Origin of the sequence: Rhizobium sp. NXC24 (assembly GCF_002944315.1) — a bacterium.
In the GTDB taxonomy this organism is placed as follows: domain Bacteria; phylum Pseudomonadota; class Alphaproteobacteria; order Rhizobiales; family Rhizobiaceae; genus Rhizobium.
In genome coordinates this window covers 1,971,545-2,197,900 of sequence record NZ_CP024311.1, presented here as the reverse complement: position 1 = coordinate 2,197,900, position 226,356 = coordinate 1,971,545, and the positions used below count along the sequence as shown (strand labels likewise).

The window sequence follows — 226,356 nt, the reverse complement described above, 5'->3', positions numbered from 1 at the left end:
TCGTCCATCACGACGCGCTGATCGACCGCATGACGGGCGGCAAGGGCGCGATCGCCGATTTAAGCTATGACGAACTGATGCGCCATATCGTCATCGGCAGCGGCGGCGAGACCATCCCGACACTTGCCGAAACCATCGACATCTTCGGGCCGTCCGCGGTCGACCTTCGGCTGGAGATCAAGACGAGGCTGGACGGCAAACCCTATGCCGGCATGGAAGGCCGTATTGCGGACGAGTTGCTGGCGACCGACATGCTGAAGCGGACAATGGTGACCAGTTTCGCGCTCCCGCGCCTGGAAGCCTTCAGTGCCGCGCTTGAGGAGCGTGGCCTGAATGTCGGCGAGCTTCTCGGCCTCATCTTTCTCTGTTCGCCGCAGACAGCCGCGCAAATCGGCTGGAGAGGTATTCTTGCCGCGCTTGGCCGGTTTGGCGTCCACGAGATTGCCTTGCGGGCCGACACCATCGATGCCGAAGTGATGGACCTTTTTCGGAAAAGCGGCGTGACGGTGCATGGCTGGGCGGCGCATACGAGTGAAGCGGCAAGGGCGATGTTTCGCCTCGGCGTCGCAAGTTTCACAACCGATCGGCCGGATCTCGCCATAGCTGCAAAGCGCGGCTGATCGTCCGCAACAGGCCTCTAGCACAGGATTTGTCATCATCCTGAAACACGAGTCTGATTTTGGAATAGCCAACGTAGGATAGGGCACGGACATTGAGTTCGTGAATGAAAACATGAATGTCAGGCGGTTTCGAACGCTATTCATTTCTGACGTGCACCTGGGCTCGAAAGCAGCCAAGGCGGACTATCTGATCGATTTTCTGCGTCATCACGAAGCGGACACCATCTTCCTTGTCGGTGATATCGTTGACGGCTGGCGGCTGAAGCGCACTTGGTACTGGCCGCAAGATTGCAACGACGTGGTGCAGAAACTGCTGCGCAAGGCGCGCAAGGGCACCCGCATCGTCTATATCCCCGGCAATCACGACGAATTCCTGCGTGATTTCCCCGGCATGCATTTCGGCGGCATCGAAGTGGCCGAGCGGGCGATCCACGAGACCGCCGACGGCAAGAAGTATCTCGTCCTGCATGGCGACGAATTCGACGTCGTCGTTCGCAACGCGCGCCTGCTCGCCTATCTCGGCGATTGGGCCTACGATATGGCCATCCTGATCAATGTCGGCCTTGCCGCCGTTCGCCGCCGCCTGAACATGCCCTATTGGTCGTTCTCGGCCTGGGCGAAGCTTCAGGTCAAGCATGCGGTCAATTTCATCGGCGAGTTCCAGCGTGTCGTGGTCGAAGAGGCCAAGCGCAACGATGCCGACGGCGTCATCTGTGGCCACATCCATCATGCCGTCATCGAGGACTTCGATGGCATCCGCTACATCAACACAGGCGACTGGGTCGAAAGCTGCACGGCGATCGCCGAGCATGAAGACGGCACGTTCGAGCTGATCACCTGGCAGTCGATCACCGAGGCACAGCCGGTCAGCGCCGCCGTCGAGGACGTGTCGGAAGCGCTCGGGGCACAGGCGGCGTAATTTGCGCCGCTTCACGGGTCCGATAACGGCCCGTCACAATTCTTGATCGCTGCAATCTGACGACAGCCTCATATTTTATCCGAAACGTTTCGGTTCGGCTATTTCTCGCCATAGTCGTATTCACGATGGAGTGATAGGGAACAATCAGTTTCCCTTCAGGTCTGTCATGATTCCCGCGACAAAATCTCTCCCGGGCGAGGGCGCGCCTCCGCATTTTCGTCTGCGCACCGCCTTGTCCTATTGTGCTCCGTTGCTCGTCAACGGCATTGCTCTGCCGTTTTTCCCGGTTTGGCTGACGGGACTGAATTTCGGTGACCGCGAGATCGGTCTTATCCTCGCCGTGCCGATGGTGGTGCGCGTTCTCGTCGTGCCCATTGTCGGAATACTTGCCGATCGCGTGGATGAACGCGCGAACGTGTTGTTCTGGTCGGGCGCATTGTCACTGCTGACGGCGATCGCGCTTTATTGGACGAATGATTTCTGGCCGGTGTTGCTGGTCTACGCCATTCAGGGGGCGACATACGCGCCTTACGTCCCTGTCGTAGAATCGATTGCCATTTCCGGCGTGCGGCGCTGGGGGTTCGATTATGGATCGATGCGCGTCTGGGGATCGATCGCCTTCATCTTCTCGACCCTTATCGGCGGTCAGATGATCGGCAAATGGGGTGCCACCATGGTTCTGCCCACCATGGTCGGGGGCTTCTTCCTGACAACCATGATGGCTTTCTTCTGTCCGCGCATCGGGCCGACACGCCGGCGCAATCAGCCGATCAACCTGCAGGCGCCGACCGGCGGTGGGCTGCGCTCGCCGCAATTGCTGATCACCATGATCGGTGTGTCGATACAGCAGTCGAGCCATGCCGTGATGTACACGTTTGCATCGATCTATTGGCGCAAACTCGGTTTTTCAGGCACGGAGATCGCCATCCTCTGGAGCGCAGGGGTAACGGCGGAGGTCATGGTTTTCTTCCTGTCGAAAACACTGAGCCGTCGCTTCAGTGCCTGGACGCTGATTTTCTTCGGTTCGAGCGTGTGCGTCCTGCGCTGGATACTGTTTCCGATCAATCTCGGTTTCGCCGGCTATCTCGTGCTGCAATGTCTTCACTCCTGCACCTATGCCTGCGTCCACACCGGCATACAGCGCCGCATCGTTGCTTCGGTGCGGGAAACTCAGGAAGCATCGGCCCAGGGCTCCTATTTCTTTTATAACGGCATGTTCCTCGGGCTGATGACCCTGGCGTCCGGCTATCTTTACGCGTGGCTCGGTCCTTCCAGCTACTATGTCATGGCCGGTGTTGCCGCCTTCGGCCTCGCTATGGTGATCCTTGCCCGCAATCTTCAACCGCGCAGTTCCGCGTTTGGCGAAAGGGCGGGCGAGGCCTCCTGAGGCCGTGCGAAACGAATTCATTTGGATATCAAAATGCTATGGCCTATTTTGACATCGGCTTGGCATGGAAATCGCGTATGCACTCGGATATTAACCATTTGCGTCGAGCTGGGATTCCTGAGTCGGCGATTGTGACGCAAGACCTGAAAGACGCATGAGTTTGAAAGCAGCCGAACAGAAACCCGATGCACCAAGGATCGATGACGAGCCCGATGGCAACGGGCATCGCTATCGGCTGGAAGGCAATTGGCGCAGCGCCAATGTGCATGGCGTGCTGCGGCAGATCGATCAGCTTACGAAACAGCGCGGCGGCTATCAGGTGGTGATCGATCTTTCCGATCTCTCCGATGTCGATACCGCCGGTGCGCTACTGATCCGGCGCCTGAAGGAGAGCCAGGAAGGGCATGGCGCCAGCGTCAGGATCGAGGGCTCAAACCCCCATATCGATGAGCTGTTGACCGCCTTTACCGAGGAACCGGACAAAGAGGTCGCGGAGCCCAAGCCGAGGAAATCCTTGGCGGAACGGTTTTTTGCGCCGATCGGCGAAAGCGTCTACGAAATCTGGGGCAACCTCATCGCGGCCATGTACATTCTCGGTTCGGCGGTGCGCGGCGCGCAGCTCAAGTTTGGGCGCGGCAGCGGTGTGTCGCCCGCTTCGATCGTCAATCAGATCGACCACATGGCGGTGCGCGCCGTGCCGATCATCCTGCTGATGTCTTTTCTGATCGGCGCCATCATCGCGCAGCAGGGCGCATTCCAGCTTCGCTATTTCGGCGCCGAAATCTTCGTCGTCGATCTCGTCGGCATCCTGCAATTGCGTGAAATCGGCGTGCTTCTGACCGCCATCATGATCGCCGGCCGTTCGGGCAGCGCCATTACTGCCGAAATCGGATCGATGAAGATGCGCGAAGAAGTCGATGCGCTGAAGGTCATGGGTCTCAATCCGGTCGGCGTTCTGATCTTCCCGCGATTGGTGGCGTTGACCGTCGCGCTGCCCTTGCTGACGATCATTGCAAACTTCGCCTCGCTTGGCGGTGCGGCGGTGGTTGCCTGGGCCTATTCCGGTATCACCTTCGCCACTTTCGTTTCGCGCCTGCACGAAGCAATCAGTCTCTCCACCGTCATCTCGGGCATGATCAAGGCGCCGTTCATGGCGCTCGTCATCGGCATCGTTGCTGCGGTCGAAGGGCTGAAGGTGGGTGGCAGCGCCGAGTCTCTCGGTCAGCATGTGACGCAGTCCGTTGTGAAATCGATTTTCGTGGTGATCCTCATGGACGGGCTTTTTGCCATGTTCTATGCAGCGATCGATTTCTGAGGGTTGCCAAGGATGAGCGCGCTTCACTCGGAAATCCCGATGGATAAGGATGAGCAAGGCAGAGACGTCGTGCTATCGGCACGGGATGTCACCGTCGCTTTCGGATCGAAAGTGGTGCTCGATAAATTGAACCTGAATATTTACCGCGGCGAAATTCTGGGCTTCGTCGGCGCTTCCGGTGCGGGCAAATCGGTGCTGCTGCGCACGGTATTGCGACTGCTGCCGCGCCGTTCCGGCGTCATCGAGATTCTCGGCGAAGATTACGACAAGCTCTCGGAGCCGGAACGCAACGGGCTCGATATGCGCCTGGGCGTGCTTTTCCAGCAGGGGGCATTGTTTTCTTCCCTGACCGTGAAGGAAAACATTCAGGTGCCGATGCGGGAATATCTCGATCTGCCGCAGGCGCTGATGGACGAGCTGGCGCATCTGAAAATCCGGATGGTAGGGCTCGCCGCCGATGCCGCCGACAAATACCCGTCCGAGCTTTCCGGCGGCATGATCAAACGTGCCGCCCTCGCCAGGGCCTTGGCGCTCGATCCCGACCTCGTTTTCCTGGATGAGCCGACCTCCGGCCTCGATCCGATCGGCGCGGCGGAGTTCGACGAGCTGATTGCCAAGCTGCGGGATACGCTTGGCCTCACCGTCTATATGGTGACCCACGACCTCGACAGCCTTTTTTCCGTCTGCGACCGTATTGCCGTTCTCGGACAGAAACGGGTATTGGTGGAGGGTACGGTTGAGGACATGCTGGCCTGTGATGACCCATGGGTGCAGTCCTATTTCCGAGGCAAACGTGCGCGATCAATCGTGCCGCGGGAGGACATCGGGCATCGCAACGACGACAATGGCGCAGGCGCCCACAGCCGCGGGAAGTGACTAGAGACTATGGAAACCAAAGCCAATTATACGATCGTCGGGTTCTTTACGCTGCTGGTTATCGCGGCTGCCTTCGGCTTTGTCTATTGGATGGCGGAATATGGCCGCGGCGGTCCAATGGCCGAGCTGGTCGTTCGCATTCCCGGTTCGGCAAACGGCCTCAGCGTCGGCTCGCCCGTGCGCTTTAACGGCATTCAGGTCGGCTCGGTACAAGGGCTTTCGATCGATGCCGATGATCCGAACTATTCGCTGGCCTTTACCGAGGTGCGCGCCGACGCACCGGTTTATACGTCCACCAAGGCCATTCTAGAAATCCAGGGCCTGACGGGTGCCGCCTATATCGAGCTTTCGGGCGGCCGCAAGGGTGACGAGAACATCCTCAAGCGCTCGATCGAAACCGGTAAGCGGGCGGTATTGCTCGCCGATCAGTCGAGCGTGACAAACCTTCTCACCACCGCCGACAAGATCTTGAACCGCGCCAACGACACGATCGGCGACATACAGGGTTTCATCACTGATTCCCGCGGGCCGCTGACCGATACGGTGCGCAACGCCCAGAAGTTCTCCAAGGCGCTGGCTGACAATTCCGACAATATCGACAAATTCCTCGCCAGCGTCGGACAGCTCTCCGATACCATCAAGAGCGTGTCGCCACGCGTCGAATCGACGCTGGATGCGGTCGAGAAGCTGGTGCGCGCGGTCGATGCCAACAAGATCAACGATGTCGTCAACAATGCCGACAAGATCACCGCCAATGTGGCTGACGCGACGACCGATCTGAAGGCGACGATCGCCTCCTTCAAGCAGACGGCCGATACCTACACCACCTTCGGTCAGAACGCGCAAAAGACCCTCGACCGCGTCGACGCGATCGTGGCGCAGATCGATCCGAACAAGGTGAAGGGGTCGATGGACGATATCGCAGAGGTGACCAAGGACGCCCGGAAGGCCGTCATATCCATTCGCGATGTCGCCAATTCGGTGGCGGCCCATCAGCAAGATATCGACGTGACGATCGCCAATGCCAAGGATATTTCCAACAAGCTGAATTCCGCCTCCAACAAGGTCGACGGCATTCTTACCAAGGTCGATTCGCTGCTCGGCTCCGGTGATACGAAGTCGCTGTTTGCGGAAGCCAGGGACACGCTCCAGTCCTTCAAGACGATGGCGGACAATCTCAACGCCCGGATCGGGCCTATCGCCGATAACCTGCAGAAATTTTCGAGTGGCGGCCTGCGCGACGTGCAGTCTCTCATCAATGATATGCGAGGCACGGTTGACAATCTTAATAACACAATCACTAACTTTGACCGCAATCCGCAGCGCCTGATTTTCGGCGGCGATACCGTCAAGCAATATGATGGCCGGGCGCGGCGTTGATGAATAGCGATTTTTGGGCTGCAGGGGACAGGCGGAATATGGTCGGTTGCGTTTCGCGTGAGCGTCATCATGTGTACCGGAGGGCGGCTTTTATTCTGCCATTGCTTGCAGCCTTGCTGAGCGGCTGCGGCTCTGCCGCAGTCAACGACACATATGATCTCTCCGCTTCGGTCAAGGCGAGCGGCCCCTCGGTCAAGAGCCGGCAAATTCTGATACCGCAGCCGACGGCGCTGCAGGCGCTTGACAGCAACCAGATCGTCATCCGCGTTTCGCCGTCGGAAATCCAGTATCTCAGCAAGTCGCAGTGGAGCGACAAGCTGACCCGGATAGTGCAGTCGAAGCTGGTCGAAGCCTTCGAAAATACCGGCAAGCTCGGCGGCGTCGGCGTGCCGGGGCAGGGGCTGGCGATCGATTATCAGATTGTCACGGACATCCGCTCCTTCGAGATCGATACGGCGCCGGGCCAGAAATCGGCAAGTGTCGAAATTTCGGTCAAAATCCTCAATGACCGCTCGGGCACGGTCAAGACGCAGAGTGTCTTCCGCAAAGTCGTGCCCGTCAGCGGCGGCAGCAATACCGATTTCGTTCGAGGGCTCGACACGGCCTTTGCGGGCGTGACGGCAGAGATCGTCGATTGGACGCTACGCTCCATTTAGGGCAGCTCCGGTACGGCAAAAGCCGTTTTCCTGCCGAGAACAAAAGACGGTGCGGTTCTCCGTTCGGTAAAAGGTAGAACCGTCCGCTGTCTATCGTTCCATCAGGGACTTCAACGTGCCCAGATCCTTCTGTATATGCGCTGCGTCTGCGGCGAATTGCTCATCAGTCATCCCCGGCAGCTTCAGCAGCAAGAACATGACCTCGCAGCCATCGCCATTCGGTGCGACCCGAAGCGCGTTATGGACCTTCAGGCCGGATTCGATCGTCACGGTATGATCGATGACGCCGAATTCGTTGCGAGGCGTGAAACTGACGCGGACAGTGCCGAGAATGCCGTTGGCAACCCAGTCCTCGCCATCCTGCTCCAATCCGGATGCGAGCCCGGAGGCCCAGAGCGGCATGTTCTCTGGACGGCCGGCAAAGCCATAGACTTCCTTCCAATGGCGATCGATGGAGATATGAACGATCCTTGCGGTCATGGTCGACATGGATGCCTCCTCCTGTATATTCGCGTTTGATGAATTGCAGAATTGGGTCGCAGGCGGCTCAATGGAAAGGCTGCAGTTTTGAAGAATCCTGGGGCATTCTTGCACGGTCCTGCAATGGAGACGATTCGAAGCTGGCAAAGGCTTGCCGTTTCACGCCCGGAGTGCAACAACATCGGACTAACGCCTGACCCGAAAATCGGAGTCGATTTCCGGGTTATGTGTCATTTCAAAGTGTTACTGCGTCTCAAGGTCGTGCAGCGCAGTAAGCAGCCCATTGGAGGATTGTCGTGGAAAAGGCAGAAATCGGACTGATCGGTCTCGCTGTCATGGGATCGAATCTGGCGCTCAACATTGCCGAAAAGGGCAATAAAATCGCGGTATTCAACCGCACGCCGCAAGTGACGGATGAGTTCTATGCGAACGCCGGTGCGCTGAAAGACAAGATCATTCCCTGCAAGACGATCGAGGAGTTCGTCGACGCGATCCGTCCGCCGCGGCCGATCATCATCATGATCAAGGCCGGCGAGCCGGTCGACCAGCAGATGGCGGCGTTGCAGCCGCATCTCGACAAGGGCGACATCATGATCGACGCCGGCAATGCCAATTTCCGCGATACGATTGCGCGTTTCGATCGCCTGAAGGATACCGGCCTGACCTTCATCGGCATGGGTGTCTCGGGTGGTGAAGAAGGCGCGCGCCATGGTCCGTCGATCATGGTCGGCGGCACCGAAGAATCCTACAAACGCGTCGAGAAAGTGCTGACGTCGATCGCCGCCAAGTACAAGGACGATCCGTGCGTCGCCTGGCTCGGCAACGATGGTGCCGGTCATTTCGTCAAGACCATCCATAACGGCATCGAATATGCCGACATGCAGATGATCGCCGAAATCTATGGCATCCTGCGCGACGGCCTCGGCAAGAGCGCGGCCGAAATCAGCGACATCTTCGGCGAATGGAACAAGGGCCGGTTGAACTCCTACCTGATCGAGATCACCGAGAAGGTTCTGGCCGCCAAGGACCCGGCGACTGGCAGCGCCATGCCCGATGTCATCCTCGACAAGGCCGGCCAGAAGGGCACCGGCAAGTGGTCGGCAATCGAGGCACAGAACATGGGCATCCCGGCGACCGCCATCGAAGCTGCCGTCGCAGCCCGCAGCCTATCGGCCATCAAGGGTCAGCGCGAAGCCGCTCAGGAGATTTTCGGCACACCGGACTATAAGTTCCCCATCGGCTTTGGTCCCGATTTGCTGAAAGACCTGGAACTGGCCCTCTTCGCCGCCAAGATCGGTGCCTATGCACAGGGCTTTGCCGTGATGGCGGAGGCCTCGAAGGAGTTCAATTGGTCGCTGCCGATGCCGGTCATCGCCAAGATCTGGCGCGCGGGCTGCATCATCCGTTCGCAGTTCCTTGACGAGATCACCAGCGCCTTCACCAAGGCGCCGGATGCAGCCAATCTGATCGTGACGCCGGCCTTCGCCGGCATGGTCAAGGAATCGATCCCGTCGCTGCGCCGCATTGTTTCGGCGGCCACGGCATCCGGCCTGCCGGTTCCGGCGCTGGCCTCGGCGCTGACCTATTTCGATGCCTATCGCCAGGCCCGCGGCACTGCAAACCTCATCCAGGCGCAGCGCGACTTCTTCGGCGCCCACGGCTTCGATCGCGTCGATGGCAAGGACATCCATCACGGCCCTTGGGGCAGCGGCGCGAACGGCTAATCGTACACTTTCGGATTGACGAGACAAAAGGGCCTGCCGGACATCCCGGTGGGCCTTTTTCCTGTCAGCTCTTCGGCCAGACGGGTGGGCTGATGCTTTGCAGCAATTCGGGCTCGACGCCGTCTATGCGCGCTATGACCGCCTTACCCAATTCCCGACCGGCCTGGCGAAAATCCTCGAGGATCGAGATGATTTCCGGGCGTATCCAGCTCAGCACATCAGTCGATTGCTTGGCGACCATATCGATATCGTGGCCGAGGCGAAGACCCGCCGCTTCGAGGCCGGCATTGACGGCGATGGCGCCGGCGCTGCTGGAGCAGACGAAGCCGTCAGGCGCATGCGAGGAGCGCATCAATTCCTCGACAGTATCCTTGATGTCCGCAAGCGCCGTGTCGGTGCTGGCTCTCAGCGGAACCTCCTGGGCGTTGCATTCACGCAGGCCCGTTTGGAAGCCGATCTGGGTGTGCAGGTAGTAGGTGAGCTTGGCCGGCGGCTGCAAAAGCGCGATGCGCCGTCGTCCCCTGCCGACCAGCGCGCGCACCGCTTCGCGTGCGAAAGCTTCGTTGTCGAAGTCGTGAAAGGGATGGGAAATCCCCATATTCGTCCGTCCATGCGTGGCGAAGGGCATCCCGCGCTCATGCATGAGTTCCACACGCGGATCGTCCGGCTCCGTGCGCGATATGATAACGCCATCGGCCGAGCCGGTGTCGAGAATGTAGCGCACGGGGACCAACGGATCCTTGCTGTGCGAGTGCGGCGTAATGACGAGGTGATATTGCGTGCCGGCCAGAACCTCGGAGATGCCGAAGACCATCTGGCTGGTGAAACCCATGATTTCCTCGTCGATGCTAAGGACCAGCGCGATAACGTTGGTCTTGCCGGTCCTCAGGCGCACGCCGGCGCGATTGGGCTGATAACCCAATTGACGGGCGACCATGCGCACCCGCTCCTTGGTTTCGGCGCCAATATCCGGGGCATCCTTTAGGGCACGCGACACGGTGGTTATTCCGAGCCCGGTCATGAAGGCGATCGTTTTGAGCGTCGGTCGTTCGTGCGTCGATTGTGTAGTGCCGCTGCCGGAAATCTTCTTACTGTCCATGTCGTGCAATGCTGCCTCCCGGCCGCCTCCCGCGACCATCCGCTTATATTGCCTGCAGCGGCGCCGCAAGCATATGCGCGATGTGGTCACTCCTCCTCCGTTTCGAAAATCTGTAACGATACAGTAGAAAAGTCGAGCGCTTTTTCTGACGTCGGGGAGGCCGGAATACCCAGTAGTTGAATCCACAGGCTCTGCCAAAAATTTTTGCAATTGCGAAAGGAGTTTAAGAAATCTTAGCGGAAAATTCTCGATATATGATAATTAAATCAAAGATTTGTTGATTAGGATTCAGATGATTTAGCCGGTTGAATTGCCGGACATGTTGGCTTCTTCCGAAATGAGAAATGTAATCTGGAGTCGTATATTTGAATTTGCGAAAAAATTTTGCGGGCGAGCGGTTGCGCGTTTAAAATGATTGGACTACGTTTTTCCGGTAACGTTTCAGTGAGGGAGGAGAACTCATGAATATTCGTTTGATGGCTGTCGCATTGGCTGCTTCCGTCGTGTTACCATTTGGTGCGGCCAAGGCGACCGACCTGGAAGTGACCCATTGGTGGACGTCCGGCGGTGAAGCCGCCGCCGTGGCCGAATTGGCAAAGGCATTCGACGCGACCGGCAATCACTGGGTCGATGGTGCGATTGCCGGTTCCGGCAGCACGGCGCGTCCGATCATGATCAGCCGACTTACTGGAGGTGATCCGATGGGCGCCACCCAGTTCAACCATGGCCGCCAGGCCGAAGAGCTTGTGCAGGCCGGCCTCATGCGTGATCTGACCGATGTCGCTACGCAGGAGCATTGGAAGGACATCATTCGCCCATCCAGCCTGCTCGACTCCTGCACGATCGACGGCAAGATCTATTGCGCGCCGGTCAATATCCATTCCTGGCAGTGGCTCTGGCTTTCGAATGCCGCCTTCAAGAAGGCCGGCGTTCCGGTCCCGAAGAACTGGGATGAGTTCGTCGCCGCCGCTCCCGCGCTGGAGAAGGCAGGCATCGTTCCGCTCGCCGTCGGCGGCCAGCCGTGGCAGGCTGCGGGCGCTTTCGACGTCTTGATGGTCGCCATCGCCGGCAAGGACACCTTCCAGAAGGTGTTTAGCGACAAGGATGCGAAAGTGGCCGCCGGACCGGAGATCGCCAAGGTCTTCAAGGCTGCCGACGACGCCCGCAAAATGTCCAAGGGCTCCAACGTTCAGGATTGGAACCAGGCGACGAACATGGTCATCACCGCCAAGGCCGGCGGCCAGATCATGGGCGACTGGGCACAGGGCGAGTTCGCCTTGGCGGGCCAGAAGGCCGGCACGGACTATACCTGCCTCCCGGGTCTCGGCGTCAACGAAGTCATCTCGACGGGCGGTGACGCGTTCTACTTCCCATTGCTGAAGGACGAGGCCAAGTCGAAGGCTCAGGAAGCGCTCGCAAAGACGCTGCTCGATCCGAAGACGCAGGTTGCCTTCAATTTGAAGAAGGGCTCGCTGCCCGTGCGTGGCGACGTGGACCTTGCCTCCGCCAACGACTGCATGAAGAAGGGCTTGGAGATCCTGAAGAAGGGTAACGTGATCCAGGGTACGGACCAGCTTCTTTCTGCCGACAGCCAGAAGCAGAAGGAGGACCTGTTCTCCGAATTCTTCGCCAATCCTTCGATGACGCCGGAAGCGGCTCAGAAGCGCTTCGTCGAGATCATCGCTGCGGCTGATTGATCTCAATCGTCTCGCTGTAGTGATACCGGCCCCCATTATGGCGGGTCCGGTATCACGGCTGGACACATGTTGTGAGCCGGCTAGCTGCAGCGATCCTTATGGGCGGCGAACCTGCACGGATGTGATGTTCGACCGTGGACGAGGAGGGAGTGAGAGGAGCCGCGGCCACTGACCCGGTTCCCGATCACCGAAGCAGTCGCGCTTCAGAAGGAGGTACAATGACGGGTCATGCGAAAGCCGACCGGCCAAATCAATTTCTGCGCAATCTGAATTCGAAGATTGCATCCATTCCGATGATCTTAACGGCTGTCGTCATCTTTATGGGTGGCACGATCTGGACGGTCGTTTATTCCTTCACCAATTCGAAGCTGCTGCCACGTCTGAGCTTCGTCGGACTGGACCAATACTACCGCTTGTGGGCGGCGCCGCGATGGGTCGTATCCATTGAAAACCTTGCCGTTTACGGCATTTTTTCCATGATCTTCAGCCTCGTCATCGGCTTTGTGCTGGCTGCGCTGATGGATCAGAAGATCCGGTTCGAAAACACCTTCCGCACGATCTTCCTTTATCCCTTCGCCCTCTCTTTCATCGTCACCGGCCTTGTCTGGCAGTGGCTGCTCAATCCCGAATTCGGCATCCAGTCGGTGGTGCGTTCGCTGGGTTGGACGACCTTCACTTTCGATCCGCTCTATACGCCGAGCATTGTAATCTACGGCGTGCTGATCGCCGCCCTCTGGCAAGGAACGGGCCTTGTAATGTGTTTGATGCTCGCCGGCCTGCGCGGCATCGATGAAGATATCTGGAAGGCAGCGCGTGTCGATGGGATCCCCATGTGGAAGACCTATCTGTTCATTGTCATTCCGATGATGCGCCCGGTCTTCATCACCACGCTAGTCATCATCGCCAGCGGTATCGTCAAGGTCTATGACCTCGTCGTCGCGCAAACGAGCGGCGGGCCCGGCATCGCTTCGGAGGTCCCGGCGAAATACGTCTACGACTACATGTTCCAGGCGCAGAACCTCGGTCAGGGATTTGCAGCTTCAACCATGATGCTGGTCACTGTCGCGATCGTCATCATCCCCTGGGCCTATCTGGAATTCGGCGGAGGGCGCAAACGTGTCTGATACCATCACTCTCAAGAATGCGAACAGCGGTCTCGCCTCGACTGACCAGACATATTCGGAACCGCAGGGTGCCAAGCCGCGCCGCGTGATTTCCGGCCGCAACATCATGCTCTACGGCACGCTCTTCGTTGCCGCCACCTACTATCTGTTGCCGCTGTATGTGATGATCGTCACCTCACTCAAGGGGATGCCGGAAATCCGGCTTGGCAACATCTTCTCGCCGCCACTGGAGATCACATTCGAACCCTGGGTGAAAGCCTGGGCAACGGCTTGCACCGGTCTCAATTGCGACGGTCTTTCCCGCGGGTTCTGGAATTCCGTCCGCATCACCGTGCCGTCCACGATCTTCTCGATCGCTGTGGCTTCGGTCAACGGCTATGCGCTCGCCAACTGGCGGTTCAAGGGGGCGGACTTCTTCTTCTCGATCCTCATCATCGGCGCGTTCATCCCCTATCAGGTGATGATCTATCCGATCGTCATCGTGCTGCGCGAAATCGGCATCTACGGCACGCTTAGCGGGCTTATCATGGTGCACTGCATCTTCGGCATGCCGATCCTGACCTTGTTGTTCCGCAATTATTTCGCATCGCTGCCGGTGGAGCTCTTCAAGGCTGCGCGTATCGATGGTGCGGGTTTCTGGCAGATTTTCCTGCGCATCATGCTGCCCATGTCGCTGCCGATCTTCGTTGTCGCCATGATCCTGCAGATTACGGGTATCTGGAACGACTTCCTGTTCGGTGTCGTCTTCACCAGGCCGGAGTATTACCCGATGACCGTGCAGCTCAACAATATCGTCAATTCCGTCCAAGGCGTGAAGGAATACAACGTCAACATGGCGGCAACAATCCTCACGGGTCTTGTTCCGCTGGTCGTTTATTTCGTCTCCGGGCGGCTTTTCGTCCGTGGCATCGCCGCCGGCGCAGTGAAGGGGTGATCCATGAACAGCAGCGTTTCCATCAAAGACTTGTCGCTCGATTTCGGCGCGGTCACCGTTCTGAAGAACCTCAACCTTGAGATCAACGACGGTGAGTTCCTCGTGCTGCTCGGCTCGTCCGGCTGCGGCAAGTCGACATTGCTCAACTGCATCGCCGGCCTGCTTGATATCACAGAAGGAAAGATCTTCATCAAGGGCAAGAACGTCACCTGGGAAGAGCCCAAGGACCGCGGCATCGGCATGGTGTTTCAGTCCTATGCGCTTTATCCGCAGATGACGGTCGAAAAGAACCTTTCCTTCGGGCTGCACGTCGCCAAGGTGCCGCAGGCAGAGATCGACAAGCGCATTGCGCGGGCGGCCGAGATTTTGCAGATCCAGCCATTGCTCAAGCGCAAACCGGCGGAGCTTTCCGGCGGCCAGCGCCAGCGTGTGGCGATCGGCCGTGCCCTAGTGCGCGATGTCGACGTGTTCCTGTTCGATGAGCCTTTGTCGAACCTCGATGCTAAGCTGCGATCGGAGTTGCGCGTCGAAATCAAGCGTCTGCACCAGTCGCTGAAGAACACGATGATCTATGTCACCCACGACCAGATCGAGGCGCTGACGCTCGCCGACCGCATCGCCATCATGAAGAGCGGTATCATCCAGCAGCTCGATGATCCGACGACGATCTACAACAAGCCGCGCAATCTTTTCGTTGCCGGCTTCATCGGATCGCCGTCGATGAATTTCCTGCATGGCGAACTGGTGAGCCGGGAGGGCAGGATAGCTTTCGCCACCAACAATGTGATTTTCTCGCTCGGTGGCTATAATGCCGGCGAGGCGTTGGAGCCGGGCCGCAAGGTCATTCTTGGTGTCCGGCCCGAGCATATCAAGGTGAATGAGGATCTGGGTCCCGACACCGAGGTGCACAACGCAACGGTCGATATCGAAGAGCCGATGGGCGCCGACAACCTGCTCTGGCTCAAGCACGCCGGCCATACCATGTCGGTGCGCATCAACGGAGCGCGGCGTTTCAGCCCGGCGACGCCCGTGAAGCTCGGCTTCGATATGTCGCTCGCTTCGCTCTTTGACGCACAAACAGAACTCAGAATATGATCATATGAATGGAGGCGGCACTGTCGCCTCCATCTGCAGCGGGTTCCGGAGGTCCGATGTCGTCTTCATTCAATGGCACTGTTATTATCGATCTGGCTGGTCAGTGGCGGCTTACCTCGCCGGACAGCGATCATTCTCTTTCCATGCCTGTGCCGGGCGATGTCCACACCGCTCTTCATGCCGCAGACGTTATTCCGGATCCTTATTTCGGCCGAAACGAAGAAGTGGTGCAGTGGGTCGCGAAGCAGGATTGGCAAATTGAGCGCCGCTTTACGCTCGATGACGCAGACGGCGACTGGTATCTCGACATCGACTATCTCGACACGGTGGCGAGCGTTTATGTCAACGACACCCTCGTTCTCGAAGGCAATAATTGCTTCCAGCGCTATCGGCCGGATGTCTCGAAAGCCCTGAAGGCAGGCGAGAATACCATCCGCATCGTGTTGCATTCCAGCATCAAGGCGGGTGCCGAACTGCAGGCAAGGCAACCATTCTACATTCCCTACAGCACCGCCAATTCGCCGATCCCCAATGGCAATATGCTGCGCAAGCCGCAATGCCATTTCGGCTGGGACTGGAACATCGCGGTGGCACCGCTCGGCCTCTACGGCACGATCGCGCTGAAGAAGCTCGAGATCGCCCGCATCGAGAATATGGTCACCCGGCAGGAGCACAATGGCGACGGCTCGGTCGATCTCATCGTCACTGTAGCGCTGTTTGCGAAGGGTATTGGCGTTGCTCAGCTTTATTTCTCGCTCGACGACGAGCGTCTGCGGCTTGATGTCGGCGTCAATGCGGGCGAGACCTCGGTGACGCATGTCTTCCATATCGACAGGCCGAAGCTCTGGTGGCCGGCCGGCAGCGGCGAACAGACCCTCTATACTCTCTCTGTCGAGACCAATTCCGAGACTGTGACGCGGCAAATCGGCCTGCGCACCGTCGAGTTGATCACCGACAAGGACGAGGCGGGCAGCCGTTTCGCACTCAAGGTCAACGGGCGCGGGATATTCGCCCGCGGCGCCAACTGGATCCCGGCGGATGCGCTGTTTTCACGTTCGAGCCCGGCCTTGACCGAGGACTTGCTGCAATCGGCCGCGGCAGCGAACATGAACATCATCCGCATCTGGGGCGGCGGTTTTTACGAGCATGACTGGTTCTACGATATCTGCGACCGCCTGGGGCTGATGATCTGGCAGGACTTCATGTTCGCCTGCAATCTCTATCCTTCGACCGCCGATTTCCTCGGGAATGTCGAGGCTGAGGTCGGCTATCAGGTCAAGCGTCTGGCGACGCACCCGTCGATCGTGCTCTGGTGCGGCGACAACGAGCTGGTGGGGGCGCTTACCTGGTTCGAGGAATCCCGCAAAGACCGCGACCGCTATCTCGTCTCCTACGACCGCCTCAACCGGACGATCGAACAGGCCACTAAGAAAGCCGCGCCGGATGCGATCTGGTGGCCGTCGAGCCCGGCCTCCGGCTATCTCAATTTCGGCGATGCCTGGCATGCCGACGGCTCCGGCGACATGCACTACTGGTCGGTCTGGCACGAGAACAAGTCCTTCGACAATTACCGTTCCGTGCGTCCGCGCTTCTGCTCGGAATTCGGCTTCCAGTCTTATACCTCGCTGCCTGTCATCAAGACCTATGCCGACGCCAAGGATATGAATATCGCATCGCCGGTCATGGAGCTGCACCAGAAGAATGCCGGCGGCAACGAGCGCATCGCCGGCACGATGTTCCGCTATTTCCGCTTTCCGAAGGATTTTCCCAACTTCGTCTATCTGAGCCAGGTGCAGCAAGGCCTCGCCATCAAGACCGCGGTCGAATATTGGCGGTCGCTCAAGCCGCATTGCATGGGCACCATCTACTGGCAGCTCAACGACACCTGGCCGGTGGCTTCCTGGTCGAGCCTCGATTACGGCGGGCGCTGGAAGGTGATGCATTATCTGGTGCGTCGTTTCTTCCAGCCGGTTTCTGTCGCCGCCATTCCGTCCGAAGACAACAGGACCATTCGTTTCTCGCTCGTCAACGACACCAATGCGGACGTCACCGCCGACATCGCGGTGTCATTGCTCAAGCTCGATGGCGAGCGAGTCCCGCTGACGACCGCGCATGCGGTCTGCACACCGGATGCAGCCGTCACGGCGCTGTCGATCGATGCGTCCCAGGTGCCGGCCGATTGCCTGTTGGCGTGGCATTTCACCGCATCGAACGGAATGGGCGGCGAGGGGCACTATGTTCACGGCACCTATAAGGCTCTGGAGCTACGGCCTGCGGGTTTGACGGTGCTGCGGGAGGAGATCGAGGAGAACGGCACGTTGGAACTCACCGTGACGGCGAAGGGATTGGCCCTGTTCGTGATGATCGAAAGCGAGACGGAAGGGCGCTACTCCGACAATGCGTTCGATCTCGCCGCCGGCGAGAGCCGCCGCATCGTCTTCACGCCGACAAAGCCGATTGCCGGCAGCGTTCCCGATTTCCGCTTCTACGACTTGCACTCCAGTCAATCGTTGGCCAGCCAATCGGTAGACTGAGATATCCGGCCGCCTTTCGGCGGCGATTTACGGGCCTGAGGCCCAAAACAACAGGCCGCGAGGCCATTGGAGGAAATATCGATGACGAAACTTGGATTCCAGCTTTATAGCGCCCGCAATTTTCAGCCTTATTCGGATATCCTCGTAAAGCTCGGCAAGGCCGGGTATGCGGAAGTCGAAGGTTTTGGCGGCATCTATTCCGATCTGGACGAAGCTGGTTTGAAGAGCCTGCGTGCTGAGCTCGACCAAAATGGCCTTAGCATGACGAGCGGCCATTTCAGCCCGGATTTCCTCGATGGCGAAGTGCAGAAGTCGCTGACCATCGCCAAAATTCTCGGTATGGATTCGATCTATGCGCCGCATATCGGCGCCGATCAGCGCCCGAAGGATGCCGCCGGCTGGCTGGCTTTCGGCAAACGCCTGCATGAGATGAGCAAGCCCTACAAGGATGCCGGCTTCGAGTTCGGGTGGCACAATCACGACTTCGAATTCGTCAAGCAGGCCGACGGTTCGTTGCCGATCGAGCAGATCTTCGAGGGCGCTCCGGAGATATCCTGGGAAGCCGACATCGCCTGGGTGATCCGTGGCGGTGCCGATCCTTTTGCCTGGATCGAAAAGCTCGGTTCGCGCATTTCCTCCGTGCATGTCAAGGACATCGCTGCGCTCGGCGAAAACAAGGATGAAGACGGCTGGGCCGATCTCGGTCATGGGACGGTTCCGTGGCCGAAGCTGATCAAGGCGCTCGCTGGCACCAAGGCAAAGCATTATGTGCTCGAGCACGACAATCCGAGCGATATCGATCGCTTGATCACCCGTTCCATCGCATCCTTCAAGACCTACTGAGGCATCCCACATGACTAAGGAACTTGGCGTCGGCATCATCGGATGCGGCAATATTTCAACCACCTATTTCAAGCTTTCTCCGCTCTTCAAGGGCCTGAAAGTGCTCGCCTGCGCTGATATCAACATGGACGCGGCACGCTTGCGCGCCGAGGAATACAAGGTCAAAGCGCAGACCATCGACGAGTTGCTCGCCAATGATGAGCTCGACGTCATCGTCAATCTGACGATCCCGGACGCGCACTTCGCGGTTTCCAAGCGCATTCTGGAGGCCGGAAAGCACGTCTATTCCGAAAAGCCTCTGGTGCTGACGCTGGAGCAGGGCGAAGAATTGCGCCGCATCGCCAAGGAGAAGGGGCTTGCCGTCGGCTGCGCTCCCGACACCTTCCTCGGCGGCGCCCATCAGCTCGCCCGTAAGTTCGTAGACGACGGTGGCATCGGACGTATCACCTCAGGCGCGTGCTACGTCATGAGCCCAGGCATGGAAATGTGGCATCCGAACCCGGACTTCTTCTTCCTGCCGGGTGGCGGCCCGATCCTCGATCTCGGACCGTACTACATCGCCAATCTCATCAACCTGATCGGCCCGGTCAAGCGCGTCGGCGCCATGACGTCGATGGCGTCGGAAACCCGTACCATCACGAGCGAGCCGCGCAGTGGCGAGGTCATCCCCGTGAAGACGCCGACGACGATCCAGGCGCTCTTGGAATTCGTCAGCGGCGCAACGGTGACATTAACGGCAAGCTGGGATGTCTGGTCGCATCGCCATGCCAACATGGAGCTCTACGGCACCGAAGGTTCCCTCTACGTGCCCGATCCGAACTTCTTTGGCGGCACGGTCGAGGCCAGCGGTCGCAGCAAGGACATCGAGCCGCTCGGCGAATGGGCCCATCCTTTCGGCATTGTCAATCAGGAGAGCCCGAACGGCGCGCGTGCCAACTATCGCACGGCTGGTCTCGCCGACTTGGCGGCGTCGCTGATCGATGGCCGCGATGCTCGCTGCTCGCTCGACCGTACACTGCACGGCGTCGATGTCATGACCTCGATCCTGAAATCGGGTGCGGAGAACCGCTTCGTCGATCTGACCACGACCTGCACGCAGCCGGCTGCTCTCGGCATCGAAGAGGCGCAGGCGCTCTTGAAGTAAGCGCGCGAAAAGCTAGTTTGCGCGCGGGCGAGGAGTCCGCGCGCTTTTCATCTCAGAGGAATTGGAACCATGGCTTGGCAACCGGCATCCGATCGCTATGCGAACATGAAATACAACAGAACCGGCCGCTCCGGTCTGAAGCTGCCGGCGGTTTCGCTGGGGCTTTGGCATAATTTCGGCGGTGATACCCCGCACGACCGCAAGGTCGATATGTGCCGCACTGCCTTCGATCTCGGCATCACCCATTTCGACCTCGCCAACAATTACGGCCCGCCTCCCGGCAGCGCCGAGACCGCTTTCGGCGAGATCCTGCGCACCGAATTCGCCGGTCTGCGCGACGAGCTGATCATCTCCTCCAAGGCAGGCTACGACATGTGGCCGGGTCCCTATGGCGAATGGGGCAGCCGCAAATACCTGATCGCCTCCTGCGACCAGAGCCTGAAGCGCATGGGCCTCGACTATGTCGATATCTTCTATTCGCACCGTTTCGATCCGGATACGCCGCTGGAAGAGACCTGCGCTGCGCTCGACCATATCGTTCGTTCGGGCAGGGCGCTTTATGTCGGCATCTCCTCCTACAGTTCGCAGCGTACGCGCGAGGCAGCCGCTATCTTGAAGGATCTCGGCACGCCTTGCCTGATCCACCAGCCGAGCTATTCCATGCTGAACCGCTGGGTCGAGGATGACGGTCTCGTTGACACATTGGAAGAGCTCGGCATCGGCTCGATCGTCTTCTCGCCGCTCGCCCAGGGCATGTTGACGACGAAATATCTGAGCGGCATTCCCGAGGACAGCCGCGCCGCCCAGAACCATTTCCTGAAACGCGACTTCATCCGTCCGTCGATCATCGATAATATTCGCAAGCTCAATGGGATCGCTGAGAAGCGCGGCCAGACGCTGGCGCAAATGGCGATTGCATGGGTGTTGCGCGGCGGCAGGGTCACCTCCGCGCTGATCGGCGCCAGCCGCTCGTCGCAGATCGTCGATTGCGTCAAGGCGCTCGACAATCTCGAGTTTACCCCGGAGGAGCTGAAGGAGATCGATGTCTACGCCCGCGAGGCCGATATCAATCTCTGGGCCAAGTCGGCCGAGCGCGAATAAACATTCAAAGACGCCCGGAACCAGGTTCCGGGCGTTTTGCTTGGTCCTCGTCGTGACCGGTGCATCGTTTCCATTGCCGTACGAACGGCGCATATTGACGAGTTCTCTGAAGGAGATGGTCCCATGATCCGCAACCCGATTTTGCCGGGCTTCAACCCCGATCCATCCATCTGCCGCGTCGGCGAGGACTATTACATCGCCACTTCGACCTTCGAATGGTATCCGGGTGTGCAGATACACCACTCGCGGGATCTGGTGAATTGGACGCTGGCGCGCCGACCGCTGGAGCGGGCCTCGCAGCTCGACATGCGCGGCGAGCCGGATAGCTGCGGCATCTGGGCGCCATGCCTCTCCTATGCCGATGGCCTGTTCTGGCTGGTCTATACCGATGTCAAACGCTACGACGGCAATTTCAAGGATGCGCATAACTACATCGTGACGTCGTCGACGATCGAAGGCGAATGGTCCGAGCCCTCCTATGTCAATTCCTCGGGTTTCGATCCCTCACTCTTCCATGACGATGACGGCCGCAAATGGTTCGTCAACATGCAATGGAACCATCGCACCGAAAGCTACGGCGGCTCGCCGAAGACGCCCGCCTTCGATGGTATCCTGCTGCAGGAGTGGGATCCGGCTACGAAATCGTTGAAGGGGCCGATCAAAAACATTTTTGCAGGCACCGAGCTTGGCTTGGTCGAGGGGCCGCATCTCTTCAAGCGAAACGGTTGGTACTATCTGACGACGGCCGAAGGTGGAACGGGCTACGACCACGCCGTCACCATGGCGCGCTCGCGCAACATCGACGGACCTTATGAGCTGCATCCGAACAAGCATCTCATCACCTCGAAGGATCATCCGGAAGCAGCGTTACAGCGGGCAGGGCATGGCCAATATGTCGAGACACCGGACGGACAGTTTTACCACACGCATCTCTCCGGCCGGCCGTTGTCGCCGCATCGCCGCTGCACGCTCGGCCGCGAGACCAGCCTGCAGAAATGCGTCTGGAGAGAGGACGGCTGGCTCTATCTCGAAAACGGCACGGTTGTTCCCGATGTCGAAGTACAGGGTCTGCGCAACGCCCTGCTGGTCGAGAAGCCGCGCCGCAGCGGCTACAATTTCGATGGCGACAAGCTGCCGATGGATTTCCAGTGGTTGCGCACGCCGCAGCCGGAACGCATCTTCAGCCTGACGGAACGGCCTGGGCATCTGCGTCTGTTTGCTCGGGAAAGCATAGGCTCATGGTTCGAACAGGCGCTCGTCGCCCGCCGGCAGGAGCACCACAGCTTTCGCGCCGAAACGGTCGTCGAGTTCCAGCCCGACACCTACCAGCAGGTCGCCGGCCTGACTCATTACTATAACAGGTTCAAACTGCATGCGATTGCCGTCACTTTGCATGAGAAACTCGGCCGCTCGGTCACCATCATGACCTGCGCCGGCGATTATCCGAATGGCCGGCTAAGCTTCCCGATCGGAGGTGGTATCTCCGTTCCGAATGGACGCATCCAGCTCGCCATGGAGATTCGCGACAACAACCTGCAGTTCTTCTGGCAGGCCGAGGGCATGGGAGCATGGCTGGCTATCGGCCCGGTTCTCGACGCTGGCGTCATTTCGGACGAGGGCGGTCGCGGGGAACATGGCTCCTTCACGGGCGCCTTTGCCGGCATGTTCGCCTTCGATACGTCGGGTCGGGCAAAGACGGCCGATTTCGACTGGTTCAATTACGACGAGCTCTGATTGTTTCGACTTTTGATCGATCATTCGCCCGCCATGCTTTGCAAGGCGGGCGAATTTTTTGAGTTGCCAACTTTAAGCACTCACTCGATTAACAAATGCTCGCAAACATATATTTCTATTACGAAATTGTAACACTATCTTCAGTTTCGTTTCATTGCTTTTGGGGTAATTTGTCCGCAGATATAAATTGAGGAAACACTTCGATGAAAAAGCTCTTCTCGGTCCTGCTCACCGCTTCGGTTTTGGCGACTCCGCTAGCGATGACGCCTGAAGCCAATGCTGCGCCGGCAAACAAGCAGGCTGTCGTCGAGAAAAATGTCGAGAAGAAGAAGATTGTCGTGCGCAAGGGCGGCTGGGTTACCGGCCGCCGGCTATCTACCGCCGATCGTAGCCGGGCTACCCGCGTCGACTATCGTCGTCATCACCTGTCGGCTCCGCCGCGCGGCTATCATTGGGTCCGCATCCACAACAGCTTCCTGCTCGTCGGTATCACCAGCGGCTTGATCTCCAAAGTGCAAGTCGTTCGCTGAGTTCAGCCTTATATCGGCAATGAGAAAGGCGGTCCGATGGGCCGCCCTTTGTGACCGAACTTCCTGTATTCCGGCTTGAATCAAAAATCCCCGGCACGATGACCGGGGATTTCTGTTTGCGCAGTATCTAAGTTATCAGCTCAAGCGTCCCGCCGCGTGGGCCAGCATGGTGTAGACCTTGCCGGTGTCCGAGGTCAGGTAGGATTGCGTCACGCTGCGGTCGCGGTCGGTGCGGGCGACGTCCGCAAGCAGCTTTTCGAAATCGGCGATATAGCGATCGACGGCGGTGCGGAATTCCGGCTCGCGGTCGTATTTGCGCTTGATCTCGTCAAAGGTCTGCTGGCCCTTCAGCGTGTAGAGGCGGCGGGTAAAGACATCCCGCTCGCCGCGCTGATAACGCCGCCACAGATCAACCGAAGCATCGTGGTCGATGGCCCGGGCGATATCGACCGAAAGCGAGTTCAGCGATTCGACCACATGCCGCGGATTACGCGCAACCGGCGCTGCTTCCGTCTGCGGGCGTGGTGCAGACTGGCGAGCCGGCGGCAGGTCGGCAAGGTCGTCGCGCGATGCACCGCGCAGAAGATCGCTGATCCAGCCGCCGCCTGCCGCCGTTTCCTGGCGGGCCGGAGCCGGCGTCTCGATCGGGCGCGGCTGCGGCGCAACCGGACGCTCCGCAATGGTGCCGCGAAGGCCCAAAGCCTCGATCGGCGGCTGCTGTGGCTGAGGCGCTGGCTGCTGCGCTATCGACTGCTGCGGCGCCGGTTGCTGTGCTACCGGCTGAACGGGCGCCTGCGGGGCAGGCTGTTGGGGCCGGGGAGCTGCCGCAACCGGAGCCGGCGCTGCCGGGGCAGGTGCCGCCGGACGGGGACGCGGAGCTGGCTGCGCATCGGCCAGCGCACGGGCCGAAGGCTCGGAGATCTCCAACTGCTGCGTCGAGCGGCCGACAATCTGCGAAATGTCCTGCAGCGCCTTGATCTGCTCGGCGACGGCGCGGCGCATGGCGGCCGCGCTTTCCTTGGCCTCTTCCGGCAGATCGAAGGCACCGCGCTTCAGTTCGCTGCGGGTCAGGTCGAGTTCCCGGCGGATATCGCCTGCTGAGCGGCGGATCTCGTCGGTTGCGCCCGAGAAGCGGCCGACGGCATCGTCAACGGCGACGCGCAGCGTCTCGCGCAATTGCTGGGCTGCGCCATCGGACGTCTTGCTGGCTTCCGTCAGCATATTCTCGATGTCGGCGATCGAAGCGGAGAGACCGCCGCGCAGACGGTTCGTCAGCTCGCCTGAGCGACGCTCGGCATTGGCAAAGGTACCGTCGATCGTCTGGTTGGCCTCTTCGCCTGCCTTCTGCAGCGCACTGCGCATGCTTTCTGCCGCCTGTTCGGCGCGGGATTCCGCATCGGAGAGCACTCGGCCGATATCGGCGAAGGAGGACTGAACGCCCTGACGCAGGTTGCCGGTGACTTGGTTGGAGCGCTGTTCTGCGCGGTCGAAGGCGCTTTCCACCATGCTGCCGAGGGCGCGCATGGTGTTCTCGATTTCCTCCGAGCGCTGAACCAGGCCGATGGATAGGTTCTGCAGCGCCGTTTCGCGCTCTTCCAGCGTCGAGACGAGGTTCGATTGCGCGGCACCCAGAAGCTGGGAGGCCTGGGACAGGACCTTGGAATGTTCGTCGAAGCGGCCGATGATGCCGCCGACCTGCGACAATGTCTTGCCGGAAATATCCGAGAGCTTGTCGACCTTGCCTTCGAGAAGCCGCGTCGAGGCGGAAACCATCTCGCCTGCCTTCGATGCGGAGTCGGCAAACCGGGCTGACGTCGCGTTGAGGCGGTTGTCGATGGTGGCGAATTCCTCGGCGGCGCCGCTCAGCATACCAGCGATCGCAGAATTGTTTTCCGCCAATCGCTCGATGATGCCGTTGACGCTGGCAAGCAGATTGTTCTCCAGCGCGCTGACTGCATTGGCGGCGTGTTCGGTGCGGGCCGAGATCGCCGCCAGCGTATCGTTGGTACGCGATGCGATCGCGTTGATCAAAGCGGCGTTTTCTGCACGCAGGCGATCGCTGCTTTCCTGAGCTGCGGCCGAGATCAGCGCTGCCGCTTCCTGCCCGGTGGCCGCGTAGCGGTCGACGATCGGGCGGGCCTTCTCTTCGATCAGGCGCGACAGCTCGCTAGAGCGACCGGCAAGCATGGAGTTCAGCTCACGCGTGCGCTCGTCGAGCGAAGAGCGGATCGAGGTGCCACGGGCCTCAAGAGCCTTGTCGACATCGGCAAGCGTCGCGTTGATCTCGCGAGCGCGATCTTCCAGGCTGGTGCGGATCGCATTGCTGCGTTCGTCGAGCGTGCGTTCGACCTGCGCCATGGTGGAGGCGATCTGTTCGCTGCCGCCGGCGAGCGTGTTGCGGATGGCAGCACCACGGGCCTCCAGCGACTGCTCTGCGGAGGACAGGGCCTGCGAGATGGCGTTGACCTGATTGCCGACGAGACCCTCGGCCTCGGCGACCTTGTTGACGATCGCGTTGCCAGCCTCCGAGAAAGTCTGAGCGACTGCAGCCGCCTGGCTCGCCAGACGGTTATGTGTTTCCGAGACGCGCGTCACGATCTCTTCGGAACGCTCGTTCATGGAGCGAGTAAAGGCATCGCTGCGATTGCCGAGATCGTCGGCGAATTGCTGGCCGGTGCGGGCGAGCAGGTCTGCCGTGCGGGTCGCCTCGCTGTCCATGCCCTGAGCGGCGTCGGCAACTGCAGTGCGCAGCGTGGTGGCGAGGTTGGTGGCCTTGCCTTCGATGGTGCGGTTGACGGCTTCCAGACCGACATTCAGGGCGCGGTCCATGGTCGACAGGCGCTCTTCGATGTGGGCGCTGCCGCTTTCGAGCGCCTGGCTCAGATTGGCGGTGCGGCTGTCGATCGCCTCTGCCATGGTTGCCAGACGGTTGTCGAGCGCGGCTGCAATGCGGGCTGCAGCGTCGTCGCCGCTGCGGTCGATCTGAGAGATACCGCTCGAAAGCGTGTCGGACAGTCGGTTGCCGGCGGCATCGACCTGGGCGGCAACGCCGCCGACGCCATCATGAATGCGGTTTTCGAGGGCGGACAGGCTGGCTTCGACCCGCGAACCGGTTTCGGCGAAGCGGCTGGTCATGCCGTCGATCGACTGGTTAAGGTTGGTCGAGAAGGTCTCTGCCGAGCGCGTGATATCGCCGGCTGCCTGCTGAATGCGACCGGCAATATCGCCGGCGCCGCCATGCAGCCGCTCTTCGAGCGCTCGCGCGCTGGCGTCGATGGTCTGGCGCAGCGAAACTTCGCGATCTTCGAGCGACATTTCCAGCATGCTGGCGCTGGTGGCGATCGAGGTGCCGATCGCGGTCGCCTGTTCGGTCAACGTGTTGTCGAGCTGGGCATGGGCATCGCGGAGCGTCAGGCTGATGGCGTTGCTGCGATCTTCCAAGGTGTTGCGCATCCGCTCATAGGCGGAGGCAAGGTTTTCATCCATCTGCGACAGGCCGACACCCAGCGTATTTTCGAGCTGGCGCGTGGTGGTGTTGAGCGCATTTTCGATGCGCTCGGCCGAGCCGCCAACGACGTTTTCGATGCGGTTGCTGCTGCTGCCGAGTAGGCCGGAGAGCGCTTCGGTATGGGCGCTGAGCGAGCGATCGAGACGATCCTGGTTTTCGGTATAGGCGGCACGGATTGCATCGGCTTTGTCGCCAAACGCGCCGGCGACGCGGGATTCCGCACCGGATACGCTGTCGAGAAGAGCATCGGCGCGTGCTTCCAGGGCACTTTCGAAACGGCTCTGATTTTCGGCGAGCGTGATGGCGAATGCCATGCTCTTGTCATCGAGCGCATCGGTTAGCGCCGCATGGCCACTGGTAACGGAGTGGGCGATCGCCTCGGCGCTGTTTGCCAGCGTTTCCTCGATGCGAGCCTGATTGTCCGACAGGGCGATGGCAAGCGCCAGCGTCTTGTCGTCGAGGCTGTTGACGATCTTGTCGTGCGTGCCGGCGACCGTCTCGGAGAGCGCGTCCAGTCGGTTGGAAAGCGAATCTTCGAGGCGCGATTGCGTATCGGACAGCGAAATGGCCAAGGCCATCGCCTTTTCGTCCAGCGTATCGGCAAGGGCGGTGTGGCTGCCCGTGAAAGCGTTGGCGATCGCTTCAGCGCGGTTGGAAAGCGTTTCCTCGAGGCGCGCCTGGCCGCTCGTCAATGCTGCCGTGAGAGCCTTGGTCTTGCCCTCCAACGTATCGGCGACGCCTTCGGCGTGGCCAGACAGGGTATCCTCCAGGCGAGACTGGCTCTCGGAGAGCGCAACGGCAAGTGCCATCGTCTTGTCGTCGAGCGTGTCGGCGAGTTTGCTATGGGTATCAGCAATGGCGCTGGTCAGACCTTCGACGCGACCGGAGAGTGTCTCTTCTATGCGAGACTGGCTCTCGGAGAGCGCAACGGCAAGTGCCATCGTCTTGTCGTCGAGCGTGTCGGCAAGTTTGCTATGGGTATCGGCAATCGCGCTGGTCAGGCCTTCGACGCGACCGGAAAGCGTTTCTTCGATACGGGACTGGCTGTTGCTGAGTGCGGCGGCCAGTGCTCTCGTCTTGTCGTCCAGGGTAGTTGCCAGCGCGTTGTGCGTATCGGCAATCGCACCGGTGAAGCCCTCGACGCGACCGGACAATGTGTCTTCCAGGCGCGCTTGGCTGTCGGAGAGAGCAATGGCCAGCGCCATCGTCTTGTCGTCGAGCGTGTCGGTGAGCTTGTTGTGGGTCTCCGCCAGCGCGCTGGTCAGACTCTCGGCCCGGCCGCTCAAAGTGTCCTCGATGCGCGACTGTCCGTCCGACAGCGCGATGGCGAGCGCCATGACCTTGTCGTCCAGAGTGTCGGCCAGCTTGCTGTGGGTTTCGGCAACCGTGCTGGCAATCGTATCGGCGCGGCTGGCGAGCGTGTTTTCAAGGCGAAGCTGGTTTTCGGCAAGCGAAATGGCCAGCATCGAGGTGCGCTCGTCGAGAGCCGCGGTCAGATGCTCGTGGCTGCCGGTGACGGCGTTGATGATACCCTCGGAGCGATCGGCCAGCGTCTGTTCGAAGCGCGATTGGTTGTCGGAGAGCGCGCCGAACAGGGCGCTGCTGCGTTCGGCCATGACGGCGTCGATGCGCTCGTGAGCGGAGCCGAGTGCCTGCGTGATTTCGCCGGTGCGGGCCGACAGCGTATTGTTGATCTCGCTGGCGCGGCCAAGGAAGGTATTGGTCAGCTCGCTCGTGCCCTTGTTCAAGGCGGAGGAGATGTCCGAGGTCGCCGTCTGCAGCGCCTTGCTGAATTCGCCAGAATGTGCCGCAAGCGTGTCCGTAAGTTCGCCGGAGCGGCCGGCAAAAGCTGATGTCAGTTCCTCGGTGCCACTTTGCAGGGCGGCGGAGACATCGCGCGTCACGCCCTGGACCGCGGACGTGAAGCTGCCGGCATGCGAGGCGAGGGCGGAGTTCAGTTCGCTGGTGCCCGAGGTCAGGGCCGAGGTGATCCCGTTTGTTGCCCCTTCGAGAGCGGAGGCGATCTCGCCGGCCTTGGAGCCGATCGCGCTTTCCAGCACTTCCTGGCTGGTGGCAAGCGTCGTCGCCAGGGCAAAGGACTGGTCGGTCAGCGAAGAGCCGAGGCGTTCAATGCTGGAATTCAGGATGCCGTCGATGGCATCCGAGCCGCCGCTCAGCGTTTCATTGATCCGTGTCAGGCTTTCCGACAGCTTGCTGTCCAGCGAGCCGGCGCGCTTGTCGAAAGCGGAGGTGAATTCCGAAACGCGCTCGTCAAAGGCGGTCGAAATCTGCGCCACGGTCGACTGCATACGCTCCTCGAAGAAGCCGGAGCGCAGGTCGATGTCCATAATGGTGTCGTCTGCGGTGGACTGCAGGCTCTGGCGGAAGCTCGCGCCCTTTTCATCGAGCGCGGTGTTGAGCTTGGAGAGCACATCATCGAGCGTGCCGGTGATCGAGCGTTCGCTACCGGTCAAGCTCTCGCTGATTTCACGCGTGCGGGCGACCAGCGTCTCGTTCAACTGACGGGCGCGTTCGTTGAGCGCGGTGTTCAGCTTCTCGGTGTTGGCATCGAGCGTGGAGGCGCGGGTTTCGAACTGCCCCAACAGCTCCTTGCCGCGTTCCGCCAGCGTCGACGATAGCGATTCAAGACGCGTGTCGAATTCCTGGCTCAACGCAAAGCCGGATGCATTGAGATTTTGCAGCAGGCTATCGGTCTTGGCGGCGAGGAGGGTGCCGAGCGCCTCTACGGCGGTATCCGTTTTCTCCATCAGCGTCGCAGCGCGCGTATCGATCATGGAGGCGAAAGCTTCGCCCGAGGTCGACAGCCGCACGGCAATTTCTTCGGTCGCCAGCGACAGATCTTCCTTGATCTGGTCGTGCACGCCGACGATCGACGAGCGGATGCGTTCGGCGTGGTTGACGATGGCATCGCGTTCGGAGCCGAGCTCATGCACGAGGCCGCGCACGCGCAGTTCGTTGTCGGCGTAGCTGCGCTCCAGCGCGTTGACCTCGGTATGAACGAGCGTCTCGAGTTCGGTGGCGCGAGCAATCGTCCGCTCGATGCCTTCGTTCATGGCCGAGACTTCGCGGCGCACGGCCTGACCGACCGTCATGATGCGCTCGGAAGCGACGGTTTCCGGCTCGGCGAGCCGCAGCGCCACTTCCGCCATCGAACGAGCTGCATTGCGCATATCCTGCGCGCGCGAAATCATTATGCCGAAAGCATAGAACAGAAGGACGGGAACGATGATGCCGATGATGCAGGCGATGACGCCGGGGAGGGCGGCGAGATCGGCGACCGTGCGGATATTCAAGAGTTGCGGGCCGTAAAGCAGGAAAGCGAGGCCGATGCCGCCGACGATCCAGAACAGCGAGAAGATGGTCGCGTTGCGTACGGCGCGGCTCTGAGAACCGCCATCGAGGGATTTCAGGATGCTGGCCGGGCTGACGCGATTGGCGTCATTGGCCGGAGCAAAGATCGGGCTCTTCGGCACTTCGGTCGGTCGAGCCGCTGCGGCGGCGCTCCGCGCAGCGGCTGCCTTGCGTGCCGCATCATCCTGAGTCTGTCTTGCAGGCGGATTCGATGGCTCAGACACTCTTGTCTCCGGGGTGTCAGGCGTTGAACCGCTGCGAGGCTCCAAGTTCTCGTCACTGAAATCGATCTGCAAAGCTTCGTCCAAAGCCTGAAAGGCCTTGTCCTCGATCGACTCGATGTACTTTTTGTTCGCCATACGGTTACGCCTCGTTACAACTCGATCGGGCCTGCCGTGTCTTCTCCGGAAATCCGCCAACGTCCGGAAAAGACGAACCTGCCTCCCGTTAGGTTACCCGCCTTCGGCTGAGACCGGAGATGGATTTCCCATTACATTTCATAGTGGATACCCGCTTTTTCAAACGGATGATATTAAAACATTACCACTATCCACCCCTTGGGCAAAGGCATGCGCCATGAACCCAATTTGCCAGTACCGTAGTGACACATTCCCCCAAGCGTGACAATTAATTCCACGGTTGGGACACTGTCCCATTAAGTCATTGTTAACACTTTTCGTCTGCGCAAATTCCTGAAAACCTAATAATTTAGCCATGTTTAACGCGCGTTAACCATGTCGGCAGATTTAAGGTCCAACTGTCCCAAAATTTAACTCGATCGCCATCGGCAGGCCGCAACCATACGGCAAATCCCAGAGACAGTTATAGATATAAGACGGGAGAGTTGGCATATGGCAGCATTGAATATCGCATTCGAAGCCCCGGACAATTCGCGGGGCGCAGCGCCGTCGCGGGAACGGGCGATCGATCTGGTTCACCTGGCAAAGCAGACGATGGGCGACAAGGCTCTGGAAGTGGAAGTGCTTCAGATGTTTGCCCGGCAGGCACGTTCCTGTCTGCAGGAAATCGGTTGCGGCGACCGCAAGCGCGCGATCGCCGCATCGCATCGGTTGAAGGGTGCGGCAAGTGCCGTCGGCGCGTTCAAGGTGGCCGACGCCGCCAATGCGCTTGAGAGCGATGTCGGTGACGCCGCGCGCATGGCTGCGGTCACGGCCTGCGTCATCGAGGCTGAGAATTTCATTTTGAAGTTGTCGCGTTGAGCTGACGCCGCCCGAAATCACCTAATGTTTGCCCTTGCGCTGCCAAACGGTTTCTGCCGTTTCGGCGGCGCAATTGTTGACTGCCCCCGGGAATTGTTGGAAGAAAAATTCCGGATCCTCCCTTCACTCACGAATACCGGAATTCATTCACATGACCAAACTGACCATCGTTGCTTTCGACGGCACCCGTTTTGATCTCGACGCCGACGAGGGCTCCACCGTGATGGAAAATGCCGTGCGCAATTCCGTGCCGGGCATCGAGGCGGAATGCGGCGGCGCCTGCGCTTGCGCCACCTGTCATGTCTACGTCGATGAGGACTGGGCCGAAAAGGTCGGCGGCCCGGAAGCAATGGAAGAAGACATGCTGGACTTCGCCTTCGATGTCCGTCCGACTTCGCGTCTGTCCTGTCAGATCAAGGTGACGAAGGCACTTGACGGCCTCGTCGTGCATGTTCCGGAGCGCCAGGCCTAAGTCCATCTCCCGGGAATGCGAGCCGTTTGGGACGCGTCCACAAAAAAGAAGCCCCGCTCAGCTTGTCGCAGCGAGCGAGGCAAGGCGGGCGCATCACCAACAGGCAAGGGAGGAAACACCTGCGGCTTCAGGACGCGCCAGGAGAACACTGGGCACACGCGTTAAACACTGAACTCGACAGCGCGGCGGGACGAACGAACCCGTCACGCAAAAACTTTGATCGGTCTTTGCGAAAACCCCTCTGGCTTCCGATAACAATCCGGCTGAGCGGATCGACGCGATATGCAATAGGAAAAACCTATTTCAGATTCTCGTAAAGTTCAAAAATGAGAAGTTGTGAATGATTCACAGGTATAGTGACAGTTTTCACACAGATTGTTGTGATCAGAGCGCCATTTCGCGAAAAAAGATCTGTTAGCGACCTGTCATTCACCAGTTTGCTGGCTGCGATAGGTCATCAGCCTCTGGATGCGGCTCTGAAAATTGATCGCTTCGATTTTGTCGAATCGGGCCTGATCCTCGTCATGCAACTGCGTTTCCTGCGTGGTCACTTCGTTTGCCTGGTCCTGAAGCGTGTCGCAGTCCTTTGCCGAAGGCAGGGCAAGGATCGACTTTTCCATCCGCCGCGCATGTTCGCGCGCAATTTCCGCATGCCGATCCTCGTGGCGGCGGATATCCGCCGAAAGCGTATCCCAAATCATCGATAGCTGCCGGGTCGCATGCCGACGGTCGCGCCAGCGCGGCAGAATGATTTCGGTATCGACCGTGATCTTGACGTCGGAAATATAGCAGCGGCCGTTCCGCTCCGCATATGTCGCATTGCCGCCGAAGCGAACCTTGGTTGCCCCGGGATGGCGGCTGCTGGAACCCATCGTAACCGGTCCGTGCGCATTCAATGCCGCATCGAGCGCATCGGCGCTGTCTCCTTTGATATCGAAATAAGAGACGGATTTGTGAGCAACCACCTCCGCATCGGCGCCGCTGGAAATGCCGCACAGAAGCAACAGGATAAGCGAGACCCGGATCTGTCGGGGTGCAAACGGCATTCGTGCTGCTACCAGGTTGAACTTCGGCGGAGCTTGCGGCATAGCCACTGCAAGCGCAATATCCGGCGCGAGGTTTTTTCATTTTCAATGGGATGGACGGATCGTGACAGAGCTTCGCAGCCATAGCTGGCATGTCGCGCATGGGCGCAGCCTCGATGTCGGCGAACGGAGCGCCATCATGGCGGTCGTCAACGTGACGCCGGATTCCTTTTCCGACGGCGGACACTACGAGGCCGTCGACACCGCGGTCGCACATGCTCTTGCCTGTGTGGAGGAGGGCGCTGCGATCATCGATATCGGCGGGGAATCGACCAAGCCAGACGTTGAGGTAGTCAGCGCCACGGAGGAGCAAGGTCGTGTTCTGCCCGTCATCGAGGCGTTGCGCGGCAAGACGGATGCGCTGATCTCCATCGATACCTATCGTGCCGATACCGCTAGACTGGCGATCAGCGCCGGCGCGCATATCGTCAACGATGTCTTCGGCCTGCAGCGCGAGCCTGAAATCGCGGCATTGGCAGCCAAGACCGGCGCCGGGCTTTGCATTATGCATACCGGCCGCGAACGGGCAAAGCTTCCCGATGTCATCGACGATCAGGTGCTGTTTCTCAGCCGATCGCTCGATATCGCGGCAGCCGCCGGCGTGAACAGGCAGAATATCGTCCTCGACCCCGGTTTCGGTTTCGCCAAGGATGTCGAGGAGAATCTGGAGCTGATGGCGCGCTTCACGGCACTGCTCCGCTTCGAACTGCCTTTGCTGGCCGGCACATCGCGCAAACGATTCATCGGTGCGGTGACCGGACGGGATGCGCCGGATCGGGATGTGGGAACTGCGGCGACCAGCGCTATATTGCGTTTGCAGGGTGCTGCAATTTTTCGGGTACACAATGTCGCAATCAACAGGGATGCCCTGGCGGTTGCCGATGCTATCCTCAGGACACGGGCGAAACTAGGCGGCAGGACGCCATGAGCGATATGATCTACACCATCACCCTTCAGAACTGCGCTTTCTTCGCCCGCCATGGCGTGCACGACGAAGAAGAATTCCTCGGCCAGCGTTTCTTCGTGGATGCCGAGCTCGATGTCGAAGCCGGCGGTGCATTGGAGCAGGATTCGATCGACGATACCGTCAACTACGGCATCGCCTTCAGCGTTATCGAAGAGATCGTCACCGGGCGCCGTCGCTATCTGATCGAGGCGCTGGCCCTCGATGTCGCGAAGGAATTGTGCCGGCGCTTTCCGAGCGTGCGCCGGGCGAAGATCTCGGTGCGCAAACCCAATGCCCCGGTTCCGGGCGTTCTCGATTATGTGCAGGTGAGCGTTGAGCATTTTGCCTGAGACCGGACAAACGCGCGCCACCCTCGGCCTCGGCGGCAACCTCGACAATCCCGTCAAAGCCATGGCGCTTGCCTTGCGCGCGCTTGATGTGCGCACGGACTGCCACGTCGCTGCGGTTTCCCGCCTTTATCGCACGCCGCCCTGGGGCAAGACGGACCAATCCTTCTTTTACAATTCGTGCGCAGCGGTCGATACGACGCTGTCGCCGGAGGCGCTGCTCGATGTTTGCCTTGGTATCGAGCGGGATATGAAGCGGGTGCGTATCGAACGCTGGGGGCCGCGGACGATCGATATCGACATCCTAACCTATGGCGATCTTGAACGGGCCGAACCGCTGTTGGAGATCCCGCATCCGCGCATGACGGAACGCGGCTTCGTGCTGATGCCGCTCGCGGATTTCGGGGCCGATCTCGTGGTGAGTGGTCGCAAGGTGGCGGATTGGTTGAGCGAAGCGGATGTGCAGGGAATAGAAGTGGCGGACGAAAGCCGCGATTGGTGGAAACCGGCGTAACGCCAATGCTGCCGTCCCCTGCTCGATGAAGGCGTCTCGGTCGGAAACGAAAAACGCCTCCGCCTGATCACATCAGGCGGAGGCGTCATTGCCGTCAGTGCATAAACGTTACTGGATTGACCCGACAGCCATCTGATCGATATCAGCGGCCCGCTGCAGCGTCACACCGATGACGGGCACCATCTGATCGTTGACCTTGACGGAAATCGTTACGTTCATCGTCTTGTTGTCCGCGACGCGGGCGATCATGGCGCCGTTCAGCTTTTGACGATTGAGGCCGAGGACCACGGTGCCGTCGTTGACGGTGCCCGATGTGACGTCCAGTCCTTTGCCGGCCGCGCCGTCCAGGAATTTCCCGGTATAGCTGCCGCCGTTCTGGGTGATTTCCGCCGTCATCGGCTGCTGGAAGACGCCAACGCGGCAAGTTCCGTCGAGTTTAACACCGGCCGTGCCGCCGTTGAGCGCCTGGCCCGTCAGGTTGCAGGTGAATTTCGTGCCCTTGTACTTGCCGGCGACGATCTCGCCCGGGCCTCGCCATGAGCCGGCGACGGACTGAAAGAAGGCCTTGTCACGGGATGCCGCATCGGCTGAATGCACCCAAGCTCCTGCAGAGAGGGCTGCGGCGGCAAAGCCGCAAACAAGAAGAAATTGGCGCGAAAACATGGACATTCCCTAACGAAGAGGAACCGGAAACTGGTTTCCACTTTTGCCTTAGAATGGTTAATGCTTGGTTTCTTATGGAGGTAAAAGCCGCCTTTACAGGCGTTTGCTGCACTCAGCGGCCGGTCACGTTTGGCGCCAGATCCCCGACGAAATCGCCGATCCCCGGCCGTTTCAGCGCTTTGAACGACAATGGCCGGCAGAGATCCATTGCAGCGATGCCGATGCGCGCCGTCATCATGCCGTTGACAACGCCTTCACCCAGCCGGGCCGAGAGTTTCGAGGCTAAACCGTGGCCGATCAACTGCTGCACGATGCTGTCGCCGACGGCAATGGAGCCGGTAACCGCGAGGTGAGCGAGCACGTCGCGCATTAGCCTGATCATGCCGAGCGTGCCGGGCCTGCCGCCATAGAGCTCTGCCATGGCGCGCACCAGCCTGGCCGATTCGTAGAGCACGTAGAGAATGTCGACCAGCGCACGCGGGCTAACGGCCGTGACAACCGAAACGCGTTTGGACGCGCCGAGAATCAGCGCCCGGGCTCGGCGATCGAGTGGACCCAGCAGTTCCCGTTCAGCGAGGTCGATCAAATGCGGCGCGTCGATGATATCGTTTTCCGCCGCTTTCAACGTCGCGCGGCCCTTCGCCGTTTCCGGATTGGCTTCCAGAAGCGAGCAGAGGCCTTGGACCAGGGCTTTTGCGCGTGCCGGACGTGTTTCCACACTGGCGGCTTCGGCCTCGGCTTTGATCGTCTGCACGGCCGCAAGCCGCATCACGCCCGCAGTCTCGCGAATGACGATGGCGAGGACGGCGAGGATGCCGATGCCGAGCACCGCAAGGGCGGTATAGCCCAACCAGTCGGCGCGGCTGAAGAGATCGCGAATCAACTGATCGGTCCACAGACCGAAGGCGAGCGACACGAGAATGCCGAAGGCGCCGGCGGCGATTTTGCCGAAGGAGAAACCTCTGCGGCGCGGCGCGGCCACTGCGGTTTCAGTATCGGGAGCGGCGAGAGCAGGGTTGAGGAATGGATCTTCCTCATCCGGCGTCAGCACGATTTCCGTATCGAAACTCTGTGGCTTACGGCGGGGCGCCTCTGCTGCCGCTTTTGCAGCCGCATCGCCTTTCGACATTTCCGGCTCGACCGAAAAGGCGGCGGGACGGCGGGAACTGCCTCTGGGATCGTCTGCGGTCGGCTTCGTCATGCGAGGCGGTCTCCGAACAGGAACTGCATGGCGCGGTCGAGGCGGATATGCGGCACGGAAAGTTTAATGCCGGCGCCGGTCTCGTCCAGCTCCGGCGGACGGAAGCGGACGACGCTGACCTCGGGCAGATGGATGCTTGCGGCACCTGGTTCAAGCGCATCGAACAGCCATCGCGGATTTTCCGGGAGGTCGCCGGGGAAAACAGCCGTTTTGCGGTTGCCGTCGAATGTCTCGCCGGCGATGGCCTCACGATCCATCGGCGTGCCGACGATGACGGGAAGCGTATGACCGTCGCGTTTTACCGTGGCCTCACGCGTGGCACGAACAGAGGCGATCGCCATGACCTCGATGCCGGCGCCGGCCATGCCGATCCGTTCGATGGCGCGTTCCACCAGGCGGCGGGTCAGAGCCTCCAGCCGGTCGTGACTTTCGTGATGAAGATGATCGGCCTTGGTTGCGGCGACCAGTACGCGGTCGATGCGGCGGCCGAGCAGCGAGGAGAAAAAGGAATTGCTGCCAGGACGGAAGCAGGCAAGCACATCCGTCAGAGCGCGCTCCAGATCCTGAACCGCTTCCGGGCCACGATTGATGGCCTGCAATGCGTCGACGAGGACGATCTGCCGGTCGAGGCGGGCGAAATGCTCGCGGAAAAAGGGTTTTACGACGACGGACTTATAGGCCTCATAGCGGCGCTCCATCATTGCCCACAGCGAGTTCTTCTGCGCTTTGCCTTCAGGCGGAGGCACCAGCGGCGCGAAGGTCAGTGCCGGTGAACCGTCGAGATCGCCGGGCAGCAGGAAACGGCCGGGGGGCAAGGTGGACAGCGAACGTTCGTCAGATTTGCAGGCTTTGAGATAGCTGGAGAAAGCGGCGGCGAGTTCGCGCGCAATTGTCTCGTCCGCGGATGCGGAAGCATCGGTTGCCTGCGTTATCGCCAGCCATGCACGCGACAGCTCCGCGCGAATACCGGTTTTCGCCAGCATCAGTGTTTCCTCACTGAAGGCGCGGAAGTCCTTGCCGAGCAATGGCAGGTCGAGCAGCCATTCGCCGGGATAATCGACAATGTCGATGGAAAGGCGCCCCGGCGAAAACAGCCGGTTCCAGCCGCTGGCGCTCTGATAGTCCAGCGTGATGCGCAGTTCCGAGATGGCCCGCGTCGAATCCGGCCAGACACGCTCCTTCACCAGCGCGCGGATATGATCCTCATATTGGAAACGTGGGACCGCATCGTCCGGCTGCGGCTCGAGGCGTGCGGCGGAGACCCGGCCGGATTGCACCGGCTCGAACAGCGGCAGGCGACCGCCGTTCAGCAGATTGTGCACCAGGGAGGAAATGAAAACGGTCTTGCCGGAACGGGAAAGGCCGGTAACTCCGAGCCGGATCGTCGGATTGACGAGGCCTGTCGTGCGGTCGACGAGATTATCGAAGGCGATCAGGGCGTCGTCTGTGAAGGAGGTCAGGCTCGGCGGCAAGGCGAAATCCCAGAGTGACAGCGTCACGGTCAATATAGGAAGCAATGCGATAGCAGAAAAGATGATTGGGCTTTGCGGATCACGCCCTCTAAATCGTCGCTCGCCTGATATTTTTCTGCTGAACCTATTTTTTGAAGAAATCCGTGAGGACCCAGCCCGACGGCGTCGAGTCAACAACGGCGAGTCCGGCGGTCGGAAAGCCTTTGGGAATCGCGGAGACCAAGGCGTGATGGCCAATTAGTGCTTGCAGCGTACTTTCAATGATCGGGTTATGGCCGACCAACATGACGGAGTCCTCGGTCACCTGCGATGAGATGATTTCGAGATAGATCTCTGTTGTGGCGTCATACAGCGCGTCGACGTAACGGAACTTGGTAGAGGGGCTCATGGCGTGGCGAATGGCGTCGGCGGTTTGGCGGCATCGCAACGCTGTCGAGGATATCACGAGTTCCGGCTTGTAGCCTTTGTCGACGGCTTTTTTGGCGACAATTTCAGCGGCGGCATAGCCATCACTGCTAAGCGCGCGGTCGAAATCCTTCTGACCAGGAGTTGGCCGCAGGGCCTTGGCATGACGCAACAGGTAAATCCGGGACGGCGGAGGCGTGATGCGGGTCATAGCGGAATTCCCGTGCTCGATTTGCCTTTGACGTACCGCCTGATCCTATATGCCGTCAACTGCGGGGCGAACGGCAATACGGAGGGGTTGGCGGTCATTCACGCGAAGGTTATGGTTCTATCACATTTGCGTCATCGCGAATATATAATGGAAAAATAAACCTTTAGCCAACTTTTATGACAAATTTAAAAATCCATTTACCACGTCTATTTGGCTTGAATCGATACTACCGGTTGGGATATACAGCGCGCCATATGAGATGTTCTTCAGGAGAATCGCGTTGAGTGAGAAGATCGATCTTAGCAATTATGTGCCCTCGGAAGACGAGGAGTTCATGAATGGGAACCAGCGGGCTTACTTTCGCGCAAAGTTAGTCGCCTGGAAAAATGATATCCTAAGAGAAGCGCGCGAAACCCTCGACCACCTGGCCGAAGAAAGCGCAAATCATCCCGATCTCGCTGACCGGGCTTCTTCCGAAACCGACAGAGCCATCGAACTTCGGGCCCGCGACCGTCAGCGCAAGCTTATCTCGAAAATCGACGCCGCGTTGCAGCGCATCGAAGATGGCACCTACGGTTACTGCGAGGAAACCGGCGAGCCGATCGGTCTCAAGCGTCTGGACGCCCGTCCGATCGCGACCCTGTCGATCGAGGCGCAAGAACGCCACGAGCGCCGCGAGAAGGTCTATCGCGACGAATAGGTCTCGGACCCTCCGATTGGAGCGAAAAATTGAGGCACGGCGGAGATTTCCGTCGTGCCTTTTTCATGTTCGCAGGAGCGGTTGGCCGCGCCTCATTTGTCGCGGTTGACGCTCATTTCGCCGAAAATGCGGGCGACCTCTTTCTGAAGCGCGGTATCCGCCCCGGTCATCGGCGGCAGTTCCGGATCGCGGCGCTGCGCCGGGGAGGCCGCAGGCTGCTGAATCTGCCGTTGCGGCACATTCGGGATGATCCGTTCCGCGGTAAGATTGTTTGACATTTCCGCTTCCAATATGCGCTGGAAATCGGCGCCGGGCTCGCGCACTGGCGGCGGTGCCACCACGGGCGGCGCCGAAGCGACTGCGGGCGCAATCGGCTGGCGGATCGGCTGCGGAGAGGCGGCCATGGGCTGGTGGACAGGCTGTGGGGCGGCAGCGACACGCGCCGGCTCTTGCGGTAATACGTGCCGACGAGCGGCATCGAGAATATCGGCGACTTCCGCTTCCCCCAGCATCGCCACCGATTCGGGCGTGCGCTGTTGTGGCGCCAAGGCGGGTTGCGGGCGCTCGGCCGCCGGCGCGACATGAAGATGAGCCGGTTCAACGGCAGCACTGGGTTCCGGCGGCATATGGGCTTCGACCGCAGCTTTCTGGAGGACGGGTGGCTCGGAAGCGGTCGCCGGCAAATGATCGAGGCGCGGGGCCTCCTGCGCCGGTTCCAACCGGCGTTCGTAGGCCAGCGGCGTTCCGACTGGGGTCGGTGCCGGCATGCCTGCTTTGGCGGCATCGGAAATCCCCGACTCAATGACGATATCGGTCGGGCCGCCGATCATGATAAGATGTTCTATGCCATCGCGCCGTACCAGCACCAGCCGGCGGCGAGCGTCGACGGCGGCGGCGTCAAGCACCTGCAGGCGAGGCTGGCGGTTCTTGCCGCCGCGCACGAAGGGCGAGGGCGCTCGGCTGCGGAAGATCCAGAGGATGCAGATCAAGAGGAGGAGGGCAATGCCGACCCCACCGGCTGCAAGGAAGAAGCGACTGCCATAGGCCCCGGCGATTTCGTCCCACATTTCGAGATACTCCGTAATTGTTCCCCAATGCCGCAGCCTTGCCGTTAAAACGACCGGTCCCGCGTCCGCACCTTTGTCTCGATATGAGGCGATCATATGGACAGGTCCGCTCCGGAAACAAGATAGATCGTTCTTTGTCCAGCGCTCTTCCTTGTGAATACAGGCCTTTCTAGCCCCGCAAAGCTTTTTGCTGATGCGGCAAATTGCTAAAGAAGATTCGAAAGTTCCGAATCCGGCGATCCGTCAAGTGCGTGACGTGAGAGGGAAGAGGGCGGAGACGAGGGGTTTATGACGAAGCAGCGTCAGTCCGACGAGTATAGCGTGCCGCTGGTGGATCGCGGGGTTCGTTCGGGCACCGTGCTGCGCATCATCCTGCTCGCCCTGGTGCTGGTGGCCGCCGCCGCTGCTTTTGTCGTTTTCAAGGACCAGCTCGACAATGAAACCGTGCTTGGCGGGCTCGGCATTCTCGCCATGGTCGGCATCTTCTTTCTCGTCTCCTCGATTATCGGTTTCGTGGAAGTCATGCCGCAGACGCAGTCTGACAGCCTGGCGCGCTCATTCCTGAACAGCCATCCGGACGGCACGCTGATCACGGATGAAAAGGGCCGCATCGTCTACGCCAACGGCGCCTATGGCCGGTTGACGGGCGCGGCCAAGGCGACCGACGTCCAATCGCTGGAAACGCTGCTGTCCCGCAATCGCGAATCCAATGAAGCGCTTTATCGCCTTGCCAACGGGCTGCGCGACGGCAAGGAGGGTTCGGAGGAGTTCCGGCTCTTGAAGCCGCTCGGCCCCGGGGAAAGCAATGGCAACGGCGCGCATTGGTATCGCCTAAAGGCGCGTGTGCTGCCGCCTGAGCAGGGGCGCGGCAAAGCGCTACATATCTGGCAGATCACCGACATCACTTCGGAGCGGGATGATCAGGAGCGTTTCTTCAAGGAATTGCAGAACGCCATCGACTATCTTGATCATGCGCCGGCCGGCTTCTTTTCTGCCGGCCGCAAGGGCGAAATCTTCTATCTGAACGCGACGCTCGCTGAATGGCTGGGCTTCGATCTGACCAAATTCACGCCGGGCTCGATGACTATCGGCGATCTCGTGGCCGGCGAGGGTCTGACGCTGATCCAGTCGGTCCAGGCCGAACCCGGCCTGAAAAAGACGGTGACGCTCGATCTCGATCTGCGCCGCGCCAACGGCCAAAGCCTGCCGGTGCAGATCGTCCACAGTGTCACTTCGATGCGTGACGGGGCGCCTGGCGAAAGCCGCACCATCGTGCTGACACGGCAGAATGGAGGCGACAACGATCAGTCGGCCTCCGTTGCGGCGATGCGCTTCAGTCGCTTCTTCAACAACACGCCGATGGCGATCGCCTCCGTGGACGGTGCAGGTCGCATTCTGCGCACTAACGCACCCTTCCTGAAGCTCTTCTCCGATCTCGTTTCGCGCGACGATATCGAGCGTGGCGCCGCCCTCGAGAGCATCGTCTTTGACGCTGACCGGCCGCGGCTGGAACAGGCACTTGCCGCCGCCAAGGATCGGCAGGGCGATATCCCGCCGATCGATTCGCGCAATCCGAAGGACGATACACGGCATTTCCGCTTCTATATCAATGCCGTCATCGATCAGACCGACGAAGCGCCCGAAGAAGCGGCCATCGTCTACGCTGTCGAAGTGACCGAGCAGAAGGCGCTGGAAACGCAGATGGCGCAGACGCAGAAGCTGAATGCAGTCGGCACGCTCGCCGGCGGCATTGCGCATGATTTCAACAATGTGCTGACGGCGATCCTGTTGTCGTCGGATCATCTGCTGCTGCAGGCAAGGCCATCCGACGCGAGCTTCGCCGATCTGATGGAGATCAAGCGCAACGCCAACCGCGCCGCCGTGCTGGTGCGGCAGTTGCTGGCCTTCTCGCGCAAGCAGACGATGCGGCCGACGATCCTCAATCTGACGGATGTGATCGGCGACCTGCGCATGCTGGTGGACCGGCTGCTGTCGGGCACACATGTCAAACTGGATGTCGATTATGGCCGCGATCTCTGGCCGGTGAAGACCGACCTGTCGCAGTTCGAGCAGGTGCTGATCAACCTCTGCGTCAACGCCCGCGATGCCATGCCCGAGGGCGGCACGCTGACGCTGCGCACCCGCAATTTGTCGGCAACGGACGTGGCTGCCTTCAACTATGCCTATCTGCCGCATGAGGAAATGGTGCTGGTCGAGGTCAGCGACACGGGTACGGGGATCGCACCCGACATCATGGACAAGATCTTCGAGCCCTTCTTCACCACAAAGGAAGTGGGCAAGGGCACCGGGCTTGGCCTTGCCATGGTTTACGGCATCATCAAGCAATCGGGCGGCTACATCCACCCGGAATCCGAAGTCGGCAAGGGCACGACCTTCCGCATCTTCCTGCCGCGCCATATCGTCGAAATTCCGACTGTTATCGAAGGCCAGGCCTCCGAAAGCCGGGATATCTCGGCGATGGACCAGAGCGTTGCCGCTGTCGTCCCGCCGCCGGAGGAGCCTGCGGACCTCACCGGCAAATCGGCCGTCGTTCTGCTTGTCGAGGACGAGGAGGCGGTGCGCAGGGGTGGCAAGCGCATGCTCGAGACGCGTGGCTATACCGTCTATGAGGCGGGATCCGGCGTCGAAGCGCTCGATATCATGGATGAACTCGACGGACAGGTGGATGTCGTCGTTTCCGACGTCGTCATGCCGGAGATGGACGGACCGTCGCTGCTGCGTGAATTGCGCAAGAAATATCCCGATATGAAGTTCATCTTCGTATCCGGCTATGCCGAAGATGCCTTTGCCCGCAACCTGCCGGCCGATGCCAAGTTCGGCTTCCTGCCGAAGCCTTTCTCGCTGAAGCAGCTTGCCGTCGTGGTCAGGGAAACGCTGGATCGCTAAGTGAGGGAGGCCGGGTAAAGCGCTGTTTTGATGCGCTTTATCGCTCTGCGAACCAAAGAAATATGCAAGCTTTGGACGATACCGGCGTCACAAGTCCAACGTTCACCATTGCCATTCCAATCTGATCCGTGGCATCAAACCGATATGACCGACCTCGCTAACGCCAGCCTGCGGATGTGGTGGCGCTCCTTCTAGGAGCGGCAGTCGTCATTTCTTGAAATCGACCCTTGCCGCCGTGATCCGGCAGGCATGGTCATTTCCCGGCATCTTTCCGATCGCGGCGGCTCCTTAACGGAGCAACTAAATGTCACCTATCGATAATCGCCCGGTCATTCTCACAGGCGATCGGACTACAGGTCCCCTCCATCTCGGTCACTACGTCGGTTCTCTGAGGAACCGCGTGGCCCTCCAGCATACGCATCGGCAATTCCTGCTTCTGGCGGATATGCAAGCGCTGACCGACAACGCGCATGATCCGGAGAAGATTCGCCGGAACGTGCTGGAAGTCGTCTTCGACTATCTTTCCGTGGGGATCGATCCGGCCGAAACGACAATTTGCCTTCAATCCGCATTGCCGGCGCTGGCCGAACTGACGGTGCTTTATATGAACTTCGTGACCGTCGGACGGCTGGAGCGCAACCCGACCATCAAGACGGAAATTCAGCTTCGCGGCTTTGAGCGTGATGTCCCAGCGGGTTTTCTTTGCTATCCCGTCGCTCAAGCGGCTGACATCACCGCGTTCAAGGCGACGATCGTTCCGGTGGGTGAAGATCAGGCTCCGCTGATCGAGCAAACCAACGAAATCGTGCGTCGTCTCAACCGGCAGGCCGGCCGCGAGGTTCTTGCGGAAGCCAAGGCAATGATCCCGATGATCGGACGCCTGCCGGGCGTCGATGGCAAAGCCAAAATGAGCAAGTCGCAGGGCAATGCCATCCCGCTATCCGCATCGCCGGACGATATTCGGCAAGCCGTGCGCCGGATGTACACCGATCCTGCTCATCTGCGCGCCGCCGATCCGGGAAAGATCGAGGGCAATGTCGTCTTCACCTATCTCGATGCCTTTGCCGAGGATAGGACTTTCGTCGAAGAGCTAAAGGAGCGCTATCGAAGGGGCGGTCTTGGCGACATGGTCGTGAAACAGCATCTTGAAGATATTCTGCAAGCTCTGCTGGCCCCGATCCGCGAGCGCCGTGCCCACTATGCCGCCGATCCCGGTTACGCCCTGGAAGTCCTGCGGCAAGGTACGCTCAGGGCAAGGCAGCGGACGGAGGCAACCCTTGCGGAATTGCGCGCCGCGTTAGGTCTGTTCACATTGACCTAAGGCGGCTGCGCGGGTTGCCATCCGTTATCGACGCGACTCGCTTCCGATCATTCCGCCAGAGCAACGGCGATTTCCGCGGCAAGGCGCGCATTGTTTTCGACCAGCGCGATATTGGTCTTCAGGCTGCGGCCGTCGGTGATGTCGAAGATGGTGCTGAGCAGATAGGGAGTGACCGCCTTGCCGGCGATTTCGTCGCGCTCGGCGCTGTCCAAGGCGCGTTCGATGTAGATTTCCATCTCCTCACGCGGGATTTCATCGGCTTCCGGAACTGGATTGGCGATCAGCATGCCACCGTTGATGCTAAGCTGTTCACGGGTTACCTGGAAGTTGGCGATCGCGGCAGGGCTGTTCAAGGTCAGCGGGCTCGGCAGGCCGGAGGAACGCGACCAGAAGGCGGGGAATTCGGCGCTGTCGTAGGTGACGACGGGCACGCCGCGGGTTTCCAGCACTTCCAGCGTTTTCGGAATATCCAGGATGGCCTTGGCGCCGGCGCAGACCACGATGACGTCAGTGCGGGCGAGCTCTTCCAGGTCGGCCGAGATATCGAAGCTTTCCTCGGCGCCGCGATGCACGCCGCCAATGCCGCCGGTCGCGAAAACCTTGATGCCGGCCCGCGCTGCGGCGATCATCGTCGCGGCAACCGTGGTGGCGCCCGTGCGGCGCTCTGCAATGGCGAAGGCGAGGTCGGCGCGCGAAACCTTCATCGCACCAGTTGTCTGAGCGAGCGCCTCCAGCTCTTCAGGCTCCAGGCCGATATGCAGCACGCCATGAATGACGGCGATTGTCGCCGGCACGGCGCCTTCCTGCCGGATGATCGCCTCGACGCTACGCGCCATCTCGATATTGCCGGGATAGGGCATGCCATGGGTGATGATGGTCGATTCCAATGCCACCAATGGAGCGCCGCGCAATTTTGCTGAAGCAACCTCCTTCGAATAGGAGATCGGCAGCAGGGGTGAAATGGGCTTGGTCATGGTTGTGTCCGATTGGCTGAGTTGGGAAATGCGAAAATCGCGCGCTTCATGACAAAATAGCGGCTTCGGGAACAAGAGCCAGTATTGCCTTCAGAAGGTCGGGCGAAAGATCCTCCGCCGTGGCGAATGGTGATTGCACGGTGATCGCGGCGGCCGCTGCCCCATAGCGCACCGCCTCGCCGAGATCGTGACCGGCAAGCAGGGCGGCCAGAACACCGGCGGCGAGCGAATCGCCGGCACCGGTGACATCGGCAACCTCATCGATAACGGGCGGCTGCAGGCTGACGGCGGCATCGCCGGAAAAAGCGATCAGTTCGCGTTTGCCACGTGTAATGACACCACCCCTGAGGCCGAGTGCCCGCAATCCGGCGATCCAATGGCGCGGATCGTCCGGACGGCTCTCCGTCAGCGCCGCAGCTTCGGCCTCGTTCAGAAAAAGATGGTCGATGCCGGCAAGGCAGGGCTTCAGGCGCACCACTTTGGCCGGCGAAATCGCGATCGCGGCCAATGGCTTGCCGCAATCGGCTGCGCGCATTGCGATGGCGGCCAGCGTTTCGGCGGGTAGATTGGCGTCGCAAAGGATCAGGTCAGTGGCTTCGAAGGCATCGCGGATGGCGCGGATCGTCAGCCGGCGCGGCACGAACAGCTTATAGAGCTCCATGTCGGCGAGGGCGATCACCAGATTGCCGTCGCGTTCGAGGATTGCCGTATAGCTCGGCGTCTTGCGATCGAGAAAAACGAAGGGCTTGTCGTCGACGCCGGCATTGAGCGCCGCTTCCGCCACCATCTCGCCGGCCGCATCGCCGCCACGCGGCGAGATCAGCCGCACATCAAAGCCGAGACGGGCCAGATTGCGTGCCGCGTTGAAGCCGCCACCGCCCGGTTCCTCGAACCATGCGCCCGGGTTGCTGGCCCCCGGCGCCGTCTCGCCGAAGATGCGGCCGCGCCGGTCGATATGGGCACCACCCAAAACGAGAATCTTCTTCGCCATATCGATCTCCTCAGCGCTTCCAAAGGCGAATCGAGCCGGCTGATATCTCACGCAAAATGCCCGGCAAGGACACGTAAGTGCTTGCTATGAAAGAAGAAAACAAATGTAGAACGAAATTCATTTTACCTTTTTCTTTCAATTGCTTGTTGTGCTCTTGCGACATGAGAACAAATAGAGTACACAATTCTCATCAGCGGCGACATTGCTTGAGCGGCTTCAATAACCTAAAGGTGGATCGGATGTCTCAGAATTCTTTGCGGCTTGTAGAGGACAAATCGGTGGATAAAAGCAAGGCACTTGAAGCGGCACTCTCTCAAATTGAGCGGTCGTTCGGCAAGGGCTCGATCATGAAGCTCGGCTCGAACGAGAACGTGGTCGAAATCGAAACAGTTTCCACCGGCTCCCTGAGCCTCGATATCGCTCTCGGCATTGGCGGCTTGCCGAAGGGGCGCATCATCGAGATCTACGGGCCGGAAAGCTCCGGCAAGACGACGCTGGCGCTGCAGACCATCGCCGAATCCCAGAAAAAGGGCGGCATCTGCGCCTTCGTCGACGCCGAACACGCGCTCGATCCGGTCTATGCCCGCAAGCTCGGCGTCGACCTGCAGAACCTCCTGATTTCGCAGCCGGACACCGGCGAACAGGCGCTTGAAATTACCGATACACTGGTGCGTTCCGGCGCCATCGACGTTCTCGTCGTCGACTCCGTTGCCGCGCTGACGCCGCGTGCCGAAATCGAAGGCGAGATGGGCGACAGCCTGCCGGGCATGCAGGCCCGCCTGATGAGCCAGGCGCTGCGCAAGCTTACCGCTTCGATCTCGAAGTCCAACTGCATGGTCATCTTCATCAACCAGATCCGCATGAAGATCGGCGTCATGTTCGGCTCGCCGGAAACGACGACCGGCGGCAATGCGCTGAAGTTCTATGCCTCCGTCCGTCTCGATATTCGCCGTATCGGTTCCGTCAAGGAGCGCGAAGAGGTGGTCGGCAACCAGACCCGCGTCAAGGTCGTCAAGAACAAGATGGCACCGCCCTTCAAGCAGGTGGAATTCGACATCATGTATGGCGAGGGCGTTTCCAAGACTGGTGAGCTGATCGACCTCGGTGTCAAGGCTGGCATCGTCGAGAAGTCCGGCGCCTGGTTCTCCTATAACAGCCAGCGTCTGGGGCAGGGCCGCGAAAACGCAAAGCTCTTCCTGCGCGACAATCCGGATCTTGCTCGCGAGATCGAGCTGTCGCTGCGCCAGAATGCAGGTCTTATTGCCGATCGCTTCCTGCAGAATGGCGGACCAGACGCTGATGACAGCGACGCCGCGGACGCGTAATTTCCGCGACCAAGCTCAGGACTAACCAAGACTAAAATTCAAAACCGGCCGTATTGTCCAAGGGATGTACGGCCGGTTTTGCTTGTGCGGCTGGACAGGGCCGGGAGCGGACGATAAAAGCCACTGGATTTGTTAAATATTGCCAACGCGTGATCCCCAAAAGTGCGAAGCGGTTTTTGGACAAGACCATGCTAGGTGAAGGAACATGAGCGAGATGGGACATCTCGCTCGAGGCAAGGACTGAAGGGCCCAATATGAGCGGTGTGAACGAAATCCGGTCGACCTTTCTCGACTATTTTAAGAAGAACGGCCACGAGATCGTGCCGTCGAGCCCGCTTGTTCCACGCAACGATCCGACGCTGATGTTCACCAATGCCGGCATGGTGCAGTTCAAGAACGTCTTCACCGGCCTGGAGCAGCGCCCCTACAAGACTGCATCGACGGCACAGAAATGCGTGCGCGCCGGCGGCAAGCATAATGACCTCGACAATGTCGGCTATACCGCCCGTCACCATACCTTCTTTGAGATGCTCGGCAATTTCTCGTTCGGCGACTATTTCAAGGAGCGCGCCATCGAGCTTGCCTGGAACCTGATCACCAAGGAATTCGGCCTCGACGCCAAGCGCCTGCTGGTGACGGTCTATCATACCGACGATGTCGCCTATGATCTCTGGAAGAAGATCGCCGGTCTTTCGGACGACAAGATCATCCGCATCGCCACCAGCGACAATTTCTGGGCAATGGGCGATACCGGTCCTTGCGGCCCATGTTCCGAAATCTTCTATGATCACGGCGACCATATCTGGGGCGGCCCTCCCGGCTCGCCGGAAGAGGATGGCGACCGGTTCATCGAGATCTGGAATCTCGTCTTCATGCAGTTCGAGCAGATCACTAAGGAGCAGCGGGTCGACCTGCCGCGTCCGTCGATCGACACGGGCATGGGTCTCGAACGCGTTGCTGCCGTGTTGCAGGGCAAGCATGACAATTACGACATCGACCTGTTCCGCGCATTGATCGAGGCTTCGGAAGAGGCGACCGGAGTCAAGGCCGAGGGCGAACGCCGCGCCAGCCACCGCGTCATCGCCGATCACCTGCGCTCCTCCGCCTTCCTGATCGCCGACGGCGTGCTGCCGTCGAACGAAGGCCGCGGCTATGTGCTTCGCCGCATCATGCGCCGCGCCATGCGCCATGCGCAGTTGCTCGGCGCCAAGGAGCCGCTGGTCTGGAAGCTGTTGCCGACGCTCGTCCAGCAGATGGGCCGCGCCTATCCCGAGCTCGTGCGTGCCGAAGCGCTGATTTCCGAGACGCTGAAGCTGGAAGAGACCCGTTTCCGCAAGACGCTGGAGCGTGGTCTGTCGCTGCTTGCCGATGCAACCTCGACGCTTCACAAGGGCGACAGCCTTGATGGCGAGACCGCGTTCAAGCTTTATGACACCTATGGCTTCCCGCTCGACCTGACGCAGGATGCGCTGCGCGCCCGCGGCATCGGCGTCGACATATCGAGCTTCACCGACGCGATGGAACGGCAGAAGGCCGAAGCCCGCTCGCATTGGGCTGGCTCCGGCGACAAGGCAACCGAAACCATCTGGTTCGAGCTCAAGGAAAAGTTCGGCGCCACCGAATTCCTCGGCTACGACACGGAGGCCGCTGAAGGCGTTATCCAGGCAATCGTCAAGGACGGTGTTGCCGTCGACAGCGCATCTGCCGGCGACAGGGTGCAGATCATCGTCAACCAGACGCCGTTCTACGGCGAATCCGGCGGTCAGATGGGCGATACCGGCGTGGTTTCTAGCGACCACGGCAAGCTCACCGTAAGCGACACGCAGAAGAAGGGCGAAGGCCTTTTCGTTCATAGCTCGGAAGTGTCTGAAGGCAAGATCAAGATCGGCGACGCCGTCGTGCTGACGGTCGATCACAACAGGCGGTCGCGCCTGCGCGCCAACCACTCCGCGACCCATCTGCTGCATGAGGCGTTGCGCGAGGTACTTGGCACCCATGTGGCGCAGAAGGGTTCGCTGGTGGCGCCCGAGCGTCTGCGTTTCGACGTTTCGCATCCGAAGCCGATGTCGGCTGAAGAGCTGAAGGTGGTCGAGGATATGGCTAACGAAATCGTGCTGCAGAACTCGCCGGTCACGACCCGCCTGATGAGCGTCGATGACGCCATTGCCGAGGGCGCCATGGCGCTGTTCGGCGAGAAGTATGGCGACGAAGTCCGCGTCGTGTCCATGGGGCAGGGTGTGCGCGGTGCCAAGGCTGACAAGCCCTATTCCGTCGAACTGTGCGGCGGCACACATGTCTCCGCCACCGGCCAGATCGGCCTTATCCGTGTCCTTGGCGAAAGTGCCGTCGGCGCCGGTGTCCGCCGTATCGAAGCGGTGACCGGCGAATCCGCTCGCGACTATCTGACCGAGCAGGATGAGCGCGTGAAGACGCTGGCCTCGACGCTGAAGGTGCAGCCGGGCGATGTCGTGTCGCGCGTCGAGGCGCTGATGGATGAGCGTCGCAAGCTGGAGCGCGAACTGGCTGACGCCAAGCGCAAGCTCGCCATGGGCGGCGGCCAAGGCGGTTCCGCCGATGCGGTCCGTGACGTCAATGGCGTCAAGTTCCTCGGCAAGGCCATTTCCGGCGTCGACCCGAAGGATCTCAAGGGTCTTGCCGATGACGGCAAAACCAGTCTCGGTTCCGGCGTCGTGGCGCTAATCGGCGTTTCGGAAGACGGCAAGGCCAGCGCCGTCGTTGCCGTCACGGAAGACCTGACCGGCCGCTTCAGCGCTGTCGATCTCGTCCGCATTGCCTCCGCCGCGCTCGGCGGCAAGGGCGGCGGCGGCCGTCCCGACATGGCCCAGGCCGGCGGTCCGGATGGCGCCAAGGCTGATGAAGCGGTTGAGGCAGTTGCTGCCGCACTCGCCGGCTAAGAGTTTTTTATTACACTGATCAGAAGCGGCGGGAGCTGATGGCCCCGCCGCTTTTGTTTTGTCCGCCAAACTCAGCAGGATTTGTCAAATCGAGATATGGTCTTTTGAGGCCGATCGATTTGCAAGGGGTTTGACATGAGTGGCGGAACGGCATGGGCGCTTTACGAGACCCGCCTGCGGCGGGTTTCGGCCCATATCCACGAGCATCTGGATGACGAGCTCGATATGGAAAAGCTTGCCGAGATCGCCTGCGTGTCCAGCTATCATTGGCACAGGATCTATCGGGCGATCTATGGCGAGACGGCGGCGGCGACCGTCAAGCGGCTGCGGCTGCACCGTGCCGCCGGCGATCTCGTCAACACCCGTCTATCTGTCAACGACATTGCAAAGCGGTCGGGCTATCCCAACCTCCAGTCGTTCAACCGCATCTTCAAATCCGTCTACGGCACCCCGCCGGCGCGATATCGGAATGAGGGAAGCCACACGATCTTCGAACCCAGTACCCAAGGAAGGATCACGGTCATGTTCGACGTTACGCTTCGCATCCTCTCGCCGATTTCGCTTATCGGTGTCGCCCATCGCGGCTCCTACATGCAGATCGGCCAGGCTTTCGAAATTCTGTTCGGCACCATCTTCGCTCGCGGTCTTGCCAGGCCCGATATGCGGATGATCGGCGTCTATCTGGATGATCCCGACCTGATCGCGGTCGACAAATTGCGCTCCTATGCCTGCGTCAATGCTGGCGACGATATTGCCGCCGAGGCGCCCTTGGAACGGCGGACAATCGACGGTGGCGAGTATGCTGTGTTACGGCACAAAGGGCCGTATGCCGATATGTACAAGGCCTATCAGTGGCTCTATGCCGAATGGCTTCCTGCCTCCGGCCGGCAACTGCGCGATGCGGTGATGTTCGAAGAATATCTCAACAATCCACGCGATGTGCCGCCGACCGAGTTGCTGACGGAAATCCATATGCCGCTGCAATAACCGTATGATGTGCTGAATGAGAAGTTGGCTCTAGTCCATTGTCTTTTCAAGCATTCGCTTGCTTTGGCATCGCCGCATTGTCCAATTCGTTGCCGCGGCGGTAGGCGTCGCGGTCGCTGATGCGGCCCCAATAATCAATGAAAGCCTGACGCTTCTCGATAGTGCCGAAATTGAGGCCCCAGCCGACATGCGAACCGACATAGACGTCGGCGGCCGTGAAACGGTCGCCAGCGATGAAGGGTGAGGCGCTAACCGCCTGTTCCAGAGTGTCGAAGACATGTTCCAGACTGCCGCAACCCGCCATGCGCAGGCGTTCGGGAGGGATTTCGAAGCCCAGCGCGCGGTTGGTCACGGCCATCTCCATCGGGCCGGCAGCAAAGAACATCCAGCGGAAGTAATTGCCGCGTTCGGCTGCTGTCGGCGCAAGACCGACTTCAGGAAAGGTTTCGGCCAAATAGGCGCAGATGGCAGCGCATTCGGTGACGATGGTATCGCCGTGCTTGATGGCAGGCACCTTGCCCATAGGGTTCACTGAGAGGTATTCGTGCGCCTTCATCGTCGTGCCGAAGTCGAGATATTCGGTGCGGTAGGGCTGGCCGATCTCCTCGAGCATCCAGCGGGCAATGCGTCCGCGCGACATCGGGTTGGTATAGAAAACGAGTTCTTCAGCCATCTGTCTCTCCCTTTGTTGGGCGCATTCTAGCCGCCGGTCGGTCAAGGCGGCAAGATTTCGGGCAAAAGAAAACCCGGCACCAAGGCCGGGTTCCCGCAGGTCTCGAAGTCGGCGAGGCTTAGGCAGCCATGGCCTTCTTGAGGTTTTCGTCGATCTTGTCGAGGAAAGCGGTGGTGGAGAGCCACGGCTGGTCGGGGCCGATCAGCAGTGCCAGGTCCTTGGTCATGTAGCCGGCTTCGACGGTGTCGACGCAGACGGTTTCGAGCGTCGCGGCGAACTTCGCGAGTTCGGCATTGTCGTCGAGCTTGGCGCGATGCGCGAGGCCGCGGGTCCAGGCGAAGATCGAGGCGATCGAGTTCGTCGAGGTTTCCTGGCCCTTCTGGTGCTGGCGGTAGTGGCGGGTGACTGTGCCGTGAGCAGCTTCGGCTTCGACCGTTTTGCCGTCCGGTGTCAGCAGAACCGAGGTCATCAGGCCGAGCGAGCCGAAGCCCTGGGCAACCGTGTCGGACTGAACGTCGCCGTCGTAGTTCTTGCAGGCCCAGACGTAGCCGCCGGACCACTTCAGCGCGGAAGCGACCATGTCGTCGATCAGGCGGTGTTCGTAGGTGATGCCGGCTTCGTCGAACTGCGCCTTGAACTCGTTCTGATAGACTTCTTCGAAGATATCCTTGAAGCGGCCGTCATAGGCCTTGAGGATGGTGTTCTTGGTCGACAGGTAGACCGGCCACTTGCGCATCAGGCCGTACATCATCGAAGCGCGGGCAAATTCGCGGATCGATTCGTCGAGGTTGTACATGGCCATGGCAACGCCGGCGCCAGGAGCGTTGAAGACTTCCTTTTCGATCACCGTGCCATCTTCGCCGACGAACTTGATGGTCAGCTTGCCCTTGCCCGGGAATTTGAAGTCGGTGGCGCGATACTGGTCGCCGAAGGCGTGACGGCCGACGACGATCGGCTGCGTCCAGCCCGGAACCAGACGCGGAACGTTCTTGCAGATGATCGGCTCGCGGAAGATGACGCCGCCGAGGATGTTGCGGATCGTGCCGTTCGGGCTCTTCCACATTTCCTTGAGGTTGAATTCCTTCACGCGGGCTTCATCCGGCGTGATCGTGGCGCACTTGATGCCGACGCCGTACTTCTTGATGGCGTTGGCGGCGTCGACGGTCACCTGATCATTGGTGGCGTCGCGGTTTTCGACCGAGAGGTCGTAATAGTCGATATCAATATCGAGGTAGGGGAAGATCAGTTTTTCTTTGATAAGCTGCCAGATGATGCGAGTCATTTCGTCGCCATCGAGATCGGCAACCGGGTTAGCGACCTTGATCTTCTTCATGCTTCTGCCTCGTTTAAGCTGATGGGGACCGGATGTCCCTGTGAGTGATATGAAGTCCCGAGGGCTATAGCACCGCAAGTCTCGAACGCAAAGCCGATAGAGGCGCCGAAACGGCGTTTTTGCCGATCACGTCCCCTTCATCGAGACGCATGCTTTTCAAGATCGAGCCATTGCCAAAGCGCCGGATGCGACTAATGTCGCGCGAATGCTTCGCCGATCATCACGGATTTTTATCATGCAAAAAATTGCCGCTGCCGCGCTTTTCGCCGTTTTCCTTCCGCTCTCGCTGGGCGCCAGCTCGGCCGGGGCGGCCGACGTGATGGCGCCGGTCAAGACGGTGATGGACGCGACCGTTTCCAATTGGGCGGGCGGTGACAGCGATTGGCAGGATATTTTCGACGATAGCAAGCTGAAGGACATCTACAGCAAGGATTTCGTTGCGAAATACCAGGCGGCGGCGCAGTTCCCCGCCGCGGATGAAGATGGCATTTCGCCCTTCGATTACGATGTCATCGTTGGCGGGCAGGATGCATGCCCGCTGCAGGAACTGAATATCGCGCCGCAACCGCCGAAGGGCGATACGACAGAGGTGATTGCCACCTTCAAGAAATCTGTCTGCATGGGCACGGATGCGGACTATCAGAAAACGACCACTGTGCGCTTCGAAATCATCCAGGAGGCCGGAAAGCCCGTGATCGACGACATCATCACGGTCGATGACGGCGGCCAGTCCAATTCGCTGAAATCGGTCATGCAGGACATCGTCAAACAGCAACAACAGCAGCCATCGGATCAGACGCCGCAGCAGGATCAGCCGCAGCAGTGATCGGGTCGTGGCCGGCGGGTTCTTATCTCGCCGGTCTTGCGGCCTGCCGGTATAGCCCGATCGATGCCGACAACCGACTTCGCCCTTGCCGATTGAGGCCCGCGCCGCTATTCCGGCCCTCATTAGCGCGGTATGCTTACCGCATGGGGATTTGAGTTCATGGCAGGTACCAACAGCGAGCGTCAACTTCTGGCCGAAGGGCCGGCCATCATTCTGGTCGAGCCGCAGATGGGCGAGAATATCGGCATGGTGGCCCGCGCCATGGCAAATTTCGGCCTGGCAGAATTGCGCCTGGTCAATCCGCGCGACGGCTGGCCGAATGAGAGGGCGCAGGCGACTGCCTCCAAGGCCGATCACATCATCGAGGCAACCAAAGTCTACGACACGCTGGAGCAGGCGATCGCGGATCTCAATTTCGTCTACGCAACGACCGCGCGTGAACGCGATGGCTATAAGCCCGTGCGTTCTCCCGTCGCCGCCGCCGAAACGCTGCGGGCAAAATTCACAGCCGGCGAGGGTACCGGCATTCTCTTCGGCCGCGAGCGCTGGGGTTTGACCAACGAAGAAGTGGCACTCGCCGACGAGATCGTGACCTTTCCCGTCAACCCCGCCTTCGCCTCGCTGAACATCGCACAGGCGGTGCTGCTGATGTCCTACGAATGGATGAAATCCGGCATGGAGGATCTAGCCTCCGTACCCTTCCAGGCGATGGAACAGAGGCCTTCCACCAAGGAGCAGCTCTTCGGCCTGTTCGATCAGCTCGAAGAAGCGCTGGACGCACGCAACTATTTCCATCCTGCCGGGAAAAAGCCGAAAATGGTCGACAATCTGCGCGCGGTCCTCTCGCGCCGGGCGTTTACGGAACAGGAAATCAGCGTCCTGCGCGGGGTGATCTCATCCCTCGACCGCTTCTCGCGCAAATCTCCGCGCGGCAGCGGCTCGCATCCCCGATCCCCTGCCGCGCCCAAGGAAACCACAAACGATGACAGCAACGGCGAATGAGCTGAAACCCATTCTGGTGTTCGACTCGGGCATCGGCGGCCTGACCGTGCTGCGCGAGGCGCGCGTGCTGATGCCGGAGCGCGGCTTTATCTATGTCGCCGACAGTGCCGGCTTTCCCTATGGCGGCTGGGAAGAACAGGCTTTGCGGGAGCGCATTGTCGGCCTTTTCGCGAAGCTGCTGACCGAGCATGATCCCGAAGTCTGCATCATCGCCTGCAACACGGCCTTCACGCTCGCCGGCGCCGATCTGCGCGCCGCCTTTCCGCAGATGACGTTCGTCGGCACCGTGCCGGCAATCAAGCCGGCTGCCGAGCGCACGCGCTCTGGGCTGGTTTCGGTGCTGGCGACGCCAGGCACCGTCAAACGCGCCTATACGCGCGATCTCATCCAGTCCTTTGCGACCCAATGCCATGTCCGCCTAGTCGGTTCCGAGAATCTGGCGCGCATGGCCGAAACCTATATTCGCGGCGATACCGTCTCGGACGATGCCATCCTCTCCGAAATCGCTCAGTGCTTCGTGGAGAAGGAAGGACGCAGGACCGATATCGTCGTGCTCGCCTGCACGCATTATCCTTTCATGGCCAATGTCTTTCGCCGGTTGGCTCCCTGGCCGGTCGATTGGCTCGATCCTGCGGAAGCGATCGCACGCCGCGCCCGCAGCCTGGTGCCGCTGGTGGCCGATGCCGTACATCCGGACAATTTCGATTTCGCCGTCTTCACTTCCGGTACGCCGGATTTTTCGACTCGGCGGCTAATGCAGGGTTTCGGGCTCAAGGCTTGATGATGACTGACAAAGTTTCATTTCGTAAACTCGATCTCGCGGACATGCCGGCGGCTGCGGCCGTCCATCGCGCGTCCTTCAATGAGCGGCTGCCGATGCTTGCCGGGCTTCATACCCCGGAAGAGGATGTCGGCTTCTGGAGCGCGGTGGTTTTCAAAGATTGCCAGATCTGGGGCGCGGAGGAGGGCGGTCGCCTCGTCGGCGTCATCGCCTTTCTCGAGGATTGGATCGATCAGCTCTATGTTCTGCCCGAGGCGCAGCGGCATGGTATCGGCAGCCGCCTACTTGATGTTGCCAAATCGACCTATCCGGTGCTCTCACTCTGGACATTCAAGAGAAATGAGCCCGCGCGCCGCTTTTATGAGAAGCACGGCTTCTTCGTGGTTGACGAGTCTGACGGAGCAGGCAATGAGGAGAAAGAGCCGGATGTGCTTTACAAGTGGGAAGCACGCTTGCATCGGCTGTAGTTCACGATCGGACTGAGCGGCGGGATATTGGGAGGTCGATGTTTGATGTCTTTTGAGAATGATTGCGGTGTCGTTGTCGAGGCAAGCCATGCGTCTGCGTGAATGCCACAACTTCCATGATTTTCGCCTCCTTGCGAAAAAGCGCCTTCCCGGTCCGATCTTCAACTATATCGACGGTGCCGCCGACGATGAGGTGACGCTGCGGCGTAACACGTCAAGCTTCGAAAGCTGCGATCTCGTTCCGAACGTCCTGCGCGGCGTCAGCGAGATCGACATGTCTGTCACCGTCATGGGACAAAAGCTCGCAACTCCCTTCTATTGCTCGCCGACGGCGTTGCAGCGGCTGTTCCATCACCAGGGCGAAAATGCAGTGGCCGCTGCAGCATCCTCGCTCGGCACCATGTTCGGCGTCTCCTCGCTCGGGACCGTCAGCCTTGAGGAAATCCGCAAGAAGTATCCAGGCCCGCAGGTCTACCAGTTCTATTTCCACAGGGATCGCGGGCTGAACCGGGCTATGATGGAGCGGGCGAAGGAAGCCGGCGTCAATGTGATGATGCTGACGGTCGACAGCATTACCGGCGGCAATCGCGAGCGCGATCTTCGCACCGGGTTCTCCATTCCGTTCAAGCTTAATCTGGCCGGTGTCACCCAGTTCGCCATTAAGCCGGCCTGGGCGCTCAACTATCTCACGCACGAGAAATTCCGTCTGCCGCAGCTTGATGAACATGTGGACATGAGCGGCGGCGCTATGTCGATCGGAAAGTATTTCACCGAAATGCTCGATCCGTCGATGAACTGGAACGATGTCGCCGAGATGGTGAAGTACTGGAACGGACAGTTCTGCCTGAAGGGCATCATGTCGGTCGAGGATGCCAAGCGTGCTGTCGACATCGGATGTACCGGCATCGTGCTTTCGAACCATGGCGGCCGGCAATTGGACGGCTCGCGCTCGGCATTCGATCAACTGGCGGAAATCGCTGATGCCGTCGGTGACCGCATCGATGTGATGATGGATGGCGGCATCCAACGCGGCACACATGTGCTGAAGGCCCTCTCGCTCGGCGCCAAGGCTGTCGGTATCGGCCGCTTCTACCTCTATCCGCTGGCCGCTGCCGGTCAGGCAGGTGTGGAGCGCGCATTGCGGCATTTGCGCACCGAGATCGAGCGCGACATGAAGCTGATGGGATGCACCTCCGTCAGCGAGCTGTCGCGGGCCAATCTGCGGTTCAGATAAGCCCCGCAATTGCCTGTGGGTTTTTTCAATCCACGGACGCGAAGCTTGGAAATCTTTGATAGACGGGGACGCCCTGTTTCTGAAAGATGGGCGTCTTCACATTTGAGTCTTGTCAAAGGGGTAGTGCATTGCAGGTCGGCATCGACATGGGAACGGCGTCCGGCGGGACCAGCGCCCAACTCGATATCGAGGAGCTGCTGGCGACCCGTCTCCTTGTGCAGGGCAATTCCGGCTCCGGGAAATCGCATCTGTTGCGGCGTCTGCTGGAGCAGTCGGCGCAGTGGGTACAGCAGGTCATCATCGATCCCGAAGGTGATTTCGTCACGCTGGCCGACAAGTTCGGCCATGTGGTGGTGGACGGCGAGCGCACCGAGGCCGAACTTGCCGGAATCGCCAACCGTATCCGCCAACATCGTGTTTCCTGCGTGCTGACGCTCGAAGGGCTCGATATTGAGCAGCAGATGCGCGCCGCGGCCGCTTTCCTCAACGGTATGTTCGATGCCGATCGCGAATATTGGTATCCGGTGCTCGTCGTCGTCGACGAGGCGCAGATGTTTGCCCCTTCCGTCGGCGGCGACGTCTCCGAAGACGCGCGCAAGATGTCGCTCGGCGCCATGACCAACCTGATGTGCCGTGGCCGTAAGCGCGGGCTTGCCGGCGTCATCGCCACACAACGCCTGGCGAAGCTTGCCAAGAACGTTGCGGCCGAGGCGTCCAACTTCCTGATGGGGCGTACCTTCCTTGATATTGACATGGCCCGCGCCGCCGACCTTCTCGGCATGGACCGCAGGCAGGCGGAAATGTTCCGTGACCTGAAGCGCGGCAATTTCGTCGCGCTCGGTCCGGCTCTGTCGCGCCGGCCGCTGCCGATCACCATCGGCGCGGTTGAAACGTCGGCGCGCTCCTCCAGCCCCAAGCTGATGCCGCTGCCGGATGCGCCGCAGGACGTGGAGGATTTGATCTTCACGCCGGATCCGGAGGAATTCTCACGGCCGGTCGTTCGTCGCGCTGCGCCTGCGCCACGTCCGACGACGGATATCCTGGCGGAGCTCTCCCGCTCCGCGCCTGCGGCCGGCGCCGCGCCGGCTGAACCGAAGGTCAGCCAGCCGGAATTATCGCCTGAGGACCGCGAGGCGCGGGTGAGTGCCGTGCTCTCGGAAATTCTCGATGACTCAGCCTCGGCCTTCCGCACGGATTCGGTGCTCTATCAGGAGTTCCTCGTGCGGCTGCGCATGCGTCGCGTACCGGGTGTGCCGATATCGCTGCCGGAGTTTCGCCGACGCGTCGCGATCGTGCGCTCCGGCGCCGATGAGGCGACGATGGCGACGGATGCCTGGGCAACCGCGCTGTCACTCTCCTCCAGCGTTACCGACGATCTGCAGGGTGTTTTCCTGATGCTTGCCAAGGCGGCCATCTGTGGTGAGCCATGTCCATCCGACGCCCGCATCGCCCGCGCCTACGGCACCCACTCGGCCCGCCGCGCCCGGCGCCTGCTCAGCTATTTCGAAGAACAAGGCAGCGTCGTCGTCCATACGGACTTTTCCGGCAAGCGCATCGTCGCTTTCCCGGATATGGGTTCCCAGACTGCGCCAGGCGACGCCAATGCGCCTGATCTGGATAGCAGCGAACAGGCGGCGGCGGAATAGCTGCTGTAATCTTGCACAAGCGCGTCTGGCGCTGTTGACATTTTCATGACGACCCCTTACAGACCGCGCCAACGCCGGGCAGAAATGTCCGGTGTTTCATTTGACATGTCCCGTGGTCTCGTCCGTTCGCTAACGTGAGAGACCTGTCAGAGCTCGAAAACGGAGTTCAGAGGAGGGCGTGTTTCCTTCGCGGCTTGGCAACGGGCCGCTCAACACTTTGAAAGGAAATGCGATGAGCAAGCGCGAATCGTCCAAGTACAAAATTGACCGCCGTATGGGCGAGAACATCTGGGGCCGTCCGAAGTCCCCGGTTAACCGCCGCGAATACGGCCCGGGCCAGCACGGCCAGCGTCGCAAGGGCAAGCTCTCCGACTTCGGCGTGCAGCTCCGCGCAAAGCAGAAGCTGAAGGGCTATTACGGCGACCTGCGTGAAAAGCAGTTCCGCGCCATCTTCGACGAAGCCAACCGCCGCAAGGGCGACACCTCGGAAAACCTGATCGGCCTTCTCGAATCGCGCCTCGACGCGATCGTCTACCGCGCCAAGTTCGTTCCGACTGTCTTCGCTGCCCGTCAGTTCGTCAACCATGGCCACGTCACCGTAAACGGCGTTCGCGTCAACATCGGTTCCTACCGCTGCAAGGCTGGCGACGTTATCGAAGTTCGCGAAAAGTCCAAGCAGCTCGTCACCGTTCTGGAATCGGTGGCTCTCGCTGAGCGCGACGTTCCGGACTACGTCGAAGCCGACCACAACAAGATGGTTGCGACCTTCGCTCGCGTTCCGGCTCTCGGCGACGTACCGTACCCGGTCGTCATGGAACCGCATCTGGTCGTCGAATTCTATTCGCGTTAATAGGCGGATATCTTTCTTGCGAATGCAAAAGCCGCTCTTTTCGAGCGGCTTTTTTGTCTTTGGAGCGTCCGATGAGCGATTTGCAGGCAATTCTCGACAGCATCCATGCGGAGCTTTTGCCGCGCCTCGGCGAAGGCAAGGTCGCCGACTATATTCCTGAGCTCGCCAAAGTCGATCCGAACCAGTTCGGCATGGCGATTGCGACGGTGGACGGTAATGTCCGCAGCGTCGGCAATGCCGATATTCCCTTTTCCATTCAGAGCATCTCCAAGGTCTTCATGTTGACCTTGGCGTTGGGCAAGGTGGGTGAAGGCCTATGGAAGCGGGTCGGGCGCGAACCGTCCGGTACTGCCTTCAATTCCATCGTCCAGCTCGAGCGTGAGGAGGGAATACCGCGCAATCCCTTCATCAATGCCGGGGCGATCGCCGTCAGCGATATCGTGCTCTCCGGCCATGCGCCGCGAGAGGCGATCGGCGAGCTGTTGCGCTTCGTGCGCTACGTTGCCGATGACGAGTCCATCACCATTGACGACAAGGTGGCGCGCTCGGAGACGCAGACCGGTTTCCGCAACGTCGCGCTCGCCAATTTCATGCGCGCCTACGGCAATCTCGATCATCCCGTCGAGCACGTACTTGGCGTCTATTTCCATCAATGCGCCCTGTCGATGACTTGCGAGCAACTGGCCAAGGCGGGGCTTTATCTCGCGGCCCGCGGCAGCAATCCGATCACCGGCCACTCCGTCGTTTCGCCGAAGCGGGCGCGGCGCATCAATGCGCTGATGCTGACATGCGGCCATTATGACGGTTCCGGTGATTTCGCCTATCATGTCGGCTTGCCCGGTAAGAGCGGCGTCGGCGGCGGCATTCTCGCGGTGGCGCCGGGTATCGGCTCGATTGCCGTCTGGTCGCCGGGGCTGAACAAGGTCGGCAATTCGCAGCTTGGCGCGGTGGCGCTGGAAATGCTCGCCGCCCATACCGGATGGTCGGTCTTCGGTGATTGATATGGTGTCTTCCCGCCGCGCTTTCTGGTATCAGCGTGGCGATGGCCGAGGTATGACAAGATGAATATCGCAACGACAGTGGCAGACGAGCTCGATATCGAAGCTGAGGATGGCGATGTTGCCGTCCATCCACTGTTTGCCAATGCGCCGCGGTCGGTCTCCTTTAACAAGCTGCGCAAGCGCCTGCTGCGCCAGGTGCGTCAGGCGCTCGAAGATTTCCAGATGCTGAAGGGCCAGCGGCGCTGGTTGGTCGGCCTATCCGGCGGCAAGGATTCCTATGGGTTGCTGTCGATCCTGCTCGATCTGAAATGGCGCGGCCTGCTGCCGGTGGAGCTGATCGCCTGCAATCTCGACCAGGGCCAGCCGAATTTTCCGAAGCATGTCCTGCCGGAGTATCTGACAAAAATCGGTGTTCAACACCGGATCGAATATCGCGATACCTATTCGATCGTGAAGGAAAAGGTGCCGGAGGGCGCCACCTATTGCTCACTCTGTTCACGCCTGCGCCGCGGCAATCTCTATCGCATCGCCCGTGAAGAGGGCTGTGATGCCCTGGTGCTCGGTCATCATCGTGAGGACATCCTCGAAACCTTCTTCATGAATTTCTTCCACGGCGGTCGGCTGGCCTCGATGCCGGCGAAGCTCTTGAACGACGAGGGCGACCTGATGGTGCTGCGTCCGCTCGCTTATGCTGCCGAAGACGATCTCGCCAAATTTGCCGCCGCCATGCAGTTCCCGATCATCCCTTGCGATCTCTGCGGCTCGCAGGACGGTCTCCAACGCAATGCGATGAAGGACATGCTGGCCGATATCGAACGCCGCATGCCAGGTCGCAAGGATACGATGCTGCGGGCACTGGCGCATGTGAACCCGTCGCACCTGCTCGACCCCAAGCTTTTCGATTTTGCCGCGTTGATGACGAAAAGCACCTGAGCTGCGGTCGTCGGATTTAATCGGTTTTGCCATATTGGCTTCATCGAATCGGGCATAAGAGGAGGCTTCTCTTCAGACAAAGGCCACCGATGACCTTCTCCGATACAGACTTCGAATTTCTTATGGCGACTGTAGCCGAGGCTGCGGCGCGTGAGATCCTGCCGCGCTTCCGTAATCTTGGCGTCGGCGACATTTCTGAAAAGACCTCGGCCGTCGATCCAGTGACGGAGGCCGATCTGTTGGCGGAGAGGCATATCACGGCTGCGCTGAAAGCGCGCTTTCCCGGCGCGCTCGTGGTGGGCGAGGAGGCCTATGAGGCCGACAGGTCCGTTGTCCCGGCGCTGGCGGATGCGGATTTGGCCTTTGTCATCGATCCCGTGGACGGCACCCTCAATTTCGCATCCGGATTGCCAGCCTTCGGAACGATCCTCGCCGTTGTTGCCAAGGGCGAGACCATTGCCGGGATCATCCATGATCCCGTGCTGGGCGACACGGTGACCGCCATGCGCGGCGCCGGCACTTACGAGCGGCGACGGGGAGGGCAGGTGAGCAGGCTCACGGTTGCGCCGGCAGTACCGTTGAGTGAGATGGTGGGCTCGATATCCTGGAGCTATATGGACGAGCCGGACCGCTCGCGCGTCAGCGCCAATATGGCGAAGGTGCGTATGCCCCGTTCACTGAACTGCTCGGCTTACGAATATTGGCTGGTCGCCTCGGGCAAGATTCACTTCAATGGTCACCCGAAGCTGATGCCCTGGGATCATCTTGCCGGAGTGCTGGTACATCAGGAGGCCGGTGGCTTTACGGCAAAATTCGACGGTACGCCCTATCGTCCCGGTGAAACGACTGGCGGCATTATCTCGGCGCCGGATGAGGAAAGCTGGCGGATCATACGCCGCGAGATCATTGGTGGCTGACAGGAAAGGACCCGCATTATGACATCGTCCGTTGACGTTACGACCCTTGCCGACCTTTTGCGCCGTGCGGCGCAGACGGAAATCCTGCCGCGCTTCCGCCGGCTCGGCAGCGAAGATGTTCGCGCCAAGAGCGAGGCGACTGATCTCGTGACCGAAGCAGATGAACAGGCCGAGCGGATGATCAAGGCGGAGGTCAAACAGCTTTGGCCCGACGCGCTTTTCATCGGCGAGGAATCGGTTGCGGCCGATCCAGCGCTGCTCGACAAGATATATGGGGCGGAGTTGGCCATCATCGTCGATCCCGTCGACGGCACATTCAATTTCGCCGCTGGCGTTCCGGCATTCGGCGTCATGGCTTCGGTGATCTCCAAGGGGGAGACGGTCGCCGGCATCATCTTCGATCCGATGGGAGACGATTGGGTGCTGGCGGAAAAGGGCGGCGGAGCCTGGCTCCGGCGGCCGGACGGCGAGGCGCAGCGCCTCTCGGTGGCAACGCCGGTTGCGTTGGAAGAGATGGTCGGCATGGCCTCCACCGGCTACCTCCCGAAGGTCAAACGAGCCGAGATCATGGGCAATCTCGCCAAAGTGCGCTTTCTCACCAACTACCGCTGCGCTGCCCATGAATACCGCACCTTTGCCGGCGGGCACGTTCATTATCTCATGTACAACAAGCTGATGCCTTGGGATCATCTGGCTGGCGTACTGATCTCGGAGGAGGCGGGCGCTTACGCCAGGCGCCTCGACGGCTCGCCCTATCTGCCGCATCATGTCGAGGGCGGCGTATTGGTGACACCGGACAGAGCATCATGGGAACTCTTGAGGCAAGAGGTTTTCACCATTTGAGATAGCGGTTGTCGCAGCGTCAGGCGGATGCCGCGGCGCGGCTTCTACCTGTGATTCCCCTTGGAAAGTCGCGAGCGGAACATTATCTTCACCCACGTTATGCAACCGCCCTTCGGCGGGATTTCCGGCTGGGACAAGCGAGATGACCGAAACGAGCCGCAAGCTGACGACCATCTTTTCCGCCGACGTTCAAGACTATACGCGCTTGATGCGGAACGACGAGGAAGGCACACTCGCAACGCTGAAGCGATATCGCGACGCCATGGCGCGACTGATCGAAGCGCATGGCGGCCGGGTGATCAATACCTGGGGTGACGGGGTGTTTGCCGAATTCCCCAGCGTTGTCGAGGCCTTGCGCGCGGCAATCGACGTCCAAAACGAACTTGCCGGCTATAATGCCAACAGCGACCCCGATACGCAGATGCTTTTCCGCATAGGCCTCAATCTCGGGGACGTCATCGCCGAGGGCAACGATATCTACGGCGACGGCGTCAACATCGCTGCCCGCCTTCAGGCATGTGCGGTGGCCGGCGGCATCGTCATTTCGAATACGGTCTACGACCAGGTCCGCAACAAGGTGGCTGTTGGGTTCGATTTTCTTGGCCAACTCGAGGTCAAGAATGTCGATGGCGGCGTGCCGAGTTATGCGGTGCGGATCGGTGAACCGCAAACCGCCACGGCATCGACAAACCCTCGCAGCGTGCGCGAACAAGTGCCGAGTGCGGCCACGACCATTGTTGGAACCAGGTTACGAGGCGAGCGGAGCTACGGCGTGCTTGCGGTAATCGCTGCAGGTTTGGTCGTGCTCAACATTCTGACATGGCATGGTGAGTTTTGGGCGGCGTGGCCCGTGCTTGGTATAGCTATGGCGGCGGGGCTTCGCTGGGCGCGAACGAACACACAATTCGATCGCCGCCTTGCCATTTTCGCAGTGGTCGGCGCCGGCCTCGTGGGGATCAACCTTCTGTCATGGCACGGCACGCCCTGGGTGATATGGCCGCTCTTGGGCCTGGCAGTTCTTGCCGGTATCCACTGGGTCAAGCGCCAACGCGGCGACATTTGATCGCCGCGTTGAGAGACGGTCACTCAGACGTGACCCATGCCAGGTTCGAGCTGCGGGCTGTCGCCTGGATGGGTAAAGAGCCTGCCCTTTTCTGCCCATAGCGTTGCAACAATCGTCAAGGCACCGAAAACGGTGAAACCGGCAATCAGCGGCTGAACGGTTCCATCGAACATCTGGCCGACGATGCCGCCGAGCACGACGCCGCCGGTGGTGGAAACGGAGCTGGTAATGGCGGCGGCTGTGCCCGCCAGATGCCCCATCGGCTCCAGGCTTATGGCCATGAAATTGGTGGTGATGACCGCAAACATCATCAGCATCACCGAGATCAGCGCATAGGTGAACTGAAAGCTCGGCTGACCGGTCATGCCGACGACATAGCCGAAGGCGCCGAGGAGCGTGAAGATGATCATCGCCGCATGCGAAATGCGCCGCGTGCCGAAGCTGCGAACGAAATAGCCGTTAGCGAATTGTGCGACCGCAGTACCCGCCGCCGTCGCGGCAAACGCGATCGGGAACCACTCGCCGAGCCCGTAGACCTCGCCGAATACCTGCTGAACCGACACGACATAGGCGCAGATGACGCCGGTAAAGAGCGTCAGGCCAATCATGTAGCCGCAGGTGATGCGGTCGGTCAGCACAGTCTTAAAGCCGGATATGACCGAAGTGACCGAGAGCGGCAGACGCTCATGGTCAGGCAATGTTTCCCGCATGCGAAAAAACGCGAGGAGAAAGAGAACGGCACTTGCGATACCCAAGGCGATGAAGATCCACTGCCAGTTCGAATGGGCGACGATCAACTGACCGACGGAGGGCGCTACCATCGGCATGATCATGAAAACGATGGTCACATAGGACATGACCCGCGCCATTTCGCGGCCGCCGAAGCAATCGCGCACGATCGCCAAGGTGGTGATACGAACAGCGGCGGCACCGACGCCCTGGATGAAGCGCAACACAAGCAGCGTTGTGAGACTGCCGCTCCAAGCCGCCGCGAACAGCGTTACCGTGTAGAAGATGAGGCCGCCAAGGAGAATATTCCGCCGGCCGTAGGCGTCGGACAGGCTGCCGAAAAATAGCTGGCAGATACCGAAGCCGAGGAAATAGACGCCGATGACCAATTGCGTGTCATTGGGATTGGCGACTGCCAGCGATTGGCCGATATTCGGCAGGGCCGGCAGCATGCTGTCTATGCCCATCGAGATGCTCGCCGTCATCAATGCGATGGTGATGATGAATTCGACGATGCCGAGGCCGATGCGGGCGGAGCCGGATTGCTCCGCAGGCTTGGTTTGGATCGGGTTCATGTCAATGTGCCTATCAATGCAGGGCGAGAGATGAATCGGAAGGCGGCGGTGCATTCTGCGGGCGGAAGAGGCGGCCCTTTTCGGCGACGAGCACGAAGCCGATGCCGATCAGCGAGACCGTGAAATAGCCGACGATCATCGGGGTCGCCGTTCCGTTATAGAGCTGACCGATCGCCGCGCCGATCGAGGCGCCGCCGACCGTGCTCATGAAGCCGAGCACCGAAGACGCCGTGCCGGCGACATGGCCCAATGGTTCCATGGCGAGCGAATTGAAGTTCGAGCCGATCCATCCGAACTGGAACATTGCCAGTGCGAAGAGGATCATGAACAGCGGGAAGGGCATCGGTGCCGGTCCGTTGAGCTGCACCATCAGCCACAGGAACGTGATGGTGGCGAAGCCGAGCAGGGCCGCATGCGACAGCCGTCGCATGCCGAAGCGTCCGACGAGCTGCGAATTTATGAAGGATGACAGTGCCATGAACAGCGCCACGCCGCCAAAGGCAAGGGGTGTGTAGGCGCCGAGCCCGTATATGTCGTTATAGACCTGCTGTGCCGAATTGATGAAACCGAACAGCGCTCCGAACAGGAAGGTGTTGGCAATCGTGTAGCAAAGAGCGACACGGTTCGTCAGAACCATACCGAAGCCGGAAACGACGGATTTTACGGTGAGGGGGCGGACATTCTCCCGCTTGAGCGTTTCCGGCAGCCGGAAGTACATCCAGATGCCGACAAGCGTCGCCATCGTGCCGATGAAGACGAAGATCATGTGCCAGGTGCTCATGAGCATGATGATCTGCCCGCTTCCCGGTGCGATGACGGGAACGATCATGAAGACCATCATGATCAACGACATGACCTCGGCCATCTGACGGCCGCCGAAAACGTCGCGGACGATCGAGATGGTGATGACGCGGGTTGCCGCGGAGCCCAGGCCCTGGATGAAGCGCAGGGCAAGCAGGCCGGCAAAGGACGGGATCAGCGCAATGCCGAAGGCGGAAACGATATAGACGGCAAGGCCGATCAGCAGCGGCACGCGGCGGCCGAATCGGTCAGACAGCGGGCCGTAAAAAAGCTGCGCCGAGCCGAAACCGATCAGATAAGCGGTCACGACATATTGCCGGTGGTTTTCGTTTTCCACGCCGAGACTGGAGCCGATCTGTTGAAGGGCGGGGATCATGATGTCGATGGCCAGCGAATTGACCGCCATCAGGAAGGCCGCGAGCACAATGAACTCGCGTTTGCCCATGGGTAATTGCCCATGGGCCGTAGCCTGGGATGTAGTCGTCACGGTTTTTTTCCCATAAACATATCAAGGCGCCGCCCGGTGGCAGCGCCTTATCAACTGAATTGGACTATGGAAACCGGACGATAGAGCCCGGTGACCGGTCAGGCGGCGCCGCGGACGGCGATACCATGTTCCTGGAAGTGCTGCTGCAACTCGCCCGCCTGGAACATTTCGCGCACGATGTCACAACCGCCGATAAACTCGCCCTTTACGTAGAGCTGGGGAATGGTGGGCCAATTGGAATAGTCCTTGATGCCCTGGCGAATTTCCGAATCGGCCAGAACATTGATGCCCTTATAGTCGACGCCGATATAGTCGAGGATCTGGACGACCTGGCCCGAGAAACCACATTGCGGGAACTGCGGAGTACCCTTCATGAAGAGAACGACGTCGTTGTTCTTCACTTCATTGTCGATAAATTCGTTGATGCCGCTCATGTCTCGTCCTTTCACATGCGGGTTCAAGGTCCGCAGCTTCAAATCTTTTCCTTAAATAGCAAGGTGAAGCTTCGATTTCCAGCCGCAATCATGCACTCGATATGTTTTTCATCGCATGAATGGGCTTTCGCGCAACAATGGTTCCGAATCATGGCGCGACATTGGAATTAGCAACTTTTCTTGAACAGTGCGTTTTGAAATCACTCCTTCAACGTGGAAGCTGAACAACACACATAGGGAATAAACAAGGGACGCTTAGTATCGTGTTGCCGGCCTATTTTTGCCGGTGGCGGGAAGTTTCGAGGCATGCCGCCGAAGGCGGTGTGCGGGTACCAGTCCCTTTTTTTACATTGCATTTTCGAGGGAGTGGGCACCATGAGCCATCATCACTATTCCGACGGCCAGGTCGGCGAAGAGCGCGAGTTTTATGGCGCCAGTGAGACGAGTGAGGGCGAACGGGAATATTACGAGCATGTTCGCACTCCTAGAGCATCGATATTGAACAGCACCATCACGGTCAGCATCATCGTTTTGGTTCTCAGCATCGCTTTCGGCTATCGCGCATCCACCACGCCAGCGCCGGAAGTACAATCTGCGACCGTTCAGAAGATCATGATCGCTCCGTCGAGCGATTCCTGTGCCGAACTTTCGCCGTATGCCCGCAGCGATTGCTGATGTCAGAGATTCCTTAACCATATCGTGGGAGTTTCTCGCACGGCTTTGACGATGAGCTGCCATGAAAAAGCCGACAGGTCATGGTGTCAGCAGTATCCTACGTCTTCGTGACGCCGCCAACCCGCCGGGAATTAAGAACATAATGAATAGCATAAAAAAGAGGGTGGTCCTTCACTTCCCCGGCTTCGAACCATTGGATGCCGCTGCGCACAGGGCGCGTTACCAGCGCTCCGCCAAACAAAGTGCCGCCGCGTGGGATTTTTCGGTTGCCGTCGATACGCTTCGAAATTTCGGTAGGGCGCCGTATTTCGACGTCAATGCCGAGGGAGCGGGCTGGGAAACCCAGAGCCGCATCCACATCCTCGATCATAATGATCTGGTCGCCAAGCTGAACGGCAGGCCTTTTTCCGTGCGGTTGAGGCAGGGTTATCTCGCCGCTGCCAAGGTCGCGCTATCAGGCGGCCTAATAGGCTACTTTCGGCATGCCTGGCGGTTTGGCCTGTTCTTCATCTTTCCGTTCCTGTTGATGCTGGTCGGGCTGCTTATCAGCCTGTCCATCGCTCTCTCGCCTTTTGCGTTCGGGCTTCCCTCTTGGAGCCATATCGGCAGCATCCCCTTGGCGGTGGCCTTCTTCATCTATGTCTTCCTGCCGCAGGCCGAGCGGCTGCATACGCTGCATCTCTTTGCCGACTGGGAAATGGCCGTCGCCATGGCGGGATTGAACGGTATCGGTGCCGAACAGTGGATCGAAGCCTGCGCCATCAGTGCCCGCCAGGCGCTTGACGAGCCGGCCGACGAATATGTCATCTCGTCCCACAGCATGGGCTCGAGCGTCGCCGCGCATGTGATCGGGCTGCTGCTCGAACGGGAGCCGGAACTATTCCAGGGTAAGCGCGTCGTGTTCACGACGCTCGGCAGCGCCATCCTGCAATGCGCATTGATGCGGCCCGCCGCCGTGCTGCGCTCGCGCGTTGGCCTATTGGCCCGCTGCCAGGAGATATTCTGGCTCGACGTCCATTGCCTGACCGATGCGATTCATTTCTACAAGACGAAGGTTGCCGCCGTCTGCGGACATGCGGACGGTCTGCAGCCCACGATCATATTCGTCCGCTTCAAGAAGATGCTGACGTCGCAGCACTACGCCAAGATCAAGCGCGATTTCCTGCGGGTGCACAGGCAATATGTGCTCGGACCAGATGTCCGAGCTTCCTTTGATTTCACGCTTTTGACGGCCAGCCCACTGCCGGCTTCCAGCTTTGCAACATTCACCCACGCCAACATGCCGGATCTGACTTTCGGCGCCGGCAATGATGGCGAAAACGCCCGGCTTTCCTCAATCGGGCGCTGAGGTCTGTAACGCCAGGGCGTGCAGCACGCCGCCCATATTCCCTTTCAACGCGTCATAGACCATCTGGTGTTGCTGTACGCGGCTTTTGCCACGGAAGGCTTCGGCCACGACTTCGGCCGCATAGTGGTCGCCATCCCCGGCCAGGTCGCGAATCGTCACCTTGGCGCCGGGAATGCCGGCCTTGATCATGTCTTCAATATCGCCGGGATTCATTGGCATCAGTGATTTACCTCACTTTATTCGGCAGCGACGAGTGCACTGCCATCCATGAAGGCAGGAAACCACGATTCATGCGCCTCGCGCAACTGCCGAACGGAAACGGACAGCAGTCCGTCGACGGCAAGCGCATCGCCGCCGACCTCGCCGAGGCGACGGAACGGCACGCCGGCGCTTTCCGCATTGATGCAGACGAAATCGGCGACATCGGCCGGCACGGCGACGACATACCGCGCCTGATCTTCGCCGAAGAGTACGGCGTGCGGCAAGCCCTTGCATTCAGCAAGATCGATGCGCAGACCCTTGCCTGACGCCATTGCCATTTCGGCCAGTGCCAGCGCAAGGCCGCCCGAGGAAATGTCGTGGCAGGCGGTGACCTGACCATTGCGGATGGCTGAACGGACGAAATCGCCGTTGCGGCGCTCGGCAAAGAGGTCGACCTCCGGGGCCGGGCCGTCCGTGGAGCCAAGGATATCGCGCAGATAGACGGAAGAGCCGAGATGGCTGCCGTCGACGCCGAACACGATGATCCGATCGCCTTCCGAGGCCGAGCCGATACGCGCCATCGCTTTCCAGTCCGGCAGAAGCCCGACACCGGCAATCGTCGGCGTCGGCAGGATCGCGACGCCGTTGGTCTCGTTGTAAAGCGAGACATTGCCCGAGACGATCGGGAAGTCGAGTGCGCGGCAAGCTTCGCCGATGCCTTTGATGGCGCCGACGAACTGGCCCATGATTTCGGGCTTCTCCGGATTGCCGAAGTTCAGATTGTCGGTCGCGGCCAGCGGCTCGGCGCCGGTTGCCGTGATATTGCGCCAGCATTCGGCCACGGCTTGCTTGCCGCCTTCGAACGGATCGGCTTCGACATAGCGCGGGGTGACGTCGGAGGAGAAGGCGAGGGCCTTGGTCGGGTGGCCCTCGACACGGACGACGCCGGCGTCGCCGCCGGGAAGCTGCAACGAATTGCCCTGGATCAGCGTGTCGTATTGTTCGTACACCCAGCGGCGGCTGGATTGGTTGGCCGAGCCCACGAGTGTCAAAAGGGTCTGGCCATAATCCTCAGGGGCGGCGACGAGATTTGCGGGCAAGTCGGCGCGCTTGTTGGACTCACGCCACGGGCGGTCATATTCCGGCGCCTGGTCACCGAGATCCTTGATCGGCAGGTTGGCGACTTCCTGACCCTGGTGGATGATACGGAAACGCAGGTCGTCCGTGGTCTTGCCGACGATGGCGAAATCCAGTCCCCATTTGACGAAGATCGCCTTGGCGACGGCTTCCTTTTCCGGCTGCAGTACCATGAGCATGCGCTCCTGGCTTTCCGACAGCATCATCTCATAGGCCGACATCTGCTCTTCGCGCACCGGCACCTTATCGAGATCGAGCTCAATCCCGAGGTCGCCCTTGGCGCCCATTTCGACAGCGGAGCAGGTGAGGCCGGCCGCACCCATGTCCTGGATGGCGATGACAGCGCCGGTCTGCATCAATTCCAGGCAGGCTTCCAGCAGGCACTTTTCGGTAAAGGGGTCGCCGACCTGAACGGTCGGGCGCTTTTCCTCGATCGATTCATCGAATTCGGCCGACGCCATTGTCGCGCCGCCGACGCCGTCGCGGCCCGTCTTGGCACCGAGATAGACGACCGGCAGGCCGACGCCCTTGGCTTCCGACAGGAAGATAGCATTGGACTTGGCGAGACCGGCCGCAAAGGCATTGACCAGGATATTGCCGTTGTAACGCGCGTCGAACTCGACTTCGCCGCCAACGGTCGGTACGCCGAAGGAGTTGCCATAGCCGCCGACACCGGCAACGACGCCGGAAACCAGATGGCGGGTTTTCGGATGATCCGGCTCGCCGAAGCGCAGCGCATTCATGGCGGCAATCGGGCGGGCGCCCATGGTAAAGACGTCGCGCAGGATGCCGCCGACGCCGGTCGCCGCACCCTGGTAAGGTTCGATATAAGACGGGTGGTTATGGCTTTCCATCTTGAAGACGACGCAATCGCCGTCATCGATATCGACCACGCCAGCATTTTCGCCCGGGCCCTGGATGACGCGCGGCCCCTTGGTCGGCAAGGTGCGAAGCCATTTCTTCGAAGATTTGTACGAGCAGTGCTCGTTCCACATCGCCGAGAAAATGCCGAGTTCGGTAAAGGTGGGCTCGCGGCCGATCAGATCCAGAATGCGCTGATATTCGTCCGGCTTCAGGCCGTGGGCGGCAATAAGTTCCGGGGTGATCTGGATCGAATTCGAAAGGGTCATGGGCGCTCGATGGTCCTTGCCTGTAAAGGGTTTGAAGGCCGGTCAGGGGATCGAGGTCTCTTTAGCGCATGTGAACCCATCGTGCGACAGGAAAATGCCCGCGATTCACAATGGGTGAAGAGCGGGCATCGCTATTTTCAATTGCTGCCTGGCGATCAGAACTTGTAGCCGACCAGCAGCCCGGCGCGCGTCATGCCGGCATTCGGCCCATCGCAGAGATTGGCATGCGAGGAATGCGCCACTTGCGCCATCAGGCTCCAATGATTGTCGAAATTATAGCCGACCCCGGCATATTCGTGGAAAAGCAGGCGACAGCCGAGCATTGGGCCGTCTTTGGTCCAATCGTCGAGATTCCCGGTATGGACGGTGCCGCCGAAACCGGCTTCGGTGAAGATGCCGTTGCTATGGGTGAGCGTCCAGGACAGGCCGGTAAAGACTTGCGTCGCCGCTGTGTCCGTGGTGCCGATCGAGGTGCCCAAATGGATGCGGGGGCGTAAAAGCTGATCTTTCCAATTGTCCGTCGGATTGTAGCCGAATGGATTGAACAACACCTCGACTTCCGGAAAGACGCCGGCCTCATGGTCATGGCCAGTCTGGATGGAGCCGCTGGCGCCGAAGCGAAGTTCATCGAATATTTTGATCTCCGGGGCTGGTTTTGTGTCCGCAATGTCGGCGGCGGCAGCGGATTCAGCGACGATAACCGAACCAGTCATTGCCAAAGCGGTGATCGCACTCGTCCAAAACCGGCCACCAGAAATAGCGTCAAAAGCCATGCACCCAACCCCCAGATGGCAAGCGATTCGCAGTCGTTAACCAAGTGGTAGCATCCTTAAGGTCGGGGTAAAGTAGGGGTAATTATATGACAGTGCATTTGGCAAAAACTGAAGCGAAAGTGCAACAGTGCCGTCATAAATGGCCGTCAGCCTCATATGTGGCTGTCGTAACCTGCCGATCCGTTTTCCAGAAGGTGACGCAACGTCATGAAGCCGCTTGCGACGTCGTCACGCCGCTGCGGTGAAGAAAAAGCGACGCGAACGCGGTGATAGGCCCTGTCCGTGCGGGCGGCCTTGAACTCGTCCTCGTCATCGACAAGAACGCCCTCGGCGAGGGCGGCATTCTTGAATGTACCCGAAAGCCAGGGTTCCGGCAGTTTCAGCCACAGGAACGGCACGTGCGGATGCGAGGTGAATTCGAAGCCAGACAGGGCTTCCCGCGCCAATTGCTCACGGATGCGGATTTCCTCCACAGCCCGTCGGCGCAGCGTCAGCGCATGGCCGCCAAGCACCAGCCGGGCACAGGTTTCCGCCAAGATGAAGGGCAAGCCGCCAGTCGTCATCTTGTGAGTGACCTTGATGCGTTGGGCGAAATGCTGCGGGCAGGCGACCCAGCCGCCGCGCACGCCCGCGGTCACCGATTTCGACAGGCCGCTGACGAGGAAAGTGCGCTCGGGCGCAATAGCTGCCATCAGCGGATTCTGATCTTCGGTCATCCCCCCATAGAGATCGTCTTCGATCAGCCAGACGCTGTGCCGGCGCGCTATGGCGGCGATTGCCCGGCGACGCGCCTCCGGCATGGTCACCAGGGTTGGATTGTGCGCCGTCGTCATAAGGAAGGCGAGACGCGGATGCTGCTGCTGACAAAGCCGTTCGAAATCGTCAGGGATAATGCCATGCTCATCGGAGTCCACAAGTATGGAGCGGCGGCCGAGAAGACGGGTGGCGCGGCTGACCTGCGTATAGGTCAGGTTCTCGAAGACGATCTTGTCGCCCGGTGAGGTGACGGCGGAGATGACGGCGATAGCGGCGGCGTGAGCGCCGAGGGTGGGCACGATCGTTTCGATCGCCGGCTGCCAGCCGTTGCGGGCAAGCCAGACCTGTCCTGCGCGAAACCAGTTGGCCGGGAAGTTCCGTGAATAAGAGGAAATCTCCGCCCGATGCTCGCGGCTGATATCGGCAAAGAGCTGGCCGATGATCTCGCCCTGGCCAATATCGGGTGCTGCCGTCGTGTCGAAACGAATCTTGTCGCCGGGGACCTCGAGACCGCGGGTGCCAGCAAGCGCCTGCGTGATCGGGTCCACGGGCTCGATCTGCTTGCCGTTGGCGCGCTCGAGCACATAGGTGCCGCGCCCGACCTCACCGGCCACGAGGCCGCGCTCATGCACCAGCGCATAGGCACGACTGACTGTGCCGATCGTCACGCCGATATCGTAGGCGAGATTGCGTTGCGGCGGCAGCTTCGTGCCCGGCGGCAGCACGCCATGCGTAATCGCGTTCTCGATGCTGTCGGCAACGCGAATGTAAACCGGGCCGGTTCCGCTGGATATGTCAGGCAGCCAATTTGTCATAATGACAATTTCTTAGATTGCTTCGCAAAGGGAGTCAATATTATGAGTCAATTTGTGTCGTTTGGCTCGATACATTCCGATTGTCACGATCAAGCGAGCAAGAAATGGATACAATAGATACAATTCACTTCAGCAAGAGTCCCCTAGCTGACGAAAGGTCGCCGAGCATCTCCGCGCGAGTATCGCGCTTGGCGCATCGTCTTGTCGACGCTTTTGCGGTTTGGCTGCAGAAGCGGGAAAGCCGCTGGACTTTGCGGTATCTGACGGATGATGAGCTGCGCGACATCGGCCTGACCCGTGAGGAGGCGATGGACGAGGTGAACAAATCGTTTTTCTGGGACTGAGCGTGCCGGCAAGAGGCGATTGCGACGAGATCTAGCCGAGCGGCGGCGAAGATCATGCCTTCGTTCGCGGTCGGCGACATATATTTCCATTATTTCCATGCCTAGCGCTGCGGAGAGGTCGCAGAGGGTGGGTCAACGCCGATGAATGGTAGGCAGCTTTTCGCGAAGCGCCGCTGATAGTATTATATTAGTGAATACTTGACTAAGTGGGCGGCAGTGGTATCGTTCCCTCACGCGCTCAACTAGCAATGGGGGAGCCAAGTTCGATCGCCGTCTTGGCGTCTGGTCGCATCGATGCAACCGGAGGGAGCGCTGACATCGTTGTGTTTAACGCCGCGCTTCGGTCATTCGTGCGCGGCACATATTATGGCCGCAAGTCCCCCTGTGGCGTAACTCGCATGTTCAATTGACGCTACTCGGACTCGAAACATCCGCTTGTAGATGCCCAATCATTTATTATCGGGGGACACTCAAATGACAGATGCAGTTCCTATTTACGCGCAATCGAAAAGCCAGCAATTTTTCCGGTACGGCACCCAAATGACCGCGGAGAATGGATGGGATCAAAACAAGACCATTGCGTTCTACGCCTACTCTGCCCCGCAGGAAGGGACGATACCTTTTTATCGTCATCGATCGGGGGATCGCTTTGAGATAGATACGATCGAAGGAGCGCACGACGGTTGGACTGGTGGAGAAGATCCATTTTACGCCTATCCGTCGACTCAGCCGAGGACGGGAACGATACCAATCTACGTTCATCCCAACTCGAACGGACAGCGCTTCCAATACAACACCCAGATCCCCGGCGGTGCCGGCTGGGGTACCGGACAGCTGGCATTCTTCGCATTACCAACCCTAGAGGGCTATCGCGTCGGCGACAAAGCCGCTGACATCGTCGGGCAGGATCAGTCCGGCAAAACTGTCCAACTTAGCAAGTATAGCCCGAACAAGGATTGGATTTTGGTCGATATCTGCGCCCAGTGGTGCGGTCCTTGTAATTTTGCGGCTGAAAAAACCCGCGGATTTATTGACAATGTAAACGTCACCAAGGGTACGAAGCTGAAGTTGACACCTTTTACGGTGCTCGTCGATGACCGGAGTTATAGGGCTTCATCGCAGGTAACGGCGCAACAATGGGCGACAAAGTACAACTTCGATCCAAAGGAAGCGGTGGTTCATTGCGGGGGTGACCCGAAATCGGACTTGCGGTGGCTCGTTAACAAGTACACCCTTGCAAACAATATTCCGGAAGCTGCTTACCCAACATACGTGCTTATCGACTCTGACGGAGTTATTCGCCACTTCCAGCAAGGCTTCGACCTTGACCAACTCCAGCTAGATCTTTCCGCGTTGGCGGGGGTGGCATTGACAGGCGGACCTTGGATCGGTCTTACGTGACGCTGCAACTTGTTGTTTTCGCGCTATTCCTGGGAAATCACGGTGTGCTTTCCCAGGAATGTATCCAAAACGTGCCGCGTTTAATTGACCTCATAACCTGCTAAACGGCGTTTAAAGCTAGGAACACATGTGTCATAGCGATGGGACTGGTTCAGTGCGGCACAAGTGGCTGCACTGGCTCCGAAATTGCAGGCCCGTCCTTTCCGGCAACGCTGATTGTCCGCGCTATAATGACGACGTCGCCGCTGCCTCAGCAGCCCTTCGTGCCCGCGGCCCAGCGGTTGACATCCCCGGTGATGCGGCCGCCGGAGGCGCCTGACATCATCGGGCCGAAGGCCTGCAACTGCGCCGGATTGCCTTCCGCCTGAACGACGAGAGACGGCCGGCCGGTCGGGTGCTTCTTGTCAACCACGAGAATGCGCGGGCGGCCGGTGTAGGAATTGAGTTCGGGAGCGAGCTGGTAGCCAGCAAAGGCCGGATCGGCCGATTTGAACCAGCAGGCATTGGCATTGAGCATGACGCGCTCCATCGTCGACAGAGCGCTATGCTGCTCAGTGGTGACAGTCGGAGCGCGCGTCGTGCAGGACGTGAAGAGCAGGCCAAGTGCTGCGAGAGTGGCGGCAGAATACAATCCGGTAACGAGGCGAGGGCGCATCAATCTCTCTTCCAATAAATCGGTTGGGCAGCTCTTAGCCGATGATGATGTGAATCGGAACCTTTCCGAGGTTCTGTTCGAGGCAAAACGTCGGCTGGTTTGGCAATCCTAATGTTGGTGCGGACGCATCGCCTCAGGCGGCGATCACGTCGAGGGCGGAGGCGAAGAGACCGCGACCGTCGGCGCCGCCGTGGGCCGCTTCGATCAGGTTCTCCGGATGCGGCATCATGCCAAGCACGTTGCCCTTGCTGTTGATAACACCGGCGATATCGTTGATGGAGCCGTTTGGATTGGTGCCTTCAGCATAGCGGAACACCACCTGACCATTGCCTTCGATCGCCGCCAGCGTTTCCGCGTCGGCAAAATAATTGCCGTCATGGTGGGCGACCGGGCAGCGGATCACCTGACCTTTGGCGTAGGCGCGGCTGAAATCCGTTTCGGCATTGGCGACCTCGAGCTTGATCTCGCGGCAGACGAATTTCAGCGAGGCATTGCGCATCAGCGCGCCGGGCAACATGCCGGCTTCCAGCAGGATCTGGAAGCCATTGCAGACGCCGAGAACCTTGACGCCCTTGTCGGCCTTTTCCTTGATCGCCTGCATGACCGGCATGCGGGCTGCGATCGCGCCGCAGCGCAGATAATCGCCATAGGAAAAGCCACCGGGAATAACGATCAGATCGACATCCGGGATCTCGGTTTCCGTCTGCCAGACCGTGATAGGCGCATTGCCGGAAATCTTGGTCAGCGCCGCGATCATGTCACGGTCGCGATTGAGGCCGGGAAGTTGAACGACTGCTGATTTCATGATTCTGCTCCCGACATAAGCGAAAGATACTGGCTAGGAATGGGATCGAAGAGCCATACTTCATTGTCTTTGACAAAGGAAGAATGGCTCTTGGAAAACGGCAATCAGTCGATCGAAATGCTGAAATTCTCGATCACCGTGTTGGCGAGGAGTTTTTCGCACATGGTTTTCAGCTCGGCTTCGGCTTTGGCCTTGTCGGAGCCGTCAAGCTCCAGGTCGAAAACCTTACCCTGGCGGACCTGATGGACGCCGTCGAAGCCGAGTGCGCCGAGCGCGCCCTCGATTGCCTTGCCCTGCGGATCGAGAACGCCGTTTTTCAGCGTGACGGTTACACGAGCCTTGATCACGATTGTCCTTCCTGCGCTTACTTGACGAGAACCGGGCCCGTGCCGCGCACGGGTTCGTTTTCATTGATGATGCCGAGCCGGCGGGCGACTTCGGAATAGGCTTCCAACAGACCGCCCATGTCGCGGCGGAAGCGATCCTTGTCCATCTTCTCGTGGGTTTCGATATCCCAGAGACGGCAGCTATCCGGCGAAATTTCATCCGCGAGGATGATCCGCATCATGTCGCCTTCGAACAGGCGACCGCATTCGATCTTGAAATCGACGAGCTGGATGCCGACGCCAAGGAAGAGGCCGGTCATGAAGTCGTTGACGCGGATGGCGAGCGCCATGATGTCATCAAGCTCAGCCGGATTGGCCCAGCCGAACGCCGTGATGTGCTCTTCGGAGACCATCGGATCTTCGAGCGCGTCGGACTTGTAGTAGAATTCGATGATCGAGCGCGGCAGCACAACGCCCTCTTCGATACCGAGGCGCTTGGCGAGCGAGCCGGCAGCGACGTTGCGCACGACGATCTCGAGCGGAATCATCTCCACTTCCTTGATCAACTGCTCGCGCATGTTGAGACGACGGATAAAGTGCGTGGGAATGCCGATCTTATTCAGATGGCTGAAAATATATTCGCAAATACGATTGTTCAGAACGCCCTTGCCATCGATAACTTCGTGTTTCTTCTTGTTGAAGGCGGTGGCGTCATCCTTAAAAAACTGGATCAGCGTGCCCGGCTCAGGCCCTTCGTAAAGGATCTTGGCCTTGCCCTCGTAAATACGGCGGCGACGGTTCATCGGTATTGTTCTCTGTCGTTAGCGCTTTGAGATAGCGCAAGTGGATCGATCTGTGGGCGTCCCCATAACGGATAAGAAGCGAATTCACAATCCGCCAGCGCCTCCTTCCTCGGAATTCCGGCTTTGGTTCTATACCAATGCGAGAATCGCGATCCTGTCCTTTCATGTTCTACAGGCTTTTATTTGACGATGGAATGAAAGCCGCCCTGTACTTCACAGGCTAGTGAGCCAGTTTGCGCCATTCTATCACGGCTCGGCCGCAATCACGGCTTGAGGTTGCCGAGAAACTTGGCAAAGACCATCGTGCCTTCCGGCCAGGGACCATGGCCGGAATCGGCGTTGATATGGCCGGCCTCGCCGGCGTCGATCAACAGCGAGCCCCAGCTCCCCGCCATTTCATCGGCATGCTCGTAGCTGCCGAAGGGATCGTTGCGGCTGGCGATGGTGATCGATGGAAAAGGCAGGGGATCGCGCGGGTAAGGACCGAACGTCATCAGATGCTTCGGCCGGATCTTCGGATTGGCGACGTCGGGCGGCGCGACGAAGAAGGCGCCAGCCACCTTGTTGCGGAAATGCGGGATCGCGTGGATCACCGAGGGCACGCCAAGCGAATGCGCCACCAGCACCACGGGCCGGGTCGAGGCGTTCACTTCTTCGGCGATGCGGGCAACCCAATCCTCGCGCACGGGCTTCGACCATTCGGCCTGCTCCACCCGCCGCGCCGTCGAGAGCTTCCGCTCCCAGCGCGTCTGCCAGTGGTCCGGGCCGGAATTGGTGTATCCGGGGATGATGAGAATATCTGCGTCGGAGGCTTTCATGATGGCGCCGATGTGGAAAAGGAAGACCGAGGTGTCAAGGGAAAAGGCGACAATTACGGCAAAATTTGCTAGGATCCCGCCTGCCGGTAGCGAATGATGATGTCGGCGCCTCTTGTTGCCCGACATTTTCGTGCCGCCAGCTAAACGCATTTTGGCTGATGAGGAGGAGGAATACTATGACGGCATTTCATGTCATGGCTGGCGCAAATCACACCTTTACGCGTCCGGCCATCCGCAAGATCGGCATTGCCGATCTCATCGACGCCCTGAAACTGGGGCTGGACGACTTCAGCGAAAAACCATCCCATTACGTATTCCTGTGTCTCATGTATCCGATCGCGGGCATAGCACTAGCGATCTGGAGTTCCGGTGCGAATCTACTGCCATTGCTGTTTCCGCTGATGTCCGGCTTCGCGCTGCTCGGGCCACTGGCAGCGATCGGGCTCTATGAGATCAGCCGGCGGCGGGAGCAAGGGCTGGACACGTCCTGGCGGCATGCTTTTGACGTCCGCTTCTCTCCGGCGTTGCCCTCCATCATTGTGGTCGGCCTTATGCTGTTTGGCTTATTCATCGTCTGGCTTGTCGTCGCGCAGACCATCTATACCGCCTATTTCGGCGATAGCGTCCCGGCAACTCTGTCATCCTTCATCTCGAACGTGCTGACGACGCCGCAGGGCATGAGCATGATGTTCTGGGGCAACCTCACCGGCTTCGTCTTTGCGCTCGTCGTACTGGCAACCACCGTCGTTACCTTCCCGCTGCTGCTCGACCGAGATGTCGGTGCCGTGGCTGCGATCGACGCAAGCATTCGCGCGACACTCATTAATCCGGTGCCGGTGGCAATCTGGGGATTGATCGTGGCGGGGCTTCTTGTTGTCGGTACGATCCCGATCTTTGCGGGGCTTGCAGTGGTCATGCCCATTCTCGGACATGCCACCTGGCATCTCTATCGCAAACTCGTGGCACCGGCCGCATTGAGCTGAATTCAGCCGCGTCATGGTTCCCGTCGCATCGAATGGAACCGGTCGTGACATTGCAACGTTGATCCGCATCAACTCGCCCACCTCTTCCGAATCCTAGCGCATTCGGGAGAGGCGTTGCGAACTAGGCTCAGATCTTCGCATGTCCGTTCCGGACATGCGGCCCTCGGCGGAAGATGTGGATCATATGGCAAGGCTCAGGCATATTTTCTCCCGTTTTGCCACCATCGTTTCGGAATGGGCTGGAAAACCGGTCGTCTTCATACTGGCTCTGCTGTCAGTGATTGTCTGGGGCATCACCGGACCGGTCTTCGATTTCTCCGAAAACTGGCAACTGGTCATCAACACCAGCACGACCATCATCACCTTTCTGATGGTCTTCCTCTTGCAGAACGCCCAGACGCGCGACACGCGCGCCATTCAAGCCAAGCTCAACGAACTTATCCTGACCAGCGCCGCCGAAAACCGTTTCATCGGCATAGAGAACCTTGACGAAGAAGATTTGAAACATCTCGATCGCCTAGTGGCGAAGGCAGCCAAGCGCGATGGAGACAGGCCTAGCGGCAGCGGAGAAGGGGACGAGACTGCTGGGAAGCCTCCCATAAAACAGAAAGGGCGGCGCATTGTCGGCGCCGCCTCGTCAAATCTCGACCAATAGATTGATCAGCCAAATACACGCTTGAAAATCGTGTCGACATGCTTGGTGTGGTAGCCCAAGTCAAACTTTTCGCGGATATCTTCCTCCGACAGAGCGGCGCGGACTTCCTGGTCGGCAAGCAATTCTTCAAGGAAGTCCTTGCCCTGTTCCCAAACCTTCATGGCGTTGCGCTGGACGAGGCGATAGGAATCCTCGCGGGAAACGCCTGCCTGGGTCAGTGCCAGCAACACGCGCTGCGAATGAACAAGTCCGCGGAACTTATTCATATTCTTCATCATATTGTCCGGATAGACCAAAAGCTTGTCGATGACGCTGGTCAGTCGAGCCAGCGCGAAGTCGAGCGTCACCGTCGCATCCGGGCCGATCATGCGCTCGACGGAAGAGTGGGAAATATCGCGCTCATGCCAGAGCGCCACATTCTCCATCGCCGGCATGGCATAGGAGCGGACCATGCGGGCAAGGCCGGTCAGGTTTTCCGTCAGTACCGGGTTACGCTTGTGCGGCATGGCCGAAGAGCCCTTCTGCCCGGGGGAGAAATATTCCTCGGCCTCCAGCACTTCGGTACGCTGCAGATGACGAATTTCGGTGGCGAGACGTTCGATCGAGGAGGCGACGACGCCGAGCGTGGCGAAGAACATGGCGTGACGGTCGCGCGGGATAACCTGCGTGGACACCGGCTCCGGCTTCAGGCCGAGAGCGGCGGCGACATGTTCTTCGACGCGCGGGTCGATATTGGCGAAGGTGCCGACGGCGCCGGAGATCGCACAGGTGGCAACTTCCTCACGAGCCGCGATCAGGCGCTGCTTGCAGCGCTCGAATTCGGCATAGGCCAGCGCCAGCTTGACGCCGAAGGTGGTCGGTTCGGCATGGATGCCATGCGAGCGGCCGATAGTGACGGTATCCTTGTGCTCGAAGGCGCGGCGCTTCAGGGCTTCCAGCAGCTTGTCGATATCGGCCAGCAGAAGGTCGCTGGCGCGAACGAGCTGGATATTGAAGCAGGTGTCGAGCACGTCGGAGGAGGTCATGCCCTGATGCACGAAGCGGGCATCGGGACCGACGATTTCGGCAAGATGGGTGAGGAAGGCGATGACGTCGTGCTTGGTGACGGCTTCGATCTCGTCGATGCGGGCAACGTCGAAAGTCGCCTTGCCGCCTTTTTCCCAGATGGTTTCGGCCGCCGATTTCGGAATGACACCGAGCGCGGCCAGCGCGTCGCAAGCATGGGCTTCGATCTCGAACCAGATGCGGAATTTGGTTTCGGGCGACCAGATGGCGACCATTTCCGGTCGAGAGTAGCGCGGGATCATGGGCTCAAGCTTTCTTAGGTAAGGGGAAACAAATCCTCGGCGCCCCCATAACAAAGACGGGAGGCAATCTCAACATTTCTTGGCTTATTCTTTCCTTCAACTCAACGCATATGTCTGGCGAGATAAAGGCTCGCCATCACCAGGAAGATGAAGCCGAACGGCAGGAACAGGCCAAGGCCGAGGATGGCGAACTGATAGAGGGCGCTGGCGCTGGTGAAGGCAAATTGAAATGCCCAGACGAGCGTGCCGAAAGGCGCATGCCATCGGGCATAAAACCAGCGATAGTCCAGTGCGAAAAGAAAGGCGGTCATCGCGACGGTGCCCAGCGACAGCGCCAGAAAGAAAGCGGCAAAACGCGCTTCGAGCGGCCGGCGATGCGCGAGTAGACGCGCGAGCGGTAGCGTGAACGGCCAGGCAAGCGCGCCGCCGAAGAAATAGACCGCCATCAGCGCGGGCAAATGGCTCGTCAGAAGACCGTTGCGCAGGTAGAGCACCGATAGCGCCGAACTCGCCATCGCTACGCCCCAGCAGGGCGCCCCGAACAAGAGCTGTCGATAGGACGGAAAGGCGGCCCTCAGCCGCCCGGTAGTCGCGACAGTGCTGGCCGGATTAATTTGATCCAACGCGGCCTCGTTCTGCCGCAGAGCGCAGGTCGGAAACCGTCTGCCGATAGGCCTCGACGGATTCACCCTTGAAGATCGCCGAGCCGGCGACAAGGACATTGGCGCCGGCGGCGGTGACGATCGGAGCCGTATCGACGGTGACGCCGCCGTCGACCTCGAGTTCGATCGGACGGTCCCCGATCAGAAGGCGGGCATTCCGGATCTTGTCCGCCATGGCGGGAATGAACTTTTGGCCGCCGAAACCGGGATTAACCGACATAATCAGGATCAGGTCGATATCATCCAGCACGTTTTCCAGAACGGACAGGGGCGTTGCCGGATTGAGGGTGACGCCGACTTTCTTGCCGAGATGACGGATGGTCTGCAGCGAGCGATGCAGATGCGCGCCGGCTTCGGCGTGAACCGTAATGCGGTCGCAGCCGGCCTTGGCGAAGGCTTCGAGATAGGGATCGGCGGGCGAGATCATCAGATGGCAGTCGAAGGTGGCGTTGGTATAGGAACGCAGCGACTTGATGACATCGGGGCCGAACGAGATATTCGGCACGAAATGTCCATCCATGACGTCGAGATGGATCCAGTCCGCCCCGGCTTCGGTTACATCTTTGACTTCCTGTCCGAGCTTGGCGAAATCGGCCGCGAGGATGGAGGGCGCAATGCGGATCGGCAAGGTCATGAGATGGCTGAACTCCGTCTGATTTTATCGCGCTTGGCTTATCACCGGTTCGGCAGGCAAACAACCTAATCCGCCAGCCTTGCATGGACCATATCAGTTCGACGGCGGTGTCGGTGGCACAAAGGCGTTGCCGCGCCATTCCAACAGCCGGTAGGGATTTTCCATCAATTCGTGGTTCTGACCGAAGGTGATTTGGCCGATCGGCGTCTGAAAGGCCGTGCCGATCAGCTTGTCGGCAATCGATTTGTTTTCCGCTTTGGCACTTTCCGCGGCCTGGTTGGCAATCAGCACGGCGGCCGCCGCCGGCAGAATATAACCATCCGGTTCGATACCCTTGGCACGCATCGCCTGCGCGGTCGTTTGGGCAACGGGCAGGCTGGCGTAATCGGGGAGGGCGATGGCCTCCACGCCGTCTGCCAGAGGCACCGGCTGGTTGGCGGCGCGCATTGCATCACCACCCATCAACGTCAACGGGATATTCTCGCTGTGAGCATCGCGGGCAATGACCGCCACATCGCTGCGGTCGCCGCCGACGAAGACACGGGTGGCGCCGGCCTTCTTCAGCCGGCGGACAAGGGCGATCTGCTGTTCCTGGCCGGGGCGATAGGTGTCGGTGAAGACCGGCTTCAGGCCCTTCTCTTCAAGCGCATTGCGCACCGCTTCCACCAGTTCACGGCCGTGGATCGTGCCGTCTTCGATAAGCGCCATCGGCTCGGCTACCCAGCTCTTCAGGATGGTGTCGACCGCCATGGCAGCTTCGGTGCTGTCGACTGGAGCGAGACGGAAAAACGGCCAGCCGTTCTTGAACGCATCCTCCATCACGATATGGGAACGCACGGAAACGGTGATGACGGGGATACCGGCCTCCTTCAGCCGCGGCAGTGCCCCTTCCAGCGTCTCGCTGCAGAGAAAGCCGATCGCGACTTGTGCCTTGGCCGTGATCAACGACTCGGCCACTGCCCTGCCGCCATCCTCCGTGCAGGGCTCGTCGACGACGGTGGCCGAATCCTGTAGCGCCTGCACCTCAAAATTGGCGCCCGTGGTGATCTGGGCGCCGAGGGGTGCAAAGTTTCCGTTCTGCGGCGCGACGATGCCGATATTGACACCGGCGGCATAGCTGCTGCCCGCTGCCAGAAGCAGCGCAATCAGTAGCGGTGTGCGGCGCAGAACGTTCATCGACATGGTATCCCGGACAATTCTCCTGCCCTTTTATCCGCCTGAAGGTCGTCGTCAAAGAAAAAGCAGCGAAATCTCTCTGATTTCAATAATCCTATTGTAGAAAAGCTAACGTGTGCCCGCCATATTGAATGAAAACGAGAAATGACGAAAACGAGGGAAGCAATCGTGCTAGACAAGCAGCGTATGGATCCGGCTGACTATCGCGACGCCATGAGCCGTTATGCGGGGCATGTGCAGCTAGTGACCACCGCACTTGGCAATGAACGGCGCGGGGTAACGATCACGGCTGCCTGCTCGGTCTCGGACAATCCAGCCACAATCCTGATCTGCCTTAACAACAACAATGCGAAGAACGAAATCTTCTTCAAAAGCGGCATCTTTGCCCTGAACGCTCTCGGCGCCCATCATCAGGCGCTCGCCGATGCCTTCTCCGGCAAGACGAATTTGACCAATGAAGAGCGTTTCGCAACGGGCAAGTTCGATACGCTCGTGACCGGTGCGCCGGTTCTTACCGACGCGCTGGCAGCCTTCGATTGCCGCGTCACCGAAATCAAACGGGCTTCGACGCATAACATCATCTTCGGCGAAGTGGTGGCGGTGCATTTCGATGAAACAAAGCCGGCGCTGCTCTATATGAACAGGGACTATCACACGTTATAACCTCCCTAGCGCATAATCGCTTGGATCGAGAGACTATGCCTGATCATCATCATCATCGTGCACCGTCGCTGCCGAGTTCGATCGACGAAACGATCGACATGCTCGGCACTCACGACTATCTCGCGGGGCGTGCGCTCGGCACAGTGCTGTTTCTGGCGCTGAAAATGAAACGGCCGCTTTTTCTGGAAGGCGAGGCCGGCGTCGGCAAGACCGAGATCGCCAAAGTGCTGTCGAAGGCGCTCGACCGGCCGCTGATCCGCCTGCAATGTTATGAAGGGCTCGACGTTTCCTCCGCCGTCTATGAGTGGAACTATCCGGCGCAGATGCTGGAAATCCGCCTTGCCGAAGCGTCGGGTCTTACCGACCGTGACCGTATCGAGGCCGATATCTTTTCCGAGCGTTATCTCATTCGGCGGCCCGTGCTGCAGGCGCTATCGGGCACGGGAGGGCGTGCGCCGGTATTCCTGATCGATGAACTGGACCGCACCGATGAGGCGTTCGAAGCTTTTCTGCTCGAAGTGCTTTCCGATTTCCAGGTGACCGTCCCCGAGCTCGGCACCATTCGCGCCGCCGAACCGCCCATCGTCATCATCACCACCAACCGCACCCGCGAGGTGCATGATGCTCTGAAGCGGCGTTGCCTCTATCACTGGGTCGATTACCCCGAAGCGGCACAGGAGCTTGACATCATCCGCCGCAAAGTGCCGGGCTGTAACGAGGCGCTGTCGCGCCAGATCGTCGCCTATGTGCAGAAGCTACGCACGCTCGACCTCTTCAAGAATCCCGGCGTCGCCGAAACCATCGACTGGGCGACGGCGCTGACCGAGCTCGACCGGCTGGCGCTCGATCCCGAAACGATTTCCGATACGCTCGGCACCCTTCTGAAATACCAGGACGATATTGCCCGCATCCAGGGCGGCGAAGGCAACCGGGTGCTGGACGAGGTCAAATCCGAACTGCTGGCAACGGGATGAGACGATGGAATCGGCAACGCGAGATGGCGCCATCGTCCCGCCGTCACCGCTCGGTGACGGACGTCTTGCAGATAATATCGTCTTCTTCGCACGAGCTTTACGCAAGGCCGGCCTGAAGATCGGGCCGGCGGCCATTGCCGACGCCATCGAAGCGGTCGAGACGATCGGCATCGGTTCGCGCGAAGAGTTTCACGCGGCATTGTCTTCCATCTTCGTCAAACGGCATGAGGATCTTGCGGTTTTCGACGAAGCATTCCGGCTGTTCTGGCGTTCGCGCGATCTCGTGCAGAAGATGATCGCGATGATGTCGCCGGTCGCGCCCGATAATCGTGAGAAGGAAAAGCCGAAACCGGGCGAAACCCGTGTGAGCGACGCTTTGCTTGGCGACCGCGACGACCGCCGGCCACAGCGCGAGGCGCCGGATATCGAGATCGATGCCCGCTTCACGACATCGGGTAACGAACTCCTGCGCCGCATGGATTTCGCCCAGATGTCGGTTGCGGAAATTGCCGCCGCGAGGAAAGAGCTGGCGAGGCTGGAATTGCCGCTCGACAGCGTCCGCACCCGCCGCTTCGTGCCGTCTCATGTGTCCGCCAAGGTCGATCCACGGGCGACGATGCGGGTGGCACTTCGCACCGGAGGCACGCTGATCTTGCCGCGTTACCGCGAGGCCAAGGAGATGCAGCCGCCCTTGGTGGTGCTTGCCGATATTTCAGGCTCGATGAGCCAGTATACTCGGATATTCCTGCATTTCCTGCATGTGCTGACCGAGAAGCGCAGGCGCGTGCATACGTTCCTGTTCGGCACGCGGCTGACCAATGTTAGCAGGCAGATGCGCCACAAGGACCCGGACGAGGCGCTCGACGAATGCGCCGCCGCCGTCCGCGACTGGTCTGGCGGCACGCGTATCGGCGAGACCCTGAAGGAGTTCAATCGGCTCTGGGCACGGCGGGTGCTGGGGCAGGGCGCGATCGTTCTCCTCATCACCGATGGATTGGAGCGGGAGGGCGTGGAGCTTCTGCAAAGCGAAATGGACAGGCTGCACCGCTCTTGCAGGCGGCTGATCTGGCTCAATCCGCTCTTGCGCTTCGAAGGCTTCGAACCCCGCGCCCGTGGCGTTCGCGCCATGCTGCCGCATGTTGACGAATTCCGTCCGGTTCACAATCTATTATCTCTAGCCGATCTCGTATCAGCCCTGAGCGCCGGTCGTGCCAGCGCCTATGATCCACGCCGTTTTCTCGCCAAGCTGTGAGGCACCCATGACGCATACACCCGAAAGCCTGGATCCGCTTTTTGTCGCGGAGGAATGGGCCGCCGCCGGCCGCAGCGTGGCATTGGCGACCGTCGTTGATACCTGGGGTTCCGCACCGCGCCCGACCGGCAGCCATCTCGTCATCGACGACGAGGGCAATTTTCACGGCTCGGTCTCCGGCGGTTGCGTGGAAGGCGCCGTAATCACCGAGGCACTGGATGTGATCGATAGCGGCAAGGCTCGCATGCTGGAATTCGGCGTCGCGGATGAGACCGCCTGGCGCGTCGGCCTGTCCTGCGGCGGCCGCATTCGCGTCTATGTCGAGAGGCTTGGCTGATGGACCGTCAGATACTGGCGAAACTGAATGCTCTGCGGCGCGCGCGGCAAGCGGCTGTCCTTGTCACCGATCTCTCCGGTGGACCTGATCGGCTGATTGTCGAGGGCGAAGCTCTCGACGGCCCGTTTGCCGACGCGGTGGCTTCCGCCTTCCGCTCGGGAAAATCCTCGGCAGTGGATATCGCAGGGGAAAGCCTCTTCCTCAACGTACATTTGCCGCCCCCGCAAATCGTTGTCATCGGCGCCGTGCATATCAGCCAGGTTTTGGCTGGTATGGCCGAGCTGGCCGGCTTTGACATCCGCATCATTGATCCGCGCACCGCTTTTGCGACACCGGAGCGATTCGATGGCGTCGATCTCGTTGCCGACTGGCCGGTGGATGTTTTGAAGGAGCGCCCGCTAGACGCCTATACGGCGTTGGTCGCTGTCACCCACGATCCTAAGATCGATGATTTCCCGATCGCCGAGGCGCTGAAAGCAGGCTGTTTTTATGTTGGCGCGCTCGGCAGTCGCAAGACGCATGCGAGCCGCGTGGAACGATTGAAGCATGAGGGGCTGACGGACGCCGATCTTGCCCGAATTCATGCCCCAATCGGCCTTCCCATCGGCGCATCGAGCCCGGCGGAAATCGCCGTTGCCATCTTGGCCGAGATCATCGCCGCGCTGCGCGGCCGTGACGTCTCATCACCGAAGGGTGACAGGCGATGATATTCGGTGATTTTGCGACAGCGGAAGCCGAAGGCGCCGTGCTTGCGCATTCCATCCGATTGCCAGACGGCAGTCTCGCCAAGGGCCATGTCCTTGACCGCGCCGATCTCGACCGTCTCATCGCTGCCAATATCTCCCATGTCACCGCCGCCAGAATCGCGCCTGACGATCTCATGGAGGATGAGGCCGCGGCGCAATTGGCGCGGGCGATTGCCCCGGATCATCTGACGTTTTCCGAAGCGGCTACGGGGCGCGTCAATGTCCACAGCGCGGTCGATGGCCTGTTCGTCGCAAACCGCGCCGCCGTAGACCGGCTGAATCGCGTCGATCCGGCCATCACGCTTGCCTGTCTTGCCGATCATGTGCCGGTGCGTCGCGGCGATATGGTAGCGACCTTCAAGATCATTCCGCTGGCAGTTTCAGGTGAGAAGGTTGCTGCGGGCATCGACATCCTGCGGCAGACGACGGTCTTCGAGGTCAAGCCATTCCAGCCGCATGCGGTGTCGCTGATCGCGACCGAATTGCCGTCGCTGAAGACCTCCGTGATGGACAAGACGGCGCGCATCCTTGCGCAGCGGCTTCAGCTTGCCGGCAGCACTTTGGAGCGGGAAGAGCGCGTGGCGCATCGTGCGCCTGCGGTCGCGGAAGCGATCGGCAAGGCACTGCGGGCAGAGGATCAATCGCCAAAACTCGTCATCGTCTTTGGTGCGTCGGCTGTCATCGATGCCGGCGACGTCATTCCTGAGGCAATCCGGCTTGCGGAAGGCCAGGTGATCCAGGTCGGCATGCCAGTCGATCCCGGCAATCTGCTGGTGCTCGGCCGGATCGGCGATGTCTATATCGTGGGCGCGCCCGGCTGCGCTCGCAGCCCGAAAGAGAATGGTTTCGACTGGGTGCTGGATCGTATCCTTGCCGGCGAAAAGCCGACGCCGCATGAGATCAGCGGCATGGGCGTCGGGGGACTTCTCATGGAAATCCAATCGCGGCCAAGACCACGTGATATCGCCGTCAAGCCGGAGGCTCAGATCTCTGTTGCTGTTGTGCTTCTTGCGGCCGGCAAAGCACGCCGCATGGGCGAGGGCGGGCCGCACAAGCTGTTGGCGGAGTTCGATGGCATCCCCCTGGTGCGACGCTCGGCTGCGACGGCTATGGCAAGCGGGGCTTCCGCTGTCATCGTCGTTACCGGCCATCGCCGCGAGGAGATCGAGCAGGCGCTCGCCGGTCTGGCGATCGAGCGCGTGCACAATCCAGACTATGCGTCCGGCATGGCAAGCTCGCTGGTCGCCGGCATCAGCGCGCCGTTCGCGCAACGCGCCGATGGCGCATTGGTCATGCTGGCCGACATGCCGGGTGTCACCAGCGACGACCTGAAGACGCTGATTGCGGCCTTCCGGAAGGCGAACGGTCAGGCGATCGTCCGTGCGGTATCGCGCGGCAAACGTGGCAATCCCGTCATCCTGCCGCGCGCCGTGTTCGACGCTGTGATGCGGCTCGAAGGTGATGTCGGCGCCCGGCATATCATCGAAACTGCGGGGCTTGCCGTCATCGATGTCGACATTGGCGATGCCGCTCATCTCGATGTAGATACGCCCGAAGCCGTATTGGCCGCCGGTGGCATTTTGAAGGGGTAGGGAATGGATAATATCGAGATCGAGGAGATGTTCCAGGCGCTTGGGCCGGTGACGATCAAGCGCATGTTCGGCGGCAAGGGCGTCTACCACATGGGCCGTATCGTCGCCGTCGAAGTAAGCGACGAGATGCTGCTGAAAGCTGACGAAATCAGCGCTCCGGAATTCGAGGCAGCCGGCGCCCGGCGCTGGGCCTATGAAGGCAAGAAAGGCAAACCCGTCAACATGCCCTATTGGTCGATCCCGGACGATGCGTTCGACGATCCGGACATCATGGCGCGCTGGGTGAGACTGGCTTACGAGGCGGCGGTGCGGGCGGAGAAATAGAGTTCAGCGAAAATCGTCTTCGCTCAAATGGGCGATGGTTGCCTTGGCGAAATCGGAAAGTTGAGTCGGCAATTCGTTACGGCCAAACCAGCCGAAATCGGAGAGCTTGTCGGGCTCCATCAGGCGAGGCTCGCCGGAAAAGTCCCTGCAGATATAGATCAGTGAGATCCAGTGCTGGCGGTCGGCCTCGATGATGACTTCTGTCGTGCAGAGATAGTCGATCTTGCCGATGGAGAGACCGCTTTCCTCTTCCGCTTCGCGGACGGCGGCCCTGGCGGCAGGCTCCATATGATCGACCTTGCCGCCGACGATGCTCCATAAGCCGGCTTCGGGCGCCTTCAGGCGCTTATAGAGCAACAGCTTTCCGTCTCGCAAAATTGCGAGACCGGTTCCTAATCCTGGGAAATCGATGCCGGGCTTCCCCATGCGCCGCAGGCCCGTCAGCCCTTGGCGTTGGCAACAATCAGCATGAAGGCGGGGATATCGTCGCCGAAGCCGACCGGGGTCGGGCCGTCGTCCTGATCGCGATAGCGATTGCGACGCTCGCGGTTGTCGTCGTTGGCAGCAGGGAAGGGCCGGTGATTGTTGCGAGAACCGTTGTGGGACTTGTTGCTGTTCTCAGACTTGCGCTCGTTTCTCACGCTTTCGGCCTTTGCTGGTGCTGCTGCTTCGATCACTTCGACGCTATTATCCTCGACGTCGATATCAGATTTATGACTCGAGGCGCTCCGGCCTCCGCGGCCACGATCCCGGTCGCGGCCTCTGCTTTTAGAGTCACGGCGACGGGAAGAACGATCGTCGTCCCGGCTTTCTTCGACCGGGGGCAACGACGACAGGTCGCCGTTCAGCCATTCGACATCTTCGCCGATCAGCTTTTCGATCGCATCGGCATGCTTGGTATCGCGCTTCGTCACGATGGTGAAGGCGGAACCCGAGCGACCGGCACGGCCGGTGCGGCCGATGCGGTGGACATAATCTTCCGAATGGATCGGCACATCGAAATTGAAGACGTGGCCGACATCGGGAAGATCGAGGCCGCGTGCCGCAACGTCGGAAGCGACTAGAAGCTGGATATTGCCGTCGCGGAAGTTCTGCAGCATGGTCGTGCGCGAGCGTTGATCCATATCGCCGTGCAGCGCGCCGACCGAGAAGCCATGGCGTTCCAGCGAGCGGAAGAGATCCGCGACATCTTTCTTGCGGTTGCAGAAGATGATGGCGTTCTTCAAATCGGTCTGGGAGCGGATGAGATCGCGCAACGTCGCGCGCTTCTCATAATCCTTGCCATGCGAAGCGACGAAACGCTGCGTGACGGTCTTTGCCGTCGAAGCGGGCTTGGCGACTTCGACACGTTCCGGATTTTGCAGGAAGCGATCTGCCAGCTTCTGGATTTCGCCCGGCATGGTGGCCGAGAAGAACAGCGTCTGGCGCGTGAAAGGAATGAGCTTGGCGATGCGCTCGATATCGGGAATGAAGCCCATGTCGAGCATACGGTCGGCTTCATCGATGACGAAGATTTCGACGGCGCTCATCAGCAGCTTGCCGCGCTCGAAATGGTCGAGCAGGCGGCCGGGCGTGCAGATCAGCACATCGGCGCCGCGCTCCAGCTTGCGATCCTGGTCTTCGAAAGAAACGCCACCGATCAGCAGGGCGATGTTCAGGCGATGGTTCTTGCCGTACTTCTCGAAATTCTCCGCGACCTGTGCGGCGAGTTCGCGCGTCGGCTCTAGGATCAGCGTGCGCGGCATGCGCGCGCGGGCACGACCCTTTTCGAGGAGCGTTAGCATCGGCAGAACGAAGGAGGCGGTCTTGCCGGTACCCGTCTGGGCGATCCCGCAGATATCGCGACGCTGCAGCGCAAACGGAATTGCGCCGGCTTGGATCGGAGTCGGTGTGGTGTAGCCCGCGTCAGTTACCGCGGATAGGACTTTTTGGCTCAGGCCAAGGTCAGCAAATGTTGTCAAAGGGAAAACTATTTCCGTTCCGGTTCGGTCGAACACTCGTGAGTCGACATGCCCTAGCATGCCGCAATGCAGCGCGACATAGAACCAAATACCCGCGAAGTCAAGGAAAGCAGGTGGTTCAGAAAGCTTCAGACCAATAGATAACGCAATTTTTAGATTAGCGCCACCTTTGTTGCTCGTTTGTCACAATTCTCGCGGTCAGATTGTCCCTAGTCCATTGATATAACTTGCGAGCTTCGTGCCTGCATTGATGAAATACATTGGGTCGATCGCACGGCCGTTTTCGCGCACTTCATAATGAAGATGCGTGCCGGTCGAACGTCCCGTGCTACCGGCAAGACCGAGGGCGTCGCCGGCCTTGACCGTATCGCCGATCTTGACCAGAATTTCTTCCATATGGCCGTAACGCGTCGAAATGCCGTCTCCGTGGTCGATCTCCACCATGTTGCCATAACCACCTGTCCAGCCGGCGGAGACGACCTTGCCAGGCGCCGTCGCCTTGACCTTTTCCCCAGGGCTGAAGTGGAAATCGGTGCCGGTATGAAGTGCCAGCTTGCCGAAGAAGGGATCCTTGCGATTGCCGAAGGGGCTGGTGATCAGCTTGCCCGGCGCCGGATTACGAAAAGGCAGGCTTTCGGCTGCGCCGCGTACTGTCTCGAGGCGCGTCAGTGCCGTGTCGAGATTGGCCATGGACTGATCGAATTGATCGACATTTTCCGGTGCGACATAAGGACCGCCGACGCCGCCATCATCATTTGCGACGCTCTCATCCTTGCTCGCAGCGCTGGCCATCACGGTCGGAACCTTGACGCCGACATTCTGCATGATCGACTGGATCTCATCGGCGGTCTCCGACGCGCCGGTCGTCAGATGGCGTACGCGGGTCAATTGATCCTGTTCGATATGTTTCAGTGACAATGTCACCCTGGAGAACACCCGGTCGGCACGGTCGGCGACGGTTTCAGGGGCGGGAACATAGGCGAGGGTGGAATTGTCGGGGGTCGCATCGGCGGGCTTGCCGCTCGACAGAAGCCTCTCAATCGACTTCAGCCCTCCCGTCAATTCCGCGTGGTCGCCTTTGGCCGCCGCACTGGCATCTCCAGAGGCATTCTTGTTCATCAGGCCGGAACTCTCGGCGCGGTCAAGCAGCGCATCGAGCTTGCCGTGGCGCGATGACAAGGCCTGCTGCTGCTCCATCAGCTTGTCGACCTTCTCCTCGACGACTTGCTGGTCGAGAAGCTGACGGGACGTAACACGGTCGACCTGGGCGCGCAGCGCCGCAATGCGATCCTCATAGTCATATTGCATGCGCGCCTGCCGGGCCATGGTGGCGCCGATCAGGTCGTCGCGCAGGACGAGATAGGAGGTGGCGAGGAGATATCCGATCGAAAAGATGCCGATGAGGCACACGACAAGCGCCGCCATCCACGGGCGCACGGTCATGTGGCGCACCGTATCGCCGCTCGCCACGATAATGGTGTACTGTCGTTTTTGTTTGCCGAAAACCCGGTTCTGAGGCTTGGCTGTCACCGAGAATCTCCCAATCGATGCACATCGGCATCCACTGGAGACTACACGGAATTATGGTTAACGATTGCTTTCCGCCTCACCCCTAGAAAACCAAAAAACTCTTATAGTTTAGTATGTTATGCATTACTTGTAGACGTAAGGGCGCGGTACAAGGAAGGCGTCAGACCGGCCTCGGCGCGGGCGATGTCATTGAACGGCGCCTTCAGCGAACCGCGGAAATTGGCGCGCACCAAATCCTGGAAGGTGCGGGCCGGATCGCGCCTTTCGCGGGCGCAGAGGAAGCGGAACCATTTGGCGCCAACGGCGACATGCCCTTTCTCGTCATTGTAGATGACATCAAGGACGGCAGCGCTCTCCAAGTCGCCCGTTTCGCGCATTTTCGCCTGCAGCGCCGGCGTCACGTCGAGGCCGCGAGCTTCGAGAATGAGCGGAACGACGGCAAGACGTGCAGTGAGGTCGTTGCGGGTTGCGTGCGCGGCCTGCCACAGGCCGTCATGGGCGGGCAGATCGCCATAGTCGGCGCCAAGATCGCGCAGACGCGCCCGCACCATGCGGAAATGCTTGGCTTCTTCGAAAGCAACCTGCATCCAGCCGTCGAAAAAGGAATTGGGCACTGGTTCGGTGGCGAAGCGCGCGACGATGTCGAGCGCCAGATCGATGGCGTTGAGCTCGATATGGGCGATGGCATGCAGCAGCGCAATGCGACCTTTGACCGTGTGCAGCGAGCGCTTCTTCATATGCTTTGGCGGCACCAGCTCCGGCTTTTCCGGCCGGCCGGGACGATCGGCAAGAGCCGGATCGAGCGGCGAGCGCAGCGACAGCGTGCGCGCAAACCAGCGGGTCGCCGATTCCTGGGCAAGCGCCGTCTTGCGATCGAGATCGGCAGAGCAGATAGCGGCTATCGCGCCGCCGCGCAGCGAAGTGATGGTCTCGATTTCCACCGGCATCAGAGTTCCTGGACAGCAGCCAAGACCTCTTCGGCATGGCCGGCCACTTTGACCTTGCTCCAAATCTTGACGATCCTGCCGTCCGCCCCAATCAGGAAAGTCGAACGCACGACGCCCATGTAGGTCCTGCCATACATGCTCTTTTCCCGCCAGACGCCGTAAGCCTCGGCGGCGGTCTTCTCTTCATCGGAAGCGAGGGGGACGGAGAGGGCGTGCTTCTTCACAAATTTGTCATGGCTCCTGACCGAATCCGGCGACATGCCGAGGACGGCCGCGCCCGCCCTTTCGAAGTCGGCGGCAAGCGCTGTGAAGGCGATCGATTCGGTCGTGCAGGCGGTCGTATCGTCCTTGGGATAAAAGAACAGCACCAATGGCTTGCCGGCAAAATCAGCAAGGCTCACACGGCCGCCGCCATCGCGCGGAAGATCGAAATCTGGCGCTCTGTCGCCGATGCCCAATTCAACCAGAGAGATTTCGGTCACGGGAAAACCTTTCTTTTGCCGGGATTTTGGATGACACTAAATACCAGCCATATATACTGCGCCGGTATGCCGTCCACATCGGACGCAGCGTCACCAACAAAATTGCAAAAAAAGAAAGGGACGCACGGGAGTGATCCGAGGCGAAAAGATTATATTCCGCAAGAAGGATCTCGTCTCGCTCGACCACTTGCCTTCCGCTCAGGTCGACGATCCTATGATCGTGCATGTCCCCGAGCGCAAACGGCGCAAGCGCTCGCATGTCTGGCATGTCTGCCGCATCACCCTTGTCTTCATCGCCTTTCTCGCCCTGATCGCCGGCGCCGTCATCGCGACCATCGAGGGCGGCATTTTCGATGAACCCCTGTCGCAGAAGGCACAGCTTGCCCTCGATCGCGCGATCGGGCCTCGCTACAAAGCGGAGGTTGGCTCGACCGTGGTCCGCTTTACGCCCACCCTGCGGCTGGAGCTGGAAGCCCGCAACGTCAATGTGGTCGACCAGGAGAGCGGCAAGCACCTGTCGACCATGTCGGCGGTCAGCATGGTGCTCGATCCGCTGGCGCTTGTCGAAGGCCGTGTCGAAGTGGCCAATGTGGCGGCAGAGGGCATCGCGCTCGACACGTCGCTGCTGCCGCAGGGCGATCCCGTCGACCTGACGATGCTGCGCGTCGATGCGTTACCGCAAGCGCTGAAGTCAGCCTTCGACAATCTCGATTTCCTCGAGCGTTTCGTCGAACGCGGCGGCACGAACTCGGTGCGCATTTCCGGCTTTGCCGTCAAGCTGGCACGACAGGAGGGCGGCGAGCCGATCTCGCTCGTGGTCGACAGCCTCACCTTCGAGCGCAGCGGACCGACATCGCTGCATCTTTATGGACAGGTTGCGGTCAACGGCTCCGTCGCGACGCTGGATGTCACCGCCGATCAACAGGAGGCTGGGCGCAGTTCTTCCCTGACCGCAAAGGTAACCAATCTCGACCTGAAGCCGTTAACGATGGCCTATGATCAGAACGGCACGCCGCGCCAGGGCATCATGAGTTTCGCCGGAATGACGGTGACCGCCATGCGTGGTGGTTCAGGGATAGAACCAAAGCTCAGCGCCTCGATCGATGTCCAACCCGGCACGCTCTACATGGACCGCGACCCGCAGGAGCTGACAAAGGCCAACATCAATCTCGCCTACAACTTCGCCCACCACACGCTTGAGATTGCGCCGTCTAAGGCTCAATTCGTCGGCACTATTGTGCCATTCTCCGGGGCGCTGATCGACCTCGACCATATCGACGCCAATGCCGGCAAGGGCTTCGGCATCGACTTCCTGATTCGTGGCGGCACGGCAGCATCCTCCATTTCGGGCGAACAGCCGGTCAGCTTCGACGGGCAGGCGACGGGGCGTTTCCTGGCGGCGACCAAGGAACTGCAATTCGAAAATCTCGGCATCTCCACGCCGCTGGGCGCGTTGTTTGGCTCCCTGCATCTGAAACTCGGAGACAGCTCGCCGGAGATCAGCTTCGGCGGCCGCGCCGACAAGCTCGATACGACCGCGATCAAGCAGCTCTGGCCGTTCTGGATGGCCTCGAAACCTCGGGTCTGGGTGGAGAAAAACCTCTTCGGCGGCACGGTGACCAATGGGGTCATTTCGGTCTTCATCCCCGCCGGACGACTGGCGGAAGCGGCGAAAACGGGCAAGCTGCAGCTCGGAAAGAACGAATTGCACATCGCCTTCGATATCGATGAGGCGCGCCTCGACGTGCCAGGCGAGATTCCGCCAATCCGGGACACCCAGGCGCATTTCGATCTGACCGGTCCGACGATGAGCGTCGATATTGCGAGCGGCACCTCCTATTTCCCCTCAGGCCGCTCGGTGACGCTGAACGACAGCAATTTCTCGATCCCGTCGGCCTACGACAAGCCATTGATGGCCACCCTCACGCTGGAAATATCCGGCACGGGCGATTCCATCGGCGAGTTGTTGACCTATAAGCCGCTGGAAGTGCTGCAGCGAACCGAGTTCAAACCGGAGAACTTCAACGGCAAGATCGTCGCCAAGGTCGATGCGACAATCGGCCTGATCAGCGATCAGAAGCCGCCGCCGCCGGTCTGGAAGGCGAACTTGCAGCTCGATGACGTCGATCTGCTGAAGCCGATGAACAACCGCAAGATTTCCAATCTTACGGGCGAGATCGACGCCGATCCCCAATCCGTGCATCTGGATGCCCAGGCGCAGATCGACGGCATTCCAGCGCAAATCGATATGGTCGAACCGACGGACGGCAAATCAACGGCCAAACGCAGTCGCGTGATCACTGCCACGCTCACCGATGCCCAACGTAACAGCGTCATACCGGGTCTCAATGACATTATCGATGGCCCGATTAAGATAGAACTCACGCGCATCGACGACGATCGGCAGGGCGTCAAGATCGACCTCGCCAAGGCGGCCTTGACCGTTCCGTGGGTCGGCTGGTCGAAAGGCAGCGGCATTCCAGCCACCGCCCAATTCGAGGCCTCCGGGCCGGACAGCCAGACAGTGCTCAAAAATTTCGTCCTCAAAGGAGATGGCTTCGGTGTCAGCGGCGATCTCGTCGTCAGCAAGGGTGGCCTGTCTTCGGCAAATTTCGATAGCGTCAAGCTTTCCGCGCTCGATGATTTCGCGCTGTCGATCAAGCACGGCAAAAGCGGCAACTACGACATATCCGTCGCCGGCAATTCGGCCGATCTCCGGCCAGTTCTGGCGCGGCTGAAAACAGCATCCAGCGACAAAAGTGACAACAAGGATGATTCGTCCGGTGCAACGATCCGGGCCAATCTCGATAAGGTCGTCGGCTTCAACGATGAGTCGATCGGAAATCTCAAGGGCGTCTATTCCATCGTCGGCGGCCGCACGATAGCTGCGGATTTCTCCGGCCTCACGCACAGCGGCGAGGCCGTCGTCAGCCAGGTGAGCAAGGGCGGAGACGGCGGAACTATTCGCATCACCAGCGGCGATGCGGGCGCAGTGGCGCGTTTTGCCGATCTCTACAAGCATCTGCAAGGCGGCCTGCTCAATCTGTCGCTACGCTCCACGGGAACTGATGCCTGGGACGGTTCGCTCGATATCCGTAACTTCGCCATCATCGACGAAAAGAAGCTTTCGACCATCGTTTCCACACCGAGCGGCAAAAATGGGCGAAGCCTGAATTCGGCCGTCAAACAGAATATCGATACGCGATCCCAGAGTTTCGAGCGCGGTTTCGCGCGCTTGGTGCTGCGTAAGGGGACGCTTGCGGTGGAAAATGGCGTTGTCCGCGGCGTACAGGTGGGCGCGACGTTTCAAGGCACGGTGAAGGACGCGAACGGCAACATGGACCTGACGGGCACGTTCATGCCCGCCTATGGCCTCAACCGGCTGTTCGCCGAAGTGCCGATCGTCGGATTCATCCTTGGCAACGGCAGCGACCGCGGCCTGATCGGCATCACGTTCAGGCTCACCGGAAACTTTGAAAAACCGAACCTGCAGATCAACCCGCTGTCGATCATCGCACCGGGCGTGTTCCGGCAGATCTTCGAGTTCTGAGCTTCACGCCGAGCACGCAGGCCAAACCGATCATCGTTCGTTCGCCAACCGCTCGCGTATGCGTTCAGGTCCGCCGATCATGCGCCGGGCGGAAGGTCGCTCAGGATCGACCACGCGCCAGAACGGGGCAGTGCCGTCTTGACTGATTTGCACCAGATGTCGCTGGACGGTCACGGGGCAGCAGGCATCCGCTCCATATTCCCTGGCGAGCGCCCGTCTTATCTTGGCAATGTCAGATAATTCGCCAGGAGGGGCGGCCCGGAGTGCCCGAGCAACCATGTCCTTGCTGGGAATCAGCATGCTCTGCGTGAGGCTTTTACCTTTACGCCTCGTTTCGATTACCGGCAGTTCGTCCATAACTCGCCTCCAGAGTTGATCTCTACAAAAGACGAACGGAAATGCCATGGTCCGACATGACCGTGCATTAAATTGCTGCGGAGGCGCTGAAAGCGTAAAAAAGCCGGCGGGTTGCGCCGGCTTTCGTGTTTCGGTGTCAGGCAGCCTATTAAGCAGCAGGGCGGATCAGGATGTGCTTCTTCTTGCCGAGCGACAGCTTGATGACGCCATCGGCGGTGACTTCGCCGTTGCCGATCACCTTGCGTTCGTCGCTGATCGCCTGATCATTGATGCGCACGGCGCCGCCCTGGACATGACGGCGGGCTTCGCCGTTCGAGCCGGCGAGACCCGCGCGGACGATCAGCGAGAGCAGCCCGATGCCGGCGTCGAGTTCGGATGCGGGAAGATCGACGGACGGCAGGTTTTCAGAAAGCCCGCCTTCCTCAAAGGTTTTGCGCGCGGTTTCGGCGGCAAGTTCGGCGGCTTGGCGGCCATGCAGGATCGCGGTGACTTCGGTGGCGAGGATCTTCTTGACCTCGTTGATCTCCGAGCCGGCGAGGGCGGAAAGGCGGGCGATCTCGTCCATCGGCAGCGTGGTATAAAGCTTCAGGAAGCGGGAGACGTCCGCATCCTCGGTGTTGCGCCAGTATTGCCAGAAATCATAGGCCGAGAGCAGGTCGGCGTTCAGCCAGATCGCGCCGGAGGCCGACTTGCCCATTTTGGCACCCGAGGAGGTGGTCAACAGTGGCGAGGTCAGAGCAAAAAGCTGCTTGGTCCCCATGCGGTGACCGAGGTCGATACCGTTGACGATATTGCCCCATTGATCCGAACCACCCATTTGCAGGCGGCAGTCGTAACGCTTGGCCAGTTCGACGAAGTCGTAGGCCTGCAGGATCATGTAGTTGAATTCGAGGAAGGACAGCGACTGCTCGCGATCCAGGCGCGTCTTGACGCTATCGAAGGAGAGCATGCGGTTGACCGAGAAATGGCGGCCGACGTCGCGCAGGAATTCCAGGTAGTTGAGCGAACGCAGCCACTCCGCGTTGTTGATCATCAACGCATCTTTGGGGCCTTCGCCGTATGTCAGGTAGTTGGAGAAGACGCGCTTGATCGAGGCGATGTTGCTTTCAATGGTATCGATCGTCATCAACTGACGCGATTCCTCCTTGAAAGAGGGATCGCCGACCATGCCGGTACCGCCACCCATGAGCGAGACGGCACGGTGGCCGGTCGCCTGCAGCCAATGCAACATCATGATCTGGATCAGCGAGCCCGCATGCAGGCTCGGCGCCGTCGGGTCGAAGCCGATATAGGCCGTCACGGTTTCCTTGGCGAAGAGGTCGTCGAGGCCGGCTTCATCGGAAATCTGGTGGATGAAGCCGCGCTCTTGCAAGGTGCGCAGGAAATCGGATTTGAACTCAGCCATGATCTTGGTCTCTCGGGGCGCCGCAGGTGTGCCATGCGGCGAAATCGCTATTGTTGAACCGTCGCGGCGCGTTTAGCACTGATTTATCGGCTCGTCACCATTTTGGTTGACTGCCGCGTGGGAAGTTTGAGCAGGATTGGGAAGCGACGCGACCAATGAGCGACACCATTATATTGGAGACCCCGCGTCTCATTCTGACGATGTGGGACAAGTGCGACGCCGAGCTCATCAGACAATTGCATTCGACGATCGAGACGACTCGCTATCTCTCGGGCGCCGCGCCATGGACTCTTGAGAAGGCCGAGGCGCGCCTCAAAAGCTGGTTTAATGAACAGGCGCGCGATGGCGTGACCAAATACAAGATGCTCAGACGCGACGACGGCCGTTTCATCGGACGGGCTGGCTTTTCCCGGTTTGAGGAGAGCGAACGCGGCGAATTCGAACTCGGTTATTCCATCCGTCGGGAAGCCTGGGGAAATGGTTATGCCACCGAAATTGCAGGGGCGCTTGCGGACTGGTTTTTCCAACGCGGTTTCGCTCGCCAGTTCATCGCCTTCACCCATCCGGAAAACGCCGCGTCGCAGCGGGTTCTCCGTAAAATCGGCATGCAATATCGCGCGCCGATTGTGATCGACGGCGTTTCAGGTCTCAGTTTTCAGATGTCGCGGTAACGGAAAGCCTTCTCCCCGAAGGGAGAAGGGGTAAATCACCTGATCCGCTTGGCTGCCGGTTCTGGCACCAATTCGCCATTCAGACGACGATCGAGATAGTCTTCACATTCGCCGAGCAGCGTATCGACCTGGCCATTGAAGAAATGGTTGGCGCCGGGGACGATCCTGTGGGTGATGAGGATGCCCTTCTGCGTCTTCAGCTTTTCGACGAGGCCGTTGACGTCCTTTTCCGGAGCGACCTTGTCGGAATCACCGTTGATGATCAGGCCCGAGGACGGGCAGGGCGCCAGGAACGAGAAATCATAGATGTTCGGCTGTGGTGCGATCGACATGAAGCCTTCGATTTCCGGTCGGCGCATCAGAAGCTGCATGCCGATCCAGGCGCCGAAGGAATAGCCGGCGACCCAGCAGCTCTTCGAATCCGGGTGCAGGCTCTGCACCCAGTCGAGCGCCGAAGCGGCGTCAGACAATTCGCCGGCGCCATGGTCGAATTCGCCCTGGCTGCGGCCGATACCGCGGAAATTGAAGCGAAGCGTCGTGAAGCCGCGCTTCTGGAACATATAGAAGAGCTGGTAGACGACCTGATTGTTCATCGTGCCGCCGAATTGCGGATGAGGGTGCAGGATAATAGCGATCGGGGCGCTCTTTTCCTTGGATGGCTGATAGCGGCCTTCAAGGCGGCCTGCGGGGCCGTTGAAAATAACTTCGGGCATCGATACTCCGGCTCTTCTTTTTCTGCGTTCAAACTAGGCGGGACGCAGCAAGTTGACTTGACTAATGCGCTCATCTTTTCTAGAACGCAGTTTAGAACAATTCGAAACTTGGCACGATCTTCCATGCGTTGTTTGTGCAACGGTTTGTCGAACGTGTCATAAGGCATGCCCGGCTGAAATTTCAAGGAAAATGAGCCGGGCACAACAAGGCTTCGTCAGGCAGGAAGAAGATTATGGCGGCAACGCGCCTTTATCTCGACTGGAATGCCACCGCACCGCTTCATCCGGCGGCGCGCGACGCTATGTTGCACGCCTTGGACCTCTATGGAAACCCCAATTCTGTTCATGGCGAAGGGCGTGCGACGCGGGCGGCGATCGAAGCTGCGCGCCGGCAGGTCGCAAGTCTGACGGGGGCCGAACCGGCTCATGTCGTCTTTACCAGCGGCGCAACGGAAGCCGCCAACATGGTGCTGACGCCGGAATTCCGCATGGGCCGTACGCCCCTTGCGATCGGCCATCTCTATATATCGGCAATCGAGCATCCAGCCCTCAGGGAGGGTGGCCGATTCCCGAAGGAAAAGATCAGCGAAATACCGGTGACATCGGACGGTGTTGTCGATCTTGCTGCGCTGGAAGCGATGCTTTCGGCCCATGACAAGGCAAGTGGGCTGCCGATGGTGGCGATCATGCTTGCTAACAACGAAACCGGCATTCTCCAGCCCGTGCGCGAAGCGGCTGAGATCGTGCAGGCATTCGGCGGCCTCTTGGTCGTCGACGCCGTGCAGGCGGCAGGCCGGGTTCCGATCGATATCAACGAGATCGGCGCCGACTTCCTCGTCATCTCATCGCATAAGATCGGCGGACCGAAAGGGGCCGGCGCGCTCGTCTCTCGCGGCGAAGTGCTGATGCCGAAGCCGCTGATCCATGGCGGCGGACAGGAAAAAGGGCATCGTTCCGGCACGGAGAACGCATTGGCCGTCGTCGGCTTCGGCGCGGCCGCGGCCGCGGCCGCCGCCGAGTTCGACAGCCGCAATGCGGCCGCTGCGAAACTCCGTGACCGACTGGAGGAGGGCATGCGGCTTGCCGCGCCCGATGTCATCATTCACGGCGAAGGCGGCCCGCGCGTGCCGAATACCAGTTTCTTCACCCTGCCGGGGCTGAAGTCCGAAACCGGACAGATCGCCTTCGATCTCGAAGGGGTGGCGATTTCGGCAGGTTCCGCCTGCTCTTCCGGCAAGGTGGGTGAAAGCCATGTGCTGATGGCGATGGGCTGCGATCCCAAGCTCGGGGCGCTGCGCATTTCGCTTGGATTTACGACGACCGAAGAGGATGTCGAACGCGCGATTGCTGCGTTCGCCCGAATTGCGGGACGGCGTAAACTTGCCGGAGCTGCGGCCTAACGGCCACAATTTTGCGGAAACAGAAATTTCCGCTTGCCAAGCGGGCTGAAAAGTCCCTTTTGGCCGACTACATAGAGGGTAGACATTTCAGTCTGCCGCAACGTTGACAAGCTGCCGGACCTTGGATCCGGCGAGATTGGAGAACGACATGCCTGCAGTCCAGGAAACAGTCGATCAGGTTCGCTTGATCGATGTGGACCAGTATAAGTACGGTTTTGAGACCACCATCGAGGTGGAAAAGGCTCCCAAGGGTCTTTCCGAAGACATTATCCGCTTCATCTCTGCCAAGAAGCAGGAACCGGAATGGATGCTGGAATGGCGCCTCGAGGCTTATCGTCGCTGGTTGACGCTTGAAGAGCCCACATGGGCGCGCGTCGACTATCCGAAGATCGACTTCAACGATATTCACTATTACGCAGCGCCGAAGAAGTTTGCCGGTCCGAAATCGCTCGACGAAGTCGACCCGGAGCTGCTGAAGACCTATGAAAAGCTCGGCATCCCCCTGCGTGAGCAGGAGATCCTTGCTGGCGTCGAGAAGCCGAAGATCGCCGTCGATGCGGTGTTCGATTCGGTCTCGGTGGTCACCACCTTCAAGGAAGAGCTGAAGAAGGCCGGCGTGATCTTCATGTCGATTTCGGAGGCGATCCGCGAGCATCCTGATCTCGTGCGCAAATATCTCGGCTCCGTCGTTCCGACGACCGACAATTTCTATGCGACGCTGAATTCGGCCGTGTTCACCGATGGCTCCTTCGTCTTCGTGCCGAAGGGCGTGCGGTGCCCAATGGAGCTTTCCACCTATTTCCGCATCAACGAGAAGAACACCGGCCAGTTCGAGCGTACGCTGATCATCGCCGAAGAGGGAGCCTATGTCTCCTATCTCGAAGGCTGCACCGCGCCGCAGCGCGACGAAAATCAGCTGCATGCGGCTGTCGTCGAACTGATTGCCCTGGACGACGCAGAGATCAAGTATTCGACCGTTCAGAACTGGTATCCGGGCGACAAGCACGGCAAGGGCGGCATCTATAACTTCGTCACCAAGCGTGGCGATTGCCGCGGCGATCGCTCGAAGATCTCCTGGACCCAGGTCGAGACCGGCTCAGCGATCACCTGGAAATACCCGTCCTGCATCCTGCGCGGCGACGACAGCCGTGGCGAGTTCTACTCGATCGCCGTGTCCAACGGCCACCAGCAGGTCGACAGCGGCACCAAGATGATCCACCTCGGCAAGAACACGTCGAGCCGCATCATTTCGAAGGGCATCGCCGCCGGCGTATCGCAGAACACCTATCGCGGCCAGGTCTCGGCGCATCGCCGCGCGACCAACGCCCGCAACTTCACGCAATGCGACTCGCTGCTGATCGGCGACAAATGCGGTGCGCATACGGTGCCTTATATCGAGGCGAAGAACTCGTCGGCGCATTTCGAGCACGAGGCCACCACGTCGAAGATCTCCGAGGACCAGTTGTTCTATTGCCTGCAGCGCGGCATCCCGGAAGAAGCGGCGATTGCGTTGATCGTCAACGGCTTCGTCAAGGAAGTCCTGCAGGAGTTGCCGATGGAGTTCGCCGTTGAAGCGCAGAAGCTGATCGGCATCTCGCTGGAAGGCAGCGTAGGGTAAAGCCCTCGACAAGAGACATGTTTTTGGCGCGCAAGCGGCGCGCCGCACCTTCATTCCTTCGATAGGATTCTACTATGCTTGAAATCAAGAACCTGCACGCCCGCATCGCCGAAGACGGCACCGAGATCATCCGCGGCCTGGACCTGACGGTGAAGGCTGGCGAAGTGGCTGCCATCATGGGTCCGAACGGCTCCGGCAAGTCGACGCTCTCCTACATTCTTTCCGGCCGCGACGATTACGAAGTCACGGAAGGCGATATCCTCTACAATGGCGAGAGCATTCTGGAACTCGACGCCGCCGAACGCGCCGCCAAGGGCATCTTCCTGGCTTTCCAATATCCGGTCGAAATTCCCGGCGTCGCCACGATGCAGTTCCTGAAGGTGGCGATGAACGAGCAGCGCAAGGCGCGCGGCGAAGCCGAACTGACGACGCCTGACTTCATGCGCCGCGTCAAGGACGCTGCCGGCAAGCTGCAGATCAACACCGAGATGCTGAAGCGCCCGCTGAACGTCGGTTTCTCCGGCGGCGAGAAGAAGCGCGCCGAAATCCTGCAGATGGCACTCCTCGAGCCGCAGCTTTGCGTGCTGGACGAAACCGATTCCGGTCTCGATATCGATGCGCTGAAGATCGTCGCCGACGGCGTCAATGCGCTGCGTTCTCCCGATCGCGCCGTGATCGTCATCACCCACTATCAGCGCCTGCTCGACTATATCATCCCGGACACCGTGCACGTGCTCTACAAGGGCCAGGTGATCAAGTCCGGCGACAAGACGCTGGCGCATGAGCTCGAAGCCAACGGCTATGCCGACATCATCGGGGCTGCGGCCTGATCGGGGCGGAAAGGATACGTCGATGAACATTCAGACGACGAGCCGTCTGACCGCCGCTGAGACGGCGCTGATCGAGGCTTATAACAACCAGTTGGGCGATTTGCCGGGTGATGGCGACGTGCTCGCCGTCCGCGACCGTTTGCTGGACGATCTCAAGACCGCTGGCCTGCCGACGCGGCGTTTCGAAGCCTGGCATTATACCGATTTCAAGACCCTGCTGCGTTCCGTCCCGACAGACATAGGCGCCGGCAGCGTCGAGCCCTTATCGCCGACCGTTCCCGGTTCGGCCGTGCTATCGGTTCTGCAGGGCAGCACGAGCGGCAAAACCTCGGTCGATGGCCTGGTTGTCCGCCGTTATGCCGATAGTCTGGCTGACGGTACCGCCGCCGCTCGGCTGACCGCGCTAGGAAGGGATGACGCCATCGGCCGCATCAACGGCAGCTTCGTGCGCGACGGCTATGTCATCGAATTTCCGGATGGGACTGAGCTTGATGCGCCGCTCGAAATCCAGTTCATCCATGCCGGTGGCCAGATCCATAGCCGTCTGCCGGTCTCGTTCGGCGCCGATGTCAAGGCGACCGTGATCGAACGCCACCAGGCCGTGCCCGGTGCTGCGGCAATGGTCTCCTCGGTCAGCGATATCAAGATCGGCAAGGGTGCCGAAGTGACCTGGATCATCCTGCAGGAGCAGGGAACCGAGGATACGCATCTCGGCCAGATTCGCGTCGACCTCGGCGCGCAGGCTAAGCTGAAGCTGTTCGTCATCAATGCCGGCGGCAAGCTGGTGCGCCAGGAGCTGCATGTAAAAGTCACAGGCGAGGGCTCCGACCTTGTTCTGCGCGGCGTCAATTTGCTCGGTGGCGATACGCATACCGATGTGACGCTGGTGCTTGGCCACGACGTACCGCATACGGGCTCGACGGAGATCATGCGCAACGTGGTGTTCGACCGCGCTCGCGGTGTCTTCCAAGGCATGATCCGGGTCGCTCCGGATGCGCAGAAGACCGATGCCCGCATGGCCTGCAACACGCTGCTGATGTCCGACGATGCCGAGTTCTCGGTCAAGCCGGAGCTGGAAATCTTCGCCGACGATGTGCAGTGCGGCCATGGCGCCACGGTTGCCGATATCGACGAGAACCATCTCTACTACATGATGGCGCGCGGTATCCCCAGGAACAAGGCCCGCGCCATGCTGGTCAATGCCTTCGTGGCCGAGATTATCGAAGAGCTGGAAGACGAAGCCCTGGTCGAGGCGCTGGAAGGCGTTATCTCGGACTGGCTCGAAAATCACGCCTGATTGGAGCAATGCTCGTGGACAAGATCGTACCAGCCACCGCCTATGACGTCGAAGCAATCCGCCGGGATTTTCCGATCCTGTCGACGACCGTCCATGGCAAACCGCTGGTCTATCTTGACAACGGTGCATCAGCACAGAAGCCGCAGGTCGTGATCGACGCGATCTCGCATGCCTATTCTCGCGAATATGCGAACGTGCATCGCGGGCTGCATTTCCTGTCCAATGCGGCCACCGAGGCCTATGAGGCTGCGCGCGAAAAAGTGCGCCGCTTCCTGAATGCGCCGTCGGTGGATGATATCATCTTCACCAAGAATTCCACCGAAGCGATCAATACCGTCGCCTATGGCTGGGGCATGCCCAAGCTGGGCGAGGGCGACGAGATCGTCGTCTCCATTATGGAGCATCACTCCAACATAGTGCCCTGGCATTTCATCCGCGAGCGGCAGGGCGCCAAGTTGGTCTGGGTGCCGGTGGATGACGATGGGGCCTTCCATATCGAGGATTTCGAAAAGAGCCTGACGGAACGTACCAAGCTCGTTGCGATCACCCACATGTCGAATGCGCTTGGCACCATCGTTCCGGTCAAAGAAGTCTGCCGCATCGCGCATGAGCGCGGCATTCCGGTGCTGATCGACGGCTCGCAAGGCGCCGTGCACCTGCCCGTCGACGTGCAGGACATTGATTGCGACTGGTATGTCATGACCGGCCACAAGCTCTACGGCCCTTCGGGGATCGGCGTGCTCTATGGCAAGAAGGACAGGTTGCGCGAGATGCGGCCCTTCCAGGGCGGCGGCGAGATGATCTTCGACGTCACCGAGGATAACGTCACTTACAATGATCCGCCGCATCGTTTCGAAGCCGGCACTCCGCCCATCGTTCAGGCGATCGGACTTGGCGCCGCGCTCGACTATATGGAAAGCGTCGGCCGAGAGGCGATCGCCCGGCACGAGGCCGATCTCGCGGCATATGCGGCGGAGCGGCTGCGGGAGATCAATTCGCTGCGCGTTTTCGGCACGGCACCCGGCAAAGGTGGTATTTTCTCCTTCGAACTCGCGGGTATCCATTCCCACGATGTTTCGATGGTGATCGACCGGCAGGGCGTTGCCGTACGCGCGGGCACACATTGCGCCCAGCCGCTCTTGAAACGCTTCGGCGTGACCTCCACATGCCGTGCATCGTTCGGCATGTACAATACCCGTGCCGAGGTGGATGCCCTGGCCGATGCGCTGGAATATGCGCGAAAATTCTTTGCCTAAGGAGGCAAGCGATGTCACTCGATGAAAGCGAACAGAAGATCGACGTGCGCGAGGGCATCGTGCATTCCAGCATTCCCGAGGCCGAACTGGCGCGCCTCAGCGAGGATGTCATCAGCGCGCTGAAGACGGTCTATGACCCTGAAATTCCTGCCGACATCTTCGAACTCGGTCTCGTCTACAAGATCGACATCGAGGACGATCGCATGGTGAAGATCGTCATGACGCTGACCGCGCCGGGTTGCCCCGTCGCCGGCGAGATGCCTGGCTGGGTCGAAAATGCGGTCGGTGCTGTCGAAGGGGTTTCCGGCGTCGAAGTCAGCATGACCTTCGATCCGCCGTGGACGCCGGATCGCATGTCCGAAGAGGCGCAGGTGGCCGTCGGCTGGTATTGAAGCTTTAAGCCGCCCGCTTTACATTATGACTCGAAGCACCGGATCTTGACCCCGGTTGTGGAAGGAGAATGGGCCCATGGGCTTTGCAGTAATGAGCATGACGGATGACGCGGCAGCGCGCGTCAAGGCGATCGTCGAAAATTCCGGTCCCGATGCCAAGGGCGTTCGCGTCGGCATCAAGAAGGGCGGCTGCGCCGGGATGGAATATACCATCGACCTGGTGACCGAACCGAATGCCAAGGACGACCTGATCGAGCGCAACGGCGCCAAGGTCTGGGTCGAGCCGTCGGCCGTGCTTTATCTCCTTGGCACCGAGATGGGTTTCGAAACCACCACGCTGCGTTCCGGCTTCACCTTCACCAATCCCAACCAGACGTCGGCCTGCGGCTGCGGCGAATCCGTCGAGTTGAAGCCCGCCGATCTCGCGGCCCTGGCTGCGCAGCGTCAGGCCGCTCCGGCGGTCTGAACAAACCTTTCGCCGCCTTAGTATCAGGCAGCGTCCGATTTGCGGTCGGCCACCGGCACCGGCGTCAGTTTCAAGCCAAGTGCTTTCACGACCTTTAGAATCGTCGCAAATTCCGGATTTCCATCGCCACTGAGCGCCCGATAGAGCGCTGAGCGGTTCATGCTGACATCCTTGGCAAGCTTGCTCATGTTGCGCGTTCGCGCCACGGCGCCGAGGGCCCTGGCGATGTGAGAGGGATCGTCGGTTTCGAAAGCGGCTGCAATATAGCCATCCATGGCGTCCATGCTGATGAGCTTTTCCCCATCCATCCCATATGCCTTTCCGTATAAGCCAGTCGCGGATGAGCGCAGCTTCGCTCTCATGTAAGCCATGTCCGCAGGCACACATGGGCGGTGACATCCGCATGGCAGTTCTCAAATTGATTTTTTACGAGCAAAAACGCCGCGCGTCCGATCGGACACGCGGCGCTGTCATAGAGATTTTTCGCGATAGATTTATGTCGGACAGGAGTGAAGCGGCTGAACCGCTTCACTTTTTCGGAAAAGCGCTTACTCGGCAGCTTCGGCGTAGGCCTCGACCGGTGGGCAGGTGCAGATGAGATTCCGATCGCCGAAGACATTGTCCACACGGTTGACGGGCGACCAGTATTTGTCGACCCGGAATGCACCCGGCGGGAAGCAGGCTTGCTCGCGGGAATAGGGCCGGTTCCACTCGCCGACGAGGTCTTCAACCGTGTGCGGCGCATTTTTCAGCGGGTTGTCAGTCTTGTCCATCCGGCCTTCTTCGATGGCGCGGGCCTCCTCGCGGATCGCAAGCATCGCCTCGCAGAACCGGTCGAGTTCGGCCTTGGTCTCCGATTCGGTCGGTTCGATCATCAGCGTGCCGGCAACCGGCCAGCTCATGGTGGGCGCGTGGAAGCCGCAATCGATCAGGCGCTTGGCGACGTCATCGACGGTGACGCCGGCGCTGTCGACCAGCGGGCGCGTGTCGATGATGCATTCATGCGCCACGCGGCCAGTCTTCGACTTGTAGAGCACGTCGTAAGCGCCATTCAGCCGCGCTGCGATATAGTTGGCGTTGAGGATTGCGACCTTCGTCGCCTGCGTCAGCCCTTCGCCGCCCATCATCAGGCAGTAGCTCCAGGAAATCGGCAGGATCGAAGCAGAGCCGAAGGCTGCGGCGGAGACCGCACCGCTGCGGCCGTCCATCTCCGGATGGCCGGGCAGGTGCGCCGCCAGATGCGCCTTGACGCCGATCGGCCCCATGCCGGGGCCGCCGCCGCCGTGCGGAATGCAGAAGGTCTTGTGCAGGTTCAGGTGGCTGACGTCGGAGCCGATGTCGCCGGGACGAGAGAGGCCGACCATGGCGTTCATATTGGCGCCATCGAGATAGACTTGGCCACCGTGCATATGCACGACATCACAAATCTCTTTCACCGTCTCTTCGAAGACGCCGTGCGTCGACGGATAGGTGATCATGCAGCAGGAGAGATTGGCCGCATATTGCTCCGCCTTGGCGCGGAAGTCCGCCATGTCGATATCGCCGTCATCGCTGACCTTGACGACGACCACCTTCATGCCTGCCATCTGTGCAGAAGCCGGATTGGTGCCGTGGGCCGAGGTCGGGATCAGGCAGATGTCGCGATGACCCTGGCCGTTGGCGATGTGATAGTTGCGGATGGTGAGCAGGCCGGCATATTCGCCCTGCGCGCCGGAATTCGGCTGCATGGAGAAGGCGTCATAGCCCGTCACAGCGCAAAGTTTTTCCGTCAGGTCATCGATCATTTCACGATAACCGAGCGCCTGATCGGCCGGGACGAAAGGATGAATATCCGCGAATTCCGGCCAACTTATCGGCAACATCTCAGCCGTTGCATTAAGCTTCATCGTGCAGGAGCCGAGCGGGATCATCGAGCGGTCGAGCGCCAGATCACGATCGGAGAGCCGGCGGATATAGCGGGTCATCTCGCTTTCGGCACGGTTCATATGGAAGATCGGATGCGTCAGATATTCGCTGGTGCGCAGCAGGTTCTTCGGCAATCGATAGCCGGATTCGAAGTCGGCGAGGCGGAAATTGCCGCCGAAGGCACGCCAGACGGCTTCCAGCGTTGCCGGACGGCTTCGCTCGTCAAGGCTCATGCCGATCTTGGTTTCGCCCACCTTGCGCAGATTGACGCCTTCGGCGACAGCCGCGCGCAGGATCAGGCCCTGCATATGGCCGACCTCCACGGTGATCGTATCGAAGAAAGTCTCAGGCTCGATCTTGTAGCCGAGCCTTTCCAGGCCCTTTGCCATCAACACGGCTTTCTGATGCACCTGCTGGGCGATCGCCTTGATGCCCTGGGGGCCGTGGAAGACGGCATACATGGAAGCCATGACGGCGAGCAGCACCTGCGCGGTGCAGATGTTCGACGTCGCCTTTTCACGGCGAATGTGCTGCTCACGAGTCTGCAGCGACAGGCGATAGGCGCGGTTGCCGCGGGCGTCGACGGAAACGCCGACCAAGCGGCCGGGCATGGAGCGCTTATAGGCATCCTTGACGGCCATGTAGGCCGCATGGGGTCCGCCATAGCCGACTGGCACGCCAAAGCGCTGCGATGAGCCGACGGCAATGTCCGCGCCCATTTCGCCGGGCGATTTAAGTAGCGTCAAGGCCAGTGGATCGGCGGCGACCACGGCGATGGCGCCGGTCTGATGCAGCCTTGCAATCAAGCCGGTGAAGTCGTTGATGTGACCATGCGTGCCCGGATATTGGAAGATGGCGCCGAAGACATCGACCGGATCGAGATCGGTGAAGGGATTGCCGACGATGACGGTCCAGCCAAGCGGTTCGGCGCGGGTCTTGATCAATGCGATTGTCTGCGGATGGCAATCGGCATCGACGAAGAAAGCCTTGGCCTTTGATTTCGCCACGCGCTCGGCCATCGCCATGCCTTCGGCGGCAGCGGTTGCTTCGTCGAGCAGCGAGGCGTTGGCAACATCGAGGCCCGTCAGATCGCAGATCATCGTCTGGTAGTTCAGCAGCGCCTCGAGGCGGCCCTGGCTGATTTCCGGCTGATAGGGCGTATAGGCCGTGTACCAGGCGGGATTTTCCAGGATATTGCGCTGGATGACCGGAGGCGTGATCGTGCCGTAATAGCCCTGGCCGATCAGCGAGACGAGGACCTTGTTCTTGTTGGCGGTCTCGCGCAGCTTGTCGAGCGCCTCACGTTCCGTCATCGGCGCAGCCCAGGTGAGCGGCGCCTTCTGGCGGATGGTGGGCGGCAGCGTCGCATTAATCAGCCCGTCGAGGCTGTCATAGCCGATCGCCTTCAGCATATCAGCCATTTCAGACGGAGAGGGACCGATATGGCGGCGATTGGCGAAATCGTAGGGCTGGTAGTCGGTGAATGTGAATTCCGTAGGCGTATTCATTACGCAATGAACTCCTTATATCCGGATTCATCAAGTAAACCATCGGCATCAGCAATATTCTTCAGCTTCAGCTTGAAGAACCAGCCAGCGCCCATCGGATCAGAATTGACGAGCGCCGGATCGGCGGTGATGGCTTCGTTGATCTCGGTGATCTCGCCGTCGAGCGGACAATAGACTTCGGACGCCGCCTTGACGGATTCGACCGTCGCCGCATCGTCTCCCTTGGAGAAGCTGGCGCCGACCTCGGGCAATTCCACGAAAACCAGATCGCCGAGCTGTTCGGCGGCATGCGCCGTGATCCCAACGGTCGCGACATCGCCTTCGATGTTGAGCCACTCATGTTCTTCGGTGAATTTCAGCATGGAAGATCCTCTCTGGAATATGACGTTTTCAGCGTTTGTAGGTGGGAGTGATGAAGGGCAGGGAAGAGACAGCGACGGGCAGGTACTTGCCACGAACCTCGGCAAAGACCTGTGTTCCCGGTGCGGCGAAACCAACTGGCACATAGCCCATGGCAACGGGGCCTTCGACGCTCGGCCCGAAGCCGCCGGAAGTGACTTCACCGATCTCGGTCTTACCCTCGGCGTCGGCATAAAGCTGGGCGTGGCCACGCACCGGCGCCTTGCCTTCCGGCTTCAGACCGACACGGCGGCGCGAGGCACCATTGTCGAATTCAGCAAGGATGCGGCCGGCACCGGGAAAGCCGCCGGCGCGGGCACCGCCGGTCTTGCGGGCTTTCTGGACGGCCCATTCGAGCGCGGCTTCCACCGGCGTCGTCGTCTGATCGATATCGTTGCCATAGAGGCAGAGCCCGGCTTCGAGACGCAGGGAATCGCGGGCGCCGAGGCCGATCGGCTGGACATCGGGATGTTCGAGCAGCCGCTGGGCAATATCCTCAGCCTTGTCGGCCGGTACGGAAATCTCAAAGCCGTCTTCGCCGCTATAGCCGGAGCGGGAGACGAGACAGGAAACGTCATGCAGGCGGCAATGGCGGACATCCATGAATTTCATATGGGCGAGATCCGCCCAGAGTTCGGCAAGCACTGAAACGGCACGCGGCCCCTGCAGCGCGATCAAGGCGCGATCAAGTAAAGTGACTTCGCAGCTATCGCCGATATGATCTTGAAGATGCTTGAGATCTGCATCCTTACAGGCGGCGTTGACGACAACGAAGAGGTAGTCGTCCATGTGGGTGATCATCAGATCGTCGAGAATGCCACCGTTGTCATCGGTGAAGAAACCGTAGCGTTGACGGCCTTCGGCGAGCCCGAGAATATCGACCGGCACTAGGCTTTCCAGTGCAAGCGCCGCATCCTCATATCTTCCGGAACGGGCTCGGATCGTGACCTGACCCATGTGGGAGACGTCGAACACGCCGGCCGATGCGCGGGTCCAGAGATGTTCCTTGAGCACGCCCGCGGGATATTGCACCGGCATGTCATAGCCGGCGAAGGGAACCATACGGGCACCGAGCGACAGATGCAGGGCATGAAGGGGTGTCTTCTTGAGGGCAGCGGTCTCGTCCAAATGACGCCTCCGGGTTTTGCGCTTGGCTAAAAGCGCAGAGCTCAAAATTCAGGCGCGGCTGCGCCTTCGATGAGCCCCCTCTGTCTGTTTGCCTGAGATTGTTATCCCTTCGGCGAGCGCTTGCGCGCTACTCTCCAGAGTTCCGTCTGCCCCATGTTGGTCCTTTGGCCTGAGAGTTTCCGGGGCGGTTGCTCCTTCGGCACCGGCTTGCGCCGGATTCTCCCAACAGGGTTGGGTGCCATTATCTGGTAGTCGCCAGAGATGGCAAGGGGCAAATGTCGCTCTGAAACAAATTTTTGTCGTGGCGACTTGATGAGCGGAGGCCGGTACGCGCGACCGATGGATGCAGGGGACTTTGCAATCGCGCTTCGAGAAGCTATCCCATGGTGCCAATATAGGAGCCGGGCAGGAGACAATGATGAACCGCAAATTCGCCGCCGCATTGCTGATTTCGGCGACCACACTTTCATTCTCGGCTGTCGCCGTCATGGCGCAGCAGAGCGACGACATGAGCAAAATGCCCGGGATGCATATGGATGCCGGCAAAGCGCCGGCGGGTTCGGCTGCAGCCAAGCTCGGCGATCTCGACATCAGCGGCGGCTATGTCCGCGCCATGCTGCCGGGGCAGCCGGTCGGTGGCGGCTACATCACTATTCACAATGGCGGCAGCAGCGACGACAGGTTGACGTCCGTGACCTCAGCGGCCGCCGGCAAGGTGGAGCTGCACGAGATGAAGATGCAGGGCGAGGTCATGCAGATGCGGGAACTCAAAGAGGGTGTTGCCATCCCCGCTGGGGCCACGGTGACGCTTTCGCCCAACAGCCTGCACATGATGTTCAAGAAGGTGAAGACGCCGTTCAAGCAGGGCGGCACGGTGCCGGTGATGCTGATGTTCGATAAGGCGGGAATGGTCGATATCAACCTTCCTGTCGTGGCGCCGAACGCAAAATGAGGTTTACCGGGCACCATTGTCACAAAATTCCCGTCGGGCAGACAATTCAGGTTTCCACTTTTCGTCGAAATGCTCTAAAGCCACCTCAAAAGGCCGGATGACCCGGCCCTGGGGCAAGGCCGCCCCAGTCCTTTGATTTGGCATGATCTTGTCCGAAACCATTTCGCGCTTTTCGGGGTCATGTCGCGGTTCTTGAAAGAAGACGAATGGCCGGGATTGAGCATATAAAGGTCGAGCCCGACGAGGCCGGCATGCGCCTCGACCGCTGGTTCAAGGTGCATTTTCCAGGGCTGGGCTTTGGGCAATTACAGAAGCTGATGCGCTCCGGCCAGGTCCGTGTCGACGGCGGGCGCGTGAAGACAGATGCGCGTGTGCAGCCGGGACAGATGGTGCGCGTGCCGCCGCTGGATGTCGACGCCAAGGGGCCGAAAAGCGGACCGATCGCAGGCAAGGAGCTGAAGCATTCCGGCGACGCCGAGCTGCTGGCGCGCATGCTGCTGCATGAGGACGACAAGGTCTACGTGCTGAACAAGCCGGCCGGCCTCGCCGTGCAGGGCGGCTCCGGCGTCAGCCGCCATATCGACAAGATGCTGGAGGCATGGACCAGCCAGAAGGGTGAAAAGCCGCGCCTAGTGCATCGCCTCGACCGCGATACCTCCGGCGTTCTCGTCGTCGCCCGCACCCGCGGTGCCGCACAGAAGCTGACGGCCGCCTTCCGCGAGCGCGACACCAAGAAGACCTATTGGTCGCTGGTGAAGGGCGTGCCCCGCAAGCACGAGGACAAGATCTCGACCTGGCTGGTGAAAGAAGCCACCGCCGATGGCGACCGGATGCGCATCGCCAAACACGGCGAGGAGGGTGCCGATCACGCTGTCTCCTATTACCGTGTTGTCGAAACCGCCGCCCAGCGTCTCGCCTGGCTGGAAATGGAGCCTTATACCGGCCGCACGCACCAGCTCCGCGTCCATGCGCTGCATATCGGCCATCCGATCATCGGCGATCCCAAATATTTCGAGGACGACCCGAATTGGGACTTTCCCGGCGGCGTTCAGAAGCGGCTGCACCTGCATGCCCGCCATATCGATATCCCGCATCCGAGCGGCGGGCGCCTGCGCATCACCGCGCCGCTGCCGCCGCATATGGTGCAAACCTGGAACCTCCTCGGCTTTGACGAGGCATCGGCCGGGGAGCCGGACGACGAATGAAGCTGGTGCTTTTCGATTGTGACGGAACGCTGGTCGACAGCGTCCGGCTGATCCACGAGGTCATGGCGCGCACCTTCGTCGATTTCGGCCACAAGCGTCCCGATGTCGCCTCCACCAAGTCGATTATCGGTCTCTCACTCGACATCGCGATTGCCCGTATGCAGGGCAAGCCGCATGTCGATGACGAGGCAATTGCCATGACGGCGCACTACAAATCGATCTTCCCCGACGTGCGCGACGAGGGCGATATGCAGACGCCGCTTTTCGACGGGATCAAACCGTTGATCGAGACGCTCGCCGCCCGCGATGAATTGCTGATCGGCGCGGTGACCGGCAAGTCCCGCCGGGGCTTGGAGCATGTTCTTGAAGCGAACGGCTTTACGCCCTATTTCGCCGTTTCGCGCACCGCTGATGATTGCCCTTCCAAGCCGCATCCCGCGATGGTGACGGAATGCTGCAGCGAGACCGGCATGGATCCGCATGATACAATCGTTATCGGCGATGCCGTCTACGACATGCAGATGGCGAAAGCGGCCGGTGCGACCGCGATCGGTGTTGCCTGGGGCTATGCTTCGGTGGAAGAACTGCTGGCGGCAGGTGCCGACACGATTGCCCATCACCCGAACGACTTGTTGAGCCATATTCTCTGAGGTGACGCCATGCGCGACCTGTTGAACGATCTTTCCGAAGACCTGAGCCATCCCGATCCCATTCGCCGGGCTCAGATCCAGATGAAGAAGCCGCTGCCGAAGCGCTTCTACAAGGATGTAAGCGTCCGCGAGAGCGAAGACGGCCACGTGATCGAGCTCGACGGCAAGGTGGTGAAGACGCCTGCGCGCCAATCGCTCGCCGTCCCGACCGAGGCGCTCGCAAAGCTGGTTGCAGCCGAATGGACGCGGCAGGTCGAGGTCATCGATCCTGCGACCATGCCGGTGACGCGGCTGGTCAACACGGCGCTCGACGGTGTGGCGATCGATAGCCAGGCGGTATTCGAGGACATCCTGCGCTTTTCCTCCACAGATATGCTTTGCTATCGCGCCGATGGACCGGAGCGCCTGGTGGAGCGGCAATCGGAGCAGTGGAACCCGCTGATCGACTGGGCCGCAAACGAACTCGGTGCCCGTTTCATCCTGGCCGAAGGCGTCATGCATCAGGAGCAGCCGCGTGAGGCGATCGCCGCCTTTGCCGTGACGTTGCGCAAATACGACACGCCGCTGGAACTCGCCAGCCTGCATACGATCACGACGCTGACGGGTTCGGCGATCCTGGCGCTTGCTTTCGCCGAAGGCCGACTGCCGCTCGATGAAGTCTGGGCGCTCGCCCATCTCGACGAGGATTGGACGATCGAACATTGGGGCCGTGACGAAGAGGCCGAGCAGCGCCGCGCTCAGCGCTTCGAAGAGTTTCAGGCAGCCACCGATGTTTTTTCCGCGCTTCGCAGTTGAATATTGTTGATTTGCAGTCCGTTATATCGAAATCTGCATCTCAAGGGTTGGGAATTCGGGACGCGAATCATGTTGTTGTGGAGGTCGGGTGCGGTATCGGCACTCGTGGGATGTTTGGCGTTGGCTGCATGCACGAGCTGGCCGGGCACGGCGCCGCCTGCACCTCCAGCCTATGACGTGCGCAGCGCCACCGTCGTTGCCGATCAAGCCGTGCCGCCTGTCTCGCCTGTACTGCTTTCGGCGATCAACGAACGCGTCAATGCCGCCATCGCCGTGACCACCCGCGATACAGTGCTGCCGAAGGTGGCACTCACCATCCGCCTGACCGATGTCCGCAAGGCCGGAAGCTTCAACCACGATCGCAATACGGCAAAGATCAATATCGACGTCGATTCGGTCGATACCGGTGCGGTGCTTGCCATCGCCTCCTTCGATACGGCGAATTTCACACCGGACCCGAACGCAGCCGACAATCTGATGGCTGAAGATATCGCCGCCCGCATCCGTTCCATCTTCGTGCTGAAGGCACCGCCGCTGGTGAACTGAGCCTTCGGCTTCAAACTGCTGCTGCGCCATGCTAAGCCGGATAAGCGGAAAAGAGGGCCATCATGAAAGAGATCCTGCAGGAACTGGAACGTCGCCGGGAGATCGCGAGGCTCGGAGGCGGGCAGGCGCGTATCGATGCGCAGCATGCGCGCGGCAAGCTGACCGCGCGCGAGCGCATCGAAATCTTCCTCGATGAAGGCTCCTTCGAGGAATTCGACATGTTCGTCGAACACCGCTCGATCGATTTCGGCATGGACAAGACCAAGATCGCCGGCGACGGCGTGGTCACTGGCTGGGGCACGGTCAACGGCCGCACGGTCTTTCTTTTTGCCAAGGATTTCACGGTCTTCGGCGGCTCGCTTTCAGAAGCGCATGCAGAGAAGATCATGAAGGTTCAGGATATGGCGCTGAAAAACCGCGCCCCCATCATCGGCATCTATGATGCCGGCGGCGCGCGCATCCAGGAAGGCGTGGCGGCGCTTGGCGGCTATGCCGAGGTATTCCAGCGCAACGTGCTCTCTTCCGGCGTTATTCCACAGATCTCGATCATCATGGGTCCCTGCGCCGGCGGCGACGTCTATTCGCCGGCTATGACCGATTTCATCTTCATGGTGCGCGACACGTCCTACATGTTCGTCACCGGCCCGGACGTGGTGAAGACTGTCACCAACGAAACGGTGACGGCGGAGCAGCTTGGCGGTGCCTCGGTGCATACGACGAAATCCTCGATCGCCGATGCCGCCTACGACAACGACATCGATACGCTGCTGCAGGTGCGCCGGCTCATCGATTTCCTGCCTCAGTCGAATACCGCTGATCTCCCGGAGATCGAGTGCTATCAATCGGTCACCGATCCCGATTCCTCGCTCGACACGCTAATCCCGGCCAATGCCAACAAGCCCTACGACATCAAGGAGCTGATCCTGAAGGTGGCGGACGAGGGCGATTTCTTCGAAATTCAGGCAAGCTTTGCCAAGAACATCGTCTGTGGCTTCGGCCGCATCGAGGGCGCGACGGTCGGCTTCGTCGCCAATCAGCCGATGGTGCTCGCGGGCGTGCTCGACAGCGACGCCTCACGCAAGGCGGCGCGTTTCGTGCGCTTCTGCGATTGCTTCAATATTCCGCTCGTCACCTTTGTCGACGTACCGGGCTTTCTGCCGGGAACCGCGCAGGAATATGGCGGGTTGATCAAGCATGGCGCCAAGCTGCTCTTTGCCTATGCGGAAGCTACCGTGCCGAAACTCACTGTCATCACTCGCAAAGCCTTCGGCGGCGCCTACGACGTCATGGCGTCGAAACATCTGCGCGGTGACCTGAACTATGCTTGGCCGACCGCGCAGATCGCCGTCATGGGTGCCAAGGGCGCGGTCGAGATCATTTTCCGCAAGGATATCGCCCATCCTGAGAAGATCGCGGCGCATACGAAGATGTATGAGGATCGCTTCCTGTCTCCTTTCGTCGCGGCCGAGCGCGGTTATATTGACGAAGTGATCATGCCGCACTCTACCCGGCGGCGGCTGGCACAGGGGCTCAGGATGCTGCGCAATAAGGATCTGACCAATCCCTGGAAAAAGCACGACAATATTCCGCTTTGAGCATGTGACAACAAGTCACGGATTCTACACGGAAAATTGATTGGGCGTCAGAAGCCGTGTCTTCACCTTCGCGTGCACACAAACTAATGGTGGCTTCAGAAACCAAAACTGGAGTACAAAATGGCACTTTCCGATCGACTGAATCAATATCAGCCTTACGCCCTGGCGGCGCTGCGCATCATGACCGGTCTACTGTTTATGGAGCACGGCACGCAGAAGCTTTTGGCTTTTCCGGCCGGCGGTCATTTCGATGGTCCGCTGCCGACCCTGATCTTGATCCAGGGCATTCTGGAAGCTGTCGGCGGCCTGGCGATTGTTCTCGGCCTGTTTACGCGGATTGTTGCTTTCATCCTTAGCGGCAACATGGCGGTCGCCTATTTCATGGCGCACATGCCGAGGAATTTTTTCCCGGTCAACAATGAAGGCGATGCGGCCATCCTGTACTGCTTTGTCTTCCTGCTGTTGGTTTTCGCAGGCCCAGGCCTCCTGGCCATCGACGGTCGCAGGAAATAATATGCAATCGCCGGGCTTGGATCGATATCCGAGCCCGGCGAATAATTTCGCCGTTCGCGTGTTGACTCCGATATCAGCGGAAAGCGACCATATCTCCTAGAGATACTGGCCGCCTTCTCAGTTAAAACGGAGATTTTCATGCCGGCTTTCGAGCGCCTGTCCCAATATCAGCCCGCCGCCCTTGCGGTTCTCAGAATTGTGACCGCGCTATTGTTCCTAGAGCATGGCACGCAAAAGCTCTTCAATTTTCCCGCCGCGCCCTTTGAAATCTCGACACTGTTTTTCGTCGCCGGGGTGATTGAGCTTGTCGGCAGCATTCTGATCCTGCTCGGGCTCTTCACCCGGCCTGTTGCCTTCATCCTCAGCGGTGAAATGGCCTTCGCCTATTTCCTAGTGCACGCGCAGATGGGCTTCTTTCCAGCCAACAACGAGGGCGACGGCCCGATCTTGTTCTGCTTCATCTTCCTGTTCCTGGTGTTTGCAGGCCCCGGCCTCTGGGCACTGGACAATCGCCAGCGTTAGAGCGGTTCAGCGTTTCACGGAATCGCTTTCCCGCTCTATCTCTTTGTTTTTACGCATTCCTGGCGGAAAACCGCCTCGCACTTTTCCTGGAAGTGCTCTAGTGACGCAAATGAGGTTCAGGCGACGAGCTTGAGCCCGGCAATGCCCGCGACGATCAGGCCGATGCAGAACAGGCGAACGACGGTCGCGGGATCACCCAGCAGCCAGATGCCAAGGAGGACGGTACCGACCGTGCCGATGCCGGTCCACACAGCGTAGGCCGTGCCCATCGGCAAGGTCTCCACCGCAAGGCCGAGCAAGACGAGGCTGACCACCATCGAAATGACGGTGAGACCGGTCGGGATCGGCCGTGTGAAGCCTTCGGTATATTTCAGGCCGACAGCCCAACCGATTTCGAACAAACCTGCGAGGAAAAGCAGGAACCAAGCCATGTTACGCTCCTTTTTAAGAGCGAGGCCGTCCCCGCGGTGCTTGCGGTCGGCAATCTATGCCGGCCGCCGCAGTCGTCTGCGCGGGGAAATATATGCCTCAGCTAAATTGGCTTTTCAAGCTGGGGACTGCATGGCTGCTATGCCACCCGTTTCATGCTAGCCGTTCGGCATGCCACTTCAGGTGATCGTCCATGAAGGTCGAGATGAAATAGTAGGAGTGATCGTAGCGCTCGTGCATGCGCAGCGTCAGGCCGATATCGGTGCCCTTGATCGACTCTTCGAACAACCAGGGCCGCAGACCGGTTTCGAGGAAACCATCGGCTTTGCCTTGGTCGATCAGAAATTCCGGGAAGCGAGCGCCATCCTCGATGAGTGCGCAGGCGTCGTATTGCCGCCAGGCCGCCTTGTCGGCGCCAAGATATTTCTCGAAAGCCGGCGCTGACCAATCGGCCGTCGAGGGCTGCACGATCGGCGCAAAGGCGGAGCAGCTCTTGAAGCGGTCCGGATTCTTCAGCGCAATCGTCATCGCGCCATGGCCGCCCATGGAATGGCCGAAAATGCCTTGCCGGCTCATATCCACGCGGAACTGCCGGCTGACGAGGGCGGGCAATTCCTCCGTGACGTAGGTGTACATCCGATAGTTCTCGGCCCAGGGCTCTTCGGTGGCGTCGAGATAGAAGCCGGCACCTTTGCCCATCTGCCAGTTGGTCAATTCATCGGGGACGTCATTGCCGCGCGGGCTGGTGTCCGGGCAGACCACGATCAGGCCGAGTTCGGCTGCCATGCGACGATATTCGCCTTTTTCCATCACATTGGCATGGGTGCAGGTCAGGCCGGAGAGATACCAGAGGACCGGGCAGGGCTCCTTGATCGCCTGCGGCGGCACGAAGACCGCGAAGGTCATCTCGCATTGGCAGGCCTCGGACTCATGTGAAAAAACACCCTGCATGCCGCCGAAAGCGGTGTTCTGGGAAATGATGTTCAAGGCTGACCTCCAGACGAATTGTGAGCTTTGGCACGCCGGCAAAGGCGATCGAAGGTTTCAAGAAAGGCGGAGCGGTCGCGTGGCGAAAAAGCGGCGTTGTAGCCTTTGCTCTCGCCGGTCTCACGCAGGTGCGCGCCGAGATCGCGCATCGCGGTGACCATGCCGATATTGGTGTTGTCGAAAACACGGCCGGTCGGTCCGGTCACCAGCGCGCCGGAGACGACGCAGCGCCCGGCCAGGGGCACATCGGCCGTCACGACGATATCGCCTGGCCCCGCATGTTCGGCGATCCAGTTGTCAGCGGCGTCGAAAGCATTGGAGACGATGACGTTCTTCACCATCGGATCGCGCGAGGGGCGGAGGCCGGAATTGGCGACCAGTGTCACCTCGATGCCGTGGCGCTCGGCCACTTTCAAAATTTCCGGCTTGACCGGACAGGCATCGGCATCGACATAGATCATAGGAACAGAACGTGCTTCATTGGAGAGCGCTGCGCGTCCGGCCGAACGCGCAGTCGCGGTTTAGCGAAGTCCGCCGTCATGGGCCAGACCTATTCCCTCAATGTGCCTGCCTTTTTCGCGACCCAGGTTGCGAGAACATCCATCAGCGTCGGGTTCAGGCAATCGTAGGGCTCAAGGCGCAGCTCCTTCAACCGGCTGCGAATGGACGCCATGGCTGATGGCGGCGTTCCCGACTCGATGATCGACGAAACGAAAGCTGCGAAGGTGGGTTCGGGCCAGCCGCTTTCCTGAAATCGCTCGGGATGAATGAAATCCAGGCCCTTGAAGGCATGGTCGCGCTCCACCGGCCCATACATGTGCACGCCGCAAGCCTTGCAGGCGTGCCGCTGGATCAGGGCGTCGGGATCCACGACCGCGAGCTTGTCGCCGTTTTCCAGAACCTTGACATTCTCATGCGCGGTGACGGCTACGATCGAAAAGGCAGCACCATTCGGCTTCCAGCATTTCGTGCAGCCACAGGCGTGGTTATGAGCAATCGCGCCGGTGATGGCGACTTTGACGGGGCGATCGGTGCAGGCGCAGACGAGCGTCCCACCACTAAAATTCGCCTGTCCCGCCTTCACTCCGCCGTCGAGCGCCGGGTGTATCGATACTTGACTTGGCATGTTCAGCTTCCTCCTCCTTCTTTGCCCGCGGCCGCCAAACCAGGATCGGTTTGCGAAAAGGCCGCGTGCCATTCAAAGTCGTGCAGCAATCTCCCGTGCCGTCTCGATTTGCGCTCAGCGGAGTTCTTGGGCAAGTCCGATGAGAATCCCTTCAGGCCCACGGATGTAGCAGAGCCGATACGCGTCTTTATACTGGACGACTTCGCCTACGAGCTGCGCGCCGCGCGTGCGGAGCCTTTCAAGCGTCTCGTCGATGTCGTCCACGGTAAACATGACGCGGAGGTAGCCCAGAGCGTTGACCGGGGCGTTCCGGTGATCTGCGACGACCGGCGGCCTGAGGAAGCGGGAGAGCTCAAGCCGGCTGTGGCCATCCGGCGTGCGCATCATGGCAATCTCGACATGCTGATCGCCCAGTCCGGTGACACGTCCGGCCCATTCTCCTTCGATCGTGGCCCGCCCTTCGAGCTCAAGGCCGAGTTCGCGAAAGAAATCAATCGCCCCTTCGAGGTCTTCGACGACGATTCCGACGTTGTCCATCCGCTTGAGCGCCATGTTCCAATCTCCAGGTGTCGCCTAGTCTAACGGACGCTTGAGTTGCTCCAACACCGACCGCCATCCGGGGCCGATTCGCTGCTGTTCACATCAGAATCCTGAATCATGGACCGCCGCAAACCGCCCCCGTTTTCAAACGGTCTCTCAATAGACCACGACGCCGCGGATGCTTTCGCCCTTGTGCATCATGTCGAAGCCCTTGTTGATGTCCTCGAGCGGCATGGTGTGGGTGATCATCGGGTCGATCTGGATCTTGCCCTGCATGTACCAGTCGACGATCTTTGGAACATCGGTGCGGCCACGGGCGCCGCCGAAGGCCGTGCCCATCCAGTTGCGGCCGGTGACGAGCTGGAACGGACGGGTCGAGATTTCCTGGCCGGCGCCGGCAACGCCGATGATGACCGACTTGCCCCAGCCGCGATGCGACGATTCCAGCGCCTGGCGCATCACCTTGGTGTTGCCGGTGCAGTCGAACGTATAGTCGGCCCCGCCGATGAGGTCGCCATTGCGCTTCGTCAGGTTGACGAGGTAAGGCACGATGTCGTCGCCGACCTCCTTCGGATTGACGAAATGCGTCATGCCGAATTTCTCGCCCCAGGCCTTGCGGTCGTTGTTGATGTCGACACCGATGATCATGTCGGCGCCGGCAAGCTTCAGGCCCTGCAGGACGTTGAGGCCGATGCCGCCAAGACCGAAGACGATCGCCGTCGAGCCGATCTCCACCTTGGCGGTGTTGATGACCGCACCGATGCCGGTGGTGACGCCGCAGCCGATATAGCAGATCTTGTCGAAGGGAGCGTCCGGGTTGACCTTGGCAACGGCAATCTCCGGCAGCACGGTGAAATTGGCGAAGGTCGAGCAGCCCATATAGTGATGGATCTTGTCCTTGCCGATCGAAAAGCGCGAGGTGCCGTCCGGCATCAGGCCCTGGCCTTGCGTGGCGCGGATCGCGGTGCAGAGGTTGGTCTTGCGGCTGAGGCAGGAATAACATTCGCGGCATTCGGGCGTATAAAGCGGAATGACGTGGTCGCCCTTCTTGACCGAGGTCACCCCCGGGCCGACATCGACGACGATGCCGGCGCCCTCATGGCCGAGGATTGCCGGAAACAGGCCCTCCGGATCGGCGCCCGACAGGGTGAAATCGTCGGTATGGCAGATGCCGGTCGCCTTGACCTCGATCAACACCTCGCCGGCCTTCGGGCCATCGAGCTGAACGGTCATGACTTCCAGCGGTTTACCGGCGGCAACGGCTACGGCGGCGCGTACGTCCATCGTTTCATCCCTTCTAAATTAATGATTTGGTTAGCGCGACATTGGCATGGCCGCGCCGGATGGCTCAAGCGAAAAATCGAGCGTTTCGTAGCGAATACGGATTAGGCGAATTCCATGATCACCGCGTCGACGGCAAGACTTTCGCCCGGCTTCGCATTGATCTTGCCGACGATCAAGTCGCGCTCAGCGCGCAGGACGTTCTCCATCTTCATCGCCTCGACGATCGCCAGCGTTTCCCCCGCCTTGACCTCCTGGCCTTGCGCAACAGCAATAGCGACGACGAGCCCGGGCATGGGGCAGAGCAACAACTTTGACGTATCCGGCGGCAGTTTGACCGGCATCAGCTTGTCAAGTTCCGCCTGGCGCGGCGTAAATATCCTGGCGCGGACCGAAAGGCCCTGCCAGTCGATGCGCAGCCCGTTGAGGAAAGGACGGATTTGGGCCGTCACCTTCCGCCCACTGACCGTTCCGGCCCAGACGGCGTCGCCCGGGCGCCAATCGGTCGCGACCGCCAAAATCCCGCCGTTGATCTGCATGTCCATCTCGAATGGGATGGTGACGAGCCCGTCCTGCAGCGTCACTGGAACATAGTCCGCGCCGAGCTTGACCACCCACTCCTCACGCAACGGCCCCGTCGCCGGCCGCAACCGGTCGGCATAGCGTTCGCGGCGGTTGGCATCGACAAGGCCGCAGGAGAGTGCGACGGCGGCAAGCACCGCAGATTCGCTTTTGTCCGGCGTCATCGGCGCAAAACCGTCCGGATATTCCTCCGCGATGAAGCCCGTGGAAAGCCGGCCTTCGCGCCAGCGCGGATGCTTCATCAGTGCCGACAGGAACGGCACATTATGTTCGATGCCGTCGACAACAAAACCGTCCAGCGCTTCACCCATGGCCTCAACCGCTTCAAGCCGCGTCGGCGCCCAGGTGCAGAGCTTGGCGATCATCGGGTCATAATACATGGAGATCTCAGCGCCTTCGAAGACGCCGGTGTCGTTGCGGATCACGACATTGCCGCTCTTACCTTCATGCGGCGGACGATAGCGCGTCAGCCGGCCGATCGACGGCAGGAAGTTTCGATAGGGATCTTCGGCATAGAGGCGGCTTTCGATCGCCCAGCCGTTCAGCTTGATATCATCCTGGGCAAAGGGCAGCTCTTCGCCGGCGGCGACGCGGATCATCTGTTCGACAAGATCGATGCCGGTAACAAGTTCCGTAACGGGATGTTCGACCTGCAGGCGGGTATTCATCTCTAGGAAATAGAAATTGCGGTCGCGGTCGACGATGAATTCGACCGTCCCGGCGCTCTGATAGTCGACCGCCTTGGCAAGCGCGACGGACTGTTCGCCCATGGCTTTGCGTGTCACCTCGTCAAGGAAAGGCGAGGGCGCTTCTTCGGCGACCTTCTGATTCCGGCGCTGGATCGAGCATTCACGCTCGCCGAGATAGACGACATTGCCGTGGGAATCCGCCAGCACCTGGATTTCGATGTGCCGCGGATCGACGACGAATTTCTCGATGAAGACGCGATCGTCGCCGAAGGAGCTTTTCGCCTCGGAGCGCGCACGCTCGAAACCGTCGCGCACTTCCTCACTACTCCAGGCGATGCGCATGCCCTTGCCGCCGCCGCCCGCCGAAGCCTTGATCATGACGGGATAGCCGATCTCGGCGGCAATTGTTTCGGCATGGTCGGCATCGTCGATGACGCCGAGATAGCCGGGCACGGTGGAAACCTTGGCGTCATTGGCGAATTTCTTCGATTCGATCTTGTCGCCCATCGCCCTGATCGCCTTCGGCTTCGGACCGATGAAGATGATGCCTTCCTTCTCCAACGCCTCACAAAAAGAGGCGCGCTCGGAGAGAAAGCCATAACCGGGGTGCACCGCTTCGGCGCCGGTCTCCTTGCAGGCGGCGATGATCTTTTCGGCTACGAGATAACTCTCGGCGGCAGGGGCTGCACCGATATGCACGGCCTCATCGGCCATTTCGACGTGCAAGGCGTCACGATCGGCGTCGGAATAGACCGCGACGGTCGAGATCCCCATCCGCCGCGCAGTCTTGATCACACGACAAGCGATCTCGCCCCGGTTGGCGATCAGGATTTTCTTGAACATCAAAACTCCGCCCAATGCATAGCCCTATCAGCGTTTTAGTCATAAATTGCGCCAGCGGTCCATGCGGAAGATGAGCGTACTCAAGCCGATTTCGTCGAACGCGACTGAACGCGCTCGCGCCAGATGATGAAAAGACCCGATCCGACGATGATCAGGATGCCGATCCATTTGGAAACATTTGGAAAGTCCCCGAACAGCGCATAGCCGAGAATGGTAGCCGAAATGATCTCGAAATATTGAAAAGGCGCCAGCAGCGACAGTGGCGCCAGCCGGAAGGCGCGCACGACGAGCATATGCGCATAGCCGGAGATCGAGCCGAGAATCAGCAGCAACACGAGACCGAGCCAGGAAGCGGGCAGGGACGGTACGAAATCGGCAACGCCAGCCGATGCCCCTATCGAAAGCGCACCGGCCATGAAGATCGTGCCGCCGATGCCGGCCATCGTCTGCATGGTCAGTGGCGAATCCGCCTCGCCGACGGCACGGTTCATGAAGAGATAAAGCGCAAAGAGAAAGGCGCAGGCGACCGGCAGCAGCGCTTTCCAGCCGAAAATTTCGAAACTTGGCTGAATGACGATCATCGCGCCGCCGAAGCCGACGACGATGGCAAGCCAGCGCCTCCAGCCGACCTTGTCGCCAAGAAACAGAGCCGAAAGAGCGGCCAGCATGAAAGGTTCGACGAAATAGATGGCGAAGACATCGGCAAGCGGCATGTATTTGACCGCCACGAAAAACAGCAGGCTTGCCGCGCCGTGCAGCGCGCCGCGCAAAAGGTTCACCCAGGGGCGCTTGGCCGAAAGCGCTGCCCATCCAAAGGCGGCAAAGAGCAGCGGCATAGTACAGACGAGTTGAAAGAAGAAGCGGTAGAACGTCACCTGTCCCGGCGACATCGCCTCGAAGGTCGCCATATATTTGGCGATCGCATCCATCACCGGCAGGACGATCATGGCGCTGGCCATGATGGCCATGCCTTGCAGCGGATTCTGATGGGCGGGGACGACTGAGATTTGGGACATGCGGGAGATCAAACACAGGAATCCCGTCCGATCAAGACGGGCATCAACGCCGTTGCCAATTCATCACACCATTTGGCGCAAAAATCGCGGACTTTGCCAATTCAGACAGATCGCGGTGGTGACATGACGCCCCTAGACCTATGTCTGCTTGGAAAATCCGCTAAAAAATAAGCGCGCCGCTCAGAAATTCACCGGCGCAACCAACAAGGATCGCACCGATGTTGAAGACGGAACAAGAGACGACCGTTTTTTCGGATGAAGGCGACGATACCCTGGGCGGACGCCTTTCCATGGCCCGCGACGCCGCCGGCATCAGCCTCGAATCGCTGGCAAGCCAGTTGGGCTTAAGGCAGGAGACGATAATTGCCTGGGAATCGGACCGTTCGGAGCCGCAACCATCCGTTCTGGTCAAATTGGCCGCCATGTTCGCCGTGTCGCCGACTTGGCTGATGACCGGCTCCGGCGATGGACCGGGTGAGGACAGCGACGAACGGGCACTGGAGGCCGTCAAAATCGAGCTTTCGCGCCTACGGTCCGCCCATCAGGAAATCGGCCGGCTGATCGAGACGACAACGCGCCAGATCGAAAGGCTCGACCATCAAATCCGGCTGCGCAATGTCAGCAAGGACGTCGCGCACTAAGCCTCATCAGGGTTCATTGGTGGTTTCGCCGAATATCTCTTCGAAAGCTTCCCGCAGACGGATATCCACATCCGCTATCATCACCGGCAGGCCGAGGTCGACGAGGCTGGTGACCCCATAGGCGGAAATTCCACAGGGCACGATACCGGTGAAATGGCCGAGATCGGGATCGACGTTCAGCGACAGGCCGTGAAACGTCACCCATCTGCGCACGCGAATGCCGAGGGCGGCGATCTTGTCTTCAGCCACGGTCCCATCCGGCAGCAGCGGTTTCTCCGGACGGCGCACCCAGACGCCGACACGATCTTCACGCCGCTCACCGCGAACATTCATCGAATCGAGGGTGCGGATGATGACTTCTTCCAATGCGGCAACGAAGGCGCGGATATCCTGACGCCGGCGCTTCAGATCCAGCATGACATAGGCAACGCGCTGGCCGGGGCCATGATAGGTATATTCGCCGCCTCGCCCGGTGGCGAAGACGGGAAAACGATCGGGCTCGATGAGATCGGCCGCATTGGCGCTGGTGCCTGCTGTATATAAAGGTGGATGCTCGACCAGCCAGACAAGCTCCTGCGCTTGACCCTCGGCAATCGCCGCCACCTCCGCCTCCATGACCGCCACTGCTTCATCATAGGGCACGAGACCATCGGCGATACGCCAACGCACGGGCGGAGAGCCGGCAGGGGGAAACATTTGATGTTGGAGATCGGTGCGTAGCATCAGCCAGTCCTTTGCGCCTGTTCGGCAGACAGCTCCCTTGGAAATTTGGCGCGCCGATAGGTTATCAACATATGGAGGCATTTGGCCAGGAATTCAAACATCTACGAGACGGATGCCGTGAATCCAAAGGCGCGTTTAAGGGAGCTGTGGGCGAATGTTAAAAAAACTGACATATCGCTCTTGTGCCCCCCGAATGCTTTTGCTACATGCAGCCGCGCCGGAGCAATCCGGCCCTACCACGATGCGGTCGTGGCGGAATTGGTAGACGCGCAGCGTTGAGGTCGCTGTGGGGCAACCCGTGGAAGTTCGAGTCTTCTCGACCGCACCAAGTTGATTAAGAAAAGCCCGCCTTTGCGGGCTTTTTCTTTGCCAAGTGTCCGACGTCAGAACAGAGCCTGGGAGACCTTTTCCATCGCTCCAAGGGCAAGCTTCCAGCGTTCCGCTCCACGACTATAAACCTCGCTCGTCTTCGCTTCGGAAATGGCCCAGGATTGCCGTGATATCGTGCTGGCAACCAAGCATGGGGTGCCTTCGATTCGGCAGCCGATCCGGGCCAGCACGATGAGGTCTGTGGCCTTCCAAGGAATCGCACCGCGTCGGTCTTGCGGAGTACGTTCCGCTCCGCAATTAGCAAAATGTTTGCATCTCACTCGACTCGCACGGACACGATAACGGATCAGAGCATGTAGGAGAGCATCTCGTAAGCGTCGTCGAGAGCAGCTTCCTGCGTTCGAAATTTTCTGCTGGGCCGGCTTCTGTCCTCGTTCAAATGAATCACATAGACCCATCGACCGAGTCGCACTTCTTTTGTTTCAATTTTGTATTCGAAAGGAATTTCAATAGGGGGCATTCGTATTCCATCTCTAAGCTTGCAATCGAAAAGATGGTTACTGATCTATTAATGCGCCGGCAATCTGAACCTGCGATAATGGTTGACGGACGAGGTTAACGGGCAGCTCGGCACCAATACCCGTTTTCTTCTCGACCACACCAGAAACCCGCTTCGGCGGTTTTTTCCTTCTGGCGATCGCCGTCACCACATTCCTTTAAAAGTTGCGTCTCAGGCGAAGGTACTCTCTCTGATAGCTGTTTCCGTACAGTTACCGTTCATGTTCTCCCCCATATGGTGTCGTTGCTTGCCCGCGACTCGTGCGTCAATTGACAACCGAAGGGGCGGGGATGATTAATAGTTTCGACATTCGTCATAGAGCGGAGGATTTGCCAATGACCAGTCGTGCCATCCTGTTGATGTCTTTTGCGTCTCTTGCAGTTGTGGGCTCGATGGCCCTCTCATCGCCGGCTTCTGCGCTAACCATGAAAGAGTGCAGCACCAAGTATCAGGCGGCCAAGGCTGCCGGTACCCTGAACGGCCAGACGTGGAATGATTTCCGTGCTTCGCAGTGCGCTGCCGACGCAAGCGCTACCACCACTGCACCGGCAACCACCGCGCCGGCAAAGACCACTGCCACCGCCAAGACGACGGCGGCTGCCGATGAGCCTGATGCCACCAAGCCGCCGGCCAAGGAGCCGCCGAAGGCTACGACCGCAGCGCCGGCCGGCGTGACCTTCCCGAAGGCCGTCGATCCCAAATATTCGAGCGAAACGCCCGGCAAGGGCCGCTTCCACACCTGCGTCGACGCCTATAACGACAACAAGACCAAGAATACCCTTAACGGCCTGAAGTGGATCCAGAAGGGCGGCGGCTACTACAGCCTCTGCAACACCAAGCTGAAGGGCTGATCCGCCGCTTCATGCAGACAAACAGGCGGGCGTCTTCGAGGCGCCCGCATTTTTATGTGCGGACATTTAGACACGCAGGACCGATCACGCCTTCGCTTTTTCCCATTTCTTCACCAGCCGGTCGCGCTTCAATTTCGAGAGGCGCTGCAGCCAGAACAGACCGTCGAGCTGGTCGACTTCGTGCTGGATGCAGATAGCAAGAAAGCCTTCGGCTTCAGTTTCGTGCGCCCGACCGTCCAGATCCTGGTAGCGAAAGCGGATTGCTTTCGGCCTGGCGATCTCGTCCGTGAAACCGGGCATGGAGACACTGCCCTCCATATGCCGCATCGTCTCATCGGAAAACCAGGTGATCTCCGGATTGACATAGGTGTGCACACCATCCTCGCGGCTGAGTTCGATTACGGTTATGCGCTGAAGCACGCCGATATGAGCGGCGGTGATTCCGACGCCGGGAGCAGCGCGCATGGTGTCCAGGAGATCGTTGGCGAGCCTACGCAAGTCGTCGTCAAAGGCGGCGACGGGAGCGCAGGCTGTTTTCAATAATGGGTCGGGGAAGCGGATGATGGGACGGACTGGCACGGCTCTCTCTGTTAACGGAACGACATGTTCGCAGCCTAAGGATAGGGGTAAGACGTCGCCAGCGCCACCGTCTTACAGACACGACACAAAATGTCAGCTTTCCCTCCTATCCAATTGTTGACAATCAGCTTTTTGCCGTCATTCTCCATGACGGAATCCTAGATTTTCATAGGCAGAACGGAATGGGAGGCGGCAAATGACGACGACCGACGAAGACGAACGCGTTCGCAAGGCCTCCGAGAAGACCAATCCCGACATCTACGACGAGGACGGCGTCGTCCGCTCCGATTTCCTCGTTGAGGTCAACGACGCGATCGAGCGGCGTGATATTCCATTCCTGCAACAGAACGTCGCCCGGCTGCACGAATCCGAGCTCGGCGACCTGCTGGAATCGCTGCATCCCGACCAACGTCTGACGCTGGTGCAATTGCTCGGCGACGACTTCGACATGACGGCGCTGACGCAGGTGGACGAAGCGATCCGCATGGAGATCGTCGACCAACTGCCGAACGACCAGATCGCCGCCGCGATCGGCGAACTCGATTCGGACGATGCCGTCTACATTCTCGAAGACCTCGACCAGGAAGACCGCGACGAGATCCTGTCGCAACTGCCGTTCACCGAGCGGGTACGACTGCGGCGCGCCCTTGAATATCCGGAGCAGTCAGCCGGCCGCCGCATGCAGACGGAATTCATTGCCGTGCCGCCGTTCTGGACGGTCGGCCAGACGATCGACTACATGCGCGAAGAGGAGGAATTGCCGGAAGCCTTCACCCAGATCTTCGTCATCGACCCAACCTTCAAGCTGCTCGGCAGCGTCGATCTCGACCGCATTCTGCGTACCAAGCGACAGACGAAGGTCGAGAGCATCATGCGCGAGACCTCGCATCCGATTCCGGCCGTCATGGACCAGGAAGAGGCGGCGCAGGTCTTCGAACAATACGACCTTCTGTCCGCCGCCGTCGTCGATGAAAACGACCGCCTCGTCGGCGTATTGACCATCGACGACGTGGTCGACGTCATCCATGAAGAGGCGGACGAGGACATCAAGCGCCTCGGCGGCGTCGGCGACGAAGAGCTGTCCGACAATATCACCTCCACGGTGCGCTCACGCTTTGTCTGGCTGGCAGTCAATCTGATCACGGCGATACTGGCGTCCAGCATTATCAATATCTTTGACGGTGCGATTGAGAAAATGGTTGCGCTTGCCGTGCTGATGCCGATCGTCGCTTCGATGGGCGGCAATGCCGGTACGCAGACGATGACGGTCACCGTGCGCGCACTCGCAACCGGCGACCTCGATATCTACAATGCCTTCCGCGTCATCCGCAGAGAGGCGGGTGTCGGCTTTCTCAATGGCATTCTCTTTGCCATCATCATGGGCGCGATCGCCACCCTCTGGTTCCATGATTTCCAGCTCGGCATCGTCATCGCCGCTGCGATGATCATCAATCTCGTCGCGGCGGCCCTTGGTGGTATCCTGCTGCCGCTGGTGCTGCATCGATTCGGCGCCGACCCGGCCATCGCCTCGTCGGCATTTGTCACTACGGTCACGGATTGCACGGGATATTTTGCGTTCCTGGGTCTGGCGACCTGGTGGTTTTCCATTCACTAAGGCCGCTAGGCCTTTGAATTCAACACATCTTTGACGATCGAAAGTCCATCGGGGCCTTGCTGAAATTGACTATTACGTAAAAGTCAATATTATAGGCTCTGCACCAGAGAGGCGGACTATTGTTGGACAGGTTTTATAGCATAACGGAGCTCACGCGGGAATTCGGCGTTTCCACTCGGACATTGCGTTTCTACGAGGATGAAGGTCTTATCCATCCCGAGCGCAGAGGCCGCACGCGCCTTTTCCGGCCAGCCGACCGCCGCCTGATCCAGGAAATCCTGCGCGGCCGCCGCATCGGCTTCACCATCGCCGAAATCCGCGAGATCATTCAGGTCTATAAGGAGCCGCCAGGCGAGATCGGCCAGTTGAAGCTCCTGATGAAGCGCGTCGACGAAAAGCGCGAGGAACTGCGCCAGAAGCGCAAGGATATTGAGGACACTCTGACCGAACTCGACAATGTCGAAGAAGCCTGTCTCGGCCGCCTGGCCGAAATCGGCGTGGGGACGTGACTACCACCGTCAAAGTATAAGACGCATCGTAGTCGCCGCAATTCTAACGAGAATGCTTTGTAGAAAAGCCAAGCATTCACAGAGGGTTGTGGCAAATGGCGGCAAGGTTTAGCTTCGTCTTAGCGATAGGGATCGCGCTCGTTCCGTTCAATGTCGGAAAGACTCAAGCGGCCGATAACAACAATACCGATATTCCGGTTGCCTACGCCCTTTTGCTTGACGGCAAGGATGCGATCTACGGCCAACTCAATTGCCAAATTCATGTTCGCTGCCAGCTTATCGACAATCAGGACACTCACGTTCAGCTAAGCGTTACCATCGATTCGAATCGATATTTGGCGGGCGACATCAGCGTCCGGTGTGGCGACCTCGGCTGCTCTTTTCGGACTTGGAAAACATCGACCCGGCTGGAAGAGGTTTCTGATGGGAAAAAAGTTCGTGAATTCGATCTTTATGCCGGTGAAAATGATTCAGTCGCGATGGATCTCGTGCAACGTACGAGAACAAAGATCGGTCGGATTTTACTCCTCGCTGAATACCGATAAGCAGCGACTGCGGGCACCTCCCGCTTTCAAATCCAGCGCCGCGTACGCTTGCAGTAGAACTCGAATTCACAGCCGAAACGAGAGAGCAGGTGCATTTCCTCGCAACGGATGACCAGTGGCGTGGTCAGCGCCGCCGCCACGGCTGCCATGGTGACGAACCAGAGATTGCCGATCACCAGGCCGAGGCCTGCCGTCAGCAGCGTATATCCGAGATAGGTCGGGTTGCGGCTAAAGCGGAACGGTCCCTTGGTCACCAGATGCGCCGTGCAGCGTTGCGTTAGCACGGTCGTGCCGCTTTCGAACAGCGTCTTCACCGCCCAGACATTCAATGTCACCGCGACAACTGTCAAAAGCGCGCCAATGCCCCAAGCGATCAAGGCCCCGAGGTACGACATGCGCACGGGATAGTCCTGATTCAAATAAAGCGCCGTTATAACTGCAAGACTATAAATTAAAGGCGGCCATGGAAAACTCAGCGACTTGGAACGATAGGCATTCATAGAATAACCCTGTCATTGCGCTTGCTCCGAACACTGTAACGCGATTCGGTTTATTCGCTCATCGCTATCTGCTTTGATTGCACCGGATTCCAGGGGTGAAAACAGGTTTTGCGCTTGCAATTTATCGAGTGTGCACTGGCAGAAGCTGCGGCACATGGTTTCGCTGCCGGAGCGTACGCAGGAGGCTTGGCATTGCCTGATATAGGTGACCGTAGGATCGGGCGCCGGTGCGGGCGCGATCAGCGAAAGAAGATAGACGAGACCGATAAGCACCGGCTGGTGGACGAGGTAGAAAATCAGGCTGTGGCGCCCGACGCGGGCAATCAGATTGCGGCCGGGACCGAGCTTTGCCAATGATCTGAGCCATCCGAGCGTTGTCGTCAGTTGCGCGATGCCGAGGCCGAAAAGGAATGGCGTCAGCCAGGGGAAGACCGGCACGTAATCATTCGAACGCGGAAGGTGCTCCGACAAGCCGAGCCAATAGAGCCATGGCACGTCGAAGACGGCGGAATGCAGCGAAAACGGCGCGATGACATTATCGACGACAATGCCGATGAGGAGCAGGGCAGCGATTAGCAGCGTTGCGAAAGACGGCAGGCGCAGGAAGAGCAGACCGATGATGCTGGCGGCGGCGATAGAGTGCAGGATGCCGAAGAAGATCCAGCCGTCGCGCATGCCGATGAAGGTGACGATGGAAATCGCCGCAGCAGCGGCCACGATCATGCCAAGGCGCTTGAAATAGGGGCGCCAGCGGATTTCGGGCGTGTTGGCCAGCACGAGGCTGAAGCCGGCGAGAAACAGGAAGGTGCTGGCAATGACGCGGGCGTAGATTTTCAGCCAGCCAGTCTCCGCCGTGCCCGGTGCGAGATAGCCGAAGAACTCGAAATCCCAGGTGCAATGATAGCTCGCCATCGCCAGAAGGGCGACACCGCGGGCCGTGTCCAGAATGCCGATGCGGGGCGTTTTCTGCGGCGCATCGATGCTCTCGGCGATAACAGCCATTGGCAGGTCCTTCCAGGCATGAATTCAAATCATCGGCGCCGGTTTGATGACTGCCGACGTGGCGATGTCATGGCACATCGATATCCATGATGGCCAGACGCGCATCGGAAAAAAACTGCCGGCGGATCAGGACGATAATGATGAAGACCGTCGTCGTGATGAAAACATAGGGGCTGAGGAACCAGCCGAGATAGCCGATCGACAGGAAGATCGCTCTCAGACCCGCATTGAAGTTGCGCGCGGCGATGACATTCATGCGGATCACCCGCTCCGCGGCGCGCTCCGCCCGCACAGGGTCGAGCTCGGCATCCGCCAGCATCGGCAAGGAGCCGAAGAGGATGGTGCAATAGTTAAACAGGCGATAGGCCCAGCCGAATTTGAAGAAGGCATAGCCGAACAGGCAGGCAAGTCCCGCCACCTTGATCTCGAAGGCGGTGCGGCCGCTATTGAAGACGAAGGGCATGTCGGAGAAGAAGGCGTTGACCTTGTCAGTGGCACCGAGCAAGGCGAAGCAGCTACCGATGGCGAAGATCGAGGTAGAGGCGAAGAAACCGGTGCCGTTCTGCAGGCCAGATAGAATCTGCGTATCGATCATCTTCAAATCGCGGCGCAGCGAATTGTAAATCCATTCGCGCCGGCGCTCGTTCATGGCCAATGTCAGGCTGGTGCGATTGAAGAAGCGGGCGCTGCTGGTGATCCAGTTCAGCACGACCCAGAGAAAAACGAAGAGGGCGAGGGCGACATAGTCGGCGGTCGTCATAAAGGCAGATTCTCCAAGTCCATATGCCGCCGACTGTAACCTACGGCCATTCGGGCGCAATGGCCTTATGTTTGCGCCGCATCGTGCCTACATATAATGTCGCAGGCATGAAATCCGATGTCGGTTGATCGCCGTGCAGGGCTGTTCCGTTGGCGTAGCCTTGCCATTACGCGATTTGCCGAGGAGGCACCAAAGGTCCATGTTTCTTTCAGTTTTCGATGTTTTCAAAATCGGCGTCGGGCCTTCCAGTTCGCACACGATGGGTCCGATGTCGGCCGCCAATCGTTTCCTGGATCTCCTGCTGTCAAACGAGTGGCCACGCCCGTCCTCGAATGTGCATGTTGCTTCGATCAAGGTCAGCCTGCACGGCTCGCTCGCCCATACTGGCATCGGGCATGGCACGGGCAGGGCGGTTATCCTCGGTTTGATGGGTGAGCGGCCCGATGCGGTCGATCCCGACCGGATGGATGCCGTTATCGATGAGGTGGAGCGCACCGGGCACATCACGCCGCCGGGCCATCCGGCCTATCAATTCCAACCGAAGACCGACCTGATCTTCGACAAGAAGGTGCCGCTGCCCGGCCACGCCAACGGCATGAGCTTTTCCGCCTTCGACAAGGACGATCGCCTGCTCGTCAAGCGCATCTACTATTCCGTCGGCGGCGGCTTCGTCGTCACCGATACCGAGCTCGAGCAGATGCGTGCCGACAAGAAGAAGGCCTCTTCCGGCGAGCGAATTCCGTTCCCCTTCGCCACCGCCAAGCAGATGCTCGATATGGCCGAGCGCTCCGGTCTCTCGATTGCGCAGATGAAGCGCGCCAATGAAGAGACGCGCATGAGCAGCGAAGAGCTCGACGCCGGGCTCGATCGCATCTGGGCGGCGATGAATAGCTGCATCGATCGCGGCTTGAAGGTCGAGGGCATCATGCCGGGCGGCCTGAAGGTGCGCCGCCGGGCGCGCGCCATCCATGACAAGCTGCAGGAAGAATGGCGCAGCAACCGCATCAATCCGCTGCTCGCCAATGATTGGCTGAGCGTCTACGCCATGGCCGTCAACGAGGAAAATGCCGCGGGTGGCCGCGTCGTCACCGCGCCGACCAACGGCGCGGCCGGGGTCATTCCAGCAACGATCCGCTACTACCAGCATTTCCATGAGGATTGGGACCAGGATGGCATCCGCAACTATCTGCTGACCGCGGCTGCCGTCGGCGGCATCATCAAGCACAATGCCTCGATCTCCGGCGCTGAAGTGGGCTGTCAGGGCGAAGTGGGCTCGGCGGCTGCGATGGCGGCCGCGGGGCTTGCCGCCGTCATGGGCGCGACGCCCGAGCAGATCGAAAATGCCGCGGAGATTGCGCTGGAACACCATCTCGGCATGACCTGCGATCCCGTTGCCGGCCTCGTGCAGGTGCCTTGTATCGAGCGCAACGCACTCGGCGCCGTCAAGGCAGTGACGGCTGCATCGCTCGCGATCAAAGGCGACGGCCAGCATTTCGTGCCCCTCGATGCCTGCATCGAGACGATGCGCCAGACCGGCTACGACATGAGCGAGAAATACAAGGAAACCTCAACAGGCGGCCTCGCGGTGAATGTCGTCGAATGCTGAGTGTGGACGCTTGATTCTAAAAGCTTGACGCTGCCGGTCAAAAGGATTTCAACGGCGTCATGGCTTTGCATATCATCAAATTGTGCGTGGGCGCGGATTCGCTTGAGGATCTGCGCGAATGGGTCTCCGAGCGGGCGATGAGCGCCATCGCCGCCGGTCTGGAACCGCACACCACCCATACGACCCGCATGGTGCCGAAGCGCGTGGATGAGCTGCTGGACGGCGGCTCGCTTTACTGGGTGATCAAGGGGCAGGTACAGGCGCGGCAAAAGCTGCTCGGTATCGAGACGTTCACGGATGTCGATGGAATCCACCGCTGCCGGCTTATTCTCGATCCGAGCGTAGTCGAAACCGCCAGCCAGCCGCGTCGCGCCTTCCAGGGCTGGCGCTACTTGCCGCAGGAAGATGTGCCGCGCGATCTCGACAGCCTTGGCGGCGGCGTCAATGAGTTGCCTGCCGATCTGCGTCGCGAGCTTTCCGAATTGGGATTGCTGTAGAGCGGCGGCCGCCTCGGGAGCCGCAGCACCGCTCCATCCTTGCACTTTTCCTGATTAGCGCAGCCGCATCAATACCGGAGCTTGGCCATTCGGCGCGGTAATGTGCAGGTGGATGTGGGCTTCCGGCTGGGAATAGCGCCAGGCGCGGGCTCCGTGGCAAAGCAGGACGGAGATCAGGTCCTTCGTCTTGCTGCGCGAACGCGAACGGCTGAGGCCGAGATCGGCCAACCGCATGGCTGCCTCATGCAGCGGATGAAGAGCAAAGCCCTTCGATTTCATCTTTCCCCCGCCATCGAGCGAGAAACCCGGAAAGTTCTCGTTCATTGCCATTTTCACATCCCCGTAACACATTACAAACTCAGGGCCGGCCTCATGATCATCCAAGGCCGGAAGAACCGGATATCGCTACGCAAAATCCAGTAGATTTCTGAACGATGCGGCACGGAAAGCCGTGTCACATCCTTATTCCAAGCTCGCCCAGCACTTCACGCCGGCCTTCTTGAGAGCCTTGCAGGCGTTGACAGCCGCATTCTGGTCCTCGAAGCCGCCGAAACGGGCGCGGTAACCGCCATCAAAGGCAAGCGTATAGGCCTTGGCCGAGCGCAATGCCTTGCCGCCCTTGCTCTTGGCGGTATCGAGCAGATCGCTGGCGCCGTCCTTGCTGGAGGAGATGCCGATCTGGACGACCCAGCCGGTCGGGCCCGCCTCATCCTTGCTCGCCTTGGTAACCTTCTCAGGCTTTTCAGCCTTTTCCGTTTTCTCGACCTTCTGGGTCTTAATGATCTTGGTATCCGATCTGGAGGTCGAGGCCGTCGTGACGGCGTCGACCTCATCCGTATCGCTTTCATCCGTAGTCGCCGATGTCGGTTCGATGGAAGCCACTTCATCGGATGCGGCGCGTTGCTTCTGCTTGGTCGTGAGCAACGGATTGCTCGACTTCGGCGTGATCGCCGCAAAAGCCGCGGCGCTCGACGGCTGCTGGTCGTCGTCAGCCTCGGCGGTCTCGTCCTTGCTCATCTTCGCGCTGCCGGCAGCCGCCATGCGGGCGCTTGCAGCCTGGACGTTGGGCGTTTCCACCTTCGTCTGGGCGACGACATTGGAGTCGATATGCTTCGTGGATGCCAGCGGCAGGTAAGCGGCGATCAGCTTGCGCATCTGGTTGTCGCGGGCGGGCGTCGAGGCGCCACCGAGAACGACGCCGACGATCGAGCGGCCGTCGACCTTCACCGAAGTGGCAAGATTGTATCCGGCAGCACGCGTGTAACCCGTCTTGATGCCGTCAACACCACGGACCGAACCGAGCAGATGGTTGTGACCCGGGATCACTCTGTTGCCGAGGCGAAAGCTCGTCTCAGAGAAGAAGCCGTAATATTGCGGGAAGTGCTCGCGCAGGGCGACGCCCAGGCGGGCCTGATCGCGCGCCGTCGTCATCTGGGCGGTGTTCGGCAGGCCGTTCGGATTGCGGTAGGTCGTCCGCGTCATTCCAAGCGCACGGGCCTTGTTGTTCATCATGCGGGCGAAATTGTCTTCCGAGCCGCCAAGCATTTCGCCAAGCGCCATCGCCGCATCGTTGGCGGACTTGGTGACGATACCGAGAATCGCCTCGCGAACGGTCACCGAGCGGCCGGTACCGATGCCGAGCTTGGTCGGGGCCTGCGAGGCTGCATTTTTCGAAAAGACGACAGGAGTATCGAGTGTGATCCGACCGGCCTCAAGCGCCTCAAAGGTCAGATAGACGGTCATCATCTTGGTAAGCGAAGCGGGATAGTGAAGCGTATCCGCATTTTCGCTGTAGAGAACATTACCCGTGTTCGCGTCAATAACGATGCCCGCGTATTTCGAGCCTCCGGCTGCATTCGACACATCGACGGTAACGGTCACCGTCGCAGTCGTGATTGCAAAACCGAACAGCACCTTCGCCAAAAACTTGCCGGAGCTTGATGAGGATGCGGAAAAAATTGATCTGGACACTACTTCACTCTCTGCTTGCATTTACGTTCTCAATTATCCGGCCGCCGCCTCCATGAGCGCCCGTTGGCTCTCAAGAGTAGAGGTTTAGCGTTACCAATCGGTTTATGATGAACAGTTGGTTTCAGGATTCCGCATCATTTTAGTCACCACTTACGGAGATTCCGTCGTGCCGGCCGCATCGACAAGGCGTGTCTTCACGAAATTCTGGACAGCGGCATCCATCGTCTGCCAGTCGCCAAGCTGATGACTGGAAAACCGATAAAGCACGCTGAGATCCTTGCCGACCCTGATGTCCCGCTGGCAATCGCCGCTGGTCGCCCCAGCGGGCGAGGAGGGCAAGATGCAGCGCACGACATAATCCGGCTCGCCAGCGCGCGGCGCGGTCAGAAGCACTTCGCCACTATAGCCGGCGTCGGCGCGCAGACGATGGGCCGTCAGCCCATGTGGACCGGCGAAGGCGTCGCCTTCCATCAGATGCGAATAGATCGGCTCCAGCCGGCCGGACATGTCGCGTGACATCGTGCTCTGGCTGAGCTGTAGGAAAATCAGCGAGGAGGATTGGGAAATATCGTCAAAGCGCAAGCGGTCGGCATCGCTATAGCCCTGCATCTGCGGCCAGGTGAGGTAGAGATCGACGCGTTCCGCGACGCCGTTTACGCGTTCGCTCGGGAAACGGATGGTGTTGGCGCCAAGACGCAACGTATCCTCGCCGATCGTCACTGTGATCGGCTTGATATCGGCAGTGTGGCCGGCCAGTGAGATTTTTTCGCCGAGCCAACGGCCACCAATGGTGATGGCAACGGTAAGTGCGGCGAGTACGGCAACGCCGGCCGTGAGACGATAAACGAGGCCGCTCGATATCAGCGGCTGTTCGTCGATCGAGGAGGCGGATGACAGAGGAGGGGTCATGCTCTTGCCTTCGGTTCCATCCCGCCTTGGAAACCGTCGTCAATGACGCGTCCGCCGCGGCTCAAGACCCCTGATGAGTCTCGCTGTGGAATGATTGCCGCCACATTGGTTAATGAGCCGTTAAGAATGCGTCGGCTTGCATATTTATCGGCACAAATACCTTTGCGAAAATCGGGGCGGATTTCGGGCTGAAGGGGTTGATCGTTTCACGAAATCATGGGAGCCGATCTATCTTTTTGCCCCTTCGCAATGCCGGATGAACCGCCGGGCGTTTTTTCGGGCAATTGCCCTGGGCACACCCCGGAAACGAAAAGAGCCGTTCCCGGGACAGCGGGAACGGCTCAGAGGCGCCGGTCAGGACAGAAATGCGGGGACAGACCGGGGCCTTGACTGAGACCACCGGTGCTAGGTCACCGGTGATCACGTGGCGGAAACACGACCTACTTCAAGCTGCCGACTGCAACGGCGCGGCCATCCTGTATCTTGACCCAGCGAGCCGGATCGTCAGCGGACTGACGCTTCAGGAAGGTGTATTCGGTATCCGACCAAAGCTTCACCTTATTGCGCATATTGTCGAGAACGAAGTCGCCGCGATCGGTGCGCACCGTCAGCACGGCATGGCCTTCACCGTTCGGCTGCAGCACGACCGTCATCAGCAGGTCGGAGGCCGAAAAGCCGGCGTCGATCAGCTCCTTGCGCTTCAGCAGAGCGAAATCCTCGCAATCGCCGGCAGTGGTCGGGATCGCCCATTTTTCCTCGACGCCATAGAGATCCATATCGGTCATAGGCTTGATCGTCGTATTGACCGTGTAGTTGATCTTCAGGATGGTCTTCCAACGATCTTCGGTAAGAATAGCGGGACCGGCATCGCCGCCGGCATAGGCGCATTCCCTCGGATTTTCCTTGCAGAACTCATAGTGACCGATCGGCGGCGCGGCATCGCCGGTGATCGTCATATTGGCCGGCGTCGCATGGGCGAAGCCGAGACAGCCAAAGGTAAAAAGAGCCATTGCGGCATAACCGCGAAGAAGGAATTGAAAGCCCATGTCCGTGTCCCTGTTTTATTGGGACCAGAATGACATGCAGGCTTTTATCCGACGCAAAATTACGTAGTCAAATTAAGGACTTAGTTGATTCAAATGCGCGTAGAATTGTCATAAAATGAGCGCAAAACTTGAATCAAATTTTCGGGGAATTCGATTAAAATTCGAATGTTTTTCCGCTTGGGGTTCCGTATGGAGATTCTGCGTATCCGCTTGTTTTTAAATAATTTTGTTTTCGCCCACAAATGTCGGCGAGGAACACCGTTTGCCGGCAGCAGCGCCGAAATAGGACGGTAGCTTCGTCTCGGCACATCGCCCGAACCTCACGAATGTCGGAAATCCCCTCAGGCTGTGCCATTTTGGGAAAAGGCGTGCTCAAAAAAATTTTGAGTTTTTTCGTTGCCATCAGCCGATGACGCGAAATTCGTCCGTCGCTTCGACAATGGCTGCCGCTATCTCCGACGTCGCCGGCGAATGGGCGGAATTGGGAACCACGACCAATCTTGCCGCAGGCCATGCCCGCGACAGCTCCCACGCGGTTATGACGGGTGCCTCCAGATCGAGCCGGCCCTGGATCATCGTGCAGGGGATACCCTCGAGCCGGTTGATGTCCCGCAGTATCTGGCTCTCTTCCAGCCAGCCGCGATAATGGAAGTAATGCGTGATGATGCGCGCTCTTGCAGTGAGATATCGGGGATCGGACCAGCGGCTGGGCAAAGTCGTTTGGGTATCGACGAGGATCGAAGCCGATTCCCAGTCGTGCCAGTCCTTGGCGGCTTTGACATGGACGGCCGGATCCAGATTAAGGAGCAGGTGATAATATGCAGCCACCAGATCGCCATTGCGCTCGCTCTCTGGCACGCCAGCACGGAAGCGAGCCCATTCTTCAGGAAAGAAGCGGGCAAGCCCGTTATAGAGCCAATCGATCTCGGATTGCCGCGTCATGGTGACCCCAACGACAATGAGGGCTGCGACGCGTTGCGGATGCGTCTCGGCGTAGATCAGCGCCAGAGTACAGCCCCAGGAATTGCCGTAGACCAACCAGCGCTCGATGCCGAGGAAGAACCGAAGCTGCTCGATGTCGCCAACTAGGTGCCATGTGGTGTTGGCGGAAAGGTCTGCCCGCGGCTCTGACGCATGCGGCAAGCTTCCGCCGCAGCCGCGTTGGTCGAATTGAATGATGCGATAATGTTCCGGATCGAAAAAGCGGCGAGTACTGGCGGAACTGCCGGAACCCGGACCACCATGCAGGACGACGACTGGAACACCGTTCGGATTGCCCGATTGCGTCCAGCAAATGCGATGCGCATCGCCGACGTCAAGCATGCCCTGATCATAGGGCTCGATTTCAGGATAAAGCGTCTTCATCGGCCGTCACACAGGCAGAGGGGTGAAACGCCGCTATTTCACCAGCCGGCGTGACAGCACGATGACAAAATTAGAGGAATTCGCGCAAGGTCTCGCGAGATTGCAGCGAGAGAAATTCGATCGCGACGCCTTCAATGAAGTGGCGTACGACACGGCCGCGCATGTTGCCGAGGCGTACCGGCGTGCCGATCGGCGGGCGTGCCTCGACATCGACGGCCGCACCCGAAAGCGACAGGTCCATGATGCGGCAGACATAGCGCGTGCCGTCTTCCAGCGTCAGTTCGCTGAGGGTATTGCGCGGTGTCAGACGGTCGTGACGACGATCTTCCGGCAGACCGAGCTCATGCTTGTTGGCCAGCCAAGTGAGCTGAGCGGCGAGCTTCTCGCGCTTGCGGTCGGTGGCGTTGATCGACATGCTGAAGCCGCGGGCGTCGACGGCGACAACATGGCCCTCGACCCGGCCGAGATGGTCGATATAGGCGACGACACGCTCATTGGTGCGCGGGCGGCCAGGGCAGGTGACGTACATGTCGCCGGGCGACATATCCGTGACCAGGCATTCGAATTCTTCGTAGTTGGCCAGCATCAGGCGGCCCTGCATGTTGATCGGAACCCGCTGAAAGGTCCGCTGATCCATGCGCGGCGCATTCCCCGCCAATTGATTTGGCCGCGTCGTCTGGGCTGACTGGAATGAATGCATGAAAAGGCTTCTTCAACCGATTATGTCTCATGCAATCACTAGCCGAAACTTCTTAAGGTAAGGTTGTCTTCTCTGAGGGATAGCTCAGAGAAGACGGTTGAATCTGTATCGCGATGGATCAACCGGTCCTTCATCGCGTCCACCCGCCTTAGGATTTAGGGCGTGATGAGAGGTCAAATCGACGGGATCGAGATGCGGCGACAATTCGACGCGCCGGGCGGGACGCTCGTACAGCAGGCGGCTGCGATCGAGCGCCAGGAACTCCAGACGTTCGCCACCAAGCCATGACGCATGGGCAACCGGCGTCAGGCAGCCAAGCAGCCGATCGCAGATATCGCCGGCCGAACGCACCGGCATCAGCACCATTTCGAAGGCCATATTGCGGCCGCTGATGCTGTACCCGGTCGCGTTGATCAAGGCAGGAACGACATGTGCCATCACGCCGGCGGCGATGCGCACGGGATCGTCAGGCTGGCTTCCCGCCCACAATGCGGCAAAGCTCTCGCCCCGAAGCTCGCGGCCCATGAAGCCGCAGATCGCCGTTCCGGCCAACCGAAAACGCGGCGTCTCATCCGGCACCGACTCCAGAATGAAGAGCTGGGGCAGAATATGGCGGACTGCCGAAGGCTGTATCAAATTACGCAGGGGAGCATCCGCGTTGCCGCGAAGCTGCTCCCAATAGGTAAATATCTCTGTGCTGGTTTTCTGCCGCATGACGCGCCTGTGTCCCATTTCAATTCAGATGCAGGGGCATTCATTGCCCTTACGTCATGCCTTGCTTATTTCGTGCCACGGCCGAGCCATTAAGGTTAACAGAGGGTTTCATTTGCCTTGCGGGGCCATGAGTGGGAAGAATAGACCATCACTTCACGAGGGTGACCTTCAGCACAAACTATTCTCGGGCGTGGGACATAACCATTGCGGCACATCCCAGCGAGGAGCGCCCGAACAAGCCGTCCAACGGGGTTGGGCGGCTTTTTTTTTGATATTCGCTGCTGTATGTCTCGAGTCCCTTCTCAAGATATCAGAGCAAATCATGGATGATGCAGAGCCGCCGCGCCACGAGCCCGAGGAAAATCGGCCGCCGAAGCGGGTTCCTGCTTTCAACCTGCCGCCCGTCATCCTCGCAAGCCTCGGCCTGCTCATCGTCGTCTTCGCTATTCAAAACCTGCCCTGGTGGTCGGACGATACGCTGAATTGGCTATATTTCACCTTCAGCTTCATTCCCGCGCGTTACGCCTTTCCGCTGTCGCAACAGGGGCTGGAATGGCTGTGGACGCCGGTTACCTATTCGCTCCTGCATGGCAGCATCGAGCATATCGTCTTCAACGGGCTGTGGCTTATGGTCTTTGCCGCTCCCGTCGCGCGCCGGATCGGTGTTGTGCGCTACGTGATCTTCTGGGTTCTTTCAGCGGCTGCATCCGCATTCCTGCATGCCGCCATCTATTGGGGCGACCAAAGCTTGCTGATCGGCGCATCGGGCGTCGTTTCAGGGCTGATGGGAGCGGCCTGCCGTTTTGCCTTTCCCGCCATGGATGGCCGTCGTGTCGGCATTCGGCAGGCCCATCTCAATCCGCGGCTGTCGATCCTGGCCTCGCTGCGCAGCCGCACGGTCGTCGCCTATATCGTGATGTGGATCGCGGGCAATGCGCTCGTCGCTTTCGGCATCACGATCGTCGGCGACAGCACGCAGCCGGTGGCCTGGGATGCCCATATCGGCGGCTTCCTTTTCGGCTTTCTGCTGTTTTCCCTGTTCGACCGGGAACCCCGTATCGAACTCGAAAACTCGGCTCCATAGGCGGACGAAGCTGTTGCTTTCTTGGCCTCACTAGCGCACCATTGACACCTATCGGCCGCAAAGGGAGGAGACCGACGCGGATCGATGAAGGTAGCATCGGTCCAGGTCCGGAGGCGATTCGGAACAAATCCGAGGCTCATTTGTTCACTTTGCTTTCGAGATGGGAGGATCGAATGTCTGTTTCCGTTAAAGCCATACTTGATGCCAAAGGTCGCAATGTCACCACCGCCGGGGGAAATACGACCCTTGCAGAAGCCGCCAAGATTCTGAGTGAACACCGCATCGGCGCCATCGTCGTCGTCGGGATGGCGGGCAAGATTTCCGGCATTTTCACCGAACGCGATGTCGTCAACGCGGTCGCCAAGCACGGCCCAGACTGCCTCAACCAGCCGATTGCTTCACTGATGACGGCGAAGGTGCACCGCTGCAAGGAAGACACTACCACCGACGAGCTGATGGAACTGATGACACACCGCCGCTTCCGCCATGTTCCGGTCGAAGACAAAGGCAAGCTCACGGGCATCATCTCAATCGGCGACGTCGTAAAATGGCGCATCCGCGAAATCGAGCTCGAGGCCGAACAGATCAAGGCTTACATCGCCGGGTGAGGAGCGGTTCGGCATCGCCGCTGCAATCGACCCAGTGGGTCGATTGCAGCGGCGAACGCCCTGAGTCCAAAGAGAAGGACCCGGTGGCGCGGCACTTGGGAGCAATCCCGCTCGCCGGAGCCGAAATCGGCTCCGCATCCGCAGCATCCTTCCATTTCCGAATGAGTCATGCCCTATCTGGCAAAGGCTTCCTGCATGCGCCTGATTTCGGCGAGCCGGATGGAGGTCTCTTCATAGCCGCGCTCGATCGCTTCGCCGGCGCGATGAAACTCTGAGAGACCGATGTCGCTGAGGCGCGGATGCAGCGCCAGGTCCGGCGGATCGCCGGCGAGGCGTGCGCGAGAAATCCGATCCTGGATGATGTTGAAAGCCTGCACCATCACCCCGGTCATGCCGAGCTTGGTATAGGGCGCCTCATCCCGGCGTTGCGGCTCGCCATTCAATGGACCGGAATTATGTTTGACGACGGCCGAACGGCCGAAAAGATCGTAGTGCAGGTTGACGGCGACCACGAGTGGCTGCTCGTAGGCACGGCAGACAGAAACGGGCACCGGATTGACCAGCGCCCCGTCGACCAGCGTGCGGCTATTGGTGCGCACCGGCTCGAAAATGCCGGGCAGGGCATAAGATGCCCGGAGTGCCGTGATCAGAGAACCGTTTGTGATCCAGACCTCGTGGCCGGTATTCAGTTCCGAAGCGACCGCGACGAAGGGACGGTCCAGATCCTCGATTGCGAAGCCTTCCAAGTGTTCCTGCATGCGCTTTGTGAGCCGCATGCCGCCAAAAAGACCGCTGCCGCCGATCGTAAGATCGAGGAGGCTGGCGATGCGGCGCATGGTCAGTGAGCGGGCAAAACCCTCAAGCTCGTCAAGCTTGCCGGCGAGGTAGCAGCCGCCGACCAGGGCGCCGATTGAGGTGCCGGCGATCATGCCGACCTCGATGCCTGCCTCATTGAGGGCACGCAATACGCCGATATGCGCCCAGCCCCGGGCAGCGCCACCGCCGAGTGCCAGCGCGATCTTTACTTTCTTAGGGGGAGCGGGAACAGCGGGTGGAGGGGGTGTGTCCTGTGAGATGGTCGGACCTGAACCGGCAGGAACCTGCCCGGCGCTCTGACGAATCAACCCCCAGTTCAACATGGCTTTCCTCCGAGGCGTATACTTGCCTCTTGCTGAAATACTGTCCCTTTTTTGTTTCCAAATCGTATATTTGGCTGTTGCTGACCAAGCCGGCGGGCGGTGCTTAGTGCCCATAAACCTCGCCGGGATCGAAATGCAGATGATCGTCGACGACGTTCAGCACAGGCTTTCCATCCTCCAGCTCGACCGTGCGATAGAAGCAGGAACGTCGTCCAGTATGGCATGTTGCATCGTGACCGGCGACCTCAACTTTCAGCCAGATAGCATCCTGATCACAATCGGTACGCATCTCCTTCACCGTCTGCAGATTTCCGGAGGTTTCACCCTTTTTCCAGATTTTCCCACGCGAACGGCTGAAGTAGTGCGCCGTTTTTGTCTTAATGGTCAGTGCCAGGGCCTCGGCATTCATATGCGCGACCATCAGCAATTCACCATCATGGGCATCGGTGACGATCGCGGTGATCAGGCCGCGATCATCGAAACGGGGCGTGAAATCGCCCGCATCCTCAAGCACGGATTTATCTTCGGAAGGCTCGTTGAATACCAGGTTCATCTCGGCTCTTTCGTGGAAAGCCCAATCAGCGGCTCCGGACCATCGTCATGAAGCGGACCTGCTCGGCCGGATCGGCCTTGAAGGCGCCGGTGAAGGTCGTCGTCAACGTCGACGAGCCCTGCTTCTGCACACCACGCATCGCCATGCACATATGCTCGGCTTCGAGCATGACGGCGACGCCGCGCGGGCGCAGCGAGTCGTCTATGGCGTTGGCGATCTGAGCGGTCATGGCCTCCTGCGTCTGCAGGCGGCGGCCGAAGATTTCAACGACACGGGCGATCTTCGACAGGCCAAGAACGCGGCCATTCGGGAGATAAGCGACATGCGCCTTGCCGATGATCGGTACCATGTGATGTTCGCAATGCGAGAAAAATGGAATGTCGCGCACGAGGACCATGTCATCGTAGCCGGAAACCTCCTCGAACGTACGGCCGAGCACGTCCTCGGGGTTCATCTCGTAGCCGGAGAAGAGTTCGCGGTATGCCTTGGCGACGCGCGTCGGCGTATCGAGCAGGCCTTCGCGCTCCGGATCGTCACCTGCCCAGCGAAGCAGAACGCGGACAGCGTCTTCGGCTTCCTTTTGCGACGGGCGGTCCGATACCGGATTGGATTCAAGCGCTTGCGGAAAGTTCTTTACAATGGCGTCCATTACCTGTGGTCTCCTGATCCGCACCGCGGATCTTATTTTGTCGGACTCGCCACTGGTATCCTCCGGAACGTGGAGAACTATGCACCTTTGGCGGGCTCCGGGGCGTTCTGGCTGGCGGACAAGCCTGCCGTCCTGCACGGTTTCCCATCAAACTTACAGAAGACCATTGCAATTTAGTGGCCTTCGAACGACATACATATAGTATGGCATTGCCCCTGTGAAAGTATCCTAACGAGACACGCTGTGTTTTTTGTTATGAAACACAAAACGGGGCGCGTCGGAGCAAAGCGATCATGGACGACATCTACAACAGCAAGATCTTGGAATTTGCCGGCAATATCGAACGCATCGGCAGCCTTTCCGACGCCGATGCAAGCGCTCAGGCCCATTCCAGACTTTGCGGCTCCCGCGTCAAGATCTGGCTCAAAATGGACGGCGATGTCGTGACCGATTTTGCCCACGACGTCAAGGCCTGCGCCCTCGGACAGGCATCTTCCTCTATCATGGCGCGCCATGTCGTCGGCGCTACCGCCTCCGAAGTACGCCAGGCACGCGAAGACATGCTCGCCATGCTGAAGGCGGACGGCGAGGGGCCAATAGGGCGTTTCGAGGATATGCGTTATTTGAAGCCGGTTAAGGATTACAAGGCGCGGCATGCCTCGACGATGCTGACCTTCGATGCCGTCGTGGATGCGGTCGGTCAGATCGAGGCGGCGCGCGGCTCCAACGAGGCCATAACGGCCGAAGCCGTTTAATCGGGGCCGCACGCGATGTGCCATCTCTGCTCAATGCAAGATGACGAGGATGACGGAGGGGCGGCTGCGAGCTCCAAAAGGCTAGGACGCGACAAAATACCTCCTCACCACAACGGCAAGCCAAGCCATTCCCGCAATTATTCCGGCCCCTTCCGCAAGACGCCCGACCGGCTTCTCGGCATGGGCCTCATCCGCTTCTATCAACTGACCCTTTCCGGTTTCATCGGCAATTCTTGCCGTCATATCCCGACCTGCTCGGAATACGGCTACGAATCCGTCGCCCGTCACGGTCTATGGGCCGGCGGTTGGATGACGCTCTTCCGAGTGGCGCGCTGCGGGCCGGGCGGCACCGGCGGGCTCGATCCCGTGCCGGAGACGATGGGGACCCGCTATCATTGGTGGATGCCCTGGCGTTACTTTTCCCTCGGCCGGAAACCGGCCGGAGCGGCATGAAGACTTACGTCGCATTGCTCCACAGCATCGTGCTCGGCGCCGGACGCAGGGTAGTCATGAGCGATCTCAAGGCAATGGCCGAGGAGCTTGGCTTTTCCAACGCCAGAACCCTCGTTGCGACCGGCAATCTCGTTTTCGAAGCGGAAGAACAGCCGATCGCGGAGATCGAGGCACGGCTTGAGGCGGGATTTACCAAGGCTTTCGGCAAATCCGTCGACATTATCGGCCGCGATGCCGAGGGATGGCAGAAACTTGCCGCCGGCAATCCGTTCAAGGACGGCGGGGGCAGCGAAGTCATCGTCCGCGTCATGCGCAAGCCGCTCGATGCTTCTATTATTGCTGGGTTCGATAAGAATCGTGGCACCGAGCGCATCAGAATCGTCGATGGCGACCTCTGGATCGACTTCGGCGGCAAGGCAAGCAAGACACGTCTGCTGCCAGCGCTGACCACCAAACGCCTCGGCGTCGGCACGTTGCGCAACTGGAACACCGTGCGCGGATTGGCCAAGATGATCGGCAAGTAAAGGCTGCTTTTCCTTTACTAAATCGCTAAATATCGCTATCAGGCGACCGCACTCAATCAAGATTGATTGACCGCATCTTTCAAAACCACCCGCATTCGTTGGCGGGACTGGACAAGGAGAATTTCGATGTCCCAATCCGTTTCCCTGACATTTCCCGATGGTTCCGTGCGCAGCTACGATGCTGGCGCAACCGGCCGGGATGTTGCCGAATCCATTTCCAAGTCGCTTGCCAAGAAGGCCGTCGCCGTTGCGATCGACGGCACCGTGCGTGACCTTTCCGATCCGATCACCGAAGGCAAGATCGAGATCATCACCCGCAACGACGACCGAGCGCTGGAACTGATCCGGCATGATGCGGCGCACGTCATGGCGGAAGCGGTGCAGGAACTGTGGCCCGGCACGCAGGTCACCATCGGCCCGGTCATCGAAAACGGCTTCTACTACGACTTTGCCAAGAACGAACCCTTCACGCCCGATGACCTGCCGGTCATCGAGAAGAAGATGCGCGAGATTATCCAGCGCAATGCGCCGTTCACCAAGCAGATCTGGTCGCGCGAAAAGGCAAAGGAAGTCTTCGCCTCCAAGGGCGAGCGCTACAAAGTTGAACTTGTCGATGCCATTCCGGAAGGGCAGGATCTCAAGATCTATTACCAGGGCGATTGGTTCGACCTTTGCCGTGGTCCTCATATGGCTTCCACCGGGCAGATCGGCTCGGCCTTCAAGCTGATGAAGGTGGCGGGCGCCTATTGGCGCGGCGACAGCAACAATCCGATGCTGACCCGCATCTACGGCACGGCCTTCGCCGAGCAGGCCGATCTCGATAACTACCTGCACATTCTTGCGGAAGCCGAGAAGCGCGATCATCGTCGTCTCGGCCGCGAAATGGACCTGTTCCATTTCCAGGAAGAGGGCCCCGGCGTCGTCTTCTGGCACGGCAAGGGCTGGCGGATGTTCCAGACGCTGGTGTCCTATATGCGCCGGCGGTTGCAGGGCGACTATCAGGAAGTCAACGCGCCGCAGGTGCTCGACAAGTCGCTTTGGGAAACCTCGGGTCACTGGGGCTGGTATCGCGACAACATGTTCAAGGTTACCGTCGCCGGTGATGACACCGATGACGATCGCGTCTTCGCGCTGAAGCCGATGAACTGCCCCGGCCACATCCAGATCTTCAAGCATGGCTTGAAGTCCTACCGCGAACTGCCGATACGGCTTGCGGAATTCGGTGCAGTGCATCGCTACGAGCCATCGGGTGCTCTGCATGGCCTGATGCGCGTGCGCGGCTTCACGCAGGACGATGCCCACATCTTCTGCACTGACGAGCAGATGGCCGCCGAGTGCTTGAAGATCAACGACCTCATCCTGTCGGTCTATGAGGACTTCGGCTTCAAGGAGATCGTCGTCAAGCTCTCGACACGCCCGGACAAGCGTGTCGGTTCCGACGACCTCTGGGACCGCGCCGAAAGCGTGATGATGGACGTGCTGAAGACCATCGAGGCGCAGTCCGAAGGACGCATCAAGACCGGCATTCTGCCGGGCGAGGGCGCTTTCTACGGGCCGAAGTTCGAATATACGCTGAAGGACGCAATCGGCCGTGAATGGCAGTGCGGCACGACGCAGGTCGACTTCAACCTGCCGGAACGCTTTGGCGCCTTCTATATCGACCAGCATTCCGAAAAGACGCAGCCGGTGATGATCCATCGCGCCATCTGCGGCTCAATGGAGCGCTTCCTCGGTATTCTGATCGAGAACTTCGCCGGCCATATGCCGCTTTGGGTCTCGCCGCTGCAGGTGGTGGTCGCGACCATCACTTCGGAAGCCGACGAATATGGCAACGAGGTTGCTGAAGCGCTGCGCGACGCCGGGCTCGATGTCGAGACCGATTTCCGCAACGAGAAAATCAACTACAAGATCCGCGAGCATTCGGTGACGAAGGTTCCAGTGATCATCGTCTGCGGTAAGAAGGAAGCCGAGGAGCGCTCGGTCAACATCCGCCGCCTCGGCAGCCAGGCACAGACGGCAATGTCGCTCGACGAAGCCATTGCCTCGCTGGCGCTCGAAGCGACGCCGCCGGATGTCTTGCGCAAACGTGAAGCCAAGCGGGCCAAGGCCGCTTGATATCAGATGTTGTCTGACGGCACCTTCAAGGAGCCGTCAGACAACTGACATGAAACTTTAATATATATGATGAATCAAACTGTTGCGCGCCTTTCCTGACATTCGGCGCAATTGAATTCAAGGAGCGGGGCAGCCCGTCGCGGATTTGGATTTCAAAGAATTATCCTACGCCAATGAACGGGATACGCGCATCAAGCGCTGGTTCATCCGCTCCATCGAGGGCCTTTCGGGGCGCGATCGCTATGCCCGGCTTTACGACATCTGGCGCAGCGATATCGTCGGCAAAAGCGAACGTGTCTTTGGCAAGATGCTCGATCTCATCGATGTGCGCTTGATTGCCAAGGGCGAATGGCCGCCGCAGGACATTCCCGATGCGCCGATCGTCATCGTCGCCAACCATCCCTTCGGTATCGGCGACGGGATCGCCGTCCTGGCACTCGCCGAACAGCTCGGCCGTCCGTTCAAAGTGCTAATCAACAACGAACTGTTGAAAGTGCCTGAGATGAACGACTATTCGCTGCCGGTTTCGTTCGAGGAAACCAAGGAGGCGATGGCGATCAATATGAAGACGCGCCACGAGGCCGTTCGCCTGCTCAAGGAAGGAACGACAATCATCGTTTTTCCCGCCGGCGGCGTCGCAACGGCCAAGAAGGGCTTTGGCCGCGCCGAGGACTTGCCGTGGAAAATCTTTCCGGCAAAGCTCATTCAGGCGGCGCGCGCCAGCGTCATTCCCATCTATTTCGAAGGGCAAAACGGCCGGCTCTTCCATCTTGCCAGCCGCGTCTCGATGACCCTGCGCATCTCGCTGCTGATCCGCGAGTTCCGCCGTCTTTCCGGCAGCACCATCACTGCTCATGTCGGCAGGCTGATGAGCTGGGAGGCACTCAGCGAAGGCAACGACCGCAAGGATTTGTTGTCGAAGCTCTACAGTGCGGTATTTTCCATGGCGCCTCCAAGGCGGGCGCTACGGAAGAAGGCCGTATAAAGACCGGCGCACGCAAATTCGAAGCCCGTCTCGCCTCAGTCCATGCTTTCGCCATCGTCGCCGCCAGCCGACGGTGCCAATTGCTCGTAGGTCGGCAACGGGTGCTGCTGGCCAGAGGCGGCCGGCTTCGTTTGCGGGGCTTGGTTTTGCTGCACCTGTGCCGACGGGATGGGAATCTGCTGCGCGGGCTGCTGCTGATCGTTGGCGTCCTGCGGCTGCTGTTCCTTCATCAGCACTTCAATATCGGTATTCTTGCCGGCCGCGACGGCAAAGTCGCGCTGATAGATCTTGTCCTTGTTGCGGGCAATGGCCGTATATTGGCCCTCCGCAAGTACCATGGTGGGGAAGGCGCTGAGGCTTTCGCCGACGATATCGCCGGAAGAAGTCAGGATCGACCAGGCCGTATCGGCGATCGCCTCACCGCCGGCGTCCGACACCAGCTTGAAGGTGATTTTCGCCGCCTTGTGCTGAATCGTCGCTTCGGTCACCTTGCCGGTTTCCACCTGGATGTCGGCACGGATGACGGCGTTGACGGCACCATATTCGGAGACGACGTGATAGGTGCCGGCGCTGAGGCCCACCAGCGTGTTCGGCTTGACACCGGACATGACGAGACCGCGCTCGCCGTCTTCCTTCGCATCGTTGGAATAGATCGAAAAACTCAGCTCATCCGGCGGGATGCGTACGTCGGAGCCGGAGACGGCGTTCAGCACCATGCCACCGGCGTCGAGGACCATGATCTGCTTCTGCAGCACGCCGCTTTCAGGCACGGTCAACTTCTTGGTGACGCCGGCGCGGCCGAAGGAGACGTTGACGAAATAATCGCCGGGCATGAGATGAAAGGACGCCGAGCCGCCTTTCGAGCTCGCAACCAGCGGCAGCTTGCCGTCGGCACCGGCAAAGGGGCTGAAGACATACCAGGAAAGGCCCTGCAATTGCGGGCCGCTGTCAGGCCCCAGCTTCGCCTCGAGCGAGACGTCGCGCAGCGTTTGAGCGGATGAATTTTCCCCGCCCGGCGCGATGAAGGCGTTGAGCTTCGGCATCTTCACGCTACCGTCGAGCTGCTTGAACTCCTTGAAGGCATCCTGCGCCGACGCAACAGTGCTCAGGCTCGCGAGTATCGCGAAAGCCGTACCCAATCGGCGAGCGGATGAAATGCCTGACATGAGTTCCTAACCGATTGACTTCCGGTAAAACACACGCCACTTCAAGACCAATGCAGTGGCAAATTCAAGACCCACTTCCTCCCGCGCATGAAAATGAAAGCAATCATTCCATGAAAACCGATATCAAGCTGGTCGATTATCTGGCGGTGCGCCGATCCATTCCCGCTTTTCAGATGATGGAACCCGGCCCGGATAAAGCCGAAATCGAAGATATTCTGCGGCTCGCCTCGCGCGTGCCGGATCACGGCAAACTCGCCCCGTGGCGCTTCATCGTCTATCGCGGCGAAGAGCGCGCGCGGATCGGCGAAGAGCTATTGAAGCTCGCGCTCGAAGCTAAGCCGGACTTGTCCGAAGAGATGATCCAGGTCGAGCGTACGCGGTTCACCCGCGCGCCGGTCGTTATTGCAGTCGTCAGCAAGGCGGGGCCGCATTTCAAGATCCCGGAATGGGAACAGTTGATGTCGGCCGGCGCGCTTTGCCTTAACCTGCTGATCGCGGCGAATGCCCATGGCTGGGTTTCGAACTGGCTGACCGAATGGTTCGCCTATGACGAACGTGCCTATCCGCTGCTCGGCGTCCAGCCGGGCGAAAAGGTAGCCGGCTTTATCCATATCGGTTCTTCCACCTTCCCATCTACCGAGCGCCCGCGCCCGGAATTGACCGAGACCGTGACCTGGGTCGGCGGCGAAGACGCGTGATGTTCTACACGACGGACACCAATCGCCATGGCTTGGCCCATGATCCCTTCAAGGCCATCGTTGCGCCGCGGCCCATCGGCTGGATCGGCAGCAAGGGCAGGGACGGTTCGCTCAATCTATCGCCTTACTCCTTCTTCAACGCAGTCAGCGACCGGCCAAAGCTGGTAATGTTCTCGTCGGCGGGCCGGAAGGACAGCGTTCGCAATGTCGAGGAAACCGGCGTTTTCACCGCCAACCTCGTCAGCCGCAACCTCATCGAAAAGATGAACCATTCCTCGATCGCCGTGCCTTACGGTATCAACGAGTTCTCCCTGGCCGGGCTGACTGCCGAACCCGGCAGGCTGGTCGACGCTCCCTATGTCGCCGAAGCCTTTGCCGTGCTCGAATGCCGGGTGACCGAGGTCATGCAGCCTAAGGGGCTGAACGGCGAGCCATCGGAAAATATCATGGTCCTCGGCCAGGTCGTCGGCATCCATATCGATGAGGCAATCATTCGGGACGGCCGGCTGGATATGGCGCTGGCGCGGCCCGTCGCACGCATGGGCTACATGGACTATAGCGAGGGCAGCGATGTCTTCGAACTGCTGCGGCCAAAAGCGCCGTGACATCAGTGCTCTGCCGGGCCTCGCATTAGTGGTTAATAAATAAGGTAAACGGCCCGTAAACCTTTCATCGTTAACGTATCCGATATGAGTTTGCGGGCCGAGAATCGTCCCGCCGATATCGAGGCGTTACGTGATCATAGAAGCATTTCTTCGCTGGGCCGAGACCGCCAAAGCAGAGGGTAGGGCGAGGGCTGCCAATGCACTCGGGCGGGCCTATCTGCAATCGGTGATGCCACGAGAAGAGCGGGCCGCCGCCGAGATGGCGATGACCTATATGCTCGACGATCCATCGCCGCGCGTGCGCCTCTCGCTGGCCGAGGCCGTAGCCCGTTCCCCGGATGCGCCGCGTAACGTCATCCTGTCGCTGGCGGAAGATCAACCCGAGATCGCGGGGCAGGTCATTCTGTTTTCCCCTGTGTTCACCGATGCAGATCTTGTCGACCTCGCGCTGCGCGGTAGCAATGTGACGCGCGTGCTGATCGCCTCGCGCGGACGGGTATCGCGGTCGGTTTCCGCAGCGCTCGCCGAAATCGGCGGTGAGACCGAAATCCTTTGCCTATTGGAAAACGACGGCGCCTCGTTGTCGCGCGCTTCGTTGAAGCGGATCGCCGAGCGCCTTGGCGATCACGCCGACATACGCGGTCTGCTTCTGGATCGAGACGCGCTGCCGTCTGACATCCGTCACCTTCTGATGCGGCATGTCAGCGAGGCGCTGGCGGGCTCAAGTCTCATTCAGGCCACGATCGGCGCGGGCAGGCTTCAGCACCTTACGCGGGAGGCCAGTGAGGCGGCGACGGTTTCCATCGCCGGCACAGTGCAGCATGAGGACATTCCCGATCTGGTCGAGCACCTCAGGCAGTCCGGCTGGTTGACGCCGGCTTTCCTGATGCATGCGCTTTGCTCCGGCAAGGTGGACTTCTTCGCCGGCGCGATCACCAATCTTTCGGCCTGCGACGAGCGGCGCGTGCGCTCCATCCTTTCCACCGGCCGCGTTTATGCCGTCCGCGCGCTTTATGAATCCGCCGGCCTGTCGCGCGATATCAGCCTGGTCTTTGTCGAGGCGACATTGATCTGGCGTGAGGCATCGCGCGCCAATGGCGGCACCATGTTGGAAAATGTTTCGGCGCGGTTGATGCGTAAGTTCCGACTTGCAGAACAATCGCCCATCGCGGCATTGCAATTGCTGGACATGGTGGAGAAGCTTGCCAATGCGGAGCGCCGGCAGACGGCGCGGACATTCGCGGCTCTGGCAGCTCTTGCCGCAGCGTGATAGTCATCGGCTATTGCAGCTTTAGGAATCTATCTTGCCGCTAACAATTGCCGTTGAATCACCGCGCCAAGACGGCGTTATCCGTCTTCTCGACATGTCCAGTGCCTATGCGCAGTCGCTCTATCCGCCGGAGAGCAACCACTTGCTCGATCTGGAATCGCTGGAGAGGCCCGAAGTGACCTTCTGGGTCGCGCGGCTCGATGGCAATGCGGTCGGCTGCTGCGCGCTGGTCGAGGCGGGGGATGGCACCGCGGAGATCAAGCGTATGTTTGTCGATCCGCTTGCCAGGGGACGCAAGGTCGCACAGATGCTGATGGAAGCGCTGGAAGAAAAAGCGACGGAAAGGACGCTGACGGCGCTACGGCTCGAAACCGGCATATATCAGCCGGAGGCAATCAGCCTCTACAGCAAGTTCGGCTATACGGAGATCGGACCGTTCGGCGGCTACGGGCTTGATCCGCTCAGCCTGTTCATGGAGAAGACTTTCCCGCAGGGATAAGACGCCCAGATTCCAGAGATTGGAGCGACCTTTTGCGCGCTCGAATGAACGTACGGCGCCCTAATCAGCCGTCCGAACCGTCCCGGATACGCAATTGCAGTTCCGGCTCCTGAGCGTGCTGTTCCTCGGTCAATTCCGCCTCGCGGATCCATTCGCGCCAGATAGCGACGATGATGGCCATGAGCACCGGGCCGATGAACAGGCCGAGGAAGCCCATGGTCTTGACCCCGCCGACAAGGCCGAAAAAGGTCGGCAGGAAAGGCAGCTTGATCGGGCCGCCGACCAGCTTCGGCCGCAGCGTCTTGTCGACGATGAAGAGTTCGACCGTCCCCCACACGAATAGCCCAGCGCCCGCCCAGGGTGAGCCGCTGGCGAGCAGATAGATGGAGACGAGCGACATGGAGAGCGGCGCGCCGCCAGGCACGAGCGCCATGACCCCCGTCAGAACGCCGAGCGTGACTGCCGATGGCGCGCCCGCGATCCAATAGGCAACGCCCAGCACGACGCCTTCGCCGATGGCGATCAACGTCATGCCCATGACCGTGGAGCTGATCGTTGCCGGGACAACGCGAGAAATGCGCTCCCAACGGTTCGGCAGGATACGTTCGCCCAAAAGATCGACCTGACGGACGAAGCTGGCTCCGTCGCGATAGATGAAAAACAGGGCGATCAGCATGAACAGCAAAGTCAACACGACGTGGAAGGCGCCGCCGCCGGCGGCAAGCACTGCCCGATAGATATTGCCGATATGGGCGCCGCTGACGAGCTGCGCCAATTCGCCGATGGAACCGGGGCTGCCGACATATTGCGTCCACTGATCGCCAAGCCAGGAGCCGATTATCGGCAGCGCCAGGATCCATTGCGGCGGTGGCGCACCATCGCGGTTGACATGTACTGCCCAGGTAAACCATTCGCGCACCTCGCCGACCATATAGATGGCCGAGAGCACGATCGGCAGCACCAGAAAGGTCACGATGAAGGCGATGGCGATGGTTGCCGCAAGCGTCGTGTTGCCGTTGGTGCGGCGCACGAGGTCACTATAAAGCGGCCAGGTGGCGAAACCGATCACCGCCGCGGCCAGCACGGGAACGAGAAAACCGTAGAAGAAATAGATGCCGGCAGCGGCAATCAGGATCAGCAGCCAACGCGCCGCCGAAATCGACGGAATAAGGGCCATGCGCGCGGGCGCGCTCGGCCCCAGCCAACGCGGCTCCCTTGGCTTATGACGTTCGAATACACCCACCGGACTTGCTTCACTCTTTTTATTAGATCAACCGGTTATGGGGTATGATCTAGGCTGTTTCAAGGGCCTCTACTTGAAAGCCTATATATTCCGTTGCCGTGACAGCCGGACGACTACCGACGCGAGAGTAGACCGCCTATTATTGCGGCCGGCGGATGACCTTGAAGGCAAAGAACTGTGTCTTCTGCGTCGGATTGAAATTGTTGTCGGCAACGAAAATCAACACATCCGTACCGTCTTTCGCCTTGCCGAAGGTGATGCCCTCGATGTTGTCAGGCGCAAGGCCGAGCGCGCGCAGATCCATGACCTGGGCCTTGCGCACGGGCACGATACGCTGATCGGTCTTCGCCAAGGACGGGATGTTCGAAACATCGGTTGCGCCTTCGAGATCGAACATATTGATGACGGCCGAATTGCCGACATCCTGCGCATAGCCGCGTTCGATCGACAGCACGTGCCGGTCGTCCAGCGCCACGAAATCCGACATGCCGAAATCATTCCAGCCGCCAGGTTTGCCAGCCGCCTGCGGGATCGGCGAGACCGGATAGACATATTGCGCCTTCTGTTCGCCGGTGGCCGCGTCATAGCGGATCAGGCGGGCAAGCGCGCCGTTGGTCAGCGTCGCTATCGGCCCGTCCTGGTAAAGCGCCGATTCCATGCCGACGAGGAGATCGCCGCCGGAGAGAAAGGTCAGGTCCTCGAAAGCCAGATTGTCGCGGATGCCGGTGCTCTTGTCGGCGGTCGGTGCAAAGCCTGCGGGTAGCGGCAGTTCGCGCACGAAGCTGCCGTCGCGATTGGCAACCCGCACGAAAGGCGGCAGCAGCGCCTTGCCGTCGCCTTCGCTGCTCCAATAGATGCCGTCCTTGCCGATGCGGATCGACTCCGAATCCACCGTGCGGGTAGCGAATGGCTGGCCGTTCTTATCTTTCAGCGTCACGTGATCGAGCACCGTCACGCCCTTGAGGCCGGCGGCGCTGACATCGATATCGAGATCGTAGAAGCGCGCTGGTGCCTTTTCGGAGCGGTCGTCGCTGATGGAGACATAATGGCCGGTCGAAGGGTCGAAATCGATGCCGGAGAGACCGCCGACCTCAACGCCGTTTTCCATGAATCCTGTCGGAATGTCGTATTCGCCGAGATAGGAGAGGCTGATACCCGCCTTGCAGTCACCGAAGGGGCAGGGGACATCGATCGTACCGATGTCGGTGGCCTGGGCAGCGGTGGAACCGAAAAAAAGGGCAGCGGCGGCAGTCATCAAAAAGGGCTTCAACATGGCGATATCGTCACATCCGGATCATGAGTTGGCGGGTTCGCAAAGATGCCGCATCTATGCATCCGCCCGTGACGCTTTCGTTACGGATATCGGTCAGTTCGATAAAAATATCGCGAAGTCGCTTTTGCCGCAGCCGGAGACGCAGCCGCTAAATATCCAGATTCTCCGCAAATGCCGCACGCTCCTGGATAAAGCGGAAACGGGCATCCGCCTTGGTGCCCATGAGATTGTCGACGGCTTCGCGCGTGCCCTCGAAATCCACCTCGTCGATCTCGACACGCAAGAGCGTACGTCTCGCCGGGTCCATCGTCGTTTCCTTGAGCTGGGCAGGAAGCATTTCGCCAAGGCCTTTAAAGCGGCTGATCTCGACCTTACCTTTGCCTTTGAACTCGGTCTCCATCAGCTCCAGCCGATGGGCGTCGTCGCGGGCGTAGATGGATTTCGACCCCTGCGTGATCTTGTAGAGCGGTGGCACGGCCAGGAAAAGGTGGCCTCCACGGATCAGCTCGGGCATTTCCTGATAGAAGAATGTAATTAGCAGCGAGGCGATATGGGCGCCGTCGACGTCGGCATCGGTCATAACGACGATGCGCTGATAACGAAGGTCCTCTTCGCGATATTTCGAGCGCGTGCCGCAGCCGAGCGCCTGGACGAGATCGGCGATCTGCTGGTTGGCGGAGAGCTTCTCGCGGCCGGCGCTGGCGACGTTGAGGATCTTGCCGCGCAGCGGCAGGATCGCCTGGTTCGTGCGGTTGCGCGCCTGCTTGGCGGAGCCGCCAGCCGAATCACCTTCGACGAGGAAGAGTTCGGCGCCTTCGGCGGTATTCTGCGAACAATCGGCGAGCTTGCCCGGCAGGCGCAGCTTGCGCACCGCCGTCTTGCGGTTGACTTCCTTCTCCTTGCGGCGGCGCAGGCGCTCCTCGGAACGCTCGATCACCCATTCCAGCAGCTTTTCGGCTTCGGCCGGATTGTCGGTGAGATAATGATCGAAGGGATCGCGCAATGCATTTTCGACTATGCGCTGCGCCTCGACGGTCGCGAGCCTGTCCTTGGTCTGGCCGACGAATTCCGGTTCGCGAATGAAGATGGAAAGCATGCCGACGCCGGAGATCATCACGTCGTCGGTGGTGATACCCGCCGCGCGCTTGTTCTGCGTCATCTCGGCATAGTTCTTCAGCCCCTTAGTGAGCGCGATGCGCAGGCCCGCTTCATGCGTGCCGCCTTCGGGGGTTGGAATGGTATTGCAATAGGAATGGATCTGCGGGTCGCCGCCGTACCAAGTGATCGCCCACTCCAGCGAACCATGGCCGCTTGCCTTCTCCGACTTGCCGGCGAAAATCTCGCGCGTGACGGTGAACTCGTTGCCCATCGTCGCCTTGAGGTAATCCTTCAGACCGCCGGGGAAGTGGAAGACGGCCTTTTCCGGAACATCGGAGCCTCCATGCACCAATTCCGGATCGCAGCTCCAGCGGATCTCTACGCCGCCGAAAAGATAGGCTTTGGACCGCGCCATACGGAAGACGCGGGCAGGATCGAACTTGGCATGCTCGCCGAAGATCTGCGGATCGGGATGGAAGCGCACGCGGGTGCCGCGACGGTTATGGACATCGCCGAGTTCTTCCAGCCCGCCCTGGGGCAGGCCACGCGAAAAGCGCTGGCGATAGAGCTTGCGATTGCGCGCCACCTCGACTTCGAGATCATCGGACAGCGCATTGACGACAGACACGCCGACGCCGTGCAGACCGCCCGAGGTCTCATAGGCCTTGCCGTCGAATTTACCGCCGGCATGCAGCTTGGTCATGATGACTTCGAGCGTCGACTTGCCCGGCACCTGCGGATGGTTTTCGACCGGAATGCCGCGGCCATTGTCGGTGACGGTCAGATAGCCCTGCTGGTCGAGATACACGTCGATGAAATCGGCATGGCCGGCGACGGCCTCGTCCATGCAATTGTCGATGACTTCGGCGAAGAGATGATGCAACGCCTTCTCGTCCGTGCCGCCGATATACATGCCGGGGCGCATGCGCACCGGCTCCAGCCCTTCGAGAACGCGGATCGAATTCGCCCCATATTCCTCGGCAGTCGAGGTGGCCGGCGCAGGGCGCGGGGCAGGGGCGGCCACAGGCTTTTCAGCCTTGACGACCGGCTTGTCCGCCGCTTCCGGTTTCGGCGAAAGGGGCAGTCCGGAGAAGAGATCGTTGCTGTTATCCATGGAACTGTTCAGATTTGTCCTTGAAGGGGTCATACCCCAAAATCACCGCATTTGCCGTCAGTTTCGCGAATCACCGTGATTCTGCCAGAAACGACGCGCGAGCGCGATGGCACCCCGGTAACGGGGCAAATTCGGAAAAAAGATTTGCGTTGCCGGGCGGCGAATGGCAAGCCCGTGGGCCTATCGAGGGAAGTGTCCGCATGCGAATGTCCACAGCTCATTTGTCGATTTTAGCAGCAATTGCGGCGTTTTTGCCGCTAGCAGCCGCGTCGGGTGCCGCCGCAGAGGCCTTGAAGCCTTTCAAGGATGACCTGTTTTCCAATCAGACGGTCCTCGAAAGCCATGACAATGGTGCTTTCCAGACGATCGACTACCAGGAAATGCGGGACATCAACGGCCGCGACGAGGTGCCGGAACGGCGCGTCAAGCCGGCCTATGTCGCCACCGGCGTGCGATGGAAAGCGCAAGAGGACGAAACTTTGCCGCTCGGCGACCGCAAGCTCGACGTGACCCGCATCGGCCCGGCATCCAAGCAGGCCTTCACAGTGATCTTCATCCACGGCCGCGGCGGCGACCGCAGGCTGGGGTCGAACGACTACACGTTCGGCGGTAATTTCAACCGGCTGAAAAACCTCGCCTATATCAGCGGCGGTACATACTACGCGCCGAGCGTAAAGAGCTTCGACAGCGACGGCGTCGCCGACATCGCGGCCCTGATCCGCTATTCCTACGAGCAATCCGGCGGCAGGCCTGTCATCCTCACCTGCGCCTCCATGGGCAGCTTCATTTGCTGGGGTATCACGCGCGACGCTGAAAGCGTCAAGCGTCTGAAAGGGATGGCGATTTTGAGCGGAGTCACCGATCCGGATTTCGTCAAAAGCGCCTTCTACAAGGCGAAGTTGCCGGTCTGGTTCACCCATGGCAGCAAGGACCCGGTCTACGCCGCTACCGACCAGGAAGCTCTGTTCGAAAAACTCTACAAGACGCATTACCCGACGCGATTCACCCTGTTTGCCACCGGCAACCATGGCACACCGGTACGCATGACCGACTGGCGGAAGGTGCTGAATTGGCTCCTTGATCCACAGCCGTCATAATTTTCTTCGAAAAAATTTCGATTTAATTTCGGAAAAGCGATTTTTTAAACGGTTTGAACTTGTTCCGGCCGCTTTCGACAACTTTTCTTTCTGCCTTAGTTTTGTTAGTGCCACAGAGAGTTGACGGGAGGGAAACGCCGAATGACGCAAAAAATACGACCGCTTCTGGCGGGAAATTGGAAGATGAACGGCACGCGGGCCAGCCTGGACCAGGTCAAGGCTATCGCGGAGGGCGTGAAAGCGCCGCTATCCGAGAAGATCGATACGCTGCTCTGCCCGCCGGCAACCCTTCTCTATGTTGCGACCGCGCTCTGCGACGACAGTCCGCTGGCAATCGGAGCGCAGGATTGCCATCAATTGGTCAGCGGCGCGCATACCGGCGACGTCTCCGCCGCGATGATCGCGGATTGCTTCGGCACACATGTGATCGTCGGCCATTCCGAGCGCCGCAGGAATCACGCTGAAAGCGACGCGCTGGTGCGCGCCAAGACGGAAGCGGCGCTTGCGGCCGAGCTCGTCACTATCATCTGCATCGGCGAAACGGCGGACGAGCGCGACAATGGCCAGACGCTGGATGTGCTCAAGCGTCAGCTTGCCGGTTCCACGCCCGATGGCGCCGTCTCGGAAACGACCGTCATCGCCTATGAGCCCGTCTGGGCGATCGGCACGGGCAAGGTTCCCACCACAGCGGATGTCGAGGAAGCACATGCCTTCATCCGCAAGGAATTGGTGGCGCGCTTCGGCGCCGATGGCGAAAAGTTTCGTCTTCTCTACGGCGGCTCGGTCAACGGCGCGAATGCGGCCGACCTGCTTGCTGTCGCCAATGTCAACGGTTTGCTCGTCGGTGGCCAAAGCTTGAAAGCCGTCGACTTCCTCGCCATTTATGGCGCATTCGAACGGCAGTTCGCCTGAAGGTTTCACTTGCCTGTATTCCGGTCTTAAAAGGACTTGGAATAGGCGAGAGCCTCATGTAAAGAGCCGCGAGCTTTTCTTTTTAATGCCCGCGCCCGCGGGCAGGACTGGACCTATGCAAACCGTACTGCTTGTCATCTATCTCATGGTTGTCATCGCTCTCATCGGCGTGGTGCTGATTCAGCGCTCGGAGGGCGGTGGCCTGGGCATTGGCGGCGGATCGGGCTTCATGTCGGCACGCGGCACGGCCAACGCGTTGACACGGACCACGGCGATCCTGGCGGCGTTGTTCTTCGTTTTGGCGCTCGGCATGAACGTGCTGTCTCGCTTCGAGGGACGTCCGACCGACATTCTCAACCGTATTCCGAGCACGGCGGGCCAGGGCAACGGCATTCTCGATTCGCTCGGCGGCCAGAAGGGCGCAGCACCGGCAGGCGGCCAGTCCCAGCCAGCCAACAATAACGGCGTTCCGAACAGCGGCGCGGTTGCTCCGCAGTCTCAGACGTCGACCCAGCCTGCTCCGACGGCAACCCAACAGGCACCGGCCGCTACGGCGACCCAGCCCACAACTACCACGACGCAGCCTGCTCCGGCCACCGGTCAGCAGACGGCTCCTGCGACGACAACAACGCCGGCCCAGGGTGGCAACGGCGTTCCGACCGGCCAGTAAGCCCGGTCAGCTACGATCATCCTCCGGCAGGTCCTTGGATCTGCCGGTTTTGTTTTGTCAACATTCCGCGTTCTGTGTCCAAAATTCCGGAAACGAATTTTAGGGCTGGCGGAATCATTTGTTAAAAGGTATCCGGTGACTCCCATGGCGCGATATGTATTCATCACTGGCGGCGTGGTTTCTTCCCTCGGAAAAGGAATTGCGGCCGCGGCTCTCGGAGCGTTGTTGCAGGCCCGCGGTTATCGGGTCCGCCTGCGCAAACTCGACCCCTATCTGAACGTGGACCCGGGCACGATGAGCCCGACCCAGCACGGCGAAGTCTTCGTCACCGACGACGGCGCGGAAACCGACCTCGATCTCGGCCATTACGAACGCTTCACCGGTCGTTCGGCCACCAAGACCGACAACATCACGACGGGTCGCATCTACAAGAACATCATCGACAAGGAACGCCGCGGCGACTATCTCGGCGCCACCGTTCAGGTCATTCCGCACGTCACCAACGAGATCAAGGATTTCGTTGTCGAGGGCAATGACGATTATGATTTCGTCATCTGCGAGATCGGCGGCACGGTTGGCGACATCGAAGCGATGCCCTTCATGGAAGCCATCCGCCAGCTCGGTAACGACCTGCCGCGCGGCACGGCGATCTATGTCCACCTGACGCTGATGCCCTACATCCCGGCTGCCGGCGAGCTGAAGACCAAGCCGACGCAGCACTCCGTCAAGGAGCTGCAGGCTCTCGGCATTCATCCGGACATCCTGCTTGTGCGTGCGGATCGCGAGATCCCGGAGGCCGAGCGCCGCAAGCTTTCGCTGTTCTGCAACGTTCGTCCGTCCGCCGTCATCCAGGCGCTCGACGTCGCCAATATCTACGATGTGCCGATGGCCTACCATAAGGAAGGCCTCGACAATGAGGTGCTCGCCGCTTTCGGCATCGAGCCGGCGCCGAAGCCGCGGCTCGAACAATGGGAAGAGGTTTGCAACCGCATCCGCACGCCGGAAGGCGAGGTAACGATCGCCATCGTCGGCAAATATACCGGTCTCAAAGATGCCTATAAGTCGCTGATCGAAGCGCTGCACCACGGCGGTATCGCCAATCGCGTCAAGGTCAAGCTTGAATGGATCGAGTCGGAGGTCTTCGAGAAGGAAGATCCGGCGCCATATCTCGAAAAGGTCCACGGCATTCTCGTACCCGGCGGCTTTGGCGAGCGGGGCTCCGAGGGCAAGATTCATGCGGCCCGCTTCGCGCGCGAGCGGAAGGTGCCGTATTTCGGCATCTGCTTCGGCATGCAGATGGCTGTCATCGAAGCGGCCCGCAATCTCGCCGGTGTCGAACACGCATCCTCCACCGAATTCGGTCCGACCAACGAACCTGTCGTCGGCCTGATGACGGAATGGCTGAAGGGCAACGAACTGCAGAAGCGCACGGCATCCGGCGATCTCGGCGGCACGATGCGGCTTGGCGCCTACAAGGCGGCGCTGAAGAAGGGCACCAAGATTTCCGAAATCTACGGCTCGACCGACATTTCCGAGCGTCATCGCCACCGCTACGAAGTCAACATCGACTACAAGGACAAGCTGGAAGATTGCGGCCTGACCTTCTCGGGCATGTCACCGGATGGCGTCCTGCCGGAAACGATCGAATATGCGGATCATCCGTGGTTCATCGGCGTCCAGTATCACCCGGAACTGAAGTCCCGACCGCTGGAACCGCACCCGCTGTTCTCGAGCTTCATCGAAGCGGCGACGGAACAGAGCCGACTGGTTTAAGGGCGGCAAATCGCTTGCGGTAGTCGCTCGGACTGACCGCAAGCCTCTCCCGAAAATGATGGCGCATGGTGGCAAGCGATCCAAATCCACTCGCCACTGCCACATCGTCAAGCGAAATGGCAGCCTGCTTTTCGAGCAGATCCCGAGCGCGCCGCAGCCTCTCGCTCAATAGCCATTCGCCCGGCGCCATGCCGGTAGTCGCCTCGAAACGACGCTGGAAGGTCCGCACACTCATTCCCGCCCGCGCTGCAAGCACAGCAATGGGCTGATCTTCCTGCAGACGCTCGCGCATCCATTCGAGCAAGGGACCCAAGCGCGCGCCCTCGCGTTGTTTCAGAACCGGGGTCTCGATATATTGCGCCTGACCGCCTTCGCGATGCGGCGGCACCACGAGACGACGGGCGACACTATTGGCTATGTCAGATCCGTAATCCCGGCGCACGACATGTAGGCAGAGATCGATAGCGGCCGCACTGCCGGCGGCGGTCAGCACGCTATCTTCATCGACATAGAGAACATCGGCGTCCACTGATATGTCCGGGTAGCGCGCGGCGATGGAATCTACGTAGCGCCAATGCGTCGTCGCCTTTCGGCCCGCGAGCAATCCGGCGGCGGCAAGGACTGCGACGCCCGAGCATAGTGACATGATCCGCACGCCGCGGCGGCTGGCTGCCTGCAGCTCGGCGAGCAGTGGGGCAGGAACGAGCGTCCCTATGCCGCGCCAACCAGGCACGACGATCAGATCGGCGTCGGCAATGATCTCAAGCCCGTGGTCGACCTGCACCGTCAGCCCGCCGGCGGCACGAAGCGGGCCATCCTCGATTGCACAGGCGGAAAACCGGTACCAGTCGTTGCCCATTTCCGGGCGTGGCAGGCCGAAGATTTCATAAGCGACGCCGAATTCGAACGTGCAAAGCCCGTCATAGACGAGGGTGACGACATGCGGGCCGAAAAGATTGGTGGTGTCTGCATTTGGCATGATGTTGACGCTATATGGCATTTCGGCCAATTTCAACTCTGGGACCGCTCAGGCATGAATGCACCGAACGGAAGAAGGAGCGTTACATGTCCCTAGTCAGTGAAATCCCTGCCGCAGCGCCGAGTGTCGTCGCAGAGCACTATGCCCGGAAGCTTGCTTTCGAAACCGATTGCTCCGACGTCTATCAGGCGATGACATCAGGCAACGCGGACTTTGTCCTGATCGACGTGCGCGGGCCGGCCCTGTTTCAGGAGCAGCATATTCCCGGCGCGATCAACCTCCCGCATGGCAAAATGACCGCGCGGAAGATGAGTGAGTGGCCCGACGAAACGCTGTTTGTCGTCTATTGCGCAGGACCGCATTGCAACGGCACTGACAAGGCGGCGTTACGTCTCGGCACGCTCGGCAAGCGCGTAAAGGTGATGATCGGCGGCATCACAGGCTGGGCGGATGAGGGCAATCCGTTCGAAGTGGGCTGACAAATCGACAAGATAAGCCCGGCCTTCGCCGGGTTTGCTCATTTTTGTGACAGTGCGGAAAAACTTGGCATATACGCTATTTGACTGTCGCGCCGTTTCCCGCTCCGTGGCACTGTGCACATAAGCATAGCGGGAAAAAAGTATGATTCTCAATCCATTTGACGATCGCGCGGAAAGATCCAGAGCCAAGATAGCTTTCACTTTCGTGCTGCTGATCGCATTCAATATTGCCGCATGGATCTGGGCCTGGGCCGCTTTCGCCGACAGGCCGTCGCTGCTGGGCACTGCGTTTCTCGCATATATGTTCGGGCTTCGCCACGCCTTCGATGCCGATCATATCGCCGCGATCGATAACGTCGTGCGCAAGCTGATGCAGGAGCCGAAACAGCCCTATGCGGTCGGTTTCTTTTTCTCGCTGGGCCACTCGACCATCGTCGTGCTTGCATCTGTTGTCATCGCCGCAACGGCGGCCGCCATGCAGAGCCAACTCGATTCCTTCCACGATATTGGCGGCGTCATCGGCACGGCGGTCTCGGCCGCGTTCCTGCTGCTGATCGGCATTGCAAATCTCTTCGTCCTCAAGGGCGTGTGGTCCGCCTTCAGACGAGCGCAAAGGGGCGGGAGGATCGCGGAGGAGGATCTTGATACGCTGCTTGCCGGCGGTGGTTTCCTGGGACGTATCTTCCGCCCGATGTTCAAGGTCGTCACCCGTTCCTGGCATATGTACCCGATCGGCTTTCTCTTCGGTCTCGGTTTCGATACGGCGACCGAGATCGGCCTGCTTGGCATTTCCGCGGCGCAGGCGGCACAGGGCATGTCCTTCTGGACCATTCTCGTCTTCCCGGCGCTTTTCACCGCCGGCATGTCGCTGATGGACACCAGCGACAGCATATTGATGACCGGCGCCTATGGCTGGGCTTTCGTCAAGCCGGTGCGCAAGCTCTGGTACAATCTGACCATCACCGCGGCCTCGGTTGTCGTTGCGATCTTCATTGGCGGTATCGAGGCCCTGGGGCTGATCTCCGACAAGCTCGGTCTTGAGGGCGGCGTCTGGAGCTTCATCGGCGATCTCAACGACAATCTCGCCAACTTCGGCTTCGCGGTCGTAGGCATCTTCCTGCTGAGCTGGCTGGTTTCGACCATCCTCTACAAAGCCAAGGGCTACGACAACTTGCAGATTAACCACTCCTGACGCATCATCACTTCTCACAGATTTATATTGCCGCGGCTGGAATTTAGTGTCCGCGACCACAATCATATTTCGTGAAGGGGCACAATCATGATCCAGACAAACCGTTTTCTCACCGCTGCCGGAATAGCCGTTCTGTGCGTGGCCGGGACCGGCTCGGCCTCTGCACAAACGACCGGCTGTTCGCTGCGAGCGGCGGTGAGTGCCGAGCGCCAGACGCTCAATTGTGAGCCGGGCCTCAGCATTACTATCGAGCGCGGAGCAAGCTACCGGCTTGCCGACCGCAATCGCGACGGCCAGGTGGACGCTGTCGTGCTCAACAGCAAGGCGGCGCTGGTCGATGTCGACAACAGCCGCATCAAGGGTGGGTTCGAAGTGGTAACACCGCAGGCGATCGCTGCGGTGCGCGGCACACGATGGGCGGTCGACGCAGGGCGCGGCAAGACATCCGTACTGGTTTTGCGCGGCCGCGTCGCCGTTAACAAGGTTTCGACCGGGCAAGGAGTTACGCTTGGACGAGGGCAGGGGGTTGATGTCGATCGCAGCCGCGGTCCCCTGCGCGTTACGAATTGGAAGCAACCACGCATAAGCGCGCTGATGGGCCGCCTCGGCCAGTGAGATCCTGATTCCCATGCGCAGACCACCGCTGCAGACGCTGATTGCGCTCGTCTTGACTGCCGTCTGGGGTGCGGGCCTTGGCATCGCTCATCTGCGCGGCGATATTCCCTTTATCGACGGTGCCGAGGCGACGCTGACCAATCTCAGGAACGTGCTCGGCGGTACCCGGCAACCGCCCGATATCGTTACCATCGTCGCCATCGATGACGAGGCGTCCCGTCAAGCGGGCCACTATCCGCTACCCCGTGCCACCCTCGCGAAAGTCGTCGATGCCATCACCGCGCTGAAGCCGAAAGCAATCGGGCTCGACATGCTTTTGGTGGATCCTGGCGCGGAGGCCGACGATGCAGCGCTGGCACAATCGCTGAGAAAGACCAACGCCGTGCTGGCCGTCGCCGGCATCTTTCCCGAAAGTCGCCAGCGTGTTGCCGACTACAGCAAGGAGCCGCTTGCGCGCGTCCCCAGCGCCCTGCAATTCCTGGAGCCGCTGCCTCGGTTTGCGCAGGCAGCGAGCTATGGTGTCGTCAACGTCCAGACCGACAAGACCGGAACGCCGCGTTTCGTGCCCATGCTGTTTCGCAGCGGCGGGCGGATCGAACCATCCTTCTCGCTGCGTGTCGTTTCCGCCGCCACCGGCGAGCCTACGACGGTCATTTCCGACCACATCAAGCTTGGCGATCGTTTGGTGCATACCGATACCGGCTATCTCTTGCCGCTCTCTTTCTACGGTCCGCGTGGCACGATCCGCACCATCGGCGCCAGTGCAGCGCTAACAGGGCAATTGCCGGAGGAGGCGATCAGGGACCACATCGTCGTTATCGGCGCGACCGTTACCGGCGGCGGCGATGTCTTTCCGACGCCTTTCGATCCGGTGCTGCCGGGCGTCGAGGTCATTTCCACTTCAATCACGCATCTGATTGCCGGGGATGGATTGGTCCGCGACCGCGACGTGCGCCTCATTGACCTCGGCTTTGCCATTGGCCTGCCGGTCGTTCTCGTCGGGTTGCTTGCCTCGCGGCGCAACACTATCGGCCTGATCATAGCGCTCTGCGTCATCCTTGCCTGGCTGTCGATCAACATCAGCGCCTTCAAGCATGGCATCTGGCTAAGTGCCGCCGTGCCGATCGCGGCTGCGATACCGCCGGCACTGTTGTTCGGTGCCGTGCAGCTCTGGCTGGGTCGCAAGCAGGCCAGGCATTTCGAGCAGCAGAGCGAACTCCTGCAGCGCATTCAGGCGCCGGGCCTTGCCGAACATCTTGCCCGCGATCCCGGCTTCCTGGCGGACCCGGTGCGCCAGGAAGCGGCCATTGTCTTCATCGATCTCAACGGGTTCACCGGCCTCAGCGAAGCGATCGGCCCAACGGCGGTGCGCGAGCTGCTGAACGGCTTCTACGATCTCGTCGACGAGGAAGTGTCAGCTTGCGGCGGTGCCATCACCAGCTTCATGGGCGATGGTGCCATGATCCTGTTCGGCCTGCCGCAGCCGAAGAGGGATGATCCCGCCAATGCGGCGTGCTGCTGCATTCGCCTGGCCGATCGAATGAGAGGCTGGTTTGGAACCCTGCCGGAGTCCATCGCCTCCCGCATCGGCTTCAAGATCGGCGCGCATTTCGGCACCGTCGTCGCCTCCAGGCTCGGCGGTCACGGCCGCCAGCAGATCACGGCGACCGGCGACACCGTCAATGTCGCCAGCCGCCTGATGGAGGTGGCTGCCCGCAGCAATGCCGAGATTGCGTTCAGCGACGACCTGCTGCAATCTGCCGGACGCGACAGCGAACCCTATACGGAAGGCCAGCTCGATGGTCCGATCGAAGCGAGCCTGCGCGGTCGTGCCGGTTCTCTTGCCGTCTGGTTATGGCGCAGCCGGGCCTGATCCCGGAAGAGTGCAGCTCTAGCAAAGAGCTTCGTCTTCGCTGGATACTCTGTGCTCCTCCGCCGGGGCATGCCCCACATTGAACCTCTCGAACATTTTGTGGAACCGCGGCGAGTCACGCAGCGAATCCAGATCAGAATCATTGCTGAACCAGAGCACCTGATAGGCAGAGCTCATCGGCAGCAATCTTTCGAGCAGGTCCAGCGCTGCTTCGCGATCCCCAAGTACGGCATAGGCGCAGGCAACATTATATTGGGTGCAAACGTCGTCCGGATCGATCGTGAGCGCACGCGCAGCCCATTCCCGGGCTCGCCCGGCCTCGCCAAGATGGGCGAGGGCGATAGCGCCGCGGTGGGCGGGGCCTGAGTTTTCCGGATTGAGATCGAGCGCTCGTTCCGCACGCTCGACGCCAATCCTTGCCCAATGCTCCAGGTCCTCCGTCTTTCCGAGCGAGCGGAAGGCACTGATGAGATGCACGGGCGACAGATAGTCATCGGTGCGGATCGTTGCCGCGCGCTCAAAATAATGCACGGCCTCCTCGAACCGGCCCTGCATGAACAGGAAGCGGCCGTAGTGGAAATTCGCTTCGTAAAGGTTCGGCTGCAGCGCCATGGCCCGAGCGAAGGCGGCCGTCGCTTCCTCGTTCTGGCCGCTTTGATGCAAAGCCAGGCCATGCGAAGCATAGGCCTCGGCCAGATTGGGATCGAGTTCCAGCGCCTTGGCGCTCATCGCCATGATGTTTTCCAGCGGAAACTCGCGCGGGCTCCAGTCCCTCAGCGCCGAGTCGCAATCGGCTATGCCGGCATAGGCGCGGGCGTAATCCGGATCGAGCTCGACGGCCTTCAGGAACATACGCCGCGCCAGCAGCAGGTATGACCGCGTCCAGGCATGCGAGAACTGCCGCCCCCGAAGATAGTAGGTATAGGCTTCGATGTTGGCGGTCGGTTCGCTTTCGATCGCCTTCTTCTCCTCCGGCTGGAGCTTGATCTTCAGTTGGTCGACGATCGCATGAGTAATCTCGTCCTGAATGGTGAAAATATCGGTCAGGTCGCGATCGAAACGGCCGGCCCAGAGATGCGCGCCGTTGCGGGCGTCGATAAGCTGGCCGGTGATACGTACGCGCTGGGCGGCCTTGCGGACGCTGCCCTGCAACACGAAATCGGCGCCTAGTTCCTGCGCTATCTGCTTCACCTTCACCGACTTGCCCTTGTAGGTGAAGACGGTGTTGCGGGCGACGACATTGAGGTCCGAAATCTGCGAGAGATCGGTGATCAGATCCTCGGTAATCCCGTCGGAGAAATATTCCTGCTCCTGATCGTCGCTCATGTTGACGAAAGGCAGCACCGCCACCAGCCGTTTGCGGCCATCCCGCCTCGGCAGAGCGATGACCGATGACGTCGTCGGCGCGCTGAGAGAAACGGTGTAGACGCGAACGCTATGGGCGATGTTCTTCAGGGAATGCTCGCCACGATCTTCGAAGGAAACGCCAAGGCGAGAGCCGACATGATCGCGCACCGAAGCGGAGACGGCGATGCCACCCGGCTCGGCAATGGCTTCTAGGCGGGCCGCCAGATTGACGCCTTCGCCAAAGATGTCGCCATCCTCGACAATGACGTCGCCGAGGTTGATGCCGATACGCAGCTCGATGCGGCGCTCCTGCTGCGCGTTTTCGTTTCGCGTCAGCATATCGCGCTGAATTTCGGCGGCGCAGGCGACTGCATTCACTACGCTCGAAAATTCGACCAGCATGCCATCGCCGGTGTGCTTGACGATGCGCCCCTTATGTTCGGTGATCCTGGGGTCCAGAACTTCGGCACGATGCTGCCTGACCGCTGCCAGCGTGCCGGCCTCGTCCATCCCCATTAAGCGGCTGTAGCCCACGATGTCCACAGCAAGAATGGCAGTCAGTCGGCGCTCCAAGTGCCCCCCGAATTCATCCCGTGGTCTAAGGCTGCAGTTTACGCCGATATTGTCACAATGTCGTGCGTAGCGTTCCATATTGCACCGTGGCAGTTGGAAAACATTTAGGGCGCGCAGATAGCACCATTCCACACCAAGAAGCGAGCGGTCTTTGTGGTTAGTCCCTTTGTGGTAAGGGCTATAGTTTCACCATTTTCGCTAGCCCGAACTACGCAAAATCCCACATATTTGGCGGTATATTCGCCATTTTTGGTTTTATCCGTGCCCCATGGGAATGATGAAAATCACAGGGAGGCAGGCGACGAAAAATTGAGAACGCGCCAAGAACTTTGGGAAGCGTCGCGGCGGTGCCTGGCGTGACAGTCGAGACGAGCGTAAAGAGAATCAGAATAGCAAGGCTTCAATGGTCACGCGGGCTGGTCTCCATTTCCAGTAGAGACATAGGTGCATGGCAGCCATCAGAAAAACGAATGTTGAAGGCCAGATGCATTAGCGTTTATGATGCGGACATGGCCAGAAACTTCGATATCGCCCTTATCAGGACTTTCGCCGCCGTTGCCGATCACAGCAGCATGACAGTTGCCGCCAAAATGCTGCACATGACGCAAGGCGCTGTCAGCCAGCAGATCAAGCGACTGGAGGAGATGCTGGGCTGTGCTCTCTTCGAGCGGGAAAATCGCGGACTGCGATTGACGGATGCGGGAGAGCGGATGCTCGGCAATGCCCGCCGGCTCCTGATCCTCAATGATGATATCTGGGCCGACATGGCGGAAACCACCGTAGAAGGCAGCGTGCGGCTCGGCGTGCCCCATGATCTCGTCGGAACGGTTCTGGCGCCGGTTCTAAGGTCCTATGCGGAACGTCATCCGCAGGTAGAGATTTCTCTGGTCTGTGGCTCATCGCCCGAGTTGATGCAGGCGCTCGACAATGGCGTGATCGATCTCGGCGTCATCGAAGAGCCGCTCGGCACGTCCAAGGGCGAATGCCTGGCGATCGACCGGCTGGTTTGGGTGGGTGCAAAAGCGGGCGGCGCCCATCGGAAGAATCCGCTGCCGATTTCGATGGTGGCCGATACCTGCGCCTTCCGACCGTCGGTATTCGCGGCGCTCCGAGACGACGGGCGACGCTGGCGCACCGTGTTCGAGAACGGCAATATCGAAGCGACGACGGCCACTGTGCGCACCGATCTTGCGATCACCGCCTGGCTTGCCTCTACCGTTCCCGCCGACCTCGATATTCTCGGCGCAGGCGATGGTCTGCCGGACCTGCCGGTCTTTTCCATCAACCTCCATTTGTCTAAAAGCGGAGCGACACCGCCGGCAACCGAACTTGCCCGCCATATCCGCGAAGGGTTGATGCGGCCGCGACAGATGGCGGCCGCTTGAGGATCATTCGGCTCGCCAGCCGCCAAATACTATGCAGCCTTCGGCAAAGGCCCGACATAGCGCGATTGCGGACGGATCAGGCGGCCATCGAGCATCTGCTCGCGCGCATGGGCGATCCAACCCACCGTCCTGCCGATCGCAAAGACGCCGGTGAAAGCGTTACGCGGGAAACCGAGAGCATCGAGCAGCAGGGCGGTATAATATTCGACATTGGTTTCCAGCGGACGGTCGGGCTTGCGCTCCTTCAACAGAGCCAGAGCCGCGGCTTCGATCGCCTCGGCGAGCGCGATGCGGCCAGCATCGGCCTGACCGCTCGCAAAGATCGGCCGCAGCGCCGTCTTCAGTGCATCGGCGCGGGGATCGCGGACGCGGTATATGCGGTGACCGAAGCCCATCAGCCGTTCTCCGTGGTCAAGCGCCTGCGACAGCCATGCGCGGGCATTAGCGGGCTCACCGACCGCATCCAGCATATCGAGCACCGGGCCGGGAGCACCGCCATGCAGCGGTCCCTTGAGAGCGCTGATCGCAGCCAATACCGAGGAGGTCAGGCCGGCATGGGTCGAGGCGATGACGCGAGAGGCGAAGGTGGAAGCATTCAATCCATGATCGGAGATCGTGACCAGATAGGCATCGAGGCCGGCGGTCTGCTGTGGCGTCGGGCGCTTGCCCGTCAGCATGCGCAGGATGTCGGCGGATTGAGATAGGGAGGCATCCGGCCTGACCGGCCGATTGCCGTTTTGAAGGCGCAGCACGGCAGGCAGGAAGACCGCTGGCGCCGCCATCAGGCGGATGACCGCGGCAAAATCATCGCCGTCTCCGATGCGAGCCAGCAGCGCCCGCATGGCTTCCACCGGCGGCAGAGCCAGCAAGACCGCATCAGCCGCTTTCACATGTGCGAACAGTTCCACGCGCGCGGCGCCCAATTGCGCCCTGATGCTTGCGGCATCGACATGTTCCTCGAACAAGCCCTCTAGCAGTAGCGCGGCGACATCCTCGAAGCGGCTGGTCGCGACCAAGTCGTCCAGCGACACACCGCGGATGATCAGGCGGCCGGCAGCACCGTCCACATCGGACAACTTGGTTTCGGCAGCAATGATATCTTCGAGACCACTTTTCATCATTTTTCTCCTTTGACTACCCACTTAGATCAGTCCTATTTTCATTGACGTCAATCTTGATGCAATTGATCAATATGAGGAACCATGAGCTGGCTGACGGCAGAGCAGGCGCTGAACCTCCTGGGCACCAAATCACAGACGCTTTACGCGAATGTCAGCCGTGGCCGCATCCGTGCGAAACCCGATCCAACCGACACGCGGCGAAGCCTTTATTTCGCCGATGACGTCAAGCGGCTGGCGGCGCGCCACGCGGGACGGCGAAAGACCGAGGCCGTTGCAGCCGATGCCATCCAGTGGGGTGATCCTGTGCTGCCTTCGGCCTTGTCGACAATTTCGCATGGCCGGCTGTTCTATCGCGGGCAGGATGCGGCGAAGCTCGCCGAATACGCGACCTTGGAGGAAGTGGCCTGTCTCCTGTGGGACATGAAACGGCCCTTGCGGCTGGAGGGGCAAGGTGGCAATTACGAGTCATCCGCCCTAGCGGCGGTCTTTTCGGCGTTGGCCGAGCGCGCCTCAACCGACCTGCCGTCGCTCGGGCGCTCGCTCCCGGCGCTGCGAAATGAAGCGGAAAGCGTATTCGGTACGGTTGCCGATGCGCTGGCACCGGGCCTATCCCATGTGCCACTGCATCTGCGCCTTGCTGAAGCATGGAACCAGCCTGATGCGGGCGAACTCATTCGCCGTTCTCTCGTGCTCTTAGCCGACCACGAACTCAATGCCTCGACCTTCACAGCGCGGATCACCGCCTCTGCTGGTGCGACACTATCGGCCGCGGCACTTTCCGGCCTGTCAACACTGACCGGGCCGCTGCATGGCGGCGCGTGGCAAAGCGTGCGCTCGCTGATGGACCTTGCTGCTTCAATCGGCGCTGAGGAGGCGGTCCGTAGCTATCTTGCCGAGGGGAGGTCGCTGGCGGCGGTCGGCCACCCGCTCTATCCCGACGGCGATGCGCGCGCCCGGGCGCTGCTTGCCTGCTTTACGCTGCCGCCTTTGTTCGCGAAGGTGCGCAAGGCGGCGGAAGAATTGATCGGCGAACCCGTCAATGTCGATTTTGCCCTGACGGCGATGACATCCGCCTGCTGTCTGCCGCAGGACGCGCCGCTGATCATCTTCGCGCTTGCCCGCACTGTCGGATGGTTGGCGCACGCCATGGAGCAATCCGCGAGCGGTCATCTCATCCGGCCACGCGCCCGTTACGTCGGTCCGCCGGTGGAGTGACCGGCAGGTGCCTCTGCCAGATCCCCGAAATCAATCTGCGGACAGATTTAGCCCACCGCCGAGCGGCAGACAGCCTCGATGTTGTGTCCGTCTGGATCGAGAACAAACGCACCGTAGTAGTCTGGGTGGTAGTGGGATCGGATGCCTGGCGGTCCATTGTCCAGCCCGCCGGCTGCCAGCGCCGCCTCATAAAACTGATCAACAATTGCTCTGCTTTCAGCGGCAAAGGCGACATGAACGCCAGTTTGCGGCGTGTCGCGATGTCCTATCCAGAAGAAGGCTCTCGGCCTGATCCCGTATCCGGCAAAAATCGCACCCTCGCCATATAGACGTTCGATCCCGAGCGGGAGCAAAGCCGCATCGTAGAAGGCCTTCGACCGTTCCACATCGCTAACTCCAATTGTAACGTGATCCAGCATATTCACTCCTGAAACTCTCCGGCAGGCCTCGGCCGGTCAACGCTGTCCGAGAGCGCCGGTGTCCTGACGCGACAGCTCGACCCAGCCGATGGTCAGTTTGCGGTTGGCAATCAGCCAGATCGTCGCGAACGCAATCAATCCCACGGCGATATTGGCGGCGATGAACAGGATCGGCGCAAGTTGTGCGACGGGGCCAATGTCGCCGCGCTCGATCAGGCGCAAGGGTGCAGTCGCCAGCGCCGTCGCACCGAAGGTGAAGGCCCAATAGGCGGGGCTAAAGGCCTCCTTCGTGATCCACGGTAGGAGGCGCAGCATGATCAAGGCCTGCAGGATGCCATAGCCGATCATGGCATGCACGATAAGGTCAGGCGCTCCCTGTGTGACGCTGATATAGGCAATCGCGCCGACGGCCGGCGGTGCAAGTTGAACGCCGAGCGTCGGGCGTAGCGGCGATGATAATGCCGGCGCTGTCAGAAGACGGTGCAGCAGCGCGGATTCGATCGCCAGCCAGGCGAAAAATCCGGCGCCGAAGAAGAGCTGACCCCAATCGGGAAAGCCGAGGGCGGCTGCGACGCTCGCAGTCACGAAACTTCCGGCCACGCTTGGCAGATAAAGCACGGCGGTCGTGGTGGTGACGTCGCGCCCGCCCTGCCAGAGACCGCCGGTGCGCCAGACCGAGAAGGCAAGCGTATATAAGGCGCCGAGGATAAACAGAGATTCGGCGCCAACGCGGGAATAGGGCAGCAAGCCACCGGCGACCAGCATGGTGGCGACCCCGACGAGGCCGATGAAGCAGCATTGCACGGGATGGACCACTTCCCTCGACGCCTCTTCACGGGCCACCGCCCATTTCAGCACGTAAAGCACGATCAGCACTGCCCAGACGGCTATCGAGACGAAGGTGATCGTCTCACCAATTGCCGCCGGCAATTGCCAGACCCGCGCCGCCACACGCCAAGCGTTGGCAAGACCGGAAAGGCCGAGCACCATGCCAAAGAATGCAGCCGGAACGAGCGGCAGTTTTAAGGGAATGGCCATGGTGCCTCCGTTGACGGACGTAACGTTAAACGCCTTCGTAGACGAGCTCTGAAGAAAACCGGATCGATCACGAAACTTACCCCATTTCGCATCGAATTTCGCCTACGCAGCTTACGACAACGAATTGTGATAGTTTTGTTGAATTAGACGTTTCTGTTCAAGCCAGCGAAGCGAAATCGGGCTATCAAAATGGTGCAGATATTCTGGCTTATTGCACCGCGAAAGCAAGGGATAGCGACGGGCAATATCACAGATGCGTGAACGCGGCGTTTTCCGCCCAATCCTGCACGCCTGCATGGCTCGCCCGTCATTTGTTCATTGGCAAAGATTGCGAAATGTCTTTATGGAGTTTTCAAACCGATTAAACTTCCCAGGAGACCGACACATGCAAATCGGAATGATTGGCCTTGGCCGTATGGGCAGCAACATGGTGCAGCGCCTGATGAAGGGCGGCCACAGCGCCGTCGTTTTCGACGCGCGTCCGGAAAGCATCACGGAGCTTGAGAAGCTCGGCGCCACCGGCAGCACGTCGCTCGAAGATTTCGTATCGAAGCTCTCCCGTCCTCGCGCCGTCTGGCTGATGCTGCCGGCTGCGATCGTCGACAAGGAGCTGGCCAAGATCGTTCCGCTGCTTGAAGACGGCGATATCGTCATCGACGGCGGCAACTCCTATTACCACGACGACATCCGCCGCGCCGAAGAGCTGAAGCCGAAAGGCATTCACTATGTCGACGTCGGCACCAGCGGCGGCGTTTTCGGCCTGCAGCGCGGCTATTGCCTGATGATCGGCGGCGAAAAGGCGACGGTGCAACACCTGTCGCCGATCTTCGCGACGCTCGCACCCGGCGTCGGCGATGTCGCTCCGTCGAAAATGCGCTCCGAAGCGGCCTCAAGCGTCAGCACCGCCGAGCAGGGCTACCTGCATTGCGGTCCGTCGGGTGCCGGCCACTTCGTCAAGATGGTTCATAACGGCATCGAATACGGCCTGATGGCCGCTTACGCCGAAGGTTTCAATGTGCTGCGTCATGCCAATGTCGGCCTGCAGACCACCGAAGCCGACGCCGAAACCGCGCCGTTGTCGCATCCGCAATATTATCAGTACAACCTCGACATCGCCGAAATCAGCGAGGTCTGGCGCCGCGGCAGCGTGATCACCTCCTGGCTGCTCGACCTCACCGCCGACGCACTACATGGCGACGCGGCCTTGTCGCAATATGCCGGCCGCGTTTCGGATTCGGGCGAGGGCCGCTGGACCATTTCGGCTGCGATCGACGAAGGCGTACCGACGCCGGTGCTAAGCGCCGCTCTCTACGGCCGTTTCGCCTCGCGCGGTAATGACGATTACGCCAACAAGGTGCTGTCTGCTATGCGCGCAGGCTTCGGCGGCCATCACGAGAAGCCGGCGAAGTAATTTTCCCTTTCGATTGGAAGACATTCGCGCCGGGCGGGTCAAACTGCCCGGCATTTTCATATCCGGCTTAGCTCATCAGCTCCGGACGCAGCAACAGAACCGGGCAGGGAGAGCCGGCCACAAGCTCGGGCGTGCGCGGCGGGCGGATAATGAGGCAATCCGAGCGGGAAAAGACCTTCATCATCGAGGAATCCTGCTTGGAAAAAGGCTCGACCAGCCAGCCGCCATCCGCGGATTTCGTCAGCGTTGCCCGGATATAGTCCTGGCGCTGATCGTTGGCGGCGAGCGTTACGGTGGTCCGCGCCATGGCTTCACGCTTCACGGGCGGCAATAAAGCGAGCTTGCGGATCAGCGGCTCCAGGAACAAGAGGCCGCAGACGAGGCTGGAAACCGGATTGCCTGGCAGCCCAAGGACGTGGGTTTCGCCGAGGCTGCCGACCATCAGCGGCTTGCCGGGACGCATGGCGATGCGCCAGAAATCAAGCTGCATGCCGACCTCGACCATGGTGGCCTGCACCAGATCATGATCACCGACCGAGGCCCCGCCGAGCGTGACGATGACATCGGCCTTCGCCACCTGCGCGCGGCCAATCGCGGCGGTGATTTCCGCCTTGTCGTCCGGGACAATGCCAAGATCGAGCACATGAGCGCCGGCGTTGCGGGCGAGAGCGGCAATGCCGAATGTATTTGATGCGATGATCTGTGAGGGACCGGGCTCGCTGCCCGGCGTCACCAGCTCGTCGCCTGTCGCAAGGATCGCCACCAATGGACGCCGATACACATCGAGTGCCGGATGGTTCATGGCGGCGGCAACCGTCAGTCGCGAAAAATCCATCACCGTGTCTTTCGCGAGCACGACTTCACCTTCGGCAAAGTCCTGGCCGCGCGGGCGGATATGCTGCCCCTTACGCAGGGGATAGGTGGTGCGGATGCGGCCGTCTTCCAGCCGTAGCGCGTCCTCCTGCAACAACACAGTATCGGCTCCGGCCGGAACTAGCGCACCGGTGAAGATACGGACCGCTTCGCCCTTGCCGACCACACCCTCGAAAGCGTGACCGGCGGCGGAAGCACCGATCACGGTCAATTCCGCTCCCGGTTCGGCGGCATCCTCGAAACGCAGCGCATAGCCATCCATCGCCGAGGCATCGAAGGGCGGCTGCGTGAGGCGTGCAGCCAGATCCTTGGCGAGAACCCGGCCTTCCGCCATGTCGAGTTCAACGCTTTCGACGCGATGGAGCGGCGTTGCGCTATTCAGCAGACGTTCTTGGGCGTCGACAACGGGTAAAAGACTCATCTTCAGGCCCCTGGATGACGGAAGTCGCCGGATTTGCCGCCGGACTTCTCCAAGAGCCTGATACCGCCGATTTCCATCGTCCGGTCCACGGCCTTGGCCATATCGTAGATCGTCAGGCAGGCAACGGAAACTGCCGTCAGCGCCTCCATCTCGACGCCCGTGCGGCCGGTGAGCTTTGCGGTAGCAGTCACGCGCAGGCCGGGCAGGGCAGCATCTTCGGTGATATCGACCGTGACCTTGGTCAGCATCAGCGGATGGCAGAGCGGGATGAGATTGGCGGTCTGCTTGGCGGCCATGATGCCGGCAAGCCTGGCCGTGCCTATGACATCGCCTTTCTTGGCATTGCCTTCGCGGATCAGCGCCAGCGTCTCCGGCTTCATTTTCACATGGCCTTCAGCGGTGGCGATGCGAACCGTTTCGGCCTTGTCGCCGACATCGACCATATGCGCCTCGCCGGAGGCGCCGATATGGGTCAGGCCGGCTTTCTCCGTGCTCATTTCACTCTGCCGCCAGAACGCCGGTTTCGCCGGTAAGCAGCAGGCGCGTCGCGGACGCCACGTCGTCCTTGCGCATCAGGCTTTCGCCGACGAGGAAGGTGGTGATGCCCACGGCTTCGAGACGCTTGCAGTCGGCATGGGTGAAAATACCGCTTTCGCCGACCAGCAGCCGGCCTTCGGGAACCATGGTGGACAGGGTTTCGCTGACCGTCAGGCTGACCTCGAAGGTGCGCAGATTGCGATTGTTGATGCCGACGAGCGGCGAAGACAGCTTCAATGCCCGCTCCATTTCTTCGGCGTCGTGCACCTCGACCAGTACATCCATGCCGAGGCCGAAGGCTTCGTCCTGGAGGCGCTCGGCATCGCTGTCGGAAAGCGAGGCCATGATCAAGAGAATGCAATCGGCACCCCAGGCGCGAGCCTCATGCACCTGATAGGTTTCGAACATGAAATCCTTGCGCAATGCCGGCAAAGAGCAGGCGGCACGGGCGGCGGTCAGGAATTCCGGTGCGCCTTGGAAGCTTGGGCTGTCCGTCAGCACAGAGAGGCAGGCAGCGCCGCCCAACTCATAGGCCTTGGCAAGGGCGGGCGGATCGAAATCGGGGCGAATGAGCCCCTTGGACGGGCTTGCCTTCTTGATCTCGGCGATCAGGCCGAAGGCGCTGACATCCTTCTTGGCGACCAATGCCTTATGGAAGCCGCGCGGCGCGGACTGGCCGGCCTGCATCGCCTTGAGATCGGCAAGCGAGACCTTGGCCTTCGCGGCGGCGATCTCCTCGCGCTTGTAGGCTTCGATCTTCTGGAGGATATCGGTCATGACGTCCTAATCCTATTCTTCGGCGTTGGAGACGGCGATCAGCTTTTCCAGCGCGGCGGCGGTCGCGCCGCTGTCGAGCGACTGAGCCGCGAGCCTCATGCCATCATGAAGCGTTTCCGCCTTGCCCGCAATCACGAGGGATGCCGCGGCATTGGCGAGCGAAATATCGCGATAAGCGTTCTTCGCACCGCTGAGCACGTCGCGCAGCGCTGCCGCATTGAAGACGCCGTCGCCGCCCTTGAGGTCTGCCAGCGAGGCATGCGGCAGGCCGAAATCGGCAGGCGTCAGCTCGAAGGTGCGGATCTTGCCGTCTTCAAGCGCGGCGACATTCGTCGGGCCGGTGGTGGTGATCTCGTCGATACCGTTGCCGTACACGACCCAGACGCTTTCCGCATTCAGATCCTTCAGCACCTCGGCAAGGGGCACGACCCATTGCGGCGCGAAGACGCCGAGCAGTTGGCGGCGTGCGCCGGCCGGGTTGGACAGCGGCCCTAGCAGATTGAAGATCGTGCGCGTTCCGAGCTCGACGCGCGAAGGGCCGACATGGCGCATTGAGGAATGATGCAGTTGCGCGAACATGAAGCCGATTCCGGCTTCGCGAATGCAGCGAGCGATCGTCTCGGGGCCGACATCGAGCTTGATGCCGAGCACGGACTGCGTGTCGGCCGTGCCAGCCTTGGAGCTTTGGGCGCGATTGCCATGCTTGGCGACCGGCACACCAGCACCGGCCACGATCAGGGCGGCGAGCGTGGAGATATTATAGGTGCCAACACCGTCACCGCCGGTACCCACGATATCCATCGCATCCGCAGGTGCTTCCACCGGCAGCATCTTGGCGCGCATCGTTGTGACGGCGCCGACGATTTCATCGACCGTCTCGCCGCGCACGCGCAGCGCCATCAGGAAAGCGCCGATCTGCGAGGGCGTGGCTTCGCCCGACATCAGGATCTCGAATGCCTGACGGGCCTCATCCCGTGTCAGCACCTCGCGGTTGGCGACCTTGGCGAGGAAAGGTTTCAATTCAGCCATCGGCTATCGATCCTCCCGACCGGGCCTAGCGAGACATCGCCTGTTCGGCGAGGCTCTGGTTGACCGTGACGCTGTATTTGGATTGCAGGTCGCTGACCATCTGGTCAAGAATGTCGTCGCCGGCGGCATTGGCAATCTGAGCTGCCTGCTGATCGGCATTGTTCAGCGCATCCGTCGTCGGATTGTCGTTGACCTCGGTGACCTTCAAGAGGATCTGCGTCGTGTCGTCTGCGCCGACCGCGTTGGCGACCGTGTCGGCCGGACCAGAGAACGAGGCCGCAACGCCACCACGACCGAGAACGGGATCATCCGTCGTGCGGGTCACACCAGACTTGTTTTCGACGGCGATGCCAAGCGGCGCAGCGATGTCGGCAAGCGATTTGCCCTTCTGCGCTTCCTGCTTCAGCTCGGTTGCCTTGGCGGCGAGCGCAACCTTCTGCTGCTCGGCAGTCCAGTCGGCAACGGCCTTGTCATGCACCTCGGAAAGCGGGCGATCGTGATCAGCCGTGATGTTCAGCACATCGTACCAGACGTAACCATTGTTGCCGATGGTCAGAGGTGCAGCATTGCCGCCCTGGTCCGCCTTGAAGACTTCGGCCAGCAATTGCTGCTTGGCAGGCAGGTCCTTGATCTCGTTGCCGCTTGAGTCGAGGCCGGTGGCATCGACCGAATCAACGGTCACCAGCTTCAGTTTCATTTGCTGTGCGGCTTCCTGCAGCGACGCACCCGAGCCGCGCAAGTCTTCGAACTTGTCGTGAGCGCTGGTGATTTCATCGGCGGCATTGTTGAGCGCAATCTGCTTGCGGATGTCTTCCTTGACCTCGTCGAAGCTCTTCGCCGTCTCCGCCTTGACATTGGTTACGCGCAGGATCACCGGGCCGAATGAACCGTCGATGACAGGCGTGGTGCCGCCTTCCTTGATAACGGCAAAGGCAGCCTGGGCGATTGTCTGATCCGGAACCTGATCCTTGGTGAAGGTGCCGAGCAGCACGTCGGCGGGCTTCTTGCCTTGATCGGTGACCAACTGGTCAAATGTCGAGCCCGTCTTCAGCGCGTCGGCGGCAGCGTTGGCGAGGTCCTTGTTGGCGAAAGTGAGCTGCTCGATCGTGCGCGTTGCCGGCGTCGTGAAGCTATCCTTGCGCTTCTCGAACTCGGCGCGAACCGCATCGTCGGTCACGCTCGCGGGATTGGCAACATCTTCGGCCTGCAGCGTCACATAGGCGAACTTGCGGTATTCGGGCGCGCGGTACTTCGGCTTGACGCCATCGAACCATTTCTGCAGCACGTCTTCGGCGGGCGCCTTGATCGGGTCGATATTGGCGTTGGTCAACAGCAGATAATCGATGCTGCGGTTTTCGTCATGATATTGCTTGACGGCATCGACGAGAACCTTCGGCGCAGTAAAGCCGTTGGAGACCGCTTCTACGATCTGACTACGGATCGCAACCTTACTGCGCTCCTTGATGTAGTCGTCGGGATTGATGCTGCTGTTGCGCAGCAAGCTCTCGAATTTCTGCCGGTCGAAGCTGCCGTTCAGCGCCTTGAAGGCGGGATCGTCGCCGATAAGCTGGGCGAGGCGATCCTGCGACAGGCCAAGGTTCATATCGGCGGCAAGCTGGTCAAGCGAAGCGCCGGCAACGAGCTGGGCGACCGTTTGCTGTCCGATGCCGAAGGCGCGCGCCTGCTCCGGCGTGATCTGCATGCGCAGTTGCTGGCTGATGGCCTGGATCTGGCGACGATAGGCGAGGCGGAATTCATTGGTACCAATCTGCTGATCGCCGACCGTCACGACGGTATTGCTTCCGCCGCCGCTGATGAGCGAACGCTCAACCCCCCATATGCCGAAGGCCGCCGCCAAAATAAGCATCAAGCCCTTGGCAACCCAGGTCTGGGCGATTTTTCTCAACACGTCGAACATCGGAAGGCAAACCTCGTCATCAATACAGTCTTCGCCCGCAGGCGAAGCAATCGGAGTTCCTTAGAACAATCCGAACCGGAATTGAAGAGCCAGCAAGGAAATCACCGGGCCTAGCGCTGCAGACCCGGAACCTTTGCCTGGGATTGACGTTGAAAGCTGAGGTAAACAGAGGAGCCGACGATGGCCGAGACGAAATCCGCTTCCGCCCAAACTGCCTCAGCTCAGGTACAAGCTGAAACAGCCGTCGAAGACCTTAACCTGCAGATCGCCGCGCTTCGGGAGGATCTGACGAAACTTTCGCGCAGCATGGCCGCGGTCGGGCAAGGCGCGAAGTCCGTCGTCACCGAGGAGGCTCAGGAAATAACCGATCAACTGCGCGAAAGGGTTCGCCAGGAGCCGATCTTCATGGTCGCGGCAGCCGCCGGCATCGGTTATCTGATCGGCCTGCTCAGCCGTCGCTAGGTCAATGCTCGCTTACGGATAGCGGTTCTTTTCAAAGCTCGTCGTGAAAACGCGGGCTGGCGCGGATGAATGTCCAGAGCGCCTTGCTGATCTCGACAATCTCCTTGATCGAGCTCTCCAGCCGTTCGATTTCGCGCAGATCCAGTTGTTCCACCTTGCCGTATTTGACGTGCCGGTCGTCCTCCACCAGACGCATGAGCTGCGTGCTGGAGATTTCGCCGTTTTCGTCGAAGGAATAGATGCAGTGATTGTATTTGTTGCGCATCTTCGATTCCCGCTTCAAGCGGCTCATCAGCGCCAGCACCGCATGGCTGTCTTCCGCCGGCGTCGAGGATAGTTTTGCCAGACGTTCGACCAAATCAATGCGCGCGCGCGTGGTGTTCAGCGTCAGGAAGACGATGATGGCCGCATCCTTCTCCACCCTCAGCAGATGCGCAATGATGTAGATCAGAAGGCTTTCCGTATTGGTCCAGACATAGTTCAGGCGGCCGACGCGAAGCAGAATATCGGACATTGCAGGCATGGCGCGGTCCTATGCTCAATCAGCCAAAGTACAAATTCATCACCGCTCCCTGAAGGCGCGCGACATGCTGTCGACCACCGGCTTGGAGAGATATTCGAAAAAGGTGCGTTCGGACGTCTGGATCAAAACATCCGCGGGCATGCCAGGTACGGGCTTGAAGCCCGGAATGCGTTTGATCTCCTCACTCGGGATCTGGACGCGAACAACATAGACATCGCGCTGCGTCGAACCGGAATTGTCCTCGATCGAGTCGGCTGAGACGTAGAATACCTTACCGTTCAGCACCGGTGTCGTGCGCCGGTTGAGGGACGACAGGCGGATGGAGGCGGATTCACCTTCGCGCAACTGGTCGATGGAGGTGCGCAGCACCTGTGCCTCGATGATCAAAGGCACGTTGTTCGGCAATATCTCCATGATCGGCTTGCCCGTCGTGATGACGCCGCCGGCGGTATGATAATAGGAACGAATGACCGTGCCGCTGACCGGTGAGCGGATGACGGTGCGGTCGAGCACGCCCGCAGCCTCACGCACCTGCTCGCGCACGCTGTCCAAATCGGATTCGGCCGTTTCCAACGCGTCGAGCGCTGCCTGCTTGTTGGTGTTGATGGCAATGATCGCTTCCTGGCGGTACTTGGCGACCTGGGCTTCGTTCTCGTTCAACTCAGCATCGATGCGGGCAAGGTCGCCCATGGCATCGGCGACCGCGCGCTGCACGGCCAGAAGGTCGGAACGCCTGACAACGCCGATATTCGCAAGCTTCTCTTTCGATGCCTGTTCATCGGTCAAAAGGCCGAGCTGCGTCACGAAGGCCTGCCGCTGGCCCTGATATCCCTGGGTGCGATATTCGAGCGAACGGATGTTCTTTTCGATAAGGTTGAGCTGTTCCTGCAGCTTGGATTGTTTGCTGTGAAAAACCACAACCTGGCTTTGGATCAGAGAGGTCACATCGGGATCGTCGGCCTCCGCCGTGACGATATCGGGGACCTTGAACTCTTCATTGCCCTGGGCCTCGGCTTTCAAACGGGCGACCACAGTTTCCAACCGCAGCCGTCTCAGTTTCAGCGCCCGATCATTGGCGAGAGCCGCCGTCGGATCGAGGGTCAGCAGGATATCCCCCTCCTGCACGACCTGTCCTTCGCTCACCATCAGCTCCTTGATAATGCCGCCCTCGAGATGCTGAACGATCTTATTGTTGCCGGTCGCGACGAAACTGCCTTGAGCGATGACGGCCGAAGCGATCGGCGCGGTGGCGGCCCAATAGCCGAAGCCGCCGAAAGAAGCGAACAGGATCGCCAGACCCGAGACGCTGTAGAGCCTGATCGACCGTGGCACCTCGCTATACCATTCGAGTTGCCCCTGTTCGTTGTCTTCTTTTTTCTTATTCTTGTTTCTCCCGAACATGGCGCTCACCCTTCGATCCTTGCCGGTGGCCGATTGCCGATTTCATTGCTGGGTTTGTTGCTGAGCGTTTTCAGTACCTCGGTACGCTCTCCGAACAGCGCCACCGAGCCGTCCTTCAGAACCAGGATCTTATCGACGCATTGCAGCAGGGCAGGGCGCTGGGTGATCGTCACTGTGGTGATGCCCTGTTTTTTGGCGTGGATGAGCGCCCGGGCCAGCGCCGCCTCGCCGGCGGTGTCGAGATTGGAATTCGGCTCGTCGAGAACGACGAATTTCGGATTGCCGAAGAAGGCACGGGCAAGCGCGATACGCTGCTTCTGGCCGCCGGAAAGCGGCGCGCCATCGGCGGCAACCACCGTCTCATAGCCCTGCGGAAAAGTCGCGATCAGCTCATGCACGTCAGCAAGGACGGCCGCCTCGTAAATCAGCCGGTCTTCGACGTCGTCGCGCATGCGGCAGATATTGGCTTTGATCGTACCCGGAAAGAGCTGCACGTCCTGAGGCAGGTAGCCGATGCTCTCGCCGAATTGCCGCTGATCCCAGTTGCGCAGATCCATCAGATCGAGCCGCACATTACCGGAGGTCGGCAGGATCGAGCCCACCAGCATCTTGCCGAGCGTCGTCTTGCCGGACCCGGAATTGCCGATGACGGCAAGCGATTCCCCCTTCTTCAAGGAAAAGGAGATGCCGTTCAAAACGACCCGTTTCTGCGGCGGCGGGACGAAGAGAATGCGCTCCACATCGAGCCGTCCTTCCGGGTTGGGCAGGCGCAGCCGCGGGAAGTTCAGCGGCGAATTCAGCAATAGCTGCTTGATGCGGCCGTATGCGGCGCGGGAATGATTGAACTGATTCCAGCCCTCAATCGCCCCTTCGACCGGCGCCAATGCTCGGCCGGAGATGATCGAGGCCGCAATCACCATGCCGCCGGTCAACTGGCCGGAGAGCGAGAGATGCGCGCCCCAGCCGAGCAGGGTGACCTGGGTGATCAGGCGGCAAGCCTTGGTGAGACCGGAAAAGACGATATTGCGGTCCTGGGCGGCCACCTGCGATTTCAACGATCCAGCAGTTTCACGGCCCCACATCTTCACGGCTTCGGGGATCATCGCAAGGGCATTGATGATCTGCGAATTACGCGCCATGGAATCCAAATGGAAATTGGCGCGGGTAACGAAGGCGTTGGCTTCGGCAAACTGTTTCGCCGTCATCTTTTGATTGAGATAGGCGATTACGAACAGGACGGCGCAGCACGTCATGACGATCACGCCGAGATGCGGATGCACGAGATAGACAACGACGACGAAGAGCGGCATCAATGGCGCGTCGAGGAAGGCAAGCAGCGTGCCCGAGGTCAAAAAGGACCGGAGTAGCTGCAGATCGGCAAGCGTCTGGTAGTCGCGGCCGTTGCCGTTCAAGGACGCACGGGCAGCCGCGCTCAGGATCGGCGCGCCGAGCTGCACTTCCAATTCGACGGCTGTGCGCATCAGGATGAAACGGCGCACGGAATCCATGATGACCTGCAGGAGAATGGCGCCGACGACAGCGATCGTGAGCATGACCAGCGTATCGATCGAGCGGCTAGTCAGAACGCGGTCGGAAATCTGAAACAGATAGATCGGGATTGCCAGCACCAGGACATTGATGGCCAGGGTGAAGATCATGACGATCAGCATGTTGCGCTGAACGACCGAAATACCCTTGCGCAGACTGGCGGCGAAATTGATCGGCTGGGCGCTGCGTTTGTGGAAGATGCCGCCGTCATTGCCTCCGCCACCTCCGCCTTTGCCGCTCTCGTTATTGCCACCGTGACCGCCACCGCCGGCAAGCGACCGGCGCTCGTTCTCACGCAACGGGCCGGAGTCGTTGTCGATCGTCCGAGGCAAAGGCTGCGATTGATTCACCTTCATCTCAGGCTTTGGCATCTCAGGCCTGGGCATTTCGGGCTTTGGCATTTCCGCTTCCGGCAGCCGGGGCGCCGGTTCGATCACAGGCTCCGGAGCGACCTCTGGAGCGGGCGATATCAGCCGCATCTCGATCTCGGTCGTCGAGGTGGCGGCCCCTTCATCAACCTTCGTCACAACGGAAAACTCCGCAGGGGCGGGAACCGTCTCAGTTTCCACGGCAGCCACAGTCGTCACGTCCAGTATCGACGGTTGGGGAGAAAGGGGGGAGGGAACCACGGCGGCCTTAGGCTCGCGCCGCAACCGTTTCAAGCTTTCCACAGCGTCTTCTATGGCCGCCATATAGGAGGCGGTGTCGCGCTCGGCCGTCCGCTCCTCCTCGCCCGACGCCAGCGACGTGAGGTGCAATGTCCGGCTTTCCGCCATGCTCAGCTTTGAAATCTGGTTCATCAGGAGCATCCCCTATGTCTCTGGCTAAGTGACGGTCTGCATGACGTCGCCGACAGGGCCGTTGTGCCAGGACATGTCGTGGCCGAGATCGATGGTTTCATTCTGCGCGGGCTGTTGATCGTGATCACCGAGGAAAGCGATCGCTTCATTGGCCAGCGGTTGGCTTTGCTGGTTTGCATTGGTCGTATTGGTCTGATCGTGATCGACCAGGCCGCCTTGGATGAGGACGGTATCGGAATAGAGATTGCCGGCGAGATAGGTCGTATGACCGACGCTGTCGTAATCGGTAATATTGGCGATATTGACCAGGGCATTGCTGCCGGTGTCGATCGATACCGTGGCGTTCTGATTGTTCGCCACCACATCGCTTGCGACTTGATGCACGATATCGGAATCGCCGACGATATTGATCTGCTTGATGACGTTGACGTCGAAGAAGTTGCCGGTGATGTAAAGAACATTCAGCGCCTCGTGACCGGCGAAGTTGGAGTCGTGGGCAAGCCCGTCCGGTATCTCGTCGGTGTGGTCCTGGATATTCTTGACCGTGTCGTTGATGAAATCGGGCATCGTCGTGAAACGATCGGACAGCCCGACATTGTTGATCGAGGCGAGGTTCCAGAGCAGGTTGCCGCCGGTCTGAACATGTTCGCCGCCTTGAAGGGTCGACACCACGTCATTGTCGTAGAGCACCGAGATCTGGCTGATCGAATTGATGTCGAACGCGTGGCCGCCGACGATCATCAGATCGTACTGCATGCCAAGACTGAAAAAGGAGGCAAGGTCGACCAATGTATTGCCGCCGGTCAGCAGCGTCGTCTCGGCGCCGGTGGTCGTCACCCGCATCGTGTCGTTGTCGGAGAGGAAATTATATTGCTCCGTCCAGTGCAGGAACGAGACGTCGCCCTCGATGACGCTGACGCGCCAGAAGCTCGGGAAAACCGGATTGCCGTCGTCGGTATGGTCTGATGTCGAGCTCACCTGAAACTGGGTGTGCTCGAAAACCGCGATATTCCTGCCGATCGTCAAGGCGCTTTGCGAAGACTGGTCGTTATCGCCTGAGGTGCAATCGACTTTATCGTTGTCGCTGTAAACATAGCTCTGTGAGATCGCGTCGATGGAATGATAGTCGCCCATCACTGCCATCACATGCGCGATCACATTTGTGTCGATGATGTTGACGAGGTTTGCGACGACATTGCCGCCGGCCTCGATGTTGAGGGAGTTCGGCCCTAGTCCCGTCTGATGAACGGTTTCATCCGTTCCTTCGATCACCGCTTTTTGCGCGGCAAGGCCGCGATCGGGCATGGAATCTTCGAGATCCGGGACGCTGCTGACCTGCTCACCGTTGACAAAGATGCCGTCGAGCTGATTGCCGGCAATCGCAAAGTAATGGCTGCCGTCGGGGCCTTGTATGTCGGCGCCGCCGTTCGCCTCGATGGTTTTGATAAATGCGTGCAGATCGTCGCTGAGCTTCATCATCCCCTCGGTGCTCTCCGTCCGCTGGAGGGAGTCAAGGGGCGATAGTTCCTCGGCTTTCACCGTCGCTTGGCCCAGCCAATCGTAGACATCGGAGACATCGCGAACGAGATGATGGGAAGAATTCGTCATGTCCAGCACGTCGTCATCGCGCAAGACATTGGCCTGCACCACATGAGCGGTCTCCGAACCCGGCCCTACGTGGACGTCGAGTTTATACGGCAGAGCAGCAGGCTGGAATTGGATGTCGGAGGGGCGGTGGACGACAGGGATCTCCACCGGCGCAACGCCATCGGGACCGTTTATGCGCACATGGTAGGGATCATCATGCAGGCGTACATAGCCATAACGGAAGTCGTAAGGCGAGGAGATGTATTTCACGTCGGGAGCGTAGTCGACCATCGTCAGCCCCGATGCAAAGTCGTCCTTTGCCAGGGTCGGGTCTGTCTGTTCCGACGGACTGTCCTCCGTCGATGTCCCATCCGTGTAGCCCAGCCGCAGACGCAGATCCTCGATCTGCGTGTCGAAGAGCCCGATAAAGTGGGCTATGATCTCCGATATTTTTTCCGCGTGCATGACGAACCCCCAATTTTCGGAAACGCCTGGTCTATCCGAACCGAAGCCGTCGCTACCGACGGCTGTCATTTCAGCGAAATCCAGGTTCAAGCCACATATGTGCGCCGGCCGGTCCTCCGGACGGCGCACAAAAGGCGTGGCTCTCGCTTCGAAATCAGGTGTCGCCAGTTGTCACGTGATGATCGCCGCCGACAACGGCAATATCCGCAGAGTTGGTGAGCAGGTTCGCCCCCTGTACCACTTCCTGATGGAAGCCGGAGTTGGCGATGATAGCGGAAGAATCCGCCGACGCCGTACCGGTCATGTCGTGGCCCACGCTCGGCACCCCGTTCCAATTCAGGGTCGGGTCGAGATCGAGGCCATCCGCATGGGAATGACCACCGTCTGCTGTCAGGTTAATGCTGGCATCCTGGTTCTGCATCCGCAGATCATAGGCCTGATCCTGGTCGGCGAGATTGTTGGCCTGAACCAGGCTAAAGCCTGTGTCATTGCCGCCGCCGCCCAGCGCATTGTTGAGCACGCCATCGATATTGAGGTTGAAGGAGTAATCGTCTCCGAGATTGAAGGTCAGATCGCCACCGGCTACGCCGAGATTTCCGACATCATGGACATCCTTGATCGTTCCAAAATCGTAATCGGAATGAGTGCTGGAGTCGCTGTAGTTGTCGCGATTGTCACCGTTGTTGTTGGCTTCGGTGTGGACGTCGGTATCCGTCTTGGTAATGGCCTTGTAGTCATAATCGTAACTGTTGTCGCGATTATCGCCATTATCCTTGATGTTGATGTCCGTATCCGTGTCGGTCTTGGTGATTACCTTATTGTCGTAATCCCAGTTATAGCTGTTATCACGATTGTCGCCGTTGTTGGTGTTGTCGCGATTGTCGCCGTTGTTTTTGACGTCGACATCCGTATCGGTGGTGTTGGTATTGTTGCTGTTATTGGTGTTGGCGACGCCGACAAGACCGGTCGAACCGTCATCCACTTCCGTCGAATTGACGGCGCTGGTCGCGAGACCATCCGCCAACGCGCCAACTTTCAGGTCGTCATCGGCGCTGATGTTGGCGATATCAGAATCAGGAGACATCATACATTTCCTCCAAATGAGGAGGCCGTCTCGGGGAATCCCTCTCATCTAAACGGGATTGACTCGCGGCGGCCCCAACTCTGTTAACGTTGCGGCAGGTGTACGCACTACAGGACTACCGTCAAAACCGGCCTGTTGGTTCAGACCTGGCCTCTTGGGATTTGCAGCTACGCAAAACAAAGTACGCAAATCCGCCCTGGCGCTCAGTTAGAGCGTCCAACGCCTTCTGCTTTCTGTTGTCTCTAAGAAGTTAGGGGAGGAGGAGGTTGTCCGGGACGCGAGACAAAGGACCGGAATGCCATTTTCCCCAAGCTCCGCGGTTGGTGCGGAACAGTGGGACTTTGACCGAAAACAACACAAGCTCATAGATACCAATTCGGGCTACCGCCCTGTTTCGGTTTCGTAAATCGGATTTCATCCGATGAGTGCGCAGGATTTAAAGCGCTGTTGTCACTCGTCTTTTCCAGATTTTGTGAGCTATCGACCGCCTGATTGGCATCAATGAGCGTTACCGTTCGCTTACGCAGTCTTAATCCGTCCGACTTAAGGGATCAGAAATTGTGGCGGTGCATCCAAGTAATATATTTCAAAAATCTAACTAAGTCTGCGGTCGTTGCAAAAACGGACCACGTCAATGAAATTTCAAATTGTAATAAAAAGTATATCGACGCTTACTATGCTTTAAGCCAGTCTTCGGCTCACCCGAGTCGGTCTACCGATTTCGGTCGATTTGGGCTATTGTCAGTCGCCAGGTGACCTCCACCTTAGGTTAGCTGATTAAACAGAAATGCCCGGAAATGTGCAAAACTGAGCACAAATACGGCACCCAATTTGGCCAAATTCCCACATTTGTGATAATTTTTAAAGTTTTTGCGGCAAAACTAACCCCTTTGGGCAATTTCCAAGTACGATCGCATGGATTAATATAGTTTTATATTAATTAAGAAGACTGCATAAACAGTCCTATCAGGGCACCGTGCTCATAAAAAACATTCCGGCAAAAAGCGGGTTAACACACATGGCTGCGAGCTTTGGGGGATGCACAAATGTACATCGCAAGCGTAAGAACAGGGGATGCTGAGGACAATCATAACATCATAAACTTGAGAGAGACTATCGTCGTACTGGCGGATGCCGATCTCTTTTCTGAATGCCTGGTGCAGACTTTAGGCACCAGATTTGCAGCATATGACATCATTAGCATTACCGACCCGAAGGCACTTCAGGGCAAAGTTCTGGAGGGCGTTAAACTGATCCTGCTGTACCATCTTCAATCTGAGGAAATGCAGGACACTTTACATGCAATAAGGGCGAATTCGCCCGGAATATCGATCGGGCTGGTCGTTGAAACGATCGATCTGCACGATCCATACGTGGCCAGACTTGTCGAAGGACGGAATATACACGGCGTTCTGCCGCTCAATCTGCGCCTCGACGTGTTCATGGCAGCGATCGACCTGCTGATGAAAGGTGGCGAACACTTCCCCTCGGCGCTTCTACGCCGGCTCTCTGGGGACACGCCGCATCTCAGTCAGCCGCTCTATCAGGCACAGACGCGTTTTGCCACGAGCCATAGACCCTATGAGGATGCTATCGCCATGCGCAACGGCAGTCTGCAGGCACTGACCACGCGCGAGGTCCAAATATTGGATCTCATCTGCAAGGGGACACAGAACAAGATCATAGCGGACCAGCTCAGCCTGTCCGAAAATACGGTCAAGGTTCACGTCCGCAACATCTACAAGAAAATGAATGTCCGCAATCGAACGGAAGCGGCCTCACGCTTCTTCAATTCGGACAACGGGCTGGATCGGGATCCATCGCGTCGCTGGAGAAACTGATCCACGGATAGGAATTGAGAGGGGACGGCCGTTCGCGACATCGTGGGCGGCCGTTTTCTGTCTTCACCGGTTCCGGGCCGAAATATCTTATCGCTCGAAACGAAGGCCCGACCCAGGCCGCCCCGTATTTCCACTGCCGTTGCGTTAATCCCGCCGCTTAGGTCACTCCTGAAAGCGGACTATATTCCATGCACGACGCAGCCAATATCTCACCTGTGAAATAGCTATTTAGTATAGTTTGCCTAATCATTCATCAGATTTCCGTTGACGTAGCGTAAAGTAGTTTTATCATTGTCTCATTCACCAAGTTAACGTCCGATTCGATACTGGTGAAAATTGTAAATATGCACGAATTGTTACTGTAAATAAATTTACGTTACTCCTCTCAATCAATGTATTTTAAGTACAGCATGCGGCCTATAGGAGCCGTTATTTGATACGGGGAGGGAGGTGTAGTGCGTAGATTTGTTCCCATGGATGGCGGTCCTTTCTCCTCAAAAGGGTTGCCATCCACCCTTACACATCAAGCTGAAACGGCTCTTGTCAGCGGCGCAACACCGCCACCCTCTCTTTCGTTCTGAAGGTGACACGATGGGCAAGATCCCTGCCGTCAAAGCCGCTGTAATCCACGCCATGCTTCAGCCTTCCGTCGAACCCGCCGATATTGGTCCGGCGACGGAGCGGGTGTTCGAAGGCAGGATGCGCTTTGCCAATCTGATCGGCATCACCGTCTGGACGGCAACCATGACCTTCTTCTGGCTGTGGTGGCTGCGCAGCGATCACATCATCGGCTGGCCATCCTATCTGCTGGTGACGCTCGTTCTTGCCTGGATCACCGGCTTGCCCGCCTATTTCATCGTCATCGTCCATGATGCGCGGCGGATGCCGCAAGCTGGCGGACCGTTGCCAGCAGGGCGCATCGCCATGGTCGTTACCAGAGCATCATCCGACCCTCTTTCCCTCGTGCAAACGACCTTGCGGGCAATGCTCGATCAAACGGGCTGCGATTTCGATGTCTGGTTGGCGGAGGAAAAACCCAGCCTGGAAATGATGAAATGGTGCATGGAACACGGCGTCTTCACCTCCACGACGCGCGGGAGCGCCGGGGCTGACGCTCCCGATCTTTCGCCGCATTGCAAGCAAGGCAATCTCAGGTCTTTCTACGATCACTTCGGCTATGAAAGATATGATTTCGTCGTGCAAATCGATGCCGGCCATGTGCCCGAAAGGATCTATCTCCGCGAAATTGTTCGGCCATTCCGCGATCCCTCCGTTGGCTATGTGTCGGCGCCGAGTATCTCAGACGCCGATGCGGCATCGAGCTGGGCGGCGAGGGGCAGGCTCTCTGCCGACGCCGGCATTCAGGGGGTGCTGCAGTCCGGCTACAACAATGGCTGGGCACCGCTCTGTATGGGCACGCACTATGCTGTGCGCACCGCGGCTTTGAAGGAAATCGGTGGCCCCGGGCCGGAACCGGCGGAAGATCTTTCGACGACACTGGCGATGAATGCCAGCGGCTGGCGCGGTACCCATGCGCTGGATGCGATCGCCCATGGCGACGGTCCGGCGACCTTCGCAGATCTCATGATGCAGGAATTTGACCGGTCGCGCAGCCGAATGACCACCCTGTTGCGGTATTCGACGGCCTATATGCCGAAACTGCCTGGATGGTTGAAATTCCAGTTGTTATTCTCCGAGCTTTGGTATCCGCTGTTTTCCTTGGGCTTGGCTATCATCTTCATGCTGCCGATCGTCGCGCTTCTGACCGGCCACAGCTTTGCCGATGTCACCTATCCCGCTTTCCTGCTGCATTTCCTGCCGATCGCTGGCGCGATGATCGCGATCGCTTTCATCTGGCGCGCCACCGGTGCATTCCGACCCGCCGATGCCAGGATCATAAGCTGGGAGAGCATGGCATTTCTGCTCCTGCGCTGGCCCTGGTCGCTGATGGGCTGCGCAGCCGCAATTCGCGATCGTCTCACGCGTTCTCCGAGCGATTCCCGCGTCGCGCCCGAGAGGATCGCAGAAGCACGTGCGCTGCCGCTTCGCGTCTTGGCGCCCTATATCGCGATCAGCCTTGCTTCCGCGCTGGCGATGGTCTTTGCTGCGGATCGGGAGGCTGCCCAAGGCCTCTTTATCTTTGCCGCGATCAATACGTTGATCTATGCGGCGCTGATCGGTCTGATCATCGCCCGGCATAGAACGGAAAGCATGCCTTCCCGTTAAGCGCTCGCCTAACCCCGCGAGCCTGCGACATCTTTGCGACACCTCCTGCGACATTTTTGACGATCTGCACAAGATCGTGCGTTGGCCCCTTGTATCGCATGCTTACTTACTATACGTGACAGCATTATAAGGTTGCTTATGAATAGCAGGCTTCTTATCCCATGAATTCGACACCAACTCTCGGCTTTCTCCTGCATGACGTTGCCCGGCTTCTTCGGAAGCGGTTCGAGCAGCGTGCGAAAGATATGGGACTGACGCGTTCGCAGTGGCAAACGCTCGCCTATCTCTCGAACAATGAAGGGATCCACCAGGCGGGTCTTGCCGAGATGTTGGAAATCGAGCCGATCACGCTGGTGCGCATCCTCGACAAGCTGGCCGAACGCGGCCTGGTCGAACGCCGCCAGCACCCGAACGATCGGCGAAGCTGGATGCTTTACATGCGCGAGGAAGCGCGGCCGTTGCTCGACACCATGCGCAGCATAGGCGACCAAACCCGCAAGGAGGCCCTGGATGGGGTCTCTTCCGAAGATCATGAGCGCCTTTATCAGTTGCTCACCCTTATGAAATCGAACCTGGTCCAGGCCTGCCGCGCAACGGTGGGCGACAAAGAGACAAATCATGGCTGACGCATCTTCTTCGCTTCGCGTTCCCGCAAACGTGAACTCCGCCAACGAACAGACCGCAATCGAGCAGAACCAAGCCGCAGTCGCCGAGGCGCCGTCTTCCAATCCCGCTCCGGCACCCGCCGCTGCCGGCACCGCCGCTCCGGTTGCTCCTCCCGAAAAGCCGCGCAAGCGCCGCAGCCCGACGCGGCCGATCCTCTTCGCGCTGCTGCCGGTCGCCCTTGTCATCGGCGGCTATTACTACGTCACCGGCGGGCAGATAATGTCCACCGACAATGCCTATATTCAGGCCGATATGGTCGGTGTTTCCACCGACGTTTCCGGCACGGTGATTTCGGTCGACGTGCATGAAAACGAGGTGGTGAAGAAGGGGCAGGTGCTCTTCCGCCTGAAGCCCGACTCCTTCCGTATTGCGCTGGAAGGCGCTGAGGCGCAGCTTGGCAATGCCCGCAACCAGATCCTGAACCTGCAGGCTAGCTACAAGCAATCGCTGGCGGAAATCGCCCAGGCGCAGGCCGATATTCCCTATTTCCAGACCGAATACGACCGCCAGCAGAACCTGATCAATAGCTCGGTCGCCTCCAAGGCCGCCTATGATCAGGCCAAGCACAATCTCGATGCGGCACAGCAAAAGGTCTCCGTCGCCCAGGCGCAGGCTGCAACCACGCTCGCGCAGCTCGGCGGCAATGCCGACCAGCCGGTGGAGCAGAATCCGGTTTACCTGCAGGCCAAGGCCGCCGTCGACAATGCGCAGCGTGAGCTTGACGACACGGTCGTGCGTGCACCCTTCGACGGTATTACCGCCAATGTTCCGTCGCTCCAGGTCGGCGCCTATCTGACGGCCGCACAGCAGGGCTTCTCGCTGGTCTCCACCACCCATATGTGGATCAATGCCAGCCCGAAGGAAACCGAGCTCACGCATGTCCGGCCCGGTCAGAAGGTCTCGATCTCGGTCGATGCCTATCCGGGCGTGACCTGGAAGGGCACCGTCGCCAGCATCTCGCCGGCCTCGGGCGCGAGCTTCTCGCTGCTGCCGGCGCAGAACACCACCGGCAACTGGGTCAAGGTCGTACAGCGGATTCCGATGATCGTCAGCATCGACGACATGCAGGGCAAGCCGCCGCTGCGTGTCGGCATGAGTGTCGTCGCCGATGTCGATACTGGCCATGCCCGTGGCCTGCCGGACTTCGTTGCAAACCTGTTGGGCCAATCCCACGGTCAGGACCATGAGTAACGCTGCTGCTGCTTCACCCTCCGGCCCGATCGCCAATCGCGGTGCCATTACCGCCTGCGTCATCCTGGCGGTCATCATGCAGGCGCTGGACACCACCATCGCCAACGTCGCTCTGCCCCATATCCAGGGTGACGTTTCAGCGAGCGCCGATCAAATCAACTGGGTTCTGACATCTTATATCGTCGCCGCCGCCATCATGACGCCGCCGTCGGGTTTTCTCTCGGCAAAATTCGGCCGCAAGCGCGTGCTGCTGGTGGCGATCGCCGGTTTCGTCGTCGCCTCCGTTCTCTGCGGCCTGGCGCAGTCGCTGAACCAGATCGTCGGCTTCCGCCTGCTGCAGGGCCTGTTCGGCGCAGCGCTCGTACCGCTGTCGCAGGGGATTCTTCTCGACATCTACAATGTCGAAGAGCGCGGCAAGGCCATGGCATTGTTCGGTGTCTCGGTCATGGTCGGTCCGGTGCTGGGGCCGGTCATCGGCGGCTGGCTGACGGACAATATGAGCTGGCGCTGGGTGTTCTATATCAATGTGCCGATCGGCGCGCTCGCCTTTGCCGGCATCGTCATCTACGTGACGGAAACCAAGCTCGACGCGCTCGCCAAGCTCGATCTCTTCGGCTTCAGCATGCTGTCAATCGCCATTGCCGCCCTGCAGCTTTTCCTCGATCGCGGCGAGCAGCTCGATTGGTTCTATTCAGGCGAAATCATCATCGAGGCTCTGGTTTGCGTCTGCGCTTTCTATCTCTTCCTGGTGCATACGTTTACGGCGGAACGGTCCTTCGTGAACCCGCGATTGTTCCTGGACCAGAATTTCGCCGTCAGCATGCTGTTCATTTTCGTCGTCGGCGTCACCTATCTGGCGTCGCTGGCGCTGATGACGCCCTATCTGCAGACGCTGATGGGCTACCCGGTCGTCACCGCCGGCATCGTCATGGGTCCGCGCGGGCTCGGCACGATGCTGTGCATGTTCGTCGTCGGGCGGCTGATCGGCAAGGTGGATACGCGCTGGCTGCTGTTCTTTGGCCTCGCCCTGACCGCTTGGGCGATGTACGACATGACCGGCTGGACGCCAGATGTTTCGCAATGGACGCTGATTTCAGTCGGTTTCGTCCAGGGGGCGGGGCTCGGCTTCCTGTTCGTGCCGTTAACGACGATCGCCTTTGCGACGCTGCCTGCGCAGATGCGCGGCGAGGGTACCGGCCTCTACAACCTCTCGCGTAACATCGGCTCGAGCGTCGGCATCTCTGTCGTCTCGGCGCTGATCACCGAAAATACCCAGGTCAACCACTCGACTATCGCCGCCTATGTGACGCCGTTCAACCGCTATTTCGATGCCACGGCCGCGCAAGCCATCAGCCCCGTGACCGCTGTCGGCCGCGCAGCACTCGACGGCGTGATTACCACGCAGGCGACGATCATCGCTTATATGGACGATTTCAAACTGCTGATGCTGATGTCGATCTTCGCCATGCCGTTGCTTTTGCTGCTGCGCAAGCCCAAGGCGCCGCCGGCCGTCGACCACAGCATCGCGATGGAGTAGCTGCGTAGTCTTTCCAGTTTCACTACGCGGCAGCATGACCGCCGGGCTCCACCCCGGCGGTCTTTTTCAGAGCAATTTCAGGAAAAGTGCGCAGCGGTTTTTCGTCCGAAATTGCGTGGCGCTCTAAGGAAACCGGCGGCTGACGAAGCGTGAGCCGGCGGCGCCGAAGCGCCATAGCGGATCGACATTTTTAGTAATCCCGATCCGCTTGCCTGCGACCACCGGCACCGGCTCGGCCAAGATGAACTCGAAAGGCGAGGCGTCCAGCGCCAGGCCGTTCAGGCTGATATCCACGCCCAAGGCCTGCGTCAGCTTTCCCGGGCCATTGCAGAGATCGACAAAGTCGGCAACACCGCGCCGCCGGACCATGTCCGCGATGCCGCTTTCCGGCTCCAATGCCCGGATGAGCACGGCGCTGGCGCCTTGGCAGACGAAATTCAGGCACCAGTGAATGCCGTAGGAGCGGTAGATATAGACCCGGCCCGCCGGCCCAAACATCGCCGCCGTGCGCGCCGTCGGTCCGCGAAAGCTATGGGATGCCTCATCATCCGGCCGATAGGCCTCCGTCTCGACGATTCGCCCGCCGGCACCGGCGACCGCGAGGCGCGCGCCGATGAGATCGGACGCTACGGTGACCGCATCGCGGGAGAAAAAGGCGGTGAGGGCGGGGCCAGCCAAAGGCTTGGGGCCGATTGATAAGGGCTGGTCGTCAGGCGTCATGGGCGAGGGCGGTGTCCACTGGTTATTCGAAGCCGAATCTTGCGAAGCTCTCGTCTCGATAATCCCTTTCGCTGAAATCATAGCCGGATGGGATTTCAGCGCATCGATCTGTATCATTTCTTTACGCGGGTTCAGAAACGAAATGTTCTCTGATAGGGAAGGGAGGTTGTGAGACTCGGACTGGAAGAAAATGGCTGCGCGGGATCGATATTCAAGAAAGCTCGAATGCTCTCAGTGTGGCAATAGCGGCTTCGCCGAGGTTTCGGAGGATGACAATCCGCGCCGTGAAAACCCCGGCTTTCTCGTGGACGAAATGCCGGCGGGCTTTTTCGACGAGCGCAAATCGAACGATCCGGCGAAATACATGATCCGCTGCCGCTGCGGCAGTGTCTTCCCATTCAAGCGCAAATCTCACTACGCGCCCGGCGGCGAGCCGAGGGCATAGGGCCCATTGCCTGGCTGCGCCAATTCGTTCGGTGCGGAGTTCAATCAGGCCGGTTGACGCTCCGGCCCGAATAGCTGTAAAGCCAGCCGACCACATTTACTGAGGCAATGCGCTTCAGCGACAGGAAGAGTGTCCGAGTGGTTTAAGGAACCGGTCTTGAAATTCGGTTCTAGACGTCCTTCCTTATTTGTTCTCATCATGGGAAATACCGAGAAATAACGGTATTTCGCGGGAAAAGGGACATCGTGAACCTGATTGTCTGCGACCGTGCTACCGAGTTGGGTAGCAAAATGGTAGCAAAAATGTTCTATCATCGTTCACGGTTCCCCTCCGCTGCTTCGGCAAATTTCAGTCAACTGATCACCGATCTGTCCAATAAGCTCGTAGTTCGCCGCCGAACATCTCCACTGCACGCGTAATGGCCTGAAAATTCGGATAATCGCTGCGATAACCCCGAGTCTGAAAATACTGTTTGGTGCGGCATTCCTCGTCGAGATCTCGCATCGTCCATTTGATCTCGTAGCAACGGATGCGGACAGCATCTAGCGGCTGAATTCCGGTGATTTTGTAGGGCTTTTTCTTTCTCCGATACCCATAATATCGGGCCACCGCTTGAATGCTCGTCCAGTTTGAGAAAGGGAACGCTGCGCAAATCTCCTCCCGTGAACATTCTGGATACATCTTTCGAAGCTTCTGTTTTTCGAGTGGCGTCCACTGGTGAACTTTACGGCCAAGCCCCAGTTTACGAAATTGAGCTTCAATAGCGCCTCGTGTGCGCTTTGGGAGAAAGCGCGCGATCAATCCCGAATAGGGATAGAAGAGACGAAGGACTGTATTTTCCTCTTCGCTCCATATCTTTTTTCCGCTGAACGTGTAGCCTGACCACCTCAGGCGCTTACGCATGCTCTCAGCGCTGCGGGCGCCTTTGACATAATAGGCGAGATTCATCGCTAACCTCTTTTGCGTCATTTCATGGTGAGGTTCTGAGTCGGATCGAATCACAAATTTGGTTTTCCAAAGGATTTGTGGGATACGATTTCGAACCTTGTAGGGAGAGATGCCGATGATGGGCAGCAAAGGCAGTACCAATGCATCCGAGTACGACGCCTTCTCTCGTCGAAGCCGGAGGCTGATCTCTTGGGGCAGTGGGGAGCTTAAGAAGATCAAGCGCGCGTTCTGGAAGCGTGAACGCAAGGCCTCCCGCAAAGCGGAAGTTGACAGGTAACCTATAGGCGAATTCTAGCCATCGACATTCGCGTGAATATTGACAAGATGGCCTCATGTGGAGGCTGTTATGAAAATTCCCTTATCAGCTTTGGTTGTTGCTGTATTACTGTGTTCTGCGCCTCAAAGTTATTCCGAGGATCTCGTCACATTGACGAAGAGTCCTGCAGACAATGATACGACGTTTTGGCAATTGGATTTGACTGGAAAAGTCGATGATCTGGTCATCAATCAAGTAACTGTCAACCGCGGATGCCGATCTCAAGAGAGCATTCCGATGCCTATAAACGTTCCTTTCGGGAAGTCCGGAACATTTGCTCATTACCCCTGTGATCCGATCGAAGTGACGATCGACACTAACCACGGCGAAGAAACCTTTTCCTGGGATGCCTTTACGCAAGGCGGCATCAGCATCCAGAAATTCAACCACCTCGATGGGACATGGTTTTTTGCAATCACAAATCGAACGGCGAGCCTTAAAATTAACAGTGTTGTTGTGAACCGTGGAAATTGTCCTGGAGTGACAAAGTTGCAAACCTTTGAAACGCCTGAAAGCAACGGCAGTTTAGCATTCGGACAGCGGTATTTGGCGACCACGTTTCTGTGCAATCCGATTGAAGTTACGGTCATTACCGACGCCGGAACTCAGACCTTCAACTGGGACCAATGATTGTTGTTTGGCCAAAGCGATTGCTTGACAATCGCTCAGGATCGCGCGTATTTCAATCCTGCGTGGCAACAAGGTTGCCCCTCGACTTCGTTCATGTCCAAAAACGAACTTTTGAGATCGCGGCAATGGCGGACAATCCTGAAACAAAGGAAGCCATTGTTATGCTCACAGAAAAAATCCGTGAAGATCGCGTCCGTCGAGCCCTAAAGAAGAGGGGCATGAGGCTGGCGAAAACTCCCTCGCGCTCATGGCTGCGAGATTATTATGGCCCCGGCTATATGATTATCGACACCACATTGAATGCCGTCGTGTCGGGCGGCAGCAATCGGGCATATTCAGATTCGTTGGAAGACGTGGAAGATTTCACGTTCTGTGGATAAATTCCGTCAGCAAGGGAGGCCGGGGCGATTGCTCCGGCTTTCACCCAATTTGAAGGATGATGACTGATGTCTATCGATGGATACTTTTTGTCGAAGTTGTCGGCCGGCGTAGGCTGCTTGGTGGGATTGGGCGATATACGCATGCGAGTCGAGGCCGCGTTTACAGCTATGATCACAATCAGGCCCGAACAGTTTTCCAACCCAGAGATCGGCGATCGGTACAGGGAGCTTTTCGATCGGTGTACGTCCCGTGCCGCCGAAATCGATGGCGAAGGTACGATCCGAGCGACCTTACGCCATATGAGCGATGAAGATGTCTCTGAGGTGGCACATAAAATTTTTGAGCTTCACAATTGGTTGCTCTCCGAAAGGGCTCCCGCAGCGTTGATGTGATCCGATTCAAAACTCGACACTTCCGATTCCTAAGGATGAAGTAACGGGGGGAATGAATGGGCAGCACAGACGTTTGGTTCGCCGAGCGAACGCCTGAACTCCTCGCGGAGATTGGCAAGGTTACCGTTCGCTGGGCCGCGATCGATCTCGTGCTCCTCGACATTAGCTACATCGCGCTTCGCAATTATGAGGCCGCAGTTGCGATTATTCTGAGTGGATCGGTAGCCGGTCGGCAACGGCTTGAAGCTTTCAATGCGGTAGTTGCCGGATCGTATTTCAACCTGGCGGAACGCCAATCAATTCTGAAAGTGACGGAAAAGCTTCGCGAGTTGGCAACGAAACGAAACGCCATCGTGCACTCCCCGTTGGTTGTCTCCTACTCGGTCCGAGATAGAAGAACATTCGAACGCCGGCTGACCTGGGTGGATCGCAAGGGCAAACAAACAACTGTGTCAATTGAAGACCTGAAGCAACATGTCTTGGACGTCGGCGATGCGCTGAGCGAGCTAGAGAAGATCGCCACCGCCCTGCAAGAGGCATATCTTACGCCGTCCGACCTTGAGTCGTAGGTATGGAAACATCTGATCATCCGCCATTTCCGATTCCTAAAAGTAACGGGAGAAGAGGTAACATCATGGTTATTCCTTCACCATCCGTATGCCGCCTCTCACGGAGATGTGGAGGAGCCGGTCAACTGATATTGGTCGTTCCTTATTGACAGATTCGATTGAAATCTGACGTCCGTCATGATCTCATGCCGGGTATTTCGACCCTGATATTTCCCGTAATCTTGCGCCGTTACTTAGGAGATCCGATGTCCGAATATTCGCTCGACACCTACACCTGCGAATCATGCAAATGTGCGATCGTTGTCAATTGCGTCTGGGAACCGGGCGGAATGAATGACTACGGCGGATTTATCGTTCAGTGTCGATCCTGCAATACTATTCAGGAAATTTATGTTGGCCGCGACGTCAATAGCTCCAGTATTCGCAGCGGCGCCATTTTGCTAGGCCGCTACGATAGAGACCTTGAAGGGGACCGAGAAACGACGAGGCAAAGGCATGGGCTCGACTAAGGCCGTCTTGCGCAGGCGATGGAAAATTCCCACTAAATTCGACTCAGCTACACGCTTCGAAACTTTGACCTGAACCCGAGACAGGTTATGCCGCCTTCGCCATCCGCATGTAGCGCTGCACCGTGCCGTAGCTCAGTCCAGATTGCTCCTCCACCCATGGCAGCCATTCGCCGCGGGGCAGGTGGGATTTGATCTCGATCAGCTTTCGACCCATCTCGATCGCTTGCTCACGATTGGCATTGCTACGGGCACGGCCGACTTCAGGAACCTTGTTCTTGAGGGTGCTGGCCGTGTCCTTAGTCGACATGCGCTCCTGGCTGTAGGTACATAGACGCCAATAGATGGCGCCGGCCAAGGCGTGACGCTGATTGACGACGCCGCGGAGCTGGCTAATCGTGCAGATGATCGGTCCAAGGGGAATTTCGTCCCACCACTGCAACCATTCCGAGGTCCGTTCCTCCACCCATTCCGGACAGGCCCGTATCAGGTCAGAGACGGCCCACAAGCTCGATTGCTCGATCAGAGCGTTGTTTCCTCGGGTCTCGCCCAATGTCGTCATTACGAGCCGGAAATGGCCTTCCCCATATTTCGCCAGGATCTGGCACATGGTAGCCACGGCGCGGGTTTGTCCGGGCATGGGGTAGATATTGGCCGGAATAATCTCGATGTCATATTCGGCGCAGATCGCGCGCACGGTCGCTCCGAATTTATCGCTATTTGGCATCATACTTTATCCTGACGGGTGGGAAGCCTTCGTTGGGCGCCGTCGATTCCTATCAAGTTCATTGACTCAACCAAATTAGCGGCGCGTAATGCAACTGTGGTGAGAAACCAACGGGAGAGGGCGCATGGCCGACGAAATCGATACCTTGAACAAATACATCGAAAAGCTAATGGAGCGACGGCTTCAAGTCGCTACTACCATGCTCAAAGATGCATCGCCGCCCGACATTCAGATCAACACCGCCGCAAAGAGCGCGAACAATTTTGTTCAGATCCAAGCGGGCATCGAGGCCGCACGAAAAGCTCTTGGCGAGTTGACCGGAAAGCCCGCTAACTCCTTGAAAGAAACGATCCCGGTGGCGCCGATCAAGTGAATATGCCTGATGCTGGATCGGCAATAGGCTTATGCAGCTTGCTCGCCGAAAATGAGCTGGTACCTCTGGTTGAGAAATCCGGCTATGCTCGCTATGTCTTGTGCCCAGGCAATGCCAGACACTTCCGCCCAAAGTGAAGCTGCGCTTATACAGACGTTGGCGGCTCCATCGATCGTGAGCGATGGAGCCGGTGATAAAAAGCTCTCTAGCGCCTGTTCCATTTCAAACGTCTTTTGGATGAGATCGAGACGGTTGTGGTCCAGGGCGGCGGCATACATTTCGCCGATTGTGGGAAGTGGAAATTCTGGACTAATCATTGGGTACCTACCGTGATGAGTTCGAGCGTCATGAACCATTTGCCGTTCGGAACTTGGGAATCGAGTTCGTAGATGATGGACAAGACTTGCCATTTGCCGTTGGCCGGGGTGAGATCGCTTTTCACTTCGACCAACGAAAGTTGCTTGACATCTGGGTTAAATAGGCACCGGACGATGACGATGTTTTGGTTGAACATCGGGTAGCCGACCAGTCCGGTATCTGGCGAGATCAGAATGGCGTCTCCCTGCCGCGGTTGCCCGCGCGGAGAGATAACCATCTTATTAGGCTCGTAGATCAGGTCGAAATTGCCATGACGGGCGATTGCCATGGCCTGCGTCCACGCCGTCCCGCCAAAATACGGGTTCGAGAGTTTGACGTTGACGCCATTATTTTCGAAGGCGAAGCCCATCTGCTTCGCAAGATTGCCCATCATGCCGGCTGCATCCGCGGATCCGCGAACCGTCAACGGCGGTGCTGGTTTGACGGCTGCAAACGTACCCGGAGTCGCCTGGACGCGAAAAGCCACGTTTGGCTGGCTGTTCCCGTCAACGAAAGCATTGAATATCCGGCCGCCGAACACGCGCGTAGTGGCGGTGTCCGCATCGCCGGCCTCGACTGTAATGGCATTGTTATAACGGGCGTTGAGCTGGCTTCCCACGGTGCTGAGTTGGTTCATCAACGACAAAGGCAAGCCCCAGATCGACAGATTCATGGTGCTGCTGGAAGCTCCGCCAGTTGCATCAATGATTGCGGAACAGCGCAAACCGCTTATCGTGGCTCTGTTGTTTTTACCCGATCCGAACGAGCCGTTCGCGAGATCGAAGTTCACGACAATCTGCTTTTCAGTGAAGCTCATGGCGCACCCCACGCATGAGCGATGCCGGCCCCGAGCGAAACAGGAGAAACGCCCGAAGCCGGCATGTACGGCACAGCAATCAGATGCCGATTAGCCATCCCCGGCATAAAAAGGAGGAACCGTGATGGCCTGCCGGTGTTCTTTCTGGCGACGACACCGCCGGCTGGTCGCCCCTGCGTCCGATACTGCGCACGTCGCAGGAATATGGCGCGCATCCCTGAGGAGGCGACGAAGCAACCAAATGCGCGCCAATGCGTGTTCATGATCAATTCGCCTCCGGAAGCGGGGCGTTGGCGTCATGCCTCAATTTCTCCACAGCCTGCCGCCAGCCGGCCAGGACAGGTTCAGCGGCCGGAGAAGCGGTTATGCCAGCGTAAGGAGATTCCAAGACCGGCCACTGGAAGAGGTAATTGAGCTTCTTCCGGCGCTCCGTCATGGGCCATTGATCGTCTCCGATGCCGGCCGCAAATTTCAATTCGAGCAGCTTTTTCATGTACCGGTCGCGCAGGTCGATCGCTTCAGCATGTAGGCGATCAATCTCACCGCCTACGATCCTTGCAATAGCGCTATCCCGCCGACGTTCTGCCGAATCCAATTCTCTCGCGGTATCGTCATCGGCACCGCGAACGACCTGAAGCGCTGCCTGTGCAGCGGCAAGGTTTTCATTCGCGGTGACTAGCCGGGCGTGAGCGGAAGCCATGATATTGTCAGGCCCCGCATTCGTTCCGGTGAGCGCGGCTTCAACCATGCGGGAGCGCAAGGTGTTGCGAGCGGACTCTACAGCCTGCTCGGCGGCATCCTGTTCATCGATGGCATTGGTCACGATGTTCTGAGCACGAGTTACCGCCGCCTGCTTTTCGGCAGTGCTGCGCTGCAGACGCGCAATTTCATCCAGAGCTTGGGCCAACTCAACCCGATCGGGATCATGAGGAGGCTTCTTGCCGCCGATCGCCAACATTGCAATCTTTGCCATGGTGCTCTCCATCAAACCTTGATGCGCTTGGCTTCGGGATACATCTCGTAGAACGACGCCGCGCCTTTCGCAGTCATGTGACTTGGCTTTGGAGCGGATTGCTGGCCCATCGTATTGACCTGGAGACGAGCAGCGTCTGGGAATCGTTGAGCAAAGCTTTTGGCTGCAGCGCTGTCCATGGCCGGTGGTCTGTCGTCGGCGAATTCGCCACCAGGTTTGGGCATGCCGGAAAACGAGGGAGGGCTATCCTTGGCGGCACGCTCGTTATCGTCTTCCTCATCGTCGCCGGTCTCCGCTTCCATGCAGGCTTCACGTAGCGCCGCCCAGCCTTCCGGGGAAAGCTTCGAAGCCAGTTCGCGAAGGAATGCCATGCCGGCTTCACCGGGAGAAACAACACCGTCTGGATCTCCATCCATGGCATAACGTGCAGTGTCGAATTTGCCGCCCTTCGAGAAGTCTTTCAGAAGCACTCGAATCTGCTTGCCGGGAACGCGGCGAATGTTTTGGGGCTTGGCATCGAAAGCACCCTCAGACGGCGGAGCCGTGAGATGAGGATTGGCGGTCAGGAAGACTCTGAAGTTGTTCAACTCCCGGTCAGGGATCATGCGGTGTGGGTGTGGCATAGAGAAACCTTTCATCGTAGGCCGCCACCGAAGCGCGGCATGAATTGTCGATTGGTGTAAGAGCCGGGTTTTGCCGCTTGGCGAATGGCTTCATCGCTGATGACCATAGGACCGCGCTTGCCGAGCACCTGAAACACAGCCCCAGCGACAGCGTTGGAAACGTCGTCATGAAATGCAGCGCCCGGAGGATGATCGATGATGTCGCGGCCACTCGATCCGGAGCGGCGCTCAAGTTCCACGAGCTGATTTGTGGCTCTCTCATTGTCGAGGAGGCTGACGCGACCGGAATTGAGGGCAGGGACCAACGCCGCATAAAGCGATGACTTCGGTTCCGTGCTGCGCTCATAGGTGACACCGTGCCGGCTGAAGGGCTCCTTGCACCATTCCCCGCCGAAATTGTCGCCGGTGACCGAATGGATGCCGTAGGACTTCAGCAGTTCGCAGAAGTCCTTGGTGACGGCTTCCGGGCTGTAAGGTGGCTTGCGCTCGCGTAGCACGTCCAGAACGGCCCCGTTGCCCTCCTTGTGTGCAATGCCGAGCGTCATGCTGTCCGAGCTGCCGCCAGAGGGGTCGACGAAACCGTAGTAGCGGGTGCCGGGCTCACGAGCACGTTCCACGACGCCAGTATCTACCGCGGCTTCTACCACTTCGCGGGCTAGCAGCGTCTCGACGTCGGTTCGGAACTTGCCGCCATACTCCGCGCTGGCTGCAGACGGATCACGTTCATAGGCTCGATCGATGACACGCTGGGGGAGGGTGCTGTTGAAAACTTTCGACTCCCCATTTGCGATCAGGATGAGGGGATCACCGTCAGGCTTGAAATCCTTGCGGTAGTTGGTCCAAAGCTCTCCACGGCGCGCGTAGGGCGAGCTGATGCATACCAGAGGGCCTTCGGTTGTTGCCAACGCTGGGCGGGCCGCTGCGAGGATTTCCTTGTCCGGATTCTTCGAACCTTCGATCGACCAGAACGCGATCTCATCGCAAATTATGGCAATGGCGGTGATTGATCGGATCGTCTTGAAATTGGCCGGCACGATGGCGATATCGACACGCGTTGAAAGCCTTATGGCGTCCGCAGTCGGCTCGCCCTCAAGCAGGGCGCTGAGATCGGCCGAGTGCTGCAGGATGCCGGCGACGTGCATAAAGGCACGGGACGCCTGATAGGTGTTCGCGGCAAGGACAGGAAGCACAGCGCGTTCACCAGGAGCAAGGCGATCCGTCCAGTCGATGCACGTCGAGAGATACGATCCCAGAACAGCCGCTGCACGCGTCTTGCCACTGCGGCGGCCCGCAACCGTCCAGAACTCTTCAACGCGCTCCTGAGGCTCCTGTGCGCGGCCGGTGACGAGGGTGAAAAGCTCCCGCTCCTCAGCCGTCAGTGTCTCGCCCATCGCGGCCATCAGCAGAGCACGCCAGATCGCCCAGGATTCGCCGGCAATGGCTTGTCCGAGTAGATTGTCGTCTGCCAATGCTTCGCGAAGGCTCGTGAGGATTTTCAAGCGGCAACACCCCTACCGCTGAAGATGTCAGCCTGGGAACGACGGCGCTGCTTACCGGTTGGCTTGACGCCAAGCTGCTTCAACAGGCGAGCATGCAGGTTTGTCAGACGCACGAGAGTTTCATGGTCGACCGCTTCTCCACGGACGATAGCAGACTGCAGTTTCTCACTTTCGACCGTAACGGCAGCCAATTGCCGAACGAGCGCGCGTTGGGGTTCAGTGAGACCGTCAGCCCCACCAAGGTCATCAGCGAAGGACATGCAGAGATCTCGATAGCGCCGACCGAGAGAGCTTCGGTTGTCAACGCCTTCCAATAACCACGATCCATTCGAAATCGCGGAACGATTGCGGCTTGATGTGTCGATGTTCGGTGTCTGATCTGTACTCATAACCCAGAAATGACCGGGTTTCGTTGGCACATCAACGGCCGTTGTCGATGTTACGGGCAGCCACGTATAAACACGTTATTGCACGTTTATCAAAGGCTTGTTGGCATCAATCAATGTTACGATCAAGGATACGCTTAACCGTCATGGCTTTCAATCCGTATGCGTCACCGATCTTGCGCAGGCTGTCGCCATTGGCTCGCGCGAGGTGCATGGCGCGGATAGTGGTTTGCTGTTCCTTGTTCTCCACCAGCCTGCCATCGACTACATCAAAGCCGAATGGCGTCTTTCCGCCCCCATAGACGCCCTGGGACGCGAGATGACGCTTAACCTCTTTGATCCTCTCCCGGATACGCTCACGCTCATTCTCGGCCACGGCAGAGAGGATGGTGAACACGAGCTTCGATATGCCGTTGCCGGTAACATCGCCGCCGAGGTCGATCATCACAAGCCCGGTGCCCTGAGCCTTCAATTCCTCAAGCGTTGCAAGGGCATCAGATGCCGAGCGAAACATGCGATCAAGCTTCGGAGTGATGATGATATCGCCTTTGTCGGCGATGGCGAGGAGGCGTTGCCCTTCGGGACGATCGGCGAGCGGGACAGATCCAGACACGCCAGCCTCTACGAAGATTTCAGAAACCGTCCAGCCTTGCATCATGGCGTAGCCGGTGATCTTTGCTTTCTGCGTTTCCAGGCTATCGCCGTTCGTCGCCTGCTCGGAAGTGGAGACGCGAACATATCCGAAAACCTTCATCACAACACCCGTTCTGTAACTTTGCTTTAGCACTGTTACGATGATAGCAATGTTACAGCTAAATGCAAGCGCATTTGGTGCGGTCGAGAAGACTCGAACTTTGGGAACAAAATTCTAGCGACCGGTCGATTTGTTGCGCCGTAGCAAAGCATCCAAATTGTTCGAACTGGCTACCGATATTTCGGTATTTTCAGCATGCGTTCCTCGTGAGAGCTTAATGATCCATAAGCATTGTGGGGAGTGTGTTATGGCGGATGCTTCCAATGACGGCCACGATGGTAAGGGCACCAGTCTTGAACAACTCGAAGCTCTTAAAAAGCGATACGATATCCTGAAATGGATAGTTGGCGTTGGAATCGGCCTTGCCGTGGGTGCGTTTACTGTAGGACTCTATTACCGATCAGCGCTTACGTTCATCAATGATAAGTCTGTGCCGCCGGGGATGATTGCATTCTTCGGCGGTGCTACATGTCCGGGGCACTGGACCCGCGCTGATGAACTGCGTGGACGATATGTTGTCGGTGGCGACCCTAACCACATCGAGGACATCGGAAAGGCTGTTGGCACCGCTCTGGAAAGCGGCGAGGACAGACCGGCCGGCGCTCATACCCATGTCACTGAGAATACCCAGCCGATAGCGAATGCCGGTCGGGACAGGATGATGGGTGGGGGCAATGGGGGATTCATTGATCCTGGCTTCAAGAGCGACGGCGGCGCTGACCTGGCTGGGAAACCACTGAAGGCTGGCACGAATGCGCCCTATATCATTCTAGCCGCCTGTAAGTCCCCCAGCTAATCGCCCGAGAGCTTCTAGGTAGCTGCTGGTGATCTCGCCAATCAAGGGTAGTCAAACCCTACGGCTTAAAAATCGAAATGGCTAAACTGATGATGCTGATTCCAACTGCGACCCACGTTGTCCAAGGTTTGTAGCGCATTTCTATTTCGGCATAGGTCTCACGGCGCAAAAGCGCCTTCCCCTCATCGGTGAGGTAGTAGGTACCGTGGACACGGGACCATATCCAGTATTTGTCATCATAAACTGGATCTTCCGATATAGGGCGGGAAGGGATTGGGACTGACCAAGCCCTTGCACGACGGATATGGTTCTGTGTCTCGATTTGATCTATCTCGGCGTCGAGTAGCTCGCGCTGGTTATCGTAATCAGCATAGGCATGCTGCCATTCGTCTGAGCCACGTCGCAGCTTTTCTTTCTGCATCTTCGTGCGGAATGCAGCGTCTACATCTTCCAGATCGTATCTCAGCGTAGCCAAACGATGTCGATCGTCGCGCCATTTTAAAAGTTTAGATAGCAGTCCCACGAAGTACGCCCCAAATATCCTAATTTCCTCTTCGGATAGTATGTGACGTATCGGGCATGTTTCATCAATCTGTGGCGTTCCGCAAGCTGTGCGATCGCTGTTCCTTCTCTTCGATCCATTCGACCAGTTTTGTCTTTCTGGCGCACACAGTTCGGCCCATGCGGAACGTCGGTAGATTTCCGCGTTCATCGTGCCAAGAGACCTGCCGAGGAGATAGACCGAGGAAGCGCGCTATGGCCTTGTGGCCCGTGAGGATTTCTACGTCGGTCACGCAACATCTCCATCGGCATCGTCTAAGATGAGAGCGCGGCGCTGGTCGCCGATCAACCTAAAATGGCTCTCAGGTTTGCGCTCGATCGTAAGCAGTTTGTATTTGTAGTAGGTGACCAGCTCACGCATTTCTGGTGACGGATCTGGATACGCTTCCAAATTTTTAAGCGTGTACGTGATGCGCTTTATTTCATCTTCTTGGGTTTTCATGCCGCACCTCGCGGATCGTTGTTGCCGCCGGCAGATCGTCCATAGCTGAGACGCGTCATCTCGTTCTCGACCTTGGTCCAGAACGCGCCAATTTGCTCGTCGACTTCGATTTCCGAGAGACCAACTTTCTCAAGGTGATTCAGCAGCGCCTCAGTAACCTGCTTCATGTACCACTCGCGATGGTTGTCTGTTGTCTTGGTCAACATCTTGCTGGCAACGTCGCGGATCTTGCCGACACGACGGGAAAGTGGATATGTGATCACCCTGCAAGCTGGCTGCCAAGCGAAGAGTGGAAGGTCGGTGTAAGACTTCATGCGAGCCTCCGGAATTGAGCACCCATGTGGCTAGATTAGATACTGTATGCTGTGGGCATACCATTCGATCTGAAAATCCATCGTCATCGTGTGCCGTGGGCATACACTTTTGACTTTATGGTATGCCCTCGTCCCACCATGTCGGTCGGCATGGTATGCCATGGGCGTACCATTGGTATGCTCTCGGCATACCGTGAATTTTTCTCAGATACCGGTTTCCAGCTCATAAAATCTCTCGTCGGACTGAGCGACCGGAGAGGGAGATCGACAGGGTATTCAGTCAAAATCCAGCGTGTCGCGCGACCGCCGGGCTCCTTGTTCTCCTTCCAGTGGAAAGAGCCGGCCTGCGATACGCGGATAAAACCCTTCTCCATGAGGCCAATGAACGCAGATGCGATCGGCTTGTTGCTGCAGTTCAACAAAGCTTCTGCCTCACGGTGCGAGAGGGGAATGTCTCCGTTGTTTTGACCGTTGTAGCGCTGCTTCAACTCCATGTAGAGGCAGCGCTCATACACATTTGTCGCCCGCCATGCCGCAGAATCCAGAAGCCATTGATGCATCTGGAAAAAACGCTCGCCCTTAGGCTTACGGTTTTTTGCCTTGGATTTGGTCATCCATTTGCCTTTCTGAAAATTCGATACCGGTGCGACAACGCTGCAGCCTCGCACGCTTCAAGGGCAGACAAGGGGAAGCGCTTTCGCAGCTCGGGTATGATCGGCTGTGGAGGCGGATTTTGATCCGCCAGCCACTGGGCCGCCTCTACGACGGCCTCGCTGTGTTGATGTTCGGGTGCGGTGAGGTCGGCCATTAGATAAGCCTCCCATAGGCCGATGAAACGCGTGTAGCTTCGAGCGCCCTAGCGAGCTTGCGCTTGTCCTTCACATGATCGCGAAGAAGCTTGCGTCCGATGTGATGACCGTCGCCATTGAACGCCATCGCGGTTTCGCCAAAACCGATAGCATCATGAGGGTCGCAAGCAACCCATCCTTCCGCAACGTCCGGCGTTCCACAGCGCGGATTGCCCCACCCAAGAAATGGCTCGCTGTCGCCCTCATCCTCAAGATCGTGCCGTTCATCCTGAACATCGCCGCCTTCACGGTCCTCATCGGCGGGGTATGTGTCGGCCAAATACGGTTCGAGATTTTCATCACCATCGATGAGATCCAGGAGAGCGATAAGCTCCTCGATGCGAGCTTCAAGTTCGGCGCGGCGGTGTTGCAAAGAAATTGCGGTCATACCTGCGCCTCCTCTCCCGCGCCGATAACGGCATGAATGAAGCGGCAAAACTCACCCCAACGGCCGGGTGTATTCGGATCACCGTCGAACAAGCCAGACGCCTGCAGCGCGCGCGCCTTGATCCGCAATCCTTCATGCGTGAATGCCGGAATCATGGAAATCTTCGCACTGGCTTCCTTTACGGCAGCATCAGCATCAACAATGCGCTGCGCCGCCGGCACGACGCCCGCAGCCTCTGACAGGCGGGCTGTTTCGGCCTCATAGGCAACAGCAAGTTCAAGCCGTTGCTTCCATTGCGCCAGACCTTCGTTCCTCCATGCCCGATTACGCACCAATGCTTTTTCGGTGCGTCCTTTCGGAGTATACTGGGAGAGTTCGTCGATACGCTTGCGCGCTTCCTCCGAGGTGTGGACGTGAAAGCACTGTCTCTCGTTCTGCTCTCGGAATTCGCGAGCCAGCCGCTTGGTAAGAACGCTGGTATCTCTGAACAAAAAGCGACCGATGATATCCCGCTCCGCATACTTGAGGTATTCGAAGCTATTTTGGTGAGCATTGGCACCGCCGAGAAGTTCTTCAGGCGCGAGCGGCCACAAATGGCGCCATTCATCGCCGATCCAATCTAGCGCCTTCGTTGCGTCCGCGAATTCAGACTGAGCGGCGACCAGCCTGTCATATGCTTGAAGCAGATCAGTGTTCTCGTGCGCCGTATCTGTGGCCAAGGAAGGTTCAGGATGCGCATGGGCGACGTTTGGGCTGATGAGTGCTGCGGGAACGATCGAGGCTGCTGCCAGGCCGGGTAACGCGGATAGGAACAATCGGCGGCTGGTGGGTAGGCCTAGCGCCGCGGCTCCGGTAGTGGTATTGATGATGTCGTTCATTTTCTCATCCTCATGAGTGTTTGGACCATGGCTCGGAACCGCTGCAACGGTTGCCGGGCCTTTTGTTTTCAGAAGGCCGACCATCATGCGGCCCTTCCGATATTTGCGCGAAGGCCGAGCTTTTCGGCCAGCGGTGCGACTGGCACCACAATCCGACCACCAACCTTGATTGTCTGGAAATCGCCGGCTTTGGCGGCGTCATAAGACGCATTTCGGGCCAGGCCGAAAAACAGCTTTCCCGCCTCAGGGACCGAAATCGTCGGCTTCGAAAGTGCTTCCTCAAGTGTCACGTGATGTATACCTCCATCTAGCGCATAGAGCACAATCGGCATCACTTGTGCCGATTTTTGCAGGTTAACGTCATCGTAACGCTTTTTCAATACCCTCTTGTGCTGCTTGTGCCGTTTTTATATGTTCCTGAGGAAAAGAGGATCAAATGGTCAAACCCCGAGAAAATCGCGTTCCGATCATGATGTCGGAAGACGAGCTGAAAACGATTGATGACTGGCGATTTGGAAATCGTATCGCCACAAGGTCAGATGCCATTCGACGGCTTTGCCAGATAGGGGCTAGGTTCGATGCAAGCTCCAGCCAGCTATATCAGCTCTCAGGGACCGCTTGGGGCGATGCTATCGAATTTTTCAAGCAACTAATGAAATGGGACCCTAATGCGGACCAATCTGCTCCGGACATTGAAAGGCAATTAAAACAGCAGTTTGGAGAAGTTTTCTCAAAACAAATTGAGATTTTTTATTTAGTGAAGTCATTGACGATGGAGACCGCGTCGATGAAGAGCGCTGGCAATTTCATTGATGCGACTGCTGACGCGAAAGCTGCTTCGGAAAAGATCGCCGAAGGGCGGGCTGAAGCTGAAAGGCTCTTGGAAAAGATGCGAGAGGACCTGAAATGAAAGGCCATATCCGCGAACGCTCTCCCGGCAAATGGGCTATCGTGGTCGACGTGCCAGATCCCGAAACCGGCAAGCGCCGCCGCAAGTGGCACACCTTCCATGGTACCAAGCGGCAGGCGGAGACCGAGTGTGCCCGGTTGATCGCCGAACTTGACGGCGGCAACTACATCGAGCCGGCCAAGACGACGGTTCGAGAATATTTCGTTGAATGGCTGAAGCACGAGAAGGCGAACGTCTCGCCGAAGACGCATCAGCGCTACGAGGAATTGTTGCTGAAGAATGTCGCGCCGGTGCTCGGATCCATTACTCTGAACAAGCTCACTGCAGCGAAGATCGATGCCGCTTGGGGCAAGCTGCTAGAAAGCGGAAGAAGGGACGGAAAAGGCGGTCTATCGCCTCGAACCGTGCACCACTGCCGGCGCGTCATGCTCACCGCCATGGATCAGGCACTCAAGTGGGATCTCCTGAAAAAGAACCCCGTGGCGCTGACACGGCCGCCCAAGGTCGAGCGTGGGAAGATGGAGGCATACACAGCACCCCAGACAGCGGTGATGCTTGATGACCTACGAAAGAGTCGCGTGTTCGTGCCGGCGTTGCTGGCCGCTCTCTGTGGCCTGAGGCGAGGGGAGATACTTGCGCTGCGCTGGCGTGACGTCGATCTGGTCAACGCGGTCATTGCCGTCAGAGAGAGCGCAGAGCAGGTCGGGACCGAAGTCAGGTATAAAGAGACCAAATCGGGTAAGTCGCGCTCTGTTGCGCTCTCCTCGACCGTTCTTGAGGAATTGAAGCGGCATCGGCTCGCCCAGGCTGAGGAGCAGCTAAAGCTTGGCATGCGCCCAGGTGACGATTCGTTCGTGATCGCCCAGATTGACGGCAAGCCTTTGAAGCCGGTTTCACTCACCCACGAATGGACAAGGCTTCTGGCCAAGACCTCATTGCCACGCATCCGTTTCCACGACCTTCGCCACTCGCATGCAACGCAGCTCTTGGCGGCCGGCGTACATCCCAAGATTGCCAGCGAACGGCTAGGGCATTCGACGATCGGCATTACGCTCGATCTTTATTCGCACGTCATGCCAGGGATGCAGGCAAATGCCGCGGAGCAAGTTGACGCGGCGATCAAAGCTGCTAAAAAGCCAGCCGTCGAGTGATTGGGTAGCAAATCGGTAGCAAACGCTGATTTGCATCTTTCTTGAAACCGAAGAAAGATTAACCTTATCAATCACATGGAAGAGTGTCCGAGTGGTTTAAGGAACCGGTCTTGAAAACCGGCGTGCGGGAAACCGTACCGTGGGTTCGAATCCCACCTCTTCCGCCATCTCTCTCATCTAAATATTTGGAAATTATAGAATTTTTTCGATAAGCGTTGTGACGCTTATATGTTTCTTGCACCTGCACAGCTTTCCCTTCCGTCGCCGAGCAAGCCCTTGCCAAGGCAAGTTAAAATGGCGCAGCACGCACCCGTGCCCGATAAAGATACAATCTCCCATCTTCGATGACCCCGAGCAGCGCCGGCCAGTTAGCGCTCTGTTGGATCTCCTCCAGATCGCCCAGTCTGAGCGGTCTCCGCCCTCAACCGCTTTCAGTTCTTGCCCTCACCGGCCCGTTGCAGCTTCTCCAAAACTTGGTCGAGCGAGAAACTACCCGGCTTCTGCCGTGGCGGGAAGTCCACGTAGGTTTGCAAGTGCTGGGCCACGAAGGCCTGCGCCGGCACGAGGAGATATGTCCGGTCGAGGCGCCAGAAGTCGTATTCGCTCGCTTCATGTTCTGCGCGTTCGAAAGGATCAGCGCGCAGATCGAAAATCTTCGGCAGCCGCAAGGTGTCAAACGGCTCTTGCCACACGTCGAACCCTTCGGCCCGCTGTTCCATGAACAGAACCTTCCAGCGGTCATAGCGAATGGCGGCGAGATTTCCGTCGTCAGTCCAGAAGAAGTACTCCTTGCGCTTGCTCGGGCCGGTTCCGGCCAAGAGCTCGCGCTGATCGTAGCCGTCGAGATGGACCTTGAAGGTTTTGCCAGCCGCATCATAGCCGGTCAAAAGCTTTTGACTTACCTCGGGCTCGCCGGCAGCGGCCACGAGCGTTGGCACCCAATCTTCATGGGACACGATGTCGTTGATCTCGGTGCCTGGCTTAATGACGCCCGGCCAGCGCATCGCGCCTGGAACGCGGTAGCCGCCCTCCCAGCTTGTATTCTTCTCACCGTGGAACGGTGTGGTGCCGCCGTCCGGCCATGAGAATTCTTCTGCGCCGTTGTCGGTGGTCCACAGCACAATCGTATTGTCGGCGATGCCGAGGTCGTCGAGCTGCTTGAGAAGCTGGCCAACCATTCCGTCGAGCTCCGTCATTCCATCTGCCTCAAGGCCAAGGCCTGTCTTGCCGCTAGTCTCAGGTTTGAGGTGCGTGTGGATGTGCATGCGCGTCGAGTTGAACCAGCACAAGAACGGTTTGCCAGCCTTGTGCTGCCGGTCAACGAAGTCCATCGCAGCCGTCAGGAATTCCTCGTCGACGGTCTCCATGCGCTTCTTATTCAGCGGGCCGGTGTCCTCGATCCTCTGCTTTCCCACCCGGCCGAAGCGCGGATCCTCGGTCGGATCGTCCGTTTCGGTGGCAACGCATTTCAGCACGCCACGCGGTCCGAACTTCGCCTTGAAATCCGGGCTCTTCGGATAGTCGATATTCTCCGGCTCCTCCTCGGCATTGAGGTGATAAAGGTTGCCGAAAAACTCGTCGAAGCCGTGGACCGTAGGCAGAAACTCGTTGCGATCGCCGAGGTGGTTCTTGCCGAACTGGCCGGTGGCGTAGCCCTGCGGCTTGAGCAATTCGGCGAGTGTCGGGTCCTTGTCCGACAACCCTTCCTTTGCCGCCGGCAACCCGACCTTGAGCAAGCCCGTGCGGAAACAACTCTGGCCGGTGATGAAGGCGGCGCGTCCGGCTGTGCAGGATTGTTGGGCGTAGAGGTCGGTGAAGATCGCGCCCTCCTTGGCGATGCGATCGATATTGGGCGTGCGATAGCCCATCATGCCGCGATTGTAGGCGCTTATGTTCCAGTAGCCGATGTCGTCGCCGAAGATGACAAGGATGTTCGGCTTACCACCGGCTGGCTGCGCCGACGCAGTCCGGACGCCTTGCGCCGATGAGAGCGCCGCCGTGGCTGCTACGAGCGCGGTGCCGCCGAGTAAGACGGTACGCCGGCTAATGCCTTCGGGGACTTTTGTGTCTGGGCTGTTGGGATGTTCTGCCGTGTTCATGGTTTCCTCCCTCTCGCATGGTCCCAATCTCGCAGTGCACGTCCATGCGAGTAGATGAGATGCGAGAAAGACGTAAAATGGAAGTACGTTACAGTAACAACAGCTCAGACTTGGGAATACGCCGCCATGTCTGCATTGGCCGATGCAAGCAAGCTGCAGATCCTGCGTCTTTTGAGAGGATGGCAAGCCAATTACCGTCAAAAAAGTGCCAAGGCATGTCACAATCAGACCCCATCCCTTGTCATCTCCTTCGCAACACCATGTTCGAAGGAGATGACAATGACCCGGCAGCGTATCGCAATCGTCTATCATAGCGGCTATGGGCACACGGGCCGGCAGGCGGAAGCCGTGAAGGCGGGGGTTGATGAGGTCGAGGGCGTCGAGGCCCTGCTGCTCACGGTGGACAAGGTGGATCGCCACTGGGATGATCTCAATGCCGCGCAGGCAATCATCTTCGGGTCGCCAACCTATATGGGCGCGGTTTCCGCGTCGTTTAAAGCGTTCCAGGAGGCAACGTCGAATGCCGTTCTCGCCAAGGGTTATCTGTGGAAGGACAAGATCGCGGCCGGCTTCACCACCTCAGGGTCACGGTCCGGTGACAAGCTCTCGACGTTGATGCAGATGGTGGTCTTTGCGGCACAGCACGGAATGCATTGGGTTGGTCTCGATCTTCCGCCGGCGAACTGCTCTTCAACCGGCTCCGAAGAGGATATGAACCGTCTCGGCTTCTGGGTAGGTGCGGCGGCACAGGCGAACACGGATGAGGGCCCGGAGACCGCGCCGCCAGCATCCGATCTCGCTACAGCGCGCTATCTCGGGCGGCGTGTGGCGCTGACGACGCTGCAGTTCGTTCGCGGACGCCAAGCCGCGCCCCTCCAATACGCTCTGGCCGCCCATGAGTGAAACGCCCTCCGACCCGATCTTTTCCGAGCTGCGTCCGCGCCTCGTCCGGCTTGCCTATCGAATGCTCGGATCCGTGGCGGATGCGGAGGATATCGTGCAGGATGCTTCGCTGCGCTGGCTGGCGACTGATCGTGCATCGGTGCGTGAGCCGGCTGCGTTTCTTCGCACCATCGTCACCAGACTTTGCCTCAACGAGCTGAAATCGGCGCGTCGCCGCCGGGAGTCCTATGTGGGATCCTGGCTGCCAGAGCCCATCTTCGATCCGGAGGACGGCGATGCCGCTGATGATATCACCTTGCCCCTGATGCTGGCGCTGGAGCGTCTGTCGCCTCTGGAGCGTGCCGCCTTTCTCCTGCATGACGTGTTCGGCATGGATTTCGATGACGTTGCCTCGGCGATCGGCCGCGAAGCTCCCGCTTGCCGCAAGCTCGCAAGCCGGGCGAGGGCGCATGTTGCCGAGACCCGACCACGCTTTGCCGTCGGCAGAGAGCAGGGGCTGAAGCTTGCCACAGCCTTCTTTACGGCGTCGAGAACGGGAGACATGGCGGCTCTTCAAGCCTTGCTTGCCGAGGATGTCGTTGTCTATGCCGATGGCGGCGGCAAGGTACCGACATCGCGGCGGCCACACATCGGTCTCGCGGCCGTCATGCTGCTCCATGAGCAGTTGGCGCGAATTTTCCGCACGCAACCGTCGCAACTGATCCACTATGCCGTCATCGATGGCTTGCCAGGTTTCGTAACGGTAGAAGGCGGCAACGTCGCGCAGACGACCGCTCTACACATCGAGCAGGAAAAGATCGTTGCCATTTATTGCACGCGCAACCCGGACAAGCTGCAGCACATCATCGGCGCCATGGCTCATTAATAGTTGCACTTATCGGTCGATCGGCAACGAAACTGGCATCAAATGCGACCGCAGAAGCTGCCGCATTTTAACCATTCATTAACCATAATTTTCGGAAATACCCACATTCGCTCAAATCCGATCGCAAATTCGACAACATGCAATCATGATTAAAGTACCGTTAGGTGATTGAGGCGTAGCAGGATACCGGTTGAGGGATATGCCGGTGCATGCCTTGCCATAGTAATTTGATTAACGGCGTGGGACAGATGAAATTCGATAATCGTGCGGTGACATACGCAACGGGTATGCGTTGGTTTGCTCTCTCTCTGATGTGCGCCACCGTTACCGCCTGCGGAACCTCTCAGCAGGTTGCGACGAAGCGTCAGCATGGCAAGGAATATTTCTCCGAAAAAGAATACGGCGTTAAGGCGAGCCCGCGCGTTGCCTTCAATGGACCGATCCCGAAGGGCGGCGGTCGTTTCATGGTCGGCAATCCCTACGAGGTCAAGGGCCAATGGTATTATCCCAAGGAAGATTATGCCTATAACAAGGTCGGCATCGCCTCCTGGTACGGCTCGGCCTTTCACGGACGCCTGACCGCAAACGGCGAAGTCTATGACCAGCAGGCGCTCACCGCCGCCCATCCGACCTTTCCGCTGCCGAGCTATGCGCGCGTCACCAATGTCGAAACCGGTTCCTCCATCATCGTGCGCGTGAACGATCGCGGCCCTTATCATCCCGGCCGCATCATCGACCTTTCCAACAAGACGGCGCAGCTCCTCGATCTGCAGCATAGC

223 protein-coding genes, 2 tRNA genes and 1 riboswitch (2 of these 226 only partly in view) are annotated in these 226,356 nt (G+C 59.4%); of the genes, 121 read left to right on the top strand and 104 right to left on the bottom strand.

Features of this window, described 5'->3' with window-relative positions; translation table 11 throughout:
• From NXC24_RS10825 to NXC24_RS10795, 7 genes are all read left to right on the top strand, one after another.
• Positions 1-620, top strand: partial view of a glycerophosphodiester phosphodiesterase family protein gene (locus NXC24_RS10825; RefSeq protein WP_158704456.1) — the 3' portion only. It extends 136 nt beyond the left edge of the window; only the last 620 of its 756 coding nucleotides appear in the window; its start codon lies beyond the left edge, outside the window; it ends in the stop codon at positions 618-620.
• A 112-nt stretch (positions 621-732) separates the two neighbouring features.
• The gene (locus tag NXC24_RS10820) at positions 733-1,539 is read left to right on the top strand and encodes a UDP-2,3-diacylglucosamine diphosphatase (protein WP_104823276.1); all 807 of its coding nucleotides are present in this window, start codon (positions 733-735) and stop codon (positions 1,537-1,539) included.
• Positions 1,540-1,705: 166 nt separating this feature from the next.
• Positions 1,706-2,926 (top strand): MFS transporter, encoded by a 1,221-nt coding sequence (locus tag NXC24_RS10815; RefSeq protein ID WP_104823275.1) that lies wholly within the window; start codon positions 1,706-1,708, stop codon positions 2,924-2,926.
• Between the two features lie 154 nt (positions 2,927-3,080).
• The gene (locus tag NXC24_RS10810) at positions 3,081-4,241 is read left to right on the top strand and encodes an MlaE family lipid ABC transporter permease subunit (RefSeq protein ID WP_104823274.1); all 1,161 of its coding nucleotides are present in this window, start codon (positions 3,081-3,083) and stop codon (positions 4,239-4,241) included.
• A 12-nt stretch (positions 4,242-4,253) separates the two neighbouring features.
• The gene (locus tag NXC24_RS10805; RefSeq protein ID WP_104823273.1) at positions 4,254-5,117 is read left to right on the top strand and encodes an ATP-binding cassette domain-containing protein; all 864 of its coding nucleotides are present in this window, start codon (positions 4,254-4,256) and stop codon (positions 5,115-5,117) included.
• A 9-nt stretch (positions 5,118-5,126) separates the two neighbouring features.
• Complete coding sequence (locus tag NXC24_RS10800) at positions 5,127-6,497, top strand: MlaD family protein (RefSeq protein WP_104823272.1); 1,371 nt, start codon at positions 5,127-5,129, stop codon at positions 6,495-6,497.
• A 38-nt stretch (positions 6,498-6,535) separates the two neighbouring features.
• On the top strand, positions 6,536-7,153 hold the full coding sequence (locus NXC24_RS10795; protein WP_104823271.1) for an ABC-type transport auxiliary lipoprotein family protein: 618 nt from the start codon (positions 6,536-6,538) through the stop codon (positions 7,151-7,153).
• Positions 7,154-7,243: 90 nt separating this feature from the next.
• Here NXC24_RS10795 and NXC24_RS10790 read toward each other — a convergent pair whose 3' ends face one another.
• A complete protein-coding gene (locus tag NXC24_RS10790; protein ID WP_104823270.1) occupies positions 7,244-7,642 on the bottom strand; it encodes an SRPBCC family protein in 399 nt (132 codons plus the stop codon).
• A gap of 287 nt (positions 7,643-7,929) precedes the next feature.
• On the opposite strand from NXC24_RS10790, the gene gndA reads away from it, so the two are divergent.
• The gene (gene gndA / locus NXC24_RS10785) at positions 7,930-9,357 is read left to right on the top strand and encodes an NADP-dependent phosphogluconate dehydrogenase (RefSeq protein ID WP_104823269.1); all 1,428 of its coding nucleotides are present in this window, start codon (positions 7,930-7,932) and stop codon (positions 9,355-9,357) included.
• Between the two features lie 64 nt (positions 9,358-9,421).
• Here gndA and NXC24_RS10780 read toward each other — a convergent pair whose 3' ends face one another.
• On the bottom strand, positions 9,422-10,456 hold the full coding sequence (locus NXC24_RS10780; RefSeq protein ID WP_104825116.1) for a LacI family transcriptional regulator: 1,035 nt from the start codon (positions 10,454-10,456) through the stop codon (positions 9,422-9,424).
• 461 nt (positions 10,457-10,917) lie between these two features.
• On the opposite strand from NXC24_RS10780, the gene NXC24_RS10775 reads away from it, so the two are divergent.
• From NXC24_RS10775 to NXC24_RS10730, 10 genes are all read left to right on the top strand, one after another.
• Entirely contained in the window at positions 10,918-12,153 is a 1,236-nt protein-coding gene (locus NXC24_RS10775; RefSeq protein ID WP_104823268.1) for an ABC transporter substrate-binding protein, read from the top strand.
• A 218-nt stretch (positions 12,154-12,371) separates the two neighbouring features.
• Positions 12,372-13,277 carry a sugar ABC transporter permease gene (locus NXC24_RS10770; RefSeq protein WP_104823267.1) on the top strand — a complete coding sequence of 302 codons (906 nt, stop codon included), beginning with the start codon at positions 12,372-12,374 and terminating at the stop codon, positions 13,275-13,277.
• 4 nt (positions 13,278-13,281) lie between these two features.
• Entirely contained in the window at positions 13,282-14,211 is a 930-nt protein-coding gene (locus NXC24_RS10765; RefSeq protein ID WP_245463980.1) for a carbohydrate ABC transporter permease, read from the top strand.
• Positions 14,212-14,214: 3 nt separating this feature from the next.
• Positions 14,215-15,306, top strand: a complete 1,092-nt coding sequence (locus tag NXC24_RS10760; protein ID WP_104823265.1) for an ABC transporter ATP-binding protein — start codon at positions 14,215-14,217, stop codon at positions 15,304-15,306.
• A 56-nt stretch (positions 15,307-15,362) separates the two neighbouring features.
• Positions 15,363-17,840 carry a glycoside hydrolase family 2 protein gene (locus NXC24_RS10755; protein ID WP_104823264.1) on the top strand — a complete coding sequence of 826 codons (2,478 nt, stop codon included), beginning with the start codon at positions 15,363-15,365 and terminating at the stop codon, positions 17,838-17,840.
• Between the two features lie 81 nt (positions 17,841-17,921).
• Positions 17,922-18,683 carry a sugar phosphate isomerase/epimerase gene (locus NXC24_RS10750; RefSeq protein ID WP_104823263.1) on the top strand — a complete coding sequence of 254 codons (762 nt, stop codon included), beginning with the start codon at positions 17,922-17,924 and terminating at the stop codon, positions 18,681-18,683.
• A gap of 10 nt (positions 18,684-18,693) precedes the next feature.
• Positions 18,694-19,827 carry a Gfo/Idh/MocA family oxidoreductase gene (locus NXC24_RS10745; RefSeq protein ID WP_104823262.1) on the top strand — a complete coding sequence of 378 codons (1,134 nt, stop codon included), beginning with the start codon at positions 18,694-18,696 and terminating at the stop codon, positions 19,825-19,827.
• 69 nt (positions 19,828-19,896) lie between these two features.
• On the top strand, positions 19,897-20,928 hold the full coding sequence (mgrA, locus tag NXC24_RS10740) for an L-glyceraldehyde 3-phosphate reductase (protein WP_104823261.1): 1,032 nt from the start codon (positions 19,897-19,899) through the stop codon (positions 20,926-20,928).
• 123 nt (positions 20,929-21,051) lie between these two features.
• Positions 21,052-22,662, top strand: coding sequence for a glycoside hydrolase family 43 protein (locus NXC24_RS10735; protein WP_104823260.1), 1,611 nt, complete (start codon positions 21,052-21,054; stop codon positions 22,660-22,662).
• Positions 22,663-22,865: 203 nt separating this feature from the next.
• Entirely contained in the window at positions 22,866-23,192 is a 327-nt protein-coding gene (locus NXC24_RS10730) for an RcnB family protein (protein WP_104823259.1), read from the top strand.
• A gap of 135 nt (positions 23,193-23,327) precedes the next feature.
• On the opposite strand, the gene NXC24_RS10725 is transcribed toward NXC24_RS10730, so the two are convergent.
• Positions 23,328-30,431 (bottom strand): hypothetical protein, encoded by a 7,104-nt coding sequence (locus NXC24_RS10725; RefSeq protein ID WP_104823258.1) that lies wholly within the window; start codon positions 30,429-30,431, stop codon positions 23,328-23,330.
• Positions 30,432-30,923: 492 nt separating this feature from the next.
• On the opposite strand from NXC24_RS10725, the gene NXC24_RS10720 reads away from it, so the two are divergent.
• Together NXC24_RS10720 and NXC24_RS10715 are read left to right on the top strand one after the other, a co-directional pair.
• The gene (locus tag NXC24_RS10720; protein WP_104823257.1) at positions 30,924-31,292 is read left to right on the top strand and encodes an Hpt domain-containing protein; all 369 of its coding nucleotides are present in this window, start codon (positions 30,924-30,926) and stop codon (positions 31,290-31,292) included.
• A 151-nt stretch (positions 31,293-31,443) separates the two neighbouring features.
• Positions 31,444-31,764, top strand: coding sequence for a 2Fe-2S iron-sulfur cluster-binding protein (locus tag NXC24_RS10715; protein ID WP_104823256.1), 321 nt, complete (start codon positions 31,444-31,446; stop codon positions 31,762-31,764).
• 425 nt (positions 31,765-32,189) lie between these two features.
• Here NXC24_RS10715 and NXC24_RS10710 read toward each other — a convergent pair whose 3' ends face one another.
• Complete coding sequence (locus tag NXC24_RS10710) at positions 32,190-32,810, bottom strand: DUF922 domain-containing protein (protein ID WP_104825115.1); 621 nt, start codon at positions 32,808-32,810, stop codon at positions 32,190-32,192.
• A 178-nt stretch (positions 32,811-32,988) separates the two neighbouring features.
• Here NXC24_RS10710 and folP point away from each other — a divergent pair, with 178 nt between their 5' ends.
• Genes folP through folK form a run of 3 tightly spaced genes read left to right on the top strand, consistent with a single transcriptional unit; the run spans position 32,989 to position 34,656 of the window.
• Entirely contained in the window at positions 32,989-33,777 is a 789-nt protein-coding gene (gene folP / locus NXC24_RS10705) for a dihydropteroate synthase (RefSeq protein ID WP_245463979.1), read from the top strand.
• A 5-nt stretch (positions 33,778-33,782) separates the two neighbouring features.
• Positions 33,783-34,145, top strand: coding sequence for a dihydroneopterin aldolase (gene folB / locus NXC24_RS10700; protein ID WP_104825114.1), 363 nt, complete (start codon positions 33,783-33,785; stop codon positions 34,143-34,145).
• Positions 34,138-34,656 carry a 2-amino-4-hydroxy-6-hydroxymethyldihydropteridine diphosphokinase gene (gene folK / locus NXC24_RS10695; RefSeq protein ID WP_104823254.1) on the top strand — a complete coding sequence of 173 codons (519 nt, stop codon included), beginning with the start codon at positions 34,138-34,140 and terminating at the stop codon, positions 34,654-34,656. The genes folB and folK overlap by 8 nt, the downstream gene beginning before the upstream one ends.
• Positions 34,657-34,764: 108 nt before the next feature.
• Here folK and NXC24_RS10690 read toward each other — a convergent pair whose 3' ends face one another.
• The 4 genes from NXC24_RS10690 to NXC24_RS10675 all read right to left on the bottom strand — a co-directional run bounded on the left by NXC24_RS10690 (position 34,765) and on the right by NXC24_RS10675 (position 38,608).
• Complete coding sequence (locus NXC24_RS10690; RefSeq protein WP_104825113.1) at positions 34,765-35,319, bottom strand: hypothetical protein; 555 nt, start codon at positions 35,317-35,319, stop codon at positions 34,765-34,767.
• A 112-nt stretch (positions 35,320-35,431) separates the two neighbouring features.
• Entirely contained in the window at positions 35,432-36,520 is a 1,089-nt protein-coding gene (locus NXC24_RS10685) for a TIGR01620 family protein (protein ID WP_104823253.1), read from the bottom strand.
• Positions 36,517-37,992, bottom strand: coding sequence for a YcjX family protein (locus NXC24_RS10680; RefSeq protein WP_104825112.1), 1,476 nt, complete (start codon positions 37,990-37,992; stop codon positions 36,517-36,519). The genes NXC24_RS10685 and NXC24_RS10680 overlap by 4 nt, the downstream gene beginning before the upstream one ends.
• A gap of 124 nt (positions 37,993-38,116) precedes the next feature.
• Positions 38,117-38,608 (bottom strand): histidine phosphatase family protein, encoded by a 492-nt coding sequence (locus NXC24_RS10675; RefSeq protein WP_104823252.1) that lies wholly within the window; start codon positions 38,606-38,608, stop codon positions 38,117-38,119.
• Between the two features lie 280 nt (positions 38,609-38,888).
• On the opposite strand from NXC24_RS10675, the gene dksA reads away from it, so the two are divergent.
• Complete coding sequence (gene dksA, locus NXC24_RS10670; RefSeq protein ID WP_028753038.1) at positions 38,889-39,308, top strand: RNA polymerase-binding protein DksA; 420 nt, start codon at positions 38,889-38,891, stop codon at positions 39,306-39,308.
• A 92-nt stretch (positions 39,309-39,400) separates the two neighbouring features.
• Here the strand turns inward: dksA and NXC24_RS10665 are convergent, their stop codons facing one another.
• A complete protein-coding gene (locus tag NXC24_RS10665; protein WP_104823251.1) occupies positions 39,401-40,375 on the bottom strand; it encodes a flagellar biosynthetic protein FliO in 975 nt (324 codons plus the stop codon).
• A gap of 288 nt (positions 40,376-40,663) precedes the next feature.
• Between NXC24_RS10665 and NXC24_RS10660 the strand changes: the two genes are divergently transcribed.
• Positions 40,664-43,282 carry a PAS domain-containing sensor histidine kinase gene (locus NXC24_RS10660; RefSeq protein WP_104823250.1) on the top strand — a complete coding sequence of 873 codons (2,619 nt, stop codon included), beginning with the start codon at positions 40,664-40,666 and terminating at the stop codon, positions 43,280-43,282.
• A 304-nt stretch (positions 43,283-43,586) separates the two neighbouring features.
• On the top strand, positions 43,587-44,603 hold the full coding sequence (gene trpS, locus NXC24_RS10655; protein WP_104823249.1) for a tryptophan--tRNA ligase: 1,017 nt from the start codon (positions 43,587-43,589) through the stop codon (positions 44,601-44,603).
• A gap of 47 nt (positions 44,604-44,650) precedes the next feature.
• On the opposite strand, the gene NXC24_RS10650 is transcribed toward trpS, so the two are convergent.
• Together NXC24_RS10650 and NXC24_RS10645 are read right to left on the bottom strand one after the other, a co-directional pair.
• A complete protein-coding gene (locus tag NXC24_RS10650) occupies positions 44,651-45,577 on the bottom strand; it encodes a pseudouridine-5'-phosphate glycosidase (protein WP_104823248.1) in 927 nt (308 codons plus the stop codon).
• 46 nt (positions 45,578-45,623) lie between these two features.
• On the bottom strand, positions 45,624-46,568 hold the full coding sequence (locus NXC24_RS10645) for a carbohydrate kinase family protein (RefSeq protein WP_104823247.1): 945 nt from the start codon (positions 46,566-46,568) through the stop codon (positions 45,624-45,626).
• Between the two features lie 239 nt (positions 46,569-46,807).
• On the opposite strand from NXC24_RS10645, the gene recA reads away from it, so the two are divergent.
• The 3 genes from recA (at position 46,808) to NXC24_RS10630 (ending at position 51,795) form a co-directional block, all read left to right on the top strand.
• On the top strand, positions 46,808-47,893 hold the full coding sequence (gene recA / locus NXC24_RS10640) for a recombinase RecA (protein WP_104825111.1): 1,086 nt from the start codon (positions 46,808-46,810) through the stop codon (positions 47,891-47,893).
• A 254-nt stretch (positions 47,894-48,147) separates the two neighbouring features.
• A complete protein-coding gene (gene alaS / locus NXC24_RS10635; RefSeq protein ID WP_104823246.1) occupies positions 48,148-50,808 on the top strand; it encodes an alanine--tRNA ligase in 2,661 nt (886 codons plus the stop codon).
• A gap of 135 nt (positions 50,809-50,943) precedes the next feature.
• Positions 50,944-51,795, top strand: a complete 852-nt coding sequence (locus NXC24_RS10630; RefSeq protein WP_104823245.1) for an AraC family transcriptional regulator — start codon at positions 50,944-50,946, stop codon at positions 51,793-51,795.
• Between the two features lie 46 nt (positions 51,796-51,841).
• Here the strand turns inward: NXC24_RS10630 and NXC24_RS10625 are convergent, their stop codons facing one another.
• Positions 51,842-52,468 (bottom strand): glutathione S-transferase family protein, encoded by a 627-nt coding sequence (locus NXC24_RS10625; RefSeq protein WP_104823244.1) that lies wholly within the window; start codon positions 52,466-52,468, stop codon positions 51,842-51,844.
• Positions 52,469-52,586: 118 nt separating this feature from the next.
• A complete protein-coding gene (locus tag NXC24_RS10620; RefSeq protein WP_104823243.1) occupies positions 52,587-53,801 on the bottom strand; it encodes an NADP-dependent isocitrate dehydrogenase in 1,215 nt (404 codons plus the stop codon).
• Between the two features lie 235 nt (positions 53,802-54,036).
• Between NXC24_RS10620 and NXC24_RS10615 the strand changes: the two genes are divergently transcribed.
• From NXC24_RS10615 to NXC24_RS10560, 12 genes are all read left to right on the top strand, one after another.
• On the top strand, positions 54,037-54,627 hold the full coding sequence (locus NXC24_RS10615; RefSeq protein WP_104823242.1) for a hypothetical protein: 591 nt from the start codon (positions 54,037-54,039) through the stop codon (positions 54,625-54,627).
• A 159-nt stretch (positions 54,628-54,786) separates the two neighbouring features.
• Complete coding sequence (locus NXC24_RS10610) at positions 54,787-55,629, top strand: RNA methyltransferase (RefSeq protein WP_104823241.1); 843 nt, start codon at positions 54,787-54,789, stop codon at positions 55,627-55,629.
• Positions 55,610-56,410, top strand: coding sequence for a glutamate racemase (gene murI / locus NXC24_RS10605; RefSeq protein ID WP_104823240.1), 801 nt, complete (start codon positions 55,610-55,612; stop codon positions 56,408-56,410). The genes NXC24_RS10610 and murI overlap by 20 nt, the downstream gene beginning before the upstream one ends.
• 2 nt (positions 56,411-56,412) lie before the next feature.
• Positions 56,413-56,877, top strand: coding sequence for a GNAT family N-acetyltransferase (locus NXC24_RS10600; protein WP_104825110.1), 465 nt, complete (start codon positions 56,413-56,415; stop codon positions 56,875-56,877).
• 88 nt (positions 56,878-56,965) lie between these two features.
• On the top strand, positions 56,966-58,111 hold the full coding sequence (locus NXC24_RS10595) for an alpha-hydroxy acid oxidase (protein ID WP_104825109.1): 1,146 nt from the start codon (positions 56,966-56,968) through the stop codon (positions 58,109-58,111).
• Between the two features lie 128 nt (positions 58,112-58,239).
• Positions 58,240-59,757, top strand: coding sequence for an ATP-binding protein (locus NXC24_RS10590; RefSeq protein ID WP_104823239.1), 1,518 nt, complete (start codon positions 58,240-58,242; stop codon positions 59,755-59,757).
• A gap of 232 nt (positions 59,758-59,989) precedes the next feature.
• The gene (rpsD, locus tag NXC24_RS10585; RefSeq protein WP_104823238.1) at positions 59,990-60,607 is read left to right on the top strand and encodes a 30S ribosomal protein S4; all 618 of its coding nucleotides are present in this window, start codon (positions 59,990-59,992) and stop codon (positions 60,605-60,607) included.
• Between the two features lie 71 nt (positions 60,608-60,678).
• On the top strand, positions 60,679-61,608 hold the full coding sequence (locus tag NXC24_RS10580) for a glutaminase (RefSeq protein WP_104823237.1): 930 nt from the start codon (positions 60,679-60,681) through the stop codon (positions 61,606-61,608).
• Positions 61,609-61,668: 60 nt separating this feature from the next.
• A complete protein-coding gene (ttcA, locus tag NXC24_RS10575) occupies positions 61,669-62,541 on the top strand; it encodes a tRNA 2-thiocytidine(32) synthetase TtcA (RefSeq protein WP_104823236.1) in 873 nt (290 codons plus the stop codon).
• A gap of 89 nt (positions 62,542-62,630) precedes the next feature.
• Positions 62,631-63,458, top strand: coding sequence for an inositol monophosphatase family protein (locus NXC24_RS10570; RefSeq protein ID WP_104823235.1), 828 nt, complete (start codon positions 62,631-62,633; stop codon positions 63,456-63,458).
• 18 nt (positions 63,459-63,476) lie between these two features.
• The gene (locus NXC24_RS10565) at positions 63,477-64,301 is read left to right on the top strand and encodes an inositol monophosphatase family protein (protein WP_104823234.1); all 825 of its coding nucleotides are present in this window, start codon (positions 63,477-63,479) and stop codon (positions 64,299-64,301) included.
• A 142-nt stretch (positions 64,302-64,443) separates the two neighbouring features.
• Positions 64,444-65,364: an adenylate/guanylate cyclase domain-containing protein gene (locus tag NXC24_RS10560; protein WP_104823233.1), complete on the top strand. Its 921-nt coding sequence runs from the start codon at positions 64,444-64,446 to the stop codon at positions 65,362-65,364.
• Positions 65,365-65,387: 23 nt separating this feature from the next.
• Here NXC24_RS10560 and NXC24_RS10555 read toward each other — a convergent pair whose 3' ends face one another.
• The 3 genes from NXC24_RS10555 to grxD form a co-directional block, all read right to left on the bottom strand.
• Positions 65,388-66,668 (bottom strand): multidrug effflux MFS transporter, encoded by a 1,281-nt coding sequence (locus NXC24_RS10555; protein ID WP_104823232.1) that lies wholly within the window; start codon positions 66,666-66,668, stop codon positions 65,388-65,390.
• Between the two features lie 13 nt (positions 66,669-66,681).
• Entirely contained in the window at positions 66,682-67,914 is a 1,233-nt protein-coding gene (locus tag NXC24_RS10550) for a multidrug effflux MFS transporter (RefSeq protein WP_104823231.1), read from the bottom strand.
• Positions 67,915-68,054: 140 nt separating this feature from the next.
• A complete protein-coding gene (grxD, locus tag NXC24_RS10545) occupies positions 68,055-68,390 on the bottom strand; it encodes a Grx4 family monothiol glutaredoxin (protein WP_104825108.1) in 336 nt (111 codons plus the stop codon).
• A gap of 375 nt (positions 68,391-68,765) precedes the next feature.
• Between grxD and NXC24_RS10540 the strand changes: the two genes are divergently transcribed.
• Positions 68,766-69,065 (top strand): hypothetical protein, encoded by a 300-nt coding sequence (locus NXC24_RS10540; RefSeq protein WP_104823230.1) that lies wholly within the window; start codon positions 68,766-68,768, stop codon positions 69,063-69,065.
• Positions 69,066-69,207: 142 nt separating this feature from the next.
• Positions 69,208-70,413 (top strand): hypothetical protein, encoded by a 1,206-nt coding sequence (locus NXC24_RS10535; RefSeq protein ID WP_104823229.1) that lies wholly within the window; start codon positions 69,208-69,210, stop codon positions 70,411-70,413.
• Here NXC24_RS10535 and NXC24_RS10530 read toward each other — a convergent pair.
• The 4 genes from NXC24_RS10530 to NXC24_RS10515 form a co-directional block, all read right to left on the bottom strand.
• Positions 70,399-70,632, bottom strand: coding sequence for a BolA family transcriptional regulator (locus NXC24_RS10530; RefSeq protein WP_004108912.1), 234 nt, complete (start codon positions 70,630-70,632; stop codon positions 70,399-70,401). The two genes, NXC24_RS10535 and NXC24_RS10530, sit on opposite strands and share 15 nt — an antisense overlap.
• Before the next feature lie 17 nt (positions 70,633-70,649).
• A complete protein-coding gene (gene purL / locus NXC24_RS10525; RefSeq protein ID WP_104823228.1) occupies positions 70,650-72,881 on the bottom strand; it encodes a phosphoribosylformylglycinamidine synthase subunit PurL in 2,232 nt (743 codons plus the stop codon).
• Between the two features lie 155 nt (positions 72,882-73,036).
• Positions 73,037-73,594 carry an acyloxyacyl hydrolase gene (locus tag NXC24_RS10520; RefSeq protein ID WP_104823227.1) on the bottom strand — a complete coding sequence of 186 codons (558 nt, stop codon included), beginning with the start codon at positions 73,592-73,594 and terminating at the stop codon, positions 73,037-73,039.
• 212 nt (positions 73,595-73,806) lie between these two features.
• Positions 73,807-75,225 (bottom strand): PLP-dependent aminotransferase family protein, encoded by a 1,419-nt coding sequence (locus NXC24_RS10515; protein WP_104823226.1) that lies wholly within the window; start codon positions 75,223-75,225, stop codon positions 73,807-73,809.
• Positions 75,226-75,329: 104 nt separating this feature from the next.
• On the opposite strand from NXC24_RS10515, the gene NXC24_RS10510 reads away from it, so the two are divergent.
• Both NXC24_RS10510 and NXC24_RS10505 read left to right on the top strand, forming a co-directional pair.
• Positions 75,330-75,569, top strand: coding sequence for a DUF1127 domain-containing protein (locus NXC24_RS10510; RefSeq protein ID WP_104823225.1), 240 nt, complete (start codon positions 75,330-75,332; stop codon positions 75,567-75,569).
• Between the two features lie 474 nt (positions 75,570-76,043).
• Entirely contained in the window at positions 76,044-76,970 is a 927-nt protein-coding gene (locus NXC24_RS10505) for a redoxin domain-containing protein (RefSeq protein WP_158704455.1), read from the top strand.
• A gap of 250 nt (positions 76,971-77,220) precedes the next feature.
• Here NXC24_RS10505 and NXC24_RS10500 read toward each other — a convergent pair whose 3' ends face one another.
• The 5 genes from NXC24_RS10500 to NXC24_RS10475 form a co-directional block, all read right to left on the bottom strand.
• Positions 77,221-77,625, bottom strand: a complete 405-nt coding sequence (locus tag NXC24_RS10500) for a hypothetical protein (protein ID WP_104823223.1) — start codon at positions 77,623-77,625, stop codon at positions 77,221-77,223.
• Positions 77,626-77,758: 133 nt separating this feature from the next.
• Positions 77,759-78,430, bottom strand: a complete 672-nt coding sequence (gene purQ / locus NXC24_RS10495; RefSeq protein WP_104823222.1) for a phosphoribosylformylglycinamidine synthase subunit PurQ — start codon at positions 78,428-78,430, stop codon at positions 77,759-77,761.
• 104 nt (positions 78,431-78,534) lie between these two features.
• Positions 78,535-78,777 (bottom strand): phosphoribosylformylglycinamidine synthase subunit PurS, encoded by a 243-nt coding sequence (purS, locus tag NXC24_RS10485; RefSeq protein WP_104823221.1) that lies wholly within the window; start codon positions 78,775-78,777, stop codon positions 78,535-78,537.
• A gap of 17 nt (positions 78,778-78,794) precedes the next feature.
• On the bottom strand, positions 78,795-79,559 hold the full coding sequence (gene purC / locus NXC24_RS10480) for a phosphoribosylaminoimidazolesuccinocarboxamide synthase (protein WP_015340039.1): 765 nt from the start codon (positions 79,557-79,559) through the stop codon (positions 78,795-78,797).
• Positions 79,560-79,822: 263 nt separating this feature from the next.
• A complete protein-coding gene (locus NXC24_RS10475; RefSeq protein ID WP_104825107.1) occupies positions 79,823-80,377 on the bottom strand; it encodes an alpha/beta hydrolase in 555 nt (184 codons plus the stop codon).
• Between the two features lie 176 nt (positions 80,378-80,553).
• Between NXC24_RS10475 and NXC24_RS10470 the strand changes: the two genes are divergently transcribed.
• On the top strand, positions 80,554-81,360 hold the full coding sequence (locus NXC24_RS10470) for a DUF2189 domain-containing protein (RefSeq protein WP_104823220.1): 807 nt from the start codon (positions 80,554-80,556) through the stop codon (positions 81,358-81,360).
• Between the two features lie 184 nt (positions 81,361-81,544).
• Positions 81,545-82,015, top strand: coding sequence for a low affinity iron permease family protein (locus tag NXC24_RS10465; protein ID WP_104825106.1), 471 nt, complete (start codon positions 81,545-81,547; stop codon positions 82,013-82,015).
• Between the two features lie 5 nt (positions 82,016-82,020).
• Here NXC24_RS10465 and purB read toward each other — a convergent pair whose 3' ends face one another.
• The 4 genes from purB to NXC24_RS10445 form a co-directional block, all read right to left on the bottom strand.
• Positions 82,021-83,322 carry an adenylosuccinate lyase gene (purB, locus tag NXC24_RS10460; protein WP_104823219.1) on the bottom strand — a complete coding sequence of 434 codons (1,302 nt, stop codon included), beginning with the start codon at positions 83,320-83,322 and terminating at the stop codon, positions 82,021-82,023.
• 101 nt (positions 83,323-83,423) lie between these two features.
• Positions 83,424-83,945 carry a hypothetical protein gene (locus tag NXC24_RS10455; protein ID WP_104823218.1) on the bottom strand — a complete coding sequence of 174 codons (522 nt, stop codon included), beginning with the start codon at positions 83,943-83,945 and terminating at the stop codon, positions 83,424-83,426.
• Positions 83,932-84,618: a ribulose-phosphate 3-epimerase gene (rpe, locus tag NXC24_RS10450; RefSeq protein ID WP_104823217.1), complete on the bottom strand. Its 687-nt coding sequence runs from the start codon at positions 84,616-84,618 to the stop codon at positions 83,932-83,934. The genes NXC24_RS10455 and rpe overlap by 14 nt, the downstream gene beginning before the upstream one ends.
• Before the next feature lie 93 nt (positions 84,619-84,711).
• The gene (locus NXC24_RS10445) at positions 84,712-85,794 is read right to left on the bottom strand and encodes a branched-chain amino acid ABC transporter substrate-binding protein (RefSeq protein ID WP_104825105.1); all 1,083 of its coding nucleotides are present in this window, start codon (positions 85,792-85,794) and stop codon (positions 84,712-84,714) included.
• A 144-nt stretch (positions 85,795-85,938) separates the two neighbouring features.
• On the opposite strand from NXC24_RS10445, the gene NXC24_RS10440 reads away from it, so the two are divergent.
• From NXC24_RS10440 to NXC24_RS10410, 7 genes are read left to right on the top strand one after another with little or no spacing between them, the layout of a single operon-like run.
• Positions 85,939-86,457 carry a flavin reductase gene (locus NXC24_RS10440; RefSeq protein WP_199773472.1) on the top strand — a complete coding sequence of 173 codons (519 nt, stop codon included), beginning with the start codon at positions 85,939-85,941 and terminating at the stop codon, positions 86,455-86,457.
• A gap of 35 nt (positions 86,458-86,492) precedes the next feature.
• Positions 86,493-87,431 carry a MoxR family ATPase gene (locus NXC24_RS10435; RefSeq protein ID WP_104823216.1) on the top strand — a complete coding sequence of 313 codons (939 nt, stop codon included), beginning with the start codon at positions 86,493-86,495 and terminating at the stop codon, positions 87,429-87,431.
• Positions 87,432-87,435: 4 nt separating this feature from the next.
• Positions 87,436-88,683 carry a VWA domain-containing protein gene (locus tag NXC24_RS10430; protein ID WP_104823215.1) on the top strand — a complete coding sequence of 416 codons (1,248 nt, stop codon included), beginning with the start codon at positions 87,436-87,438 and terminating at the stop codon, positions 88,681-88,683.
• A 7-nt stretch (positions 88,684-88,690) separates the two neighbouring features.
• Entirely contained in the window at positions 88,691-89,020 is a 330-nt protein-coding gene (locus NXC24_RS10425) for an XdhC family protein (protein ID WP_104823214.1), read from the top strand.
• Entirely contained in the window at positions 89,020-89,727 is a 708-nt protein-coding gene (locus tag NXC24_RS10420) for an XdhC family protein (protein WP_104823213.1), read from the top strand. Before NXC24_RS10425 ends, NXC24_RS10420 begins: the two co-directional genes overlap by 1 nt.
• Positions 89,724-91,358, top strand: a complete 1,635-nt coding sequence (locus NXC24_RS10415; RefSeq protein ID WP_104823212.1) for a molybdopterin-binding/glycosyltransferase family 2 protein — start codon at positions 89,724-89,726, stop codon at positions 91,356-91,358. Before NXC24_RS10420 ends, NXC24_RS10415 begins: the two co-directional genes overlap by 4 nt.
• Before the next feature lie 3 nt (positions 91,359-91,361).
• Positions 91,362-91,682: a TfoX/Sxy family protein gene (locus NXC24_RS10410; protein ID WP_104823211.1), complete on the top strand. Its 321-nt coding sequence runs from the start codon at positions 91,362-91,364 to the stop codon at positions 91,680-91,682.
• A 3-nt stretch (positions 91,683-91,685) separates the two neighbouring features.
• Here the strand turns inward: NXC24_RS10410 and NXC24_RS10405 are convergent, their stop codons facing one another.
• The 5 genes from NXC24_RS10405 to NXC24_RS10385 all read right to left on the bottom strand — a co-directional run bounded on the left by NXC24_RS10405 (position 91,686) and on the right by NXC24_RS10385 (position 96,602).
• Complete coding sequence (locus tag NXC24_RS10405) at positions 91,686-92,108, bottom strand: NUDIX domain-containing protein (protein WP_104823210.1); 423 nt, start codon at positions 92,106-92,108, stop codon at positions 91,686-91,688.
• A gap of 14 nt (positions 92,109-92,122) precedes the next feature.
• The gene (locus NXC24_RS10400) at positions 92,123-93,643 is read right to left on the bottom strand and encodes a DEAD/DEAH box helicase (protein ID WP_104823209.1); all 1,521 of its coding nucleotides are present in this window, start codon (positions 93,641-93,643) and stop codon (positions 92,123-92,125) included.
• Between the two features lie 198 nt (positions 93,644-93,841).
• The gene (locus NXC24_RS10395; protein ID WP_104823208.1) at positions 93,842-95,173 is read right to left on the bottom strand and encodes a M23 family metallopeptidase; all 1,332 of its coding nucleotides are present in this window, start codon (positions 95,171-95,173) and stop codon (positions 93,842-93,844) included.
• 116 nt (positions 95,174-95,289) lie between these two features.
• Positions 95,290-96,120 carry a ferritin-like domain-containing protein gene (locus NXC24_RS10390; protein WP_104823207.1) on the bottom strand — a complete coding sequence of 277 codons (831 nt, stop codon included), beginning with the start codon at positions 96,118-96,120 and terminating at the stop codon, positions 95,290-95,292.
• On the bottom strand, positions 96,120-96,602 hold the full coding sequence (locus NXC24_RS10385) for a peroxiredoxin (RefSeq protein WP_104823206.1): 483 nt from the start codon (positions 96,600-96,602) through the stop codon (positions 96,120-96,122). Before NXC24_RS10385 ends, NXC24_RS10390 begins: the two co-directional genes overlap by 1 nt.
• Positions 96,603-96,732: 130 nt before the next feature.
• On the opposite strand from NXC24_RS10385, the gene NXC24_RS10380 reads away from it, so the two are divergent.
• Entirely contained in the window at positions 96,733-100,152 is a 3,420-nt protein-coding gene (locus NXC24_RS10380) for a DUF3971 domain-containing protein (protein ID WP_104823205.1), read from the top strand.
• A 30-nt stretch (positions 100,153-100,182) separates the two neighbouring features.
• Here NXC24_RS10380 and NXC24_RS10375 read toward each other — a convergent pair whose 3' ends face one another.
• On the bottom strand, positions 100,183-100,509 hold the full coding sequence (locus tag NXC24_RS10375) for a hypothetical protein (RefSeq protein WP_104823204.1): 327 nt from the start codon (positions 100,507-100,509) through the stop codon (positions 100,183-100,185).
• Between the two features lie 148 nt (positions 100,510-100,657).
• The gene (gene tyrS / locus NXC24_RS10370) at positions 100,658-101,914 is read right to left on the bottom strand and encodes a tyrosine--tRNA ligase (RefSeq protein ID WP_104823203.1); all 1,257 of its coding nucleotides are present in this window, start codon (positions 101,912-101,914) and stop codon (positions 100,658-100,660) included.
• A gap of 155 nt (positions 101,915-102,069) precedes the next feature.
• On the opposite strand from tyrS, the gene NXC24_RS10365 reads away from it, so the two are divergent.
• The gene (locus tag NXC24_RS10365; protein ID WP_104823202.1) at positions 102,070-102,585 is read left to right on the top strand and encodes a GNAT family N-acetyltransferase; all 516 of its coding nucleotides are present in this window, start codon (positions 102,070-102,072) and stop codon (positions 102,583-102,585) included.
• Positions 102,586-102,620: 35 nt separating this feature from the next.
• Here the strand turns inward: NXC24_RS10365 and NXC24_RS10360 are convergent, their stop codons facing one another.
• On the bottom strand, positions 102,621-103,298 hold the full coding sequence (locus NXC24_RS10360; protein ID WP_104823201.1) for an alpha/beta hydrolase: 678 nt from the start codon (positions 103,296-103,298) through the stop codon (positions 102,621-102,623).
• A 233-nt stretch (positions 103,299-103,531) separates the two neighbouring features.
• Here NXC24_RS10360 and NXC24_RS10355 point away from each other — a divergent pair, with 233 nt between their 5' ends.
• The 7 genes from NXC24_RS10355 (at position 103,532) to sufA (ending at position 110,557) form a co-directional block, all read left to right on the top strand.
• Positions 103,532-104,698 (top strand): cysteine desulfurase family protein, encoded by a 1,167-nt coding sequence (locus tag NXC24_RS10355; RefSeq protein WP_104823200.1) that lies wholly within the window; start codon positions 103,532-103,534, stop codon positions 104,696-104,698.
• A gap of 148 nt (positions 104,699-104,846) precedes the next feature.
• On the top strand, positions 104,847-106,316 hold the full coding sequence (sufB, locus tag NXC24_RS10350) for a Fe-S cluster assembly protein SufB (RefSeq protein ID WP_104823199.1): 1,470 nt from the start codon (positions 104,847-104,849) through the stop codon (positions 106,314-106,316).
• 74 nt (positions 106,317-106,390) lie between these two features.
• Positions 106,391-107,146, top strand: coding sequence for a Fe-S cluster assembly ATPase SufC (sufC, locus tag NXC24_RS10345; RefSeq protein ID WP_104823198.1), 756 nt, complete (start codon positions 106,391-106,393; stop codon positions 107,144-107,146).
• 22 nt (positions 107,147-107,168) lie between these two features.
• A complete protein-coding gene (gene sufD / locus NXC24_RS10340; RefSeq protein ID WP_104823197.1) occupies positions 107,169-108,443 on the top strand; it encodes a Fe-S cluster assembly protein SufD in 1,275 nt (424 codons plus the stop codon).
• Between the two features lie 14 nt (positions 108,444-108,457).
• Complete coding sequence (locus tag NXC24_RS10335) at positions 108,458-109,699, top strand: cysteine desulfurase (protein ID WP_104825103.1); 1,242 nt, start codon at positions 108,458-108,460, stop codon at positions 109,697-109,699.
• Between the two features lie 11 nt (positions 109,700-109,710).
• The gene (locus tag NXC24_RS10330) at positions 109,711-110,091 is read left to right on the top strand and encodes an SUF system Fe-S cluster assembly protein (RefSeq protein WP_104823196.1); all 381 of its coding nucleotides are present in this window, start codon (positions 109,711-109,713) and stop codon (positions 110,089-110,091) included.
• 76 nt (positions 110,092-110,167) lie between these two features.
• Complete coding sequence (gene sufA / locus NXC24_RS10325) at positions 110,168-110,557, top strand: Fe-S cluster assembly scaffold SufA (protein WP_104823195.1); 390 nt, start codon at positions 110,168-110,170, stop codon at positions 110,555-110,557.
• Positions 110,558-110,580: 23 nt separating this feature from the next.
• Here sufA and NXC24_RS10320 read toward each other — a convergent pair whose 3' ends face one another.
• The 4 genes from NXC24_RS10320 to gcvT form a co-directional block, all read right to left on the bottom strand.
• The gene (locus NXC24_RS10320; RefSeq protein ID WP_104823194.1) at positions 110,581-110,865 is read right to left on the bottom strand and encodes an addiction module antidote protein; all 285 of its coding nucleotides are present in this window, start codon (positions 110,863-110,865) and stop codon (positions 110,581-110,583) included.
• Positions 110,866-111,105: 240 nt separating this feature from the next.
• The gene (gcvP, locus tag NXC24_RS10310; protein WP_104823193.1) at positions 111,106-113,970 is read right to left on the bottom strand and encodes an aminomethyl-transferring glycine dehydrogenase; all 2,865 of its coding nucleotides are present in this window, start codon (positions 113,968-113,970) and stop codon (positions 111,106-111,108) included.
• Complete coding sequence (gene gcvH / locus NXC24_RS10305) at positions 113,970-114,332, bottom strand: glycine cleavage system protein GcvH (protein ID WP_104823192.1); 363 nt, start codon at positions 114,330-114,332, stop codon at positions 113,970-113,972. Before gcvH ends, gcvP begins: the two co-directional genes overlap by 1 nt.
• 28 nt (positions 114,333-114,360) lie before the next feature.
• Positions 114,361-115,497, bottom strand: coding sequence for a glycine cleavage system aminomethyltransferase GcvT (gcvT, locus tag NXC24_RS10300; protein WP_104823191.1), 1,137 nt, complete (start codon positions 115,495-115,497; stop codon positions 114,361-114,363).
• 147 nt (positions 115,498-115,644) lie between these two features.
• A riboswitch (glycine riboswitch) is annotated at positions 115,645-115,732 on the bottom strand.
• Positions 115,733-115,915: 183 nt separating this feature from the next.
• Between gcvT and NXC24_RS10295 the strand changes: the two genes are divergently transcribed.
• The 8 genes from NXC24_RS10295 to NXC24_RS10260 all read left to right on the top strand — a co-directional run bounded on the left by NXC24_RS10295 (position 115,916) and on the right by NXC24_RS10260 (position 122,275).
• The gene (locus NXC24_RS10295) at positions 115,916-116,449 is read left to right on the top strand and encodes a copper chaperone PCu(A)C (protein ID WP_104823190.1); all 534 of its coding nucleotides are present in this window, start codon (positions 115,916-115,918) and stop codon (positions 116,447-116,449) included.
• A 206-nt stretch (positions 116,450-116,655) separates the two neighbouring features.
• A complete protein-coding gene (locus NXC24_RS10290) occupies positions 116,656-117,654 on the top strand; it encodes an RluA family pseudouridine synthase (protein WP_104823189.1) in 999 nt (332 codons plus the stop codon).
• A complete protein-coding gene (locus NXC24_RS10285) occupies positions 117,651-118,304 on the top strand; it encodes an HAD-IA family hydrolase (protein ID WP_104823188.1) in 654 nt (217 codons plus the stop codon). The genes NXC24_RS10290 and NXC24_RS10285 overlap by 4 nt, the downstream gene beginning before the upstream one ends.
• Before the next feature lie 9 nt (positions 118,305-118,313).
• Positions 118,314-119,099, top strand: a complete 786-nt coding sequence (locus NXC24_RS10280; RefSeq protein WP_104823187.1) for an ATP12 family chaperone protein — start codon at positions 118,314-118,316, stop codon at positions 119,097-119,099.
• Between the two features lie 69 nt (positions 119,100-119,168).
• The gene (locus tag NXC24_RS10275; protein ID WP_104823186.1) at positions 119,169-119,645 is read left to right on the top strand and encodes a hypothetical protein; all 477 of its coding nucleotides are present in this window, start codon (positions 119,169-119,171) and stop codon (positions 119,643-119,645) included.
• A gap of 62 nt (positions 119,646-119,707) precedes the next feature.
• Positions 119,708-121,240, top strand: coding sequence for an acyl-CoA carboxylase subunit beta (locus NXC24_RS10270; RefSeq protein WP_104823185.1), 1,533 nt, complete (start codon positions 119,708-119,710; stop codon positions 121,238-121,240).
• Positions 121,241-121,360: 120 nt separating this feature from the next.
• On the top strand, positions 121,361-121,753 hold the full coding sequence (locus NXC24_RS10265; protein ID WP_104823184.1) for a DoxX family protein: 393 nt from the start codon (positions 121,361-121,363) through the stop codon (positions 121,751-121,753).
• 138 nt (positions 121,754-121,891) lie between these two features.
• The gene (locus NXC24_RS10260; RefSeq protein ID WP_104823183.1) at positions 121,892-122,275 is read left to right on the top strand and encodes a DoxX family protein; all 384 of its coding nucleotides are present in this window, start codon (positions 121,892-121,894) and stop codon (positions 122,273-122,275) included.
• Between the two features lie 116 nt (positions 122,276-122,391).
• Here the strand turns inward: NXC24_RS10260 and sugE are convergent, their stop codons facing one another.
• The 8 genes from sugE to NXC24_RS10220 form a co-directional block, all read right to left on the bottom strand.
• Positions 122,392-122,706: a quaternary ammonium compound efflux SMR transporter SugE gene (gene sugE, locus NXC24_RS10255; RefSeq protein ID WP_104823182.1), complete on the bottom strand. Its 315-nt coding sequence runs from the start codon at positions 122,704-122,706 to the stop codon at positions 122,392-122,394.
• Between the two features lie 151 nt (positions 122,707-122,857).
• Positions 122,858-123,691 carry an S-formylglutathione hydrolase gene (fghA, locus tag NXC24_RS10250; protein WP_104823181.1) on the bottom strand — a complete coding sequence of 278 codons (834 nt, stop codon included), beginning with the start codon at positions 123,689-123,691 and terminating at the stop codon, positions 122,858-122,860.
• Positions 123,688-124,152 (bottom strand): YaiI/YqxD family protein, encoded by a 465-nt coding sequence (locus NXC24_RS10245; protein WP_104823180.1) that lies wholly within the window; start codon positions 124,150-124,152, stop codon positions 123,688-123,690. Before NXC24_RS10245 ends, fghA begins: the two co-directional genes overlap by 4 nt.
• Before the next feature lie 89 nt (positions 124,153-124,241).
• A complete protein-coding gene (gene gfa / locus NXC24_RS10240; RefSeq protein ID WP_104823179.1) occupies positions 124,242-124,817 on the bottom strand; it encodes an S-(hydroxymethyl)glutathione synthase in 576 nt (191 codons plus the stop codon).
• A gap of 114 nt (positions 124,818-124,931) precedes the next feature.
• Positions 124,932-125,369, bottom strand: coding sequence for a VOC family protein (locus NXC24_RS10235; protein ID WP_104823178.1), 438 nt, complete (start codon positions 125,367-125,369; stop codon positions 124,932-124,934).
• Positions 125,370-125,513: 144 nt separating this feature from the next.
• Entirely contained in the window at positions 125,514-126,641 is a 1,128-nt protein-coding gene (locus tag NXC24_RS10230; RefSeq protein WP_104823177.1) for an S-(hydroxymethyl)glutathione dehydrogenase/class III alcohol dehydrogenase, read from the bottom strand.
• Between the two features lie 101 nt (positions 126,642-126,742).
• Positions 126,743-128,752, bottom strand: coding sequence for an acetyl/propionyl/methylcrotonyl-CoA carboxylase subunit alpha (locus tag NXC24_RS10225; protein ID WP_104823176.1), 2,010 nt, complete (start codon positions 128,750-128,752; stop codon positions 126,743-126,745).
• A gap of 80 nt (positions 128,753-128,832) precedes the next feature.
• A complete protein-coding gene (locus tag NXC24_RS10220) occupies positions 128,833-129,768 on the bottom strand; it encodes a DMT family transporter (protein WP_104823175.1) in 936 nt (311 codons plus the stop codon).
• A gap of 218 nt (positions 129,769-129,986) precedes the next feature.
• Here NXC24_RS10220 and NXC24_RS10215 point away from each other — a divergent pair, with 218 nt between their 5' ends.
• Complete coding sequence (locus NXC24_RS10215) at positions 129,987-130,409, top strand: helix-turn-helix transcriptional regulator (protein ID WP_104823174.1); 423 nt, start codon at positions 129,987-129,989, stop codon at positions 130,407-130,409.
• A 6-nt stretch (positions 130,410-130,415) separates the two neighbouring features.
• Here NXC24_RS10215 and lipB read toward each other — a convergent pair whose 3' ends face one another.
• Positions 130,416-131,132: a lipoyl(octanoyl) transferase LipB gene (lipB, locus tag NXC24_RS10210; RefSeq protein WP_104823173.1), complete on the bottom strand. Its 717-nt coding sequence runs from the start codon at positions 131,130-131,132 to the stop codon at positions 130,416-130,418.
• Positions 131,133-131,375: 243 nt separating this feature from the next.
• On the opposite strand from lipB, the gene NXC24_RS10205 reads away from it, so the two are divergent.
• Positions 131,376-131,460: transfer RNA gene (locus NXC24_RS10205), tRNA-Leu, on the top strand.
• Positions 131,461-132,019: 559 nt separating this feature from the next.
• Here the strand turns inward: NXC24_RS10205 and NXC24_RS35070 are convergent.
• Positions 132,020-132,169 carry a hypothetical protein gene (locus NXC24_RS35070; protein ID WP_158704454.1) on the bottom strand — a complete coding sequence of 50 codons (150 nt, stop codon included), beginning with the start codon at positions 132,167-132,169 and terminating at the stop codon, positions 132,020-132,022.
• 187 nt (positions 132,170-132,356) lie between these two features.
• Here NXC24_RS35070 and NXC24_RS10195 point away from each other — a divergent pair, with 187 nt between their 5' ends.
• Positions 132,357-132,872, top strand: coding sequence for a hypothetical protein (locus NXC24_RS10195; RefSeq protein WP_104823172.1), 516 nt, complete (start codon positions 132,357-132,359; stop codon positions 132,870-132,872).
• Positions 132,873-132,956: 84 nt separating this feature from the next.
• On the opposite strand, the gene NXC24_RS10190 is transcribed toward NXC24_RS10195, so the two are convergent.
• Positions 132,957-133,451 carry a peptide deformylase gene (locus NXC24_RS10190; RefSeq protein WP_104823171.1) on the bottom strand — a complete coding sequence of 165 codons (495 nt, stop codon included), beginning with the start codon at positions 133,449-133,451 and terminating at the stop codon, positions 132,957-132,959.
• Positions 133,452-133,647: 196 nt separating this feature from the next.
• On the opposite strand from NXC24_RS10190, the gene mgtE reads away from it, so the two are divergent.
• The 3 genes from mgtE (at position 133,648) to NXC24_RS10175 (ending at position 136,120) form a co-directional block, all read left to right on the top strand.
• Positions 133,648-135,066 (top strand): magnesium transporter, encoded by a 1,419-nt coding sequence (gene mgtE, locus NXC24_RS10185; RefSeq protein ID WP_104823170.1) that lies wholly within the window; start codon positions 133,648-133,650, stop codon positions 135,064-135,066.
• 122 nt (positions 135,067-135,188) lie between these two features.
• Positions 135,189-135,575 carry a MerR family DNA-binding transcriptional regulator gene (locus tag NXC24_RS10180; RefSeq protein ID WP_104823169.1) on the top strand — a complete coding sequence of 129 codons (387 nt, stop codon included), beginning with the start codon at positions 135,189-135,191 and terminating at the stop codon, positions 135,573-135,575.
• A 95-nt stretch (positions 135,576-135,670) separates the two neighbouring features.
• Positions 135,671-136,120 carry a hypothetical protein gene (locus tag NXC24_RS10175; RefSeq protein WP_104823168.1) on the top strand — a complete coding sequence of 150 codons (450 nt, stop codon included), beginning with the start codon at positions 135,671-135,673 and terminating at the stop codon, positions 136,118-136,120.
• 26 nt (positions 136,121-136,146) lie between these two features.
• Here the strand turns inward: NXC24_RS10175 and NXC24_RS10170 are convergent, their stop codons facing one another.
• The 3 genes from NXC24_RS10170 to NXC24_RS10160 all read right to left on the bottom strand — a co-directional run bounded on the left by NXC24_RS10170 (position 136,147) and on the right by NXC24_RS10160 (position 138,382).
• A complete protein-coding gene (locus tag NXC24_RS10170; RefSeq protein WP_104823167.1) occupies positions 136,147-136,620 on the bottom strand; it encodes an isoprenylcysteine carboxylmethyltransferase family protein in 474 nt (157 codons plus the stop codon).
• Between the two features lie 12 nt (positions 136,621-136,632).
• On the bottom strand, positions 136,633-137,622 hold the full coding sequence (locus tag NXC24_RS10165) for a DUF1624 domain-containing protein (protein ID WP_104823166.1): 990 nt from the start codon (positions 137,620-137,622) through the stop codon (positions 136,633-136,635).
• 67 nt (positions 137,623-137,689) lie between these two features.
• Entirely contained in the window at positions 137,690-138,382 is a 693-nt protein-coding gene (locus NXC24_RS10160) for a DUF599 family protein (protein WP_104823165.1), read from the bottom strand.
• 199 nt (positions 138,383-138,581) lie between these two features.
• On the opposite strand from NXC24_RS10160, the gene NXC24_RS10155 reads away from it, so the two are divergent.
• Positions 138,582-139,988, top strand: a complete 1,407-nt coding sequence (locus tag NXC24_RS10155; RefSeq protein ID WP_104823164.1) for an L-serine ammonia-lyase — start codon at positions 138,582-138,584, stop codon at positions 139,986-139,988.
• 59 nt (positions 139,989-140,047) lie between these two features.
• Entirely contained in the window at positions 140,048-140,485 is a 438-nt protein-coding gene (locus NXC24_RS10150) for a DUF1489 family protein (protein WP_104823163.1), read from the top strand.
• Positions 140,486-140,539: 54 nt separating this feature from the next.
• On the opposite strand, the gene NXC24_RS10145 is transcribed toward NXC24_RS10150, so the two are convergent.
• The 7 genes from NXC24_RS10145 to NXC24_RS10115 all read right to left on the bottom strand — a co-directional run bounded on the left by NXC24_RS10145 (position 140,540) and on the right by NXC24_RS10115 (position 147,190).
• Complete coding sequence (locus NXC24_RS10145; protein WP_104823162.1) at positions 140,540-140,815, bottom strand: hypothetical protein; 276 nt, start codon at positions 140,813-140,815, stop codon at positions 140,540-140,542.
• A 132-nt stretch (positions 140,816-140,947) separates the two neighbouring features.
• Positions 140,948-142,477, bottom strand: coding sequence for a serine hydrolase (locus tag NXC24_RS10140; RefSeq protein ID WP_104823161.1), 1,530 nt, complete (start codon positions 142,475-142,477; stop codon positions 140,948-140,950).
• Positions 142,478-142,606: 129 nt separating this feature from the next.
• Entirely contained in the window at positions 142,607-143,365 is a 759-nt protein-coding gene (locus NXC24_RS10135; protein WP_104823160.1) for a hypothetical protein, read from the bottom strand.
• 440 nt (positions 143,366-143,805) lie between these two features.
• Positions 143,806-144,375 carry a transglutaminase-like cysteine peptidase gene (locus tag NXC24_RS10130; protein WP_245463977.1) on the bottom strand — a complete coding sequence of 190 codons (570 nt, stop codon included), beginning with the start codon at positions 144,373-144,375 and terminating at the stop codon, positions 143,806-143,808.
• Positions 144,376-144,813: 438 nt separating this feature from the next.
• A complete protein-coding gene (gene pip / locus NXC24_RS10125; protein WP_104823158.1) occupies positions 144,814-145,776 on the bottom strand; it encodes a prolyl aminopeptidase in 963 nt (320 codons plus the stop codon).
• Positions 145,777-145,846: 70 nt separating this feature from the next.
• A complete protein-coding gene (locus NXC24_RS10120; RefSeq protein ID WP_104823157.1) occupies positions 145,847-146,476 on the bottom strand; it encodes a PilZ domain-containing protein in 630 nt (209 codons plus the stop codon).
• Positions 146,477-146,560: 84 nt separating this feature from the next.
• Entirely contained in the window at positions 146,561-147,190 is a 630-nt protein-coding gene (locus NXC24_RS10115) for a PAS domain-containing protein (RefSeq protein WP_245463959.1), read from the bottom strand.
• Positions 147,191-147,497: 307 nt separating this feature from the next.
• Between NXC24_RS10115 and NXC24_RS10110 the strand changes: the two genes are divergently transcribed.
• Positions 147,498-148,274: a rhomboid family intramembrane serine protease gene (locus tag NXC24_RS10110; protein WP_199773573.1), complete on the top strand. Its 777-nt coding sequence runs from the start codon at positions 147,498-147,500 to the stop codon at positions 148,272-148,274.
• A gap of 173 nt (positions 148,275-148,447) precedes the next feature.
• Positions 148,448-148,882, top strand: coding sequence for a CBS domain-containing protein (locus tag NXC24_RS10105; RefSeq protein WP_104823154.1), 435 nt, complete (start codon positions 148,448-148,450; stop codon positions 148,880-148,882).
• 173 nt (positions 148,883-149,055) lie between these two features.
• Here the strand turns inward: NXC24_RS10105 and NXC24_RS10100 are convergent, their stop codons facing one another.
• The 3 genes from NXC24_RS10100 to folE form a co-directional block, all read right to left on the bottom strand.
• Positions 149,056-150,021 carry a patatin-like phospholipase family protein gene (locus NXC24_RS10100; protein ID WP_104823153.1) on the bottom strand — a complete coding sequence of 322 codons (966 nt, stop codon included), beginning with the start codon at positions 150,019-150,021 and terminating at the stop codon, positions 149,056-149,058.
• Between the two features lie 103 nt (positions 150,022-150,124).
• On the bottom strand, positions 150,125-150,574 hold the full coding sequence (gene hisI / locus NXC24_RS10095; protein ID WP_104823152.1) for a phosphoribosyl-AMP cyclohydrolase: 450 nt from the start codon (positions 150,572-150,574) through the stop codon (positions 150,125-150,127).
• Positions 150,575-150,599: 25 nt separating this feature from the next.
• On the bottom strand, positions 150,600-151,223 hold the full coding sequence (folE, locus tag NXC24_RS10090) for a GTP cyclohydrolase I FolE (RefSeq protein ID WP_104823151.1): 624 nt from the start codon (positions 151,221-151,223) through the stop codon (positions 150,600-150,602).
• 293 nt (positions 151,224-151,516) lie between these two features.
• On the opposite strand from folE, the gene NXC24_RS10085 reads away from it, so the two are divergent.
• From NXC24_RS10085 to NXC24_RS10065, 5 genes are all read left to right on the top strand, one after another.
• Positions 151,517-151,978, top strand: coding sequence for an iron-sulfur cluster assembly scaffold protein (locus NXC24_RS10085; protein WP_199773552.1), 462 nt, complete (start codon positions 151,517-151,519; stop codon positions 151,976-151,978).
• A 15-nt stretch (positions 151,979-151,993) separates the two neighbouring features.
• Positions 151,994-152,431: a membrane protein insertion efficiency factor YidD gene (yidD, locus tag NXC24_RS10080; RefSeq protein WP_104823149.1), complete on the top strand. Its 438-nt coding sequence runs from the start codon at positions 151,994-151,996 to the stop codon at positions 152,429-152,431.
• Positions 152,428-152,955 carry a DUF1697 domain-containing protein gene (locus NXC24_RS10075; RefSeq protein WP_104823148.1) on the top strand — a complete coding sequence of 176 codons (528 nt, stop codon included), beginning with the start codon at positions 152,428-152,430 and terminating at the stop codon, positions 152,953-152,955. Before yidD ends, NXC24_RS10075 begins: the two co-directional genes overlap by 4 nt.
• 126 nt (positions 152,956-153,081) lie before the next feature.
• Complete coding sequence (gene thrS / locus NXC24_RS10070) at positions 153,082-155,070, top strand: threonine--tRNA ligase (protein WP_104823147.1); 1,989 nt, start codon at positions 153,082-153,084, stop codon at positions 155,068-155,070.
• Between the two features lie 145 nt (positions 155,071-155,215).
• Complete coding sequence (locus NXC24_RS10065) at positions 155,216-156,055, top strand: lysophospholipid acyltransferase family protein (protein ID WP_104823146.1); 840 nt, start codon at positions 155,216-155,218, stop codon at positions 156,053-156,055.
• Between the two features lie 35 nt (positions 156,056-156,090).
• Here NXC24_RS10065 and NXC24_RS10060 read toward each other — a convergent pair whose 3' ends face one another.
• Complete coding sequence (locus NXC24_RS10060) at positions 156,091-157,221, bottom strand: hypothetical protein (protein ID WP_104823145.1); 1,131 nt, start codon at positions 157,219-157,221, stop codon at positions 156,091-156,093.
• A gap of 110 nt (positions 157,222-157,331) precedes the next feature.
• Here NXC24_RS10060 and NXC24_RS10055 point away from each other — a divergent pair, with 110 nt between their 5' ends.
• The 4 genes from NXC24_RS10055 to NXC24_RS10040 all read left to right on the top strand — a co-directional run bounded on the left by NXC24_RS10055 (position 157,332) and on the right by NXC24_RS10040 (position 160,293).
• Positions 157,332-157,919, top strand: coding sequence for a nitroreductase (locus tag NXC24_RS10055; protein WP_104823144.1), 588 nt, complete (start codon positions 157,332-157,334; stop codon positions 157,917-157,919).
• Entirely contained in the window at positions 157,919-158,524 is a 606-nt protein-coding gene (locus NXC24_RS10050) for a flavin reductase family protein (RefSeq protein ID WP_104823143.1), read from the top strand. The genes NXC24_RS10055 and NXC24_RS10050 overlap by 1 nt, the downstream gene beginning before the upstream one ends.
• A 115-nt stretch (positions 158,525-158,639) precedes the next feature.
• Positions 158,640-159,794 (top strand): DUF2336 domain-containing protein, encoded by a 1,155-nt coding sequence (locus NXC24_RS10045; RefSeq protein WP_104823142.1) that lies wholly within the window; start codon positions 158,640-158,642, stop codon positions 159,792-159,794.
• Between the two features lie 34 nt (positions 159,795-159,828).
• Complete coding sequence (locus NXC24_RS10040) at positions 159,829-160,293, top strand: GNAT family N-acetyltransferase (protein ID WP_199773551.1); 465 nt, start codon at positions 159,829-159,831, stop codon at positions 160,291-160,293.
• 64 nt (positions 160,294-160,357) lie between these two features.
• On the opposite strand, the gene NXC24_RS10035 is transcribed toward NXC24_RS10040, so the two are convergent.
• The 3 genes from NXC24_RS10035 to parE form a co-directional block, all read right to left on the bottom strand.
• Complete coding sequence (locus tag NXC24_RS10035; protein ID WP_104823141.1) at positions 160,358-161,536, bottom strand: AI-2E family transporter; 1,179 nt, start codon at positions 161,534-161,536, stop codon at positions 160,358-160,360.
• 139 nt (positions 161,537-161,675) lie between these two features.
• Positions 161,676-162,809, bottom strand: coding sequence for an esterase-like activity of phytase family protein (locus tag NXC24_RS10030; RefSeq protein ID WP_104823140.1), 1,134 nt, complete (start codon positions 162,807-162,809; stop codon positions 161,676-161,678).
• A gap of 148 nt (positions 162,810-162,957) precedes the next feature.
• A complete protein-coding gene (gene parE / locus NXC24_RS10025) occupies positions 162,958-165,021 on the bottom strand; it encodes a DNA topoisomerase IV subunit B (protein ID WP_104823139.1) in 2,064 nt (687 codons plus the stop codon).
• A 200-nt stretch (positions 165,022-165,221) separates the two neighbouring features.
• Here parE and NXC24_RS10020 point away from each other — a divergent pair, with 200 nt between their 5' ends.
• The 4 genes from NXC24_RS10020 to NXC24_RS10000 all read left to right on the top strand — a co-directional run bounded on the left by NXC24_RS10020 (position 165,222) and on the right by NXC24_RS10000 (position 169,473).
• On the top strand, positions 165,222-166,118 hold the full coding sequence (locus tag NXC24_RS10020; protein WP_104823138.1) for a phospholipase: 897 nt from the start codon (positions 165,222-165,224) through the stop codon (positions 166,116-166,118).
• Positions 166,119-166,259: 141 nt separating this feature from the next.
• Positions 166,260-167,030 carry a triose-phosphate isomerase gene (gene tpiA, locus NXC24_RS10015; protein WP_104823137.1) on the top strand — a complete coding sequence of 257 codons (771 nt, stop codon included), beginning with the start codon at positions 166,260-166,262 and terminating at the stop codon, positions 167,028-167,030.
• A gap of 115 nt (positions 167,031-167,145) precedes the next feature.
• Positions 167,146-167,700, top strand: a complete 555-nt coding sequence (gene secG / locus NXC24_RS10010) for a preprotein translocase subunit SecG (RefSeq protein WP_104823136.1) — start codon at positions 167,146-167,148, stop codon at positions 167,698-167,700.
• A 144-nt stretch (positions 167,701-167,844) separates the two neighbouring features.
• Positions 167,845-169,473, top strand: a complete 1,629-nt coding sequence (locus NXC24_RS10000) for a CTP synthase (RefSeq protein WP_104823134.1) — start codon at positions 167,845-167,847, stop codon at positions 169,471-169,473.
• Here NXC24_RS10000 and ftrA read toward each other — a convergent pair.
• The gene (gene ftrA, locus NXC24_RS09995; RefSeq protein WP_104823133.1) at positions 169,436-170,473 is read right to left on the bottom strand and encodes a transcriptional regulator FtrA; all 1,038 of its coding nucleotides are present in this window, start codon (positions 170,471-170,473) and stop codon (positions 169,436-169,438) included. The genes NXC24_RS10000 and ftrA overlap by 38 nt on opposite strands.
• A gap of 65 nt (positions 170,474-170,538) precedes the next feature.
• On the opposite strand from ftrA, the gene NXC24_RS09990 reads away from it, so the two are divergent.
• From NXC24_RS09990 to NXC24_RS09975, 4 genes are all read left to right on the top strand, one after another.
• Entirely contained in the window at positions 170,539-170,931 is a 393-nt protein-coding gene (locus tag NXC24_RS09990) for a rhodanese-like domain-containing protein (protein ID WP_104823132.1), read from the top strand.
• A gap of 142 nt (positions 170,932-171,073) precedes the next feature.
• A complete protein-coding gene (locus tag NXC24_RS09985) occupies positions 171,074-172,123 on the top strand; it encodes a HoxN/HupN/NixA family nickel/cobalt transporter (protein ID WP_104823131.1) in 1,050 nt (349 codons plus the stop codon).
• An 87-nt stretch (positions 172,124-172,210) separates the two neighbouring features.
• On the top strand, positions 172,211-172,738 hold the full coding sequence (locus NXC24_RS09980; RefSeq protein WP_104823130.1) for a FecR domain-containing protein: 528 nt from the start codon (positions 172,211-172,213) through the stop codon (positions 172,736-172,738).
• A gap of 13 nt (positions 172,739-172,751) precedes the next feature.
• Entirely contained in the window at positions 172,752-174,611 is a 1,860-nt protein-coding gene (locus NXC24_RS09975) for an adenylate/guanylate cyclase domain-containing protein (RefSeq protein ID WP_104823129.1), read from the top strand.
• Positions 174,612-174,629: 18 nt separating this feature from the next.
• On the opposite strand, the gene NXC24_RS09970 is transcribed toward NXC24_RS09975, so the two are convergent.
• Entirely contained in the window at positions 174,630-176,531 is a 1,902-nt protein-coding gene (locus tag NXC24_RS09970) for an adenylate/guanylate cyclase domain-containing protein (protein WP_199773550.1), read from the bottom strand.
• A 509-nt stretch (positions 176,532-177,040) separates the two neighbouring features.
• Here NXC24_RS09970 and NXC24_RS09965 point away from each other — a divergent pair.
• On the top strand, positions 177,041-177,916 hold the full coding sequence (locus tag NXC24_RS09965; RefSeq protein ID WP_199773549.1) for a LysR family transcriptional regulator: 876 nt from the start codon (positions 177,041-177,043) through the stop codon (positions 177,914-177,916).
• 29 nt (positions 177,917-177,945) lie between these two features.
• Here NXC24_RS09965 and NXC24_RS09960 read toward each other — a convergent pair whose 3' ends face one another.
• A complete protein-coding gene (locus NXC24_RS09960; protein ID WP_104823127.1) occupies positions 177,946-179,034 on the bottom strand; it encodes a citrate synthase/methylcitrate synthase in 1,089 nt (362 codons plus the stop codon).
• A gap of 84 nt (positions 179,035-179,118) precedes the next feature.
• On the opposite strand from NXC24_RS09960, the gene NXC24_RS09955 reads away from it, so the two are divergent.
• A complete protein-coding gene (locus NXC24_RS09955) occupies positions 179,119-180,252 on the top strand; it encodes a citrate synthase (protein ID WP_104823126.1) in 1,134 nt (377 codons plus the stop codon).
• Positions 180,253-180,299: 47 nt separating this feature from the next.
• On the opposite strand, the gene NXC24_RS09950 is transcribed toward NXC24_RS09955, so the two are convergent.
• Both NXC24_RS09950 and tehA read right to left on the bottom strand, forming a co-directional pair.
• Complete coding sequence (locus NXC24_RS09950) at positions 180,300-180,671, bottom strand: VOC family protein (RefSeq protein WP_104823125.1); 372 nt, start codon at positions 180,669-180,671, stop codon at positions 180,300-180,302.
• A gap of 36 nt (positions 180,672-180,707) precedes the next feature.
• Positions 180,708-181,709, bottom strand: a complete 1,002-nt coding sequence (tehA, locus tag NXC24_RS09945) for a dicarboxylate transporter/tellurite-resistance protein TehA (protein WP_104823124.1) — start codon at positions 181,707-181,709, stop codon at positions 180,708-180,710.
• A gap of 385 nt (positions 181,710-182,094) precedes the next feature.
• Between tehA and gnd the strand changes: the two genes are divergently transcribed.
• Positions 182,095-183,120 carry a phosphogluconate dehydrogenase (NAD(+)-dependent, decarboxylating) gene (gnd, locus tag NXC24_RS09940; protein ID WP_104823123.1) on the top strand — a complete coding sequence of 342 codons (1,026 nt, stop codon included), beginning with the start codon at positions 182,095-182,097 and terminating at the stop codon, positions 183,118-183,120.
• 67 nt (positions 183,121-183,187) lie between these two features.
• On the opposite strand, the gene glp is transcribed toward gnd, so the two are convergent.
• Genes glp through NXC24_RS09915 form a run of 5 tightly spaced genes read right to left on the bottom strand, consistent with a single transcriptional unit; the run spans position 183,188 to position 188,675 of the window.
• Complete coding sequence (gene glp / locus NXC24_RS09935; RefSeq protein WP_104823122.1) at positions 183,188-184,414, bottom strand: gephyrin-like molybdotransferase Glp; 1,227 nt, start codon at positions 184,412-184,414, stop codon at positions 183,188-183,190.
• A 2-nt stretch (positions 184,415-184,416) separates the two neighbouring features.
• Positions 184,417-184,911, bottom strand: coding sequence for a cyclic pyranopterin monophosphate synthase MoaC (gene moaC, locus NXC24_RS09930; protein WP_104823121.1), 495 nt, complete (start codon positions 184,909-184,911; stop codon positions 184,417-184,419).
• A 1-nt stretch (position 184,912) separates the two neighbouring features.
• Entirely contained in the window at positions 184,913-185,728 is an 816-nt protein-coding gene (trpC, locus tag NXC24_RS09925; protein WP_104823120.1) for an indole-3-glycerol phosphate synthase TrpC, read from the bottom strand.
• A 12-nt stretch (positions 185,729-185,740) separates the two neighbouring features.
• The gene (gene trpD, locus NXC24_RS09920; protein WP_104823119.1) at positions 185,741-186,757 is read right to left on the bottom strand and encodes an anthranilate phosphoribosyltransferase; all 1,017 of its coding nucleotides are present in this window, start codon (positions 186,755-186,757) and stop codon (positions 185,741-185,743) included.
• A 25-nt stretch (positions 186,758-186,782) separates the two neighbouring features.
• Positions 186,783-188,675 carry a peptidylprolyl isomerase gene (locus tag NXC24_RS09915; protein WP_104823118.1) on the bottom strand — a complete coding sequence of 631 codons (1,893 nt, stop codon included), beginning with the start codon at positions 188,673-188,675 and terminating at the stop codon, positions 186,783-186,785.
• 180 nt (positions 188,676-188,855) lie between these two features.
• Here NXC24_RS09915 and NXC24_RS09910 point away from each other — a divergent pair, with 180 nt between their 5' ends.
• The gene (locus tag NXC24_RS09910) at positions 188,856-189,137 is read left to right on the top strand and encodes a hypothetical protein (RefSeq protein ID WP_104823117.1); all 282 of its coding nucleotides are present in this window, start codon (positions 188,856-188,858) and stop codon (positions 189,135-189,137) included.
• 31 nt (positions 189,138-189,168) lie between these two features.
• Here the strand turns inward: NXC24_RS09910 and NXC24_RS09905 are convergent, their stop codons facing one another.
• The 5 genes from NXC24_RS09905 to NXC24_RS09885 all read right to left on the bottom strand — a co-directional run bounded on the left by NXC24_RS09905 (position 189,169) and on the right by NXC24_RS09885 (position 196,545).
• Positions 189,169-189,660 carry a hypothetical protein gene (locus tag NXC24_RS09905; protein WP_104823116.1) on the bottom strand — a complete coding sequence of 164 codons (492 nt, stop codon included), beginning with the start codon at positions 189,658-189,660 and terminating at the stop codon, positions 189,169-189,171.
• Positions 189,661-189,699: 39 nt separating this feature from the next.
• On the bottom strand, positions 189,700-191,061 hold the full coding sequence (locus tag NXC24_RS09900; RefSeq protein WP_104825100.1) for an HlyD family type I secretion periplasmic adaptor subunit: 1,362 nt from the start codon (positions 191,059-191,061) through the stop codon (positions 189,700-189,702).
• Positions 191,062-191,066: 5 nt separating this feature from the next.
• Positions 191,067-193,301, bottom strand: a complete 2,235-nt coding sequence (locus NXC24_RS09895) for a type I secretion system permease/ATPase (RefSeq protein ID WP_245463976.1) — start codon at positions 193,299-193,301, stop codon at positions 191,067-191,069.
• 132 nt (positions 193,302-193,433) lie between these two features.
• On the bottom strand, positions 193,434-195,461 hold the full coding sequence (locus tag NXC24_RS09890; protein WP_158704453.1) for a hypothetical protein: 2,028 nt from the start codon (positions 195,459-195,461) through the stop codon (positions 193,434-193,436).
• A 154-nt stretch (positions 195,462-195,615) separates the two neighbouring features.
• Positions 195,616-196,545 (bottom strand): fibrinogen-binding protein, encoded by a 930-nt coding sequence (locus NXC24_RS09885; RefSeq protein WP_104823114.1) that lies wholly within the window; start codon positions 196,543-196,545, stop codon positions 195,616-195,618.
• 1,046 nt (positions 196,546-197,591) lie between these two features.
• Between NXC24_RS09885 and NXC24_RS09880 the strand changes: the two genes are divergently transcribed.
• The 5 genes from NXC24_RS09880 to NXC24_RS09860 all read left to right on the top strand — a co-directional run bounded on the left by NXC24_RS09880 (position 197,592) and on the right by NXC24_RS09860 (position 204,006).
• Positions 197,592-198,386 carry a response regulator transcription factor gene (locus NXC24_RS09880; protein ID WP_104823113.1) on the top strand — a complete coding sequence of 265 codons (795 nt, stop codon included), beginning with the start codon at positions 197,592-197,594 and terminating at the stop codon, positions 198,384-198,386.
• A 591-nt stretch (positions 198,387-198,977) separates the two neighbouring features.
• Complete coding sequence (locus NXC24_RS09875; RefSeq protein ID WP_245463958.1) at positions 198,978-200,612, top strand: glycosyltransferase family 2 protein; 1,635 nt, start codon at positions 198,978-198,980, stop codon at positions 200,610-200,612.
• Positions 200,613-200,773: 161 nt separating this feature from the next.
• Positions 200,774-201,238, top strand: a complete 465-nt coding sequence (locus tag NXC24_RS09870; protein WP_104823112.1) for a MarR family transcriptional regulator — start codon at positions 200,774-200,776, stop codon at positions 201,236-201,238.
• Positions 201,231-202,469 (top strand): HlyD family secretion protein, encoded by a 1,239-nt coding sequence (locus NXC24_RS09865; RefSeq protein ID WP_104823111.1) that lies wholly within the window; start codon positions 201,231-201,233, stop codon positions 202,467-202,469. Before NXC24_RS09870 ends, NXC24_RS09865 begins: the two co-directional genes overlap by 8 nt.
• A complete protein-coding gene (locus tag NXC24_RS09860; protein WP_104823110.1) occupies positions 202,462-204,006 on the top strand; it encodes a DHA2 family efflux MFS transporter permease subunit in 1,545 nt (514 codons plus the stop codon). Before NXC24_RS09865 ends, NXC24_RS09860 begins: the two co-directional genes overlap by 8 nt.
• Before the next feature lie 123 nt (positions 204,007-204,129).
• Here the strand turns inward: NXC24_RS09860 and NXC24_RS09855 are convergent, their stop codons facing one another.
• The gene (locus tag NXC24_RS09855; protein WP_104825097.1) at positions 204,130-204,726 is read right to left on the bottom strand and encodes a DNA-3-methyladenine glycosylase; all 597 of its coding nucleotides are present in this window, start codon (positions 204,724-204,726) and stop codon (positions 204,130-204,132) included.
• Positions 204,727-204,916: 190 nt separating this feature from the next.
• On the opposite strand from NXC24_RS09855, the gene NXC24_RS09850 reads away from it, so the two are divergent.
• The gene (locus tag NXC24_RS09850; protein WP_104823109.1) at positions 204,917-205,171 is read left to right on the top strand and encodes a hypothetical protein; all 255 of its coding nucleotides are present in this window, start codon (positions 204,917-204,919) and stop codon (positions 205,169-205,171) included.
• Positions 205,172-205,531: 360 nt separating this feature from the next.
• On the opposite strand, the gene NXC24_RS09845 is transcribed toward NXC24_RS09850, so the two are convergent.
• Positions 205,532-206,119 (bottom strand): hypothetical protein, encoded by a 588-nt coding sequence (locus NXC24_RS09845; RefSeq protein ID WP_104823108.1) that lies wholly within the window; start codon positions 206,117-206,119, stop codon positions 205,532-205,534.
• Positions 206,120-206,465: 346 nt separating this feature from the next.
• Here NXC24_RS09845 and NXC24_RS09840 point away from each other — a divergent pair, with 346 nt between their 5' ends.
• The 5 genes from NXC24_RS09840 (at position 206,466) to NXC24_RS09820 (ending at position 208,916) form a co-directional block, all read left to right on the top strand.
• A complete protein-coding gene (locus NXC24_RS09840; RefSeq protein ID WP_104823107.1) occupies positions 206,466-207,065 on the top strand; it encodes a hypothetical protein in 600 nt (199 codons plus the stop codon).
• 125 nt (positions 207,066-207,190) lie between these two features.
• Positions 207,191-207,445 carry a hypothetical protein gene (locus NXC24_RS09835; protein ID WP_104823106.1) on the top strand — a complete coding sequence of 85 codons (255 nt, stop codon included), beginning with the start codon at positions 207,191-207,193 and terminating at the stop codon, positions 207,443-207,445.
• A gap of 66 nt (positions 207,446-207,511) precedes the next feature.
• Positions 207,512-207,838: a hypothetical protein gene (locus tag NXC24_RS09830; RefSeq protein WP_104823105.1), complete on the top strand. Its 327-nt coding sequence runs from the start codon at positions 207,512-207,514 to the stop codon at positions 207,836-207,838.
• 56 nt (positions 207,839-207,894) lie between these two features.
• Complete coding sequence (locus tag NXC24_RS09825) at positions 207,895-208,407, top strand: hypothetical protein (protein ID WP_104823104.1); 513 nt, start codon at positions 207,895-207,897, stop codon at positions 208,405-208,407.
• Between the two features lie 245 nt (positions 208,408-208,652).
• A complete protein-coding gene (locus tag NXC24_RS09820) occupies positions 208,653-208,916 on the top strand; it encodes a hypothetical protein (protein WP_104823103.1) in 264 nt (87 codons plus the stop codon).
• Between the two features lie 85 nt (positions 208,917-209,001).
• Here NXC24_RS09820 and NXC24_RS09815 read toward each other — a convergent pair whose 3' ends face one another.
• Complete coding sequence (locus NXC24_RS09815) at positions 209,002-209,643, bottom strand: DUF3102 domain-containing protein (protein ID WP_245463957.1); 642 nt, start codon at positions 209,641-209,643, stop codon at positions 209,002-209,004.
• Positions 209,644-209,764: 121 nt separating this feature from the next.
• Here NXC24_RS09815 and NXC24_RS09810 point away from each other — a divergent pair, with 121 nt between their 5' ends.
• Positions 209,765-210,013, top strand: a complete 249-nt coding sequence (locus NXC24_RS09810) for a hypothetical protein (RefSeq protein WP_104823102.1) — start codon at positions 209,765-209,767, stop codon at positions 210,011-210,013.
• Positions 210,014-210,042: 29 nt separating this feature from the next.
• On the opposite strand, the gene NXC24_RS09805 is transcribed toward NXC24_RS09810, so the two are convergent.
• The 7 genes from NXC24_RS09805 to NXC24_RS09775 all read right to left on the bottom strand — a co-directional run bounded on the left by NXC24_RS09805 (position 210,043) and on the right by NXC24_RS09775 (position 215,422).
• The gene (locus NXC24_RS09805) at positions 210,043-210,330 is read right to left on the bottom strand and encodes a hypothetical protein (RefSeq protein WP_104823101.1); all 288 of its coding nucleotides are present in this window, start codon (positions 210,328-210,330) and stop codon (positions 210,043-210,045) included.
• The gene (locus NXC24_RS09800; protein WP_104823100.1) at positions 210,327-211,187 is read right to left on the bottom strand and encodes a hypothetical protein; all 861 of its coding nucleotides are present in this window, start codon (positions 211,185-211,187) and stop codon (positions 210,327-210,329) included. Before NXC24_RS09800 ends, NXC24_RS09805 begins: the two co-directional genes overlap by 4 nt.
• A 265-nt stretch (positions 211,188-211,452) precedes the next feature.
• Positions 211,453-212,145, bottom strand: a complete 693-nt coding sequence (locus NXC24_RS09795) for a hypothetical protein (RefSeq protein ID WP_158704452.1) — start codon at positions 212,143-212,145, stop codon at positions 211,453-211,455.
• A gap of 26 nt (positions 212,146-212,171) precedes the next feature.
• Positions 212,172-212,783 carry a hypothetical protein gene (locus tag NXC24_RS09790; RefSeq protein WP_158704451.1) on the bottom strand — a complete coding sequence of 204 codons (612 nt, stop codon included), beginning with the start codon at positions 212,781-212,783 and terminating at the stop codon, positions 212,172-212,174.
• An 11-nt stretch (positions 212,784-212,794) separates the two neighbouring features.
• The gene (locus tag NXC24_RS09785) at positions 212,795-214,282 is read right to left on the bottom strand and encodes a hypothetical protein (protein ID WP_199773548.1); all 1,488 of its coding nucleotides are present in this window, start codon (positions 214,280-214,282) and stop codon (positions 212,795-212,797) included.
• Positions 214,279-214,542, bottom strand: a complete 264-nt coding sequence (locus NXC24_RS09780) for a hypothetical protein (RefSeq protein ID WP_245463956.1) — start codon at positions 214,540-214,542, stop codon at positions 214,279-214,281. Before NXC24_RS09780 ends, NXC24_RS09785 begins: the two co-directional genes overlap by 4 nt.
• 235 nt (positions 214,543-214,777) lie before the next feature.
• The gene (locus tag NXC24_RS09775; protein ID WP_104823096.1) at positions 214,778-215,422 is read right to left on the bottom strand and encodes a recombinase family protein; all 645 of its coding nucleotides are present in this window, start codon (positions 215,420-215,422) and stop codon (positions 214,778-214,780) included.
• A gap of 247 nt (positions 215,423-215,669) precedes the next feature.
• On the opposite strand from NXC24_RS09775, the gene NXC24_RS09770 reads away from it, so the two are divergent.
• Positions 215,670-216,218, top strand: a complete 549-nt coding sequence (locus tag NXC24_RS09770; protein ID WP_104823095.1) for a hypothetical protein — start codon at positions 215,670-215,672, stop codon at positions 216,216-216,218.
• 58 nt (positions 216,219-216,276) lie between these two features.
• Here the strand turns inward: NXC24_RS09770 and NXC24_RS09765 are convergent, their stop codons facing one another.
• The 9 genes from NXC24_RS09765 to NXC24_RS09725 form a co-directional block, all read right to left on the bottom strand.
• Complete coding sequence (locus NXC24_RS09765; protein ID WP_104823094.1) at positions 216,277-216,741, bottom strand: hypothetical protein; 465 nt, start codon at positions 216,739-216,741, stop codon at positions 216,277-216,279.
• 64 nt (positions 216,742-216,805) lie between these two features.
• Positions 216,806-217,012: a DNA-binding protein gene (locus NXC24_RS09760; RefSeq protein ID WP_104823093.1), complete on the bottom strand. Its 207-nt coding sequence runs from the start codon at positions 217,010-217,012 to the stop codon at positions 216,806-216,808.
• Positions 217,009-217,221, bottom strand: coding sequence for a hypothetical protein (locus tag NXC24_RS09755; protein WP_104823092.1), 213 nt, complete (start codon positions 217,219-217,221; stop codon positions 217,009-217,011). The genes NXC24_RS09760 and NXC24_RS09755 overlap by 4 nt, the downstream gene beginning before the upstream one ends.
• Positions 217,218-217,535: a DUF6074 family protein gene (locus NXC24_RS09750; protein WP_104823091.1), complete on the bottom strand. Its 318-nt coding sequence runs from the start codon at positions 217,533-217,535 to the stop codon at positions 217,218-217,220. The genes NXC24_RS09755 and NXC24_RS09750 overlap by 4 nt, the downstream gene beginning before the upstream one ends.
• Before the next feature lie 83 nt (positions 217,536-217,618).
• Complete coding sequence (locus NXC24_RS09745) at positions 217,619-218,149, bottom strand: hypothetical protein (protein ID WP_104823090.1); 531 nt, start codon at positions 218,147-218,149, stop codon at positions 217,619-217,621.
• Positions 218,146-218,343 carry a hypothetical protein gene (locus NXC24_RS09740; protein WP_104823089.1) on the bottom strand — a complete coding sequence of 66 codons (198 nt, stop codon included), beginning with the start codon at positions 218,341-218,343 and terminating at the stop codon, positions 218,146-218,148. Before NXC24_RS09740 ends, NXC24_RS09745 begins: the two co-directional genes overlap by 4 nt.
• Positions 218,343-218,771, bottom strand: coding sequence for a hypothetical protein (locus tag NXC24_RS35465; protein ID WP_199773547.1), 429 nt, complete (start codon positions 218,769-218,771; stop codon positions 218,343-218,345). The genes NXC24_RS09740 and NXC24_RS35465 overlap by 1 nt, the downstream gene beginning before the upstream one ends.
• Positions 218,768-219,649 (bottom strand): hypothetical protein, encoded by an 882-nt coding sequence (locus tag NXC24_RS09730; protein ID WP_158704450.1) that lies wholly within the window; start codon positions 219,647-219,649, stop codon positions 218,768-218,770. Before NXC24_RS09730 ends, NXC24_RS35465 begins: the two co-directional genes overlap by 4 nt.
• Before the next feature lie 83 nt (positions 219,650-219,732).
• Positions 219,733-220,029 carry a hypothetical protein gene (locus tag NXC24_RS09725; protein ID WP_199773546.1) on the bottom strand — a complete coding sequence of 99 codons (297 nt, stop codon included), beginning with the start codon at positions 220,027-220,029 and terminating at the stop codon, positions 219,733-219,735.
• Positions 220,030-220,085: 56 nt separating this feature from the next.
• Here NXC24_RS09725 and NXC24_RS09720 point away from each other — a divergent pair, with 56 nt between their 5' ends.
• The 3 genes from NXC24_RS09720 (at position 220,086) to NXC24_RS09710 (ending at position 221,877) form a co-directional block, all read left to right on the top strand.
• Complete coding sequence (locus NXC24_RS09720; protein WP_104823087.1) at positions 220,086-220,559, top strand: hypothetical protein; 474 nt, start codon at positions 220,086-220,088, stop codon at positions 220,557-220,559.
• Positions 220,556-221,710, top strand: a complete 1,155-nt coding sequence (locus NXC24_RS09715) for a tyrosine-type recombinase/integrase (protein ID WP_104823086.1) — start codon at positions 220,556-220,558, stop codon at positions 221,708-221,710. Before NXC24_RS09720 ends, NXC24_RS09715 begins: the two co-directional genes overlap by 4 nt.
• Before the next feature lie 77 nt (positions 221,711-221,787).
• A tRNA-Ser gene (locus NXC24_RS09710) sits at positions 221,788-221,877 on the top strand.
• Between the two features lie 264 nt (positions 221,878-222,141).
• Here the strand turns inward: NXC24_RS09710 and NXC24_RS09705 are convergent.
• Positions 222,142-223,809 carry an arylsulfatase gene (locus NXC24_RS09705; protein WP_104823085.1) on the bottom strand — a complete coding sequence of 556 codons (1,668 nt, stop codon included), beginning with the start codon at positions 223,807-223,809 and terminating at the stop codon, positions 222,142-222,144.
• A gap of 279 nt (positions 223,810-224,088) precedes the next feature.
• Here NXC24_RS09705 and NXC24_RS09700 point away from each other — a divergent pair, with 279 nt between their 5' ends.
• The 3 genes from NXC24_RS09700 to NXC24_RS09690 form a co-directional block, all read left to right on the top strand.
• Entirely contained in the window at positions 224,089-224,712 is a 624-nt protein-coding gene (locus NXC24_RS09700; protein WP_104823084.1) for a flavodoxin family protein, read from the top strand.
• Positions 224,705-225,577 carry a sigma-70 family RNA polymerase sigma factor gene (locus tag NXC24_RS09695; protein WP_104823083.1) on the top strand — a complete coding sequence of 291 codons (873 nt, stop codon included), beginning with the start codon at positions 224,705-224,707 and terminating at the stop codon, positions 225,575-225,577. The genes NXC24_RS09700 and NXC24_RS09695 overlap by 8 nt, the downstream gene beginning before the upstream one ends.
• Before the next feature lie 248 nt (positions 225,578-225,825).
• On the top strand, positions 225,826-226,356 hold the beginning of the coding sequence (locus tag NXC24_RS09690; protein ID WP_104823082.1) for a septal ring lytic transglycosylase RlpA family protein. Its footprint extends 648 nt past the window's final position; 531 of the gene's 1,179 nt are visible here — the first part of the coding sequence; the start codon lies at positions 225,826-225,828; its stop codon lies beyond the right edge, outside the window.

What these genes read in the sequence shown, in the direction of transcription:
- NXC24_RS10820 (WP_104823276.1), top strand. Translation starts at nt 733, where the DNA reads ATGAATGTCAGGCGGTTTCGAACGCTATTCATTTCTGACGTGCACCTG.
- NXC24_RS10815 (WP_104823275.1), top strand. Translation starts at nt 1,706, where the DNA reads ATGATTCCCGCGACAAAATCTCTCCCGGGCGAGGGCGCGCCTCCGCAT.
- NXC24_RS10810 (WP_104823274.1), top strand. Translation starts at nt 3,081, where the DNA reads ATGAGTTTGAAAGCAGCCGAACAGAAACCCGATGCACCAAGGATCGAT.
- NXC24_RS10805 (WP_104823273.1), top strand. Translation starts at nt 4,254, where the DNA reads ATGAGCGCGCTTCACTCGGAAATCCCGATGGATAAGGATGAGCAAGGC.
- NXC24_RS10800 (WP_104823272.1), top strand. Translation starts at nt 5,127, where the DNA reads ATGGAAACCAAAGCCAATTATACGATCGTCGGGTTCTTTACGCTGCTG.
- NXC24_RS10795 (WP_104823271.1), top strand. Translation starts at nt 6,536, where the DNA reads ATGGTCGGTTGCGTTTCGCGTGAGCGTCATCATGTGTACCGGAGGGCG.
- NXC24_RS10790 (WP_104823270.1), bottom strand. Translation starts at nt 7,642, where the DNA reads ATGTCGACCATGACCGCAAGGATCGTTCATATCTCCATCGATCGCCAT.
- NXC24_RS10780 (WP_104825116.1), bottom strand. Translation starts at nt 10,456, where the DNA reads ATGGACAGTAAGAAGATTTCCGGCAGCGGCACTACACAATCGACGCAC.
- NXC24_RS10775 (WP_104823268.1), top strand. Translation starts at nt 10,918, where the DNA reads ATGAATATTCGTTTGATGGCTGTCGCATTGGCTGCTTCCGTCGTGTTA.
- NXC24_RS10770 (WP_104823267.1), top strand. Translation starts at nt 12,372, where the DNA reads ATGACGGGTCATGCGAAAGCCGACCGGCCAAATCAATTTCTGCGCAAT.
- NXC24_RS10760 (WP_104823265.1), top strand. Translation starts at nt 14,215, where the DNA reads ATGAACAGCAGCGTTTCCATCAAAGACTTGTCGCTCGATTTCGGCGCG.
- NXC24_RS10755 (WP_104823264.1), top strand. Translation starts at nt 15,363, where the DNA reads ATGTCGTCTTCATTCAATGGCACTGTTATTATCGATCTGGCTGGTCAG.
- NXC24_RS10750 (WP_104823263.1), top strand. Translation starts at nt 17,922, where the DNA reads ATGACGAAACTTGGATTCCAGCTTTATAGCGCCCGCAATTTTCAGCCT.
- NXC24_RS10745 (WP_104823262.1), top strand. Translation starts at nt 18,694, where the DNA reads ATGACTAAGGAACTTGGCGTCGGCATCATCGGATGCGGCAATATTTCA.
- mgrA (WP_104823261.1), top strand. Translation starts at nt 19,897, where the DNA reads ATGGCTTGGCAACCGGCATCCGATCGCTATGCGAACATGAAATACAAC.
- NXC24_RS10735 (WP_104823260.1), top strand. Translation starts at nt 21,052, where the DNA reads ATGATCCGCAACCCGATTTTGCCGGGCTTCAACCCCGATCCATCCATC.
- NXC24_RS10730 (WP_104823259.1), top strand. Translation starts at nt 22,866, where the DNA reads ATGAAAAAGCTCTTCTCGGTCCTGCTCACCGCTTCGGTTTTGGCGACT.
- NXC24_RS10725 (WP_104823258.1), bottom strand. Translation starts at nt 30,431, where the DNA reads ATGGCGAACAAAAAGTACATCGAGTCGATCGAGGACAAGGCCTTTCAG.
- NXC24_RS10720 (WP_104823257.1), top strand. Translation starts at nt 30,924, where the DNA reads ATGGCAGCATTGAATATCGCATTCGAAGCCCCGGACAATTCGCGGGGC.
- NXC24_RS10715 (WP_104823256.1), top strand. Translation starts at nt 31,444, where the DNA reads ATGACCAAACTGACCATCGTTGCTTTCGACGGCACCCGTTTTGATCTC.
- NXC24_RS10710 (WP_104825115.1), bottom strand. Translation starts at nt 32,810, where the DNA reads ATGCCGTTTGCACCCCGACAGATCCGGGTCTCGCTTATCCTGTTGCTT.
- folP (WP_245463979.1), top strand. Translation starts at nt 32,989, where the DNA reads ATGGCGGTCGTCAACGTGACGCCGGATTCCTTTTCCGACGGCGGACAC.
- folB (WP_104825114.1), top strand. Translation starts at nt 33,783, where the DNA reads ATGATCTACACCATCACCCTTCAGAACTGCGCTTTCTTCGCCCGCCAT.
- NXC24_RS10690 (WP_104825113.1), bottom strand. Translation starts at nt 35,319, where the DNA reads ATGTTTTCGCGCCAATTTCTTCTTGTTTGCGGCTTTGCCGCCGCAGCC.
- NXC24_RS10685 (WP_104823253.1), bottom strand. Translation starts at nt 36,520, where the DNA reads ATGACGAAGCCGACCGCAGACGATCCCAGAGGCAGTTCCCGCCGTCCC.
- NXC24_RS10675 (WP_104823252.1), bottom strand. Translation starts at nt 38,608, where the DNA reads ATGACCCGCATCACGCCTCCGCCGTCCCGGATTTACCTGTTGCGTCAT.
- NXC24_RS10665 (WP_104823251.1), bottom strand. Translation starts at nt 40,375, where the DNA reads ATGTGGGACGAAATCGCCGGGGCCTATGGCAGTCGCTTCTTCCTTGCA.
- NXC24_RS10660 (WP_104823250.1), top strand. Translation starts at nt 40,664, where the DNA reads ATGACGAAGCAGCGTCAGTCCGACGAGTATAGCGTGCCGCTGGTGGAT.
- trpS (WP_104823249.1), top strand. Translation starts at nt 43,587, where the DNA reads ATGTCACCTATCGATAATCGCCCGGTCATTCTCACAGGCGATCGGACT.
- NXC24_RS10650 (WP_104823248.1), bottom strand. Translation starts at nt 45,577, where the DNA reads ATGACCAAGCCCATTTCACCCCTGCTGCCGATCTCCTATTCGAAGGAG.
- NXC24_RS10645 (WP_104823247.1), bottom strand. Translation starts at nt 46,568, where the DNA reads ATGGCGAAGAAGATTCTCGTTTTGGGTGGTGCCCATATCGACCGGCGC.
- recA (WP_104825111.1), top strand. Translation starts at nt 46,808, where the DNA reads ATGTCTCAGAATTCTTTGCGGCTTGTAGAGGACAAATCGGTGGATAAA.
- alaS (WP_104823246.1), top strand. Translation starts at nt 48,148, where the DNA reads ATGAGCGGTGTGAACGAAATCCGGTCGACCTTTCTCGACTATTTTAAG.
- NXC24_RS10630 (WP_104823245.1), top strand. Translation starts at nt 50,944, where the DNA reads ATGAGTGGCGGAACGGCATGGGCGCTTTACGAGACCCGCCTGCGGCGG.
- NXC24_RS10625 (WP_104823244.1), bottom strand. Translation starts at nt 52,468, where the DNA reads ATGGCTGAAGAACTCGTTTTCTATACCAACCCGATGTCGCGCGGACGC.
- NXC24_RS10620 (WP_104823243.1), bottom strand. Translation starts at nt 53,801, where the DNA reads ATGAAGAAGATCAAGGTCGCTAACCCGGTTGCCGATCTCGATGGCGAC.
- NXC24_RS10615 (WP_104823242.1), top strand. Translation starts at nt 54,037, where the DNA reads ATGCAAAAAATTGCCGCTGCCGCGCTTTTCGCCGTTTTCCTTCCGCTC.
- NXC24_RS10610 (WP_104823241.1), top strand. Translation starts at nt 54,787, where the DNA reads ATGGCAGGTACCAACAGCGAGCGTCAACTTCTGGCCGAAGGGCCGGCC.
- murI (WP_104823240.1), top strand. Translation starts at nt 55,610, where the DNA reads ATGACAGCAACGGCGAATGAGCTGAAACCCATTCTGGTGTTCGACTCG.
- NXC24_RS10600 (WP_104825110.1), top strand. Translation starts at nt 56,413, where the DNA reads ATGACTGACAAAGTTTCATTTCGTAAACTCGATCTCGCGGACATGCCG.
- NXC24_RS10595 (WP_104825109.1), top strand. Translation starts at nt 56,966, where the DNA reads ATGCGTCTGCGTGAATGCCACAACTTCCATGATTTTCGCCTCCTTGCG.
- rpsD (WP_104823238.1), top strand. Translation starts at nt 59,990, where the DNA reads ATGAGCAAGCGCGAATCGTCCAAGTACAAAATTGACCGCCGTATGGGC.
- NXC24_RS10580 (WP_104823237.1), top strand. Translation starts at nt 60,679, where the DNA reads ATGAGCGATTTGCAGGCAATTCTCGACAGCATCCATGCGGAGCTTTTG.
- ttcA (WP_104823236.1), top strand. Translation starts at nt 61,669, where the DNA reads ATGAATATCGCAACGACAGTGGCAGACGAGCTCGATATCGAAGCTGAG.
- NXC24_RS10570 (WP_104823235.1), top strand. Translation starts at nt 62,631, where the DNA reads ATGACCTTCTCCGATACAGACTTCGAATTTCTTATGGCGACTGTAGCC.
- NXC24_RS10565 (WP_104823234.1), top strand. Translation starts at nt 63,477, where the DNA reads ATGACATCGTCCGTTGACGTTACGACCCTTGCCGACCTTTTGCGCCGT.
- NXC24_RS10560 (WP_104823233.1), top strand. Translation starts at nt 64,444, where the DNA reads ATGACCGAAACGAGCCGCAAGCTGACGACCATCTTTTCCGCCGACGTT.
- NXC24_RS10555 (WP_104823232.1), bottom strand. Translation starts at nt 66,668, where the DNA reads ATGAACCCGATCCAAACCAAGCCTGCGGAGCAATCCGGCTCCGCCCGC.
- NXC24_RS10550 (WP_104823231.1), bottom strand. Translation starts at nt 67,914, where the DNA reads ATGGGCAAACGCGAGTTCATTGTGCTCGCGGCCTTCCTGATGGCGGTC.
- grxD (WP_104825108.1), bottom strand. Translation starts at nt 68,390, where the DNA reads ATGAGCGGCATCAACGAATTTATCGACAATGAAGTGAAGAACAACGAC.
- NXC24_RS10540 (WP_104823230.1), top strand. Translation starts at nt 68,766, where the DNA reads ATGAGCCATCATCACTATTCCGACGGCCAGGTCGGCGAAGAGCGCGAG.
- NXC24_RS10535 (WP_104823229.1), top strand. Translation starts at nt 69,208, where the DNA reads ATGAATAGCATAAAAAAGAGGGTGGTCCTTCACTTCCCCGGCTTCGAA.
- NXC24_RS10530 (WP_004108912.1), bottom strand. Translation starts at nt 70,632, where the DNA reads ATGCCAATGAATCCCGGCGATATTGAAGACATGATCAAGGCCGGCATT.
- purL (WP_104823228.1), bottom strand. Translation starts at nt 72,881, where the DNA reads ATGACCCTTTCGAATTCGATCCAGATCACCCCGGAACTTATTGCCGCC.
- NXC24_RS10520 (WP_104823227.1), bottom strand. Translation starts at nt 73,594, where the DNA reads ATGACTGGTTCGGTTATCGTCGCTGAATCCGCTGCCGCCGCCGACATT.
- NXC24_RS10515 (WP_104823226.1), bottom strand. Translation starts at nt 75,225, where the DNA reads ATGACAAATTGGCTGCCTGACATATCCAGCGGAACCGGCCCGGTTTAC.
- NXC24_RS10510 (WP_104823225.1), top strand. Translation starts at nt 75,330, where the DNA reads ATGGATACAATAGATACAATTCACTTCAGCAAGAGTCCCCTAGCTGAC.
- NXC24_RS10505 (WP_158704455.1), top strand. Translation starts at nt 76,044, where the DNA reads ATGACAGATGCAGTTCCTATTTACGCGCAATCGAAAAGCCAGCAATTT.
- NXC24_RS10500 (WP_104823223.1), bottom strand. Translation starts at nt 77,625, where the DNA reads ATGCGCCCTCGCCTCGTTACCGGATTGTATTCTGCCGCCACTCTCGCA.
- purQ (WP_104823222.1), bottom strand. Translation starts at nt 78,430, where the DNA reads ATGAAATCAGCAGTCGTTCAACTTCCCGGCCTCAATCGCGACCGTGAC.
- purC (WP_015340039.1), bottom strand. Translation starts at nt 79,559, where the DNA reads ATGAACCGTCGCCGCCGTATTTACGAGGGCAAGGCCAAGATCCTTTAC.
- NXC24_RS10475 (WP_104825107.1), bottom strand. Translation starts at nt 80,377, where the DNA reads ATGAAAGCCTCCGACGCAGATATTCTCATCATCCCCGGATACACCAAT.
- NXC24_RS10470 (WP_104823220.1), top strand. Translation starts at nt 80,554, where the DNA reads ATGACGGCATTTCATGTCATGGCTGGCGCAAATCACACCTTTACGCGT.
- NXC24_RS10465 (WP_104825106.1), top strand. Translation starts at nt 81,545, where the DNA reads ATGGCAAGGCTCAGGCATATTTTCTCCCGTTTTGCCACCATCGTTTCG.
- purB (WP_104823219.1), bottom strand. Translation starts at nt 83,322, where the DNA reads ATGATCCCGCGCTACTCTCGACCGGAAATGGTCGCCATCTGGTCGCCC.
- rpe (WP_104823217.1), bottom strand. Translation starts at nt 84,618, where the DNA reads ATGACCTTGCCGATCCGCATTGCGCCCTCCATCCTCGCGGCCGATTTC.
- NXC24_RS10445 (WP_104825105.1), bottom strand. Translation starts at nt 85,794, where the DNA reads ATGAACGTTCTGCGCCGCACACCGCTACTGATTGCGCTGCTTCTGGCA.
- NXC24_RS10440 (WP_199773472.1), top strand. Translation starts at nt 85,939, where the DNA reads ATGACGAAAACGAGGGAAGCAATCGTGCTAGACAAGCAGCGTATGGAT.
- NXC24_RS10435 (WP_104823216.1), top strand. Translation starts at nt 86,493, where the DNA reads ATGCCTGATCATCATCATCATCGTGCACCGTCGCTGCCGAGTTCGATC.
- NXC24_RS10430 (WP_104823215.1), top strand. Translation starts at nt 87,436, where the DNA reads ATGGAATCGGCAACGCGAGATGGCGCCATCGTCCCGCCGTCACCGCTC.
- NXC24_RS10425 (WP_104823214.1), top strand. Translation starts at nt 88,691, where the DNA reads ATGACGCATACACCCGAAAGCCTGGATCCGCTTTTTGTCGCGGAGGAA.
- NXC24_RS10420 (WP_104823213.1), top strand. Translation starts at nt 89,020, where the DNA reads ATGGACCGTCAGATACTGGCGAAACTGAATGCTCTGCGGCGCGCGCGG.
- NXC24_RS10415 (WP_104823212.1), top strand. Translation starts at nt 89,724, where the DNA reads ATGATATTCGGTGATTTTGCGACAGCGGAAGCCGAAGGCGCCGTGCTT.
- NXC24_RS10410 (WP_104823211.1), top strand. Translation starts at nt 91,362, where the DNA reads ATGGATAATATCGAGATCGAGGAGATGTTCCAGGCGCTTGGGCCGGTG.
- NXC24_RS10405 (WP_104823210.1), bottom strand. Translation starts at nt 92,108, where the DNA reads ATGGGGAAGCCCGGCATCGATTTCCCAGGATTAGGAACCGGTCTCGCA.
- NXC24_RS10390 (WP_104823207.1), bottom strand. Translation starts at nt 96,120, where the DNA reads ATGCCGGTGGAAATCGAGACCATCACTTCGCTGCGCGGCGGCGCGATA.
- NXC24_RS10375 (WP_104823204.1), bottom strand. Translation starts at nt 100,509, where the DNA reads ATGGACGAACTGCCGGTAATCGAAACGAGGCGTAAAGGTAAAAGCCTC.
- tyrS (WP_104823203.1), bottom strand. Translation starts at nt 101,914, where the DNA reads ATGGCTGAGTTCAAATCCGATTTCCTGCGCACCTTGCAAGAGCGCGGC.
- NXC24_RS10365 (WP_104823202.1), top strand. Translation starts at nt 102,070, where the DNA reads ATGAGCGACACCATTATATTGGAGACCCCGCGTCTCATTCTGACGATG.
- NXC24_RS10360 (WP_104823201.1), bottom strand. Translation starts at nt 103,298, where the DNA reads ATGCCCGAAGTTATTTTCAACGGCCCCGCAGGCCGCCTTGAAGGCCGC.
- NXC24_RS10355 (WP_104823200.1), top strand. Translation starts at nt 103,532, where the DNA reads ATGGCGGCAACGCGCCTTTATCTCGACTGGAATGCCACCGCACCGCTT.
- sufB (WP_104823199.1), top strand. Translation starts at nt 104,847, where the DNA reads ATGCCTGCAGTCCAGGAAACAGTCGATCAGGTTCGCTTGATCGATGTG.
- sufC (WP_104823198.1), top strand. Translation starts at nt 106,391, where the DNA reads ATGCTTGAAATCAAGAACCTGCACGCCCGCATCGCCGAAGACGGCACC.
- sufD (WP_104823197.1), top strand. Translation starts at nt 107,169, where the DNA reads ATGAACATTCAGACGACGAGCCGTCTGACCGCCGCTGAGACGGCGCTG.
- NXC24_RS10330 (WP_104823196.1), top strand. Translation starts at nt 109,711, where the DNA reads ATGTCACTCGATGAAAGCGAACAGAAGATCGACGTGCGCGAGGGCATC.
- sufA (WP_104823195.1), top strand. Translation starts at nt 110,168, where the DNA reads ATGGGCTTTGCAGTAATGAGCATGACGGATGACGCGGCAGCGCGCGTC.
- NXC24_RS10320 (WP_104823194.1), bottom strand. Translation starts at nt 110,865, where the DNA reads ATGGATGGGGAAAAGCTCATCAGCATGGACGCCATGGATGGCTATATT.
- gcvP (WP_104823193.1), bottom strand. Translation starts at nt 113,970, where the DNA reads ATGAATACGCCTACGGAATTCACATTCACCGACTACCAGCCCTACGAT.
- gcvH (WP_104823192.1), bottom strand. Translation starts at nt 114,332, where the DNA reads ATGCTGAAATTCACCGAAGAACATGAGTGGCTCAACATCGAAGGCGAT.
- NXC24_RS10295 (WP_104823190.1), top strand. Translation starts at nt 115,916, where the DNA reads ATGAACCGCAAATTCGCCGCCGCATTGCTGATTTCGGCGACCACACTT.
- NXC24_RS10290 (WP_104823189.1), top strand. Translation starts at nt 116,656, where the DNA reads ATGGCCGGGATTGAGCATATAAAGGTCGAGCCCGACGAGGCCGGCATG.
- NXC24_RS10285 (WP_104823188.1), top strand. Translation starts at nt 117,651, where the DNA reads ATGAAGCTGGTGCTTTTCGATTGTGACGGAACGCTGGTCGACAGCGTC.
- NXC24_RS10280 (WP_104823187.1), top strand. Translation starts at nt 118,314, where the DNA reads ATGCGCGACCTGTTGAACGATCTTTCCGAAGACCTGAGCCATCCCGAT.
- NXC24_RS10275 (WP_104823186.1), top strand. Translation starts at nt 119,169, where the DNA reads ATGTTGTTGTGGAGGTCGGGTGCGGTATCGGCACTCGTGGGATGTTTG.
- NXC24_RS10270 (WP_104823185.1), top strand. Translation starts at nt 119,708, where the DNA reads ATGAAAGAGATCCTGCAGGAACTGGAACGTCGCCGGGAGATCGCGAGG.
- NXC24_RS10265 (WP_104823184.1), top strand. Translation starts at nt 121,361, where the DNA reads ATGGCACTTTCCGATCGACTGAATCAATATCAGCCTTACGCCCTGGCG.
- NXC24_RS10260 (WP_104823183.1), top strand. Translation starts at nt 121,892, where the DNA reads ATGCCGGCTTTCGAGCGCCTGTCCCAATATCAGCCCGCCGCCCTTGCG.
- sugE (WP_104823182.1), bottom strand. Translation starts at nt 122,706, where the DNA reads ATGGCTTGGTTCCTGCTTTTCCTCGCAGGTTTGTTCGAAATCGGTTGG.
- NXC24_RS10245 (WP_104823180.1), bottom strand. Translation starts at nt 124,152, where the DNA reads ATGATCTATGTCGATGCCGATGCCTGTCCGGTCAAGCCGGAAATTTTG.
- gfa (WP_104823179.1), bottom strand. Translation starts at nt 124,817, where the DNA reads ATGCCAAGTCAAGTATCGATACACCCGGCGCTCGACGGCGGAGTGAAG.
- NXC24_RS10235 (WP_104823178.1), bottom strand. Translation starts at nt 125,369, where the DNA reads ATGGCGCTCAAGCGGATGGACAACGTCGGAATCGTCGTCGAAGACCTC.
- NXC24_RS10230 (WP_104823177.1), bottom strand. Translation starts at nt 126,641, where the DNA reads ATGGACGTACGCGCCGCCGTAGCCGTTGCCGCCGGTAAACCGCTGGAA.
- NXC24_RS10225 (WP_104823176.1), bottom strand. Translation starts at nt 128,752, where the DNA reads ATGTTCAAGAAAATCCTGATCGCCAACCGGGGCGAGATCGCTTGTCGT.
- NXC24_RS10220 (WP_104823175.1), bottom strand. Translation starts at nt 129,768, where the DNA reads ATGTCCCAAATCTCAGTCGTCCCCGCCCATCAGAATCCGCTGCAAGGC.
- NXC24_RS10215 (WP_104823174.1), top strand. Translation starts at nt 129,987, where the DNA reads ATGTTGAAGACGGAACAAGAGACGACCGTTTTTTCGGATGAAGGCGAC.
- lipB (WP_104823173.1), bottom strand. Translation starts at nt 131,132, where the DNA reads ATGCTACGCACCGATCTCCAACATCAAATGTTTCCCCCTGCCGGCTCT.
- NXC24_RS10195 (WP_104823172.1), top strand. Translation starts at nt 132,357, where the DNA reads ATGACCAGTCGTGCCATCCTGTTGATGTCTTTTGCGTCTCTTGCAGTT.
- mgtE (WP_104823170.1), top strand. Translation starts at nt 133,648, where the DNA reads ATGACGACGACCGACGAAGACGAACGCGTTCGCAAGGCCTCCGAGAAG.
- NXC24_RS10175 (WP_104823168.1), top strand. Translation starts at nt 135,671, where the DNA reads ATGGCGGCAAGGTTTAGCTTCGTCTTAGCGATAGGGATCGCGCTCGTT.
- NXC24_RS10170 (WP_104823167.1), bottom strand. Translation starts at nt 136,620, where the DNA reads ATGAATGCCTATCGTTCCAAGTCGCTGAGTTTTCCATGGCCGCCTTTA.
- NXC24_RS10165 (WP_104823166.1), bottom strand. Translation starts at nt 137,622, where the DNA reads ATGGCTGTTATCGCCGAGAGCATCGATGCGCCGCAGAAAACGCCCCGC.
- NXC24_RS10160 (WP_104823165.1), bottom strand. Translation starts at nt 138,382, where the DNA reads ATGACGACCGCCGACTATGTCGCCCTCGCCCTCTTCGTTTTTCTCTGG.
- NXC24_RS10155 (WP_104823164.1), top strand. Translation starts at nt 138,582, where the DNA reads ATGTTTCTTTCAGTTTTCGATGTTTTCAAAATCGGCGTCGGGCCTTCC.
- NXC24_RS10150 (WP_104823163.1), top strand. Translation starts at nt 140,048, where the DNA reads ATGGCTTTGCATATCATCAAATTGTGCGTGGGCGCGGATTCGCTTGAG.
- NXC24_RS10145 (WP_104823162.1), bottom strand. Translation starts at nt 140,815, where the DNA reads ATGGCAATGAACGAGAACTTTCCGGGTTTCTCGCTCGATGGCGGGGGA.
- NXC24_RS10140 (WP_104823161.1), bottom strand. Translation starts at nt 142,477, where the DNA reads ATGCAAGCAGAGAGTGAAGTAGTGTCCAGATCAATTTTTTCCGCATCC.
- NXC24_RS10135 (WP_104823160.1), bottom strand. Translation starts at nt 143,365, where the DNA reads ATGACCCCTCCTCTGTCATCCGCCTCCTCGATCGACGAACAGCCGCTG.
- NXC24_RS10130 (WP_245463977.1), bottom strand. Translation starts at nt 144,375, where the DNA reads ATGGCTCTTTTTACCTTTGGCTGTCTCGGCTTCGCCCATGCGACGCCG.
- pip (WP_104823158.1), bottom strand. Translation starts at nt 145,776, where the DNA reads ATGAAGACGCTTTATCCTGAAATCGAGCCCTATGATCAGGGCATGCTT.
- NXC24_RS10120 (WP_104823157.1), bottom strand. Translation starts at nt 146,476, where the DNA reads ATGCATTCATTCCAGTCAGCCCAGACGACGCGGCCAAATCAATTGGCG.
- NXC24_RS10115 (WP_245463959.1), bottom strand. Translation starts at nt 147,190, where the DNA reads ATGCGGCAGAAAACCAGCACAGAGATATTTACCTATTGGGAGCAGCTT.
- NXC24_RS10105 (WP_104823154.1), top strand. Translation starts at nt 148,448, where the DNA reads ATGTCTGTTTCCGTTAAAGCCATACTTGATGCCAAAGGTCGCAATGTC.
- NXC24_RS10100 (WP_104823153.1), bottom strand. Translation starts at nt 150,021, where the DNA reads ATGTTGAACTGGGGGTTGATTCGTCAGAGCGCCGGGCAGGTTCCTGCC.
- hisI (WP_104823152.1), bottom strand. Translation starts at nt 150,574, where the DNA reads ATGAACCTGGTATTCAACGAGCCTTCCGAAGATAAATCCGTGCTTGAG.
- folE (WP_104823151.1), bottom strand. Translation starts at nt 151,223, where the DNA reads ATGGACGCCATTGTAAAGAACTTTCCGCAAGCGCTTGAATCCAATCCG.
- NXC24_RS10085 (WP_199773552.1), top strand. Translation starts at nt 151,517, where the DNA reads ATGGACGACATCTACAACAGCAAGATCTTGGAATTTGCCGGCAATATC.
- yidD (WP_104823149.1), top strand. Translation starts at nt 151,994, where the DNA reads ATGTGCCATCTCTGCTCAATGCAAGATGACGAGGATGACGGAGGGGCG.
- NXC24_RS10075 (WP_104823148.1), top strand. Translation starts at nt 152,428, where the DNA reads ATGAAGACTTACGTCGCATTGCTCCACAGCATCGTGCTCGGCGCCGGA.
- thrS (WP_104823147.1), top strand. Translation starts at nt 153,082, where the DNA reads ATGTCCCAATCCGTTTCCCTGACATTTCCCGATGGTTCCGTGCGCAGC.
- NXC24_RS10060 (WP_104823145.1), bottom strand. Translation starts at nt 157,221, where the DNA reads ATGTCAGGCATTTCATCCGCTCGCCGATTGGGTACGGCTTTCGCGATA.
- NXC24_RS10055 (WP_104823144.1), top strand. Translation starts at nt 157,332, where the DNA reads ATGAAAACCGATATCAAGCTGGTCGATTATCTGGCGGTGCGCCGATCC.
- NXC24_RS10050 (WP_104823143.1), top strand. Translation starts at nt 157,919, where the DNA reads ATGTTCTACACGACGGACACCAATCGCCATGGCTTGGCCCATGATCCC.
- NXC24_RS10030 (WP_104823140.1), bottom strand. Translation starts at nt 162,809, where the DNA reads ATGTTGAAGCCCTTTTTGATGACTGCCGCCGCTGCCCTTTTTTTCGGT.
- parE (WP_104823139.1), bottom strand. Translation starts at nt 165,021, where the DNA reads ATGGATAACAGCAACGATCTCTTCTCCGGACTGCCCCTTTCGCCGAAA.
- NXC24_RS10020 (WP_104823138.1), top strand. Translation starts at nt 165,222, where the DNA reads ATGCGAATGTCCACAGCTCATTTGTCGATTTTAGCAGCAATTGCGGCG.
- tpiA (WP_104823137.1), top strand. Translation starts at nt 166,260, where the DNA reads ATGACGCAAAAAATACGACCGCTTCTGGCGGGAAATTGGAAGATGAAC.
- secG (WP_104823136.1), top strand. Translation starts at nt 167,146, where the DNA reads ATGCAAACCGTACTGCTTGTCATCTATCTCATGGTTGTCATCGCTCTC.
- NXC24_RS10000 (WP_104823134.1), top strand. Translation starts at nt 167,845, where the DNA reads ATGGCGCGATATGTATTCATCACTGGCGGCGTGGTTTCTTCCCTCGGA.
- ftrA (WP_104823133.1), bottom strand. Translation starts at nt 170,473, where the DNA reads ATGCCATATAGCGTCAACATCATGCCAAATGCAGACACCACCAATCTT.
- NXC24_RS09990 (WP_104823132.1), top strand. Translation starts at nt 170,539, where the DNA reads ATGTCCCTAGTCAGTGAAATCCCTGCCGCAGCGCCGAGTGTCGTCGCA.
- NXC24_RS09985 (WP_104823131.1), top strand. Translation starts at nt 171,074, where the DNA reads ATGATTCTCAATCCATTTGACGATCGCGCGGAAAGATCCAGAGCCAAG.
- NXC24_RS09980 (WP_104823130.1), top strand. Translation starts at nt 172,211, where the DNA reads ATGATCCAGACAAACCGTTTTCTCACCGCTGCCGGAATAGCCGTTCTG.
- NXC24_RS09975 (WP_104823129.1), top strand. Translation starts at nt 172,752, where the DNA reads ATGCGCAGACCACCGCTGCAGACGCTGATTGCGCTCGTCTTGACTGCC.
- NXC24_RS09965 (WP_199773549.1), top strand. Translation starts at nt 177,041, where the DNA reads ATGGCCAGAAACTTCGATATCGCCCTTATCAGGACTTTCGCCGCCGTT.
- NXC24_RS09960 (WP_104823127.1), bottom strand. Translation starts at nt 179,034, where the DNA reads ATGAAAAGTGGTCTCGAAGATATCATTGCTGCCGAAACCAAGTTGTCC.
- NXC24_RS09955 (WP_104823126.1), top strand. Translation starts at nt 179,119, where the DNA reads ATGAGCTGGCTGACGGCAGAGCAGGCGCTGAACCTCCTGGGCACCAAA.
- NXC24_RS09950 (WP_104823125.1), bottom strand. Translation starts at nt 180,671, where the DNA reads ATGCTGGATCACGTTACAATTGGAGTTAGCGATGTGGAACGGTCGAAG.
- tehA (WP_104823124.1), bottom strand. Translation starts at nt 181,709, where the DNA reads ATGGCCATTCCCTTAAAACTGCCGCTCGTTCCGGCTGCATTCTTTGGC.
- gnd (WP_104823123.1), top strand. Translation starts at nt 182,095, where the DNA reads ATGCAAATCGGAATGATTGGCCTTGGCCGTATGGGCAGCAACATGGTG.
- glp (WP_104823122.1), bottom strand. Translation starts at nt 184,414, where the DNA reads ATGAGTCTTTTACCCGTTGTCGACGCCCAAGAACGTCTGCTGAATAGC.
- moaC (WP_104823121.1), bottom strand. Translation starts at nt 184,911, where the DNA reads ATGAGCACGGAGAAAGCCGGCCTGACCCATATCGGCGCCTCCGGCGAG.
- trpC (WP_104823120.1), bottom strand. Translation starts at nt 185,728, where the DNA reads ATGACCGATATCCTCCAGAAGATCGAAGCCTACAAGCGCGAGGAGATC.
- trpD (WP_104823119.1), bottom strand. Translation starts at nt 186,757, where the DNA reads ATGGCTGAATTGAAACCTTTCCTCGCCAAGGTCGCCAACCGCGAGGTG.
- NXC24_RS09915 (WP_104823118.1), bottom strand. Translation starts at nt 188,675, where the DNA reads ATGTTCGACGTGTTGAGAAAAATCGCCCAGACCTGGGTTGCCAAGGGC.
- NXC24_RS09910 (WP_104823117.1), top strand. Translation starts at nt 188,856, where the DNA reads ATGGCCGAGACGAAATCCGCTTCCGCCCAAACTGCCTCAGCTCAGGTA.
- NXC24_RS09905 (WP_104823116.1), bottom strand. Translation starts at nt 189,660, where the DNA reads ATGCCTGCAATGTCCGATATTCTGCTTCGCGTCGGCCGCCTGAACTAT.
- NXC24_RS09900 (WP_104825100.1), bottom strand. Translation starts at nt 191,061, where the DNA reads ATGTTCGGGAGAAACAAGAATAAGAAAAAAGAAGACAACGAACAGGGG.
- NXC24_RS09895 (WP_245463976.1), bottom strand. Translation starts at nt 193,301, where the DNA reads ATGGCGGCCATAGAAGACGCTGTGGAAAGCTTGAAACGGTTGCGGCGC.
- NXC24_RS09890 (WP_158704453.1), bottom strand. Translation starts at nt 195,461, where the DNA reads ATGCACGCGGAAAAAATATCGGAGATCATAGCCCACTTTATCGGGCTC.
- NXC24_RS09885 (WP_104823114.1), bottom strand. Translation starts at nt 196,545, where the DNA reads ATGTCTCCTGATTCTGATATCGCCAACATCAGCGCCGATGACGACCTG.
- NXC24_RS09880 (WP_104823113.1), top strand. Translation starts at nt 197,592, where the DNA reads ATGTACATCGCAAGCGTAAGAACAGGGGATGCTGAGGACAATCATAAC.
- NXC24_RS09875 (WP_245463958.1), top strand. Translation starts at nt 198,978, where the DNA reads ATGGGCAAGATCCCTGCCGTCAAAGCCGCTGTAATCCACGCCATGCTT.
- NXC24_RS09870 (WP_104823112.1), top strand. Translation starts at nt 200,774, where the DNA reads ATGAATTCGACACCAACTCTCGGCTTTCTCCTGCATGACGTTGCCCGG.
- NXC24_RS09865 (WP_104823111.1), top strand. Translation starts at nt 201,231, where the DNA reads ATGGCTGACGCATCTTCTTCGCTTCGCGTTCCCGCAAACGTGAACTCC.
- NXC24_RS09860 (WP_104823110.1), top strand. Translation starts at nt 202,462, where the DNA reads ATGAGTAACGCTGCTGCTGCTTCACCCTCCGGCCCGATCGCCAATCGC.
- NXC24_RS09855 (WP_104825097.1), bottom strand. Translation starts at nt 204,726, where the DNA reads ATGACGCCTGACGACCAGCCCTTATCAATCGGCCCCAAGCCTTTGGCT.
- NXC24_RS09850 (WP_104823109.1), top strand. Translation starts at nt 204,917, where the DNA reads ATGGCTGCGCGGGATCGATATTCAAGAAAGCTCGAATGCTCTCAGTGT.
- NXC24_RS09845 (WP_104823108.1), bottom strand. Translation starts at nt 206,119, where the DNA reads ATGAATCTCGCCTATTATGTCAAAGGCGCCCGCAGCGCTGAGAGCATG.
- NXC24_RS09840 (WP_104823107.1), top strand. Translation starts at nt 206,466, where the DNA reads ATGAAAATTCCCTTATCAGCTTTGGTTGTTGCTGTATTACTGTGTTCT.
- NXC24_RS09835 (WP_104823106.1), top strand. Translation starts at nt 207,191, where the DNA reads ATGGCGGACAATCCTGAAACAAAGGAAGCCATTGTTATGCTCACAGAA.
- NXC24_RS09830 (WP_104823105.1), top strand. Translation starts at nt 207,512, where the DNA reads ATGTCTATCGATGGATACTTTTTGTCGAAGTTGTCGGCCGGCGTAGGC.
- NXC24_RS09825 (WP_104823104.1), top strand. Translation starts at nt 207,895, where the DNA reads ATGGGCAGCACAGACGTTTGGTTCGCCGAGCGAACGCCTGAACTCCTC.
- NXC24_RS09820 (WP_104823103.1), top strand. Translation starts at nt 208,653, where the DNA reads ATGTCCGAATATTCGCTCGACACCTACACCTGCGAATCATGCAAATGT.
- NXC24_RS09815 (WP_245463957.1), bottom strand. Translation starts at nt 209,643, where the DNA reads ATGATGCCAAATAGCGATAAATTCGGAGCGACCGTGCGCGCGATCTGC.
- NXC24_RS09810 (WP_104823102.1), top strand. Translation starts at nt 209,765, where the DNA reads ATGGCCGACGAAATCGATACCTTGAACAAATACATCGAAAAGCTAATG.
- NXC24_RS09805 (WP_104823101.1), bottom strand. Translation starts at nt 210,330, where the DNA reads ATGATTAGTCCAGAATTTCCACTTCCCACAATCGGCGAAATGTATGCC.
- NXC24_RS09800 (WP_104823100.1), bottom strand. Translation starts at nt 211,187, where the DNA reads ATGAGCTTCACTGAAAAGCAGATTGTCGTGAACTTCGATCTCGCGAAC.
- NXC24_RS09795 (WP_158704452.1), bottom strand. Translation starts at nt 212,145, where the DNA reads ATGTTGGCGATCGGCGGCAAGAAGCCTCCTCATGATCCCGATCGGGTT.
- NXC24_RS09790 (WP_158704451.1), bottom strand. Translation starts at nt 212,783, where the DNA reads ATGCCACACCCACACCGCATGATCCCTGACCGGGAGTTGAACAACTTC.
- NXC24_RS09780 (WP_245463956.1), bottom strand. Translation starts at nt 214,542, where the DNA reads ATGTCCTTCGCTGATGACCTTGGTGGGGCTGACGGTCTCACTGAACCC.
- NXC24_RS09775 (WP_104823096.1), bottom strand. Translation starts at nt 215,422, where the DNA reads ATGAAGGTTTTCGGATATGTTCGCGTCTCCACTTCCGAGCAGGCGACG.
- NXC24_RS09770 (WP_104823095.1), top strand. Translation starts at nt 215,670, where the DNA reads ATGGCGGATGCTTCCAATGACGGCCACGATGGTAAGGGCACCAGTCTT.
- NXC24_RS09755 (WP_104823092.1), bottom strand. Translation starts at nt 217,221, where the DNA reads ATGAAAACCCAAGAAGATGAAATAAAGCGCATCACGTACACGCTTAAA.
- NXC24_RS09750 (WP_104823091.1), bottom strand. Translation starts at nt 217,535, where the DNA reads ATGAAGTCTTACACCGACCTTCCACTCTTCGCTTGGCAGCCAGCTTGC.
- NXC24_RS09745 (WP_104823090.1), bottom strand. Translation starts at nt 218,149, where the DNA reads ATGACCAAATCCAAGGCAAAAAACCGTAAGCCTAAGGGCGAGCGTTTT.
- NXC24_RS09740 (WP_104823089.1), bottom strand. Translation starts at nt 218,343, where the DNA reads ATGGCCGACCTCACCGCACCCGAACATCAACACAGCGAGGCCGTCGTA.
- NXC24_RS35465 (WP_199773547.1), bottom strand. Translation starts at nt 218,771, where the DNA reads ATGACCGCAATTTCTTTGCAACACCGCCGCGCCGAACTTGAAGCTCGC.
- NXC24_RS09730 (WP_158704450.1), bottom strand. Translation starts at nt 219,649, where the DNA reads ATGAACGACATCATCAATACCACTACCGGAGCCGCGGCGCTAGGCCTA.
- NXC24_RS09720 (WP_104823087.1), top strand. Translation starts at nt 220,086, where the DNA reads ATGGTCAAACCCCGAGAAAATCGCGTTCCGATCATGATGTCGGAAGAC.
- NXC24_RS09715 (WP_104823086.1), top strand. Translation starts at nt 220,556, where the DNA reads ATGAAAGGCCATATCCGCGAACGCTCTCCCGGCAAATGGGCTATCGTG.
- NXC24_RS09705 (WP_104823085.1), bottom strand. Translation starts at nt 223,809, where the DNA reads ATGAACACGGCAGAACATCCCAACAGCCCAGACACAAAAGTCCCCGAA.
- NXC24_RS09700 (WP_104823084.1), top strand. Translation starts at nt 224,089, where the DNA reads ATGACCCGGCAGCGTATCGCAATCGTCTATCATAGCGGCTATGGGCAC.
- NXC24_RS09695 (WP_104823083.1), top strand. Translation starts at nt 224,705, where the DNA reads ATGAGTGAAACGCCCTCCGACCCGATCTTTTCCGAGCTGCGTCCGCGC.